The organism is Paenirhodobacter sp. (assembly GCF_047600745.1).
Taxonomy (GTDB): domain Bacteria; phylum Pseudomonadota; class Alphaproteobacteria; order Rhodobacterales; family Rhodobacteraceae; genus Rhodobacter.
Genome location: NZ_JASGKI010000004.1, coordinates 733,272 through 957,332, shown reverse-complemented (window position 1 = coordinate 957,332; position 224,061 = coordinate 733,272). Strand labels below are relative to the sequence as shown.

Below are 224,061 nucleotides of genomic sequence, written 5' to 3'. Positions count from 1 at the left end.
CGGGACGACATGGTTATCGGTTAGGCTCAGCCCGCGATCCGGTCGAGCACCCGCGCCCAGCTGCGGATGCCCTTGTGGAAGCTCTTGACGTCGTATTTCTCGTTCGGCGAATGGATCGCGTCGTCGTCGTTCGCGTAGCCGATCAGCATCGCATCCATGCCGAGGATCGACTTGAAATAATAGGCGATCGGGATCGAGCCGCCCATGCCGACGATCACCGCCTCGCGGTTCCATTCGTCGGAAAGCGCCTGCCGCGCCGCCTCGAATTCCGGGCGCGAGGTGTCCATCACCGCAGCGGGCGCGCCGTCAAGGTCGCTGTCCCAGGTCACGGAAGCATCCACCGGCAGGCGGTCTTCGACATGTTTGCGGATCTTCTGGCGCAGGTCGGTCGGATCCATGTCGCCCACCAGACGGCAGGTGATCTTCACATGCGCCTCGGCCGGGATCACGGTTTTCGACCCGGCGCCCTGATAGCCGCCCCAGAGGCCGTTGATCTCCAGCGTCGGGCGGGACCATTGCTGTTCCAGCGCGCTATAGCCCTTTTCACCATGGGCGACGGTCATCCCGGCATGGTCCAGATAGGCCTTTTCGTCAAAGCCGCAGTTCTCCCATTGCCGCTTCAGATCTGTGGGCACCTCATGCACGCCGTCATAGAACCCCGCGACCGCCACCCGGCCATCGGCATCATGGAACGAGGCGATGATATGGGCGATCTCGCGCAGCGGGTTCAGCGCCGGGCCGCCGTAATGGCCCGAATGCAGGTCGATGCGCGGGCCGTGCAGGGTGAATTCTTCCTTCAGCATGCCGCGCAACTGCCCGGCGATGGAGGGCACGCCGGGCGAGACCATCGAGGTGTCGCAGATCAGCGCAAGGTCGCAGCTCAGTTCCGCCTTGTTCGCCTGCATGAACGGGATCAGCGAGGGCGAGCCGGATTCCTCTTCACCCTCGAAGAAGATCGTCAGATTGCCGGGCAGGGTGCCGTTGACCTCCTTATAGGCGCGGCAGGCCTCGATGAAGGTCATCAGCTGGCCCTTGTCGTCCGACGAGCCGCGGCCTCGGATGACCGGACCGTTCGCGGTTTCCTCGATCGCCGGGTCGAAGGGGTCGCGCTTCCACAGGTTCAGCGGATCGACCGGCTGCACGTCGTAATGGCCGTAAAACAGCAGATGCGGGCCAGGGCCTTCGTGCCGCGCGACCACCATCGGATGGCCGGGGGTGGGGCGCAGTTCGGCCTTGAAGCCCAGCCCGTTCAATTCGGCCACCAGCCATTCGGCCGCCGCCGCGCAATCGGCCTTGTAGGCCGGATCGGTCGAGATCGACTTGATCCGCAGCAGATCGGTCAGGCGGTCGATCGCCTGCGGCAGGCTGTCGTCGATGCGGGTGAGAACGGCGTCAAGGGTCATGGGAGCCTCCTTATTCCCGCCGGACATTAGCACCGGGGGCGCCACTGTCCAGTTGCAGGTAAAGGAACCCCCCGCCCGGGGGCGGAGGGTCCGGGCGAGCGGTTACATCTGTTCGGGCTTCGGCGTGTCCGGGCCCCGCACCGGCAGGAGCGGATGCTCGACCTTCGGCTGTTCGCCGGTCAGCGTGCCCAGGAAGGCAACGATCTGGTCGATCTGCTTGTCATCCAGTTCGGCGCCAAGCTGCGAATTCGCCATCACAGCCACCGCCTCGCGCAGATCCCAGACCTTGCCGGAGTGGAAGTAAGGCGCGGTGATCGCGACGTTGCGCAGGGGGGCGGCGCGGAACACATATTCCTCGCCCGCCGTCGCGGTGACCTGGAAGCGGCCCTTGTCGCCCTCGGGCAGGATCTCGGCGCCGGGGGTTTCGACCACGCCGAAGGGCCAGTAGTCGTTGCCGCCGATGTTGATGCCGTTGTGGCAGGCGGTGCAGCCGGTATCCATGAACAGCGCCAACCCGGCCTTCTCGTCCGCCGTCATCGCGCCGTCCGCCCCCATCAGGAACTGGTCGAAGCGGGAGTTCGGGGTGATCAGCGTCGCCTCGAACGCCTCGATCGCCTTGGCGAAATTGTCGAAGGTGATGGCGTCGTTCTCGCCCGGGAATGCCTTGCCGAAGGCCTCGACATAGCCGGGCATCGACTTCAGCGTGACGATGACATTATCGGGGGTGTTGTTCATCTCGACCCCAGCCTGCACCGGGCCCTTGGCCTGTTCCTTCAGGTCGGGCGCGCGGCCATCCCAGAACTGCGCGACGTTGAACACGGCGTTCAGCATGGTGGGTGCGTTGCGCGGCCCCTTCTGCCAGCCGTGGCCGATGGAGGTTTCCAGCCCGTCGACCCCGCCCAGCCCGACATTGTGGCACGACTGGCACGAGAACACGCCCGACTTCGACATCCGCGGATCGAAGAACAGCATCGCGCCCAGATCGACCCGATCGCGCGTCATCATGTTGCTATCGCCCAGTTGCGGCGGTTGCATCGGGATGGCTTCGAAATTCTCCTTGGCAAGAGTGCGCAGTTCGGCATCGTCGGCAAAGGCGGGCAGGGCGAAGGCGCTGGCCAGTATCGCTGCGATGAGGGGACGTGTCATGAGTCTGATCCTCCGTGGCTATATAGAATCAATCTAATTTCACGTTGCAGTGAACAAACTGTTGATCCAGATCAACCAGCGCTGCGGCGCGCTGACGCAGGCGTTAACCGGGACGGCTTGACCTTTGCTGTGGCCCCGGGCTTTCTGGCGGAAAAGGGAGGGGCCGATGGCACTTGAGGACGCGAAAACCCAGATCGACATGGCCTTCACCCGGGCCGAGCGCCGTGGTCCGGCCTTTGAAAACGCCTTTGGCGGGGCGGTCAGCTTCCTGCGCCGGGCCTATACCAAGGATCTGACCGGGGTGGATCTGGCGGTGACCGGCGTGCCCTTCGACCAGGCGGTGACGAACCGGCCGGGCACGCGCTTCGGGCCGCGCGCGATCCGGGAGGCTTCGACGCTACAGGCCTTCGATGCGCCCTATGGCTGGGGCTATGATCCGATGAGCGAGATGAACATCGTCGATTATGGTGACCTGGCCTTCGACTATGCCCATACCGCCTCCTTTCCGGACCGGGTGCAGGCCCATATCGCGGGGATTCTGGCGGCGGGGGCGGGGACGGTAACGCTGGGGGGCGACCATTTCATCACTCTGCCGATCCTGCGCGCCTATGCGGAGAAATTCGGGCCGATGGCGCTGATCCAGTTCGACGCCCATTCCGACACCTGGGCCGATGACGACATGTCGCGGATCGACCACGGCACCTTCCTTTACAAGGCGATCAAACAGGGCATCGTGGACCCGGCAGCCACCGTTTCGGTGGGGATCCGCACCGACAATCCCGATACGCTGGGGGTGACGATCGTCGACGCGCCCTTCGTCCATCAGGCCGGGGTCGACGAAACGCTGCGCCGCATCCGCGCGGTGGTGGGGGAGCGGCCGTGCTACATCACCTTCGATATCGACTGTCTCGACCCGGCCTTCGCGCCCGGGACCGGCACGCCGGTCTGGGGCGGGCTGGCCAGTTGGCAGGCGGCGGCGCTCCTGCGCGGGCTGGCGGGGATCAACCTCGTGGGCGGCGATGTGGTCGAGGTCTCGCCACCCTATGACACCACGGGGGCGACGGCGGTGGCCGGGGCGCATGTGGCGGTGGAACTGATCGCGCTTTACGGCTGGACCCGCCGCGGGGCGCGCTGAGCTGAACGCCGTCTGGCGGTGTGTCCGTCGCGGCACGGGTGTGCGGCGTTTGCCTTGCCGCCTTGCGGCGCGGGGCGGGCGGGCCTATGTCGCGGGCAATCCGCCCGCGCAGGAAAGGACAGACCCGATGCAGACGATGTTCAAGTATTTCGGCGGCGCCTTCGCCTTTACGCTCGCCGGGCTGTTGCTGGCGGCATGGCTGGGCTGGATGTATGCCGGGAACACGGCGGGGGCGGTTTCCTTCCTGCTGATCGCCTCGATCCTCGCGGTGCTGGAAATCTCACTTTCGTTCGACAATGCCATCGTCAACGCCAACCGCCTGCGCGAGATGAGCCACAAGTGGCAGCGCCGCTTCCTGACCTGGGGCATCGTGATCGCGGTCTTCGGGATGCGGATCATCTTCCCGCTGCTGATCGTGGTGATCGCGGCGAAGATCGGCCCGGTGGAGGCGGTGAAGCTCGCCGCGACGCAGCCCGCCGAATATGCCCGGATCATCGGCGAGGCGCATGTCTCGATCGCAGCCTTCGGCGGGGCCTTCCTGATGATGGTCGCGCTGAGCTATTTCGTCGATGGCGACAAGGAGGTCGACTGGATCGCCGCGTTGGAGCGGCGGTTGCGGGCCTGTGCCTCGATCCGCGGGCTGGAGATCGGCTTCGTGCTGCTGCTGGTGATGCTGTTCACCTGGATCCTGCCGCCCGCCACGGAAAACACCTTCCTGTTCTCGGCGATCGCGGGGCTGGTGACGTTCCTGGGCGTCGAGGTGCTGGGGCAGGTGCTCGACCGTGCCTCGATGGCGTCGGAAGCGGCAAAGGGTGGCGTCGGCGCGTTCCTCTATCTCGAAGTGCTGGATGCGTCCTTTAGCTTCGACGGCGTGATCGGGGCCTTCGCGCTGACGCAGAACCTGTTCCTGATCGCGATCGGGCTGGGCATCGGCGCGATGTATGTGCGTTCTATGACGATCATGCTGGTCGAACGTAACACGCTCGCACAGTTCCGCTATCTGGAAAACGGCGCGTTCTGGTCGGTGCTGATCCTCAGTATGGTGATGTTCGCGCAGACCCTGATTCATGTGCCCGAGGTGGTGACGGGGCTGCTGGGCGCCACGCTGATCGGACTGTCGCTGATTTCGTCGCTGCGGTTCCGGCGCCACCATCCGGTCTAGGGGCTGGACAGTCCCCCGGACGCCGGGTTTGATCGACGCGGAGGGAATCATTGGTGCCGGTCCGGCCCCGGTGATTTCGAGGAGGAGAGGCATGATTTCCCGATACCTGCGCTATTCGGTGCTGATGGCGGCCGGAGCGCTTGCGCTTGCGCTCACGGTTGCGATGATCTGGTGGGGGTGGCTGTTCTCGCTTGCCCTGCTGTTCTGGCTGCTGACCGGGCTGGGGGTCTACGACCTGATCCAGACCCGGCATTCGATCCTGCGCAACTATCCGATCATGGGCCATCTGCGCTTCCTGTTCGAGGAGATCCGCCCCGAGATCCGGCAATATCTGATCGAGAGCGACAAGGACGAGGAGCCGTTCTCGCGCGATGAACGCACGCTGGTCTATCAGCGCGCCAAGAACATTGAGGCCGCGCGTCCCTTCGGTACCACGCAGCGGGTCTATGAATCGGGTTATCAGTGGCTGACCCATTCGACGCGGCCCAAGCATATCACCGACAGCGATTTCCGCGTCCGGATCGGCGGGCCGGATTGCACGCAGCCCTATGACGCGTCGATCTACAACATCTCGGCGATGAGCTTCGGCGCGCTGTCGGCCAATGCGATCCTGGCGCTGAACACCGGCGCGAAGAAGGGCGGCTTTGCCCATGACACCGGCGAGGGCGGGATTTCGCGCTATCACCGCACGGGCGGAGGCGATCTGATCTATGAAATCGGCTCGGGTTATTTCGGCTGCCGCAACGATGACGGCTCGTTCAGCCCGGAGCGTTTCTCCGTCACCGCCGCCGATCCGCAGGTGAAGATGATCGAGATCAAGCTGAGCCAGGGCGCCAAGCCCGGCCATGGCGGCATGCTGCCCGCGGCGAAAATCTCGCCCGAAATCGCCGAGGCGCGGGGCGTGCCGATGGGGGTGGACTGCATTTCGCCGCCCTCGCATTCGGCCTTCTCGACGCCGCTGGAGATGATGGCCTTCATCGCGCAACTGCGCGAACTGTCGGGGGGCAAGCCGGTGGGGTTCAAGCTCTGCATCGGTCACCGGCGCGAATTCATGTGTATGGTCAAGGCGATGCTGGAAACCGGCATCACCCCCGACTTCATCGTCATCGACGGCAAGGAGGGCGGCACCGGGGCCGCGCCGCAGGAATTCGCCAACCATATGGGGATGCCGCTGATCGAGGGGCTGACCTTCGCGCATAACACGCTGCGCGGCGCGGGGATCCGGCACAAGATCCGGATCGGCGCCTCGGCCAAGCTGATCTCGGCCTTCGACATCGCCAAGGTGCTGGCGCTCGGGGCCGACTGGGCGAATTCGGCGCGCGGCTTCATGTTCGCGGTCGGCTGCATCCAGGCGCAGTCGTGCCACACCAACCGCTGCCCGGTGGGTGTGGCGACGCAGGATCCGCGGCGCCAGCACGCGCTGGTGGTGCCGGACAAGGCCGAGCGGGTCGCGAATTTCCACCGCAACACGCTGAAGGCGCTGGCGGAATTCACCGGGGCGGCGGGGCTCGACCATCCCGGAAAATTCATGCCGCAGCATTTCCTGATGCGCGAGAAGGACCGCAACATGGTGGTGGGCGACGAGGTATATCCCTATATGCCGGTGGGATTCCTGCTGCGCGAGGACGACGATCGCTTCGGCTATCTCAGCCGTTGGCGCCGCGCCCGCGCCGAGGCGTTCGAGCCGGTGGATGACGGGATCTGACCCTTGCCAGCGCGGCCCGGAATGGCTAAACAGCGCGGGCTTGGGTGATTAGCTCAGTTGGTAGAGCGCCTCGTTTACACCGAGGATGTCGGGAGTTCGAGTCTCTCATCACCCACCATTCCCGACACCTGTTTGCCAGTGGCTCAACGGTGCGCCATTCAGGATCATATGCGCCTAATTCGCGCGTCAATGCGGAAATCGGTAGCGCTTTGGTCGTCGTGGCAACGATTGTGACGAGCGGTTTTAACCGCCCGCTGACTTTTTCTGTCAACTTCTCAGAGCCGGTCATTGATGCTGGCCGTAACCCTAAGGGAGAGGCCGTTCCGCTACTGGCTGAAGCCAGAAATGCGGGCCGCTAGAGGGCAGGGGGCTCCTTTATTGTCAGCGGGGAGCCAGTCCTTCTTCGTCGCGTCACTTCGAGGGCGAAGGTCGGCGTCTCAGGCGCTTCGGCAACCCCCAGAGGAAATCGTCACCGTTCAGGTGCCGCCGCTTGTTGACCTGGAAACGTTCGAGGCCATCCAGCAGCGGTTGCAGGCCCGCAACCCGAAGGTGACGCCGCTGCGCGTCGTCAGCAGTCCGAACATGCTTACTGGCATCTGCTATTGCGGCAAGTGCGGCGTCCGGCAGGCCCAGAAAGCACAGTTGTAGATGGCACAGCGCTTCACCGCCCGGCATCCTCAGCGCACCCAGGGCAATGTCCCCGGATGCTGCGGAAGGTCGTCACGTCCTTGGGATACAGGTCGGGATCACGTTCGCCCCTGACCGTGGTCGTCATTGCCCGCCGGAGTTGGCCCAGGATGCCCCGATGCCGCCAAGGTCTCCGGGGGGGCTCAAAGGGTCCAGACCAGGGCCCTGGTCGTCAAGCAACAGATGGGCATGGGTCTGGTTCTCCGGACGGAAGCCGTTGGGCGTCATGGGCCCGCTCCCTGTCACAGGAGGGCATGCGCCTGACTCAACGGGTTTGGCGATAGCTTGGGCGGTGGCGCTGGCATCAAGCATTGGCTTGCCCTCGATGCGCGACAGGTAGGCTTTATGGCGCTTCAAACCATTCAGAAGCGCGGGCCGGGGTTGTTGTGCATAGATCATGCCCTCCGCCCCGGTCGTTCTCTTGTTCATAACGAGAGTTATTGGGGTTGATCGTGGTCGGTTTCGGGTGGGCAAGCGCGCGGGGTGTGGAGCCCTCAGATTTCTCAATCGCCCCGGCGCGCTTCTTCCGGGGTTTTGTTGCCGGCGAGGAATGCGGCCTGACGTGTTGTCGTCATATCGCCAGAGGGCCAGCTTCCGGCGGGCATCAGCCAGACTATCGAATATCTCTTCGTTCAGGCATACGTCGCGCAGGCTGCCGTTGAAGCTTCTCGACGTAGCCGTTCTGCTGCGGCTTGCCCGGCGCGATGTAGGGCCACTCGACGCCGTTCTCATTGGCCCATTTCAGGATCGCCCTGGTGGTGAACCCGGTGCCATTGTCACTGACGATGCAGCTGGGTTTGCCGTAGATCCTGATCAAGGCGTCCAGTTCGCGCGCCACCCTTGCCCCCGAGATGCTTGTATCGGCGATCAGCGCGCGTTTCTCGCGGCAGCAATCGTCGTTGACCGCCAGAATGCGGACCTTTCGGCAGGCCCCGAATGTATCCGACCAGCGTTGGCTCGGGCGCAGCGGCAGCGGTATGGGTGTCAGACTGCCCCGCGCTCGCTTGCGGCCACGACGGCGGCACACCGACAGCCCTTCCTCCCGGTAAATCCGGCAGAGCCCTCCGCCCTACAAACGATCCCCCGGGTTTTTCGATCTTCGTCGATCGCTGACGATCCTTCCCGGCCTGCCGCGCCGTTCAATCAGCGTCGTCCGTTCCCGCGCCACGCGGCGGCCCGAGATTGATGGTGAGCCATCGCGCCGCCACCGGTTCAAGGCCGATGGCGAACGGGATCGCGGCGAGGCATTCCCGGGTGACATCATCCACCACGTTCAGCACCCGAAACCGCCGCCCGCAGGCGAACTGATCGTGGGCGAAGTCCAGCGACCAACGGGCATTGGCCCGCGCTTCGATCAGGATCGGGCCCTCGTGCCGATGGCCTTGCGGCGTGCTTTGCGTTTACGGACGGTTAACCCTTCCTCGCGGCAGAGCCGACAGATGCGGTTGATCCCCGACACTTCGCCTTCCGGCCTGAGCAGGACGAACAGTCGCCGGTAGCCAAACCTGCGCCGCTCGTTGGCCAGATCGCGCAACCGCCTGGGCTGTGTTCGGTGCGCCGCGACTGGTAGCGCACCATCTTGCGGTCCGCTCCGGCAATCTCACGCCCGCCGTTCCGATACCCCGAGATGGGCCTTCAGTTGCGCGACAGCTTCGCGCTTCACCGTTCGGGCTTTGCCTGAACCGGTGGCGCAACGCCCTCACTTTTGACAGAAGTTCCTTCATCGCTGCCATGTCGAGCATCTGCCCGGCCAGCAGCTTCTTCAGCTTGACATTCCCGTCCTCCAGCGCCTTCAGCCGCTTGGCCTCTGAGACCGTCATCCCGGAATACTTCGCCTTCTAGGCCAAGACACGGGCCTTCCGATATCCCGCGCTTGCGGCAGAGATCGGCACGCGTCGCGCCCGCCTCAGGCCCCTGCACGATCCCGATGATCTGCTCTTCCGTCAGGCGTGCCGTCTTCATCGCCCCTCCTCGCCATGCGCCGGACTCTAGTCGCAGATGCTGGAAAAAGCCCGTAGAAGGTCAACGTCTCACCGCTTGATAAAGTGCAATGTAACTCTTGGCCAAAATGCGAACACAAACCCATGAGCGCGTTAGCGAAGGCGATGCCGGCTTGCGCCCTACCCTGATAGGGCGCACCCGCTACCCCGCCTGTGCTGCGGCGCTTGACGGGGCGATGTCGATCTCGGCGCCTTCCTCGACCGCACGCGAATCTCGGCGGGCCGCAGGGGCAAGAGGAACCGAAGCCGCCGGAATGCAGGATCCCTCCAGCGCCCGGACCGCCGGGGCAACCATCGTCGGATAGCCGCAGATCGTGCTTGTCGTTGGCTCCACCAAACCGAGCGCCCGCATCAGGCTGTCGGAGGGCGGGCGCCATGCCTTCGCGCACGACTCGACCGGGCGTGTCATCCCCCGGGAAGGTCGTCAGATCCATGCAGCGGATGGCATTCACCAGCCAGGCGGCCTGTTATTCCTGCTTCAACTGCGCCAACCGGCGGCCGGGGCAATGGCCGCCGGGGGTATTGTGGACCACCTGCCTGAACCACGAAGGATCAAGCGGCATGCCGGGGTGGGGCCTCCTGCCGCCAGCGTAGCAAGCTCAGGCGTTGGCGGCGCGGATTGCATCCGCCTTGGTCTTGTCGAAGGGAATGCCGTTGTCCTCGAACAGTTTGTCGAGTTCGCCCGAGAGCGTCATTTCCGTCACGATGTCGCAGCCGCCAACGAATTCGCCCTTCACATAAAGTTGTGGGATCGTCGGCCAGTCCGAGAAATCCTTCACGCCCTGACGGATCTCCGGATCCGCCAGCACGTTCACATCCCTGTAGTCGACGCCCATGTAGTTCAGCACCCCGGCGACGCGGCTGGAAAAACCGCATTGCGGCATTTCCTTGGTGCCCTTCATATACAGCACCACATCGTTGGTGGTAACTTCGTCCCTGATCCGGTCGATCGCGCTCATCCTGTTTGTCCTTCCTGCCCCGCGGGGCTCATTCCGGTGCCTTGGTCGTCAGCGCGAGCGCATGCAGCGGCGCGTTCGGCCCGTCCATCGCGCCTTTCAGCGAAGCGAAGACGGCGCGCTGCTGCTGCACCCGGTTCTGACCCTTGAACGAAGCGTCGACCACCTCGGCCGCCCAGTGGTTTCCGTCCCCCGCAAGATCGGTGATCGTGATCTTCGCATCGGGAAACGATGCACGGATCAGGGCTTCGATGTCCTGGGCTTCCATCGGCATTGGGCACTCCTCGTCCTTTGCTGACAATCTAGGCCGCCAGCCGCAGCGCGGCAAGGGGCGGTGGGCCCGGGGTGCCCGCCCATTGGGCATCGGATCGTGCAAACGTGTCACGGATCGCGGCGAATCACGCAAACATCGGCCTGTACAGGAAATTCCGGCTAAATCCTGTTTGTGATGCGGGAATGATACCTATATGCGAAGAAAGCGCAAAGCAGGGATGAGTTGGACGCATGCCGGGAATGGACTGGGACAAGCTGCGGATTTTTCACGCGGTCGCGGACGCGGGCTCCCTGACCCATGCGGGGGATGCGCTGAGGCTTTCGCAATCGGCGGTCAGCCGACAGATTCGCGCGCTCGAAGAGGCGCTTGGAACGACGCTGTTCCATCGGCACGCCCGTGGGCTGATCCTGACGGAGCAGGGGGAGTTGCTGTTCGACGCCACCTCGACCATGGCGAAGAAGCTCGATACCGCCGCCGCCCGGATCCGCGATTCCGAGGAGGAGGTCTTCGGCGAGCTGAAGGTCACCACCACGGTCGGTTTCGGGACGCTTTGGCTGACCCCGCGCCTGTCGAAGCTGTATGAGCGCTATCCCGACCTGAAGATCGACCTGATCCTTGAGGAGCGCGTGCTCGACCTGCCGATGCGGGAGGCCGATGTCGCAATCCGGATGAAGGAGCCGAATCAGGCGGATCTGGTGCGCAAGCGGCTGCTCAACATCCGGATGCGGCTTTATGCGACGCAGGCCTATCTGCAACGCGCGGGCCGTCCCGAGCGGATCGAGGATATGCGTCACCACCGCCTGATCTGCCAGAGCCCCCTTGTGCCGCAGGTTTCCGCCGGGGCGCATCTGACGCGCAGCATCCTGACGCAGGACGTGCATTCGACGCTGAACGTGAACAATTATTTCGGTGTCTTGCAGGGGGTTCTGAACCATATCGGCATCGGGGTTCTGCCCGATTACCTGGCGGTCGATTTCCCGGATCTGGAACGCGTGCTGCCCGATGTCGAATCGGTCGAGGTGCCGGTGTTCCTCGCCTATCCCGAAGAGTTGCGGCAGTCGCGCCGGGTCACCGCCTTCCGGGAGTTCGTGCAGGACGAAATCCTGGCCTATCGGCGGCTTCAGGCGGTCGATGTGGGGAGCGAGCAGGGCTGAGGACAGGCATTCGCAAGGCGCATGGCTGGTATGATGATGCCGTGGCACGATTCCCCTTGAAGAGTTTTCAAACTGCACATAAATCAAGCTACAGAAGGCGGTGGTTGAGGAAACTCTCATCGACTTCTACCTCCCTGTTGGACTACGGCCGAGCTTTTGCTCGGCCTTTTTTTTGTCCAGACTGCGGGGCAGGGGCCTGCCCGATCGCGTGGCTGTCGCCGCGATCGGGCGCGATGCGCTCCGGGGTCAGGTGCCGTGGCGGTAGTAGCGGGAGGCTTCGGTGATCGCATATTGTCCGGGATGAACCTTCACGATCTTGCCCTGACGCAGCAGCTTGGCGAAGACGTGCATGCGTTCTTCGCGGGTGAACTTCTCTTCCGGCACGGCGGAGAGTTTGCGCATCAGTTCCGGCGGCGAGAACAGTGTCTGCCCCTCGACCTGCGCGGTATAGGCCGCCGCCGCTTCGAGCAGGTCCGCCAGCCCTTGGGTTCCGAGCGCCCGCGCATATCCCGCGAACCGCGTCGGGCTGTCGGGGGTTTCGGCATCGAACGGGTCGAAAACGTCAAGCGGCTCCGGCGGCGCCCGTCGCAGGATTTGTTTCCCGTCCACGCGCTGCTCCGAGACCAGCAGCAATGGCGGAACCGCCGCTTCCTCCCGTTTGGGCCGCGTGACCACCGCCATGAGGGGTGCAAGCCCGCGCGGGCGCTCCGCCGTGGGTTCCGATTGATCCGGCAGGGAGAACTCCGCCGCCTGCGCGATCTCCTCCTCGGCGGGATGCAAGGGGGTGACATCGGCCTCTGCCCCCCGGGCCACGGCGACCGCCTGCCGGATCCGGTCGAGCTTTTCGGCCAGCACCTCATCGGTCGTCTGCTCAGCCACCGCCCGATCCGGATCGGGCTGGGGCGGCGTAGCGCCGAAATGCCGATCCTGCGCGGCAAGATCACGGAAACACTCGGCAACCTGCTTCATCGTCGTGAAGGGGTCGTCGAACCCTTCGAGCGTGCAGGAGAATGTCCCGTAAGACACCGTTAGAACCTTGCTGGCGCCGCTACCCATGATTCCTCTCCGAACCGCGTTTGCCGGGCCATCTTGGGCGCGGCATGCTTAATGAACGATAAATTCCCCTCCTCATGGTTGAGCTTTCGCCCGCGCCGCGTCATCACTCCCACATGGCGACGATTGCGACATATGCCGAAGGGGTGACCCTGGTGGGGGGCGGGGGGCTGGATCCGGCGGATCTGCGGCTGGCCCTGACGCTTGCGCCGCATCTGGTCGCGGCGGACGGCGGGGCGGATCGGCTGCTGGCCGAAGGGCTGTTGCCCGATGCGGTGATCGGCGACATGGACAGCCTCAGCCCGGAAGGCCGCACCCGGCTGGGCGCGCGGGTGCATCGGATCGCGGAACAGGACAGCACGGATTTCGGCAAATGCCTCGCCCATGTGACGGCGCCGTTCTTCCTCGGCCTCGGCTTCACCGGCCTGCGCGCCGATCACACGCTGGCGGCCTTCAGCGAGATCGCGCAGCAGCCGCGCACCGTCATCCTGATGTCCGAGGATGAGGTGATCTTCCGTGCGCCCGAACGGTTCGGCATCGACCTGCCGCTGGGGGAGAGGCTGTCGATCTTCCCCTTCGGCCGGGTTTACGGCACCTCCGAAGGGCTGCGCTGGCCGATCGACGGGCTGGTGATGGAACCGGCGGGTCGGATCGGTACGTCGAACGCGGTCACCGGGCCGGTGCGGCTGGACCTCAGCGGTCCGGCGCTGCTTCTGCTGCCAAAACGCAACCTGATTCGGGTGCTTGGCGCGCTGCCGCATTGACCCGTTCGCGATGCACCAGATACAGGCCCGAGCCGGTGATGATCGCCACGCCGAGCCAGGTCAGCGCATTCGGAAAATCGCCGAAGACCAGATATCCGAACAGCGTCGCGGTGATCATCTCGAAATAATGCAGGGGTGCCAGCGTCGCCGAGGGCGCGAATTTCAGCGCATAGGACATCGACATATGGCTGACGGTCGAGGCGATGCCGACGCAGGCGCACCACAGCCAGAAGATCCCCTCGGGCGCCGTCAGCCGCACCTCCTCCGACCCGAGCACCCCGCCGATGAGCAGCAGCGGCAGGCAGATCAGCGCCCCGAAAACGGCGGTATGCAGCTGCATCGTCACCGGATGGACATCGCGTGACAGCCGCCGCGTCAGCAGGATATAAAGCGCAAAGCACAGCGCCGTGCCCAGCGGAAACAGCGCCACCGTCCCGAATTTCGTGAACGATGGCTGGATCACGAACAGCGCGCCGATGAACCCCACGACCGAGGCCCAGAGCCTGCGCGGACCGACCTCTTCGCCCAGGACGAAATGGCCGATGAACAGGATGACGAAGGGCTCGACAAAGGCGATGGCCAGCGCATCGGCGATCGGCATCACCTGCACCGCGGCGATGAAGCAATAGGTCGCCAGAACCGACACAGCCGCCCGCGCAAGGCTGAACCACAGCACCCGCCCCGACAGCCCGACCCGCAGCCGCAGCGCCAAAACGAAGGGCGCCATCAGCACCCCCTGCACCAGATACCGCCCCAGCGTCACCGTCCCCACCGGCACCGCCTGCGACGCGAGTTTCGACGCAACGTCGATCAGCGGCGCGACGATGCAGAAGCCGATCATGAGCGCGATGCCGGGGAAGATCCGGTCCTGCGTCATGCGCGATCAGCCCATCCGTTCCGACGCGTAGCTGCCGGGGGAGGCGGGGAAGACCACGGTCTTGTTGCCGTTGATGAAGCTGCGGTGGTGGATATGGGCATGGATCGCCCGCGCCAGCACCTGCGCCTCGACATCGCGGCCAAGGGAAACGTAATCCTCGGGCGATTGGGCATGGGTGATGCGCACGGTGTCCTGCTCGATGATCGGGCCTTCGTCCAGATCCGCCGTCACATAATGCGCCGTCGCCCCGATCAGCTTCACCCCCCGTTCATAGGCCTGCTTGTAAGGGTTCGCGCCCTTGAACGACGGCAGGAAGGAGTGGTGGATGTTGATGATCCGGCCCGACATCTTCCGGCACAGCTCATCCGACAGGATCTGCATGTAGCGCGCCAGCACCACCAGCTCGGCGCCGGTTTCCTCTACCACCGCCATCAACCGGGCTTCGGCCTCGGGCTTGTTCTCCTTCGTCACCCGGATGTGGTGGAAGGGGATGTCGTGGTTCACCACCACCTTCTGATAGGTCAGATGATTCGAGATCACCGCCACGATCTCGATCGGCAGCGCCCCGATCCGCGAGCGATACAGCAGGTCGTTCAGGCAATGGCCGAAGTTCGACACCATCAGCAAGACCTTCATCTTGCTGGCCGCGTCGTGGAAAGCCCAGTCCATGCCGAACCGCTCCGCCACCGGTGCAAAGCCCGCGCGCAGATCGTCGAGCGCCGCGCCGGTCTGTGCCTCGAAGCTGACCCGCATGAAGAACCGCTGCGTCAGCGTGTCGTCAAACTGATGCGAGTCGGTGATGTTGCACCCCGCCTCCGCCAGATAGGTGGAAATCGCGGCGACGATCCCGCGCGTGGTCGGGCAGGTCACGGTCAGCACATGGGACGTCATCGGGCGGTCCTTTCGTTCGATACCCACCATTGGCCCCATCCCGCCGCGAAAGGCCAGCCGGGATGCGACACGGGCGCGCCGAAAAACGGCGCGGCGGTCAGATCTGCCGTTCGGGGATATGCACCACCAGCCCGTCGATATCCTCGGTCACCTTGATCTGGCAGGTCAGGCGCGATTTCACCGGATCGGGGTTCCAGGCGAAATCGAGCATGTCCTCCTCCATCGAATCCTTCTCCGGCAGGCGGTCGATCCAGGCGTCATCGACATAGACATGGCAGGTCGAACAGGCGCAGGCGCCGCCGCAATCGGCGTCGATGCCGGGCACGCCATTGTCGCGCGCGCCTTCCATCACCGTCATGCCGGGTTTCACCTCGACTTCATGGTGGGCGCCGTTGTGTTCGATATAGATGATTTTCGCCATGATTTACCTCTGCGGGATGGCTCGAATGCTGTCTGTGACGAGCTTTAGGACAAGCGGCGGGCCTTGGCCAGTCTGCCCTTCCGGTCGTGCGGAGGATCCGCTAGATTTGCGCGAACTCCGGTGACCGAATGCGCAAAACCCTTCCCCTCCTGTCCCTGATCGCGGCCTGCGCCCCGCAGCCCGAGGTGCCGCGCGCGGTCAGCCTTGGCCCCGCGCCGCTGGCGGCGCAGATCCGTGCCCAACGCCCCGAAGGCTGTGCCGGGCAAGGGGCGGGGGGCTGGTTCGCCGCCGTCTGCCCCGAGGCGCTGACCCCCGGCGTGGTCGCTCCCCTGCAACGGGCGCTGGCGGCGCGGGGGCTGTATCGCGGACCGGTGACGGGGCGGATGGACGGCCCGACCCGGGCCGCCGTCGCGGCGTGGCAGGGGCCGCGCGGGCTGGACAGCGAGACGCTCTCGATCCGCGCGGCGCAGGAGCTTGGGGTGATCCCCTGGCTGGACTGATTACTCGATCGGCAGCGCGACGAAGCGCGGCTCGCCGCCCCGACGCACCAGGATCAGCAGCGACTTGCGCCCGGCCTCCTTGCTCGCCTTCACCTGCGCCTGAAGGTCGGAAATCTCCGCCACCGGCTGTTGCCCGGCCTCCACGATCAGGTCGCCCTGCCGCAGCCCCTTGTCAAAGGCGCCCGAGGTTTCGTCGATGTTCTGGATCACCAGCCCGGTCTGCCCGGCGGGCAGGTTCAGCTCCTGGATCAGCTCGTCGTTCAGCGGCACGACGGTCATGCCCAGAACCTCGCCCTGCGCCTCGGTGGGTTTCGTCACGGCGGCGGGAACGGCTTCGCCCTCGGCGGTCTCGCGCCGGCCGAGCGTGACCAGAAGCGTCTGTTCCTTGCCGCCGCGCATCACCACGACCCGCACCGCCTGGCCGACCGGCGCATCTGCCACCCGCTTCACCAGATCGCGCGAGTTCTTCACCTCGCCGCCGTCGAAATTGACGATGACATCGCCCGCCAGCATCCCCGCGGCTTTTGCCGGGCCGTCCGGCACCTCGGAGACCAGCGCGCCCTCGGCCTTCGGCAGGGACATCGCATCGGCCATGTCGGGGGTGATCTCCTGGATCTTCACGCCCAGCCAGCCGCGCCGCGTCTCGCCATATTGCTTCAGCTGATCGACCACCTTGCGCACCACGTTCGACGCCATCGAGAAGCCGATCCCGATCGACCCGCCGTTCGGCGACAGGATCGCGGTATTCACGCCCACCACCTGGCCATCCATGTTGAACAGCGGCCCGCCCGAATTGCCGCGGTTGATGGCGGCATCCGTTTGCAGGTAATCGTCATAGGTGCCCGACAGTTCGCGGTTGCGCGCCGACACGATCCCGGCCGAGACCGAGAACCCCTGTCCCAGCGGGTTGCCCATCGCCATCACCCAGTCACCGACCCGCGCCCCATCCGAATCGGCGAAGGGAACGAAGGGCAGCGGCTTGTCCGACGTCACCTTCAGCAGCGCGATATCCGTCTTCGGATCGGTGCCGATCAGCTTCGCGTCCATCTTCTGGCCGCCGTAGAATTCGATCTGGATCTCGTCGGCATTCTCGATGACGTGGTTGTTCGTCACGATATAGCCGTCTTCCGAGATCACGAAGCCCGAGCCGAGCGCCTGCGAATGGCGCGGCTGTTTCGGCCCGTTCTGCGGCATGTTCGGGAAGGGGAAATTCGGGAACAGGTCGGAGAAGGGCGACCCTTCGGGGAAGGGCGATTGCGGCTGCGCGGGGGTCGAAACGGTTTGCGTCGTGGTGATCATCACCACCGCCGGGCTGACCTTCTCGGCCAGATCGGCAAAGCTGTCGGGGGCCGCGCGCGCGAAGGCGGGGGTCACCGGCGCCATCGCCAGCGCGGTGGAGATCATCGCGGCACCCAGCACCCCCTTGACCAGGCGGGACGCTCTGGGGGTGGGCAGGGAAAGGGTCAGTCTGGTCATCTATCGCTCCCGGAATTCTCGGCCGGGCGTTCCCGGCTTGCTCCTCGTATAAAGACCTAGGACGCGGCGGGCGCAAATGAAAGGCCATCGCATTGCGTCACTTCGATGTGACGCGGCCCCGCCGGGTGGCGCCGGAAACGAAAAAGCCCCCCGGTTCGGGGGGCTTCGTGGCTCGGGCGGGGCAATCAGCGCCGCCGTTTTGTTGCCGCCAGCGCGCCGATCCCGCCGACCAGCAGCCAGCCCGCCGCCGGAAGCGGCACGCTCGGCACATCCGCGGGCCGTTCCGAGATCGCGACGAGGTTCTGCCGGCCGTTGGCCTGGGTGTCGAGGATGGCGATGGCATAGACGTCCGATCGGTAATCGTCGCCCAGCGTGCGGAGGGTCGTGCCGAAATCGTTGTAGATCGTCTGCCAGGCGGTGCGGAACCCTTGCAGCCGAACGTTGTCCTGCCCGGGCCGGGATTCGCCCGCCCGCGCGTTGATGCTGCGATCCGCGCCGGTATAGTCGGCGGAGAGTTCCCACAGGCCATATTGGAACGCCCATTGCGTGCCTGCGGAGCCATTCACGAAATAGCTGTCATAGTAGCTGTCGACGAACCAGTTGATGGCGGCGACGCTGCTCGCCCCGCCCCGCAGGGTCCGGCCGGTCGGATCTTCGTCAAAACGGTAGACGGTGTTGTCGGTCGGCGTGGATTTGGTGGGTTCGAGGCAGAACAGCATCAGGTCCGTGTTGCTGAACGCACTGCCGTCGGCATAGGCGAGGTTGTTCGACGTGAAGGCAAAGGCGTAGTCCGACGTGCGCTCGACCGAGCCGGAGACCGTCGCGGCCGAGGCTGCGTTCAGACCGAAGAGAAAGGTTGTTGTCGCCAGTGCAGCGACCAGACTTTGGCGAGACATGATCATGACCCTGTTCACTCTGTAAAATCGGAAGGGATGTGGTGGGGGCTTCTGCCACCGCACGCCACGGCCTGCGCATAACGCCGTTGGTGTGCCGGGTCATCAAGATAGTTATGAAATAGTTAATATGGCCGATCCGGACCAATTCCGCACGGCCGACAGGCGGCATGAAAAAGCGCCCGCAACGGGGCGGGCGCTTCGTGAGAGGTCTGGCCGGTTACTGCGTCGCTTCGGTCTGGCCAAGGCTTTCCAGGAACCGGGCGTAGTCGAAATACAGGCTGTCCGGTTTCGTCACCAGCGAGGTGGTGTCGGGCTTCAGGCTTTCGGCATAGAACTGAAGCGCGCGGGTGAAGGCGAAGAAGGACGGATCCTTGCCATAGGCCGCAGCATAGACGTTGTTGCGTTCGGCATCGGCCTCGCCGCGGATGATCTCGGCCTGCCTGCGCGCGGCGGAGGTCAGCTCGACCACGGTCCGGTCGGCGGCGGCCCGCACGCGCTGCGCGGCTTCGCCACCCCGGGCGCGCTCGTCCGCCGCCTCGCGTTCGCGCTCCGCCCGCATCCGGGCGTAGGTCGCCGCGAGGTTCTGCGTCGGCAGGTCCGTCCGCGTCAGCCGCACGTCGATCACATCCACGCCCAGCGAGGCCGCCTCGCGCTTGGCCAGATCGCGGATCTGGTTCATCAGCGCGGTCCGGTCATCCGACAGCACGGCGGTCGAGGGCACCGACCCCATCACTTCGCGGATCGCATTGTTCAGGATGCCATCCAGACGGCTTTTGGCGAAATTCTCGCCCCCCGTGCCGACGGCTTCGCGGAACTTCACCGTATCGGCGATCCGCCAGCGCGCGAAGGCATCGACCACCAGCCGGCGGTCATCGAGCGGCGTCACTTCCAGCGGCTGCGTCGTCAGGCTCAGGATCCGGTCGTCGTATTTCACCACCGTCTGGAGCAGCGGCAGCTTGAACCCCAGCCCCGGTTCCGTGCGGACCTGCTTCACCTCGCCGAATTGCAGCACCAGCGCCTTTTCGCGCTCGTCCACCGTATAGAGCGACGACAGCCCGAGCCCGGCCAGGATCACGACGGCGGGGATGATATATTGCGCGCGCATCAGTTGCTCCCTCCCTGGCGAAGCTGGTTGAGCGGCAGATAGGGCACCGTGCCGGTTCCGCCCTCCACCACCGTCTTGCCGACATTGCCGAGCGTCTGGCCCATGGTCTCGAAGAACATCCGGCGCTTCGTCACTTCGGGCGCCTTGATGTATTCCTCATAGACCGAGGTGAAGCGCGCCGCCTCACCCTGCGCATCGTTGACGACCTGCGCCCGATAGGCTTCGGCCTGTTCCTGCAACTGTGCCGCCTGACCACGGGCGCCCGCCGTCACCTGGTTGGCATAGGCGTCGGCCTCTTTCTCCAGCCGGTCGCGTTCCTGCTGCGCGGCCTGCACGTCGCGGAAGCTGTCGATCACCTCGCTCGGCGGGTCGGCGCGGTTGAAGTTCACCCGCACCACGTTGATGCCCACGCCATAGCCGTCCAGCGTCGCCTGCACCGCCTGCCGCAGGTCCGAGGCGATTGCCCCCCGGTCGCGGTTCAGGATCGGCGCCAGTTCCGAGCGCGCGATGATGTCGCGCATCGCGGATTCCGAAACGGCGCGGATCGTGTCCTCGGGATCCGCCAGGTTGAACAGGTATTTCGCCGGGTCGGAGATGTTCCAGACCACCTGATATTCGATATCGACGATGTTCTGGTCGCGCGTCAGCATCAGCCCCGAATCCGTGTCGACCGCCGCGGAGCGCCCGTAACCCGCATCCGTCGTGCGGCTGCGCCCGGTGCCCAGTTCGGTCGTCCGTTCGTCGGTGACCGGCAGCACATCGGCGGTTACCACCGGCCAGGGCGCGAAGTTCAGGCCCGGGTTGCCGGTCTTGTAGTATTTGCCGAACATCAGTTCGATCGAGCGTTCGTTCTGCTGCACCGTATAAAGCGAGGCCCAGCCCCAGGCCGCCACCGCCGCCAGAACCGCCAGCCCGATCGTGCCCTTGCCAAAGCCCGGACCCTGCGATCCGCCGCCCGAGGGCCCGCGTCCACCCGGTCCGCGCCCGCCCATCAGCACGCGCAGCTGTTCCGAGCCCTTCTTCATGATGTCTTCGATCTCGGGGATCGGCGAGCCTTCGCCGGGCCGCCGCGGCCGCCGGTTCGGGTCGCGGTCGTTGTCATTCCCTCCGTTCTGGCCACCGCCAGATCCCCAGGGACCTCCGTTCGTCATGCTGTCCTCGCCTTTCGTTATGTCCCTGCCGAGGTGGGGACTGATCGTGATAAATCAAGCGCGCGTGAGTTCAGCGCACCGGCTTTCGCATCGTCACCAACTCCTCGGCCATCGTCGGATGGACGGCACAGGTGGCATCGAACTGTTCCTTCGTCGCGCCCATCTTCATCGCGATGGCGGCGAGCTGGATCATCTCGCCCGCATCGGGTGCGACGATATGACAGCCCAGAACCCGCCGCGTGGCGCGCGAAACGACCAGCTTCATCAGCACTTTCTCATCGCCGCCCGCGAAGGACGCCCGCATCGGCCGGAAGCCCGCGGCATAGACCTCGACCTCCTCCCGCGCGCGGGCGGCTTCCTCGGACAGGCCGCAGGTGCCGAATTCGGGCCGCGTGAACACCGCCGAGGCGACCAGATCATGGTCCACCCGGCGCGGATTGGCGCCGAAGACGGTATCGGCAAAGGCATGGCCCTCGCGGATCGCGACGGGGGTCAGGTTGATCCGGTCGGTGACATCGCCCACCGCGAAGATCGAGGGCACGTTGGTTTGCGACCAGTCATCGACCGCCACCGCGCCATTGCCGCGCAGCGTGACGCCCGCCTCGGTCAGCCCCAGCCCCTCGGTATTCGGCACCCGGCCCGTGGCATAAAGCACCGCGTCGAAGGTCTCCGTGACCTCGCCCGAAGTCACCGCCAGCCCGTCGCCCTTGACGATCCGGTCCACGGTGCGCCCCGTCGCGATGCGGATGCCGCGCGCCGCCATCCGCGCCGTGATCAGCTCCGCGCATTCGCGGTCGAAGACGCGCAGCAGGGGCGAGCGGTTCCAGACCGTGACCTCGACCCCCAGCCCCTCCATGATGCAGGCGAATTCGCAGGCGATGAACCCGCCGCCGACGATCAGCAGCCGCCGGGGCAGGGTGTCGAGCCCGAACATGTCGTTCGAGGTCAGCACATGTTCGTTGCCCGGAAACTCCGGCACGAAGGGCCGCGCCCCGGTGGCGACCAGAATATGCTTCGCGCGAACCGTGGTGCCATCGGCAAGGCGGACCTCATGCGGGCCGGCGACGGTCGCGCGCTGGTCATGCACGGTGACGCCCGCGCCGGTCTGGCCCTTGCGGTAGAGCCCTTCCAGCCGGTCGAGTTCGGCGCTCAGCCGCCCCCGGAACGCGGGCCAGTCGAAGGCCCCCACATCCGCCGACCAGCCATAGGCGCGCGCCTCTTCGGCCAGCGCGGGGAAGGACGACGCATAGACCATCAGCTTCTTCGGCACGCAGCCGCGGATGACGCAGGTTCCGCCCATCCGGTATTCTTCGGCCAGCGCGACCCGGGCGCCATGCTCGCCCGCAGCCACCCGCGCGGCCCGGACCCCGCCCGAGCCGCCGCCGATCACGAACAGGTCGACGTCGAACCCCATCAGTCGATGTCCTTGAAGATGTTGCTGTCTTCGGACACGTCGATGACCTCCTGCGTGATCGCGCCGGTGTGCAGGTCGCGGGTTTCGACCCGGCCATCGGTGCCGCCGATCACCACCATGTCGCAGATGTCGATGAACAGCCCGCTTTCGACCACGCCCGGGATCTGGTTCAGCGCCAGCGCCAGCGCGCGCGGATTGCCGATCCGGTTCAGGTGCAGGTCGACGATGTAATGCCCCTCGTCGGTGACGAGCGGCTGCGTGCCGTTCAGCCGCAGGCTGGTCGTGCGGCCCAGAACGTCCATCGAGATCAGCAGTTCCTCGATCACGGTGCGGGTGGTCTGCCAGCCGAAGGGCACCACCTCCACCGGCAGCGGGAAGGCGCCGAGCTGCGCGACCTCTTTCGCCGCATCGGCGATCACCACCATCCGGTCGGAGGCGGAGGCGACGATCTTTTCCTGCAACAACGCCGCGCCGCCGCCCTTGATCAGGTTCAGTTCGGCGTCGAATTCATCCGCCCCGTCGATCGTCAGGTCGAGCCATTTCGCCTCGTCCAGCGTGACGATCTCGATCCCCAGTTGCCGGGCCAGTGCGCCGGTGCGGCTGCTGGTCGGCACGCCGGTGATCCGCAGCCCCTCGTCGCGCACCCGCTCGCCCAGGCAGCGCACCATCCAGGCGGCGGTGGAGCCGGTGCCGAGGCCGACCTTCATCCCGTCCTCGACCAGGGCCGAGGCGCGGCGGGCGGCGACGTATTTTGCCTTGTCGATGGGGGAGAGTTCTGCGGGCATCGGTCCATCCTTGGGTTTCGCGCCTCGGTTATAGACAAGCCCCGCTCCGCGTGCGAGCCAAAATCCCGCCGCGATCTGCGCCTTTGCGCCGCGACATGTCGCTTTCCGCCCTGTCCGGCGGCCGGAGCGTGGCAAGCTGCGGGGGCGAACAGGAAAGCCAGGCATGTTTCTCAGCGTCTTCGATATCTTCAAGGTGGGTGTGGGGCCGTCGTCCTCTCATACGATGGGGCCGATGGTGGCGGGGGGGCGATTCCTCGACCGGCTGCGGGGCTCGCCGTTCCAGGCGGCGGGGCTGCGGGCGCGGCTGCATGGTTCGCTCGCCTTCACCGGCAAGGGGCATGCGACGGACCGGGCGACGATCCTCGGTCTCGCCGGGTTCCTGCCCGAGAAGCTATGATGCCGAGGCGGCGGAGGCGGCGCTGGCCGCGAACCGGGCGACGCGGGTTTTGTCGCCGCCCGGGTTGGGGGATCTGGCCTTCGATCCCGACCGTGATCTGATCTTCGACTACGGCCCGCCGCTGTCGGGCCATGCCAATGGCATGGTGATCGAGGCGCTGGACCGGCAGGGCGATGTGCTGTTGCAGGAGATCTATTACTCGATCGGCGGTGGTTTCGTGCGCACGGCGGCGGAGATGGCGGCGCTGACGGATGCCGCGCTGGATGCGCCCTCGCCGGTGCCCTTCCCGTTCCGCAAGGCGGCGGAGATGCTGGAGATGGCGAAGGCATCGGGGCTGTCGATCGCGCAGATGAAGCGGCGCAACGAGCGGGTCTATCGCAAGGAGGCCGAGATCGACGCCGGGCTTGCGCGGATCTGGGCGGTGATGGATGGCTGCCTGTCACGCGGGCTGGAGACCGAGGGCGTGTTGCCCGGTGGGCTCAGCGTCCGGCGCCGGGCGAAGGCGATCCATCAGGCGCTGCTGGCGGAGCGGGGGATGAATCTGGTCGCGCCGCATACGATCAACGACTGGGTTTCGGCCTATGCAATGGCGGTGAACGAGGAAAACGCCGCTGGCGGGCAGGTGGTGACGGCGCCGACGAATGGCGCGGCGGGAGTGGTGCCCGCGGTGATCCGCTATTGGCTCGACCATGTGCCGGGGGCTGTGCCCTCGCGGGTGGGGGAATTCCTGCTGACGGCGGCGGCGGTGGGCGGGCTGATCAAGACCAATGCCTCGATCTCCGGCGCGGAATGCGGCTGTCAGGCGGAAGTGGGCTCGGCGGCGGCGATGGCGGCGGCGGGGCTGGCGGCGGTGCTTGGCGGGACGCCGGAGCAAGTGGAGAATGCGGCGGAGATCGCGCTGGAACATCATCTGGGGATGACCTGCGACCCGGTGAAGGGGCTGGTGCAGGTGCCCTGTATCGAGCGCAACGGGCTGGGTGCGGTGAAGGCGATTTCGGCGGCGTCGCTGTCGCTGCGCGGCGACGGGGTGCATCTGGTGCCGCTGGACGCGGCGATCGAGACGATGCGGCAGACCGGGCGCGACATGCACGAGCACTATAAGGAGACGTCGCTCGGTGGGCTGGCGGTGAACGTGCCGAACTGTTGAGGGGGGGCGGCCTCGCTTGGGCGGGGCAGGCCCCGCCGCGCGCTCGGCCGCCCGCGGCGAGGGCCGCGGGGGCCCCGACGGTTCAGGTCAGGGTGGTGGCTTCCATCTTTTGCGCGAACTCGCGCCGGAGTTCCTTGCGCAGGACGGCGGCCTGCCAGCGGTGGCGTTGCAGGTCCGTCTTCAGGTCGAGTTTCGGCACTTCGACCGGCCGGCCGCTGTCATCGACGGCGACCATGGTGAAATAGCAGCTGTTGGTGTGGCGCCGGGTGCCCGCGGTGATGCTTTCGGCCTCGACCCGGATGCCGATTTCCATTGAGCTGCGCCCGGTGTGGTTCACCGACGCCTTGAAGGTGACCAGTTCGCCGACCCGGATCGGTTCCTTGAAGGTCACCTGATCGACCGAGAAGCGTTACGGCATAGCGCCCCGACCAGCGCGAGGCGAGCGAGAAGGCCGCCCGATCGAGCCAGTTCAGCAGCGCGCCGCCATGCACCTTGCCGGAGAAATTCGCCATGTCGGGGGTCATCAGCACCGTCATCTCTAGCTGGCGGCGGTCGTCCTGGGTGAGTTGGCTGGTCATTTCCTGTCCCTGGCTGTTTGCGCCAGAATGACAGGTGGGCCGTCACTGCGCCAGATGGCGCAGGCCCTGGGTCACGTCGGTGCGCACCGCAAGGCGCAATCCGGGCTCATCCCCGGCACGCAGTGCCGCGAGAATGAGCCGATGGTGGCGCGGCGGCTCCTGCCGGGGGATCTTGCCATAGACAGCGCGCATCGTCGGGCCAAGCTGAAGCCAGACCGTTTCGATCACCGCCAGCATCGCCGGCGCCTGCGCGCGCAGGTAAAGCGTGCGGTGGAATTCCAGATTGGTGCGGATGTAGGACACGGCGTCATGCTTCGCCACCGCCTCGGCATTGGCGGTGTTGATCGCGCTCAGCCGGTCGATCAGCGCCATATGCGCGCGGGGCAGGGCGCGGGAGGCCAGTTCCGGTTCGATCAGCGCCCGCAGCGCCGCCAGCTCTTCGATCCGGTCGTTCGACAGCTCCGGCGTGGTCACCCGGCCCGAGGAGGACAGCATCAGCGCCCCTTCGGCGATCAGGCGGCGCAGCGCCTCGCGCACCGGGGTCATCGACAGGTCGTATTGCCGGGCCAGCCCGCGCAGGGTCAGCGGCTGTCCGGGCGGCACTTCGCCATGCATGATCTGTAGGCGCAACTGCCGATACAGGCGGTCATGGGCGGCGGTTTCGATCGGGCGGGAGGTGATCGTGGTCATGGCGTTACTGTGATCACAAACGGCGCCGGGGTCAATCGCGGAACCGCAGCGCATGCAGCGCCCCGCCGTGCTGCTTCAGCCAGGCGCGGTCGGGCGCATAATCCGGCCGCAGCCGGGCGACGACGGTCCAGAAGGCGGGGGAGTGGTTCATTTCGGCCAGATGGGCGACCTCATGCGCGGCGACATAATCCAGAACCGAGGGCGGCGCCATGATCAGCCGCCACGAATAGCTGAGCGATCCGTCCTGCGCACAGGAGCCCCAGCGGGAGCGGGTATCGCGCAGGGTGATCTTGCGGAACGGGCGGCCAAGCGTGCCAGCGTGGCGCTCGGTCGCGGCTTGCAGGCGGATCCGGGCGCAATGTTTCAGGAAAGCCTCCAGCCGGGCGCCGATCCGCTCCGGCTCCGGTGGCAGCAGCAGTTGCGCCCCGGTCACGCGCGGCGCCCGCACCGCGGCAGGGGTCAGCACCAGATCGCGGCCCTCGAACGGCAGGGTGGCGCCGAAAACGGGCCGCGACACCTGCGGCACCCGGTCGAGCGCGCGGCGCAGCCAGTCGGTCTGGCTGTGCGCGAAGGCCAGCGCCTCGGCCTCGCGCGCGCGCAGCGGCAGGGTCAGCGTCACCTGCCCATCCACCCGCGAAACCCGCAGGCTGAACCGCCGCGCCCGCGCTGAACGGCGCAGCGTCAGCGCGACGCCGGGCAGGTCTGGCAGGGGGTGGCGGCTCTCGGTCATCGTCCCTCCGGCAACGGTGCGAAAAGGCTTTGACACCCTGCGGCTGTTGTGGCAGTTGGCTGCGACTCTGTAAGAATGAGCTTGCCAGGAGAATTCCATGCCGAAAGAGGAATGGGGCGTCAAGCGCCTCTGCCCGCATTGCGCGAGCCGTTTCTACGATCTGCAAAGCGACCCGATGACCTGCCCGGTCTGCGGCAACAGCTTCACGCTGGACAGCCTGAGCGCGGCGGGCCGGGGCCGGGTTCTCGTCGCAGACAAGGCTTCTACCCGCGAAGCGGAACTGGATGTCGATGATCTGGCCGATGAGGATCTGGACGAAGACGCCGCGGATGTGGATCTGGACGACGACCTGCTCGAAGACGACGAGGACGATAACGTCTCGCTCGACGACATCGCCGATGTGGGCGGCAGCGACGACGAACACTGAGGCCGCTTCGGCCCCGGGGATGCAGGAGGCGCGGGGATCCCGCGCCTTTTCTTTTTGGCCGGGATCTGTGCTGATGGCCGGGCGAACTCGGGAGTTTCGTTATGCTCATTTTTGTCGACAGCCTGAGCGATCAACAGGATTAGGTTTGGGATACGGCAAAGGAGAGGCTTCAATGGAACGGGCTATGGCCGTTCTGTGCGCCGGCCTTGCCTATGGACATTGCAAGGGAGCGGCACCTCTCTCCGCATACGGTTGTCGAGTGTATCGAGAGCGTTGAGCGATATTTTTCCGCAAAGTCGCGGCGGTGGCAGGGCGGAACAAAAGGACCTGCCCAGTTCGAGCGCTACCCGCTGAAGGGCAGGTGCATGTGCACCTAGCCAAGCGGCGATGTAGAGGAATATGGTTAATGAGTTAGACCAGCCGTGGTTCAATCGGGAATTTGAGAAAATTTGGGAAGCCAATATTGGATCTCCTCTGAGAGAAGAGACAATTTGGAAAATTGCAAAATTGTTTTCCATGACTACCCTTGAAAAGCGATCGCGGAGAAATGCGATGACAGGGCACTGGCTGGTCTTTGCAAGGGTGGATGAGCGAAATTATTACCTGACGCTTGCACGCCATGATGAGAAAGACGAGAAAATTTTCGAACGGGTGAAAATTGCCGCGAACTGGTATCCGAACACGGAAATGCTCGCGGCATGACGTCGGGTGCGATGCTGACCGCCGGGGCGCGTCCGGTGCGGGGTTAAAGCGCGCCGGACATCCCGGCGCGCCTTGTTCTGTCGTGACAATCAGGCGTGGATCGCGCCCAGCCCGCAGGCCAGCGCCGCCTCCCGCACCGCTTCCGAGAAGGTCGGGTGGGCGTGGCAGGTCAGTGCCAGATCCTGCGCCGAGGCGCCGAATTCCATCGCCACGCAGACCTCGTGGATCAGTTCGCCCGCCGACGGCCCGATGATGTGGCAGCCGAGGATCCGGTCCGTGCCCGCATCGACGATCAGCTTCACGAAGCCCTCCGACTGGAACACCGCCTTCGCCCGGCCATTGCCCATGAAGCTGAACTTGCCGACCTTGTAGGCCCGGCCTTCCTGCTTCAGCGCCTCTTCGGTCTTGCCGACCGAGGCGACCTCGGGCGTGGTGTAGATCACGCCGGGAATGACGTCGTAGTTCACATGGCCGTGCTTGCCGGCGATGACCTCGGCGACGGCCATGCCTTCGTCCTCGGCCTTGTGGGCGAGCATCGGGCCGATGATCGCGTCACCGATCGCGTAGATGCCGGGCACGTTCGTCTGCCAATGCGCATCGGTCTTGACCTGACCGCGCGGCAGCACCTCGACCCCCGCGGCCTCCAGCCCGAGGCCGGTGGTGTAGGGCTTGCGGCCGGTCGCGACCAGAACCACCTCGGCCTCGATCGTGGCTTCGCTGTCGTCCTTGCGCAGCTTGTATTTGACGGTGTTCTTGCCCTTGCCCTTCTCGACGCCCTGCACCGCGGCGCCGAGGACGAATTTCAGCCCCTGCTTGGTCAGGATCTTCTGGAAGCTGCGGGCGACTTCGCCATCCATGCCCGGCGTGATCGCGTCGAGATATTCGACCACCGTCACCTCGGTGCCGAGCCGCGCATAGACCGAGCCCATTTCCAGCCCGATCACGCCCGCGCCGATCACCACCATCGACTTCGGGATCTTCGGCAGGGCCAGCGCGCCGGTCGAGGTCACGACGGTTTCCTCGTCGATCTCGATTCCCGGCAGGCTCGCCGGTTCGGAGCCGGTCGCGATGACGATGTTCTTCGCGGTGTGAACCTCGTCGCCGACCTTCACCTGACCCGCCGCCGGGATCGAGCCCCAGCCCTGCAACCAAGTCACCTTGTTCTTCTTGAACAGGAATTCGATGCCCTTGGTGTTGCCGTCAATCACGTCCTGCTTGTAGGACTGCATCTTCGTCCAATCGACCTTCACCGAAGCCTGGGTCAGGCCCATCTTGTCGAAATTCTCATGCAGTTCGTGCAGCTCATGCGTCGCATGCAGCAGCGCCTTCGACGGGATGCAGCCGACGTTCAGGCAGGTGCCGCCCAGCGAGCCGCGCCCTTCGACGCAGGCGGTCTTCAGCCCGAGTTGGGCGCAATGGATCGCGCAGACATAGCCGCCCGGGCCGCCACCGATCACGATCACATCAAATTCAGCCATTTTCGTCTCCTGTCAGGCCGCGGGCGCGGCCCCGAATAATGCGGCGAGGATCATCGCCAGGGTTGCGAGAAGCCCGACCATCCAGATCAGCGAACGCCAGGGCGCCCAGCCGAAAGCATAGGCGGGCAGATAGAGGATGCGTGCCGCGACGAAGATCCAGGCGCAGGCGGCGGTGAACGCCGAGGCATGGCCCGACAGCGTGACCACGACGACCGCCACGATGAACAGCCCGAGATTTTCAACATGGTTGGAAGCGGCGCGGCGCAGACGGCCCAGAAGCGGCGACTGCGCCGGTTCCCGGTCGCGCGGACCGGCATTGTAGCGGGTGCCGAGTTCGCGGGTCATCACCGCACCGGCCACGGCGACCATCACCACTTGCCAGAGCGCCGCGAGGGCGAGGGCGGTCAGTTCGGGGGTCATGGCATCCTCTGGGAAGGGCCCCCCGCCGGAGCGGGGGGCGTCGGGATCACAGATCCATCAGCAGGCGGCGCGGATCTTCGAGCGCTTCCTTGACGCGCACGAGGAAGGTCACCGCGCCCTTGCCGTCGACGATCCGGTGATCGTAGCTCAGCGCGAGATACATCATCGGGCGGATCACGATCTGGCCGTTCACCACCATCGGGCGTTCCTGGATCTTGTGCATGCCCAGGATGCCCGATTGCGGCGGGTTCAGGATCGGCGAGGACATCAGCGAACCATAGACGCCGCCGTTCGAGATGGTGAAGCTGCCGCCCTGCATTTCCGCCATGGTCAGCTTGCCGTCACGGGCGCGCTTGCCATATTCGGCGATTTCCTTCTCGATCTGGGCGAAGCCCTTCTGGTCGGCGTCGCGCACCACCGGCACCACGAGGCCGTTCGGCGTGCCGACGGCGACGCCCATATGGACGTAACGCTTGTAGACCACATCGCCGCCGTCGATCTCGGCGTTGACTTCCGGCACCTCTTGCAGCGCGTGGCAGCAGGCCTTCACGAAGAAGGACATGAAGCCCAGCTTCACGCCGTGCTTCTTCTCGAACTGGTCCTTGTAGGCGTTGCGCAGTTCCATGATGCCCGACATGTCGACCTCGTTATAGGTCGTCAGCATCGCGGCGGTGTTCTGCGCATCCTTCAGGCGCCGCGCGATGGTCGCGCGCAGGCGGGTCATCTTCACGCGTTCTTCACGCGCCGCGTCATCGGCCGGAACCGGCGCGCGCGGCACCGAAGCCGGGGCGGGGGCGACCGAAACCACCGGGGCGGGCTTCGCGACAGCCGCCGCCACGTCTTCCTTCATGATCCGGCCATCGCGACCGGTGCCGGTGACCTGATCGGCGGACAGGCCGGCCTCGGCCATCGCCTTCTTCGCGGCGGGGGCGTTTTCCACATCCTTGCCGCTCGCAGCCGGGGCCGCGGCGGGCGCAGCCGCCGGGGCGGCAACGGCACCCGCGGCGCCCTCGGCCACCACGGCGAGCTTCGCCGAAGCGGCGACGGTGGCGCCTTCGGGCGCGACGATCTCGGTCAGGACACCCGCGACCGGCGAAGGAACCTCGACCGACACCTTGTCGGTTTCGAGTTCGCACAGCATTTCGTCCTGCGCGACCGTATCACCCACCTTCTTGAACCAGGTGGACACCGTGGCTTCGGAAACGCTTTCGCCCAGGGCGGGCACCATTACGTCCGTCATCTTGACCTCTTTGGACTGTTGCGCGGCCGGTTGAGGGGCTGCCGCGGCTTCGGATTTCTTCGGCGCGGGCGCCGCTGCGCCCGCTGCATTGATCGTGGCGAGAAGGGCATTCACCCCCACCGTCGCACCTTCGGCGGCGACGATCTCTCCCAGAACACCGGCGGCGGGCGAGGGAACCTCGACCGTCACCTTGTCGGTTTCAAGCTCGCACAGCATCTCGTCCACCGCGACCGCCTCACCCGGTTTCTTGAACCAGGTGGCGACGGTGGCTTCGGAAACGCTCTCGCCGAGCGTGGGGACACGGACGTCGGTCATCTCAGCCCTCCAGCGCGTCGTTGACGAGCGCTTCCTGCTCGGCCTTGTGGGTCTTGCCCAGACCCGTCGCGGGCGAGGCGGTGGCGCTGCGGCCCGCATAGCGCGCCCGGGCGTGCTTCGCCTCGATCCGCGCCAGAACCCATTCCAGGTTCGGCTCGACAAAGGTCCAGCCGCCCTGGTTCTTCGGCTCTTCCTGGCACCAGACGATCTCGGCCTGCTTGAAGCGGGAGAGTTCCTTCGTCATCGACTGCGCCGGGAACGGGTAGAACTGTTCCAGCCGCAGCAGGTAGACATCGCTCAGCCCGCGCTTGTCGCGTTCGGCCAGCAGGTCATAGTAGACCTTGCCCGAGCAGATCACCACGCGCTTGATCTCGGCATCGGGCTTCAGCGCCAGCGTGCTGTTGCCCTTCTGCGCATCGTCCCACATCACCCGGTGGAAGCTCGACCCGGTGGTGAAATCCTCCGCCGTCGAGATGCACATCGAATGGCGCAGCAGCGACTTCGGCGTCATCAGGATCAGCGGCTTGCGGAAGCCCCGCTTCACCTGACGGCGCAGGATGTGGAAATAGTTCGCAGGTGTCGAGACATTCGCGACGATCCAGTTTTCCTGAGCCGACATTTGCAGGAAGCGCTCGGGGCGCGCCGAGGAGTGCTCCGGCCCCTGACCTTCGTAGCCATGCGGCAGCAGGCAGACGAGCCCCGACATCCGCAGCCATTTCGATTCACCCGAGGAGATGAACTGGTCGAACATGATCTGCGCGCCGTTGGCGAAATCGCCGAACTGGCCTTCCCAAAGGGTCAGCGCATTCGGTTCCGCCAGCGAATAGCCGTATTCAAAGCCCAGCACCGCATATTCGGACAGCATCGAGTTCGATGACTTCGTAACGCGCCTGACCCGGCTTGATGTGGTTCAGCGGGTAGTAACGTTCTTCGGTCGTCTGGTCGATGAAGGCCGAATGGCGCTGCGAGAAGGTGCCGCGGGTGCAGTCCTGTCCGGAGAGGCGCACCGGATACCCCTCGGTCACCAGCGAGCCGAAAGCCAGCGCCTCGGCCGTGGCCCAGTCGAAGCCCTTGCCGCTTTCGAACATCGCCTTCTTGGCGTCCAGCAGCCGCGCGACGGTCTTGTGCATGTCGAAGCCTTCGGGCGCGGTGACCAGCGCATGGCCGATCTCGCGGAAGGTTTCGGGCGCGATCGCCGTGGCACCGGCGTCATATTCGGCGCTTTCCGGCGTGATGCTCTTCCAGCGGCCATCGAGCCAGTCGGCCTTGTTCGGCTTGTAGGCCTTGCCGATCTCGAATTCCTCGTTCAGCTTCGCCTGGAACGCGGCCTTCATGTCCTCGATCTCGCCCTCGGGGATCAGCCCGTCGGCGACGAGGCGCTCGGTGTAAAGCTGGAGCGTCGTCTTGTGGCCCTTGATGCGCTTGTACATCACCGGGTTGGTGAACATCGGCTCGTCGCCTTCGTTGTGACCGAAGCGGCGGTAGCAGAAGATGTCGAGCACCACGTCCTTCTTGAACTTCTGCCGGAATTCGGTCGCGACCTTGGCGGCATGGACCACGGCTTCCGGATCGTCGCCGTTGACGTGGAAGATCGGCGCCTCGACCATCAGCGCGATATCCGTCGGATAGGGCGAGGTCCGCGAGAAATGCGGCGAGGTGGTGAAGCCGATCTGGTTGTTCACGACGATATGGATCGTGCCGCCGGTGCGATGGCCGCGGATGCCCGAAAGCTGGAAGCATTCCGCCACCACGCCCTGGCCCGCAAAGGCCGCGTCGCCGTGCAGCAGGATCGCGAGAACCTGGCTGCGGTCGGTGTCACCCAACTGGTCCTGCTTCGCCCGCACCTTGCCGAGCGCGACGGGGTTCACCGCCTCAAGGTGCGAGGGGTTCGCGGTCAGCGAAAGGTGGACGCTGTGGCCATCGAAGCTGCGGTCCGACGAGGCGCCGAGGTGATATTTCACATCGCCCGACCCGTCGACATCCTCGGGCTTGAAGCTGCCGCCCTGGAATTCGTTGAAGATCGCGCGGTAGGGCTTGTTCATCACGTTGGCCAGCACCGAGAGGCGGCCGCGGTGCGGCATGCCGATCACGATCTCCTTCAGGCCGAGGTTGCCGCCCCGCTTGATGATCTGCTCCATCGCCGGGATCAGCGCCTCGCCGCCGTCCAGACCGAAGCGCTTCGTGCCCATGTATTTGACGTGAAGGAACTTTTCGAACCCTTCGGCCTCGACCAGCTTGTTCAGGATGGCGCGGCGGCCTTCGCGGGTGAAGGCGATTTCCTTGCCGTAGCCCTCGATCCGCTCCTTCAGCCAGCCGGCTTCCTCCGGATCCGAGATGTGCATGTATTGCAGCGCGAAGGTGCCGCAATAGGTGCGCTTCAGCACGTCGATGATCTGCCGCATCGAACCGTGGACCATGCCCAGCACGTTGTCGATGAAGATCGGCCGGTCCATGTCGGCCTCGGTGAAGCCGTAGCTCTTCGGGTCGAGTTCCGGGTGGCTCGTTTCGTCACGCATCCGCAGCGGGTCGAGATCGGCGATCAGGTGGCCCCGGATCCGGTAGGCGCGGATGATCATGATCGCGCGGACGGAATCAATGACGGCGCGCTTCACGCTGTCTTCGGAGATCTGCACGCCCGCCTCGGCGGCCTTCGCCTTGATCTTGTCACCGGCGGATTTTGCTTCCTTGGCGACGGCGGGCCATTCGCCGGTCAGCGCGCCCATCAACTCGCCCGCGGCGACCGGCGGCCAGTCGGCCCGGGTCCAGGAGGCGCCCTGCGCGGCATGTTTCACATCGGTTTCGGCATCGCCGAGCGAGGCGAAGAACGCCTGCCAGCTTGCATCGACCGATGCCGGATCCCTGGCGTATTCGGCGTAAAGCTGCTCGACGTAATCGGCATTCGCGCCTTGCAGGAAGCTGGAGGCTTCGAATTGTTCGTTGGGGGATTGGTCATTCATGACAGTCATCCTTGGCTGAGGGGCCGAAGAGGGGCGGGGCGGTGATCAACCCTTGCAGGTTACCGCAAGTGCCTTCGCGCCGGGTTCGCGGCTGGAGGGCGACGTGACGTAGGAAGATTGCAGGCTCTTGCCGTAATAGGCGCAGAGCTTCGCCGGGGCGGCCGCGACGGCGGCCTTGTTCGCGGCGAAGAAATCGAAATAGACATAGGCTTTCGTCTGGTCTCCGCCGATCGCGGAGACGGCATCGCCGTTGATGCCGGTCATGCGCTCGAACAGGGCATGCGACCTGTCATCGACGGGCAGCGGCGGGGCGAGGGGCGTGCCCTCGAAACTCGTGCCGGGGCCATCCATCGGCAAGCAGGCTGCGACCGTCAGGCCCGATACCACGGCCAACAGGGCCGGGAACGCACGTTTCATTTCTACCTCCGTGGCCGCGTCCGGCCGTCATTCCGTCAGAGGGGCGGCCCCGCCCCCCTGGTTTTCTCAGGCGGGGCTCAGCCCTTGATCGCCTTCAGCACGGCTTCGCCCAGATGCGCGGGGCTTTCCGCCACCACGATACCGGCGCGCTGCATCGCCTCGATCTTCGAGCCCGCATCGCCCTTGCCGCCCGAAACGATGGCGCCCGCGTGGCCCATCCGGCGGCCGGGAGGGGCGGTGCGGCCCGCGATGAAGCCCGCGACCGGCTTCCAGCGGCCCTTCTTCTTCTGTTCGGCGAGGAATTCCGCGGCTTCTTCTTCCGCCGAGCCGCCGATTTCGCCGATCATGATGATCGACTGCGTTTCCGGATCGTCGAGGAACATGTCGAGCACGTCGATATGCTCGGTGCCCTTGATCGGGTCGCCGCCGATGCCCACCGCCGAGGACTGGCCGAGGCCGATGTCCGTCGTCTGCTTCACGGCCTCATAGGTCAGCGTGCCCGAGCGGGACACGACGCCCACCGAGCCGCGCTTGAAGATCGAGCCCGGCATGATGCCGATCTTGCATTCGTCCGGCGTCATCACGCCCGGGCAGTTCGGCCCGATCAGGCGCGACTTCGAGTCGAGCAGCGCGCGCTTCACCTTCATCATGTCGAGCACCGGAATGCCCTCGGTGATGCAGACGATCAGCTCGATCTCGGCGTCGATCGCTTCGAGGATCGAATCCGCGGCAAACGGCGGCGGCACATAGATCACGGTCGCATTGGCGCCGGTCTTGGCCTTGGCCTCATGCGCCGAGTTCGAACACCGGCAGGCCCAGGTGCTCCGACCCGCCCTTGCCCGGCGTCACGCCGCCGACCATTTTCGTGCCGTAGGCAATCGCCTGTTCGGTGTGGAACGTGCCTTGCGAGCCGGTGATGCCCTGGCAGATGACTTTGGTGTCTTTGTTTACGAGAACGGACATATGTCTCTCCGTGGGGATGGGGATCTCTCCCCACTAGTGTTTCGGATCGAAGGCGGGAGACCCCGCCTTGCGGTTTTGAATTTAGCTACATGACTCCCGAATGGCGGAAGAGAGCGAGGTGTCCCGGCAGAGCCGATCCTCTTCTGGACTCATCTGATCGAGCTCCAGCACTGCCCACGCGGAATAGTGCGAATATGTGCCCAGAAGCCCGAACCTTCGCCCGTGACCGATGTAGCGAACCTTATTGCCGCTTTCGTGGCGCTTGTAACCAAGCCGCTCCAACTCCTGCGAAATGAGAGCCATAGCCGCGTATGACTGATGGCGGAGAACCTCGATACTGCACGAAACCTTGGTGTTGGCCTTGTGGACACGCAGCGCCGACATGCGATCAAAAAGCCCTTTGCCCTCTTTGCTTTCGGCCTTCATGTAGCCTTTTATGAAAAGTTCAGAGTAGAGCACGAACCCATCATCCCGCAATGAAGCGAGGCTGGCGGGGCCAGACGTCTCACTTGCTACGCAGGCGCGCGTTGCAAGTGAGATGTCCTTTTCGAAGTTGTAGCTTTTGGTGAACGCAGCATCGGGAAAAGCCGTTGCACTGTCCGCCTCGGGCGGGAGCCCCTCGTAGGAGTTGCAGCCCGCAAGAAGCAGTCCGGTGCAGAGCAATTTCGTGAAGAAACCGCGTCCCATTCGTCTCAGCCCTTCACCGCCTTGACGATCTTCTGCGCGCCGTCGGCGAGGTTGTCCGCCGCGATCACGTTGAGGCCGGAGTTCGCGATGATTTCCTTGCCCAGCTCGACGTTGGTGCCTTCGAGGCGCACCACCAGCGGAACCTTCAGCCCGACTTCCTTCACCGCGGCCAGAACGCCCTCGGCGATGATGTCGCAGCGCATGATGCCGCCGAAGATGTTGACGAGGATACCCTTCACGTTCGGGTCCGAGGTGATGATCTTGAACGCCTCGGTGACCTTTTCCTTGCTCGCGCCGCCGCCGACATCGAGGAAGTTCGCCGGTTCCGCGCCATACAGCTTGATGATGTCCATCGTCGCCATGGCGAGGCCCGCGCCGTTGACCATGCAGCCGATCTCGCCGTCCAGCGCGATATAGTTCAGGTCATATTTCGAGGCTTCGAGTTCCTTCGGATCCTCTTCGGTCTCGTCGCGCAGCGCCATGATGTCGGCGTGGCGGTAGAGCGCGTTGTTGTCGAAGCCGAGCTTCGCGTCCAGCACCTTCAGGTTGCCGTCGGTCATCACGATCAGCGGGTTGATTTCCAGCATCTCCATGTCCTTCTCGACGAAGGCCTTGTAGAGATTCTTGATCAGCGCGACGCATTGCTTCACCTGCGCGCCCTTCAGGCCGAGGGCGAAGGCCACGCGGCGGCCGTGGAAATCGCTCAGCCCGGTCGCCGGGTCAACCGAGAACGACAGGATCTTCTCGGGCGTGTGGGCGGCGACTTCCTCGATGTCCATGCCGCCTTCGGTCGAGACGACGAAGCTCACGCGCGAGGTCTGGCGGTCCACCAGCAGCGCGAGATAGAGTTCACGCTCGATGTCCGAACCGTCTTCGATGTAGATCCGGTTGACCTGCTTGCCCGCCGGGCCGGTCTGGTGCGTGACCAGGGTGCGGCCGAGCATCTGCTTGGCGAGTTCGGCAGCCTCCTCCACCGACTTGGCCAGACGGACGCCGCCCTTTTCCCCCGCTTCGGGTTCCTTGAACTTGCCCTTGCCGCGGCCGCCGGCGTGGATCTGCGCCTTGACGACCCAGAGCGGTCCGTCAAGCTCGCCCGCCGCGGTCTTGGCATCCTCGGCCTTGAGGACGGCGCGGCCGTCCGACACCGGGCAGCCGTAGCTCTTGATGAGCTGTTTGGCCTGATATTCGTGGATGTTCATGCCAGAGTTCCCTTGCTGGTCGATTTGCACGGTGGTGTGGCACAGTCTGACCGCATGATAAAACAAATTTTGCGTGCAATGCCGCGGGATAGGCAGAAAAGCGCTATTCGTGATCACAGGCCGGAAGACTGTGATCACGAAACCCGAAATGCCGCATCGCGGCGTTAGCGGCTTGCCTGCGCGGGTGGAATTGGAAACTGTGGCACGGGGCGGTTTCGGGGCGTTCGGGCAATGCAGAGCTGGGGAGTGGTGGCGCTGGCGGATGAGCCGGGCGCCTTGATCGCGGCCTTCGCGGGCTGGCATCTGGCGCAGGGCGCGGCGGAGGTCCACATCTGCCTCGACCGGCCCAATCCGGAGGCGCGCGACCTGCTGACGGGGGTTCCGGGCGTGTTCCTGTGCGAGGCGGGCGAGGATGGCTGGGCCTTCAACGGCGTCGGGCATCGGCCCGCGCGGCACCTCGGGCGGCAGAAATATCATGCCAGCCGGGTTCTGGCGCAGACCCGGCTCGACTGGCTGGTGCATTGCGATGCGGATGAATTCGTGCGGCCACTGAAAGGCTCGGTGGCTGGGGTGCTGTCTGCGGTGCGGCCGGGGGCGAGCTATGTGCGCATCCCGGTGGCGGAGCGGGTTTTCGTCGGCGATCCCGGGCCGGACATCTTCGGCGGGCAGTTCCGCGCGCCCTGGGACGGGCAGGGGGTCTATGACGAAGCTCAGCGGCTGTTGCTGAACCGTGGCGTGGCGGGGCATCAGATCGGCAAGAGCGCGACGCGCGCGGGGCGGGGGCTGTTCCTGGGCATCCATCAGCCGATGCGGGACTATGGCGGCGGCGGGCGCGATGTGCCGTTCGACCGCAGCCCGGAGCTGCGGCTGCTGCATTTCGACGGGCTGACCGAATTGCACTACGCGCTGAAGATGATGCGCCGGGCGCTGGCGCTGCGGGTCAAGGCGCCGCCGCCGCATGGGCCGCACCGGCTGTTGCAGATCGAAACGCTGGCGGCGGTCGCTTCGGATCCGGCGGCGATCCATGAACAATGGCGGGCGGCGAAGACGATCACGCCCGCGCAGGCCGAGGCGTTGCGGGCCGAGGGGGTGCTGTCGGATGACGAGGTGGCGATGGACCTGTCGGCGGCGGCCTTCGACCGGGCGCTGATCGCGCGGGAAGGCGCGCTGATCGAGGCGGCGCACCGGGCGTTCGGGTTCGATCCGGCGCCGTTCATGGCATGAAAAAGGGCGCGCCGGAGCGCGCCCTTTCGCAATGTTTCAGGCTCAGGCCAGCGAGGGCTCGATGCCCTTGCACGCGGCGACGAGGCCCTTCACCGAGTTCGACCGACTTGTCGAACATCGCCTGTTCGTCCGCCGTCAGCTTGATGTCGATGACCTTTTCGATGCCGTTCGCGCCGATCACCGTCGGCACGCCGACATACAGACCGTCGAGGCCGAAGGCGCCCTTCACATAGGCGGCGCAGGGCAGGACGCGCTTCTGATCCTTCAGATAGGCTTCCGCCATTTCGATCGCCGAGGTGGCGGGTGCGTAGAAGGCCGAGCCGGTCTTCAGCAGGCCGACGATTTCGGCGCCGCCGTCACGGGTGCGCTGCACGATGCCGTCGAGCTTTTCCTGCGTGGTCCAGCCCATCGACACCAGGTCGGGCAGCGGGATGCCGGCGACGGTCGAATAGCGGGCGAGCGGCACCATCGTGTCGCCGTGGCCGCCCAGAACGAAGGCGGTGACGTCCTTCATCGACACGCCGAATTCAACCGACAGGAAGTGACGGAAGCGCGCCGAGTTCGAGCACGCCGGCCATGCCCACAACCTTCTCCGCCGGCAGGCCGGAGAACTGTTGCAGCGCCCAGACCATCGCGTCGAGCGGGTTGGTGATGCAGATCACGAAGGCGTTCGGGGCATGCGCCTTGATGCCTTCGCCGACCGACTTCATGACCTTCAGGTTGATGCCCAGAAGGTCGTCGCGCGACATGCCCGGCTTGCGCGGCACGCCGGCGGTGACGATGCAGACATCGGCGCCTTCGATGTCGGCATAGGAGTTGGTGCCCTTCAGCGTGGCGTCGAAGCCTTCAGAGGGGCCGGATTCGGCGATGTCGAGCGCCTTGCCCTGGGGCGTGCCTTCGGCGATGTCGAACAGGACGACATCACCGAGTTCCTTGATCGCGGCGAGATGGGCGAGCGTGCCACCGATCTGACCGGCGCCGATGAGGGCGATCTTGGGTCGAGCCATGGAATTCCTCCGAAGGTCATTGGGATTGGACTGACGCCGATGGGTTAGACCTTTGGAACCCCGCTGGCAAGGGAAACGGCGGCGGATCCGGGTGCCGTATGCCGTTGTATGCCATGGGGCGGGACTGTTTGCGCTAAAGCCCGGGCCGTGCGCGCGGGATGGGCGGCGCGGCCGATTCGCGGTGGTCGGAAGGTTCTGCGATGCGGCAATTCTTTGCTTGCCGAAAGTGTCACTTCCGTGATCCTTGACGCAAGATTATTGCGAGGAGAGAATCATGATCCAAGGTGCGAACCGGCCCTATCGTTCGGTCCTCTATATCCCCGGCTCGAAGGAGCGCGCGCTGGAGAAGGCGACGGGGCTGGCCTGTGACGCGATCATCTTCGATCTGGAAGATGCCGTCGCGGTGGAGGAAAAGGTCAATGCCCGGGCCACGCTGACCGCGGCGCTGCGCGATTTCGACTATGGCGCGCGGGCGCGGATCGTGCGGGTGAACGGGCTGGATACCGAATGGGGGCGGGCGGACGTTCTGGCGGTGGCCGATGCGGTGCATGCGGGTGTGCGCGTCGATGCGCTGCTGATCCCGAAAGTGTCCTACAAGAAAGACCTCGACGCGGTGATCGACCTGACCTCGGCGCTGCCGCTCTGGGCGATGATGGAGACGGCGATGGGCATGCTGAACGCGGGCGACATTGCGTCGCATCCCCGGCTCGAAGGCATGGTGATGGGGACGAACGACCTCGCCAAGGAATTGCAGAGCCGGTTCCGCGCCGATCGTCTGCCGATGCAGGCCGGGCTTGGCGCCTGTCTGCTGGCGGCGAAGGCGTTTGGCAAGGTGATCATCGACGGCGTTTACAATGCTTTCAAGGATGAAGACGGGTTGAGGGCCGAATGCGATCAGGGCCGCGACATGGGTTTTGACGGCAAGACGCTGATCCATCCGGCGCAACTGGCCATCGCGAACGCCGCTTTCGCGCCTTCGGATGCGGAGATCGACCTGGCCCGGCGCCAGATCGCGGCCTTCGACGAAGCGCAGGCGCAGGGGCTGGGCGTTGCGGTTGTGGATGGCAAGATCGTCGAAAACCTGCATATCGTGACCGCGCGGCAGATCCTGGCCAAGGCGGAGGCGATCGCCGCGATGGAATGAATCCGCCCGAAAGGTGAGCCGATGGCGCTACTGGTATTGGGTCTGCTGCTGTGGAGCTTCGGGCATATGGCGCGGCGGGCGTTCCCGGGCTTTGCGCAGGCGATGGGGCCGGCCGCTTTGCCCGCGATGATCGCGGTGGCGACCCTGGGCACGGCGATGATGGTGATCGGCTACCGGGACTGGTTCGGCGAATTCTACTGGGGCCGGACCCCGGCGCTCACCGGCATCAACAACCTGCTGATGCTGGTTGCGGTCTATCTGTTCGCGGCGGCGGGGATGAAGACATGGGTGGCGCGGCATCTGCGCAATCCGATGATGATCGGCGTGCTGATCTGGTCGGTGGCGCATCTGCTGGTGAACGGCGACACGCCGAGCTTCGTGCTGTTCGGCGGGATCGGGCTCTGGGCGCTGGCGCAGATCGCGGTGATCAATCGCACGGCCTGGGTGCCGCCCGTGGCAAAGGACGGAGCGGGCAGGGAAATCATGGCGGTCATCGGCACCGTCATCGTCTATGGGGCAATCGCCGGGGTGCATTACGCCCTTGGCTATCCGACATTCGGGTGAGGACATGAAACTCTATCGTTTGCTGACCGAGGAAGACACCTCGGCCTTCTGCCACAAGGTCTCGCTGGCGCTGTCGAAAGGATGGGAGCTTTACGGTTCTCCGGCCTATGCGCATGATCCGGCGACGGGAAAGATGCGCTGCGCGCAGGCGGTAACGAAAGACGTTCCGGGCAAGGATTACAGCCCTGACATGAAGCTGGGAGAGCAGTGATGGGCAAGACCAACGCGGGCCGGTTCTTCGAGGATTACCGCATCGGGCAGGTGCTGCGCCATGCCGTGCCGCGCACCGTGGCCGAAGGCGAGCGGGCGCTGTATCACGCGCTCTATCCCGCGCGGCATGCGCTGTATTCCAGCGATGAATTCGCCGCCGCCTGCGGGCTGGAATCGAGCCCGATGGACGACCTGATCGCCTTCCATGTGGTGTTCGGCAAGACGGTGCCGGATGTGTCGCTGAACGCGGTGGCGAACCTGGGCTATGCCGAGGGGCGCTGGCTCCGCCCGGTCTGGCCGGGGGACACGCTGCGCTCGGACTCCGAGGTGATCGGGCTGAAGGAGAATTCCAACGGCAAGTCGGGCGTCGTCTATGTCCGGACCCGCGGCTACAACCAGATGGATGAGGTCGTGTTGGATTATGTCCGCTGGGTGATGGTGCGCAAGGGTGACCCGGCGGCGCCCGCGCCGCAGACCGTGGTGCCGGAGCTGAAGACCGTGGTTCCGGCGGAGGATCTGGTGATCCCCGAAGGGTTGGATTTCAGCGATTACGATTTCGGTCTGGCGGGGGAGCCGCACCGCTGGGGCGATTACGCGATCGGCGAGAAGATCGACCATGTGGACGGCGTGACCATCGAAGAGGCCGAGCATATGCTGGCCACCCGGCTGTGGCAGAACACCGCCAAGGTGCATTTCGACGCGACCTTCCGCGACGACGGGCGGCGGCTGATCTACGGCGGCCATGTGATTTCGATGGCGCGGGCGTTGTCGTTCAACGGGCTGGCCAATGCGCAGATGATCGTCGCGCTGAACGGCGGCGCGCATGCCAATCCGTGCTTCGCGGGCGATACCCTGCGGGCCTGGTCCGAGGTGCTGGACAAGGCCGAGACCGATGCGCCGGGCGTGGGTGCGATCCGGCTGCGGCTGGTGGCGGTGAAGCATGGCGCCGCGCCCTTCGCGCTGAAGGGGCCGGATGGGAAATGTGCGCCCGAAGTGCTGCTCGACCTCGACTATTGGGCGCTGATGCCGATGTGACGGGCAGTCCCGCGCCGCCCTGTGCGGCGCGAAGCCCTGGGTGAGTCGGATCCGGGGCCGCGCGGGAATCCCGGGCAAATTCCGGCGCGGTGTGGAAGAAATCCGACAAAAATCCTTGGTGAGCCGCGTGAGCGCCAACATGTGATCACAGCGATATTTTTGTGATCGCAAACGGAATTTTTCGGCCATTCGCGTCCCCGGAATGACAATTTGACGTGGATGCAGGCGTGACTTGCCCGAATAATGCGCTATGCAGGGACAGCAATTCCGGCCAGCCCCGCCCGCGCCAGCCGCCATCGGCAGGCGTTCCGCGGGGCTCAGCGACAGAGGGACCCAAAATGGCTGAAACGAAACGGGTTGAACGGCCCCTTTCCCCCTTCATGATCGGCCCGTATTACCGACCGCAGATGACGTCGATCTCCTCGATCATGGTGCGCATCACCGGCATCGCGACGCTTGGCACCGTGGCGCTTCTGGTCTGCTGGCTCGTGGCGGCGGCGGCCTCGCCCGCGGCTTTCGACTGCGTGAACTGGCTGCTGACCAGCTTTGTCGGCGACATCCTTCTGACGCTGGCGGCCTGGGCGGTCTGGTATCATGTGCTCGGCCGGCTGCGGCACCTGATCTGGGATCTGGGATATGGCGTGGACATCGGGTTCAACGAAAAGATGGGCAAGGCCATGTTCATCGGCGCCACGGTCCTGACGCTGATCACTGTCCTCGTGGTGTAAGGGAGAGACCTGATGCAGTATATTTCCGATCGCAAGCGCGCTCAGGGGCTGGGGGCCGGTCACGCGGGCACGCATCACCACTGGGTGATGATGATCAGCTCGGCTCTTCTGCTGGTGCTGGTGCCGCTGTTCGTCTTTACCTTCGGGATCGGGCTCGGCGGCAGCTACGAGGAAGTGCTGGCCTATTTCGGGCGCCCCTTCCCGGCGATCGTCTCGGCGCTGACGCTGGTCGTCGTCACCCTCCATTGCAAGGCCGAGGCCGATGAGGCGATCATCGACTATGTGCCGGGGGTGCCGGGCAAGCTGGCCTTGGTGGCCGTGGCGGCGCTTGCCTATGTTCTAATCGCGGCGGGGCTTTTTGCTCTGGTGAAACTGGCCCTGTAATGCTGGCGCCCGTCCAGGCGGCACGTTTCGGAAACGATGCGCGTCGGGCGGAGGCGGTGAGGAAAGACGGATGACAGCAGCATATCAATACGAGACGCATCATTATGACGTCGTGGTGGTCGGTGCCGGCGGCGCCGGGCTGCGCGCGACGCTGGGCATGGCGGAGCAGGGGTTCCGCACGGCCTGCGTGACCAAGGTCTTCCCGACCCGCTCGCATACCGTGGCGGCGCAGGGCGGCATCGCCGCCTCGCTGTCGAACATGGGGCCGGACAACTGGAAATGGCACCTTTACGACACTGTGAAGGGCTCCGACTGGCTGGGCGATACCGACGCGCAGGAATACATGGTCCGTGCCGCTCCGGCGGCGGTCTATGAGCTGGAACATTACGGCGTGCCGTTTTCCCGGACCGAAGAGGGCAAGATCTACCAGCGTCCCTTCGGCGGCCATACCACCGAATTCGGCGAAGGCCCGCCGGTGCAGCGCACCTGCGCCGCCGCCGACCGGACCGGCCATGCGATCCTGCACACGCTCTACGGCCAGTCGCTGAAGAACAACGCGGAATTCTACATCGAATATTTCGCGATCGACCTTCTGATGAGCGATGACGGCAAGACCTGCGAAGGCGTGCTGTGCTGGAAGCTCGACGACGGCACCTTCCACGTCTTCGCGGCCAAGATGGTCGTGCTGGCGACGGGCGGCTATGGCCGGGCCTATTTCTCGGCGACCTCGGCGCATACCTGCACCGGCGACGGCGGCGGGATGGTGGCGCGGGCGGGCCTCGCACTTCAGGACATGGAGTTCGTGCAGTTCCACCCGACCGGGATCTATGGCTCGGGCTGCCTGATCACCGAAGGCGCGCGGGGCGAGGGTGGTTACCTGACCAACTCCGAAGGCGAGCGGTTCATGGAGCGTTACGCGCCCCATTACAAGGATCTGGCCTCGCGCGACGTGGTTTCGCGCTGCATGACGATGGAAATCCGCGAAGGCCGCGGTGTGGGCGAGCACAAGGACCACATCTTCCTGAACCTCAGCCACCTGCCGCCGGAAGCGCTGCATGAGCGGCTGCCGGGGATTTCGGAATCGGCGAAGATCTTCGCCGGGGTCGATGTGACGAAGGAGCCGATCCCGGTTCTGCCGACCGTCCACTACAACATGGGCGGTATCCCGACGAACTACTGGGGCGAGGTGATCAACCCGACCGCCGACAACCCGGACAACATCGTCCCCGGCCTGATGGCGGTGGGCGAGGCGGGCTGTGCCTCGGTCCATGGCGCGAACCGTCTGGGCTCGAACTCGCTGATCGACCTCGTGGTCTTTGGCCGCGCCGCCGCGATCCGCGCGGGTGAGGTGATCGACCGCGAAGCCGCGATCCCGGTGCCGTCGAAGGTGGCGATCGACAAGGCTTTCGACCGCTTCGACAAGCTGCGCTATGCCGATGGCGGCACGCCCACGGCGGAACTGCGGCTTGAGATGCAGAAGACGATGCAGTCGGATGCCGCGGTGTTCCGCACCGACAAGTCGCTGGCCGAAGGCGTTGAGAAGATGACCGCCGTCGCCGCCAAGATGGCCGACATCAAGGTGACCGACCGTTCGCTGGTGTGGAACTCCGACCTGATGGAGACGCTGGAACTGACGAACCTGATGCCGAACGCTCTGGCGACCATCGTCGGCGCCGAGGCGCGCAAGGAATCCCGTGGGGCGCACGCCCATGAGGATTATCCGAACCGCGACGACGTGAACTGGCGCAAGCATTCGATCATGCATGTGGAGGGCAACAAGGTCACGCTGACCTTCCGCCCGGTGCATATCGACCCGCTGACGCCCGAATCCGAAGGCGGGATCGAGTTGAAGAAGATCGCGCCGAAGGCACGGGTGTATTGATGCGCTGGCTGCCGGCCCTCGTTCTTGGCCTGTCGGCCTGCACCCTCGGTCAGAGCGCCGAGGAGGTGGCCCGCAATCAGGCCAAATCGGTGGTCAACACCGTGGTGGCGCAGAAGATGCCGGGGGTGAATGCCACCCCTGTCACCGATTGCGTCATCGACAATGCCTCGATGCCGGAGATCTATACGATCTCCAAGGGGGCGGTGGTCGGCGTCAGCCCCGATACCGTCAATGCGGTGATGACCATCGCGCAGCGTCCCGCCACGATGCAATGCGTCGCGCAGAAGGGGATGGGCCTGCTGTGAGGGCGTTGTGGCTCATACCCGTGGCGCTTTCCGCCTGTGGTCCGGTTCCGGTCGAACAGGCGGAGCGCCAATGCCTCGCCCGGGTTCAGCCGGTGCGGCCACTGGAGGGCGAGGCGGGGCTGGGCGTGACCAGTTCGGGCCCGCGCACCACCGCGAAGGTCCGCATCAACATGGGCACCTATCAGGGTGACCCGGCGGCGGCCTATGACCGCTGTGTCTACGACAGATCCGGCCGCATGCCGACGCGGCCGCTTTATGCCAGAACCGACTGGAGAGGGTGAAAACCATGGTTCAGTTCAAGCTTCCCAAGAATTCGCAGATCCGCGTCGGCAAGACCTGGCCGAAGCCCGAAGGCAAACGCATCCGCAAGTTCCAGATCTATCGCTGGAGCCCGGATGACGGCGAGAACCCCCGGATCGACACCTATTTCATCGACCTCGACAGATGCGGGCCGATGGTTCTGGACGCGCTGATCAAGATCAAGAACGAGATCGACCCGACGCTGACCTTCCGCCGGTCCTGCCGCGAAGGGATCTGCGGTTCCTGCGCGATGAACATCGACGGGATCAACACGCTGGCCTGTATCTATGGCCTCGACGAGATCAAGGGCGAGGTGGTGAAGATCAACCCGCTGCCGCACATGCCGGTGGTGAAGGACCTGATCCCCGACCTGACGCTGTTCTATGCGCAGCACGCGTCGATCATGCCCTGGCTGGAGACGAAGACCAACCGGCCGGAGCGGGAATGGCGCCAGTCGATCGAAGATCGCAAGAAGCTCGACGGTCTTTATGAATGCGTGATGTGCGCGTCCTGCTCGACGTCCTGCCCGAGCTATTGGTGGAACTCGGACCGCTACCTCGGCCCGGCGGCGCTGCTGCATGCCTACCGCTGGATCATCGACAGCCGCGACGAGGCGACGGGCGAGCGTCTGGACGGGCTCGAAGATCCGTTCAAGCTGTATCGTTGCCACACGATCATGAACTGCACCAAGACCTGCCCGAAGGGGCTGAACCCGGCGAAGGCGATCGCTTCGATCAAGAAGATGATGCTGGAACGCCACGTCTGACCTTTGAAAGCCCCGGCCCTGCGCGGGGGCTTTTGCTTTGGGCCTGCGACATTTTCGCTGCGTTGCAGAAAACGCATGACGCAGTTGCAGCATCGGCTCTGTTTTCCTGCTGGTCCTGTGACTAGATAGAAGCAGGGGAGGAACTCGGCCAAAGCGAAGGAGAGTTCCATGACGAAGGTCGTTAAACTGGTGACGTCGCCGGAGCGCGCCAGGGCGGACGAAGCGCTGCGCGTTCTGGATCAGGCTTATGCCTATTACACCGTGGACGAAGTGTCGGCGGAAGCGGCGATCGAAGCCGTCGAAACGCCGATCGAACAGATGTATGGCTATTATCCGGCTGCCTGAGGCGCTGCGATGAGACGGCTTGTGTGAAGGTCCGCCCTGAGGGTGCGGGCCTTTTGCATGCCCGGGGGTCAGAAATATTTTCACGCCAGAGTTGCAGGGGCGCTGCTTTCCCCGCAATCGGTGTTATCCTGAGCAAAACGGGCAGGGGCACGGGACAGGAATGAGGCTGGATCGGAGATCGCTCCTGATCGGGGCGGCGCTGGCGGTCTCCGGCGCGGGTGCGCTGGCGGTTGGGGCAGAGACGACGGTCGAACCGCTGTGGCCCGAAGGTCCGCCCGGCGGTGGCGGTCCCGGGGGGCGGTTGGAAAAACGCCTGAACGGGACCGTGTTCAATGTCGTGACCCCCACGCTGACGGTTCATCTGCCCGAACGCCCGACCGGTGCGGCGATGATCGTTGCGGGGGGTGGCGGCTACCGGCGGATTTCGCTGGGATGGGAGGCCAATCCTGCTGCGCGCTGGTTGGTGGCGCGGGGGATCACGGCCTGCGTCCTGACCTACCGTCTGCCGGGGGAGGGATGGGCCGCGGGTGCCCGTGCGCCGCTTCAGGATGTGCAGCGCGCGCTGCGCCTGCTCCGCGCGGGCCGGATCGTTCCGGGTGTCGATCCGGAGCGGGTGGGCCTGTTCGGCTTTTCCGCCGGCGGGCATCTGATGGGGATGGCGGCGGCCCGGCCGGATTTCCAAAGCTATGCGCCGGTGGATGCGGCCGACCTGGTTCCGGCGGAGTGTGCGGGGGCGGTGCTGGTCTATCCGGTGATCACGCTGCTGCCGCCCTATGACCGCACCTCGACGCGGCGGATTCTGGTGGGCAAGACGCCCAGCCTGACGCAGGCCGCCGATTGGTCGGTCGAGACCCATGTCCGCCGCGATTGCGCGCCGGTGTTTCTGGTCGGCGCGGCGGATGACCCGATTGCCAATCCGTGGAACCTGGTCGCGATGGAAGCCGCCTGCCGCAAGGCCAGCGTGCCGGTCGAGCGGCATCTGCTGGAATTGGGCGGGCACGGCTTTGGCATGGGCAAGCCCGGGTCGCGCAGCGCGGGCTGGTCGGTGATGCTCGACCCATGGCTTGCCGCGCGCGGCTTCGTCTGACGCGCGCGGCCCTTGATCAGGCTTCCTTCGGCAGCACCCGCAGCCGCAATTCGCGAAGCTGCTCGTTGGTCGGTTCCGAAGGGGCGTTCATCATCAGGTCTTCGGCACGCTGGTTCATCGGGAACATGATCACCTCGCGGATGTTCTGTTCATCCGCCAGCAGCATCACCGCCCGGTCGATCCCCATGGCGCAGCCGCCGTGCGGGGGGGCGCCGTATTTGAACGCCTTGACCATGCCGCCGAAGCGCTTGTCGACTTCGCTGTTCGGATAGCCCGCAATCTCGAAGGCGCGATACATGATCGCCGGTTCGTGGTTGCGGATCGCGCCGGAGATCAGTTCGTAGCCGTTGCAGGCGAGGTCGTATTGATAGCCGAGGATATGCAGCGGATCGCCGTCCAGCGCCGCCAGCCCGCCCTGCGGCATCGAGAACGGGTTGTGGCTGAAGTCGATCTTGCCCTCGTCGGTCTTCTCATACATCGGGAAATCGACGATCCAGCAGAAGCGGAACACGCCTTCCTCGGTCAGGCCCAGTTCGCGGCCGATCTCGTTGCGCGCACGTCCCGCGACGGCTTCGAACTGCTCGGCCTTGCCGCCAAGGAAGAACACCGCGTCGCCTTCGGTCAGGTTCAGCTGGGTGCGGATTGCCTCGGTCCGCTCGGCGCCGATCGCCTTGGCGATCGGGCCGGCGGCCTCCATGCCCTCGGCCCCGGCACGCCAGAAGATATAGCCCATCCCCGGCAGGCCCTGCTGTTGGGCGAAGGCGTTCATCCGGTCGCAGAACTTGCGCGAGCCGCCGGTGGGCGCCGGGATCGCGCGGACCTCGGTCCCTTCGTTTTCCAGCAGTTTCGCGAAGATCGCGAAGTCGGAGCCGCGGAAATGGTCCGACACATCGGCCATCTTGATCGGGTTGCGCAGGTCGGGCTTGTCCGAGCCATACCACATCAGCGCATCCTTGTAGGCGATGCGCGGCCAATCGGGATCGACCTTCTTGCCCTTGCCGAATTCCTCGAACAGACCCTGGATCACCGGCTGCACGGTCTGGAACACGTCTTCCTGCTCGATGAAGGACATTTCGATGTCGAGCTGATAGAAGTCGGTCGGCGAGCGGTCGGCGCGGGGGTCTTCGTCGCGGAAGCAGGGCGCGATCTGGAAGTAGCGGTCAAAGCCCGCGACCATGATCAGCTGCTTGAACTGCTGCGGTGCCTGCGGCAGGGCGTAGAACTTGCCCGGATGCAGCCGCGACGGCACCAGAAAGTCGCGCGCGCCTTCGGGCGAGGAGGCGGTGATGATCGGCGTCTGGAATTCGTTGAAGCCCGCGTTCCACATCCGGTTGCGGATCGAGCGCACCACGTTCGAGCGCAGCATCATCTTCTGGTGCAGCCCCTCGCGGCGCAGGTCGAGGAAGCGGTAGGTGAGGCGCGTTTCCTCCGGATAGTCCTGCTCGCCAAAGACCGGCAGCGGCAGTTCCTCCGCCGCGCCCAGCACTTCGATGTCGCGGGCATAGACCTCGATCTCGCCCGTCGGGATCTTCGGGTTGATCAGGCTGGCATCGCGCAGCTTCACCGTGCCGTCGATCCGGATCACCCATTCCGCGCGGACCTTTTCCAGCGCGGCGAAGGCCGGGCTGTCGCCGTCGCACAGGATCTGGGTGATGCCGTAATGGTCGCGCAGGTCGATGAACAGAACGCCGCCGTGATCTCGCACCCGGTGGACCCAACCCGAGAGGCGGACGGTTTCGCCGGCATTCGCGGCGGAAAGCTGGGCGCAGGTGTGGCTGCGATAGGCGTTCATGGCTGTTTTCCTTGGGTTCCAGAGGGTTTTCCCGTTCGGGCCGATACACCCGCCCACGGGCTGAAAGTCAAGGCCGGAACCATCCGCCGGGGTTCTCCATCTGCCCGGATTCCCGGCGCCCGGGGCAGTTTCGTGTGGGTTGTGCCCGGACGGCGGGGCTTCGGTGCGCTGATTCACATTTGCAGGACTCGCGCGCCAGCCCATCTTTGGTAGCGTGACGCATCCGAAGTCATCGCGCTGCGCTGCCGACCGGGCGGGCTCAGCCGGGGAAGGGGATCTGCTGCATGAATGTCTGGGATCTGCTCGTCGATCGCATGGCCCGCTATATGGTGCGGACCGGAACCCTCGAAATCACCTATGCCGACGGTCGGCAGCGCCGCTATGGCGACGGCACCGGCACGCTGGTGGCGATGACCGTCCATGACCCGGGCCTGACCCGGAAGATCATCCGCAACCCCGATCTGGGCATCGGCGAAGGCTATATGGATCAGGGCTTTACGCTGAAGGACGATGACCTGACCGGGTTTCTGGCGCTGCTGCTTTACAATGTGGCGCATAGCGGCATGCCCTGGTTTGAAAAGCCGCTGAGCCTGTGGAAATACCTTAGCCGCCGCTTGGCGCAGTTCAACCCGATGGGCAGGGCGCAGGAGAATGTGGCGCATCACTACGACCTGTCGGGCGATCTGTATGACCTGTTTCTGGACAAGGACCGGCAATATAGCTGCGCCTATTTCGCGCGTCCCGACATGACGCTGGACGCGGCGCAGGAGGCAAAGAAGGCGCTGATCGCGCGCAAGCTGCGGATCGGGCCGGGGATGACGGTGCTCGACATTGGCTGCGGCTGGGGCGGCATGGCGCTGACGCTGGCGCGGGATTACGGCGCGAAGGTGGTGGGAGTGACGCTCTCGACGCAGCAGCATGCCTATGCAACGGAGCGGGTGCGCGCGGCGGGGCTTGCGGACCGGATCGACATCCGCCTGTGCGATTACCGCGCTGTGGCCGGATCCTTTGACAGGATCGTGTCGGTCGGCATGTTCGAACATGTCGGAGCGCCGCATTTCCGCGAATATTTCCACCATGTCGAAAAGCTGCTGAAGCCCGGGGGCGTTGCGCTGATCCATTTCATCGGTCGGGCCAGCGCGCCGGGCACGACCTCCGACTGGATCACCAAATACATCTTCCCGGGCGGCTATTGCCCGGCGATGTCCGAGGTGTCGGCGGCGGTCGAGCATGAAAACCTGGTGATCGCCGATCTGGAGGTCTGGCGGATCCATTATGCCGAGACGCTGCGCCACTGGCTGACCCGGTTCGAGGCGCGGATCGACGATGCCCGCGCGCTCTATGACGAGCGCTTCACCCGGATGTGGCGGTTCTACCTGATTTCCTCGGAAATGGCCTTCCGTCATGCCGGACAGGTGGTGTTCCAGTATCAGCTTTGCCACGAGGTGGGCGACGTGCCGCTGACGCGCGATTACCTTTATGCGGCGCCGCTGACAGAGAAGGCGCGGATGGCGGCGGAATAGCCCCTTGCGCCGGGGCGCGACCTGACTATAACCCCCATCAATTTGCGCAGGGCCTGCCGGGACCCTGCCCGTCAAGCTGCGAATAGGGGTCCGCCATGCCGAAGAGAACCGACATCAAGTCCATCCTCATCATCGGCGCGGGGCCCATCGTGATCGGACAGGCCTGCGAGTTCGACTATTCGGGCGCTCAGGCCTGCAAGGCGCTGCGCGAAGAGGGTTACCGGGTGATCCTGGTGAACTCGAACCCGGCGACGATCATGACCGATCCGGAAATGGCCGACGCGACCTATATCGAGCCGATCACCCCCGAAGTGGTGGCGAAGATCATCGAAAAGGAACGCCCGGATGCGCTCTTGCCCACCATGGGCGGGCAGACCGGGCTGAACACCTCGCTCGCGCTGGCCGATATGGGCGTGCTGGAGAAATTCGGGGTCGAGCTGATCGGCGCGAACCGCGAGGCCATCGAAATGGCCGAGGACCGCAAGCTGTTCCGCGAGGCGATGGACCGGATCGGGCTGGAAAACCCGAAGGCCACGATCATCGCGGCGCCGAAGCTCGAAAACGGCAAGTATGACGTGAATGCGGGCGTGCGGCAGGCGCTGGCGGATCTGGAACATATCGGCCTGCCGGCGATCATCCGGCCTGCCTTCACGCTGGGCGGCACGGGTGGCGGCGTCGCCTATAACCGCGACGATTACGAGGCCATCGTGCGTTCGGGGCTCGACGCTTCGCCGGTGGCGCAGGTGCTGATCGACGAAAGCCTGCTCGGCTGGAAGGAATACGAGATGGAGGTCGTCCGCGACAAGGCGGACAATGCGATCATCGTCTGCTCCATCGAGAACGTCGATCCGATGGGCGTGCATACCGGCGATTCGATCACCGTGGCCCCGGCGCTGACGCTCACCGACAAGGAATATCAGATCATGCGCAACGGCTCGATCGCCGTTTTGCGCGAGATCGGGGTGGAGACGGGCGGCTCCAACGTGCAATGGGCGATCAACCCGGCGGATGGTCGTATGGTGGTGATCGAGATGAACCCGCGCGTCAGCCGGTCTTCGGCGCTGGCGTCCAAGGCCACGGGTTTCCCGATCGCCAAGATCGCGGCGAAGCTCGCGGTGGGCTATACGCTGGACGAACTGGACAACGACATCACCAAGGTCACCCCGGCGTCGTTCGAGCCGACCATCGACTATGTGGTGACGAAGATCCCGCGGTTTGCCTTCGAGAAATTCCCGGGCTCGAAGCCCGAACTGACCACCGCGATGAAATCGGTGGGCGAGGCGATGGCGATCGGCCGGACCTTCCACGAATCGGTGCAGAAGGCGCTGGCGTCGCTCGAAACCGGGCTGTTCGGGCTTTGACGAAATCGAAATCCCCGGCGCGCCGGACAAGGCATCGGTGATCAAGGCGATTTCGGCGCAGACGCCGGACCGGCTGCGGCTGATCGCGCAGGCGATGCGGCACGGGCTGACGGATGACGAGATCGTCGCCGCGACGGCCTTTGACCCGTGGTTCCTCGCGCGGATCCGCGAAATCATCGACACCGAGGCGGAGATCCGCCGCGCGGGCCTGCCCTTCACCGAAGAGGGCCTGCGCCGGTTGAAGATGATGGGCTTCACCGACAAGCGTCTGGCAAAGCTGACGGGCCGCGACGAAGCACAGGTCCGCCGCGCGCGCCGCAACCTGGGCGTGACGGCGGTGTTCAAGCGCATCGACACCTGCGCCGCCGAATTCGAGGCGCAGACCCCCTACATGTATTCGACCTACGAAGCTCCGGCGATGGGCGACGTGGAATGCGAAGCCCGCCCGAGCGATCGCAAGAAGGTTGTCATCCTCGGCGGCGGGCCGAACCGGATCGGGCAGGGGATCGAATTCGACTATTGCTGCTGCCACGCCTGTTTCGCGCTGTCGAAGAACGGCTATGAAACGATCATGGTCAACTGCAACCCGGAAACGGTCTCGACCGACTATGACACCTCCGACCGGCTGTATTTCGAGCCGCTGACGCTGGAATCCGTGCTGGAAATCCTGCGGGTGGAGCAGGAGAACGGTACGCTGCACGGGGTGATCGTGCAGTTCGGCGGGCAGACGCCGCTGAAGCTCGCCAATGCGCTGGAAAGCGAGGGGATCCCGATCCTCGGCACCACGCCCGACGCGATCGACCTGGCCGAGGACCGCGAGCGGTTCCAGCAATTGCTGAACGATCTGGGCCTGAAGCAGCCGATCAACGGCATCGCGCATTCCGAGGCGGAAGCCTTTGAAATCGCGGGCCGGATCGGCTATCCGCTGGTGATCCGCCCGTCCTATGTGCTGGGCGGTCGCGCGATGGAGATCGTGCGCGATCTAGAGCAGCTGAAGCGCTATATCTCGACCGCGGTGAACGTGTCGGGGGATAGCCCGGTGCTGCTCGACAGCTATCTGTCCGGCGCGATCGAGGTCGATGTGGATGCGCTGTCGGACGGCACCACGGTCCATGTCGCGGGCATCATGCAGCATATCGAGGAAGCCGGTGTCCATTCCGGCGACTCCGCCTGTTCGCTGCCGCCCTATTCGCTGTCGGATGAAACCGTGGCCGAGTTGAAGGCGCAGACGGTGAAGATGGCGCTTGGCCTGCATGTCGTCGGCCTGATGAACGTGCAATTCGCGATCAAGGACGGCGTGATCTATGTGCTGGAGGTCAACCCGCGTGCCTCGCGCACCGTGCCCTTCGTGGCGAAGGCGACCGACAGCGCGATTGCCTCGATCGCGGCGCGGCTGATGGCGGGCGAGCCGATGGCGAACTTCCCGCATCGCGCCGCCTATCCCGCGGGTGTCGGGCCCGAGGATCCGCTGCCCTTCGCCGATCCGCTCACGCTCGCCGACCCGAACACGCCCTGGTATTCGGTGAAGGAGGCGGTGCTGCCCTTCGCGCGGTTCCCCGGCGTCGATACGCTGCTCGGGCCGGAAATGCGCTCGACCGGTGAGGTCATGGGCTGGGACCGCAACTTCCCGCGCGCCTTCCTCAAGGCGCAGCTGGGGGCGGGGACGAAGCTGCCGGAAAGCGGCCGGGTCTTCCTGTCGATCAAGGATGCCGACAAGTCGGACGATCTGGCCGGGGCGGCGCGCGAACTGCTGGGCATGGGCTTCACTCTGCTGGCGACGCGGGGCACGGCGGGTTGGCTGAAATCGCAGGGGATCGAGGCCGAGCCGGTGAACAAGGTCTACGAAGGCCGCCCGAATATCGTCGACCGGCTGAAGAACGGCGATGTGGCACTGTTGATGAACACCACCGACGGCGCGCAGTCGATTTCGGACAGCCGCGACATCCGGGCGGTGGCGCTGTACGACCACATCCCCTATTTCACCACCGCGGCGGCCTGCATCGCGGCGGTGGCGGCGATGAAGTCGCGCTCCGAAGGGGAAATCAGCGTCCGGCCGCTACAGTCGTGAAATGATTGCCTGTTCCTCCGGGGCAAGCTAGCGTGGAGACGCGGCCCCCGGAGGAAGAGGATCCCATGGTGCAGAAGATGTTTGGCGAGCCGGTTCCGAACTGGGTCGCGCCCCGCGCGCCCGATGCGGCGGTGATCGAAGGGCGTTACGTCCGGCTGGAACGGCTGGAGGAGCGCCATGCCCATCTGTTGTTCCGTGCAAATATCGAAGACGATGCGATCTGGGATTACCTGCCCTATGGCCCGTTTCCGTCGGAGGTGGGCTATCTGCGGTGGGTCAAGGATGCCGCCGCCTCGACCGATCCGGTCTATTATGCGGTGATCGACCTGGCGACGGGGCAGCCGGGGGGCGTGCTGTCCTTCCTGCGGATCACGCCGCCGGTCGGGGTGATCGAACTCGGCCATATCTGCCTGTCGCCGCGCCTGCAACGCAGCCGGATGGCGACAGAGGCGATGATCCTGATGATCGGCTGGGCTTTCGCCGCGGGTTATCGCCGCTTTGAATGGAAATGCGACGCGTTCAACATCCCGTCCCGGCGCGCGGCGGAGCGGCTGGGGCTGAGCTACGAAGGCACCTTCCGGCAGGCGACGATCGTCAAGGGGCGCAACCGCGACACCGCCTGGTTCGCCGCGACGGACAAGGACTGGCCCGGGTTGCAGGCGGCCTATGAAGCCTGGCTTTCGCCCGCGAATTTCGACGCCACGGGGCGGCAGCAGGAGCGGCTTTCGGACCTGACCCGGCTGGTGCGGGTGGCCTCCGATCCGGTTCTGGCGCGCTGACGGACGATGCGCACGATCGACCTGAATTGCGACATGGGGGAGAGCTTCGGCGCCTGGCGCGTGGGGGATGACGCGGCGATGCTGGACCTGGTGTCCAGCGCGAACATCGCCTGCGGATTCCATGCCGGGGATCCTCCGGGGATGCTGAAAACGCTGCGGATGGCGCGCGAAAGGGGGGTGGCCGTGGGCGCGCATCCGTCCTTTGCCGATCTTTACGGCTTCGGGCGGCGGCGGATTTCGGGTGAGCGGCCCGAGGATCTGGAGGCGCAGCTGATCTATCAGATCGTTGCCCTGCGCGGGATGGCAGAGGTGGCCGGGCACCGGATGACCCATGTGAAGATGCACGGCGCGCTGGCCAATATGGCGGCGGAGGATCCGGATCTGGCGGCGCTTTGCGCGCGGTCGGTGCGGGCGGTGGACCCCGGGCTGATCCTTGTCGCGATGCCCTATTCGGAGGCGCAGGTGGCGGCGGAACGGGCGGGGCTGGGCGTCGCCTGCGAAATCTACGCCGACCGGACCTATACCGACACCGGCACGCTGACCCCGCGCAGCCAGCCCGGCGCAGTGATCCATGATGCGCGGCAGAGCCTGAAGCAGGTGCTGGATATGGTCATCGGCGGCCATATTCCGACGACCGGCGGCAAGCGGCTGCCGGTGGAGGCCGCGACGCTTTGCGTGCATGGCGATACGCCCGGTGCGGTGGAGATGGCGCGCGGGCTGCGCACGGCGCTGGCGGCGGAGGGTGTGGGGATCGCGCCTTTCTGCCGGGCCTGACGCGGATGGCGCAGGCGACCATCCTTCGGCCCGGGATGATGATGACGGTGCAGGATGCCGGGCGGCCGGGGCTGCTGCGCTTCGGTGTTTCCGGCTCCGGCCCGATGGACCCGGAAGCGCTGGAGATAGCGAATGCGCTGGTGGGCAACGACCCGGGGGCCGCCTGCCTGGAATTCGCCTATCTGGGCGGTGAAATCCGCCTTGACGAAGACCGCAGCATCGCCGTTTGCGCGGCGGCGACAGAGTTGCGGATCGACGGCGCCCGCGTTCCGGCCTGGTGCAGCCATCGGCTCCGCGCGGGGCAGGTGCTTGCGATCGGCGCGACGCCCGGCTCCGTCTGGGGCTATGTCGCGGTGTCGGGCGGGATCGCCACGCCGCCGGTTCTGGGATCGCGGGCGACGCATCTGCGCTCCGGCCTCGGCGGGCTGGAGGGGCGGGCGCTGCGAGAGGGCGACTGCCTGCCGCTCGGCACCGGTGCGCCGGGGCCGGAGCGGATGCTGCGGCAGGGCTGGCGCAGCCGCACCGGGCCGATCCGCGTCGTCATGGGGCCGCAGGACAGGGCGTTCGCGTTGGAGGAGCGGGCGCGCTTCCTGAGCGAGCCCTTCATCGCCTCCGCCCGGCGCGACCGCATGGCGATGGTGCTGGACGGGCCCCGGATCGCGGCGGCGGGGGGCCATGACATCGTGTCGGACGGAACGCTCGCCGGTTCGGTGCAGGTGCCGGGATCGGGGCAGCCGACCGTCCTGATGGCGGACCGGCAGACCACCGGCGGCTATCCGAAGATCGCCACCATCAGTTCGGTTGACTTGCCGCGGCTGGCACAAATGCCGGTCGGCCACCGCTTCCGGTTTCAGGCGATTTCGCAGCCGCAGGCGGAAGAGGTGCTGATCTGCGCGCGCAGGGCGTTCCGGCGCGCGCTGGATCAGGTGCGGGGCTAAACGGTGTCCAGATAGAGTTCGGTCTGCTCCTGATCCGACAGTTCCGCCATGTAATGAACCTCCTGCCGCTTGCACATCAGGAAGTTCTCGATCAGCTCGCGCTCGAAGATCCGGGGGATCAGCGGGCAGGTGGCGAAGCTGTTGATCGCCAGATTCCATGTCGCCGGAAGCTGTTGCAGGCTTTGCGCATAGGCATTGCCGACGATCGGATCGTCGGGGATCATCCCGTCCTCGATCCCCACCAGCGCGGCGCCGAGGATTGCGGCGATCAGCAGATAGGGGTTCACGTCGCCACCGGCCACGCGGTGTTCGATCCGCCGCGCGGCGGGACCGGAGGACGGAATCCGCACCGCCGCCGTCCGGTTCTCATAGGCCCAGCCGATCGAGGTCGGCGCATGGGCGTTCGGCACCAGCCGGTCATAGCTGTTTTCATGCGGCGCGAAGACCAGCGTCGAGCCGGGCAGGGCGGCCAGACACCCGGCCACCGCATGGCGCAGCGCGTCCGACCCCTTGTCCGTGCCGTCGTTGAAGATGTTGTTCCCGTCCCGGTCCAGAATGGAAAAATGCGTGTGCATCCCGTTGCCGGGCCACAGATCATAGGGTTTCGCCATGAAGGAGGCGGCAAAGCCGTGGATCCGCGCCAGCCCCTTCACCAGCATCTTGAACAGCCAGGTGTCATCGGCGGCCTTCAGCGCGTCGCCCTGATGCATCAGGTTGATTTCGAACTGCCCCGGACCCGCCTCGGAAATCGCGGTGTCGGCGGGGATGTCCATCGCCTCGCAGGCTTCGTAAAGCGCGGTGAAGAAGGTGTCGAAACTGTCCAGCGCGCGCAGGCTGAGCGTCTCGCCCCCGGTGCGGCGCTTGCCCGAACGGGGCGAGGGCGGTACGCGCAGCGTCTTGCCGCTGTCGTCGATCAGGAAGAATTCGAGTTCGGTCGCCACCACCGGGGTCAGCCCGCGCGCCTTGTAGCGGTCCACCACCCGGGCCAGCGCCTGCCGGGGATCGCCGGCATAGGGGCGGCCGTCCATGTGGAACATCCAGATCGGCAACAATCCCGTGGGCGCCGAAAGCCAGGGCATCGGCATGAAGCCGCGCTCGGTCGGCATCAACAGCCCGTCGCAGTCGCCGGTTTCAAAGACCAGCGGGCTGTCCTCGATATCCTCGCCCCAGATGTCGAGGTTCATCACCGAAAACGGGAACCGCGTCCCTTCGCTGAATACCTTTTCCGCGAAACGTGCGGGGATGCGTTTTCCCCGCGCCACCCCGTTGAGGTCCGCCGCAGCCACGCGAATGGTGCGCACCTCGGGGTGTTCCTTCAGCCAGTCCATATCCTCACCTGATGATTTGCGGCCTGATCCTCAGCCTGGGCTTTTGCGCACCGGGAAGGTGCCGGTTCAGGCGGCGGTTGATCACCCCGAACACTCCGATCAGGGCCAGTGTCAGCAGGATAAAGTAGAAGGCCGCGATCGGATAGGGGATGAAAGGGTTATAGGTCTTGTCCGCGAAGAACTTCGCGTAATAGAGCGCATCGCCGCGTTGCTGATAGGCCGGGAAGCCCGAGAAGAACACCAGCGTCGTGGCATGGAACAGGAAGATCGCCTCGTTCGTATAGGCGGGCCAGGCCAGGCGCAGTTGCGTCGGCCAGACCACGCGGCGGTATTTCGTCCAGCCGGTCATGCCATAGGCGTCTGCGGCCTCCAGATCCCCCTTCGGCACCGCCCGCAGCGCGCCGTACAGGATTTCCGCCGCATAGGCAGAGGTGTTCAGGAACAGAACCAGCGCCGCTCCGGCCCAGGCCGAGGTCGTCCAGTCCGTGGGCACGAGGAGCCCGCCCAGCGTGATCCCGGTCTTCGGCAGCCGGACCAGCGCCTCGTAGGCGATGAAGAACTGGATGAAGAGCGGCGAGCCCCGGAACAGGAAGATGAACCATTCCGCCGGTTTGCGCAGCCAGACCGGGCCCCAGGCCTTGGTGACGGCCAGCGCCGAGGCGAAGAGGAAACCGAACGCCAGCGAGACGACGCCGAAATAGATGTTCCAGATCAGGCCGGAGCCGATCAGGGTGAACTGCTCGCACAGGGTGACGCTGCCGCGCGGCAGGATCCGCTCGCCGATGCCGAGGGACCGCAGGCCATAATCGGCGATGGTCTGGAAACAGCTCATGCGCCCGCCTTCCGCATTGCTTCGCCCGCCATCGTCGCCTGTCCGCGCGCAAGCCGCGTGGTCAGCCGGGCCAGCACCAGTTCTGAAATCCGTGTCATGCCCAGGTAGAAGCACAGCAGCACGAGGAAATACCACAGCCGCCAATCGGGGTGCGGGTAGTCGTAGAGTTTCGATTTCGTCGCGCCGAGTTCGCGCGCCCAATAGACGATATCCGTCACCCCCAGCAGGAACAGCAGCGGCGTCGCCTTGATCAGGATCAGCCACAGGTTCGACAGGCCGGGCAGGGCGTAGGTCCACATCTGCGGGATCAGCACCCGGCGGCGGACCTGCGCGGGGGTCATGCCATAGGCTTCGGCGGTTTCCAGTTGCGCGCGCGGCACCGCATTCATCGCGCCATAAAGCACATTGGCCGCGAAGGCGCCGAAGACGATGGCGAAGGCCACCACGGCCAGCGTGAAGCCGTAAGCCTCATGCCAGCCCTCCGCCGAGGTCGCCAGCGGGATCTTCGCCGCCGCGCAGACGCTGAACTCGCCGTTCGACCAGACCGGTTTATCCGAGGGCGGGCATTTATACAGATGCCGCAGCCATTCCAGCCCCTGATCCATCGCGATCGGCACGAAGAGGAAAAAGATGATGTCGGGCACGCCGCGCACCATCGAGGTATAGCCCTTGCCGAACCAGCGCAGCGGCGCAAAGTGCGACCGCGCCGACAGCGCCCCGCCAAAGCCGAACAGCAGCGCGATCGGCGCGACGATCAGCATCAGCGCGATCACCACCAGAAACGAGGTGTAGAACATCAGGTGCTTACCCGAGGTCAGGTAGCACAGGAGCCAGCTCAGCCCCTCAAGTCGGGATGGATCGGCGCAACTCGCAAACATCGCGGTTCCTTGGCAGGGCGGGCCGGAGCCCGCCCGTGAGGGATCAGAAGGTCAGGGCTTCGTCGCCGAACCACTTCTTCAGCATCGTGTTCAGCTCGCCCAATTCCTTCAACTTGGTGATCGCCGCGTTCAGCTTTTCCTTCAGCGCGGTGTCCGACTTGCGCAGGCCGATGCCGATACCACCGCCCAGCGGCACATCCTCGCCCGACCAGACCAGCCCGCTGCCCTCGCTCACGAAGGGGACAAGCGCGTCCTTGTCGGCAAAGACCGCATCCGCCTCGCCGTTCTTCACCGCCGCGACGGTATCGTCGAGCGTTGCGAATTCCAGCAGCGTCGCGCCCGATTTCGCCACATGATCGGCCTGGATCGTGCCGACCTGTGCGGCCACCACGCCCTTCAGGTCCGCATCCGCCTTCGGCGCGGCATAGGCCGAAGCGGTCGGCGGGTAGTAGTTCTGCGTGAAGTCGATGGTTTCCTTGCGCTCGTCGGTGATGCTCATCCCGGCGAGGATCGTGTCGTAATTCCCGGACAGCAGGTTCGGGATGATCGAAATCCCAGTCGTTGACGACCCAGGTGCATTTCAGTTCCGCCATCGCGCAGACCTTATCGCCCAGTTCGCGCTCGAAACCGTCCACTTCGCCCTTGTCATTGATGAAGTTGTAGGGAGGGTAGGCGCCCTCGGTGCCCATCCGCACCACGTCCTGCGCCATCGCAAGACCCGCCGAGAACACCAGCGCGGCACCCGTCAGGATCAGCTTCTTCATTCTATACCCCTGTTTTCTGATTGGAATTTTTCGCTCAGGCCGCCGTGGCCGACAGGAATTGCCGGAGCCGTTCCGACGTGGGCGCGCCGAACAGCCGTTCGGGCGGGCCTTCCTCCTCGATCCGTCCCTGATGCAGGAAGACGACATGATCGGACACATCCGCCGCCAGCCGCATGTCATGGGTCACGAGGATCATCGTCCGTTCCTCGTTCGCCAGATCCTTGATGACCTTGACCACCTCCTGCTGCAACTCGGGATCGAGCGCGGAGGTCGGTTCGTCGAACAGCAGCGCCTCGGGCTGCATGCACAGCGCCCGCGCGATCGCGGCGCGCTGTTGCTGCCCACCCGAAAGCTGCGCGGGCCAGGCGTCGGCCTTGTTGCCGATGCCCACCTTGTCGAGCGCCCGGCGTGCCAGCGCCTCGACCTCCTTCGGGTCGCGCTTCAGCACCGTCACCGGCGCCTCCATGACGTTTTGCAGGATCGTCATGTGGGACCACAGGTTGAACTGCTGGAACACCATCGACAGGTTGGTGCGGAACCGCGTCACCTGCGCCCGGTCGGCAGGGTGGCGGTGCGCGCCATGTCCCGCCCATTTCACCGCCTCGCCCTGAAACAGGACATCGCCCGCCTGGCTGTCCTCCAGCAGGTTGCAGCAGCGCAGGAGCGTCGACTTGCCCGAGCCGGAAGAGCCGATGAGCGAGACGACCTTGCCCTTGTCGGCACGGATCGAGACACCCTTGAGCACTTCGAGCGGGCCGTAGCTCTTGTGCAGGTCGCGGATTTCGATGACGGGGGGAATGATGGACACGATCGCTTCTCTGGTCTCCGATGACACAGATTGGCGTGATTTCACCGCGCATTGCAACGGGGAAGCGGGGTCAGGGCGTGGTTTCTGCGCAAAAAGCGGGCAGCGGCCCGGGAAACGGGCAGGTCTCAGGCACGCCCGGCCTCGACCCGCTGCCGCGCGAGGGCCGAATCGCGGTCGTTGATGCCCAGCAGGCTGGCCGTCAGGCGGATCAGCGCGTCTTCCTCGGCATCGCGGCTGTGGTCGGCGAAGGCCACGTCCCACAGCGCCTCGATCACCTGAATGCGGTCTTCGTAGGGGATGCCGTCCTTGATGACGCGGGTGAAGCGGACGGTATCGGGCGCGGCGCTCTCGGCCTCTTCGGCGCGGGCGCGCAGTTCCGCCGCCTCCCAGGGGCTGAGCCCGCCCCGCGCTGCGATCACCCGGTCGATCCGGGCCTGTTCCTGTGTGCCATATGTGCCATCCGCCCGCGCCAGCCGCACCAGCAGCACGGCAATGGCGAATTCGGCATCCGAGGCCGAAAGCGCGGGGGCGGGGGTATCCGCGAAGAGGGAGAGGAAGGATTTCAGCATGGGCACAATCTAGGGGCTGCTGCGGGCGACGCCAAGTCACGCCCCCGCGATGGCCTATCCCCGGGCGGCTTTTTCCGCGATCCCCGAGGTACCTTCGCGCCGTTCGAGTTCCGCCAGAACCTCGGCCAGCGGCACATCGCGCGCGGCGAGCATCACCAGCAGGTGATAGAGCACATCAGCCGATTCATAGACCAGGTTTTCGCGGTCGCCCTTCGCCACGGCCATGCAGGCCTCGATCGCCTCTTCGCCGAATTTCTGCGCGCATTTCTCCGGCCCCTTGGCGAACAGCTTCGCGGTCCAGCTGCTGTCCGGATCGGCGCGCTTGCGCGACAGGATGGTGGCTTCGAGCCGGTCGAGCGTGGTCATGAGAGCCTCACGGGGATGCCCGCGGCGGCCATGTGCTGCTTGGCCTCGCGGATGGTGAATGTGCCGAAATGGAAGATCGAGGCCGCCAGCACCGCCGAGGCATGGCCCTCCCGCACCCCTTCGACGAGGTGGTCGAGCGTGCCGACCCCGCCCGAGGCGATCACCGGGATTTCCACCGCATCTGCGATGGCACGGGTCAGGGGCAGGTTGAAGCCCGCCCGCGTGCCGTCGCGGTCCATCGAGGTCAGCAGGATTTCTCCCGCGCCCTTCGCCTCTACCCTGCGGGCGAAGTCCAGCGCGTCGATGCCGGTGGGTTTGCGCCCGCCATGGGTGAAGATTTCCCACCGGCCGGGTTCCACCGTCTTCGCGTCGATGGCGACCACGATGCACTGGCTGCCGAAACGGTCGGCGGCCTCGGCCACCACATCGGGGTCCGCCACGGCGGCAGAGTTGAACGACACCTTGTCCGCCCCGGCCAGCAGCAGCTTGCGCACGTCTTCGTGGCTGCGCACGCCGCCGCCCACCGTCAGCGGCATGAAACACTGCTCCGCCGTGCGCGAGACCAGATCATACATCGTGCCGCGGTTTTCATGCGTGGCGTGGATGTCGAGGAAGCACAGTTCATCCGCCCCCGCCGCATCATAGGCCTTGGCGGCCTCAACCGGGTCGCCCGCGTCGATCAGATTGACGAAATTCACGCCCTTGACCACGCGGCCATCGGCCACGTCCAGACAGGGGATGATGCGGGTCTTGAGCATGGGCGTCTCCTTTCGGCCCTTCTATCGCGCGCGCGCCGCGAAGTCAGCCCTTCAGCGCGGCCAGCGCCTGCGCAAGGTCGAGCGCCCCGTCATAGATCGCCCGGCCCGAGATCGCCCCGGCGATCACCCCGGTGTCGCGCAGCGCGGTCAGGTCGGCAAGCGAGGACACCCCGCCCGAGGCGATCACCGGGATCGACACGGCGCGGGCCAGCGCCTCGGTCGCCTCAATGTTCGGGCCCTGCATCGCGCCGTCACGCAGGATGTCGGTGTAGATGATGGCCGAAACGCCGGCATCCTCGAAACTCCGGGCGAGGTCGGTGACCATGACATCGGTCTCCTCGGCCCAGCCCTTGGTTGCCACGCGGCCGTTCCGGGCGTCGATGCCGACGGCGACATGGCCGGGGAAGGCCCGCGCCGCCTCGCGCACCAGATCGGGGTTCTCCACCGCCACGGTGCCGAGGATCACCCGCGAAAGCCCCTTCGACAGCCAGCCTTCGATGGTCGCCATGTCGCGGATGCCGCCGCCCAGCTGCGCGGGAACGCGGATCCGCGCGAGGATCGCCTCCACCGCCGCCGCATTCACCGGCTGCCCGGCGAAGGCGCCGTTCAGGTCGACCAGATGGATCCACTCGCAGCCCGCCGCTTCGAACGCCGCCGCCTGCGCCGCCGGGTCGTCGCCGAAGACCGTGGCCTTGTCCATCTCGCCGTGCAGGAGCCGCACGCATTGGCCGTCCTTGAGGTCGATCGCGGGGTAAAGGATCATGGCTCGTCTCCCTGTTTCCGCGGTGGTCATGCCATGCGCGACGGGTCCGGGCAAGACGCCACGTCAGCCTTGCCGCGACTCGGGCTCCTGTGTTGACCTGCGCGTCAGGGAGGACATCATGAAACACATTCTTCTGGCGGCGGCGCTGACCGTGGCCCCGGTTCTTGCATCCGCCGACCCGATCGAAGGCATCTGGCAGACCCAGCCCGACGATGGCGCGCTGGCCCATGTGCGGATCGCGCCCTGCGGCCCGGCGTTCTGTGGCACGATCATCCGCTCGTTCCGCGACGGCAAACCCCATGACAGCCCGAACACCGGCAAGCAGATCGTCATCGACATGGTGCCGCAGGGCAACGGCACCTATGCGGGCAAGGTCTGGCGCCCGTCGAACGGCAAGACCTATACCGGCAAGATCGCGCTTCAGGGCGATGCGATGAAACTGTCGGGCTGCGTTCTGGGCGGGCTGGTCTGCGCGAAACAGAACTGGCAGCGCGTCCGTTAGGGCGCCCAGGCCAGGAAATTCGCGATGATCCGCAGCCCCACCGCCTGTGATTTCTCCGGATGGAACTGCGTGCCGATGATGTTGTCGCGCCCGACGATGGCGGTGATCGGCCCGGCGTAATCGACATGCGCGATCCGGTGCTGCGGCTCGGCCACGCGGAAGTGGTAGGAATGCACGAAATAGGCGTGGTCGCCCGAGGCGACCCCCGCCAGCACCGGATGCGGACGGTCGATCACCAGATCGTTCCAGCCCATATGCGGCACCTTCAGCGCGGGATCGGCGGGGGTGATCCGGGTGACCTCGCCGGGGATCCAGCCGAAGCCCTCGGTCGGCTGGAACTCCAGCCCGCGCGTCGCCAGCATCTGCATGCCGATACAGATGCCGAGGAACGGGCGGCCCTTGCCGATTACCGCCTCCTCGATCGCCTCGAACAGCCCCGCGTGGCGGATCAGCGCGGCGCGGCAGGCGGGGAAGGCCCCATCCCCCGGCAGCACGATCCGATCCGCCCGGGCCACCACGCCCGGATCCGAAGTCACGGTGACCTCGCCATGCCCGCCCTCGCGCGCCATCCGCTCGAACGCCTTCTGCGCCGAATGCAGGTTGCCCGATTCGTAATCGACCAGCGCCGTCAGCATCACAACGCCCCCTTGGTCGAGGGCAGCACCCCCGCCATGCGCGGATCCGCTTCCACCGCCATGCGCAGCGCGCGGGCGACGGATTTGAACGCGGCCTCGGCGATGTGGTGGCTGTTGATGCCATGCACCTTGTCGACATGCAGGGTGATGCCGCCGTTCGTGCTCAGCGCCTGAAAGAATTCGCGCACCAGTTCGGTATCAAACGTGCCGATCTTCTGCGTCGGGAAATCGACGTTCCACAGCAGATAGGGCCGTGCCGACAGGTCCAGCGCACAGGCCACCTGCGTGTCGTCCATCGCCAGCGCGAAATGACCGTAGCGGCGGATGCCCTTCTTGTCGCCAAGCGCCTGCACCAGCGCCTGGCCAAGCGCGATGCCGGTATCCTCCACCGTGTGGTGGTCGTCGATATGCAGGTCGCCCCTGGCCCGAATCGTCAGGTCGATCAGCGAATGGCGCGAAAGCTGGTCGAGCATGTGGTCGAAGAAGCCGATGCCGGTCGCGTTGTCATAGACCCCGGTGCCGTCGAGGTTCACGGTGACCTCGATCGCGGTTTCGGCGGTTTGGCGGCGGATGGTGGCTGTGCGCATCGGATTCCCCTCGTTTCCCGCCTTATAGGGCCGGGGCAGGGGGATGCAAAGCTGTGGAAAACAAAAGAACCGCCGAAGCGGTCCCGTTTGTGTCGCTGGAGCGGGCGATGAGATTCGAACTCACGACCCTTACCTTGGCAAGGTAATGCTCTACCCCTGAGCTACGCCCGCATGCAGCGATATGGCCGAAATGGAGCGGGCGATGAGATTCGAACTCACGACCCTTACCTTGGCAAGGTAATGCTCTACCCCTGAGCTACGCCCGCGCACCGTTTCGGTGAGCGGGGATTTAGGCGAAGGGGCCGCGCGCTGCAAGAGGAAAAATGCACCCGCGCCATTTCCCCGTCGGTTTCTCGGGCCGCGGCGCTGTGGCCGGGGGTTCCGGAGCGGGGAAACCGCCTGTATCATGCCCGGCGGAACCATCGCGGAGGAGCCGTCCATGACACCAGAAGAACGCGTTGCCGCCGCCGAGCGCGAAACGGCGGACACGCAGCGCGCGGCGGTCCGGCTGGCGGTGAAGCTGATCGACGGCTACAAGACCCCGCCTGAGCGGAAGGAACACCTCGCGCGGCTGCTGATCGTCCTCGCCGGCAGCGCCCCGAACCCGGCGGAGGCGCAACTGGCCCGCCTCGTGGCCGCAGCCCTGCGGCGCGGGGTTTGAGGCAAGGGGCGTCAGATCCTACGGTCTTTCCGCCATCATGGGGCTAAGAGCCCCCGGCGGTCGTTGATGGGTCTGTCTTCGGGGCGGCATACATAGGAGCTCGTTATGAGTGTGCCTTCTTCCAAAGCCGAACTCCTGGATGCGGTGTCGGCAACATTCGGGAAATTGATGACCGACCTTGCCCGAGTCCCCCCGGAGATTGCCCGACAGGCGTCTCTGGAGGGCCATGCCGCGGGCACATTGATGAGTCCCGCAGATCTGGTGGCCTATCTGCTCGGCTGGAACGAACTCGTTCTGAAATGGCTGAAGATGGATGACTGCGGAGAGGTGGTCGATTTTCCTGAAACCGGGTTCAAATGGAACCAACTTGGTTTGTTGGCCCAGAAGTTCTACGCAGATTATCAGTATCTTGAATGGCCCGAGTTGCTGACCCGACTGACTGCGGCAAATATCCAGATCATCGAAGCGATCTCGTCCCGGTCTGACGACGAACTCTATGGCCGTCCCTGGTATGGCAAGTGGACGAAGGGTCGGATGATCCAGTTCAATACATCGTCGCCTTACGCAAGCGCGCGGTCGCGTATCAGAAAATGGCTCAAGACTGGCCATTAAGCCGCGTTCCACAGATTACCCGTCGCATTCGGGCGGCTTTGGCTGATGCCCGGTCACGCGCTTTGGCGCCCGTGTGTTTGTCATCTGACATTCGGTGATTTGTGCGTCGCGCCGGGAATCAGAGATATCCTTCGGACCGGAAGCTCAGTTCCCGGCTCTTGCCGATCACCAGGTGGTCGTGCAGGCTGATGCCCAGAACCGCGCCCGCCTGCCGCATCTGTTCGGTCACGGCGATATCGGCCTGCGATGGGGTCGGGTCGCCCGAGGGGTGGTTGTGGACGAGAATCAGCGCCGAAGCGTTCAGTTCCAGCGCCCGTTTCGCCACCTCGCGCGGATAGACCGGAACATGGTCCACCGTGCCACGGGCCTGTTCCTCATCGGCGATCAGCACGTTCTTGCGGTCCAGATACAGCACGCGGAACTGCTCGGTCTCGCGCAGCGCCATCGTGGTGTGGCAATAGTCGAGCAACGCATTCCAGGATGACAGCACCGGCCGGTGCATCACCCGCGCGCGGGCCAGCCGCTGTGCCGCTGCCTCGACGATCTTCAGCTCCTGCACCACGGCATCGCCGACGCCATTCACCTCGCGCAGCCGGGCAGGGGCGGCCGCAATCACCCGGCCGAAATCGCCGAACACCTCCAGCAGCCTGCGTGCCAGCGGCTTCACATCCTGCCGGGGGATGGCGCGGAACAGCACCAGTTCCAGCAGTTCGTAATCCGGCATCGCCGTCGCGCCGCCCTCCATGAACCGTGTCCGCAGCCGTTTGCGATGGTCCTGGAGATAGGAGGGCAGTTTGTCCCCGCCCCGTGGCGGGGCGAGAACCGCTTCGTCGGGATCGCCGAACAGCGACCTGGATTCGTGAAAGGCGGAGGGCTGTGTCATACCCCGATCATCCGCCGTTCTGGTGAACAAAGCCTTAACCGGAATCAGCCGGTCATGCTGTCCCAGAAGCTCTTGACCTTCTTGAAGAACGTCGCCCCTTCGGGGTTGTTCTCGGCCTCGATTTTCTCGAATTCGCGCAGCAATTCCTTTTGCCGCGCGGTCAGGTTCACCGGCGTTTCGACCGCCAGTTCGATCACCATGTCGCCCGAACCGCCGCCGCGCAGCGCGGGCATGCCCTTGCCGCGCAGGCGCATCTGCCGCCCGGACTGGCTGCCCGCGGGAACCTTCACCTTGCTGCGGCCACCGTCGATCGTCGGCACCTCGACTTCGCCGCCAAGCGCGGCAGAGGCGATCGACACCGGCACGCGGCAGAACAGGTGCACCCCGTCGCGCTGAAAAATCGCATGTTCGCGCACTTCGATGAAGATATAGAGATCGCCCGCAGGGCCGCCCCGCATTCCGGCCTCGCCTTCGCCCGCCAGACGGATCCGCGTCCCGGTCTCGACCCCTGCGGGGATGTTGACCGCCAGGTTGCGTTCCTTCTCGACCCGGCCCGCGCCGTGGCAGACCCGGCAGGGGTTCTTCACCACCTGACCCACGCCGCCGCAGGTGGGGCAGGTGCGTTCCACCGTGAAAAAGCCGTTCTGCGCCCGGACCTTGCCCATGCCCGCGCAGGTCGGACAGGTCTGCGGCTCGGCGCCGCCCTCGGCCCCGGTGCCGTTGCAGGCGGTGCAGGCCGAAGATCCCGGAACGGAAATCGTCTTCTGCACGCCCTTGAACGCCTCTTCCAGCGTCACCCGCAGGTTATAGCGCAGGTCGGACCCGCGTGCCGCGCGGCTGCGCCCGCCGCCGCCACGCCCGCCCATGAAATCGCCGAACAGATCCTCGAACACGTCGGAGAAGGCCGAGGCGAAATCGCCCTGGCCGCCGTAGCCGCGCTGCCCGCCACCCATGCCACCCTCAAAGGCCGCATGGCCGAACCGGTCATAGGCCGCCTTCCGATCGGCATCCTTCAGGCAGTCATAGGCCTCGTTCACTTCCTTGAACTGGGCCTCCGCATCCGGATTGTCCTTGTTGCGGTCGGGGTGAAGTTCCTTCGCCTTGACGCGATAGGCCTTCTTGATCTCCTCGGTCGAGGCGGTGCGGACGACACCCAGAACCTCGTAGAAATCGCGTTTTGCCATGGAGTTCCCCTCGACAGGAGAGCGGGCCCGCGTGGGGCCCGCTCCGCCGTCCTGTGGCGCTTACTTGCGCTTGTTGTCGCCCATGTCCTCGAAGTCGGCATCGACGATACCATCGTCGTCGCGCTCGGCCCCCTCATGGTCCCCGGCCTTTTCGGCATCGGCCTGCTGCGCCTTGTAGATCGCTTCGCCAAGCTTCATCGCGGCATCGGTCAGGTTGCTGATCGCGCCCTTGATCTTGCCGGCGTCCTCGGTCTTGAGGGCTTCCTCAAGCGCATTGGCCGCCAGTTCGATCACCTCGACGGTCGAGCCATCCACCTTGTCGCCATGTTCGGCGAGCGACTTGCGGGTGGAGTCGAGCAGGCTTTCGCCCTGGTTCTTGGTCTCGACCAGCTCCTTGCGCTTCTTGTCGGCTTCGGCATTGGCCTCGGCGTCCTTGACCATCTTCTCGATCTCGTCGTCGGACAGGCCGCCCGACGCCTGGATCGTGATGTTCTGCGATTTGCCGGTGCCCTTGTCCTTCGCCGAAACGCTCACGATGCCGTTCGCGTCGATGTCGAACGTCACCTCGATCTGCGGCACGCCGCGCGGGGCGGGCGGGATCTGTTCAAGGTTGAACTGGCCCAGCATCTTGTTGTCCGCGGCCATTTCGCGTTCGCCCTGGAACACCCGGATCGTCACCGCGTTCTGGTTGTCCTCGGCGGTCGAGAAGATCTGGCTCTTCTTCGTCGGGATCGTGGTGTTGCGGTCGATCAGCCGGGTGAACACACCGCCCAGCGTTTCGATGCCGAGGCTCAGCGGCGTCACGTCGAGCAGCACGACATCCTTCACGTCGCCTTGCAGCACGCCCGCCTGAATTGCCGCGCCAAGCGCCACGACCTCATCCGGGTTCACGCCCTTGTGGGGTTCCTTGCCGAAGAATTCGGTCACGGCTTCCACCACCTTCGGCATCCGGGTCATCCCGCCGACGAGAACCACCTCGTCGATGTCCGACTTCGACACGCCCGCATCCTTCAGCGCGGCTTCACAGGGCTTCAGCGACTTCTTGATCAGGTCGCCGACCAGGCTTTCCAGCTTCGCGCGGGTCAGCTTCATGACCATGTGCAGCGGCGTGCCCGAGCTTGCATCCATCGAGATGAACGGCTGGTTGATTTCCGTCTGCTGGCTGGACGACAGTTCGATCTTCGCCTTTTCCGCGGCTTCCTTCAGCCGTTGCAGCGCCATCTTGTCCTTGGTCAGGTCGACGCCATGCTCTTTCTTGAACTCTTCGGCCAGGTAGTTGACGATCCGCATGTCGAAGTCTTCACCGCCGAGGAACGTGTCCCCGTTGGTCGATTTCACCTCGAACAGGCCGTCGTCGATTTCCAGGATGGTGATGTCGAAGGTGCCACCGCCGAGGTCATAGACCGCGATCGTCTTGGTTTCCTTCTTGTCGAGGCCATAGGCCAGCGCCGCCGCCGTCGGTTCGTTGATGATCCGCAGCACTTCGAGGCCGGCGATCTTGCCCGCGTCCTTCGTGGCCTGGCGTTGCGCGTCGTTGAAATAGGCCGGGACGGTGATCACCGCCTGCGTGACGCTTTCGCCCAGATAGCTTTCGGCGGTTTCCTTCATCTTCTGCAAGATGACCGCGGAAACCTGCGCGGGAGAATATTTGTCGCCCCGCACCTCGACCCAGGCATCCCCGTTGCCGCCATCGACGATGGCGTAGGGAACCAGCTTCTTGTCCTTCTGGACTTCGGCATCGCCCACCTTGCGCCCGATCAGGCGCTTCACGGCGAAAACGGTGTTGGTCGGGTTGGTGACGGCTTGCCGCTTGGCAGGCTGACCGACGAGGCGCTCGCTGTCGGTGAAGGCGACGATCGACGGCGTGGTCCGCGCGCCTTCCGAGTTCTCGATCACACGCGGCTGCGAACCATCCATGATGGCGACGCAGGAGTTCGTGGTCCCGAGGTCGATCCCGATGACTTTGGCCATGTATATACCTCTTCTTTCGGCGATATGGCGGGGTCGGGTCCTCATCAGGCCCCCTTCCCCTATCCCAGGGTTTCGGTTGCTGCCTTCGGGGTGATCCCGCTGGCTTCTGGCCGTATATAAGAAGGCAAAAATGGCGCTGCAAGGACTCGGTTCGGGGGAATGGCGGAACAAATGTCGGATTTTCCAGATCGGCCCGGGGCGCGGCCGGAACCCGCCGAGATCCGGGGTTTTCTTCATTATTCCGGATGGTTGACGGGGGATGAACAGCGCGGGATCCTGTCCGATCTGCGCGCCGTGGCACGGGCCGCGCCGCTGTTTTCGCCGATGACGCCCTACGGGCGGCCGATGAGCGTGCGGATGACTTCGGCGGGAAAGTTCGGCTGGACCTCGGACCGGAGCGGCTATCGCTACGCCGCCGCGCATCCCTCGGGCACCGCCTGGCCGCCGATCCCCGACAGCATCCTGCGGGTCTGGCGCGCGGTGGTGCCGGGCGCGCGCGAACCCGAATGCTGCCTGATCAACTACTATGGCGCCGAAGCCCGGATGGGCCTGCATCAGGACCGCGACGAGCGCGACTTCACCCAGCCCGTCGTTTCGATCAGCCTGGGCGATGACGGGCTGTTCCGCATCGGCGGCACCGAGCGCGGCGGGCGGACGCAGAGCCTCTGGCTGCGTTCGGGCGATGTGATGGTGATGGGCGGCCCGGCGCGGCTTTGTTATCACGGGGTGGACCGGATCGCGCCGGGGACGTCGCTTCTGCTGCCGAAGGGTGGGCGGATCAACCTGACGCTGCGCGTGGTGACCTAGACCGAGCCGCGCGGCATCGGATTCGTCGCCTTGTTGTAGGGGGTCCAGTCCGTCACATGCGGATAGTGCCGCCGCCGCCATTCCCGCACGCGCGGGTTCATCCGCCGCCGCCACAAGGGCGGGATCATCGCCAGCGTCGTCATCGCCGGATAGCCCGTCGGCAGTTGCGGCGCCGCGTCCTCGGCATAGGTCTGGAGCAACGGGAAGCGCCGGTCGGGTTTGTAATGGTGATCCGAATGGCGCTGAAGGTTGATCAGCAGCCAGTTCGAGGCCGTCTGCGCCGAATTCCAGCTATGCCGCGGCAGGACATGCTCATAGCGCCCTTCGCCCCGGTATTCCCGTGTCAGGCCATAGTGTTCGACGTAATTCGTCAGTTCTAGCTGCCACACCGCGATGAACGCCTGCCACACGAACAGCCCGACGCCGGTCCAGCCGCCCAGGGCAAAGGCCAGTGCCAGCGCCGCGCCCTGAAGCGCCGCATAGCGCCAGAACGGGTTGGACCGGTGCCAGACCTTTCGCCCCGCCCGCGCCAGAAGCCGCTTTTCGGCCCGCCATGCCGAAGCGGGGCAATCGCGCAGGACACGCCAGAAATAGCGGTGGAAGCCCTCGTTGTAGCGCGCGGTCACCGCATCGCGCGGCGTGCCGACCCAGAGGTGATGCACCAGCAGATGCTCCGACCGGAAATGCGAATAGAGCACCGTCGCCAACAGCAGATCCGCCAGCCAGCGTTCCGTCCGGTTCATCTGATGCATCAACTCATGCGCGTAAACTATTCCAATCGTTCCGGAAATCACACCCACGCCAAAGAACAGCCCGACCGCCTCCGCCACGCTCAGCCCGGAGCGCGGCACCCACCAGATCAGGGCGAAGATCGTAACGGCCTGCACCGGGAACCAGATCAGCGTGATCAGCCGATACCAGAACAGATCGGCCTCCGGCGTGGCCGGGTCGGGCTGGTCCGCGTTCTCGCCCAGAACCCCGTCCAGCACCGTCACCAGAATCCAGCCGTAGACCGGCAGGAGCAGCACCGTCCAGCCGCCCGCAACCGCGCCCAGAACCGCCAGCGGAATCATCCCCAGCGACATCCAGAACGGCAGCGCCCGGAGCGGACGGCGGATTTCGTCGGGGGTGGACATCGGGGCCTCGCGGTTTCGCGCCATGATAGCGCACTGGTTTCCCGACGCAATCAGTCGGATTGCGGCAAAACCGCCTGCGCGGCATCCCAGACCTTGCGCATCACCGTGGGCAGGGCGGCGGGGCGGAAGGCCGCGCGGGGAGTGAAGCCCGCGCCCTCGGCCTGCGCGGCAAAGACCCGCAGCCGCAGGTGGAAATGGGTGAAGGTATGGCGCACCAGCGGCGCCTCGACCCAGTTCGCGGCGAGGGGCGGGCAGGGCAGCGGCGCGGGGCCCCAGTCCGACCCCGGAAACCCGGTCATCCCACCCAGCAGGCCCTTCTCCGGGCGCCGCTCCAGCAGCACACCCGCAGCCGAAGCCGCGACATAAACGAACCCCTCCCGCGTGGGCTTTTCCGCCTTCGGTGCCTTGCGGGGCAGGCTGTCGGCAATGCCTTCGGCCCGCGCGGCGCAATAGGCATCGACCGGGCAGAGCGCGCAGACCGGATTGCGCGGGGTGCAGATCGTCGCGCCCAGATCCATCATCGCCTGCGCATGATCGCCGGGCCGCAGCGCGGGCGTCAGCCGCCCGGCCAGCTGCGTCAGCTCCGCCTTCGCCCCCGGCAGCGGCGTCTGCACCGCCCAGAGCCGCGCCACCACCCGCTCGACATTGCCATCGACCACCACGGCGGGCTCGTCCCAGGCGATCGCCGCCACCGCCGCCGCCGTATAGGGGCCGATGCCGGGCAGGGCGCGCAACCCCTCCGCCGTGTCCGGAAAGCCGCCGCGTTCGGCCACGGCGCGGGCGCATTTCAACAGGTTCCGGGCCCGGGCGTAATAGCCCAGACCGGCCCATTCGGCCATCACCTCGGCATCCTCGGCCGCCGCCAGATCGCCCACCCGGGGCCAGCGGTCTGTGAATCGGCGGAAGTAGCTGCGCACCGCGGCCACCGTGGTCTGCTGCAACATCACCTCGGACAGCCAGACGCGATAGGGGTCGGGGCGCTCACCCGCCGCCCGCCGCAGGGGGCCGATCCGCCAGGGCATTTCGCGCGCGTGGACGTCATACCAGTCGAGCAGTGCCTTTCCTGCCGCGCTTTCTTCTCCGTCACGCAAACTTTATGCTCCCTTTTATCAATCCGGTGGCATTGCCTCGCAGGCCGCCTAGAATAGCGCCGAACGCAGGGAAGGACAGGGATGAGCGAGGAATACCGCGCCGCGCCGAAGGCATCGCGCCGCAATCGCGGCTTCGAGGCCGCATCCCGCCTGCTGAGCGAGCGGATCCGCACCGCCGGAGAGGCGCGCGGATTCGCCGTATCCCGGCTGTTGACGCATTGGCCCGAAGTGGTGGGCGAGGAGATCGCCCGGCTCTGCCGCCCGGTGAAGGTGGGTTACGCCCGGGGCGGATTCGGCGCCACGCTGACGCTTCTGGTCGAGGGAGCCGCCGCGCCGATCGTTGACATGAGCCGCGAGAAGATCCGCGAGAAGGTCAACGCCTGCTACGGCTACAACGCGATTTCCCGTGTCGTCCTGACCCAGACGGCGGCCACCGGTTTTGCCGAGGGGCAGGCGGTCTTCCTGACACAACCGAAGGCTCCTCCGGTGCCGACGCCGCAGATCCGCGCCGAGGCCCGCGCCGCCGCCGAGGGCTGCGAAGACGAAACCCTGCGCAGCGCGATCGAAACGCTGACCCGGAATTTCCTGATCCGGTCCGCTTCCCGGACCGCACCGAAGAAAGGTTCCCCATGATCCGACGCTCCCTCCTCCTTGGTCTGGCCCTCGCAGCCGTGACGTCAGGCTGGCTCCCCGGCACCGCCGCGCGGGCCGATGAGGCCGCCGAAATCCTGCCCGACATCCCGCTGGGCAAGGAAGACGCGCCGGTCACGGTGATCGAATATGCCTCCTATACCTGCCCGCATTGCGCCGATTTCCATGATGGCGTCTTTCCGGACCTGAAGCGGGACTACATCGACACCGGCAAGGTGAAGTTCATCCTGCGCGAGGTCTATTTCGACAAATACGGGCTCTGGGCGGGCATGGTCGCGCAATGCGGCGGGGCGCCGAAATATTACGGCATTGCGGGCATGCTGTTCAACGGCCAGCGCGACTGGATCGGCGACGGCAAGGATGCCACCATCGCCGCCAACCTGCGCAAGATCGGCCTGAAGGCCGGGCTGACCGGGGACCAGATCGAGACCTGCCTGAACGATCAGAAACATGCTCAGGCGATGGTCGCGTCCTTCCAGAAGAACGCGCAGGCGGACGGGATCGACGCGACGCCCAGCTTTGTGATCGACGGGAAGAAATACGGCAACATGAGCTATGCCGATTTCAAGAAGCTGCTGGACGAAAAGCTCGGCGGCTAAAGCCCGATCCGTGCCAGCGCCGCATCCAGCGGCGCGGCATCCTCCAGCACCAGCCGCACCGGCAGCGTCAGCACCTGCGGCCGGAACGTGGCCGGAAGCCGGGCGGCGTCCTTCTCTGTGGTCACCAGCTGCGCGCCCATGAGCCGCGCCTCGGTCTCCAGCCGGGTCAGCAGGCGGGGCGTGAAGGGCTGGTGATCCTCCAGCGCCTCGGCCCGCAGCACCTCGGCGCCCAGACCGCGCAGCGTGGCGAAGAACTTCTCCGGATGGCCGATCCCGGCAAAGGCCAGAACGCGCAGCCCCTGCCAGTCCATCCCGGTCCGCAGCGGCTGCAACGCCGCGCGCAGATGCGGCAGGTCCACCGGCCAGCGCGCATCGAAACCGGCCTGCGCTGCGGGCGGGCCGATCGACAGCAACAGATCGGCGCGCGCGAGCCCCGCCGCCACCGGTTCGCGCAGCGGCCCGGCGGGCAGGCACAGGCCATTGCCGAAGCCCTTCACCGCATCGACCACGACGAGCGACAGATCCTTTACCAGCGCCGGGTTCTGATGCCCGTCGTCCAGAATCACCGCCTGCGCCCCGGCCTCCATGGCGGCCTGCGCCCCGGCGGCACGGTCCTTCGCAACCCAGGTGGGGGCAAAGGCCGCGATCAGCAGCGGTTCGTCCCCGGTCTGATCGGCGGTATGGCGGCGCTCGTCCACTTGCACCGGGCCGGTCAGGCTGCCGCCATGGCCACGGCTGACGACATGGGCCGCGATGCCGCGCGCGGCCAGATGCTGTACCAGCGCGATCACCGTGGGGGTCTTGCCGGTGCCGCCCGCGTTGATGTTGCCGACGCAGATCACCGGCACGCGGATCCGCAGGCCGGGCCGGGCGACCCGCCGCGCCGTCGCCCGGGCGTAAAGTGCCCCGAGCGGTGCGAGCAGCCGCGCGGTCAGCGTCGGCGGCGTGGTGAACCAGAACAGCGGCGCCCCCATCAGCGCGCCCCCAGTTCGGAAAGGCCCAGTTCGGCAAGGCCCAGTTCGGCGAGGATCGCCTGTGCCACGGCCTCGGCCGCGCCCGCCCCGCCCGAGGTGATCGCCCAGGCGTTATGGGCCAGCATCGCCGCCCGGTCCGGCGCCATCAGATCGGCGATGGCCGAGGCCAGATGGTGGTCCTCGTCCACCGCCCGCGCGGCGCGGGCTTCGTCGAGGCGCGCATAATCCGGGCCGAAGGGCGCGGTCTGCGGCCCATGCACCACCGCCGAGCCAAGCGCAGCCGGTTCCAGCGGTGAGCGCGGAAACCGGGCCGATCCGGTCAGCGTGCCGCCCATGTAGCTCACCGGGGCGATACGATACCACAGGCCGTATTCCTGCGGGTCGTCGGCGATGAAGATCTGCATGTCGGTGTCGGGCTCCCCCTCGACGGTGCGCTGGCCGACCACCCATCCCTCGGAATCCAGCCGCTGCACAAGGGCTTCGGCCAGGGTTTCATCATCGGGCGCGAGGATCAGCAGCATCCGGTGCGCATGGCGCGCGGCATGGGTATGGGCCTCCAGCACCAGCGCGATTTCGTCCGCAGGCACGGCGGCGGCCAGCCAGACCGGGCGGGTCCGGGTGATGGCCGCGATGGAAGACCGCTCCGCCTCGGAACAATGCAGGGGTTCGGCGGGTTCGGACAGCACGCCGCCAACCTCGACCCGCTCCGGATCGACGCCCAATGCGATCAGGGCGGCCCGCCCCTGGGCATCGCGCGCGCTGATTCGCACCAGTTTCGCCAGCAGTTGCCGGGTCAGGCGGCGGCGGAAGAAGCCCTTCGCCGCATCCTCGGGCAGGCGGCTGTCCACCGCCATCAGCACGATCCCGGCCTCGTCCGCGCTGTCGATCAGCGCGGCGGGCAGCACGCCCCCCATCAGCACGATCAGATCCGGCTGCCAATGGCCGATCAGCGCCCGCGCCGCGGCGGGCGAATCCTCGGGCGGGTCCAGCCGGATCGTGCGCGGCGGCAGCGCCATCGCCATCGCCTCGGGCGCGCTGACCAGCAGGGTCAGGCCCTGTTGTTGCTGCCGCAGGCGGCGCAACAGGACCGCAACGCCCGACTCCATCTCGGGCGCCGGGTCGATGACGAACCAGATCAGCGGGCCGTCGGGGCGGGGCTGGGTGATCGCCTCCTGTGTCGCCGGCCCGGGGCGCCGCGGCGGCGACAGGGCGTGCCGCAGACGCCGCAGCAAGGACCGTTCCATTCCGCGATCAGGCGCCGAGTTCCTCGGTCGAGGAAGCGGGCGATTCCTCGTCGCGCAGGCGATGCAGGTGGGCGATGAAATAGCGGGTATGCGCATCGTCCACGGTACGCTGCGCCTCGCCCTTCCAGGCGGAATGGGCACTGGCGTAATTCGGGTAGATGCCGACGATATGGATCTTGTTCACGTCCTTGAACTCGCTGCGCGAGGGATCGACGAGTTCACCGCCGAAGACGAGATGCAAGCGTTGCGGGGCCTTGGTCATGGCGACTCCTGTGGCTTTGGGCTGCCCGCGCAAGGTATGCCATTGCATGCACTTGCTCAAGGCCGGGCTTCGCGGCAAGGTGCGGGCGAATCCGGAGGCACCATGACACAGACCCTGATGCAGATCTACGATGCCCGCGTGGCGGAGGGAAGCCTGCACGCGGACGCGGCCCAACGCGCCGTGCTGCCCTGCCTGGAGGAGATCCGGGCAAAGCTGGAATCCGCGCCGGTGCCGAAAAAGCCCGGCCTGCTGGCGATGTTCACCAAGGCCGCGCAGCCGCAGCCGGTGAAGGGGCTGTATCTGTGGGGCGGCGTCGGGCGCGGCAAGTCGATGATGATGGATCTGTTCTGCGGCGCAGTGAACGTGCCGAAGCGGCGCGTCCATTTCCACGCCTTCATGCAGGAGGTGCAGGCCAAGATCGAGGCCGCCCGCCGCGCGAAGGTGGAGGATTCGCTCCTGCCCGTGGCGCGGGAGGTGGCGGATCAGGTGCGGCTTTTGTGTTTCGACGAAATGCAGATCACCGACATTGCCGATGCGATGATCGTCGGGCGGCTGTTCGAGGAGCTGTTCAAGCGCGGGGTGACCGTCGTCACCACGTCGAACCGCGCGCCGGAGGATCTGTATAAGAACGGGCTGAACCGGCAGCTTTTCCTGCCCTTCATCGGCATCCTGAACCGCGAACTGACGGTGCGCGAGATCGTCAGCGAGACCGATTACCGCCAGCACCGCCTGACCGGCGCGCAGGTCTATTTCCAGCCGATCGGCCGCGCCGCGACCGAGGCGATGGATGCGCTGTGGCATGAACTGTCGGGCGGCGATCCGGGCCAGCCGCTGAAGATCGCGGTGAAGGGGCGGGAGGTGGTGATCCCGCAGTTCCATTCCGGCGTCGGGCGGGCGTCGTTCTGGGATCTGTGCGCCCATGCGCTCGGCCCGGCGGATTATCTGGCGATTGCCGAGGCGATGCGGGTGCTGATGATCGACGACATCCCGCAGCTTTCGGCCTCCAACTTCAATCAGGCGAAGCGATTCGTGACGCTGATCGACGCGCTTTACGAGGCGAAGGTGCGGCTGATCTGCTCGGCGGCGGACGAACCCGAGCGGCTTTATCAGGAGGGGGAGGGCGCGTTCGAGTTCGAGCGCACCGCCTCGCGCCTGCGCGAAATGCAGGACAAGGACTGGGGCCGGGCCTGAATTTCCGCACAGGCCCGGCTGCATCACCGCACATCCGGGGCAGGGCACGGAAATCATGGGAAAATATCGGCCTGAACCGGGCTGGCGCGGAAAACATGTATCTGCGCCGGAACTTTCTGTATGGAACCTGTGACAATCTGCGACATTATAGTGCCACTGGGGCGGAGAACCGGGAGACTGGTGATGGCACTCGATGGAATGAATGACGACACTCTGCCCCGGCAGGCGATGCGGGCGGAGTATCTGGATGCCGAGACCGAGGCGGAACTGGCCCGTGCCTGGCGCGACCGGCGCGACGAGGCGGCGATGCACCGGCTGGTCACGGCCTATATGCGGCTGGCGGTGTCGATGGCGGCGAAATTCCGCCGCTACGGCGCGCCGATGAGCGACCTGATCCAGGAGGCATCGCTCGGCCTGATGAAGGCGGCGGACAAGTTCGACCCGGATCGCGGCGTGCGATTCTCGACCTATGCGGTGTGGTGGATCAAGGCCTCGATCCAGGAATTCGTGATGCGCAACTGGTCGATGGTGCGCACGGGGTCCACTTCGTCGCAAAAGGCGCTGTTCTTCAACCTGCGCCGGGTTCAGGCACAGATCGCGCGCGAGGCGGAGGCCGAGGGCGTTTCGCTCGACGGCGCGCAGCTTCGGGCGCGGGTGGCGCAGGTGATCGGCGTGCCGATGGCCGATGTCGAGATGATGGAGGGCCGGCTTTCGGGCAGCGACTTTTCGCTCAACGCATCGCAGTCGAGCGACGAGGAGGGCCGCGAATGGGTCGATATGCTGGAAGATGACGGCGCCGGTCCGGAGGAGCGGGTCTCCGAATCTCACGATGGCGCGCAGATGAAGGGCTGGCTGGCGGAGGCGATGGACCACCTGACCGCGCGGGAACGCCACATCATCACCGAGCGGCGCCTGATCGACGAGCCGCGCACGCTGGAAAGCCTGGGGGAGGAACTGGGCCTGTCAAAGGAGCGGATCCGCCAGTTGGAGGTGCAGGCCTTCGGCAAAATGCGGAAAAGCCTTGAACTTCATGGCGAGGAGGTTGCAGGTTTCTTCGCATGAAGATGCTTGTCCTATCCGCCCTTGTGGCCGCTGCCCCCGTCTGGGCCGAAGAGATCACCGCAGATGACCTGGCCGCCCGGATCGGGGCGGCCTCTGCGCAGGTTCTGGTGTTGGGGGAGGTCCATGACAATCCGGACCACCACCGCAATCAGGCCGCCGCCATCGTGGCGCTCCGGCCGAAGGCACTGGTGTTCGAGATGCTGACCCCGGAACAGGCCGCGCGGGCGACGCCCGGGCTGATGCGGGACAGCGCGGCGCTGGAGCAGGCGCTTGGCTGGGAGGGCTGGCCCGATTTCGCGATGTATGCGCCGATCTTCGCCGCCGCGCCGCAGGCCCGGGTCTATGGCGCCGCCTTGCCACGGGCCGAGGTCCGCCGCGCGATGACCGAACCGCTGGCGCAGGTGTTTCCGGAGGCTGCGCGCTACGGTATCGACAAGCCCTATCCGAAGAAGTTGCAGGCGGAGCTTGAGGCCGCGGCGCAGGCGGATCACTGCGACGCGCTGCCGCCCGAGATGCTGCCCGGCATGGTGGCGGCGCAACGTCTGCGCGATGCGGCCTTTGCCGATGCCACGCTGCGGGCGCTGCGCGAAACGGGCGGGCCGGTCGCGCTCATCACCGGGTCGGGCCATGCCCGGACGGATCGCGCGGTGCCGGCGATGATCGCCCATGCCGCGCCGGAGGTTTCCGTCCTGTCGATCGGTCAGCGGGAGCCGCCCGTCGCGGAGCCGCAGCCGTTCGATCTGTGGATCGTCGCCCCCGCGCCGGAGCGCGAGGATCCCTGCAAGGCGTTCCGCTAGTTGCGCCGCACCCGGCGGACGCCTAAACCATGGCGAAGCGCGGAGGGGACATGCTGGCGGGCAAGCGGATTCTTCTGATCATCGGCGGCGGCATCGCGGCCTACAAATGTTGCGAGCTGATCCGGCTGCTGCGGGGCCGGGGGGCGGCGGTGACGCCGGTGCTCACGGCGGCGGCGGCGGAGTTCGTCACGCCGCTGACGGTCTCCTCGCTGGCCGGGGAGGCGGCGCATGGTGACCTGTTCGACCTGACGCGGGAGGCCGAGATCGGCCATATTCAGTTGTCGCGCGCCGCCGATCTGGTCGTGGTTGCGCCCGCGACGGCGGATCTGATGGCGAAGATGGCGGGGGGGCTGGCGAATGACCTCGCCTCGACGCTGCTTCTGGCGACGGACAAGCGGGTGCTGCTGGCTCCGGCGATGAATGTGCGGATGTGGGAACATCCGGCGACGCAGCGCAATCTGGCGCGGTTGCGGGCGGATGGGATCCTGTTCGCCGGCCCGAACGAGGGCGACATGGCCTGTGGCGAATTCGGCCCCGGGCGGATGGCGGAACCGGCGGAGATCGTTGCGGCGATCGACGCGGCGCTGACCGATGGGCCGCTGAAGGGGCGGCATATTCTGGTGACATCGGGGCCGACGCATGAGCCGATCGACCCGGTGCGTTATATCGCGAACCGGTCGTCGGGCGCGCAGGGGACGGCGCTGGCCGCCGCGCTGCGTGACCTGGGCGCGCGGGTGAGCTTTGTCACCGGCCCCGCCGATGTAGCCCCGCCGCCCGGCGTGACGGTGATCCGGGTGGAGACCGCGCGCGAGATGCTTTCCGCCGTGCAGGCCGCGCTGCCCGCCGATGCGGCGGTGTTCGCGGCGGCGGTGGCGGATTGGCGCGTGGCCAATGCCGCCGGACAGAAGATGAAGAAGGACGGATCGGGCCGGATGCCGGTGCTGGATTTCGCCGAGAACCCCGACATTCTCGCCACGGTGTCGCAGATGACGCAGGGGCGGCCCCGGCTGGTCGTCGGTTTCGCCGCCGAGACGCATGAGGTCGAACGCCACGCCCGGGACAAGCGCGCCCGCAAGGGCTGTGACTGGATCGTGGCGAATGACGTCAGCCCGGCGACCGGCATCATGGGCGGCAGCGAGAACGCCGTGACCATCATCGACGCCGAGGGCACCGAGTGCTGGGAGCGCATGAGCAAATCCGAGGTCGCGCGGCGGCTGGCCGCCCGGATCGCCTCGAAGCTGGGAGAGACCGCATGAATCAACCCGTCATCCGCATCCTGCAAGAGGAGTGGGCCGATACCGCCGTGGCGCTGCCGCGCTATGAAACGCCGGGTGCCGCCGGGGCCGATATCCGCGCCAACCTGCGCCCCGAGGACCGCGCGCAGGGCCTCACCCTCCATCCGCTGCAACGCATGGTGGTGCCGACGGGCCTGCGCGTCGAGATCCCCGAAGGGTTCGAGATGCAGATCCGCCCGCGTTCGGGCCTTGCGCTGAAGCACGGGATCAGCCTGCCGAACACGCCCGGCACGATCGACAGCGATTATCGCGGGCCGCTGGGTGTGCTGCTGATCAACTTCGGCGAGGAGCCCTATGTGATCCAGCATGGCGAGCGCATCGCGCAGGCGATCATCGCCCCGGTGGTGCAGGCGCTGTTCGAGATCACCGACGAGGCCCTGACCGAAACCGAGCGCGGAGCGGGTGGCTTCGGGTCGACCGGCAAGGCATGACCCCGGAGGAAGTCGAGCGTTACGCCCGCCATCTGATGCTGCGCGAGATTGGCGGCCCGGGGCAGGCGCGGCTGAACCAGGCGCGGGTGCTGGTGGTGGGCGCCGGGGGGCTTGGCGCGCCCGCGCTGCTGTATCTCGCGGCGGCGGGGGTGGGCACGATCGGCGTGGTGGATGACGACCGGGTGAGTGCCTCGAACCTGCAACGGCAGGTGATCTTTCGCACCGGCGACATCGGCCAGCCGAAGGTGGCGGCGGCACAGGCGGCGCTGGCGGCGCTGAACCCCTTCGTGTCGGTCCTGCCGATGGATCGGCGGCTCGGGCCGGAGAATGTGGGGATGGTCGCGGATTGGGATCTGGTGCTGGACGGGTCGGACAATTTCGACACCCGGCATCTGGTCAACCGCGCCTGCGTGCAGGCCGGGGTGCCGCTGATTTCCGGCGCCATCGCGCAATGGGAGGGGCAGCTGAGCCTGTTCGACCCGGCGCGCGGGGCGCCCTGCCTCGCCTGCGTCTTCCCGGTGATCCCGGCGGCGGGGCTGGCGCCGAGTTGCGCCGAGGCGGGGGTGATGGGCGCGCTGCCCGGCATCATCGGCGCGATGATGGCCGCCGAGGCGATCAAGGAGATCACCGGCGCGGGGGCCACGCTGCGCGGGCGGCTGCTGATCCACGATGCGCTTTGGGGCGAAAGCCGGCAGATCGCGCTGTGCCGCGATCCGGCCTGCCCGGTCTGCGGCGCGATTGCGTGAGGGGGCTGGTATCCGGGCGTCGTGCATCCTAGCTTCACCGCAAAGGAGATTTCTCGATGCCCAACCCGCTTCTGGCCGACTGGTCCGGCCCCTTTGCCCTTCCGCCCTTCGCCGAGATTACGGATGCGGATTTCGCCCCCGCCTTCGAGGCCGCGCTGAGCGAGGCGCGCCGCAATATCGCGGCGATCGCGGCGGATCCGGCCCCGCCCAGTTTCGCCAATACGATCGAGGCGATGGAACAGGCGGAGGGGCTGCTCGACCGTGTGTCGGGGGTGTTCTACAACCTTTCGGGCGCCGACAGCACCCCGGAGCGCGAGGCGCTGATGCGCGATCTGGCGCCGAAGATGGCGGGGTTTTCGTCCGAAGTCACGATGAACCGGCCGCTGTTCCAGCGCATCGACACCCTGTGGCAGCGGCGCGCGGAGCTTGGCCTGACGGCGGAGCAGGCGCGTGTGCTGGAACTGTATCACAAGATGTTCCTGCGTGCGGGCGCGGCGCTGAACGATGCCGATGCGCAGCGGATGGCGGCGATCAAGGAGCGGCTGGCCGTCCTGTCCACCGCCTTCAGCCAGAACCTGCTTGCCGATGAGCGCAGCTGGTTCCGCCCGCTCTCCGAGGCCGATCTGGAGGGGCTGCCCGATTTCGTCGTGGCCGCCGCGCGCGAGGCGGGCCGGGAGCGCGGGCAGGAGGGGCCGGTGCTGACGCTGAACCGCTCGCTGATCGTGCCCTTCCTGCAATTCTCGCCGAAGCGGGAGCTGCGCGAAGTGGCCTATGAGGCCTGGGTCGCGCGCGGTGCCAATGGCGGCGAGACCGACAACCGGGCCAATGCGGCCGAGATCCTCGCGTTGCGCGAGGAGCGGGCGCATCTGCTGGGCTTCGCGAATTTCGCGGAATTCAAGCTGGATGACGAGATGGCCAAGACCCCGGCGCAGGTGCGCGACCTGCTGATGCGGGTCTGGGCTCCGGCCCGGCGCAAGGCCGAGGAAGATGCCGCGACGCTGACCGGGATGATGCACGCCGATGGCGTGAACGGCGATCTGGAGGCCTGGGACTGGCGCTATTATTCCGAAAAGCGCCGGGTGGCGGAGTTCGATTTCGATGAATCGCTGCTGAAACCCTATCTGTCGCTGGAGGCGATGATCGGCGCGGCCTTCGACACCGCGCATCGGCTGTTCGGGCTGGAATTCCGCGCGCTGGAGGGGCCGTTCTACCATCCCGATGTGCGCGGATGGGAGGTCACGCGCAACGGGCGGCATGTGGCGGTGTTCCTGGGCGACTATTTCGCGCGGGGCTCGAAACGGTCGGGCGCGTGGTGTTCGGCGATGCGCTCGCAGCGCAAGCTGGGCGGCGAGACCAGCGCCATCGTCGTCAATGTCTGCAACTTCACCAAGGGCGATCCGGCGCTTCTGTCCTATGACGATGCGCGCACGCTGTTCCACGAATTCGGCCATGCGCTGCATCAGATGCTGTCGAACGTGACCTATCAGTTCATCTCGGGCACCTCGGTCGCGCGCGATTTCGTCGAACTGCCGAGCCAGCTTTACGAACATTGGCTGGAGGTGCCCGAAGTGCTGCAAAAGCATGCCCGGCACTGGCAGACCGGCGCGCCGATGCCGCAGGATTTGCTGGATAAGCTCCTGGCGGCGCAGACCTATGATCAGGGTTTTGCCACGGTGGAATATGTCGCCTCGGCGCTGGTCGATCTGGACTTCCACGACGGCCCGGCGCCCAGGGATCCGATGGCGCGGCAGGCGGAGATCCTGGCCGTGATCGGCATGCCCCATGCGATCCGGATGCGCCACGCGACGCCGCATTTCAGCCATGTGTTCTCGGGCGACGGCTATTCCTCGGGCTATTACAGCTACATGTGGTCCGAGGTGATGGATGCCGACGCCTTCGAGGCGTTTCAGGAGCGCGGCGATGCCTTCGACCCGGAAACGGCGGCGAAGCTGGAACGCTATATCCTGTCCGCGGGTGGCTCGCGTCCGGCGGATGAATTGTGGCTGGACTTCCGCGGCAAGAAACCGGGGGTGGAGGCGCTGCTCAAGGGGCGCGGTCTTCTGGAAACCGCCTGAACGGGATTTGACCGCAAGCGGCGGAGTGTCCCGCATCCTGTCCCGCGCTATCCTTCGGGGCAGGATGAACAGGAGCCGACCATGACCGAACAGGATCCGCGTTGGGCGCGTGTTCTGGCCCGCGATACGGCGGCGGATGGGGCCTTCGTCTTTGCGGTGCGCACGACGGGGGTCTATTGCCGCCCTTCCTGCCCATCGCGGCGGGCGCGGCCGGAGAACGTGACGTTCTTCGATACGCCCGAGGCGGCGGAGGCGGCGGGCTACCGCGCCTGTCTGCGCTGCCATCCCCGGGGTGTTTCGACGGCCGAGGCGAATGCCGCCATCGTGGCCGCCGCCTGCCGGATGATCGAAGCGGCGGAGGAGCCGCCGTCGCTTGCGGATCTGGCCGCCCGGATGGGGGTGAGCGCGTTTCATTTCCACCGGATGTTCCGGGCGGTGACCGGGCTGACCCCGCGCGACTGGGCCACGGCGCGGCGGCGCGAGCGGTTGCGCGACGGGCTGGGGCAGGGCGGCACCGTTACGGATGCAATCCATGGCGCGGGCTTCGCCTCTTCCAGCCGGTTTTATGAAACATCGAACGAGGTTCTGGGCATGACACCCACGACATGGCGCGACGGGGGCAGGGGCGCGCGGATCCGCTTCGCCCTGGGGGACTGCACGCTGGGCGCGATCCTTGTGGCGCAGAGCGACATCGGGATCTGTGCGATCACGCTGGGCGACGATCCGGAGGTGCTGCTGCGCGATCTTCAGGACCGCTTTCCCCGGGCGGAGCTGATCGGCGGCGATGGGGATTTCGAGCGGATGGTCGCGCAGGTCGTGGGGTTCGTCGAGGCGCCCGGGATCGGGCTCGACCTGCCGCTCGACATTCGCGGCACGGCGTTTCAGCGTCGGGTCTGGCAGGCGCTGCGGCAGATCCCGGCGGGCGAGACCGCGACCTATGCCGAAATCGCCTCCCGGATCGGCGCACCCGCATCGGTGCGGGCGGTGGCGGGGGCCTGTGCCGCGAACCGCATCGCCGTGGCGATCCCCTGCCATCGGGTGGTGCGGTCGGATGGCGGGATTTCCGGCTACCGCTGGGGTGTGGCGCGCAAACGCAGCCTTCTCGCACGGGAAGGCGTCGCGGATTAGGGGTTTGTTAACTATATCCGCGCCAATCTGCGCCGGGTGACGGGGCACGGGGACAGCCATGGTGACGACGACGCACACGGTTGCCTTCGAGGGTGTCGAGGCGCGGCGGATCGAGGTGCAATGCGCGCTTTCGGCCGGGCTGCCGTCCTTTGCCATCGTCGGGCTGCCCGACAAGGCGGTGAGCGAGGCGCGCGAACGGGTGCGCGCGGCGCTGAGCGCGCTGTCGATCGCGCTGCCGATGAAGCGGATCACCATCAACCTCTCCCCCGCCGACATCCCGAAGGAAGGGCCGCATTTCGACCTGCCGATCGCGCTCGCGCTTCTGGCGGCGATCGGGATCCTGCCGGGGCCGGAGGTGGACGGGATCGTCTCGCTGGGGGAGCTGTCGCTCGACGGCAAGATCAAGGCGGTGCAGGGCGCGCTGCCGGCGGCGGTGGTCGCGGCGGAGGATGACCGGGCGTTGCTTTGCCCGCGCGACTGTGGGGCGGAGGCGGCCTGGGTCGGCGCGGCGACGGTTTTCGCGCCCGGTACGCTGACCGAGGCGATCCGCCATCTGAATGCCGAGCGGCCGCTGATGGCGGCGCGCCCGGGCGCGGTGTGCGGGCAGGTGGCCTGCGGCGATCTGCGCGATGTGAAGGGGCAGGCGCGGGCGAAACGCGCGCTGGAAATCGCGGCGGCGGGGCGGCATCATCTGCTGATGGTTGGCCCGCCGGGGGCGGGCAAGACGATGCTGGCGAGCCGCCTGCCGGGGCTGCTGCCGGAACTCAGCCCGGCGGAGGCGCTGGAAACCTCGATGATCCTGTCGGTTGCGGGGCTTCTGCCGGAGGGCGGGATTTCCCGCGCCGGTCCGTTCCGCACGCTGCACCATTCGGCCACCCGGGCCGCGGTGATCGGTGGCGGGCGGCGGGCGCAGCCGGGGGAGGTGAGCCTTGCGCATAACGGCGTGCTGTTCATGGATGAATTTCCGGAATTCGGCCGCGATGTACTGGACAGCCTGCGGCAGGCGCTGGAAAGCGGCGAAATCATGGTCGCACGCGCCAATGCCCATGTGCGCTATCCCTGCCGGTTCCTGCTGGTCGCGGCGGCGAATCCGTGCCGCTGTGGCCATCTGACGGATGCGGCCCGCGCCTGTTCCCGCGCGCCGCGCTGTGGCGAGGATTATCTGGGCAAGATCTCCGGCCCGCTGATGGATCGTTTCGATCTGCGGATGGAGGTGGCGGGGATCGACTGGCGGGATCGCCATTCCGGCGCGCTGGCCGAGGGGGAGAGTTCGGCGGATGTGGCGGCGCGGGTGGCGCAGGCCCGCGCGATTCAGGCCCGCCGCTTTGCGGGGCATCCGCAGGTGCGCACCAATGCCGAGGCGGAGGGGCGGCTTCTGGACGAAATCGCCACGCCGGATGCCGAGGGCGAGGCCCTGCTTCTGCGCGCCGCCGACAGGTTCGGGCTCAGCGCGCGCGGCTATCACCGGGTGCTGCGCTGTGCGCGCACGATCGCCGATCTGGACGGTGCCGAACAGGTGCGCGCGCCGCATCTGGCCGAGGCGATCGGCTATCGGATCGTGCTGGAGAAACCCCGGCGGTAGGGGCGCTGGGGCCCTTCACCGCGCCATCTGTTCCAGCCAGACCCGCCAGCCGCCCGAGGCATTGATCTGCAACCTGTAGCGTCCCGCCGCGGGGATCGCAAAGCTGCCGCTGCCCGCGCCACCCTGATGCAGGTTCTGTACGACCGTGCCGCGCGCATCCAGCAGATAGGCCACGAAGATCGCATCGCTGTTGTCGAAGCGCAGCATCTGCCCCGCTCTGGCGGTGAAGGGCGGCAGGATCGTGTTGCCATGGCCCCTGAATTCGATCTCGGGCAGGGCGCCGACGAGCGTATCGTAACAGTCGAGCCGCGCGGCGGTATCCTCCACCGCACGGCAGGATTTCAGCGCCTCCGGCAGCGCCTGCGCCCGGGCCGGACCCGCAAGGATCAGCCCGAGCGCGGCGAGGATCACCAGTTGAACGGGCATCCCGTGCAGTTTTCCATATGGACACCTTCCCAGATCGCATAGGGTGCGGAATTGCCCTCCAGATGGGCATTGGCGAAATCGGCGTTGTAGAATTTCGCCTCCAGCATGTTCGCCCCGACCAGCGTCACGCCGACGAATTTCGCCTTGGGCGCCATCGCGGCCTCAAGATCCGCCGCGGTCAGGTTCGCGCCGGTGAAATCCGCCCCCGCGAGGCGGGAATAGGCGACGCTCGCCCCGGTCAGATCGGCATCGCGCAGGTTCAGCCCCGGGCTTTGCGTCATCGACAGATTGGCCGCGCGCAGCGAGGCGCCGGACAGGTTCGCCCCGCGCAGCTCGGCGCCGAACAGGTTCACCCGGTCCATCTTCGCGCCCGACAGATCGGCCCCGTTCAGCTTTGCCAGCCGCAGATCGGCATGGCGCAGATCGACGCCCGGGCATTTCGTGCCCGGCTTGATCTCGCAGCCATTGATGACAAGCGGGCCTTCGGGCGGCGGATCCTCGTCCACGATCACGGGCCATGTGGTCTGAACGGGATTGGCCCCGGCGACACCCGGCATCAGCAGCGCGGCGAGGAGAAGAAAGGTTCTGGTCATGGTCATCCCCGAGAAAGGGCCGGCGGGGGGGGTGGACCCCGCCGACGGGTTTCACTTTGCCGCGGCGAGAAGTTCGTCCGGGATCTCGAACACCCAGAACGAGCCGCCCTGGCTGACCTGCGTGGTCAGCGTCGCCATGTCGCCGCCCCACAGCGGCACCGCGCCGCCATAGCCCGAGGCGATGCCGATATACTGTTTGCCGTCCATCTCCCATGTGATCGGCTGCGAGATGATCCCGGAGCCGGTGTTGAACTTCCACAGTTCCACGCCGGTTTCCGCGTGGAACGCCTTCACGAAGCCGTCCGAGGTGCCGGTGAACACCAGATCCCCCGCCGTGGCCAGCGTCCCGGCCCAGAGCGGGAACTGTTCCTTATGCTCCCATTTCTTTTCGCCGGTGGCCGGGTCGAAGGCGCGCAGCGCGCCGATATGGTCGTCAAACAGCCGTTTGATCCGGAAGCCCTGTCCCAGATAGGCCGCGCCCGCCTGATAGGTGACGTTCTCGGTCCAGTAATCCTCGGTCCAGTCGTTCGAGGGCACATAGAACAGGCCGGTTTTCTGGCTGTAGGCCATCGGGTTCCAGTTCTTGCCGCCGAGGAAGGGCGGGGTGACCTGAATCGTCGCGCCCTTGGTTTCGCCTTCCGCGGGCAGTGGCGGGCGCTGACCGGGGTTTTCCACCGGGCGGCCGGTCTTCAGGTCAATATGCGAGGCCCAGCTGATCTGTTCCACGAAGGGGAAGGCATTGAGCAGCGCCGTCGGCCGGTTGATCTCGCCGCCGCGTTTCGACAGGGCGTCGATGTCCGTCACATAGAAGAAGCCGTTGCGGTCGGCATGCGCCCCGGCGCGGTGTTTCTTGCCCTCCTTGTCGGTGTAGTCGAACAGGATGATCTCGTTATTGCCCGAGAAGTCCCAGGCGTCGTTCGGCGTGTGCTGGTAAAAGCCGATCAACTCGCCGTCCTTCGGGTTCACATAGGCCTGCCCGGAGGTATAGAGGCTGTCGCCCGGCGTCCGCGCCCAGGTGTTCCACGGCGCCGGATTGCCTGCGCCGACGATGATCGTGTTCGTCTCCGGATCATAGGCCGCCGATTGCCAGGGCGCGCCGCCGCCGTGGTTCCAGGCTTCGACCTTCTTGCCATCCGGCCCGTTCGGCCAGGAGGGCGCCGCCGGGTCGCCGGTGATGGTGCTTTCCTTTCCGTCGAGCGTGCCCTGATGGCCCTCGACGAAGGGCCGCATCCAGATTTCCTCGCCGGTGTCCACGTCGCGGGCGTAAAGCCGCCCGACCACGCCGAACTCATCCCCCGACGAGCCGTGGATCAGCATGACCCGGCCGGTTTCCTTGTCCTTCACGATGGTCGGCGCGCCGGTCATCGTATAGCCGACCTTGTGATCGCCGAACTTCTTGCGCCAGACGACCTTGCCGGTCTTGCGGTCGAGCGCGTAGATCGCCGCGTCAAGCGTGCCGAAGAACACCTTGTCGCCATAGATCGCCGCGCCGCGGTTCACGACGTCGCAGCAGGGGCGGATGTCTTCGGGCAGGCGGGCCTCGAATTTCCACAGCCGCTTGCCGGTCTTTGCGTCCAGCGCCCAGATCCGGCTGTAGGAGCCGGTGACATAGATCACCCCGTCGCGCACCAGCGCCTGCGTTTCCTGCCCGCGCTGCTTTTCGTCGCCGAAGGAGAAGGACCACGCCGGGCGCAGGTGCTTGACCGTATCCGCATTCACCTGCGTCAGGCTGGAGAACCGCTGGGCGTTGTTGCCCATGCCATACATCAGCACATCGTTGGTGGTTTCGTGGTCGTTCAGGATGTCCTCCCAGGTCACATCCTTTGCCATCGCGCCGCCGAAGACCCCGGCGCAGGTGAGGGCCAGCGCGCTGGCCGCGGTCAGTCTGAGAAATCGGGTCATGTCAGTCTTCTCCTCCTTGATATCCTGACCTGTCGTCTGCATCAGGCGCCGCCGATGACGGGCAGCGCCTCGATTTCGTAATCGCCCCATCGCTGCGCGACGGTGCGGATGTATTCCTCGGGGTTCGCGCCCAGGGTGGCGAATTCGGGCACGGGGCCTGCGGCCATCGCCTCGACCGGGCTCAGCCCCGCTTCGGCGGCCTGCCGCAGCCGGGCATCCGTCGCGCGCAGAAAGGCGCGGGTCTGCACCAGCGCGGCATTCGAGCGGTGGAACGGGCCGTGACCGGGCAGGGTGCCCGAAATGTCGAGCCGCTCCAGCACGTCGAGCGCGGCGAGCCATGTCGCCGCATCGGCATCCGGAAAGCTGGGCGCGCGGTCGAGAAACAGCAGGTCCGCCGCGATCAGCGTGCCGGTCCGCTCGTCGATCAGCACCAGATCCGCCGGGGTGTGCCCCGCCAGCGGCAGCAGCCGCAGCGCGCGCCCGCCGAACTCCATCGTCCCGGCGGTGAGGGGCTGCGCGGGCGGCACCGCCTTCGTGCCGGTCATCCAGGCGCCCAGAATGGCATAGAGCGATTCCGCATAGTCGGGCGCGTTGCGGGCACACAGCGCCTGCGTCTGCGGCAGGGCGAGGGTCGGCCTGTCCTCGAAGGCCGCATTGCCGAACCAGTGGTCCGGGTGGTTGTGGCTGTTCAGCACCGCCGCCACGCCGCCCAGATGCTGTTCGGCAAAGGCGCGGATCTCGGCCCCCATCGCGGCGGTCGATCCGGTATCGACGATGACCGCCCCGGCCCCGGTTTCCAGCAGCGCGACATTGACGATCGCCCCGCCGTTCGCGCGCGTGAAGCTTCTCGGTCGCGCCGGTGATCATCCACAGCCCATCGGCGACCTGTTCGGGCCGCAGCCCATAGCCGCGCGATTGCGCCGCCGCGGGCAGGAGGGGGCTGGCCATCACCGCCGCCGCACCGCGCATCAGGTTCCGCCGGGTCAGGGTCATCGGCGCGCCTCCATCCGGCCCGCAAACCGGTTTCCCATGTTGTCGCGCGCCCCCACCAGCACCGCCCCCGCCATCAGCGCGGGCGGCAGCAGGAAGGTGAAGGCGGGGTTTTCCTCGACGGGTTCGTGCAGGGTCAGGCGGGCGATCTCGGTGCCGTCCGCCTCGGTCAGGGTCAGGTCGGTGAGGAAATGCGCCGGGATGCCGTCGGCAAGGCCGGTGTCCTGCGGGTGGCGGATGCGCAGGCGCAGCCGACCGGTCTCGGGCCAGATCCGGCCCCGGATTTCGCCGAAGCCCTGTTGCCAGTCGGGGCGGGCATGGGTCGCGGCGGGCGCGCTGCATCCGCCGCCAAGCGCCGAGACATAGGCCGCGCCGACGCGCCAGTCCCCCGCCGGAACCCGCGCCGAAGCCCGCAGCGCACCGCCGATTTCGTATTTCACCCCGAAGGACAGAAACGGCAGCGCCCGCCCGGGATGAAAGGTCAGCGCCCGGGCAAAGGGGCTGTAATCCACTGTGACTTCGATCCGTTCCACCGGCGCATCGAGCCCCGTCGCGTCCAGCGTGAAGGGCACATGGGCGGAGTCCTCGGCCCCCGGCGGCGCCAGCACCAGCATCGCCGGATCGTTGCGCCAGATCGCATTGGCGCCAAGGTAGGCGTCCCGATGGGTCGGCCACATGCCGCCGTCGAACGGATCGCCGCCCACGGCCGCGGCCCCGGTCGCGCCCCGGATCAGCGCAGGGGAACCACCTTCCAGCCTGTCGATCAGAAGCGCGCCCATGGCTCAGTTCCTCAGCACGCCGGAGATCATCTCGGCGGCGGCTGCGGTATGGGTGGGCCGGGTGCGCAGGACATGGGCCGCCTGATGCAGCACCGTCACCGAGGCGGGCGCCCCCGACAGCGCCTCGAACTGCCCTCCTGCGGCGTCGAGTTCATCGGCCACCTGAGCCGCTTCTTCGGGCCCATCGACGGCCGAAACCTTGTCGCGCAGCGCGGCGAGTTCATCCGCATGCGCCGCCAGTTCATCGGCATCGGGGCGGGTTTCGATATAGGTCCGGATCGCCCAGATCGCCTCCTGGCTGAGAATGTCCTTGAACGGCGGCATCTTCACCGCGCCGTTCTGCTCGTAGCCATTCTGGATCCGGGTCAGATACCATTCGTCGCCGTAATCGCTGGCCTCCAGATAGCGCAGGTCGGGCGCCAGCCCGCCCGACACCGCCTCCAGCCCGTGGCAACGTGCGCAGTTGCTGTTGAAGCCCTTGGCGCCCACCTCTACGGCGTCGAACATCAGATCGCCCTGCGCGTTGCGCCACGGGTTTTCGGTCGCCATCTCTTCGGGCAGGTCCGGCAATCCGGCAGTGTCCACCGCCTGGGGAACGGCATCGCCATGGGCGAAGGCGAGGCGCGTCGTCAGAAGGAGCGCGAGGGCGATCGGTCCGATCGAACGTGTCATGGCTTTGATTTCCTCATCATGGCCGGGTCAAGGATGAGGATTGAAAAAAAATCCGCGCTCAAAAATGATACAAAGGTCGCATCAGGGGGATTGTTGAAGCTATGTTGGAAAAAATTCCCGCGGTGATTGGAAAAATCGCCCCAGCAGTCCTGCTGATGTTTCCCGCGCTTGGCATGGCGCGGGATCCCGCCCTGTTCGATCCGCAGACCGGCTACCGGATCGCAGAATACCGCGCGCCGGTGCCGACAGAGGTGCCGGGCGCGCGGACGGTGGGGCCGGACGGGCTGGAGCCGCTGCTATCGGCGGGGGCCGTGCTGGTGGATGTCTATCCCCTGAAAACGCATGAGATTTCCGCCGATGGGCATTTCATCGCGCCGCCCGCGCATGAGACGATCCCGGGCGCGATCTGGCTGCCGCTGGTCGGCCCGGGGCGGATCGACGCGCGCGCGGAAGCCTATCTGGAGGATGTTCTGGCACGGGAGAGCGGCGGTGATCTGTCGCGGCCCGTCGTGGTCTTCTGCCTCACCGATTGCTGGATGAGCTGGAATGCCAGCCAGCGGATCGCGAAGCTCGGATATTCCAATGTCCATTGGTATCCCGAAGGCACGGATGGCTGGAGCCAGACCGGTCGTCCGCTGGTTCGGGCCGTGCCCTATCCGCTGCCGTCGCGGCCCTGACCGGGGTGTCCCGCTGGTTTCGGGAATATTTGGCACCCGTCTCCGCGTCCATTGCGGCGGGAGCGCGACCAAAGTCGTATCCGCCGGATTTCGTCCGTCATGCTAGCCAAGGGGGGAGGAGGAACGGAAATGATGGGACAAAGCCGGAGCGGGCGAATCTTCGGGGCGGGAGGGCGGCCTGCGTCACCGCGCTGGCGGGTGCGGAAAACTGCCCTGAGCCGAGGCTTCCGTCCGGCACCGCCGGATGGCGGCTGCCGTTCCCCAGGGGGGCGGCATGAAGACCGCGCTGATCATCGACGGCCATCCGGTGATTCATATCGGTTGTCGGCAGATGCTGGCGCCCGATTTCGACCGGGTGGAGAGCGCCCGGTCCATGGCCGAGGCCCTAGCCGCCGTAGCACAGGCGCCGCCGGATCTCGCCTTGCTCGACCTTGCTTTGCCGGATGGCTGGGGGCTGGATCTGGCGGCGGATCTGCGCGCGCGGGCTCCGGCCTGCCGTATCCTCGTGTTTTCGGCGCAGGACAAGCCGGTCTTCGCCGCGCGGGCGCTGAAGACAGGCGTGCACGGTTTCCTGTCGAAGGATGCGACGCCCGAGGCATTTCGCGGGGCGGTCGCCTGTGTCATGTCCGGAGACATCTATCTGGACGACCAGATGGCGCGGCGGCTGGCGCTGCTGAATTCGGTTCATGCCGCCGAACCCGTCGATTCCCTGACGGAGCGCGAAAGGCGGATGTTGCAGATCCTCGCCGATGGGGGCGGTCTGCGGGCCGTCGCTCTGGGCCTGGAGGTCAGCTACAAGACCGCCGCGAACCTGAGCGCGCAGCTCAAGCGCAAGCTGTCGGCGCAAAGCCTGGCCGACCTCATCCGGCTCGGGTTGCAGCAACGATACGGCTGAAGCCTGCCGCCGGGGCGGGGGCAGGTGTCGGGGAGCGATCGCTGATGAAGGGCGCGCCGGGGCAGACCGGAAGGCTGAGCCGGACCGAAGGCCCGAGAGGGTGCTCCCGAATTCGCGCGAGCCGGGGCCGCCGTAGCCACGGCATCGGAAGCGAGCCGCCCCATCTGCCCCTGTGCCGGATGCGGCATCGCCGGGCACGTGCCGGACTTCGGTCACAATGCGGGCGCCCGGTTCCTTCAACCCTTGACGGAGGGTCTTGGGACCGGATAACGGTCGAATTTGGCGGGTGTGGCGAAATGGTAGACGCAGCGGCTTTAGGTGCCGCCGCCGCAAGGCGTGGGGGTTCGAGTCCCTTCACCCGCACCATCGTTGTCTTGGCAGGATGAACGTGCAAAGATCTGGTGAGTATTTGCTGAGGGCGCCTTGTTTCCGGCGCGGATCGGCAGGAGCGACCGAAGCCCTATGCCTTTTCAGGCCGCTAGAGCGTGTTTCCGTCAATCAGCCTCATATCCTGCCGCTCTGAAGTAGTTGTAGCACTCCTCTTCCGAGAAGAGGTTGCAGAGCTGTCCGACGGCATTCCATAGCTGATCGTAGGTTCGTGCGGCTGCCTTTCGGATCAGGGATTTCAGCTTGGAGAACGCCATTTCGATGGGGTTAAGGTCGGGGCTATAGGGCGGCAGAAACAGGAACCAGGCGCCAATGCCGCGCAGGGCGGTCGCTGCGCCGGGGCTTTTGTGGCTTGAGAGGTTGTCCAGGATGACCACATCTCCGGGGCGCAGGGTCGGCACCAGCTGTGTTTCGATGTAAAGGGTGAACACCTCGGCGTTCATTGCGCCGTCGAAGACCCACGGGGCGTCCAGCCGGTCATGGCGCAAAGCCGCAACAAAGGTCTGGGTTCGCCAGTGGCCGAACGGCGCGTGATCGACCAGGCGCTGCCCGCGCGGCGCCCAGCCGGTGGGCTTCGCCATGTTGGTCTTGATCGAGGTTTCGTCGACGAAAGCCAGCCGTTCCAGATGATTGGCCATGAATGTCTGGCGTTTGGCAATCCAGATATGTCGCTTGTCGGCGACGTCCTTGCGCTTCTGTTCAAGCGCCTGAAGATCTTTTTTGTGTGTCAGACCCGCCAGACGGTGGCGCGGTGGACGGCGATGCCATGCGTCTCAGCCAGCTCCGCGACCAACTCGTCGAGCGTGATCTCGCCCTTGGCGGCGACGCGGGCCTCGATCCACTCGGTCGCGCCCGTCAGCTTGCCCTGCCCGCCGCCGTTGCCTTGCCGCCGCGGCGCCAGCGACCCGGTTTCATGGCGGAGCCGGACCAGATCGTTGACGAATTTCGGGGACACCCGGAAATGACGCGCCGCTTCGCGGTGCCCATGGCCTCCATCGACATACCCAACAACTCGCGTTCGCAACTCTATCGGATGTGATTTGCCCATCGGCGACCCCCATATCGGCTTCAACAGAAGGGAATCACAACACAACCAAGCTGGGAAGCATGAATCCGAAAGGCAGAAACACGCTCTAGTGCCGGGTGGTCGTGCCGCGGAAACTCAGGATCGCCCCCGACATCTACGTCTGGTGCCACCTCATCGAGAACGTCTTCTGCAAATTGAAGAAGTTCAGCCGGGAAATGCGCAGCCGGCCGGAAGGAAGCGCCAGATCGGCGGTGATCAGACGGTCGCGGCATTGATCCGTCAGGGCGGACAGGCTGGGAGCGGGGGCGGGGTGATCGAGCAATCGGGCGCTTTTTTGCGCGATGTCCCAAAGCAACTGGATGGTTTCGGGGCTCTCGGCCCAGTCGGGCAGAGAGGGATCCTCAGGCGGGCAGGTCCGGAAGGTCGCGGCGATGAATTCATGCTGACCGACTGCCTCGGGGAGACGGGCATTCCGCAGCGGCAGGCCGTGGCTCGGGCAGACCAGCACACCGGGAAGCTGGTGGGCGCGTCGCCAGAAGGATTCGCTATGCTGCCTCATCGCTGCGGCATGGCAGCGCGGGCACCAGCGCAGAGGGCAGGGCGGCAGGCGCGTCCCGGCGGCGATGCCGAGCCGGGCATGCAGGCCCGATGCCTGCCCGTCGATCATGGCCCCCATGGCCATCCGGGCCATGCCCGCCGTCTGGTGGGATGCGTAATAGCCGAACAGGGTCTGACGCAGGAGATCCTGCGGCGAGCAGGGCGTCAGTTCGGAAATCCGCTCCGACAGGGCGCGCAGATGACGTTGCAGGTCGATGGCGGCGCGGACCGAGCGGTTCCCGAACAGATCATCCAGCGTCTGCTTGGGGCTGCGGGAGCCGCTGTGCAGGTGCCAGCGGGCGAGGCGGCTGTAGAGCACTTCATCGGGCAACGCGACGGGGAAATGGGTCAACATCTTCCGCCTCCGTGTCACGCCACATCGCTGAAGGGGGAGCGTATCCAGTCGGCCTGAAGAAAGGCTGCATGGGCGTCGGCTGCTCCTTCAGCGATGCGGCGCAGGTCACCCGGCACTTCGGCGTCCGACACTTTCGGCTTCGGCTTAGGCCGGGCCTTCACCGGCTTTGCCTCTGGGCCGCGGGCGCGCAGCCTGTCGCAGACCGCGCCGACCAGATCGAGCATGCCGGCATCCGGCATGGAGGCGCGCACTTCGGCCAGAAGGACGGCGGCGATGTCACCCGCGATGCCCATTTCCTCCAGCATCGGCAGCAGGGTCGTATCTGTGGGCATCTGGCGGACGGGTGCCGCAGGTCGCATCGGCTCCTCGGCCTCCTTGGGTCGCAGCCGGACGGCCGCATCCTGAAGGCTCTGCCGTACGAAGCCATCCAATGGCATCAGGTCATCGTAACGCTGCACGGCGCGCTGGTCGCCGCGGCGCAGCGCGTCGATTATCGGGGCGATCAGCGTGAGTTCGGTCTTCGCCACATGGCGGATCAGGCCCGCGTCAATGACCTCCGCGCGACCGCCAAGCTCGCCCAGCTGGATCGCCCGCAGCTGCGCCAGCATATAGAGCTTGATCACGACGTCGGTGATGCCCTGGCTTTCATCGCGCAGCACGGCGACGATCCCATCGGTCAGCGGAGTTTCCACACGGGTCCATTGAAAGGCCCACATGCGGCGGACGAATCCGTCCCAATCGCCGCTTCTCGGGCATGGGTTCCCAGACGGCGCTGCCGATACCGCTGGCGCGGCGGGCCTGACGCAACGCGCCCTGGAGCAGAGGCAGCGCGGCCGGTGTGCCGACGATCATCACCGGCAGGCCGATCTTGTTGATCAGCGTCACCAGGAAGTTCAGCAGATCCTCCCGGCTGGCGCCGGGGGCCTGCATCAGATGCTGAACCTCGTCGATGACCAGAAGGCCGAGCGCATGCAGATCGGCGATCCGGGCCATATGCACGACCATCTCGTCCAGCGCGATCCGGCCCGCCCCGTGACGGGCCTGAAAGCGCGATCCCAGAAGCCGGTCCATCTCGCGGAAGAAGCTGATGCAGAGCTGCTTTGCCGAGCCCTTGTGCGGGCAGTCGAGCTTCAGCCAGGTGACTTGCACCAGCGCCATTGGGTCATCATGGAAAATGACCTGCGGATAAAGGCGCAGGACGCGATCAGTGCTCCGGCTTTTGCCGATGCCGGAGCATCCGATCAGGGCGAAGCCCGAGGCGGTGGTTTCGACGGGGTAGAGGGTGACATCCAGATCGCGGCGGATCATCCGTTCATGGTTGTTGTGCAGCCGATAGATGAAGTCGGTCGTGTGCGGGTTGCGGCCGATATAGCCCTGCCGGATCAGCGCGCCCATACGGTTTTCCAAGGCGAGATGCCGGTTCATCGGGTCGAAATACCGCGCCAGGCGCTGGATGCAGTGGCAGCGCAGATGGGCGGGGTATCGGCGCTCGGCCGGGTCGTAGGCCGGCAGGTCGGTCAGCGCGGTTAGGGCCTCCCGCACCGACATTGGCGGCGGCAGGTGGGCGATGAAGGGATTGTTTGTGTATTCAGGCAGCTGAGGATCAGTCATCGTCCCGATCCCCATCTCGGCTCTCGTCACGTTCGGCGAGGTGTCTGCGGATACTGTCGATATCGGGCAGGGAATAATCGTCTGCCGGCGGTGGGGGCGTTTTGCCGAAGGGCAGGACGGTGCCCGGATCGCCGCGTTCGGGGCGCAGGTCGAAGGCTTCGCCCGGGCGGTTGGCGGCGCGTTCTTCTGCCCGGTTGGCGCGGATATCGCGCAGACGCGCGGCCTTGGAGCGGTCGTCATCCGGACGCCGGGCCTCGGCCGCGCGGGTGATCTCCTCGATCCGGCGCGTCAGGTCGATGCGGCCCTGACGCTGCGTGGGAGCGTGCTGCGCCTTTTGTCGGCGGTCCTCCTGCCGCAACTGGTCGATCTCCCAGAGTGTCCTGCCGCGCATCGTGTCGTTGCGCGGGGTCAGATCGCAGGGGATGAATGGCGCGCGTCCTTTAGGATCGCGGAGCCAGATCCGGTCCATCCGCCTCGGCTCGTAGCTGATCGGCACCTTCCACGTCCGCGTCTGGCGGGCTTTTTCGAACCAGTGCTCCTCGATGGCATGGGCGCAACTGTAATAGCAGCCGTAGAAGCGGATGCCCTGCGCGGTGACGGTGGCCTCGTCGGCGGGCAACAGCGAGAGCCGGACCAGCTCCTCGGGATAGCTGCGCTGCATCCCGGTGCGGTGCTGGATGCCCCAGTCCCACAACTCGATCGGCACCGTATTGACCCCCTCCGCGATCATCCGGGGATCGCGGGGATAGCCCGTCAGAAGGTGCTGATTGTTGTAATAGAGCACGATATTGATGATCAGCGCGGTGAACTCGTCCAGATCCAGCGTGGCATCCAGCCGGTAGTCCCCACCGCGCTCACGGAAGTCAGGCTCGATGAAGCCGGGAACATATGGTCCGAACGCCTTGTGGATCAGGCCGAAGCGGCGCTCGACGATACCCTTCCAGTCGGCGCGGTAGGGGGCGGCATTCTCCACCCGGATGCCGAAGCGCTGGATCAGCGTGTCGGCGGCTGGTCCCAGCATCTCCCCGCGATCGGCCAGCAGCACCGAGGGCAGGCTGTGGCAAGGCCAGTCGGCTTCCGTGATCTCGACGCCGAAGTCGCCGCACCAGGCAGCCTTCGGGCCGGCGGCATTGGCCAGCGCCATCATCGCGCCGACCCAGCTCGGGCCTTCCAGCCCGACATAGAGCCCGGCGATCATGCGGCTGAAGACGTCGATTGCGACATAGATCACCGGGCGACCGACGATCTTCCGCCGGTCGAGGCGCGACACAAGATAGATATCGGCGACGGTTGCGTCGATCTGGTAGCGCGAGCCGGGGCCGATCACCTCGTCCAGGGATGTGCCGAGGATCGCCCGGCTGTCCTTGTCATAGACACGCGGTGTATGTCGCTTGCGGGCCAGAGCGAACAGGTCGTTGTCCTGTTCAAGCCAATACCGGAACTGGCGCAGGCTTGGATGAATCTGACGGAGCACCGGCTCCTGACGGCCGGTCTGTTCGTTGATCACCAGATCGGAGAAATGCAGTTCCAGGCATTTGTGGTAGCAATCGGTGATGTCGAGCTTCCTGTTCCGGGCCAGATAGCGGGTCACCGTATCGCGGAATGCCGCGCGCACCCGGTCATCGGCGTTCAGCCCCTGGGGGCCGTATCTGACTGGGGCGCCGCGCTTCACGCCGCGATCCGGTTTGCGCTGTCCCGGAGCGCCCGAATTCGCATAATCTGGTGTCAGCGCCGCCGGTGTCATCCCCCGCTGCCACCAGCGGCGCAGCAGACGGTAGAGCGTTTGCCGGGTAATGCCCGTTTCCGCCGCGCGCTGTTGAATCAACTTCGCGCGCCGGTGTGGATCGAAGCTTTCGGGCTGAGCCATGGCAATCGGACGGATTGCCTCCCAGGCTTCATCCCGGCGTGCTGCCTGCTTTTCCGTCAGCGCCTTGCCGCTCTCCAGCCACGGATCGGCGCATTCGGTCAGCACGCCCTCGGCAAGAAGCTCCTCGATCTCGGCCCGGCCTCGGCAGAGTGGCACCGCGCAATCGTCATTGATGTCGATGAACCAGCCGCCACGGCCATCCGGGTTCCGCCAGAGCAGCCGTTCGCGTCGATCATCTTCGCTGAACCCAAATACCTGTCCGGCGTTCAATCCGATCATGCCTGCACCCTCCGGATCAAGGAGGGGGAGCTTGGCGTGAAGGCGCGCATCGGCATCGTCTCGACAACCGGCTGCATCATATCCACGCGCCAGACCCTGGCCGCCAGCAGATGCCGGACCAGCAGCAGCGTCCCGCCGGGATCAAGGCCAAGCCGGGTATCCATCGCCTGACAGAAATCGTGTAGTGCCGCGGTCGGCCAGCGTTCCAGTTCCGCGGCGATCAATCCCGCGCGCTCTCGGTAATATCCTTCGAACGGCTGGTTGAGGTCATCGAGCGAGACAAAGCCCTGCAAGAGTTCCAGATTGCGCAGCAGAATGGGGTGCTGTTCGCGTTCCGTGACGATGCCCCAGTCGATTCCCCGCCCGGTCCAGTAGCGCCGTTCGATTTCCAGCTTCTCGATGGTGCGTGGCGGGCCCAAGGTCTCCGATGGCTTGATAGTCCGTGCGATGGTGACGATCTTGCCATCGTGCTCCAGATCGACGAGCAGATCGGTGGTCTGCACCAGATCCACACGGCTCCTGCTGTCAACAGGGTGCCGGATGCCCGCTGCTTCGGCGATGCCGAGAGTCTGATCCAGATCCAGTGGAAACTGTTCCCGGATGTCCCGCACGTCATCCCGGAAATCGTAGATCAGGAGGGCGCCGCGCTCGATATCAGACAGCAGGTGATGAATGCGCCCGGTCACCGCGCCCGTCAGCCGATGGGATCGCCCGCGCGACGGAACATCCCGCACCGTCAGCCAAGGCGTGTAGTCGGCACCATGCCCTTGTCCGCGCTCTTCCTTATGGAAACACGCGATCTTCGCTTCGTCGACAGCGCAGCGGGTCGCCATGGACAACAACCATGCAAACTGATTCCTGCTCAGTCTATCATGCCGAGCAGATTGGGTACGGATTTTATTGCCCGAGTAAGGTCTTTATCGCATAAGTACAAACTATATTACTATTTCACACACACTCATGCCGCCCCAAAAAACACCTATTCCACCGTCACCGATTTTGCCAAATTCCGGGGCTGGTCGACGTCCGTCCCTTTGGCAATCGCCGTGTAATAGGCCAGCAATTGGGCGGGCAGGGCGTAGAGGATGGGGGCGAAAGGTTCGGCGACTTCCGGCATTTTCAGCGCCTCCCAGACGCCTTCGGAGGCCGTCGCCATCCCCTTTGCGTCGGAGATCAGCAGCACCTTGCCGTGCCGTGCCATGACCTCCTGCATGTTCGAAACCGTCTTGTCGAACAGCCGGTCGTGCGGGGCGAGGACGATCACCGGGACGGTGCGGTCGATCAGGGCGATCGGGCCGTGTTTCAGCTCCCCCGAGGCATAGCCTTCGGCATGGATGTAGCTGATTTCCTTGAGTTTCAGCGCGCCCTCCAGGGCCAGCGGGAACATCGGGCCGCGGCCGAGGAACAGGATGTCCTGCGCTTCTGCCAGCCGCTCCGCCAGCCGGGCGATCTGGTCGGAACTGCCAAGCGCGGCATTCATCAGGCCGGGCAGCGCGCGCAGCGCGGCGACGTGATCGGCCAGCGCCTCGGGCGTCAGGCGGCCCCGGTCCACGCCTGCCTTCAGCGCCAGCACCGCCAGTACCAGCAATTGACAGGTGAAAGCCTTGGTCGAGGCAACGCCGACTTCCACCCCCGCCAGAATCGGCAGCGCCACATCGCTTTCGCGCGCAATGGACGAAGTAGCGACATTTACCACCGCCACCGTCTTCTCCACCTTTTCGTGGCAATAGCGCAGCGCGGCCAGCGTGTCCGCCGTTTCGCCCGACTGGCTGACGAAAAGCGCATAACTGTTTGCCGGAAGCGGCGGCTCGCGATAGCGGAATTCCGAGGCCACGTCGATTTCGCAGGGCAGGCCGGAGATCTGCTCGAACCAGTATTTCGCCACCGAACAGGCATAAAACGCCGTGCCGCAGGCCACCAATGTCAGCCGCTCCAGCCCGGCGAAATCCAGCCCCTCGGGCAGGTTGATCCGGTCGCCGGGCAGGTAATGCGCCAGCGCATCGCCCAAAACCACCGGCTGCTCGGCGATTTCCTTCGCCATGAAATGCTTGTAACCCGCCTTTTCGACCCGGGTCGCGCCGACGTCGATCCGCGCTTCGGCCCGGTTCGCGCGGCGCCCGGCGGCATCGTGAATTTCGGCGCCCTTGCGGGTGACGAAGGCATAGTCGCCCTCTTCCAGATAGGTGATCCGGTCGGTGAGGGGCGCGAGCGCAATCGCATCCGATCCCACATACATCTCGCCCTTGCCATGCCCGATGGCGAGCGGCGACCCCTTGCGCGCGGCGATCATCAGATCGTCTTCGCCCTCGAAAATCCACAGCAGGGCAAAGGCGCCTTCGAGCTTCGCCAGCGTCGCCACCGCGGCCTCGCGCGGGGGCAGGCCACGGTCCATGAACAGCCGCGTCAGCAGGGCGACCGTTTCGGTATCGGTCTGGGTTTCCGGCCGCAGGCCCGCCTCGGCCAGTTCCGCCCGCAACTCGCGGAAATTCTCGATGATGCCGTTGTGCACCACGGCGACATGGCCCGACATATGCGGATGCGCGTTTTCCACCGTCGCCGCGCCATGGGTGGCCCAGCGGGTGTGGCCGATCCCCGCCTTGCCCGGCAGGGGTTCATGCACCAGAAGGTCGGACAGGTTCGCCAGCTTCCCCACCGCGCGGCGCCGCTCCAGATGGCCGTGGTTCACCGTCGCGATGCCCGCGAAATCATAGCCGCGATATTCCAGCCGCTTCAGGCTTTCGACAAGGATCGGCGCAACTTCGTGATGGCCGAGAATTCCAATGATCCCACACATTTACTGGCCTTTCTTCGCACGAAGCATCTGGAACAGTTTCGTCGCCATACCGGGTTTCACCACCTGTCGGGCACGGCCAAGGGCCAACGCGCCGGGTGGCACGTCTTCGGTGATGGTCGAGCCCGATCCGGTCAGCGCGCCTTCGCCCACCGTCACCGGCGCGACCAGCATCGTGTCCGAGCCGATGAAGGCGTTTGCGCCGATCGTGGTGCGGTGCTTGAGCACGCCATCATAGTTGCAGGTGACCGTGCCCGCGCCGATATTCGTGCCTTCGCCCACATCGGCATCGCCCAGATAGGTCAGGTGGCCGACCTTGACGCCTTCGCCCAGGATCGAATTCTTCACCTCGACGAAATTGCCGATATGGACATCCTCGGAGAGTTCCGCGCCGGGACGCAGCCGGGCGAAGGGGCCAATCGTCGCCCCGCGTGAGATGTGACAGCCCTCAAGGTGGCAGAACGCCTCGATGCTGGCGCCGGATTCCACCGTCACCCCGGGGCCGAAAACCACGTTTGGCCCCAGCGTCACATCGCGGCCCAGATAAGTATCGAGCGCGAAATACACCGTCTCCGGATCGGTCATGGTGACGCCGTTGTCGAGCGCCTCGGCCCGGGCGTGGCGCTGAAACAGCGTCTCGGCGCGGGCGAGTTCGGCACGGGTGTTGATGCCCAGCGTCTCTTCCTCCGGGCAGGTCACCACCTGCGCCGCAAGGCCGCGCGCCCGGGCGGCAGCAACGATGTCGGTCAGGTAATATTCCCCCGCCGCATTGTCATTGCCAAGGCCGCGCACCAGTTCCGCCAGAATCCCGGCATCGCAAGAGATCACGCCGGAATTGCAAAGGGTTATCGCGCGTTCCGCATCCGTTGCATCCTTGAATTCAACGATCCGGTCGAGCGCATCGCCCCGCGCGATCAGCCGGCCATAGCGGCCCGGATCGGCGGCCTCGAACCCCAGCACGGTCACATCGGCGGGGCTTTCGGCCAGCCGCTCCAGCGTCTCGGGCCGGATGAAGGGGGTGTCGCCGTAAAGCACGATCACCCGCCCCGCGAACCCCTCCAATGACGGCAGTGCCTGCGCCACCGCATGGCCCGTGCCCAACTGCTGCTCCTGCAATACCACCTGCGCATCGGGGGCGAAGCCGCGCACCGCCTTCGTCACCTGATCGGCGCCGTGACCGGCCACCACGATCACCTGTTCGGGTTCCAGCGACCGCCCCGCCGCCAGCGCATGCGCGACCAGGGGCGCGCCCCCCAGCCGATGCAGCACCTTGGGCAGGTCGGAATTCATGCGGGTGCCTTGTCCCGCCGCAAGGACGATCAGCGCAATGGCCATGAGGGAGTGCCTTTTCTTCTGCTCTGCGTCGTTTTAACGATGCCGGGGCTGGCCGCAAGTCTGCGCCCATCACACAGTGTTACGGAGGGCGTCATGCGCACGGTGGTTTTCGATCTGGACGGCACGCTGGTCGATACGTCGGGCGATCTGATCGCGGCGGCGAATGCCTGTTTTCGGGCGCGGGGGCTGGCCGATCTGCTCGATCCGGTGGCGGATGCGGCGGTGGCGTTTCAGGGCGGGCGGGCGATGCTGCGGCTGGGCTTTGGTCGGGCGGGCGTGCCCGAGGCGCTGGCCGAAGACGATTACCCGAAGCTGCTCGACCATTACGCCCGGCACCTTTGCGTGCAGTCGCGGCCCTATCCCGGCGCGGGCGCGGCGGTCGAGGCCCTGCGCGCGGCGGGGTTCGCCACGGCGATCTGCACCAACAAGCCGGAATGGCATGCGCGGCGGCTGCTCGACGAGCTCGGCCTGCTGGGGCTGTTCGGCGCGCTGATCGGCGCCGATACGCTGCCGGTGCGCAAGCCCGATCCCGCGCCCTATCGTGCGGCGGTCGCGGCGGCGGGCGGCGTGGTGGCGCGCTCCTTTCTGGTGGGCGATACCATCACCGACCGGGAGACCGCGCGCAATGCGGGCGTCGCTTCGGTTCTGGTGACCTTCGGGCCGGAGGGGCGGGCGATCACGCGGCTTGAACCGGAAGCGTTGCTTGATTATTACGCAGAACTGCCAGAGTTGGCCGAACGCCTGCTTCCGATCTGACGGGTTCCCCATGTCTTCCGCCGCTGCCGCACCCCCCGGGCGTGCCATTCTGTTTGCGCTTCTCGTGGTGTTCATCGACATCGCGGGGATCGGGCTGATCATTCCCGTCATCCCCCGCCTGATCGAAGAGGTCGGCCATGTCGGGCTGGACGATGCCGCGCGCTATGGCGGCTGGCTGTTCGCGGTGTTCAGTCTGGCGCAGTTCCTGTGCGCGCCGCTGATGGGGGCGCTGTCCGACCGGTTCGGGCGGCGGCCGCTGCTGTTGCTGGCGATCGGTGGGCTGGGTGCGGATTATGTGCTGCATGCGCTGGCGCCGACGCTGGCGTGGCTGTTCGTGGGCCGGATCGTCGCGGGGGTCTGCGGCGGCTCCTATGTCATCGCCAATGCCTGCATCGCCGATGTGACCCCGCCCGAGCAACGCGCGCGGGCCTATGGCTGGATGGGCGCGGCCTTCGGGCTGGGCTTCGTGCTGGGCCCGGCGATCGGCGGGCTGCTCGGGGCCTTTGGGCCACGGGTGCCGTTCTGGGTCGCGGCGGCGATGGCGTTGGCGAATTTCGTCTTCGGCCTGATCGTGCTGCCCGAGACGTTGCCGCCCGAAAAGCGCCGCCGCTTCCGTTGGGCCGAGGCCAATCCGCTGGGCGCGCTGGTGGTGTTCCGCCGCTATCCCGGGGTGCTGGGGCTGGCTGCGGTGGCCTTCGTCTATTTCTTCGGCTCGGCGGTCTATCCGGCGATCTGGGCGTTCTGGGGCATCGCGAAATTCGGCTGGTCCGAGGCGCTGGTGGGGCTCAGCCTCGCGGCCTTCGGTCTGGTGATGGCGGCGGCGCAGGGTAGCCTCGTCGGCCCGGCGGTGGCCCGGTGGGGCGAGCGGCGGGTGCTGCTGATCGGGCTGGTCTTCGCGGTGCTGGTCTGTGTGGGCTACGGTTTCGTCACCGGCATCTATACCGTCGCGCTTCTGGTGCTGCTGCACGCGCCCGAGGGGTTCGTGCATCCCATGCTGGTCGCGCTGATGTCGAAGGCGGTGCCGGAGGATGCGCAGGGCGCGCTGCAAGGCGGGATTTCGGCGATCATGAGCCTTGCCATGCTGGCGGGCACGCTATTTTTTGCGCAGGTCTTCGGCTACTTCCTGTCGGATGCCGCGCCCTTTCGCAGCCCCGACATGGCCTTCTTCATCGCGGCGGTGGTGCTGGCCGGGGCGCTCGGGCTGTTCGCGCTGCTCCGGCGTCAGTCGTGATAGAGCGGCACGGTCGAGATCGACATCTTTGCCGAGCCCTCCACCACCTGATTGGCGTGGGTCAGATAGACCAGCACCTGGTTCTTCTCGTCATAGATCCGCGTGACCTTCAGGCTTTTGAAAATCAGCGAGCGGCTTTGTGAAAACACCGCCTCGCCCTTCGGGCTCTTCGAGATGTCGCCAATCGTGATCGGCCCGGTCTGGCGGCAGGAGATCGCGCCGTTCGACGGATCCTCGAACCAGTTGCCCTGTTTCAGCCGGTCGAGCATCGAGCGGTCGAAATAGGCGACATGGCAGGTGACGCCCTGCACCTTCGGATCCTGGAACGCCTCGACCACGATGTCGTTCCCGGTCCAGTCGACGCCGACGCGCCCGACCTCCTGGGCCTGAGCGGTCAGGGGCAGGGCGGCGAGCAGCAGGGCGGCAAGGGGGGTGCGCATCGGGGATCTCCTTCTTTGCCTTGAGAGTGGGCACCCGCCGGGACGGGCGCAAGGGGCTTGACGCAAATCACCCTCCGGTAACAAATGAACATGCGTTCAATAATCCTGGGGAGGAGAGACATGTTCGCGGGTTCGATGACCTTTGATCTGGGCGAGGATGTGAACGCGCTGCGCGAAATGGTCCACGCCTGGGCGCAGAAGCGGGTGAAGCCGATCGCGGCGGAGGTGGACCGCGGCAACCTTTTCCCGAACGAACTTTGGCCGGAGATGGGGGAACTGGGCCTTCTGGGCATCACCGTGGCCGAGGAGTACGGCGGCGCGGGGATGGGGTATCTGGCCCATGTCATCGCCACCGAGGAGATCGCCCGCGCTTCGGCCAGCGTGTCGCTGTCCTATGGCGCGCATTCCAACCTCTGCGTCAATCAGTTGAAGCTGAACGGGTCGGAGGAGCAGAAGCGCAGATACCTGCCGGATCTGGTCTCCGGCGCAAAGGTCGGCGCGCTGGCGATGAGCGAGAGCGGCGCCGGGTCCGACGTGGTGGGGATGAAGCTGCGGGCCGAAAAGCGCAACGGCTATTACGTCCTGAACGGCCACAAATACTGGATCACCAACGGCCCGGATGCCGATACGCTGGTGGTCTATGCGAAAACCGACCCGGAGGCGGGGTCGAAGGGCATCACCGCCTTCATCGTCGAGCGCGGGTTCAAGGGGTTTTCGACGTCGCACCATTTCGACAAGCTGGGGATGCGGGGGTCGAACACGGCGCAGTTGTTCTTCGAGGATTGCGAAGTGCCGTTTGAAAACGTTCTGGGGACCGAGGGCCGGGGCGTGCGGGTGCTGATGTCGGGGCTGGATTACGAACGGGTCGTGCTGTCGGGCATCGGCACCGGGATCATGGCGGCCTGTCTTGATGAGGTCGTGCCCTATGCGAAGGAGCGCCATCAGTTCGGCCAGCCGATCGGGGATTTCCAGCTGATGCAGGCCAAGATCGCCGATATGTATGTCGCGATGAACACCGCCCGGGCCTATGTCTACGAGGTCGCCCGGGCCTGCGACTGCGGGCAGGTGACACGGGCCGATGCGGCGGCCACGGTGCTTTATGCCTCGGAACAGGCGATGGTGCAGGCGCATCAGGCGGTGCAGGCGCTCGGTGGGGCGGGATTCCTCAATGACAGCGTGGTCAGCCGCCTGTTCCGCGATGCGAAGCTGATGGAGATCGGCGCGGGCACGTCGGAGATCCGCCGCATGCTGATCGGCCGCGAGATCATGGCACGGGCCTGAGGGGAGCGGTCATGAAACTCATCTCCACGGCCCTGCCGTCTTCGGAAACCTTCCGCGCCAACCGGGCCGCGCATCTGGCGATGCTGGAAACCGCGCGCGCCGCCGCCGATGCCGCCGCCGCCGGGGGCGGCGCCGAAGCCACCGCCCGCCATGTCGCGCGCGGCAAGATGGCGCCGCGCGAACGGGTGGCGGGACTGCTCGACCCCGGGGCGCCGTTTCTGGAGATCGGCGCAACCGCCGCGCATGGCCTCTATGACGGCGCCGCGCCGGGGGCCGGGCTGATCGCGGGCATCGGCCGGGTGCATGGGCAGGAGGTGATGGTCGTCGCCAACGACGCCACCGTGAAGGGCGGCACCTATTACCCGATGACGGTGAAGAAGCATCTCCGCGCGCAGGAGATCGCCGAGGAATGCGCACTGCCCTGCCTCTATCTGGTCGACAGCGGCGGGGCGAACCTGCCCAATCAGGATGAGGTCTTCCCCGACCGCGACCATTTCGGCCGGATCTTCTACAATCAGGCGCGGATGTCGGCGAAGGGCATTCCGCAGATCGCGGTGGTGATGGGGTCGTGCACGGCGGGGGGCGCCTATGTGCCCGCGATGTCGGATGTGACGATCATCGTCCGGGAACAGGGGACGATCTTCCTTGCCGGTCCGCCGCTGGTCAAGGCCGCGACGGGAGAGGTGGTCACGGCGGAGGATCTGGGCGGGGGCGACGTGCATACCCGGCTTTCGGGCGTGGCGGATTATCTGGCCGAGGACGACGGCCATGCGCTGGCGCTCGCGCGGCGTGCCGTGGCCGGGCTGAACCGCGCGAAACCCGTGACGGTGCAATGGCAGGCCCCCGAAGACCCGGCCTATGATCCGGAGGAGATCCTGGGTGTCGTGCCCGCCGATCTGCGCACCCCCTACGACATCCGCGAGGTGATCGCCCGCGTGGTGGACGGCTCCCGCTTCGACGAGTTCAAGGCCCGCTTCGGCGAAACCATCGTCACCGGATTCGCCCATGTCATGGGCTGCCCGGTGGGGATCGTTGCCAATAACGGCGTGCTGTTTTCCGAAGCCGCGCAGAAGGCGGCGCATTTCATCGAACTATGTTCACAGCGCGGCATCCCGCTGGTGTTCTTGCAAAACATCACCGGCTTCATGGTGGGCCGGAAATACGAAAACGAAGGCATCGCCCGGCACGGGGCAAAGATGGTCACCGCAGTTGCCACCACAAATGTGCCGAAGATCACGCTGCTGGTGGGCGGTTCCTTCGGCGCGGGGAATTACGGCATGGCGGGGCGGGCCTATGGGCCGCGGTTCCTCTGGACCTGGCCGAACAGCCGGATTTCGGTGATGGGCGGCGAGCAGGCGGCGGGGGTTCTGGCGACCGTCCGGCGCGAGGGGATCGAGCGCAGGGGCGGCAGCTGGAGCACCGAAGACGAGGCCGCCTTCAAGCGCCCGACGATCGAGATGTTCGACCGGCAAAGCCACCCGCTCTACGCCTCCGCCCGGCTGTGGGACGACGGTATCATCGACCCGCGCCGCACCCGCGACGTGCTGGCGCTGAGCCTCTCGGCCAGCCTTTGCGCGCCGATCGAACCCACGCGCTTCGGCGTGTTCCGGATGTGAAGGGATGCCCATGTTCGACAAGATCCTGATCGCGAACCGGGGCGAAATCGCCTGCCGCGTGATCGACACCTGCCGCAGGCTGGGCGTGGCCACGGTGGCGGTCTATTCCGAGGCGGATGCCGGTACGCGCCATGTGGCGATGGCGGATGAGGCGGTGCCGATCGGCGGCCCGCGCCCGGCGGACAGCTACCTGCGCGGTGATGCGATCATCGCGGCGGCGCGGGCCACCGGCGCCCGGGCGATCCATCCGGGCTATGGCTTCCTGTCGGAGAACCCGGAATTCGTCGATGCGGTGCAGGCGGCGGGGCTGGTGTTCATCGGGCCGTCGGGCGATGCGATCCGGGCGATGGGGCTCAAGGACGCTGCCAAGGCGCTGATGGCGCGGGCGGGCGTGCCGGTGGTGCCGGGCTATCTGGGCGAAAATCAGGATCCCGCGCATCTGGGGGCCGAGGCCGCGAAGGTCGGCTATCCGGTGCTGATCAAGGCCGTTGCTGGCGGCGGCGGCAAGGGGATGCGGCGGGTGGACCGGGCGGCGGATTTCGCCGATGCGCTGGCCTCGGCGCAGGGCGAGGCGCGCACGGCCTTCGGCAACCCCGCCGTGCTGATCGAGAAATATGTCGAGACACCGCGCCATATCGAGGTGCAGGTCTTTGGCGACGGCATCCGCGCGGTGCATCTGTTCGAGCGCGACTGTTCCCTGCAACGCCGCCACCAGAAGGTGATCGAGGAGGCCCCGGCGCCGGGCATGACCGCCGAGATGCGCGCCGCGATGGGCGAGGCCGCCGTGCGTGCCGCCGAGGCGATCGGCTACAGCGGCGCGGGTACGGTGGAATTCATCGTCGATGCGTCGGAGGGGCTGCGCCCGGATCGCTTCTGGTTCATGGAGATGAACACCCGCCTTCAGGTCGAGCATCCGGTGACCGAGGCGATTACGGGCGTCGATCTGGTCGAATGGCAGTTGCGTGTCGCGGCGGGGGAGGCCCTGCCGGTCGCGCAGGGTGATCTGACGATCACCGGCCATGCCTTCGAGGCGCGGCTTTACGCCGAGGATGTGCCCGCCGGGTTCCTGCCCGCGACCGGGACGCTTTCGCATCTGCGCTTCGGCCCCGCGCGGATCGAGACGGGTGTGCGCGAAGGCGACACGATCAGCCCCTGGTATGACCCGATGATCGCCAAGGTCATCACCCATGGCGCGACGCGGGACATCGCGCTGACCCAGTTGGTCCGCGCGCTGGAGGGGACCGAGGTGGCGGGGACGGTGACGAACCTCGGCTTTCTGGGGGCGCTGGCGCGGCATCCGGGGTTCCGGCGCGGCGATGTGGATACCGGGCTGATCGCGCGGGATCTGGGCGCGCTGACGGGGGCAGCGATGCCCGAGGCCGCCCGGCCGCTGGCGGTGATCGCGGCGGCGGGGTTGCAGGGGGGCACGGGCTTCACCCTCTGGGCGCCGCTCACGCGCCCGGTGCCGTTCGGCGAAGCGGCGAAGATCCGGGTTCTGGCGCCGGGCCATGTGGAGGTGGATCTGGACCGGACCTTCGACTGCCGGTTGCGGCCCGATGGCTGGTGGGTGGACGGTCAGAAGACCGGCGCGCGGTTCCATGTCGCGCCCGGCGAGGTCACGGTGTTCCTGCGCGGGGCGTGGCGGTTCGCGCTGCCCGATCCGCTGGCGCGGCTGGCGCGGGGTCCGGCTTCGGGGCTGACGCTCGCGCCGATGCCGGGGCAGGTATTGGCGGTGTTCGTGGCGCCCGGGCAGGCGGTGGCGGAGGGCGACCGGCTGGCGATCCTGGAGGCGATGAAGATGGAGCACACGATGCTCGCCGCGCGGGCGGGGACTGTGGCGGAGGTTCTGGTCACCGAGGGCGCGCAGGTCGAGGCCGGCGCCGCGCTGATCCGGCTGGAGGACGAGGCATGAGGCTGCATCACATCCCCGGCTCGCGCTCGATGCGGGTTCTGTGGCTGCTGGAAGAGATGGGGGCGCGACCCGAGGTCCGGGAATGGTCGCTCACCGATGGTTCCCTGCGCAGCCCGGAGTTCCGCGCGCTGTCCCCGGCGGGCCGCATCCCGGCGCTGGAGGTGGACGGGCGGGTGATCTTTGAATCCGGCGCCATCGTGCAATATCTGACCGAGACACGCGCGGGGTTCGCCCCGCCGCCCGGCACGCTGGAACGGGCGGAGTTCCTCGAATGGCTGCATTTCGCGGAAACGCAGGGCGGGCTGTTGCAGAACCTGAACATCCAGCACATCTTCCTGCGCCCCGAAAGCGCGCGTTCCGCCGCGCTGATGAAGCTGGACACCAGGCGGCTCGACCTGACGATGCGGGCGATGGAGGCGCATCTGACGGGGCGGGAGTGGCTGCTGGCGGAATTCTCCGCCGCCGACTGCATGTTCGGCTTCAACATCGACGCGATGTTCCGCTTCGTGCGCGCAGAGGGTTGCCCGGCGCTGTCGGCCTGGGCCGCGCGATGCCGGGCGCGTCCGGCCTATGGCCGCGCGATGGACGGCACGCTTTACACGCGGGATTTCTACGAGGTGCCGGATGCGTGAGGTCGAGATCTTCGAGATGGCGCCCCGCGACGGGTTGCAGAACGAAAAACGCCTGATCCCCACGGCGGAGAAGATCGCGCTGGTCGATCTGCTGTCGCGCGCCGGGTTCCGGCGGATCGAGGTGGCCTCCTTCGTCAGCCCGAAATGGGTGCCGCAGATGGCGGATGGCGCCGATGTGCTGGCGGGGATCCGGCGCGCGCCGTGGATGCGCTATGCCGCGCTGGTGCCGAACCTGAAGGGCTATGCGGGCGCGCGGGCGGCAGGGGCGGATGAGGTGGCGATCTTCGCTTCGGCCTCCGAAGGGTTCAGCCGGGCGAACCTGAACTGTTCGATCGCCGAGAGCCTGAACCGCTTTGCCCCGGTGGCCGAGGCGGCGCGGCGCGACGGGATGCCGCTGCGGGGCTATGTCTCCGTGGTGACCGATTGCCCCTATGACGGGCCGGTGTCGCCCGCAGCGGTGGCGCGGGTGGCGGCGGCGCTGCGCGATCTGGGCTGCTACGAGGTCAGCCTGGGCGACACGATCGGGCAGGGGCGGCCGGAAACCGTGGCGGCCATGCTGGCGGCGGTGTTGCAGGAACTGCCCGCGGCGCGACTGGCCGGGCATTTCCACGATACGGCGGGGCGGGCGCTCGACAATATCGCGGCGAGCCTTGAGATGGGCCTGCGGGTGTTCGATGCCTCGGTGGGGGGGCTGGGCGGCTGTCCCTATGCGCCGGGGGCGAAGGGCAATGTCGCGACGGAGACGGTGGCGGCGTGGCTGGCGGCGCGGGGCTGGCGGACCGGTCTTGACGCCGACCTGCTGGCCGAGGCCGCCGCACTGGCACGGGAGATGAAGCATGGCTGAGACGATCCGGATCGAGACCGACCCGCGCGGCGTGGCGACATTGTGGCTGGCGCGCGCGGACAAGCACAATGCGCTGAGCGCGCAGATGATGGCGGAGATCACCGCCGCGATCACCGCCATGGGTGCGGATGCGGCGGTGCGGGTGGTGGTGCTGGCCGCCGATGGTGCCAGCTTCTGCGCCGGGGGAGATCTGCGCTGGATGCAGGCGCAGATGGCGGCCGGTGCCGAAGAGCGTGCCGAGGGGGCGCGGCTGCTGGCGGGGATGCTCGATGCGCTCGATACCTGCCCGAAGCCGGTGATCGGCCGGGTGCAGGGCAATGCCTTTGGCGGCGGCATCGGCATGATGGCGGTGTGCGACGTGGCGGTGGGGGTCGAGGGCGCGCGCTTCGGCCTGACCGAGACGCGGCTCGGGCTGACGCCCGCGACGATCGCGCCCTATGTCGTCGCGCGGATGGGGCCGGCGAAGGCGCGGCGGGTGTTCATGTCGGCGCGGCTGTTCGGCGCGGCGGAGGCGCGGGAGCTCAACCTGCTCGCCCGCGTGGTGCCGGAGGAGGAGCTGGATGCCGCCGTGGAGGCCGAGGCGGTGCCCTATCTGTCCTGCGCGCCGGGTGCCGTGGCCGATGCCAAGGCGCTGATCCGGATGCTGGCGCCGCCGATCGACGCCGGGGTGCGGGAGGCCACGATCCGCGCCCTCGTCGCCCGCTGGGAGAGCCCGGAAGCGGTGGAGGGAATCACCGCCTTCTTCGAGCGGCGCCAGCCGGACTGGATCATCTGAGTCCGACAGATTCTCTCAGGTTTACCGGGGCTTCGTCCGGGACGTCCGCAGCGATACGGGCCTTTGTTTGTTGGCATTTCCCGTCGCGACGGGTGTTGGCGCCGAATGCGGAAAATCTGCACGCAACGGTATACTTTTTGCTGCTTTCGGGGGCGAAACGGTGGCCTGTCAGTTGACCACGGCGGGGGGCACGGCTAAAGCTCTCCTCAGCCGGAACCTGCGCGACGGGCGTCGCGACCTGAGGGAGCCATAAATGCACGACTTGCTGCGTGAATATCTTCCCATCCTCATCTTCCTTGCACTCGCCATTGTTCTGGGGCTTGTCCTCGTGCTGGCGGCGGTGGTGCTGGCCGTCCGAAACCCCGACCCGGAAAAGGTGTCCGCCTATGAATGCGGGTTCAACGCCTTTGACGATGCGCGGATGAAGTTCGACGTCCGATTCTACCTCGTCTCGATCCTGTTCATCATCTTCGATCTCGAAGTGGCCTTCCTGTTCCCCTGGGCGGTGGCCTTCGGCGACATCAGCATGGTGGGCTTCTGGTCGATGATGGTGTTCCTGGGCGTGCTGACGGTGGGCTTTGCCTATGAATGGAAGAAGGGGGCGCTGGAATGGGCGTGATGACCTCTGCCAATACCGCCGGAGGGGACCGTGAGGTCGCCACGCAGGCGCTGAACAAGGAATTGCAGGACAAGGGCTTCCTGCTGACCTCGACCGAGGATCTGATCAACTGGGCGCGCAACGGTTCGCTGCACTGGATGACCTTCGGTCTGGCCTGCTGCGCGGTCGAGATGATGCAGTTGTCGATGCCGCGCTATGACCTCGAACGCTTCGGCACCGCGCCGCGCGCGAGCCCGCGGCAGTCGGACGTGATGATCGTTGCCGGCACGCTGACCAACAAGATGGCCCCGGCGCTGCGCAAGGTCTACGACCAGATGCCCGAGCCGCGCTATGTGATCTCGATGGGCTCCTGCGCGAACGGCGGCGGCTATTACCACTACAGCTATTCGGTGGTGCGCGGCTGCGACCGTGTGGTGCCGGTGGATATCTATGTGCCCGGTTGTCCGCCCTCGGCGGAGGCGCTGCTCTATGGTATCCTGCAATTGCAGCGGAAGATCCGCCGCACCGGCACGCTGGTGCGCTGAGGAGGGACCAATGACCGAAGCCCTGCAAGAACTGGCCGCCCATATCGCCGGGAAGCGCCCGAACGACGTGATCTCGACCGAGATCGCCTTCGGCGAGCTTTGCGTGACGATCACGCCTTCCTCGGTGAAGGAATTCACCGAATGGCTGCGCGATGACGCGAATTGCAAGTTCTCCACCCTGATCGACCTGACCGCCGTGGATTATCCGCAGCGGCCGCAGCGGTTCGATGTGGTCTGGCTCTACCTGTCGATGTGGCGCAACCAGCGCATCCGGATCAAGGCCGCCGTGCGCGAGGAGGAAATGGTTCCCTCGATCACCTCGGTCTTCCCGGTGGCGAACTGGTATGAGCGCGAGGTCTTCGACATGTTCGGGATCATCTTCTCGGGCCATCCGGACCTGCGGCGGATCCTGACCGATTACGGCTTCCGCGGCTATCCGCTGCGCAAGGATTTCCCGACCACCGGATACACCGAAGTCCGCTATGACGAAGTGCTCAAGCGCGTCGTCTACGAACCGGTCAGCCTGACGCAGGAATACCGGCAGTTCGATTTCCTGTCGCCTTGGGAAGGTGCGCATTATGTGCTGCCCGGCGACGAGAAGGCGGGGGCGAAGTGATGGCCGCCGTCCAGACCGGAACCTGCCTTTGCGGCGATTGCAGCTTCACCGCGCGTCCGAAAGCGGATGCGGGTGTCTGCCATTGCGCGATGTGCCGGAAATGGTCGGGCGGCATCTATATCTCGGTTGAAAGCGAAACCCCGCTGGAATTCGCCGCGGGGGCGCCGATCCGCATCTATCCGTCGAGCGAATGGGGCGAGCGGCTGTTCTGCGGCCATTGCGGCAGCAGCCTGGCCTGGCGCACCCGGGATGGGGCGGCGACCCATGTTTCGATCCAGTGTTTCGCGGACCCCGCGCAATTCAACCTGACACAGCAGATCTACATCGACTGCAAACCCGGCAACTACGCGCTCGCGAACACGACGCAGACCATGACCGAAGCCGAAGTCCTGGCGATGGTCATGCCCACGGAGGGGAACGCATGATGGACGGCGACATCCGGCAGAACCACTATGACGACGGCTCGGACGACATCCTGACCGGCGAACAGCAGATCCGCAATTTCAACATCAACTTCGGGCCGCAGCACCCTGCGGCGCACGGGGTGTTGCGTCTGGTGCTGGAGCTTGACGGCGAGATCGTCGAGCGGGTGGACCCGCATATCGGCCTGCTGCACCGCGGCACCGAGAAGCTGATGGAAAGCCGCACCTATCTGCAAAACACGCCCTATTTCGACCGGCTCGACTATGTGGCGCCGATGAACCAGGAACATGCCTGGTGTCTGGCCATCGAGCGGCTGACGGGCACGGCGGTGCCGAAGCGGGCGCAGATCATCCGCGTGCTGTATTGCGAGATCGGGCGGATCCTGAACCACCTGATGAACGTCACCACGCAGGCGATGGACGTCGGTGCGCTCACCCCGCCGCTGTGGGGGTTCGAGGAGCGCGAAAAGCTGATGATCTTCTACGAACGGGCCTGTGGCGCGCGGTTGCACGCGAACTACTTCCGTCCGGGCGGGGTGCATCAGGATCTGCCGCCGGCGCTGATCGACGATATCGACGAGTGGGCTGCCGGCTATCATGTGTTCTGCGATGACCTCGAAACGCTGCTGACCGAGAATCGGATCTTCAAGCAGCGCAACGTGGACATCTGCATCATCACCGAGCGCGAGATCGCGCGGTGGGGCTATTCCGGGGTGATGGTGCGCGGCTCGGGCTTTGCCTGGGATCTGCGGCGTTCGCAACCCTATGAATGCTATGATGAATTCGATTTCAACATCTGCGTCGGCAAGAACGGCGACTGCTACGACCGCTATCTGGTGCGGGTGGCGGAGATGCGGGAGTCGATCAAGATCATCCGTCAGGCCTGCGCCAAGCTGCGCGAGGTCAAGGGCGATGTTCTGGCGCGCGGCAAGATGACGCCGCCGACGCGCGGCGACATGAAGCGCAACATGGAAAGCCTGATCCATCACTTCAAGCTCTATACCGAGGGCTTCCACGTCCCGGCGGGCGAGGTCTATGCCGCCGTCGAGGCGCCGAAGGGCGAATTCGGCGTGTTCCTGGTGGCCGACGGCACCAACAAGCCCTATCGGGCAAAGATCCGCGCGCCGGGTTACGCCCATCTGCAATCCATGGATGAGGTCGCGAAGGGCTATCAGCTCGCCGACATCTCCGCCATCATCGGCACGCTCGACATCGTGTTCGGGGAGGTTGACCGCTAATGCTGCGCCGTCTGTATCACGAACAACCGGCATCCTTCGCCTTCACGCCCGCCAATCTGGAATGGGCGCAGGCGCAGATCACGAAATATCCGGTGGGGCGTCAGGCCTCGGCGATCATTCCGCTGCTGTTCCGCGCGCAGGAGCAGGAGGGCTGGCTGTCGAAGCCCGCGATCGAATATGTCGCCGACATGCTCGACATGCCCTATATCCGGGCGCTGGAAGTGGCGACATTCTACTTCATGTTCCAGTTGCAACCCGTTGGTTCCGTTGCGCATCTTCAGATCTGCGGCACGACGTCGTGCATGATCTGCGGGGCCGAGGACCTGATCGCGGTCTGCAAGAAGAAGATCGCTCCGCATGCGTTTGAACTGTCGGCGGATGGCAAGTTTTCGTGGGAAGAGGTGGAGTGCCTGGGCGCCTGCACCAACGCCCCGATGGCGGCGATTGGCAAGGATTTCTACGAAGACCTGTCCGAGGAAAGCCTGTCGAAGCTGATCGACGACATGGCTGCGGGGCAGGTGCCGCGTCCGGGTTCGCGGATCGGGCGGTTCTCGTCCGAACGCGCGGGGGAGCAGGTCGCGCTTCTGGAGACGAAGGGCGACAAGGAAGAATTCAACGGCACCGTCGGGCTGGCGGTCGCGATCGGCGACACGATCAAGCGGATCGACGGCACCGAGGTTCCGCTGCGTGCGCCGTGGCAGATGTCGGGGCAACGCGCGCCGATCGGCATCATGGGCACCGAGCGGCCGAAGTCGGCAGTGCAGCAGGCCGCCGCGGCGAAGCCCGCCGCGGGCAAGCCGGTCGATGCGACGGGCGTGACCGTGCAGGAAGCCGTGGTCGCCGACAAGGGCAAGCCCGAGGCCACCGGCACCGCGCCGGGCGGCATCGCCGAGGCGGCGCCGGGCCAGAAGGTCGCGGAGCCCGTGCTGGCGGGGACGCAACCCGCCGGGCTGGCGGCGCCGCGCGACAACAAGGCCGATGATCTGAAGACGATCGAGGGTATCGGCCCGGTTCTGGAAGAGCAGCTGAACGCGTGGGGCATCTTCCACTTCGACCAGATTGCGGCCTGGGGCCCGGAAGAGGTTCTGTTCGCCGACGAGAACGTGCCGGGGTTCAAGGGCCGCTGCTCGCGCGACAAATGGGTCGCGCAGGCGAAGATCATCGTCGAGGAGGGTCTTTCGGCCTTTCTCGAACGCGCCAAGACCAACGACTATTGACGGGCGGCGAGAGGGCTAGAAGATGCTGAAGGATCAGGACCGGATCTTTACCAACCTCTACGGGATGCACGACCGCTCGCTCAAGGGTGCGATGCTGCGCGGCCATTGGGATGGCACGGCGGGCATTCTGGCGAATGGCCGCGACTGGATCATCGAACAGGTCAAGGCCTCGGGGCTGCGCGGCCGTGGCGGCGCGGGCTTCCCGACCGGGTTGAAGTGGTCGTTCATGCCGAAGGCGATCCCCGATGGCCGTCCGGCTTTCCTGGTGATTAACGCCGACGAATCCGAACCCGCGACCTGCAAGGACCGCGAAATCATGCGCCACGATCCGCATACGCTGATCGAAGGCGCGCTGATCGCCGGTGTCGCGATGGGGGCGAGCGCCGCCTATATCTACATCCGGGGCGAATACATCCGCGAGAAGGAGGCCCTTCAGGCCGCCATCGACGAATGCTATGAGGCCGGGCTGATCGGCAAGAACGCCTGCAAGTCGGGCTATGATTATGACGTCTACCTGCACCACGGGGCGGGCGCCTATATCTGCGGCGAGGAAACCGCGCTGATCGAGAAGCCTTGAGGGCAAGAAGGGGATGCCGCGGATGAAGCCGCCGTTCCCGGCGGGCTCGGGGCTCTATGGCTGCCCGACGACGGTGAACAACGTTAAATCCATCGCCGTGGTGCCGACGATCCTGCGCCGGGGCGCGGAGTGGTATGCCTCCTTCGGGCGCCCGAACAACACCGGCGTGAAGCTGTTCGCGATGTCGGGCCATATCAACACGCCCTGCGTCATCGAGGAATCCATGTCGATCTCGATGAAGGAACTGATCGAGAAATACGGTGGCGGCGTGCGCGGCGGCTGGAAGAACCTCAAGGCGGTGATCCCGGGCGGCGCGTCCTGTCCGATCCTGCCGGCGGCGCTGTGCGAAGACGCGATCATGGATTACGACGGGATGCGGGAGCTGAAATCCAGCTTCGGCACTGCCTGCATGATCGTGATGGATCAGTCCACCGATGTCATCAAGGCGATCTGGCGGCTGTCGAAATTCTTCAAGCATGAAAGCTGCGGCCAGTGCACGCCCTGCCGCGAAGGTACCGGCTGGATGATGCGGGTGATGGACCGTCTGGTCACCGGCGAGGCCGAGATCGAAGAGATCGACATGCTGTTCAACGTGACGAAGCAGGTCGAGGGACACACGATCTGCGCGCTCGGCGATGCGGCGGCCTGGCCGATCCAGGGTCTGATCCGGCATTACCGCGAGGAGATCGAGGACCGGATCAAGGCCCGCAAGACCGGGCGCATGGGGGCGATGGCGGCGGAATAACCCACGCGTTTCCCCTCATTGGCACGCTGGCCCTGACGGGTTGTGTCGCGGCGGCTCCGGTCGTTGCGCCGGTCGCGGGCTATGCGGTCACGCGCGAGGGGGATGCGCTGTCGGTGCGCCGCACCGCGGTGCCCTTCCACTATTCCGACGGGGCCGAAGCGCGGCGCGCGGCGGATCGTTTCTGTGGGGGCAGGGTGAAATCTTCGCCCGAAGACACTTACCGGGCTGGCGCCTGGATCTATCCGCGGGGCTGTGCATGACCCCGCAACCGAAATTCCGTGCGGGCGCGGCCCGTGGTGAACACCCGGCGGGCGTGCCCGTCTTGGCAAAAGAGCAGGTCTGATCATGTCGAACCTTCGCAAAATCATCATTGACGGCCATGAGGTCGAGGTGGATCCGAACCTGACCCTCATTCAGGCCTGCGAACAGGCCGGGATCGAGGTGCCACGTTTCTGCTATCACGAACGTCTGTCGATCGCGGGCAACTGCCGGATGTGTCTGGTGGAGGTTGTCGGCGGCCCGCCGAAGCCCACCGCCTCCTGCGCGATGCAGATCAAGGATCTGCGCCCCGGTCCGAACGGCGAGCCCTCGGTGATCAAGACCAATTCGCCGATGGTGAAGAAGGCCCGCGAAGGGGTGATGGAGTTCCTGCTCATCAACCACCCGCTGGATTGCCCGATCTGCGACCAGGGCGGCGAATGCGATCTTCAGGATCAGGCGATGGCCTATGGGGTGGATTTCAGCCGTTACCGCGAGGCGAAGCGCGCGTCGGAGAACCTGAACCTCGGGCCGCTGGTCTCGACCTGCATGACGCGCTGCATCTCCTGCACCCGCTGCGTGCGCTTCACGACCGAGGTCGCCGGGATCACCCAGATGGGCCAGACCGGGCGCGGTGAGGATGCGGAGATCACCTCCTATCTGAACATGACGCTCGACAGCAACATGCAGGGTAACATCATCGACCTGTGCCCGGTCGGCGCGCTGACCTCGAAGCCCTATGCCTTCACCGCGCGGCCGTGGGAGTTGACGAAGACCGAGAAGCATCGACGTGATGGATGCGCTTGGCTCCAACATCCGGGTCGATACAAAGGGTCGCGAAGTGATGCGGATCCTGCCGCGCAACAATGACGCGGTGAATGAAGAGTGGATTTCCGACAAGACCCGCTTCATCTGGGACGGGCTGCGCCGGCAGCGGCTGGACACGCCCTATATCCGGGAAAACGGTCGTCTGCGGAAGGCGGGCTGGGGCGAGGCGCTGGCCGCCGCCGCGGCTGCGCTGAAGGGCAGGAAGGTGCTGGGGCTCGCGGGCGATCTGGCTCCGGTCGAAGCGGTTTTCGCGCTGAAGCAGCTGGTCGAAGGGCTGGGCGGTTCGGTCGAATGCCGCACCGATGGCGCGCGTCTGCCGGTGGGGAACCGCTCGGCCTATGTCGGGTCGGCGGCGATTGCGGACGTTGATACCGCGAAGGCGATCTATCTGATCGGCACCAACCCGCGCAACGAGGCGCCGGTGCTGAACGCGCGGATCCGCAAGGCTTGGGGACTCGGGGCGAGGGTTACGCTGGTCGGTCCGGAGGTCGATCTGACCTATGATTACGCCTATGCGGGCAATGACCGTGCTGCGCTGGCCGACCTGCTGGCCGGGGCCGAGGCGACCGAGGGCGCGCTGGTCATCGTCGGGCAGGGCGCGGTTTGCGAAGCCGATGGCGAGGCGGTGATCGCGCATGCGATGGCACTGGCCGAGAAGCTGGGCGGCAAATACCTGATGCTGCACACGGCGGCGGGCCGGGTCGGTGCGATGGATGTCGGCGCGGTGACCGAAGGCGGGGTGAATGCCGCGGTCGAAGGCGTCGAGGTGATTTACAATCTGGGCGCGGATGAGGTGGAGATCACCCCGCGTTCCGAGGGCGGTCCCTTTGTGATCTATCAGGGCAGCCATGGCGACCGTGGCGCGAACCGGGCGGACATCATCCTGCCGGGTGCGGCCTATACCGAGGAAAACGGCCTGTTCGTCAACACCGAAGGCCGTCCGCAACTGGCCTTCCGTGCCGGTTTCGCGCCGGGCGAGGCGAAGGAGAACTGGGCGATCCTGCGGGCGCTGTCGGCGGAGCTCGGGGCCACGCAGCCTTGGGATACGCTGGCCGGTCTGCGCCGGGCGCTGGTCGCGGCGGTGCCGCATCTGGCGCAGGTGGATCAGGTGGTCGAGAACGGCTGGACCCCGGTCGCGCTGCGTGACATGGGCAAGGCGACCTTCCGCCCGGCGATCCGCGATTTCTACTTCACCAACCCGATCGCGCGGGCGTCGGTGGTGATGGCGGAATGCTCGGCGCTGGCCAAGGCCCGTGCGGCTGGCCCGGCGATGGCGGCGGAGTGAGCGGATGGCGCTGAGCCCGGCATATGTGCGGATCGCTTCCGGCCTTCTGGCCGGGCTGGCGGCCTGCGCGCCGGTCGAGGCGGCGCCCGAGATTTCCTATCAGGGGATCGAGACGCGGATGCTGGACGAAACGCTGGTCGAGTTCCGGCTGGCGCTGAAAGGGGCGGCGGATGATGCGGCGGTGCGGGACTATGCCGCCTGTGCCGCGGCGCGCTACGCGCTGATCCACGATCACGCCTATGTCCGGCCGATCCGGATGACGACGGCCCGCAGTTTCGGCACCTGGCGCGCCGATGCGGTCTACATGATTTCGCGCGAGCGACCGGCGGGGGGCAACCCCGCTGCCGCCCGCATCACGGTCGACGCCTGCGCGGCCAAGGGAATACCGACGGTATGAAGATGCGGTTGAGAATAGAGCGGTCAGAGGAACAAAATGGCTGAGTTTCTGGCAACACCACTGGGCACATTCCTGCTGATCCTGGGCCAATGTCTGTTGGTCACGGTCTGCATTCTGGTGTGCCTTGCGTTCCTGATGTATGCCGACCGCAAGGTCTGGGCGGCGGTGCAGATCCGCCGCGGCCCGAACGTGGTCGGCCCCTTTGGCCTGATGCAGAGTTTCGCCGACTTCCTGAAATACATCGTCAAGGAAGTGGTGGTTCCGGCGGGCGCTGACAAGGCCGTCTATTTCATCGCGCCGATGCTGAGCTTCATCCTGCCGGTGATTGCCTGGGCGGTGATCCCGTTCAACACGGGCTGGGTGATTTCGGACCTGAACGTCGCGATCCTCTATATCTTCGCGGTCTCGTCGCTCGAAGTCTATGGCGTGATCATGGGCGGCTGGGCGTCGAACTCGAAATATCCGTTCCTCGGTTCGCTGCGCTCCGCCGCGCAGATGATTTCCTACGAAGTGTCGATCGGCCTGATCATCATCGGGGTGATCCTCTCGACCGGCTCGATGAATTTCGGCGCGATCGTCGAGGCGCAGAACACGAATTACGGCCTGCTCGGCTGGTATTGGCTGCCGCATCTGCCGATGGTTGTGCTGTTCTTCGTCTCGGCGCTGGCTGAAACCAACCGCCCGCCGTTCGACCTTCCGGAAGCGGAATCCGAACTGGTCGCTGGCTATCAGGTCGAATATTCCTCGACGCCGTTCCTGCTGTTTATGATTGGCGAGTTGATGGCCGTCGTGCTGATGTGCGCTCTGATCTCGCTGCTGTTCTTCGGCGGCTGGCTGAGCCCGATCCCGGGGCTGCCGGATGGCCTGCTGTGGCTGATCATCAAGATGGCGCTGTGCTTCTTCATGTTCGCGATGGTCAAGGCGATCGTGCCGCGCTACCGCTACGACCAGTTGATGCGGATCGGCTGGAAGGTGTTCCTGCCGCTGTCGCTGGCCTGGGTGGTGCTGGTGGCGTTCCTTGCAAAATTCGAAGTGTTCGGCGCCTTCTGGGCCCGCTTCACGATGGGAGGCTGAGATCATGGCGTTCGATTACGGCCGCGCGGCGAAATACTTCGTCCTGTGGGACTTCATGAAGGGTTTCGGCATCGGCATGCGGTATTTCTTCAAGCCGAAGCCGACGATCAACTATCCGCATGAGAAGGGGCCGCTGTCGCCCCGCTTCCGTGGCGAACATGCGCTGCGCCGCTATCCGAACGGCGAGGAGCGCTGTATCGCGTGCAAGCTGTGCGAGGCGATCTGCCCGGCGCAGGCGATCACCATCGACGCCGAGCCGCGCGAGGACGGGTCGCGCCGGACCACGCGTTATGACATCGACATGACGAAGTGCATCTATTGCGGCTATTGCCAGGAGGCCTGCCCGGTCGATGCCATCGTCGAAGGCCCGAACTTCGAATATGCCACCGAAACGCGCGAGGAGCTGTTCTACGACAAGGCCCGGCTGCTCGACAACGGCGCGCGTTGGGAGGCCGAAATTGCCCGCAACATCGAACTGGATGCACCCTACAGATGAGCGAGGATTTCTCGAAACTGTTCAGCGCGATGATGGAGCAGGGGACCGAGATGGCCCGCCTGTTCAATCCCGCATTGGAGCGTTTCAGCCCTGTCGGTTTTGAAAAATTCATTCCCACCATGTCGAAGGACATGATGGAGATGTGGTTCGGCAGAACCTTCAACCGTGAGGGGCTCGATGCCCGCACGCGGCTTCTGATCACCATCGCGGCGCTGACGGTTCTGGGCGCGCAGGCGGATGCGCAGTTGCGGCTGACGATCCGCCATGCGCTGGAGGCTGGCGCCTCGCAGCGCGAGATCGCCGAGGTGATCTTCCAGATGAGCATGTTCGGCGGGGTGCCCGCCATGACCCGGGCGCTGGAAATCGCGCAGTCGGTCTTTGACGAGAAATCGGGGGAAAACACATGATCGTGTTTGCATTCTACCTCTTCGCCGTGGTCGCGGCGTTGGCGGGCTTCATGGTGGTGATGTCCAAGAACCCCGTGCATTCCGTGCTGTGGCTGATCCTGACCTTCCTGTCGGCTTCGGGGCTGTTCGTGCTGCTGGGCGCGGAATTCGTCGCGATGCTGCTGATCATCGTCTATGTCGGCGCGGTGGCGGTTCTGTTCCTCTTCGTGGTGATGATGCTCGACGTCGATTTCGCCGCGCTGAAGGGGGAACTGGTGCGCTACATGCCGCTTGGCCTGCTGATGGCGGTGGTGCTGCTGATGCAGCTTGGCATCGGTTTCGGCGGCTGGCACGCGGCCGAGGGGTCGGCGGCGCTGCACAAGGTTCCGGTGGTCGAGGGGGTGCATAACACCAAGGCGATCGGCCTCGTGCTCTTTGACCAATACCTTTACCTCTTCGAGGCGGCGGGGCTGATCCTGCTGGTTGCGATGATCGGGGCGATCCTGCTGACGCTGCGGCACCGGACGGATGTGAAGCGGCAGAACGTGATCGCGCAGATGCACCGCGATCCGAAGAAGGCGCTGGAACTGGTCGATGTGAAGCCGGGGCAGGGGCTGTGATGAATAGCGCAAGCCGGGATGCCAGCGCTGCCGTGCGGCTGGCGGCAAGAATGAACAAAGCGATGAAAACGCGAGGGACCGACGATGATCGGACTTGAACATTACCTGGGTGTGGCGGCCGTTCTGTTCGTCACCGGCATCTTCGGGATCTTCGTCAACCGGAAGAACGTCATCGTCATCCTGATGTCGATCGAACTGATCCTGCTGGCGGTGAACATCAACCTGGTGGCCTTCTCCAGCTTCGCGGGTGATCTCGTGGGGCAGATCTTCACCATGTTCGTGCTCACCGTGGCGGCCGCGGAGGCGGCGATCGGTCTGGCGATCCTCGTGGTGTTCTTCCGCAACCGCGGCTCCATCGCGGTGGACGACGTGAACGTGATGAAGGGGTAAGGGCGCATGGAAACGGTCATTCTTCTGGCGCCCCTTGTCGGGGCCCTCATCGGCGGCTTCGGCTGGCGGGTGATCGGCGAGAAGGGCGCGATGGTGCTGTGCACCGCGCTGCTGTTCCTCGTCTGCGCGCTGAGCTGGATCGTGTTTCTGGGGTTCGACGGCGTTACCCGGCACATCCATCTGCTCGACTTCATCCAGTCCGGCACGCTCGATCTGAGCTGGGGCATCCGGATCGACCGGCTGACCGCGATCATGCTGATCGTCGTCACCTCGGTCTCGGCGCTCGTGCATCTGTATAGCTTCGGCTACATGGCGCATGATCCGGCCTGGGATCACCACGAGCATTACAAGGCGCGGTTCTTCGCCTATCTGTCGCTCTTCACCTTCATGATGCTGTCGCTGGTGACGGCGGACAACCTGTTCCAGATGTTCTTCGGCTGGGAAGGTGTGGGTCTGGCCTCCTACCTGCTGATCGGCTTCTACTACAAGAAGCAGTCGGCCGGCGCTGCCTCGATCAAGGCTTTCGTGGTCAACCGGGTGGGGGACTTCGGCTTCCTTCTGGGCATGTTCGCGATCTACTATCTGGTCGGTTCGCTGAAGTTCGACGACATCTTCGCCTGGGTTCCGGCGCATACCGATGCCACGCTGCATTTCCTGTGGCGGGACTGGAACGCGGTGAACCTGATCGGCTTCCTGCTCTTTATCGGCGCGATGGGGAAATCGGCGCAGCTTCTGCTGCACACCTGGCTGCCGGACGCGATGGAAGGGCCGACGCCGGTCTCCGCGCTGATCCACGCCGCGACCATGGTGACCGCCGGTGTCGTGCTGGTCAGCCGGATGTCGCCGCTTTATGAATATGCGGCGGAGACGAAGCTGTTCATCATCTATCTCGGCGCCACCACCGCCTTCTTCGCGGCAACGGTCGGCCTCGTGCAGAACGACATCAAGCGCGTCATCGCCTATTCGACCTGTTCGCAGCTCGGCTACATGTTCGTGGCGGCGGGGTCGGGCGTCTATTCGGTCGCGATGTTCCACCTGCTGACCCACGCCTTCTTCAAGGCGATGCTGTTCCTCGGCGCGGGGTCGGTGATCCATGCGATGCACCACGAGCAGGACATGCGCAACTACGGCAACCTGCGCAAGAAGATCCCGCTGACCTATTGGGCGATGATGATCGGCACGCTGGCGATCACCGGTGTCGGCATTCCGCTGACCCATATCGGCTTCGCGGGCTTCCTGTCGAAGGATGCGGTGATCGAAAGCGCCTATGCCTCGGGCGTCGGCTATGCCTTCTGGATGCTGGTCATCGCGGCGGCCTTCACCTCCTTCTACTCCTGGCGCCTGATTTTCATGACCTTCTACGGCAAGGAACGCGGCGATCATCACACGCATGAACATGCGCATGAAAGCCCGCCGGTCATGCTGATCCCGCTTGGCGTTCTGGCGCTTGGCGCGGTGTTCTCGGGGATGCTGTGGTATAACAGCTTCTTCGGCGATCATGCGAAGGTGCTGAGCTTCTTCGGCATGCCGGAGCATCACGCCGAAGCGTCCGAATCCCATGGCGAAGCGGTGGCCGAACCGGCCCATGGCACGGATGCCGTCCATGCCCCGCTCGGCGCGATCTTCATGGGTCCGGGCGAAGAGGTGATGGAGCATGCCCACCACGCACCCGCCTGGGTGAAGGTTTCGCCCTTCATCGCCATGCTGCTCGGCCTCGCGGTTTCCTGGCTGTTCTACATCAAGGACACCACGCTGCCCGTGCGCCTGGCCAAGGCGCAGCCCGGCCTCTACAAGTTCCTGCTGAACAAGTGGTATTTCGACGAACTCTATAACGTGGTCTTCGTCAAACCCGCCCAATGTCTCGGCAAGCTGCTGTGGAAGAAGGGCGACGGCGGCACGATCGACGGCGCGATCAACGGGGTCGCGATGGGCATCGTGCCCAGCCTGACCCGGCTCGCGGGCCGGATGCAGTCCGGCTATCTCTTCCACTACGCATTCGCGATGGTCGTCGGCATCGTTGCGCTGATGTTCTGGGTCGTTCTGACCGGGGGTTCTCACTAATGGAAAACCTGCTTTCCATCATCACCTTCGTCCCCCTGGTGGCGGCGGCGATCCTGGCGCTGGTGCAGCGCGGGGGCTCGCCGACGGCGGATCGCGGCGCGAAATGGTTCGCGCTGACGGCGACCACGGTCACCTTCCTGATCTCGCTCTTCCTGCTGGCGGGGTTCGATCCCTCGAACCCGGGGTTCCAGTTCGTCGAGGACCATGAATGGATCATGGGCCTGCGCTACAAGATGGGCGTCGACGGGATTTCGATCCTGTTTGTGCTGCTGACCACCTTCCTGATGCCGCTGACCATCGCCTCGGCCTGGGATGTGGACAAGCGCGTCAAGGAATACATGATCGCCTTCCTCGTGCTCGAAGGGCTGATGATCGGCGTGTTCACCGCGCTCGACCTGGTGCTATTCTACCTGTTCTTCGAAGCGGGTCTGATCCCGATGTTCCTGATCATCGGTATCTGGGGCGGCAAGGACCGGATCTACGCCTCGTTCAAGTTCTTCCTCTACACCTTCCTCGGCTCGGTGCTGATGCTGGTGGCGATGATCTGGATGTATACGTTCGCGGGCACCACCGACATTCCGACGCTGATGGTGACGAAATTCCCGACGGATACCTTCTCGGTCCTCGGCATCCATATCATCGGCGGCATGCAAACGCTGCTGTTCCTCGCCTTCTTCGCCTCCTTCGCGGTGAAGATGCCGATGTGGCCGGTGCATACCTGGCTCCCCGATGCGCACGTTCAGGCGCCGACGGCGGCTTCGGTCCTGCTGGCGGCGGTGATGCTGAAAATGGGGGGCTACGGCTTCCTGCGCTTCTCGCTGCCGATGTTCCCGGTGGGCTCCTGGGTGATGACGGATGTGGTGTTCTGGATGTCGGCGATCGCCATCGTCTACACCTCGCTCGTCGCGCTGGTGCAGGAAGATATGAAGAAGCTGATCGCCTATTCCTCGGTCGCGCACATGGGCTATGTGACGATGGGGATCTTCGCGGGCAACCAGCTCGGCATCGACGGCGCGATCTTCCAGATGCTGTCGCACGGCTTCGTGTCGGGCGCGCTCTTCCTCTGTGTCGGCGTGATCTATGACCGGATGCACACGCGGGAGATCGCGGCCTATGGCGGCCTCGTGAACCGGATGCCGCGTTACGCGCTGATCTTCATGTTCTTCACCATGGCGAACGTCGGCCTTCCGGGCACCTCGGGCTTCGTCGGTGAATTCCTGACGCTGATGGGGGTGTTCCAGGTCAACACCTGGATCGCGCTGGTCGCCACCTCGGGGGTGATCTTCTCGGCCTCCTATGCGCTGTGGCTCTATCGTCGGGTGATCTTCGGCGAACTGGTCAAGGAAAGCCTGAAGACCATTTCCGACATGACCGCGCGCGAAAAGGCGATCTTCGCCCCGCTCGTTGCGATGACGCTGATCCTCGGCATATGCCCCTGGATCGTCACCGATCTGATCGGGCCTTCGGTGGCCCAGCTTGTCCAGAACTACCACGCCAGCCTGCCCGCCGTTGCGGCCGTGGCCGGTCACTGAGGGAGAAAAGACGATGACTTCTGCGGATTTCTCCACGGTCCTGCCGGAGTTCGTGCTGGCCATCTATGCGATGGCGGCACTTCTCTTCGGCGTCTGGACCGGTAAGGACAAGGTGGCGGGGCCGATCCTGTGGGCGACGGTGGCGGTGCTGCTGCTCGTCGGGCTCTGGATCGGGACGGGCGGCGGATCGCGGGTGGCCTTCGGCGGGCTGTTCATCGACGATGCCTTTGCCCGTTTCGCCAAGGTGCTGGCGCTGGTCTCCTCGGCCGCCGTTCTGGCGATGAGTTCCGATTACATGCAGCGGCGCGGGTTGCTGCGGTTCGAGTTCCCGATCCTGATCGTGCTGGCGGTGATCGGCATGATGATGATGGTTTCGGCGGGCGACCTGATGGCGCTCTACCTCGGCCTCGAACTGATGTCGCTGGCGCTGTATGTCGTCGCCGCGCTGCGTCGGGATTCGGAACGCTCTTCTGAAGCCGGTCTGAAATATTTCGTGCTGGGCTCGCTCAGCTCGGGCCTGCTGCTCTATGGCGCCTCGCTGACCTACGGCTTTGCCGGGACGACGAATTTCGCGGGCATCATCACCGTGGTCAAGGACGGCCATCTGCCGGTGGGCGTGCTCTTCGGTCTGGTGTTCATGATCGCCGGTCTGGCGTTCAAGGTTTCGGCGGTGCCGTTCCACATGTGGACGCCCGACGTCTACGAAGGGTCGCCGACGCCGGTCACCGCCTTCTTCGCCACCGCGCCGAAAGTGGCCGCGATGGGGCTGATCGCGCGGCTGATGTTTGACGCCTTCGGCAATGTCACTGGGGATTGGGGGCAGGTGATCGCGCTGATCGCGCTGCTGTCGATGTTCCTCGGCGCCGTCGCCGGGATCGGTCAGCGCAACATCAAGCGGCTGATGGCCTATTCCTCGATCGCGCATATGGGCTTCGCGCTCCTTGGCCTGCTTGCGGGCAATGCGGCGGGGGTCGAGGCGACGCTGATCTACATGACGATCTATGTGGTGATGAACGTCGGCGTCTTCGCCTTCATCCTGTCGATGGAGCGGGACGGCAAGCCGGTGACCGACATCACCGCGCTGAACATGCTCTCGAAGACCGAGCCGGTGAAGGCGCTGGCGCTCCTGGTGATCTTCTTCTCGCTGGCCGGTGTGCCGCCGATGCTGGGCTTCTTCGCGAAATTCGCGGTGATCCGGTCGGCGCTGTTCGCGGGCTATAGCTGGGTGGCGGTGCTGGGCGTCGTTGCCTCGGTGATCGCGGCCTTCTACTACCTGCGCGTCGTCTACTACATGTATTTCGGCGCGGAATCGGAGCCGCTCGACACCCGGATGCCGATGGTGCAATGGCTGCTGCTGGTGGCTTCGGCGGTGATCATGGTGGCGGGTGCGGTGAACCTGTTCGGGATCGAGGGCGCCGCGCAGGCGGCGGCTGCGGCCCTTGTCCACTGATCTGACGCTTTGGCCCGAGGGCGTGGCACGCCACGTTCTCGGGTCGGTTGACAGCACGATGTCCGAAGCGGCCCGTCTGGCCCCGCATCTCGCGGGGCCTGCTTGGATTCTGGCGCTGGAGCAGACGTCGGGTCGCGGGCGGCGCGGCCGGGCATGGCAAATGCCTGCGGGCAATTTCTCGGCGACGCTGCTGTTCCGGCCGAAGGTCGCGCTGCCGGAGGCCGCGCTTTATACCTTCGTGTCCTCTCTGGCGCTCGACGAGGCGTTGTCGCAGATCGCCGGGCCACATGCGCGGCTGTCGATCAAATGGCCCAATGACGTGCTGCTGAACGGCGGGAAGATCGCGGGGATCCTGCTCGAAACCGCGGGCAAGGGCGGGGTACCGACGCATCTTGCCATTGGCATCGGGGTCAACCTGGTGGCTGCGCCGCCTGCGTCCCTGGTCGAGCCCGGCGCCGTGCGCCCGGTCAGCCTGGCTGACGAAACCGGGATCCGGATCCCGCCCGAGGATTTTTTGCCACCGCTCGCCATGGCCTTCGACCGATGGGCGCGGCAATATGAAACCTACGGCTTCGCCCCGATCCGGGAGGCATGGCTCGCCCGCGCCGCGCGGCTTGGCGAACGGCTGATCGCCCGCACCGGCAGCGAAAGCCACGAGGGCATTTTCGAGACGATCGACCAGACCGGCGCGATGATCCTGCGCACGGCCGAGGGTCCGCGCGCCATCGCGGCGGCGGATGTGTTCTTCTGAGGGGGCGGGACCATGCTTCTGTGCATCGACTGCGGCAATACCAACACGGTGTTTTCGATCTGGGACGGGCAGGAGTTCCTGTCCACCTGGCGGATCGCCACCGATCATCGCCGCACGGCGGATGAATATTTCGTCTGGCTCAACACGCTGATGACGCTGAAGGGGATTTCCGCGAAGATCAACGAGGCGATCATTTCCTCGACCGTGCCGCGGGTGGTGTTCAACCTGCGCGTGCTGTGCAACCGCTATTACGACTGCCGCCCGCTGGTGGTGGGCAAGCCCGAATGCGAATTGCCGGTGGCGCCGCGGGTCGATGCGGGCACGACCGTCGGCCCCGACCGGCTGGTGAATACGGTGGCCGGGTTCGCGCGCCATGGCGGCGACCTCATCGTGGTGGATTTCGGCACGGCGACGACCTTCGACGTGGTTGATGCCGATGGCGCCTATATCGGCGGGGTGATCGCGCCCGGCGTGAACCTGAGCCTGGAGGCGCTGCACATGGCCGCCGCCGCCCTGCCGCATGTGGATATTACGCATCCCGACAAGGTTATCGGCACGAATACCGTGGCATGTATTCAAGCGGGCGTTTATTGGGGCTATATCGGGTTGGTCGAGGGCATCGTCCGCCAGATCCGGCTGGAGCGCGACCGGCCGATGCGGGTCATCGCCACCGGGGGCCTCGCGCCGCTGTTCGACCAGGGCTTCGACCTGTTCGACCGGGTGGAGGACGACCTGACGATCCACGGGCTTCGGCTCATATATGACTACAACAAGGGGCTGGGGGCGTGAGCGACCGACTGATCTATCTTCCTCTCGGGGGCGCCGGCGAAATCGGCATGAATGCCTATGTCTATGGCTATGGGCCGGAGGGGAAGGAGCGGCTGATCGTTGTCGATCTGGGCGTGACCTTCCCGGATATGGACAGCACCCCGGGCGTCGATCTGATCATGGCGGATCTGTCCTGGCTTGAGGAAAACGTCGATCGGATCGAGGCGATCTTCATCACCCATGCCCACGAAGACCATATCGGCGCGCTGCCGCATTGGTGGCCGCGGCTGCGCAAGCCGGTTTATGCGCGCAAATTCACGGCGAAGATCGGCACGATGAAGCTCGAAGAGGCTGGGCATCCGTCGGATACGGTGACGGTCGTCGAGCCGCGCCCGCAGGTGATCGAGGCCGGGCCGTTCAAGGTGCAATTCGTGCCGCTGAGCCATTCGATCCCGGAAAGCTCGGCCCTGGTGATCGACACGCCGGCGGGTCGGATCGTCCATACCGGGGATTTCAAGCTTGATGGCAATCCGGTGGTGGGCGAGCCCTTCGACCCGCTGCTGTGGCACGAGATCGCGCATGAGGGGCAGGGGGTGAAGGTGCTGGTGTGCGATTCCACCAACGTCTTCTCGCCGCAGCCGGGCCGGTCGGAGGCGACGCTGGCGGAGCCCCTGCGCGATTTCATCGCCGCGCAGAAGGGGATGGTGGTCGCGACGACCTTCGCCTCCAATGTCGCGCGGCTGAAGACGCTGGCCGAGGCCGGGCGCGCGGCGGGGCGGTCGATCTGCCTGCTCGGGCGGGCGATGAAAAAGATGGTCGCGGCGGCGGAGGAAACCGGCGTGCTGACCGGGATGCCGGGGACGATCCCGGCGGAGGCTGCGGTCGAGGTGCCACGGGACAATCTGCTGCTGCTGGTCACCGGATCGCAGGGCGAGCGGCGCGCGGCGACGGCGCAACTGTCGCGCGGGAAATATCTCGGGCTGGAGATGAAGGAGGGCGATACCTTCCTGTTCTCTTCGCGCGTGATCCCGGGCAACGAGCGCGGCGTGATCCGCATCATCAACAATTTCTCGGAGATGGGCGTCGATGTGGTCGATGACCAGGGCGGGCTCTACCATGTGTCGGGCCATGCCAACCGTCCGGATCTTGAGGCGGTGCATGACCTGCTGCGCCCGAAGATCCTGATCCCGATGCACGGCGAACACCGCCACCTGCGCAAACATGCGAAGATCGGCACGGCGAAGGGCATCGCCTCGGAGGTCGCGACCAATGGCACGATGGTCGATCTGACCGGCGACCGGCCGAAGGTGGTCGAATATATCGAAACCGGGCGGAGCTATCTGGACGGCTCGGCGCTGATCGGGGCGATGGATGGCGTCGTGCGCGACCGGATCCGGATGGCGCTGAACGGGCTGGTACTGATCACCGTGATCATCGACGAGGACGAGCAGCCGCTGGGCGAGCCCTGGGTCGAGCTGATGGGCCTGCCGTCGCGCGGCCGGACCGGCGCCGACCTGACGCAGCAGATCGAGGAGGAACTGACCGATTTCCTCGAACGCGCTTCGGTGAAGATGATCGCGTCGGACGACAAGCTGGACGAGGGGATGCGCCGCATCGCGCGTCAGGTGGCGATGGAAGAGATCGGCAAGAAGCCCGAGGTGGTGGTGGTGGTGTCGCGCCTCGTGGCGGACTGATCCGCGCGGCCCTTGGGGTCCCTGGACTTCGTTGGAACCGTTTCCGGACGGAGAAGCCGGGCCTTGGAGGGCCCGGCTTTTTGTCATGCGATTTCGACGAGCAGATCCTTGGCGTCGATCTGGTCGCCCTGCCGGACGTGGAGGGCCTTGACGGTGCCTTCCTTGTCGGCGTGGATCCCGGTTTCCATCTTCATCGCCTCGATGGTGAGGAGCAGGTCGCCCGGTTTCACCGTCTGGCCCAGCGTCACGGTGACCGAGGCGACCGAACCGGGCATCGGCGCGCCGATCTGGCCGGGGTTCGCCGGGTCCGCCTTGGGCCGCGCCTTGACCGCCGATTTCGCCGAGCGGTTCGGCACCCGGGCGGAGCGCGGCTGGCCGTTCAGCTCGAAGAACACCTTGACCTCACCGGCCTCATCCGTTTCCGATTTGGTCTGGAACCGGATTTCCAGTGTCTTGCCCGGGTCGATCTCGACCGAGATTTCGTCGCCCTGATCCATGCCGTAGAAGAACACCGGCGTCGGCAGGGTGCGCACGGGGCCATAGGTCCGGTGCCGGGTCATGTAATCGACATAGACCTTCGGATACATCAGATAGGCGGCCAGTTCGTGATCGGCGATCCGGTAGCCGCCGAGTTCCGTTTCGAGCTTCGCCCGCGCCGCCTCAAGGTCCACCGCCGGAAGATGCTTGCCCGGCCGTTCGGTTTCGGGCTGCTCACCCTTCAGCGCCTTGGCCGTGATGCCTGCGGGCCAGCCGCCCGGGGGCTGCCCGAGGTTGCCCTTCAGCATGTCGATCACCGAATCCGGGAAGGCCATGTCCTTCGCCGGGTCGAGAACATCTTCCTTGCTCAGCCCCTGCGCCACCATCATCAGCGCCATGTCGCCCACCACCTTTGACGACGGCGTGACCTTGACGATATCGCCGAAGATCTGGTTCGCATCGGCATAGGCCTGCGCGACCTCGTGCCAGCGTTCCTCAAGACCCAGTGAGCGCGCCTGCGCCTTCAGGTTGGTGAACTGCCCGCCGGGCATTTCGTGCAGGTAGACTTCGGACGCCGGCGCCTCCAATCCGGATTCAAACGCCGCATATTGGTGCCGCACGGCCTCCCAATAGGTCGACATCCGCCGGATCGTTCCGATGTCGAGGCCGGTGTCGCGCTCGGTATGGGCCAGCGCCTCGACGATCGAGCCAAGGCAGGGCTGCGAGGTGCCGCCCGAAAACGCATCCATCGCCGCATCGACCGCATCCACCCCGGCCTCCGCCGCCGCCAGAACCGAAGCCCCCGCGATCCCCGACGTGTCGTGGGTGTGGAAGTGGACGGGGATGCCGACCTCTTCCTTCAGCGCCTTGACCAGCGCCCGGGCCGCAGCGGGTTTCAGCAGACCCGCCATGTCCTTCAGCCCGAGCACATGGGCGCCCGCGGCCTCCAGCTCCTTCGCCATGCCGACGTAATAGTTCAGGTCGTATTTCGCCCGGTCGGGGTTCAGGATGTCGCCGGTGTAGCAGATCGTGCCCTCGCAGATCTTGCCGCTGTCGATCACGGCATCCATCGCGACGCGCATGTTCTCGACCCAGTTCAGGCTGTCGAACACGCGGAACACATCGACGCCTTCCTTCGCCGCCTGCTGCACGAAGAAGGTCACCACATTGTCGGGGTAGTTCGTGTAGCCGACCCCGTTCGAGGCACGCAGCAGCATCTGCGTCAGGATGTTCGGCATCCGCGCGCGGATGTCGCGCAGCCGCTGCCACGGGCATTCCTGCAAGAAGCGATAGGCGACGTCGAAGGTTGCGCCGCCCCAGCATTCGACGCTGAACAGCCCGCCCAGATTCGCCGCATAGACCGGCGCGGCCTTGATCATGTCGATCGAGCGCATCCGCGTGGCCAAGAGCGACTGATGCCCGTCGCGCATCGTCGTGTCGGTGATCAGAAGCCGCTTCTGCGCCAGCATCCAGTCCGCCACCGCCTTCGGCCCCTGCGTGTCGAGCAGGTCGCGCGTGCCGGGCAGGATCGCGCCCTTCACCGGCGGCAGCTTCGGCGGTTTCGCATCCGCCCGGGGTTTTGCCCGGCCCGCGGTTTCGGGATGCCCGTTGACGGAGATATCCGCGATATAGGTCAGGATCTTGGTCGCCCGGTCCTCGCGCGGCTTGAAGTCGAACAGCTCCGGCGTGGTGTCGATGAACTTCGTCGTATAGCTCATGTCGAGGAAGGTCGGGTGCTTGAGCAGGTTCACCACGAAGTCGATATTCGTCGACACCCCCCGGATCCGGAATTCGCGCAGCGCGCGGTCCATCCGGTGGATCGCCTGATCCGGCGTCTGCGCCCAGGCGGTGACCTTCACCAGCAGGCTGTCATAGTAGCGCGTGACCACGCCGCCCGCATAGGCGGTGCCGCCGTCGAGCCGGATCCCCATGCCGGTCGCGGTGCGATAGGCGGTGATGCGGCCGTAGTCGGGGATGAAGTTGTTCTGCGGATCCTCGGTCGTCACCCGGCATTGCAGCGCATGGCCCGAGAGTTTCACGTCCGCCTGCGTCGCCGCTCCGGTCGCCTCGGCCAGCGTGGCGCCCTCGGCGATGCGGATCTGTGCCTGCACGATGTCGATGCCGGTGACCTCTTCGGTGACCGTATGTTCGACCTGGACGCGGGGGTTGACCTCGATGAAGTAGAACTTGCCGTCGTCCATATCCATCAGGAATTCGACGGTGCCCGCGCATTCGTAGTTCACATGCTGGCAGATCTTCTTGCCCATCTCGCAGACGAAGGCGCGTTGTTCGTCGGTCAGATAGGGGGCGGGGGCGCGTTCGACGACCTTCTGGTTGCGGCGCTGCACGGTGCAATCGCGCTCATAGAGGTGGTAGATATGGCCGTGCTTGTCGCCCAGGATCTGCACCTCGACATGGCGGGCGCGCAGGATCATCTTTTCGAGGTAACCCTCGCCATTGCCGAAGGCGGCCTCGGCCTCGCGCCGGCCCTCACGGACCTTGGATTCGAGGTCTTCCGGCCCGTTGATCGGCCGCATGCCGCGCCCGCCGCCGCCCCAGCTCGCCTTGAGCATCAGCGGATAGCCGATTTCGGCGGCCTCCTTGCGGATCGCGTCGAAGTCCTCGCCCAGAACCTCGGTGGCCGGGATCACCGGCACGCCCGCGGCGATCGCCACCTTGCGCGCCGAAGCCTTGTCGCCAAGGGCCCGCATCGTCGCCGCCTTCGGCCCGATGAAGGTAATCCCCGCCGCATCGCAGGCATCGACGAAATCCGGGTTCTCCGACAGCAGGCCATAGCCCGGATGGATCGCATCCGCGCCCGATTCCTGTGCCACCCGGATGATCTCGGGGATGGAGAGATAGGCGCCGACGGGCGACAGCCCCTCGCCGATCCGATAGGCTTCATCTGCCTTGAAACGGTGCAGCGACAGCTTGTCTTCCTCGGCATAGACGGCAACCGTCTTCTTGCCGAGTTCATTCGCGGCGCGCATCACGCGGATCGCAATCTCTCCACGGTTCGCGATCAGAATCTTGCGGAACATAGACACTCCGTCTCCCCTGTCCAATGTGCCGGAAGCCTAGCTTTGCTGCGATGCGGCGCAAGCCGGAAAATGAAAACAATAGCAAATTAACAGCCTGAAGCCGAGCGAATTTGCAAATCCCCTCAGCGGGCCGGTGTCCGTGCTGCCATCGCCGGGGGAGGGACGGAAATTCCCCCGGATCGGCCCTGCATTTCGCTTGGCCCCGTTGACCCTTCCCCGGCACTTGCCTAGGAGAAGGGGCGCCTTCTTCCGGAGTAGCCCATGCCGAACCCCGTCGCCCCCCGTTCGTTTCAGGAAATCATCCTGCGGCTGATGTCCTACTGGGCCTCGAAGGGCTGCGCGATCTTGCAGCCCTATGATATGGAGGTCGGGGCAGGCACCTTCCACCCGGCCACCACGCTGCGCTCGCTCGGCTCCACGCCCTGGGCCGCGGCCTATGTGCAGCCCTCGCGCCGCCCGACCGATGGCCGCTATGGCGAAAACCCGAACCGTTTGCAGCACTATTATCAGTATCAGGTGCTGATCAAACCCTCGCCGCCGAACCTTCAGGAACTCTATCTCGGCTCGCTGGAGGCGATTGGCATCGACCTCGGCCTGCATGACATCCGCTTTGTCGAGGACGACTGGGAAAGCCCGACGCTGGGCGCCTGGGGCCTGGGCTGGGAGGTCTGGTGCGACGGGATGGAAGTCAGCCAGTTCACCTATTTCCAGCAGGTCGGCGGGCACGACTGCCGTCCGGTGTCGGGTGAACTGACCTATGGGCTCGAACGGCTGGCGATGTATGTGCTGGGCGTTGACCATGTGATGAACATGCCGTTCAACGATCCGGACGCGCCGATTCCGCTGACCTATGGCGATGTCTTCCGCCAGACCGAAGAGGAATACAGCCGCCACAATTTCGATGCCGCCAATACCGAAATGCTGCTGCGCCATTTCGAGGATGCCGAGCGCGAGTGCCAGCATCTGCTGGATTTCCCGCCCGAGGATCCGAATTCCGGCAAACGCATCATCATGGCGCATCCGGCCTATGACCAGTGCATCAAGGCCAGCCACCTGTTCAACCTGCTCGATGCGCGCGGCGTGATCTCGGTGACCGAGCGGCAGGCCTATATCGGCCGGGTCCGGGCGCTGGCGAAGAAATGCGCCGATGCCTTCGTGCAGACCACGGCGGGCGGCTGGAGCGGGGAAGCGGCGTGAATGGCCGTCTGGTCGGAGGGGAAATCGTGGTAGCCGCGGTGATTGCCGGGGCCGGCGTCTGGTATGCGCAGGTCTATGGCTATTACCACGACGTTCCCGCCGACAGCACGGCGGCCGAAATCCGTCTGACCGCGCAGGGTGGCGCCGAAGAGCCGGTGGCCACCAGTAATTTCAAGGGGATAGACGGCGACAGCTCGCCCCTGAAATTCCGCGCCTGTTTCACGGCCGATCTGCCCGCCGCCACCGCCGATGCCTATCAGCGCTACGAACGGCCGACGCCGCTGAATGCGCCGAAATGGTTTTCCTGCTTCGATGCCCGGCAGATCGGCGAGGATTTGCAGGCGGGGCGGGCGAAAGCCTATCTGTCCGAACTGAACATCCACCCCGGCGTCGACCGTGTGGTGGCGATCTATCCCGATGGCCGGGCCTATGCCTGGCAGCAACTGAATGACAAGGCGGGGGAGTGATATGCCCGATCTGCTGATTGAACTCTTCTCCGAGGAAATCCCGGCGCGGATGCAGCCCGGCGCGCGCGAGGCGCTGAAGAAGCTGGTGACCGATGGCCTGGTCGAGGCCGGGCTGACCTATGGCCATGCGGCGGCGTTTTCGACGCCCCGGCGGCTGGTGCTGGCGGTGGAGGGGCTGAGCGCCGAAAGCCCGACCCTGCGCGAAGAGCGCAAGGGCCCGGCGGTGGGCGCGAATGAAAAGGCGGTGGAGGGGTTCCTGCGCGCCACCGGCCTGACGCTGGATCAGCTGGAAATCCGCGACGACAAGAAGGGCCAGACCTATTTCGCCGTGGTGACGAAGCCGGGCCGCAAGGCGCCCGCGATCATCGCCGAGGTGCTGGAAAAGACGATCCGCAATTTCCCCTGGCCGAAGTCGATGCGGTGGGGGTCGGGCAGCCTGCGGTGGGTGCGCCCGCTGCATTCGATCCTGTGCATCCTGACCGATGAGGCCGGGGCCGAGGTGGTGCCGCTCGACGTCGACGGGATCGCGTCGGGCAATGTCACGCGCGGCCACCGCTTCATGGCGCCCGAGGCGCTTTCCGTAAGTTCTTTCGAGGATTACGCGGCGAAGTTGAAGCTGGCGAAGGTGGTTCTGGACAGCGCGGAGCGTGAAGAGACGATCTGGAACGAGGCGAAGACGCTGGCCTTCGCGCGCGGGCTGGAACTGGTCGAGGACAAGGGCCTGCTGACCGAGGTCGCGGGGCTGGTCGAATGGCCGGTCGCGCTGATGGGGGACATCGCGGAGGATTTCCTCGGCCTGCCGCCCGAGGTGTTGCAGACCTCGATGAAGGAGCATCAGAAGTTCTTCTCGGTGCGCAACCCGAAGACCGGGCGGATCGAGGGCTTCGTCACCGTGGCGAACCGTGAGACGGCGGACCATGGCGCGACAATCCTGAAAGGCAACCTGAAGGTGCTGTCGGCGCGGCTGTCGGATGCGAAATTCTTCTGGGAGCATGACCTTCGGGTGGTGCGGACCGAGGGGATGGAAGGCATGGGCTCGGGGCTGGCGCAGGTGACCTTCCACAACAAGTTGGGTTCGCAGGCCGAACGTATCGCCCGGATCGAGGCGCTGGCACGCGAGATCGCCCCGGTGGTGGGCGCGGAGCCGGAGCTTGCGGCGCAGGCCGCGCGGGTGGTGAAATCCGATCTGCGCTCGGCGATGGTCGGCGAATTCCCGGAATTGCAGGGCCTGATGGGCAGCTATTATGCCCGTGCGGCGGGCCTGCCCGAGGCTGTGGCCGCGGCCTGCAAGGGGCATTATTCGCCGCTTGGCCCCTCCGACGACGTGCCGGTGGAGCCGGTGACGGTCGCCGTGGCGCTGGCCGACAAGATCGACACGCTGACCGGATTCTGGGCGATCGACGAAAAACCGACCGGATCGAAAGACCCCTTCGCGCTGCGCCGCGCCGCGCTTGGGGTGATCCGGCTGGTGCTGGGGAACGGGCTGCGGCTGAACCTGCGGGAGGTTTTCGCCAAGGCGAATGCGCAGGCGGATGCCGCAGACCTGATCGGCTTTTTCCACGACCGGCTGAAGGTCTATCTGCGCGACCAGAACATTCCGCATGATGTGATCGACGCGGTGTTGTCGATGCCGGGGAATGACGATCTGACGCTGGTGGTGAAGCGGGCGGAGGCGCTGGCGGCGTTCCTCAAGAGCGAGGATGGCACCAACCTGATCCAGGGCTTCAAGCGGGCGAACAATATCCTCGCGCAGGCCGAGGCGAAGGATGGCGTCGAATACAGCTACGGCGCCGATCCGAAATTCGCCGAGGGGCCGGAGGAGACGGCGCTGTTCGCCGCGCTGGATGCGGCGGAGGCGGCGATCGGCCCGGCGATGAAGGCCGAGGATTTCGCCGCCGCGATGGCCGCGATGGCGGCGTTGCGCGCGCCGATCGACGCGTTCTTCACCGCCGTTCAGATCAATGTGGAGAACCAGATCCTGCGTCGCAACCGGCTCAACCTGTTGTCGCGGATCCGGCAGATCTGTCTGAGCGTGGCCGACCTGACCCGGATCGAAGGCTGAGCCTTCGGTCCGTTCCACCATCGTCACACTTGCAAGGGCTGTGGTTCCGCCTATCCTGCTCCGGACCGAAGGGATCGCCGCAATGCTGAAACACGCCGATTTGGCCGACTTCACCGAGATCACGCCCACGGCGCAGATCGAGACGGGACGACATGGCTGGCGGGCGAAATGCCTGCAACGGCTGATCCGGCTGGACATGCCGGTGCCGCAGACGGTTGCGCTGCCCACGGAAACGGTGCGCGCGATTGCGGCGGGACAGTTGCCCGATACGCAACGGATCGCCGAGGTCTTCGGGCCGGATTTCCTGGTCTCGGTGCGCTCCAGCCCGGAGAACCCGGAATGGGGCGGGCCGGGGACGGTGCTGAACGTGGGCATGAACGATGCGGTCCATGCGCGGCTGATCGGCTCGCATGGGCAGGAGGCGGCGGATGCGCTTTATCTGCGGTTCGTGCAGCTTTATGCGACGAATGTGGCGCGGCTGGACCCGGACATGTTCCACGAGGATCCGGGGCCCGGCGCGCTGAAGGCGGCGCTGGCCACCTATCGCGCGGAGACGGATGACGATTTCCCGCAATCGCCGGCGCGGCAGATGGCGGAGGTGCTGCGCTCGATGGCGCGGGCCTGGGAGGGGACGACGGCGCGGCTGTTGCGGCAGGCCAAGGGCGCCCCCGCCGAGGCGGTGCTGGGCCTTCTGGTGCAGCGGATGGCGCTTGGCATCGGGCCGGGGCTGTCGGGATCGGGGACGATGCAATTCGTCGATTCCGTCACCGGCACGCCACGGATCACCGGCCGGTTCCGGGGTCAGAGCCAGGGGCGGAAGGCCTCGGTCGAGACGCTCTATCTGACGAAGGATCCGCGCGGCGCCTCGCTCGAAGAGGCCGACCCGGAGGTGTTTGGCCAGCTGGTCGATTATGGCGGGCGCTGCCGGGGCAAGCTGCGCGAAGAGATGCAGGTCGAATTCACCATCGAAAGCGGCAAGGTCGCGGTGATCGACGCGGTGCGGGTCAGCCGCTCTGCCCGCGCGGCGGTGAAGATCGCGGTGGCGCTGGCGCAGGACGGGGTGATCAGCCGGGAGGATGCGCTGCTGCGGGTGGAGCCGCGGGCGCTGACGGAGTTGCTGCACTATCAGGTCGATCCGCGTGGCACGCGCGAGTTGCTGGCGCGCGGCATCGCGGCCAGCCCGGGGGCCGCCACCGGTCGGATCGTGTTTTCCGCCGCCGCCGCGCAGGCCGCCGCCGCCCGCGACGAAGCCTGCATCCTCGTGCGCCGCGAAACCGTGCCCGAGGATGTGCGGGGGATGCACGCCTCGGTTGCCGTTCTGACCGAGCGGGGAGGGATGACTTCGCATGCGGCGGTGATCGCACGCGGGCTGGGGCTGCCCTGTATCGCGGGCTGCGCCGATATTTCGATCAATCCGCGCGACCGGACCATGACCGCGCAGGATGGCCGGACCTTCCGCGAGGGCGATGTGATCACGGTGGACGGCACCAATGGCGAGGTTCTGGCGGGGTCCACCGCGATGCTGGAACCGGCGCTGGACGATGGGTTCCGCACGCTGCTGCACTGGGCCGACAATGTGCGCGACATCGGCATCCGTGCGAATGCTGATACGCCGGACGATGCCCGCACCGCGCGGATGTTCGAGGCCGAGGGCATCGGCCTGGCCCGCACCGAGCATATGTTCTTCGATGAAGACCGGCTGACGGTGATGCGCGAGATGATCTTCGCCGATACGCCGAACGACCGGCGGGTGGCGCTGGAGCGGCTGTTGCCGATGCAGCGGGCGGATTTCAGCGCGCTGTTCGACATCATGGCGGGGCAGCCGGTCTGCATCCGGCTGTTCGACCCGCCGCTGCATGAATTCCTGCCGCATGACCGCGAGGGGATGCGGGAACTGGCCGAGGCGCTGGACCGTCCGCTGTCCGAGGTCACCCGGCGCTGCGAGGCGCTGCGGGAGTTCAACCCGATGCTGGGGATGCGGGGCGTGCGGCTGGGCGTGACCGTGCCCGAGATCTACGACATGCAGGCCCGCGCGATTTTTGAGGCGGCGGTGGAGGCGGGCCGGCGCGGCGCCCCGGTCGTGCCCGAGGTGATGATCCCTCTCGTCTCTGCTGCGCGCGAGGCCGAGATCGTCAAGACCCGGATCGACGCCGTGGCCGCCGCCGTGCGCACCGAGATGAAGGCGCAGTTCTCCTACCGGCTGGGGGTGATGGTCGAAACCCCGCGCGCCGCGCTGCGGGCGGGGGAGATCGCGGAGTTCGCTGATTTCCTGTCCTTCGGCACCAACGACCTGACGCAGATGACCTATGGCCTGTCGCGCGACGATGCGGGGCGGTTCATGTCCACCTATGTCAAGCAGGGCGTCTATGCCGAGGATCCGTTCCACATCCTGGATGTTGAGGGGGTGGGGGAATTGCTGCTGATCGGGGCCGGACGGGGCAGGGGGGCGCGGCCCGGTGTGACCATTTCGGTCTGCGGCGAACATGGCGGGAATCCCGAATCAATCGCCTTTTGCCGGGCTGCGGGCTTCGATTATGTGTCCTGTTCGCCGTTCCGGGTTCCGGTTGCGCGGCTGGCCGCCGCCCATTTCGCGCTGCTCGCACCCCGCAAGCGGGCGGGGTTCTGAAATGCTCTTGACCGCCGAATTCCTCTGGCACTTTCAGTTGCTTGCCTCTAATTAACCAACTTGTGTTAGCGGAGTGATTCGCTTTCATGCTGCGCGGAATTTCGCTGCTTGGCGGCGGTTTTCTGCCTGCTTTTGAACCGATAAGTGGACAGGGTGGGTTAACTTTGATTAACCCCCTGTGGTCCCGGCATTGGTCCGGGGCGATTGTCCTTATCGGAAGAAACCATGTCAGTGCTGAAAAGCTGGACGGGGGGCGCGGTTGTCCTCCTTGCCCTCGCCGGAGGCTTGCGTGCCGAAGTCACGGTAAGCCAGTCGAATGATCCCGGTATGGCTGCGGAAGCCGGGCTCGTGTCGCTGCTCGGTCAGGAGCGTGCCGGTCTCGGTTCGGTCCCGTCCGCGCGGATGTCGGCGATCGTCGCGGCGCCGAAGGATGGCCAGCCGCGCCGCCTGACGGCGGGCTGGCTCGATGCACAGCCGACCGTCAGGAACGATGCGCAAGTGCAATGCCTCGCCACGGCGGTTTATCACGAAGCGCGGGGCGAGCCTCTGGCCGGTCAGCAGGCGGTTGCCGAGGTGATCCTGAACCGGGTCGATGACGCCGCCTTCCCGAAGACGGTCTGCGGTGTGGTCAACCAGCGGTCCGGTCGCGGTTGCCAGTTCAGCTATGTCTGTGACGGGCGGTCGGACAAGCCTTCCAACATGGCCGCCTATCGTCAGGCACAGAAGATCGCCCGGGCCATGCTGGATGGCCAGCCGCGCACGCTGACCGATGGGGCAACCTATTTCCACACCACGGCGGTGAAGCCGTCCTGGTCGCGCCGGTTCGAGCGCACGGCGAAGATCGGTGCGCATCTGTTCTACCGCAAGCCGGTGCAGACCGCCGAGAACTGAGGTCGTTTGACGGTTCACAAGTGCCGTTTCGGGGTGGGCTTCGGTTCGCCCCGTTTCTATATGGTGGGGCGAAACCGGACGGACCATGATGACCACCGACACCAGCCTTGCCTTCGCCCATCCCGAAGAACGCGCGATCGCTTCGGCCCCGGCCGATCCGCGCGACCGGATCAGCCTGCGCGACCATGTGGTCAGTGCGGATATCGGCGCCTTTCAGCAGGAGCGGGGGCATGGCCAGCGGCTGCGCTTCAACGTGGTGGTGGAGGTGCGGCCCGCGCCCGCGCCGCTCGATGACGATGTGGACCGGATCCTGTCCTATGACCGCATCACCGAGGCGATCGCGGCGGAGCTGGCGGCGGAGCGGCTGAACCTGCTGGAGACGCTGGCCGAGCGGGTGGCGGAGCGGATCCTGGCCGAGCCGCAGGCGATGCGGGTCTTCGTGCGGATCGAGAAGCTGGACCGTGGCCCCGGCGCCCTGGGGGTGGAGATCGTGCGGGCGCGGGCTTCGGTGCCGGTGCAGCATGGGCAGGTGGCGCTGCGTCCGGTGGTGGCGTGGCTGTCGAATGCGGCGATCGCCGCGCCCGGCCTGTCGGAGCGGCTGGATGCGCTTCAGGCTTCGGGCGCGCCGGTGATCCTGACGGTGGGCATGCCCGATGGGCCGGTGCCCGAGACTGGGCAGCGCCCGACGCAGCGGCGCATCGACCTGCTGGCGATCGAACAGAACGCCTGGGTTCTGGCCGCGCGGGATCCGCGCTGTGTTGTCGTGGCGACCCGGACGGAGATCGACTGGGCGATGAAACACGGGCAGATGGTGGTCTGGGCGCCGTCGAAGATCGTGCTGGATGCGGTCGATGGGCCGAAGGGTCCAGCGCGGGATTCCATTGCGCTCGCGCTGTGGCTGGCCGAGCAGATGGCGGCCACGCGGCTGGAACTTCACGGCGATGTCGCGGTCCCGGCGGGAAGCCGCGTGCCGGTCCTGGCACTGCCGGTCTGAGGCTTGCCAAGCCGTTCCCGCCGCGCGATAGCACTGGCATGAAACTTTATTTCCGACCGATCACGCAATCCGATCCTGCCCGGCCCGAAGGCGCGCTGCCGCTGGCGGGGGGGTGGTGCTGGTTCGATGCGGTGGAGGTTCTGAGCCATGACGGGCCGCAAGGCCGGATCGCGGCGCGGGATCTGCCGGCGGAGGTGCGCGAACGGCTGACGGCGCCGCGGGCGGATCTGGCGGGGCTCGATTTTGCGGCGCCGCGGATCATGGGGATCCTGAACCTGACGCCGGACAGTTTTTCGGACGGGGGAAACTACGTCGAGCTTCCAGCCGCGCTCGATCAGGCGCGGGCGATGATGGCGGACGGCGCGGATATTCTGGATCTGGGCGGCGAGTCGACCCGGCCCGGCGCGGTCGAAATTCCGGTGGCCGAGGAGATTGCCCGCACCGCGCCCGCCATCATCGCGCTGCGGGCCGAAGGGGCGGCGATTCCGATTTCGATCGACACACGCAAGGCCGGGGTGGCGCGGGCGGCGGTCATGGCCGGGGCCGGGGTGGTGAACGACGTCTCCGCGATGGAATTCGACCCGGATATGGCGGGGGTGGTCGCGGGCGTGCGGGCCGGGCTTTGCCTGATGCATGCGCAGGGGGATCCGGCAACGATGCAGGCCGACCCGCGCTATGGCAACGTGCTGCTGGAGGTCTACGACTATCTGGAGGCGCGGATCCGGGTGGCCGCGCGCTCGGGTATTCCGCGCGCGCGGATCATGGTCGATCCCGGGATCGGGTTCGGCAAGACGGTGGCGCATAACCTGACGTTGCTGCGCGGGCTGAGCCTGTTCCACGGGCTGGGCTGTCCGATCCTGCTGGGGGTGTCTCGCAAGCGGTTCATCGGATCGGTCGGACGGGCAATGCTGCCCGCGCAACGGATGCCCGGAACGCTGGCGGTGACGCTGGCGGGCGTCGCGCAGGGCGTGCAGGTGCATCGGGTGCATGACGTGGCCGAGGTGGCGCAGGGCCTCCGGCTGTGGGAAGCGATACGAAAGGGACAGGCATGACGCGCAAACTCTTCGGCACGGACGGGGTCCGTGGCGAGGCCAATACCTGGCCGATGACGGTGGACATGGCGCTGAAGCTCGGCGCGGCGGCGGGGCGCTATTTCCGGCGCGACGCGGGGAATGGGCATCGCGTGGTGATCGGCAAGGATACGCGGCTGTCGGGCTATATGCTGGAAAATGCGCTGACGGCGGGGCTGACCTCGACGGGGATGAACGTGCTGCTGCTCGGCCCGGTGCCGACGCCCGCGATCGGCTATCTGACGCGCTCGATGCGGGCGGATCTGGGGATCATGATTTCGGCCAGCCACAACCCGGCGAAGGACAACGGGATCAAGTTCTTCGGCCCCGACGGGTTCAAGCTGTCGGATGAGGCGGAGCGCGAGATCGAGGAAATGGTCGCGGGCGAGATCCGCCCGGCGCAGCCGCACAACATCGGCCGGGCGAAGCGGATCGACGATGGCGTGGGCCGTTATGTCGAATATGCGAAGACCACCTTCCCCGCGCGCGGGCGGCTTCAGGGCATGAAGGTGGTGATCGACTGTGCCAATGGCGCGGCCTACAAGGCGGCGCCCGAGGTGCTGTGGGAGCTGGGCTGTGAGGTGATCCCGGTGGGGGTTGCGCCAAACGGGCATAACATCAACGAAAAATGCGGCTCGACCTTCACCCGCACCGCGTCGGAGGCGGTGGTCTGGCACAGCGCGGATTTCGGGATTTCGCTCGATGGCGATGCCGACCGGGTGATGATCATCGACGAGAAGGGCGACGTGGCCGATGGCGATCAGATCATGGCGCTGTTCGCCTCCCGCTGGGCCGAGGAGGGGCGGCTGCGCGGCGGGGCGCTGGTGGCGACGGTGATGTCGAACCTCGGGCTGGAGCGGTTCCTGGATGGCAAGGGGCTGCGGCTGGAGCGGACCCAGGTCGGTGACCGCTATGTGGTCGAGCGGATGCGCGAGGGTGGCTACAATCTGGGCGGGGAGCAGTCGGGCCATATCGTGATGACGGATTACGCCACCACCGGCGACGGGCTGATGGCGGGGCTGCAATTCCTGGCCGCGATGGCGGAGACTGGGAAGAAGGCGTCGGAACTCGCGCGGCAGTTCGAGACGGTGCCGCAGATGCTGAAGAACGTGCGCTATGCGACGGGGGCGGAGCCGCTGGCCGCCGAAAGCGTGAAGCGGGCGATTGCCGAGGCCGAGGCACGACTGGCCGGGCAGGGGCGGCTGCTGATCCGGAAATCCGGGACGGAGCCGCTGATCCGGGTGATGGCGGAATGCGGCGACAGGGACATGCTGGGCGAGGTGGTGGACGGTATCGTCGCCGCCGTCGAGGCCGCCGCCTAACGTTGCGGGGTGGCGTTCGCCACGCCCCACCAGCGGATCTTCCGCCCAAGGAAGGCGCCCAGCCGGTCGGGCGCATCCGGCGCGGCGATGTCGAGGTCCAGAAACCGCGGATCGCCTGCAAAAATCTCGCGCAGCGCGGCGTGATGCGCTTCGATCCAGCGGGCGCGTTCGGCCTCGGTGGCGCCGCGCCCGCGCGGCAGACCGGTGATGTCGGCGGTGGTGACGCGCGCGGCCATATCATGCCAGGTGCCGATGCTCCGGGCCGTGGCGCCCGGATCGCGGGCGTTCAGGATGAAGCGGCACTCCGGATGCAGCCGCCGGATTGTCAGCAGCAGCGCGATGTCGAGGTTCGGCCACAGGTTGACCCCTTCGGCGGGGGCGCAGTAATCCATCTGGGTGATGGCATCGACGCCCTCGAACAGCGCGAGCGGATCGCCCTTCGTGAACCAGCCGTCATAGATCAGTTGTCCGAACGGATCGTCGTCCACCCGCCAATGCGCGCAGACCAGACCGCTTTTGCTCAGCGCGCGATGCAGGGTGGTGGTCCCGGCCTTGGGAAACCCGACGACGATGATGGAGGGGAGGGTCATGCGGAGGCCACGGAATACCACAGCAGGCTTGCCGCGTCGATCACCGTCCAGATCAGGCCGATAACGGGCCAGGCGCCGCGCGCTCCGGTCCGCCTGCGTGCGATCAGCAGCGCGCGCAGGATGCAGATCCGCCACAGCCCCATCGCCCCGCAGACGATGCGCAGGAAGGGCATCACCCCCTCTTGCGCGCGGGCATAGATCAGCCCCGAAACCAGCACCCCCACCGGCACGACGAACAGCAGGATGCCGAAAATGCCCAGCCAGAACGTATCGCCGAACCCGAGCCGCCCGGAGAGCAGATCCGCGAACCAGCCGGGGCTGAAGATCCGGGCGCGCTCGGACTGGATCAGCGCAAGCTCTTCGGGGTCGATGTCGGGCATGGGGCTCTCCTTCGGGCGCACCCTAGGAACAATCCCGCGCCCCTGCAATAACGCACCCTGCGGTTCCTTGGCGTTTGAGCCGTGCCGTCGCGGTCTTCCGCCGCTATTGGCGAACCGGCGGGGGCACGATGGCCGTGACCTTGCCGCCTCCATTGGGGCCCGTCTGGGGATCCATGCGCGCCACCGTGGCCAGCCACAGCCGCCAGCGCATCACCAAGCGTCCGGGTCGAACAATTTCGACGCGAGCCGAGAGATTTCTTCTTTTCATTCCGAACCGGGTCAGCTAAACGGCCTGCACCAAGCCAAGATATGCGGTCGTGGCGGAATTGGTAGACGCGCAGCGTTGAGGTCGCTGTGGGGTAACTCCCGTGGAAGTTCGAGTCTTCTCGACCGCACCATCAGCTTGCAGGAGCAAGCTGGCAAGCAATCGAAAAGATTGCATAAAAATCATATTCTCGGTTGTGATACAGTCTGCGATACATCGCAGGTGCCCCAATGGGCAGAAATCTCAACAGGACGAGCAGTTCCGGACCCCGATCACTACCTCATCCAGCGTGGTGAGACCTTCTATTGTCTCCGCCGGATTCCACGCAAACTGATCGGCCTTGATGAGCGCGGTTCGTTCGTTCGCAAGTCCCTGGACACAGGCGAACGCAGCCTTGTGCGCTATGCGGGACAAGCTGGAGGATGCGGACAAAAGCTATAGGGCCGTGTTGCCCTGGAGGCACAGGGGGCTCTTGCACGCTACCGGGAGGCGGTACGACGCGCCGAAGCCATGGGTGTCGCCTAGCAGTCCAGCGGTCAAATCGCTGCGTCGCCCAGCATAGATGAAATCTTCCAGCGGCTCGACGCTTTGGAGGAGGTGAGGGAAAATCCATCTATCGACGGCGCTCTTCTCGGTTCCGTCAGTCTTCCGGCCATCATAATATCCGCAGCCTTCAAGGTCTATACCGACGAGATTACGGCTCATGAGCTTGCTTGCAAGAGCCAGACGCAACGCAGGCTTTGGAAAAGGGTCAAGCAGCGGGCGATCAATAACTTCGTTGCGCAGATAAGCGACAAGGCAATCGGAGACATCACCCGCGAGGATAGCGTAAAATTCCACAAATTCTGCCTGAAAAGGATTGCTCCGCCCGAAGGCGGCCGCGCCACTCATTCCGCTTCTGCCGGAAATCGCGACCTTGGAAATCTGCGCGATCTCTATCGTCGCTATTTCTCCTGCCTGGGCGAAGAGAAGAGCAGTACGCCATTTGACGATCTGCGGTTTTCAGAAAAAGGTAAGCGCCGGAGGAAGAGGCCGCCTTTCAAACCGAACGGGATTGTCGACCGTATTTTGAAAGTGGGTGCTCTTGAAACGCTGGACGAGGAATCTCGCGGCTACGTGCTTGCGCTGATCGAAACCGGCGCGCGGCCTAGTGAGATATGTAATCTCGATGAAAACGTCATTTTCCTCGACGGTCTGGTTCTGTTCATCCGCATATCGCCTCGTGAGGATGATGAAGACTTGAAAGGATCATGCTGAAGTTCGATCCGAGGATCGTCTAAGGTGTTCTTGCACACGCACCATGGTATCGTTCTCGACCAGAAACCTGTCCCGTTCTTTTTCGAGTCGCTCGAATATCGGCTAATAGAGGCGCCCTTTCTTGTCGGTCACCCAATCGCTAAAGCGAGCGTCTCCAGTTCGCACTCAATGCGCTCGACTATAGCTGGCTGCGGAGTCTTATCGACCCGCGCAAGCTGGCAGGATCACTTTTTTCAATCCTCCATTCGGTCGCCCCGTTGCCTTGAAGGATATGATCGGAAAATTGCGAACGTTTAAAGGCCGTGTCGGATCTATATGTGGCAAAGATGCCATTCCGACCTATGCTTCGGATGACAGCGTGTTGCCATCGTTTTCTCTTTCGTCACGCCATTTCATACGGGGTCGCGGCCATGAAGCGCGAGCTGCGCAACGAGGGCGGGTCCGTCCCCTGGGCCGCGAATGGTGCTTACTCGCGGGTGATGAGACGGCGCTTCCAGCGATCGAGCGCTTCCTGAAAACCCTCCCTCATACTGGCCGCGGTGTTGCCCTGATTGAGGGTGGTCGACGTCGCCGAAGAACAGCATCCCACCGTCAAGGGTAGTGTTGAGATCCGGTGTCTGCATCGCAATGGCGCGGCTCCTGGCACTACGAACCTGTTTCCGGACACCGTGCGCGCTGGCGGCTACTGTCACCTATTGGTTGGGAGGCCTGGCCGTAGGGTCGCGTGATGGCGTCGGCTATCTCTACAGAGAAATCCGGGGACGAGTGCGCGATCAGGTGAAAACGCCCGAAGGCATTCAGAAGGCTTCCGACGCATATAAGTCGAACCTGCAAGTTGCGGCTATCATCTGGTCGTTGCCGCACTTCCTCCTCAATATCAGTGAAAAGCTGCGCGACGGGATGCGTGCCAAATCGGCTGAACTGTGGGCACCGAAGGGCTACGGCGCGCTGAACGAAGGCAACGAGATTGCAGGGCTTGTCCGCAACTACGACAAGGTTTCGTCCGACTTCCACCTGGCGACCTACAATGCCGAAGTTGTGGCTGAAGTGAATGCTAGCCGTGTGGGGAACTAACCATGGCCGGGAAACCCCTCTTCTTCATCAAAGACTTCGTGGCGTCGAAAGCGGAAAAGTGCCGTATCCAAGAACTGACCGAATTGATGCGCAACTACGCCACGGTTCTTGTTCGCGCCAAGGGCGCGAATTCGCTCTACGGCGAATGGTTTGAAGATGAGATTGCCGTCTATAATCCGCCCGCCGAATATGCCGCCGCACCGACGATGATTGATAGCGACGCGGTTCAGTTCGTGTGACCGCCTCAGCCGACATAGACGCGGTAATGCGCTGGCTTCGTCGGGCATCCCCCGACGAATGCCTGTGGACGCTTGGTGACACGATCATCGTGCAGCCGTTCGCCGTATTGCTGCCCGTGGACACTGACGCACCTGCGGGACCGCAGCATGATTTGTTGGAACTCGGTCACGGATGCCGGGGCCTGCTCGTGTTCACCGTCCAGTTGCCTCGGCCCTTCGGTCACATGCGCATGAGCCGGGACCGGCAGGCCGCACCGGGGGCCGTTGACAGGCTGGCGCACCTGTTCATGCACTGGCTTGGGCTGACCTGCCCGACGGGGGCCCTTGTTAGATCCGCACCGAGCGTTAGGGACGCTCTGACAGGGCGATAGGGGCCTTGCCGCCGTGGCGATGCTTGCCGCGCCCCTAAGGGCACACCGCCCCCGACCGATCCAGCTTCGCCGCCCTTTGCGCTGGCGTCCCGGCGTAACCAATAGCCGTCCCGTTTGCGGGAACTTCCGGGACGGTTAGCCCCGCTACGTGCACCGGCGTAGCGGAGCATTTTCCTTATTTATCATATCATTACACCTTCTCCCTGTCGGAGGGGTCACGGAACTACAGGCAAACTTTCCGCGTTTTTTTCATACCATAGTTCGATCATAGTTGACTGTGTAGCTTTTTTCGCTACATTATCTGTCACGTTATCCGCTACGCCCGTAGGCGGGCATTATGTGGGACCCCCGGGCGGCAACGCTTGGGGGTTCTTTATATGTCAAAGGTTGCGGTCCTGATAGATGGTGGTCATCTTCGGGTTCTGGCGAAAAACGCTAACCTTACCTACGATCCAGATTTCATTGAGAAAGTTGCGTTGGCTTGCGTTGAGCCTGACGAGACGCTTCTTCGGGCACTCTACTATGACTGTGCGCCGTATGTGGGCAAGGTCAAGCTGCCGGTCTCCGGCAACGAGCAGGAGTTCAAGGGTTCGGATGGTTGGTTGCGACAACTTGAGGCAAAGAATCTGTTCGCGGTTCGGCGCGGCGTCCTGAAGTTCCGGGGCTTCAAGCCTAAAAAGGTTCCAATAGCTTCCGCCGCGCTATCCGATGCGGACTTCAAGCCTGACTTTGAGCAGAAGGGCGTTGATATGAGGATCGGCCTCGACATCGCGAACTTTTCAGCAATGAAGTCGGTTGACCGGATTATCCTGATTACCGGAGACACGGACTGCATCCCTGCAATGAAACATGCGCGGATCAGCGGGCTACAGATCGTTCTTGCGACCGTGCCAACTCATAGGGTCGCACCCGAACTACTGTGGCACAGCGACTTCGAGCGGCGGGTTGCTTGGCCTGCTCCCTAACCGTCGCAGTTGCGCCGAAGGTCAGTATCACGTTTTCGCGATCGGTCACGACCTGCGGCGGGCGTTCTGGAAAAATTCCGAACATGCAGCGTGACATGCAAAGAAGTGCGAAAACGCCAAACTACCGAAAAAACAATGGTAGGTGGCGGAGACGAAGGGATTCGAACCCTCGAGACCCTTCCGGGCCTGCACCCTTAGCAGGGGTGTGCCTTCGACCACTCGGCCACGTCTCCGTTTGCTGGTATATTTTGCAAGTGCCACAAGAACAAGGGCGATTTTCGGCGATATGTCGCTAAAAATAATATTGAGATCCGGTAGGCGGGAGCGTCTGGCTGCGACCGCCGGGAAGGGGGTGCGAAAGGGGGAACTGAAGGATCTGCCGCCAATGCGCGTGGCCATGACCGGTATGCTCATGCGGCGTCCTGAACGGCGGCAGGCCATGAGCGAGGACATGTCGATTCCCCATACCGTGACCAGATCGGCTATGCGCCGGGTTCGACGGCGGGAGGGCCGCTCAGGGAGCCGTTCCAATCCGCCTTTGGAAGGCCCCCTTTGTTGGCGGACAGGCGCTTACACCTCGACCTCGACCCGCCCCATCGGGTTGGAGCAGCAGGCGAGGATATAGCCCTCTTCGATGTCCTCGTCGGAGATGCCGCCGTTGTGGACCATATGCACTTCGCCCGAGACCTTCTTGATCTTGCAGGTGCCGCACAGGCCGAAGGTGCAGCCCGAGGGGATGTTCAGCCCCGAACGCTTTGCCACCGCGAGGATCGTGTCCGTCTCGGCGCAGCTCGCGCTGATGCCGCTGTCGGTAAAGACCACCTCGGCCTTCACGCCCTCCTCCGGCACCACATCCTGGATCACCGGCTCGTCGGCCTCGGTCTTGACCGGGGCGCCAAAGCTCTCCTGATGGTAATGCTCCATGTCGAAGCCGAGCGCGATCAGCATGTCGCGCACGGATTGCATGAAGGGCTCCGGCCCGCAGCAGAACACTTCGCGTTCCAGGTAATCCGGCGCCATCAGGCCCAGCATGATCTGGTTCAGCCGGCCCAGATAGCCGTGCCAGGCCCGGAACGGGTCGTTCTGTTCCACGGTGAAGCGCAGTTGCAGCCCCGGGACCCGGTTCGCCATCTGCTCCAGCCGTTCGCGGAAGATGATCTCGGACGGGCTGCGCGCGGCATGGACGAAAACGATGTCGGGCATTTCGCCCGAATCCCACATCCATGTCGTCATCGACACCATCGGCGTGATCCCCGACCCGGCCGAGATGAACAGGTATTTCCGCGCCGGATGCCGGTGCGAGGAGAAGATCCCCGACGGCCCATAGGCCCGGATCCGCATCCCCGGCTTCAGATGGTCCAGCATCCAGCGCGTGCCGATGCTGTCCCGCTGCGCCTTCACCGTGACCGAAATCGACAGCGGCCGCGAGGGCGAGGACGAGATCGTATAGGTGCGCTGTACGTTCCCGCCCGGCACCGGCAGGTCGAGCGTGACGAACTGCCCCGGCTGATAGTCGAACCACGCGCCCGAAGGCGCGCGGAAGGTGAAGGTGGCGGTGTCGGGGGTTTCCGGCACCACCATGGCGCATTCGAGCGGCTCCGAGTCGTCCCAGGGCGCGGCGGTCCAGTTCAGGCGCGACTTCGCCATTATTCGGCCGCCATCGCCGGGCGCGGGCTCAGCCGGTCGAGCATCATTTCCGCGTACCAATCGACAAACTGGATCACGCCCTCCTCCTGCAAGGTCGAGTAGGGGCCGGGTTCATAGGCCGGAGACAGGATGCCCTTCTGGTTTTCCTCGACCACCTGGCGGTCCTCGTCATTGGTGTTGATCCAGACCTCGGTCAGCGTCTTCAGGTCGTAATCCACGCCCTCGACCGCATCCTTCGGCACCAGCCATTTCGTGGTGACCTGCGTTTCCGTCGGGCTGATCGGCAGCACCCGGAACACGATCGCATGATCGGCGAGGAAGTGGTTCCAGGTGTTCGGGTAATGGTAGAACAGCAGCGACCCGGCATCGAAGAACGGCATCTGCCCCATCAGCTTCGTCACCGCGCGCTTCGTGCTCATGGTATAGCTTTCGGCATTGTTCAGCAGCGGGATCCGCGCCAGCCGCCATTGCATCTTCGGATGGTTGGTGAAGCGCGAGGGCAGGCCGACGCCTTCGCAGCGGTTCCAGTGGGCCAGAATCTCCGGCGCGGCGGCCCAGGGGCCTTCCATCGCGGTCATCGTCGGGCTGTCGGAGTAGGTCCGGCACAGCGAGGGGTGCGAGCCACCGCAGTGATAGCACTCGCGGTTGTTCTCCATCACCAGCTTCCAGTTGCCCTTTTCGATGATGGTCGAGGAAAACGCGACCTTCGCTTCCTTCAGCCCGGCGGGGGCGAGATAGGCGGAGAGCTTCTCTTCGAGCAGATCGAAGGCGGGCGGCTCCGGGTTCAGGCAGACGAACACCATCCCGCCCACTTCGCGGCAGGCCACCGGCTTCAGCCCGTATTTCGAGGCATCGAACCCTTCCTGCATGTCGCGCGCGTAAAGCAGCCGCCCATCCAGTTCGTAGGTCCATTGGTGATAGGGGCAGACGAGCTTCGGCGCGGTACCGTTTTCCTTGGAACAGATCCGCTGGCCCCGGTGGCGGCAGACGTTGTGGAACGCCCGGATCACCCCATCCGCGCCCTTCACCATCAGCACCGGATAGGCGCCGACCTGCATCGTCGCATAGGAGCCGGTCTTCACCAGTTCCGCCGCCGGAATCGCGAACAGCCATTCCTTGTAGTAGATATGTTCGAGGTCGGCCTGATAGACCCCCTCATCGCAATACAGGTCGCGTTCGAGGGAGAAGTTCGGGCGGCGCGCCGCCAGCATCGCTTGAATTTCGCCTTGGCTCAGCATCTGGCACCTCTTGCCCCGGTCCGGGGCGGTTCTGGATACATGCGGCGGGGCTTCCGTCGCGGCCCGGGGACGGCCCCCGGATCTCGACTGAGATTAACGAAAATCCGGGGGGATGCTGTCCGACGTTTGCGACACAGAATGACGCGAAAGAGACGCCCGTGTCAGGTGCGGCGGCGCCGCAGCATGCCCTTCAGCTCGCTCAGGCCATAGGCGCCGATCACCGCGCCCAGCCCGAAGTAGAGCGCGATGCCGCCGCCGCATAGAATCGCCAGCGCGATCCAGCGCGCGCCACGTTCCGCCAGCATCGGCGCCAGCGCCCCGGCGGCGAACCACAGCGCCACGCCCATCACCGCCGAGGCGGCGATGATCCGCCACAGCCTGCGCCAGAACCGCGCATCGGGCCGGGCCGCATCGCCCATGTGCCGCGCGCCCCACCATAGCTGTCCGACCATCACCCAACCCGAAACCGTGGTCGCCAGCGCCGCCGCGAGGAAGCCCATCACCGGCATCATCCCCACCGCGAAGGCGGCATTGGTCACCATCGAGACCAGCGCATAATAGAACGGCCGCCGGGTGTCCTCGCGCGCGTAGAACAGCGGTTGCAGCACCTTTTGCAGCACGAAGGCGGGCAGACCGATACCATAGGCCGCCAGCGCCGCCGCCGTGGCAATGGTATCCTCGGGCCGCCAGGCGCCGCGGTCGTAAAGCACGGAAATCAGCGGCTCCGCGATCACCACCAGCGCCACCGCCGCGGGCACCGTCAGCAGCAGCGCGAATTCCGCCCCGCGCGAGAAGCTGTCGCGCGAGGCCACATCGTCCCCCGCCCGCAGGTGGCGCGACAGCACCGGCAGCAGCACCGTGCCGATCGCAATCCCCACCACGCCAAGGGGCAATTGATACAGCCGGTCGGCATAGCTGAGCCAGGCCACGGCGCCCTCGGTGAACGAGGCCACCTGCCGCCCGACGATCAGGTTCAACTGCACGATCCCGCCCGCCATGACCGCCGGCCCGGCGATGACCAGAAGGCGCTTCAACTCTGGCGTGAAACGCGGCCGTCCGGGCCAGAGCGCGAACCCCAGCTTGCGCGCGGCAAACCAGGTGAAGACGAATTGCGCGACGCCGGTGACCGGAACCGTCCATGCCAGCGTCATCCCCATGTCCCAGCCGAACCGCGCCGCCAGCCACATCGCCACGATGAAGATCAGGTTCATCAGCACCGGCACCAGCGACGCCTCGGTGAAGCGGCCGAAGGTGTTCAGGATCCCCGACAGAAGTGCCACCAGCGAGATGAACAGGATATAGCTGAACCCGACCCGGCCATAAAGCACCGCCAGCGTGAACCGCTCGTCCCCGCCGAAGCCCGAAGCCATCGCCCAGACCAGCCAGGGCATCGCCAGGGTGCCGATCAGCGTGAACAGCAGCAGCACCCAGCTCAGCCCGGAAAACGCGTCCTGCGCGAAGCGTTTCGGGTCTTCGCCCGCCTCCACGCGCTTCGAGAACATCGGCACGAAGGCCATGTTGAACGCGCCCTCGGCAAAGAAACGGCGGAACATGTTGGGCAGTGAAAAGGCGATCAGGAACGCCTCCGCCACCGGGCCGGAGCCCAGATAGGCCGCCATCATCATGTCGCGCACGAAGCCAAGTAGCCGCGAGCCGAAGGTCCAGGCCCCCACGGTGAGGAAGCCGCGCACGAGCTTGATCGGTTTCATGCCTGCGCCGCCCGTTCCGCCCCGCGTGCGATCGCCTCGCGCAGCTTGCGGTCGAGGCTTTCCTGCTTGGCCTTGCCGAGCTTCAGCCCGAACATGTCCTTGACATAGAAGCTGTCGACCACCTGCGCACCATAGGTCGCGATCACCGCCGAGGCGATATAGACATTCTGCGCCGCCAGCGCCCGCGTCAGGTCGTAAAGCAGGCCGGGCCGGTCGCGGCTGTCCACCTCGATGATGGTGTAGACGTCCGAGCCGTCGTTGTCGAAGCTGATATGGGTCGGGAAGCGGAACTTGCTTTCGCGCTTCTTCACCTTGTCGCGGTCCTTCAGCGCATCGCGGGCGACGACCTCGCCCTTCAGCGTGCGCTCGATCATCGTGCGCAGGCGGGGCAGGCGGCTGGCCTCGTAGGGATGGCCCTCGGCGTCCTGCACCCAGAATACCGCGGTGGCATAGCCGTCCTTCGACGTATAGGTCCGCGCATCGACGACATTCGCCCCCACCAGCGCCAGCGCCCCGGCGAGCCGCGAGAAGATCCCCGGATGATCGGCGAGCGCAAAGGCCGCCCGCGTCGCGTCGTGATCCGGGTCGGGATGCAGGTCGATGCGGATTTCGTCATCGCCGATGCCGCGCAGGAGTTCGGCGAAGATGATATGGGTTTCGGTCGAAAGCCCCTGCCAGTAGGGCGGATAATGGCGGGCGGCTTCGGCGCGGATGTCCTTGGCCTCCCAGCCGACCAGCGCCTCGCGCAGCGCGCGTTTCGCCTCGTCCGACCGTTGTTCGCGGTTCAGATCCTCCAGCCCGTGGTCGAGCGCCCGCGCCGTTTCGGTATGCAACCGGCGCAGCAGGCTGGCCTTCCAGTTGTTCCAAACCCCGGGGCCGACGCCGCGGATGTCGCAGACCGTCAGCACCGTCAGCAGGTCGAGCCGCTTGCGCGTCTTCACCTGCCGGGCGAATTCGCGGATCGTGCGCGGGTCGCTCAGGTCGCGCTTCTGCGCCACGTCGGACATCAGCAGATGGTTGCGGATCAGCCATTCGACCGTCTCGCATTCCTCGGCATTCAGGCCGAGCCGCGGCGCCACCTTGCGCGCGATCTGCGCGCCCAGGATCGAATGGTCCTCGGGCCGGCCCTTGCCGATGTCATGCAGCAAGAGCGCGACATAAAGCACCCGCCGGTTCACCCCGCCTTCGAGGATTGAAGACGACAGCGGCAGTTCCTCGACCAGTTCGTGACGCTCGATCTGCGCCAGCGTCGAGACCACCTGGATCGTATGCTCGTCCACCGTATAGCTGTGATACATGTTGAACTGCATCATCGCCACGATCGGCTCGAATTCCGGCATATAGGCCGACAGCACGCCCAGTTCGTTCATCTGCCGCAGCAGCCGTTCCGGGTTGCCATGGCGCAGCAGCATATCGAGGAAGATCCGCGCGGCCTCCTTGCTGTTGCGCATCTCGTCGTCGATCACGTCCAGATTGGCCGCGATCACCCGCATCGCATCCGGATGCAGCAGCAGCCCGGTGCGCAGCGCCTCCTCGAAAATCCGCAGGAAATTCAGCGGATCGGCCAGGAATGCCTTGCGGTCGGTGACGTTGATGCGGCCGTTGTCGTCGATGAACGGCGCCTTCAGCGGCTTGCGTCGGCGCAGCAGGCGCTTGAGCGTGGGGGCGCGCTTGACATGCCGGTTTTCCAGCGCGGTGAGGAAGATCCGCGTGACCTCGCCCACTACGGTGGCGTGGCGGAAATAGTCCTGCATGAAGACCTCGACCGCGCGGCGCCCGGCAGTATCAGTGTAGCCCATCCGCGCCGCGACATCGACCTGCATGTCGAAGGTCAGCTGGTCCGAGGCCCGCTTCGCGATCAGGTGCATGTGGCAGCGCACCGCCCACAGGTAATCCTCCGCCGCGCGGAAATTGCGATATTCTTCCGGAGTGAAGACCCCGAGCGGCACGAGTTCCGCCGCCCGGTTCACGCCGTGGATGTATTTCGCGATCCAGTAGAGGGTTTGCAGGTCACGCAGACCGCCCTTGCCCTCCTTCACGTTCGGTTCCAGCACATAGCGCTGGCCACCCTGGCGCCGGTGCCGTTCCGTGCGTTCGGCGAGCTTCGCCTCGATGAATTCGGGCCCGGTCGAGCGGAACAGCTGGTTGCGCAGCGTGTCGTTGAGCCGTTCGGCCAGTTTCTCCTCGCCGGTGATGAAGCGCTGCTCCAGCATGGCGGTGCGGATGGTGATGTCCTCGCGCGCGAGCCGCAGACAATCGTCCACGGTGCGGGCGGAATGGCCCACCTTCAGCTTCAGATCCCACAGGATATAGAGCATGGATTCGATCACGCTCTCGGCCCAGGGGGTGATTTTCCAGGGCGTCAGGAACAGCAGGTCGACATCCGAACTGGGCGCCATTTCCGTCCGACCGTAGCCGCCGACCGCCAGCACGGCAAGCTGTTCGCCCCCGGTCGCGTTCGGCGCCGGGTGCAGGCGGGTGGTGGCGATGTGATGTGCCGCGCGCAGGATGCTGTCCGTCATCCGTGCATAGTGCACGATCGTGTCGCGCCCGTTGCGCGGATGCCCCGCCAGATCGGCGATGATCCAGGGGGTCGCCTCGTCGCGCGCGGCGTTGAGGAACTGCACCACGGCGGCGCGGATCGCCCGCTCGTCGCCCTCCTTCGGCAGGGCGGCGTCGATGGCGGTCAAAACCCGGTCGGGCGTCAACAGCAAAGGCACCCCGGCCGAGGCCGGGGCGGGTGTCGTGGTCTGGGTCACTGTGTCGCCATGGAGGTTGAAGATCAGAACCCGGCACGCCCGAAGGACCGGGGGGCGGGGTCGATCACCATCGCCTGGCCGTTGCGGACTTCGGCAATGGCGAGCGCGCGTTCATTGGTGCCATCGGGCAGCAGCCGGAAGATGCCGTTGACGCCCACGAAGCCCGAAGATTGCGTCAGCCCGGCGTGGCTCAGCGCATCGGGGCGCCCGGTCTTGATCAATGCGCCGATCGCCGCGATCCCGTCATAGGCCAGCCCCGCGATCGGATGCGGCATGCTGCCATAGGCGGCCTGATAGCGGGCCTTGAAGCGGGCACTGGTGCCCGGATCCGGCATCGCGAACCAGCCGCCCTGCAACCCGGGCAGGGCCAGCGTCGCCGGTGGCACGTCCCAGCGGGTCAGGCCGATGTATTTTGTCTGCTCCGGGCTGACGCCGTTTTCCGTCAGAACCTGTGCCAGCATCGGCAGGGCGCCAGCGCTGTCGGCGGTCATGAACAGGGCATCGACCCCGCCGGAATTCGCCTGTGCGGCGATCTGCGGCCCGGCCGCCGCCACGCCCTGCTGCGAGAAGGGATAGGTGGCGCGGCCCGCGACGGTGCCGCCGGCCCGCGTCACGGCGGTTTCGATCGCGCGGGCGCCGATCTGTCCGGCGGTGGTTTCCTCGCTCACGACCATGATGCGGCTCTTGCCCTGCGCGGCGGCGTAATGGGCCAGCCGGTTCGCCGTATTCGAGAAGGTCGAGCCCAGCACGAAGACGTTGCCGCCCGCGATGTCGGCGTTGTTGGAGAAGGACAGGACGCTGATGCCGCGGTTCGCCACGGCCACGCCCGCGGCATTGGCTGCCTCCGCGAAGACCGGCCCTAGGATGATTTTCGCGCCTTCGTCGACCGCCTTGGACGCGACCGCTGCTGCCTGCCCGGCGCTGCCGCCGGTGCTGTAGACCCGCAGGTCGATCTTGACTCCGTTGAGGTCGCTCACCGCCATCTCCGCCGCCTGGCGCAGCGACCGGGCAAGCGTTTCGTCCCCGGTATTGCCCGAGCCGGAGGGCAGCAGCAACGCGACCGGAACGGCCGTCCCGCTGTCGATCCTGGGGCCGGATCCCCTCTGCATCGGCTCGCAGGCGGCGAGCCAGAGAGCGGAGAGCGCCACGGCGATTCTCGGCAATGGGTTGCGGGCGTTGCGCAATTTGGCGAACATGGAAGACACCTCCGGGACGTCGGGGGGCTGGAATAGCCGAACACTATGCGTTTCGCACGACGAAGTAAACTTTTCACCCCATGCAGGAAGATTCGAAGATGGACAGCGACGGCACAAACCCGCCACAGGGCGCAAACCCGTCGACGCAGCCGCTTGCGCCCGGACTTTATTTCGTCGCGACTCCGATTGGCGCCGCGCGCGACATCACGTTGCGGGGGCTTGATATCCTGCGGACGGCGGATGTGCTGGCGGCCGAGGATACCCGGACCCTGCGCCACCTGATGGAGATCCACGGCATTCCGCTGAACGGCAGGCCGCTTGTTGCCTATCACGACCACAACGGGGCGCAGGCGCGTCCGCGGGTTCTGCGCGCGCTGGAGGAGGGGCGGTCCGTGGCCTATGCCTCGGAGGCGGGGACGCCCCTGGTCGCCGACCCCGGCTATCAGCTTGGGCGCGCGGCGATGGAGGCGGGGCATCGCGTGCTGGCTGCCCCCGGACCCTCGGCGGTGCTGGCGGCCCTGACCGTTTCGGGGCTGCCGACCGATCGCTTCCTGTTCGCGGGGTTCCCGCCGAACACCGCCTCGGCGCGCCGGAAATGGCTGCGTGACTTCGCGGCCATCCCCGCAACGCTGGTATTTTATGAATCGCCTAAGCGTGTTGGGGAAATGTTAATGGATCTGGCCACAGTCTACGGAGATGAGAGACAGGCGGCGGTGTGCCGGGAACTGACAAAACGCTTTGAAGAGGTTCGGCGGGGATCGCTGCGAGACCTTGCCGACAGTTTTGCCGAGGAACGCGTCAGAGGAGAGATCGTTGTCCTCGTCGACCGCCGCCACGACAGCGGTTACGGGGCCGAGGATGTCGCTCGGGCGCTCAAGGAGCGGCTGGGCAGGATGAGCGTGAAGGACGCAGCGGCCGAGGTGGCCGAGGCGATGGGATTGCCGCGGCGGGATGTTTATCAAGCCGCGCTGGCGATGGAGAGAGACGAATGAGCGGAGCGATGTCTTATCATGCCGGGCTTCTCGGCCGAGCATCAGGTGGCGGCGCATTACCAGCGTGGCGGATCGCGAATCGACGCGCATCGCTGGCGCGGGCGCTACGGTGGGGAAATCGACCTGATCGCCCGGGAGGGGGATACCGTGATCTTCGTCGAGGTGAAGAAATCCCGTCGACATGCCGTGGCGGCCAGTCATCTGTCACAGCGGCAGATCCGCAGGATCTGGGCCTCCGCCGATGAATTCGTCGCAACCCACCCGGAGGCGGCGAACCTGAACATGCGTTTTGATGTCGCCCTGATCGACGAGTTGGGCCGTATAGAAATCCTCGAAAACGCTTACTGCCTGATCTGAGGAGATTGCATCGCCCCGTTCAACGCGGCATCAAGGTCGCAACGAAAGGGGGCGGTTATGGCCTTGAAAGTTGCGATCCAGATGGATCCGATCGCCGGGATCAACATCGACGCGGACAGCACCTTCCGCCTTGCGGAAGAAGCGCAGTTGCGCGGCCATGAATTGTTCTACTATACGCCGGACCGGCTTCTGTATCGCGAGGGGAAGGTTTGCGCCACGGGGTGGCCACTGACGGTCCAGCGTGTGGAGGGGCGTCATTTCGCGCTGGGAGACGAGGCCGAAGTCGATCTGTCGGATTTTGATGTCGTCTGGCTGCGGCAGGATCCGCCGTTCGATATGGGGTACATCACCACGACTCATCTGCTTGAACGGATCCATCCAAAGACGCTTGTCGTCAACGATCCGTTTTGGGTCCGCAATTCTCCAGAGAAGCTGCTGGTCCTGAGTTTCCCTGATCTCACGCCGCCGACATTGATTGCGCGGGATTTGCCGACGATTCGCGCGTTCAAGGCCCGGCATGGGGATGTGATCCTGAAGCCGCTCTATGGCAATGGCGGGGCGGGTGTCTTCCGGCTTGATCCCAACGACCGTAATCTTGCCTCGTTGCATGAGTTGTTCACCCATATCAGCCGCGAGCCGCTGATCGTGCAGAAATACGTTCCGGATGTGGTGAAGGGGGACAAGCGAATCATCCTGGTCGATGGGGAGGCCGTCGGTGCCATTAACCGTGTGCCTGCGGCGGGAGAAACGCGCTCCAACATGCATGTGGGGGGGCGTCCTGAAAAGACCGTCCTGACCGCGCGGGAGCGGGAAATCTGTGAGCGGATCGGCCCGGTTCTCAAGCAGAAGGGTCTGATTTTCGTCGGGATCGACGTTATCGGGGATTGGTTGACGGAGATCAATGTCACCTCACCGACCGGGATCCAGGAACTGGAGCGGTTCGACGGCACGAATGTCGCCGCGCTCATCTGGCAGGCGATCGAGGCCAAGCGCATGCCTGCGGGGCAGTAGCGCAGTATTGGGAAAGTGTTTCGCGGTGGGCATTTTTGAGGCCGACAGGGCAGCTTGAAACCCGCCGGGTCGCAGTTTGGGGCGCGACAGAACGCCGGGGTGCGCTGCTTGGGGTAATTTGCAGCCTGCGGCGAGATGGTTTCGTTGCCGCCCTCCCAATCGGCGACTCTCCTCCGGCACGGAATGCGTGCAGTTCCCGCTTGCGCGAGAGAGTGCGGAAACCCACTGTTCGGGTGATGTTCTGTTGTGAAGGTTGCCCTTTCCGCCGCACCGGCCACCGTTGTCCGCTTCGGGTTTTGCGACGCAGGCTTTCTGGCAGGCGGGGAACTGCTTGCGGAAAGACGTTTTGGCAGGCGTGATATTCTGGATCCGGATGTCGTCCAGCGGCGGGCCGATGGTGTTCGTCGTCGGAGGGCGACATGCGGGCGGAGCGGATGCCACCGTGCGAAGCGCCTGTGGTGGTCATGGCGCGCTCCGTGGATTTTCAGGTCTGCCGATGGGGAGTTGGGTTTGCAACGTCCCCGACCATTGCTTCCGATAGGTGCGTCGGCGAGGGACATGCCGATGGGCGTGGCCCGCGACTGCTGTCAGGGGGAAGCCGGGGAATTGCCGCGAAAGCCTTCGTTTCTGTCCTGCGGAAGGTGGCATCCCGAACATAGCGCAAAGAGGCCCATGGATCCGGGGCGTGTCGTGTCTCCACCCCGCTCTCATCATCCGGACCTCCCGGCAGGCGGGGTGCGAAAAGGATCGCTTCGGGGCATGTCGCATCCGGCATTGAGCCGGGCAAAGACGTGCCGGCCGCGTGAGCGACAGGCAGTCGCCCCCGGAACCTGTCGAAGGGCAGCCCGGTGTTGATGCAGGTCAACGCGCGCGCGGGATGAAACTGCTTCGTTACCTTCTGTAGTCAATCTGGCCATGAGGGCGATAACCGGGTGCTTCGGGTGGACAAGGCGCAATTTCTTCCGCGGTATCGCAGCGCGGAGGCGGGCCGGGCATGGAATTCGCGGCCATTGGCGTTCGTTCCGGCGGCGAAGGGCGCGACAGGCCTCCCCCGGGGGGCTGTAGGGCAATGCCGCAGGAAGTCGGCTTTGGCTTGTGGCTCCGAAGGGCGGCTGCCCTCAATTTCATTCAATTTGCTCTGACAAAAGGAGAAGAGTCATGTCGTTGAACGGAAAGGTCATTCTGGTGACCGGTGCAGGGCAGGGGATTGGCCGTGGCATCGCGCTCCGGCTCGCGCGGGATGGCGCGGATGTTGCGCTGGTTGACCTCAAGGCCGACAAGATCGAGGCCGTGAAGGCCGAGGTCGAGGCGCTTGGCCGCAAGGCTACCACCTTCGTCGCCGATGTGAGCGTGCGCGAACAGGTCTATGCCGCGATCGACCATGCGGAAAAGGAACTTGGCGGCTTCGACGTCATCATCAACAACGCGGGCATCGCGCAGGTGAAGCCGCTCGCCGATGTCACGCCCGAGGATCTGCAACGGATCCTGCACATCAACATCGGCGGCGTGACCTGGGGCATTCAGGCGGGCGCCGCGAAGTTCAAGGCGCGCGGCCAGAAGGGCAAGATCATCAACGCCTCCTCGATCGCGGGCCATGAAGGCTTCGCGATGCTGGGCGTCTATTCGGCAACGAAATTCGCGGTGCGCGCCCTGACGCAGGCGGCGGCGAAGGAATATGCCAGCGCGGGCATCACCGTGAACGCCTATTGCCCGGGTGTTGTCGGCACCGACATGTGGGTGGAGATCGACGAGCGGTTTGCCGAGCTCACCGGCGCGCCGAAGGGGGCGACCTATGAGAAGTTCGTCGAGGGCATCGCCCTTGGCCGCGCGCAGACGCCGGAGGATGTGGCGGCGCTGGTCACGTTCCTGTCGAGCGACGATTCGGACTACATCACCGGTCAGGCGATCCTGACCGATGGCGGCATGGTCTATCGCTGATCCCTGTGCCCGCCCCCAAAGGGGCGGGCATTCCTCGGATCAGGCTTGCAGGCCGGACAGCAGGCTGGTCAGGTTCGCGTGCAGGCAGGGTTGCATATAGCCGCCCTCCTGCACCGACAGCACCGGCAGGCCGAGCGATCCGATCGCCCGGCCGATGCGGGCAAAGCCCTCGGTCGTGATCTTGAGGCCCTGGAACGGGTCGTCCTCATGCGCGTCGAGCCCCTGCGCCACCACGATCACCGTCGCGCCATAGGCCGTGATCTGTTCGAGCGCGCGGTCGAGCGCCCTGAGGTAATCCTCCGTCCCGGTTCCCCGCGGCAGCGGCAGGTTGAGGTTGTAGCCGAAACCGCGCCCTTCGCCGGTTTCCTGCGCGCCCCCCGCATAATAGGGGTAGAACCCCGCCGGGTCGGCGTGGAGCGACACGGTGAACACATCGCTGCGCGCATAGAAGATGCCCTGCGTGCCGTTGCCGTGATGCACGTCGATGTCGAGGATCGCCGGGCGGTGGCCATGCGCGCGCAGATATTCCGCCGCGATGCCGGTATTGTTCAGGAAACAGAACCCGCCCGCGACTTCGCTATAGGCATGGTGCCCCGAAGGCCGCGACAGCGCGTAGCAACGCGTTTCGCCCGCCAGAATCGCATCCGCTCCGGTCAGCGCGGTCTGCGCCGACCAGTAGATCGCATCCCAGCTTTGCGCCGAGATCGGGCAGGAGGTATCGGCGTTATGGTAGCCGATCTGCGCCTCGGTTTCGTAGGAATAATGCACGTTGCGGTCGGGGGCGATCCGGCTTGGCACCACTTCCGCCAGATCCGGCACCGTTTCGCGGCGCCGGTCGTAGATCGTGCGCAGGAAGGCGAGGTAGCGCGGCGTGTGCAGCGCGGCCAAGGGCGCCATCCCGTGATCCACGCTCTCGGTCAGGGTCAGCCCGGCATTCCGCGCGCCCTTCAGCAGTTCGGCCACGCGCTCCGGGCGGTCGGTGTTCAGGATCACCTTGCCGTCCTGCAACCGGAAGCGCGGGTCGTGCAGCCGCTGCTTCTCGTCGAAAATCACCTTCATCACTTGCCTCCTTCGGGCAGGGTCTTGCCCGGGTTGAGTATCCCCTTCGGATCGAGCGCGGCCTTGATCGCCCGCATCACGTCGAGCGCGACCGGATCCTTGTAGCGGGCCATCGGCGCGAGCTTGGAAATCCCCACGCCATGTTCGGCGGAAAACGTGCCCTGCATCTCCATCGCCAGCGCGTCGATTTCCGCACGCAGCGCATCCAGAAGCGCGGGATCCGTCGGCCAGACATTGTAATGGATGTTGCCGTCGCCCAGATGCGCGACCGACATCACCTTGCAGCCCGGATCGACCCTGCGCAGCCGGGGTTCTATGTCGCGCAGGTAGCGGGCAACGTCTTCGCGCGGCACGGCAATATCGGTGTCGATGACCGGGGGATTGCGGAAGGAAATCTCGGCCGAGCTTTCGCGCCGGGCCCACATTTCGCGCCGCTGCGCCTCGTTCTGCGCGATCACCGCATCGGTGACGGTGCCGCGCTCCATCCACCGGGCCAGAACCTCTTCGAGCACATCGCCCAGGGCGCCCGGCCCGGCGAGTTCGACCAGCAGGTTGACGGGGTGGGGCGCGTCGAACGGTTCGCGCGCTGCCGGGTTGATCTCAAGATGGCCGTCGATGAATGCGCGCGGCATGAATTCAAAGGCCACGACCGCATTGCCGGAGGCATCCTGAAGATCGTTGAGCAGATCCGTCGCCGGGTCCAGCACCTCCATCGCCACCATCGCGGTTGCGCGCGCGGCGGGGCGGGGGGAGAGCTTCATGATCGCGGCGGTGATGATGCCCAACTGCCCCTCGGCGCCGATCATCAGGTCGCGCAGGTCGAAGCCCGAGTTGTTCTTGTGCAGCGCCTGCATCAGATCCATCACCCGGCCATCGGCCAGCACCACTTCGAGACCCAGACACAGATCCCGCGTATTGCCGTAGCGGATCACGTTCGACCCGCCCGCATTGGTGGAGAGCACGCCCCCGATCAGCGCCGATCCCGCCGCGCCGAAGGACAGCGGGAAGATCAGCCCGTGTTCCTCGGCGGCGGTGTTCAGCGCCTCGACGATCACCCCCGCCTCGACCACCGCGACCCGCGCGCCGGGGCGGATGTCGCGGATCCGGTTCATCCGCTCGACGGAAACGACGATCGCCCCGGTGCCGAGTGCGCCGCCGTTCAGCCCGGTATTGCCCGAAACCGGCACCACCGGCAGGCCGTTTTCATGCGCGTAACGCAGGATCGCCGAGACCTCCGCCGTGCAGGCGGGGCGCACAACGGCCAGCGGCGCGCCCTGATAATCCCCGGTCCAGTCCCGCGCCCAACGCGCGGTATCGGCCCCGGTCAGGACATGCGCGGGGCCGACGATGGCGGCAAGCGCTTCGATCATTGCAGTTCCAATCCCGGCGCGGCATCCAGCAGGTTGCGGGTATAGTCTTCCTTCGGGGCGCGGAAAACCTGTGCGACGGGGCCGAGTTCGACGATCCGCCCCTTCTGCATCACCGCGATCCGGTCGCAGATCTTGCCCGCGACGCGCAGATCATGGGTGACGAAAATCATCGTCAGGCCGAGCCGGATTTTCAGGTCTTCGAGCAGGTCGAGCACCTGCGCCTGCACCGAGACATCCAGCGCCGAAACCGCTTCGTCCGCCACGATGATCTCGGGTTCGAGCGCCAGCGCCCGGGCGATGCCGATCCGCTGCCGCTGCCCGCCGGAAAATTCATGCGGGAAGCGGTCCATCGCGTTTTCCTTCAGCCCGACCAGAACCAGCAGTTCACGCGCCCGGGCTTCGGCCTCGGTGCGGCTCTTGCCATGCGCGATCGGCCCTTCGGTCAGGATCCGCCCGATCCGCGCGCGCGGGTTGAGCGAGGCATAGGGGTCTTGAAAGATCATCTGGATCTTCTTGCGATGGGCCTTCAACGCGGCGCCGCGCAGGTGGGAAATGTCCTGCCCCTCCATCTCGATCGTGCCGCTGTCGGGGCGCAGAAGCTGCACGATCGCACGCCCGAGGGTAGACTTGCCCGAGCCGGATTCGCCGACGATGCCCAGCGTTTCGCCGCGCATCAGATCGACCGAGACATGATCCGACGCCTTCACCACCCGGTCGCCGGTGCGGAATTCCTTGACCAGATCGCGCACCCGCAGCAGGGGGGCTTCCTTCGCCGGGGTTTCGTGGAACTCGACCTTCGGGATCGCGTCGAGCAGGCGGCGGGTATAGGGGTGGTCCGGGGTCACCAGAACCTTCGCCGCCGGACCCTGTTCCACCAGTTCGCCCAGTTCGATCACCGCCACGTCATCGGCGATTTCCGAAACCACGCCGAAATCATGGGTGACGAACATCACCGCCATCCCGTGCCGGGTCTGCAAGTCTTTGATCAGCCGCAGGATCTGCGCCTGCGTGGTGACATCGAGCGCGGTGGTCGGTTCGTCCGCGATCAGCACCTTCGGCTCCAGGGCCAGTGCCATCGCGATCACCACCCGCTGCCGCTGCCCGCCCGAAAGCTGGAACGGATAGGCGAATTGCGCGCGCTCCGGATCCGGAATGCCGACCTCGCGCAAGAGGTCCAGCGCGCGGGCGGCGCGTTCGGGCGGGGTCAGGCGGTCATGTGCCTCGAACACCTCGGCGATCTGCGCACCGACCTTCATCAGCGGGTTCAGGGCGGTCATCGGCTCCTGAAAGATCATCGCGATGCCCGCGCCGCGCAGATCCTGAAACTGCTCCTCGGACAGGTGGGTGATGTCGCGGCCCGCAAACAGGATGCGGCCCGATCCGACCGTCACCCCCTTCGGCAGCAGGCCCATCACCGCATTCGCCGACATGGACTTGCCGGAACCCGACTCGCCCACGATGCACAGCGTGCGCCCGGGATAAAGCGCCAGCGACACATCGCGGATCGCATGCGGCCGGTCCGCGCCCGGGGGCAGGTTGATCGTCAGATGCTCGATCTTCAGGGTCGGTTCCATCAGCTCCTCCGGCGGGACAGGCGCGGGTTCAGCGCGTCGTTCAGGCTTTCGCCGATCAGGTTCAGCGCCAGCACCGTGAGCACGATGGCGACGCCCGGGAAGAAGGACAGCCACCACGCCTGCCGGATCACCGTGCGCGCGGCGCCGATCATGTAGCCCCAGCTCATCAGGTTCGGATCGCCAAGGCCAAGGAAGCTCAGCGAGCTTTCCAACAGGATCGCCGAGGCGACCATCAGCGAGGCCATGACGATGATCGGCGAAATCGCGTTGGGCAGCACCTGGCGCAGGATGATCTGCGGCGCGGACAGGCCCTGAAGGATCGCCGCCTCGACATATTCGCGCTTGCGCAGCGACATCACCTCACCCCGCACCAGCCGCGCGACCGGGGGCCAGGAGACGATGCCGATGGCCAGCGTGATCGACACCACCGAGGGCTGAAAGATCGCAACGATGACGATGGCGAGTGCGAAGCTCGGCACCGTCTGGAAGAATTCGGTGACGCGCATCAGCGCATCATCCACCCAGCCGCCGAAATAGCCCGCGAGCGCGCCGACCGGAATGCCGATCAGCAGGGCCGCGATCGTCGAGACCAGCCCGACCAGCAGCGACACCCGCGCCCCATGCGCCAGCCCCGCCGCCACGTCCCGCCCGACCGTATCGGTGCCGAGCCAGAATTTGGCGTTTTCAAACGGCGGCAGGAAGGGGCGGGAGACCATCTTCCACGGGCTGACCGGGAACAGCAACGGCGCGGCCACCGCCAGCGCCACGATGACGACGAGCAGCACGAGGCCGATCACGCCGCCCCGGTTCGATGCGAAACGTTTCCAGAACTCCATGACCGCCTCACTGCACCCGAATGCGGGGATCGACGATCCCATAGACAAGATCGGTGATCAGGTTGAACAGGATCACCATCGCCGCCGAAACGAAGAACACGCCCAGCAACACGTTGTAATCGCGCTGCGTCAGCGCCTCGAACATCAGCCGCCCGATGCCGGGCCAGGCGAAGACGGTCTCGGTCAGTACCGCGCCGCCGACCAGTTGCCCGGCCTGCAATCCGGCCAGCGTGACGATGGGCAGCAGCGCATTGCGCAGGATATGGCGGCGCTGGATCAGCCCGGGGGCAAGCCCCTTGGCGCGGGCGGTCTTTACGAAATCCATCTGGCTGACCTCCAGCATCGAGGCCCGGGTCATCCGGCTGTAGACCGCGGTGAAGAACAGCCCGAGCGACACGGCCGGCAGGATCAGGTGTTCGGCAATGTCCAGTGCCCGGCGCAGGCCGGTAAAGCCCGACCCCACCGTTTCATAACCGAAGGGCGGCAGCCAGCCGAGCGTGACCGAAAACAGCAGCACCCCCATCAGCGCGGCCCAGAACAAGGGCGTCGCGTAGAACAGCAGCGCGACCGAGGAAATCAGCGTATCCGACCAGCGACCAACCCGGCTCGCCGCCAGCACCCCCGCCAGCACACCCAGAACCAGCGACACCAGAAACGCCGTCCCGGTGAGCAGCAACGTCGCCGGAAGCCGGTTCAGGATCAGGTCCAGCACCGGCATCTGTTGCCGGTAGGAATAGCCCAGATCCAGCCGCGCCACATCGGCGATATATTTGCCAAGCTGGACGTGAAGCGGCTGATCCAGACCGAATTTCTCGCGCAGTTGTTGCAGGAAGATTTCGTCCGTCGCCCCGGCCTCGCCCGCCATCACGGTGGCAGGGTCGCCGGGGGCGGCGTGGATCAGCAGGAAATTCAGGACGAGTATGGCCAGCAGCACGATGGCGGCCTTGACCAATCGCCCGACGATGCGGGTCACGATTTTCATGAAGGGTATCCTCGGGCGGAAAACCCCGGGCCGTGGGGCCCGGGGTGATACGTCACTTTTCGATCCAGGCGTTCTTGAAGCCGTCGTTCAGGCCGATCCCGGTGGTGATCAGATCCTTCACGGTGCAGCGGCTGATCGTCGGCATCCCCATGTCCAGCAGCCAGGCGTTCGGCGCGTCTTCGGACAGGATCTTCTGCACCTCGTGATAGGCGGCCTCGCGCTTTGCCGGGTCGATGGTGCCCGCGCCTTCGTCGAACAGCGCATCGACCTTCGGGTTGGCATAGCCCTCGACGTTATTCCACGGCGAGCCCTTGGCGATGTTCGAGGACACATAGGTCCGCGATACGCCAAGCGCCGCATCGCCGTATTGATACAGATAGGTGGTCGACAGGTCGAAATCCCAGTCCGACAGCTTCTGGTTCCAGCCCGCTACATCGGTCGAAACGATCTCGACCTTGATGCCGACGTCTTCGAGGTTCTGCTTGATCACCTCGCCCAGCCGCATCCAGGTCTCGCCATAGGGCATCGGCACCAGCTTCAGCACCTCGCCCTTGTAGCCCGAAGCCTTGACCAGTTCCTTCGCCTTTTCCGGGTCATAGCCATAGGGCTTCAGCTCCGGGTCGTTGAACTTCACCGAAGCGGCGAAAGGCCCGTTCGACACCTTGCCCAACCCGTTGAACAGCGCGTCCTTGATGAAGTCGCGGTCGATCGCATGGTTGATCGCCTGCCGGAACTCCTTGTTCGCGGTCGGCCCCTGCCGGTTGTTGATCCAGACCCAGCTTTGCGGCGCGAAGAACTCCCAGCCCGATTCCGTCATGCAGCTGTTGTCGAGCGCGGCGAGGCGCGGAATGTCGAAGGTCTCGACCGAGCCCGCCGGGAGGATGTCGACCTGCCCGGTCTCATAGGCCACGGCGCGCGAGGCCGCATCCGGGATCACATGCCAGTAGATTTCTTCCAGATAGGGTTTGCCCGCGTCCCAGTAATCCGGGTTCTTCACCAGCTTGATGAACGATCCCTTCTGCCATTCGGCGAACTTGAAGGGCCCGGTGCCGATGGGGGCGTTGTTCGCCGGGTTGGTCTGGAAATCGGTGCCGTCGTAAATGTGCTTCGGCACGATCGGCATCGAGCCGACCTCGAAGCTGTTCAGGAACGGGCCGAAGGGCGATTTCAGCTTGAACACCACGGTATTCGCATCGGGGGCGGTGATGCTGTCGACATGGGCAAGGATCGCGCGGAACCGGGGGTGGCTTTCGCGCAGGAAGACATCGGCGGTAAACACCACGTCATCGGCGCTGAACGCCGCGCCGTCATGCCATTTCACGCCCTGTTGCAGATGGAACGTATAGGTCAGCCCATCCTCCGACACCTCCCAGCTTTTCGCGAGCGAGGGCATCGGATTCAGCGCGGTGTCATAGCGCAGCAGGCCCTCGTAGATATTGCCCGCGATCTGTTGCGTCGGCGCGTTCTGCACGAGGCCGAGCATCAGGCTCGGCGGTTCGGGCTGGATGACCACATTCGCGCGCCCGCCGGCAACCGGATCCGCAAGCGCGGGGGCAAGGGTGAGGAAACTGGCGACGACCGCCGCAACAATGCGATTCATGGATTTCCCTTGTCGATCAGTGAGTTTTCTTGGTTATGCGGCGGGGCCGCTCGTTGATGGGTCGATCATCCGGCATCCCGGCGGCTGTCGCAAATAGGCCGGGGCTATGGTTGCGATCAATGGCACCGGGGGCGGGGCCGGGCATGAAAACGGGACGGGAACACGAATGTCCCCGCCCCGCGATGCCGGTTTTGCGCAAGATCAGCGATTTGCGACGTCGAGATAGTCGCGCGCGACGTGGCCGGTGTAAAGCTGACGCGGGCGACCGATCTTCTGCGTCGGATCGCCGAGCATTTCCTTCCACTGCGAGATCCAGCCCACGGTCCGCGACATCGCGAAGATCGGGGTGAACATCGAGGTCGGGAAGCCCATCGCCTCAAGGATGATGCCCGAGTAGAAGTCCACGTTCGGGTAGAGCTTCTTCGACACGAAGTAATCGTCTTCGAGTGCGATCTTCTCCAGCTCCTTGGCGACCTGAAGGATCGGGTTGTCGTGGATGCCGAGCAGGTCGAGCACCTCGTCCGCCGATTGCTTCATCACCTTGGCGCGCGGGTCGAAGTTCTTGTAGACCCGGTGGCCGAAGCCCATCAGGCGGAACGGATCGTTCTTGTCCTTCGCGCGGGCGATGAATTCCGGGATCCGGTCGACCGAGCCGATTTCGCGCAGCATTTCGAGGCAGGCCTGGTTCGCGCCGCCATGCGCCGGCCCCCACAGGCAGGCGATGCCCGCGGCGATACAGGCAAACGGGTTCGCCCCCGAAGAGCCCGCCAGACGAACCGTCGAGGTAGAGGCGTTCTGCTCGTGGTCGGCATGCAACGTCATGATCCGGTCCATCGCCGTGGCGAGCGCCGGTTCCACCTTATAGGGCTCCGCCGGGACCGAGAAGCACATATGCAGGAAGTTCGCCGCATAGGACAGGTCGTTGCGCGGATAGACGAAGGGCTGGCCGATCGAATATTTGTAGGCCATCGCCGCGATCGTCGGCAGCTTCGCGATCAGCCGGAAGGCGGCGATCTCGCGCTGACGCTCGTCGTTGATGTCGGTCGAGTCGTGGTAGAAGGCCGACATCGCGCCGACCACGCCCACCATCGTCGCCATCGGATGCGCATCGCGGCGGAAACCACGGTAGAAGTTGTGCATCTGCTCGTGAACCATCGTGTGACGGGTCACGGTGCGCTCGAACTTCTCCATCTGCTCCCTGTTCGGCAGTTCGCCGTTCAGGAGCAGGTAGCAGACTTCGAGGTAATGCGACTTCTCGGCCAGTTGCTCGATCGGATAGCCGCGATACAGCAGCTCGCCCTTGTCGCCGTCGATATAGGTGATCGCCGAGTCACAGGCGGCGGTGGAGGTGAAGCCGGGGTCATAGGTGAAGACGTCGGCCTGACCGTAGAGCTTGCGGATGTCCAGCACGTCGGGACCGACGCTGGGCGATAGCACCGGGAGGTCGTAAGTCTTCCCGTCAAGCTCCAGCTTGGCTACGCGGGTCGTATCTGCCATGAGGTTCCCTTTCCTGTCGTCCGGCGGGGCCACGCCGGTGTCTCGCTTCCGGTTCCCCGGGAAGGCGGCCAGGCCTCAGGCCGCCTGATCAGTGATCCTGGCCAGGGTCTCCTCCCGACCGAGAACAATCATCATATCGAATACACTGGGGGTCACGGCCCGTCCGGCCAGCGCGGCACGCAAAGGGGCGGCAATCTTGCCCATCCCGGTCCCATGCGCCTGCGCCACTTCGGTGACGATGGCCTCCAGCTCCTCTCGGGTCCAGCTAGCATTTTGCATCTGCGGCGTCAATTCGGCGAGTATACCGCGGGATACCGGATCGAGCGATTTCAGTGCTTTTTCCTCCGGCACGACCGGTCGGGAAACCAGAACAAAGGCAGCCTTTTCAATCATCTGCGGGTAAGTTTTCACGGATTGCTTGAGGATGGGCATCGCGCGCAGAAGCCCACTGGCCTGTGCATCGGTGAGCGGATCGAGCCCAGCCGCCTCCAGATAGCCCGTCACTCCGCCCAGAAGTTCAGCATCTTCCATCACCGCCATATGCTGGCCGCAGATGTTTTCGAGCTTCTTGAAGTCGAGCCGCGCCGGGGAGCGCCCGATTCCTTCGAGCGTGAACCAGTCCCGCGCCTGCGCATCGGTGAAGAATTCGTCGTCGCCATGGCTCCAGCCGAGCCGCGCCAGATAGTTGCGCATCCCCGGCGCCGGGTAGCCCATCGCCTGATATTGTTCGAGCCCGACCGCCCCGTGCCGCTTCGACAGCTTCTTGCCGTCCGGCCCGTGGATCAGCGGGATATGGGCGTAGATGGGAATATCCCAGCCCATCGCGGCATAGATCTGCATCTGCCGCGCGGCATTGACCAGATGGTCGTCGCCCCGGATCACATGGGTCACGCCCATGTCGTGGTCGTCCACCACCACGGCCAGCATATAGGTCGGCGTGCCGTCCGAGCGCAGGCAGACCATATCATCGAGCTGATCGTTGCGGATCGTCACATCGCCCTGCACCTTGTCGCGGATCACCGTCGCGCCGTCGCGGGGAGCCTTCAGGCGGATCACATAGGGCCGGTCGGGGTAGGTTGCCGGGTCTGCGTCGCGCCAGGGGCTCTGGAACAGGGTCGAGCGGCCCTCAGTGCGGGCCTGTTCGCGGAAGGCTTCGATCTCTTCCTGAGTCGAGAAGCATTTGTAGGCATTGCCGCGTGCCATCATCTCATGCGCGACCTCGGCATGGCGCGGCGCGCGCTCGAACTGGCTGACCACATCGCCGTCCCAGTCGAGGCCAAGCCAGGTCAGCCCCTTCAGGATTGCCTCGGTCGCCTCCGGGGTGGAGCGGGCGCGGTCGGTGTCCTCGATCCGCAGCAGGAATTTCCCGCCATGGCCGCGCGCGAACAGCCAGTTGAACAGCGCCGTGCGGGCCCCGCCGATATGCAGGTAGCCGGTGGGCGAGGGGGCGAAGCGGGTGACGATCTGTGACATCGGGGCCTTTCCGGCGCGCCGCCGGGCGCGCATTAACCATCTGTAAACCATGCGGCCGATAGGCTGCGGCTCGCGGGATTTCTATGCGCGCAGGGGGCGGGAAACAAGGTGTCGGGGTCGGCGGAGCCTGTCTGGACCGAAGCGAGGCCGGTCGTCGCCCTGCGCGGGCAGATCAGTGCGGCTCTGGTGCGGGCGCGGGTCGATCTGGTGCTTTGGGCGCCGATGGCGTTGGCCTGCGGAATCGGCGGCTATTTCCTGCTGCGCGACGAGCCCTCCGCGGTGCTGGTCTGGGCGATGGTGGGGGCGCTCTGCGTCGGGCTGGCGGGGCTGTTCCGCGCGCCCGAGGCGCTGCGCTTTCCGGCGGGGCTGCTCGCGCTTTGCGCGTTGGGCTTTGTTCTGGCCGAAATGCGGGCGCATTCGGTCGCCGCGCCGGTGCTGTCCTTTCGCTACTACGGCCCGGTCGAGGGGCGAATCGTCGGTATCGACCGCTCCGCGCGCGACCGGATCCGGGTGACGCTGGATCAGCTCGATCTGGACAACGTGGCGCCATCGCGCACGCCCGGGCGGGTGCGGGTGTCGTTGCAGGAGGAGCCGCGCCATCTGCTGCTGGAACCGGGGCTGCGGGTGATGCTGACGGCGAATCTGTCGCCGCCGAACGGGCCGACCGAGCCCGGCGCCTGGGATTTCCGCCGCATGGCCTGGTTTCAGGGGCTGGGGGCGGTGGGCTATACCCGGGCGCCGGTGATGCTGCTTGAACCTGCCGAGCCCGGCGATCTGGCGTTGGCGGGGCACCGGATGCGGATGGCGATTTCGCGCGCGATGCAGGCACGGATGGAGGGGCAGGCGGGCGCGGTGGCCGCGGCGCTGATGACCGGCGACCGATCCGGCATTTCCGAGGCGACGAACGAGGTGATGCGGGCCTCGAACCTGTATCATATCGTGTCGATTTCGGGGCTGCACATGGGGATGCTGGCGGGCTTCGTCTTCGCGGCGATCCGCTACGGTATCGCGGCCTGCGGATCGCTCGCGCTGCGGGTGCCGGCGAAGAAGGTGGCGGCGCTGGTCGCGCTGATGGCGGCGACGGGGTATCTGTGGGTCGCGGGGGCCGAGGTCGCGACGGCGCGGGCCTATCTGATGACAGCGGTGATGCTACTCGCGGTGCTGTTCGACCGGCGCGCACTGTCGCTGCGGACGGTGGCGCTGGCGGCGATCGTGCTGATGGTGCTGCGGCCCGAAAGCGTGACGGAGCCGGGGTTTCAGATGTCCTTTGCGGCGACGGTCGGGCTGATCGCGCTATACAGCCATTGGGAGAGCCACGCGACCGGGGTGCCGCGCTGGCTCAGGCCGGTGCTGGGACTGCTGGTTACCTCGCTCATCGCCAGCGCCGCGACCGGACCGCTGTCGGCGGCGCATTTCAACCGGGTGTCGGGCTATGGCGTGATCGCCAATATGCTGACGGTGCCGGTGATGGGCACGTTCATCATGTCCGCCGGGGTGGTCGCGGCGGTGCTGGCGCCGATCGGCCTGTCCGGGCTGCCGCTTTGGGTGATGGAGATGGGTACGCGCTGGATGATCTTCATCGCCGAGTGGGTGGCGGGGATGGGCGGCGCAGTGTCGATGGTGCCTTCGCCTCCGGCGGTGGTCGTGCCGCTGATGACGGCGGGGGCGATGGTCGCGCTGCTGGCGCGCGGGCCGGTGCGGGCGGCGGGGATCTGCGCGGCGCTGGTGGCGATGGCGCTCTGGATGCAGGTCACGCGGCCGGTCCTGCTGGTGGGGGCGGAGGCCGAACTGGTCGGGCTGATGACGCCCGCGGGGCGGGCGCTGTCCAAACCGGGGGCGGCCTATGTCGCGGAAAACTGGCTTGAGGCGGATGGCGACGGAGCCACGGCCGAAGAGGCCGCCGCGCGTCCGGCCTTTGCCGGGCCGAAGGGGGTGCGGACGGCGGACTGGAACGGTCGGGCTGTCGTGCATCTGACCGGCAAGGCCGCGCCGGAGCGCGTGGCCGAGACATGCCGGGACGGTGCGCTGCTCATCGTGGCCGCGCGGCTGGCCGAGGGTGCCACCGGGAAATGCGAAATCTGGGATCAGGTCCGGTTGCAGCGCAGCGGGGCCTTGGCGTTCGACGCCTCCGGCGCGTTGCGCAAGGCGGAAACCGGGCATCGCCTTTGGGATTAGGGGGGCTCCGCCCGGAGGCGGAGCCCGCAGGATCAGGCGTCAGCCTTGGTCAGGCCCGCGGCATTCACGATGCCCGCAAGCGCACCGCCCACCAGCGGCGCCACGATGAACACCCACAATTGCGACAGCGCCTGGCCGCCGACGAACAGCGCCGGCCCGATCGAACGCGCCGGGTTGACCGAGGTGCCGGTCACGTTGATGCCGACGAGGTGGACCGCCGTCAGCGTCAGGCCGATGGCGAGACCCGCGAAGCCCGCGGTCGAGCCCGGCCCGGTCACGCCGAGGATCACCGTGACGAAGATGAAGGTCGCGACGACCTCGAAGATCAGCGCCGCGCCGAGGCCATAGCCCTTGCCGTAGCCCGGGCCAAAGCCGTTCTGGCCGAGGCCGTTCGCCGTTACCGAATAGTCCGACTTGCCGGTCGCGATCAGGTAGATGACGAGCGCGCCGAGAATCGCGCCGACCACCTGAGCGATCACATACTGGACGAATTCACCCGCCGTCATTCGGCCCGCGCACAGCACGCCCAGCGAGACCGCCGGGTTCAGGTGTGCGCCCGAGATCGCGCCGAGGCCATAGGCCGCCGCGACGATCGACAGGCCGAAGGCCACCGCGATCGGCAAGAGCCCGAACTCCGCGCCGGTGGTGACAGCCGTTCCGACACCGAAGAACACGAGGAAAAAGGTTCCCAGAACCTCTGCAATGATCTTTTTCATGGTTCACTCATAACGGGCACGCCCGTGATCCTTTGTTGCCATTCCGTCGTCCGGCGCCTGGCCCGGGGGTCACCCCCCTCGCAATTGCGCTTGGACAAGATTGGGACTATCTATGTATGGCATCCCGGAAAAGAGGGAACTTAACGTGCGTGAACTCAATATCCCCGAACAGCGCCATCCCGAGAAGGCCCACAAGCCCGATCAGGCCCAGCCCAAGAAGCCTTCGTGGATCCGGGTGAAAGCCCCGACCTCGCAGGGATATCAGGATACGCGCGCGATTCTGAAGTCGAACCGGCTCGTCACCGTCTGTGAGGAGGCGGGGTGCCCGAACGTCGGCGAATGCTGGTCGCAGGGCCATGCGACGATGATGATCATGGGCGAGATCTGCACCCGCGGCTGTTCGTTCTGCAACGTGGCGACGGGGCGGCCCGATACGCTCGACGCGTTCGAGCCGGGCCGCGTGGCCCATGCGGTGCAGACGCTGGGGCTGAAACATGTGGTCATCACCTCGGTCGACCGCGACGATCTGAAGGATGGCGGGGCCGAGCATTTCGCCCAGACGATCCGCGCCGTGCGCCACCGCGCCCCCGGCACGACGATCGAGATCCTGACGCCCGATTTCCTGAAATGCGATGCCCGCGCGCTGGAAATCGTGGTCGAGGCGAAGCCCGACGTGTTCAATCACAATCTCGAAACCGTCCCCGGCCTGTATCCCGAGGTCCGTCCCGGCGCGCGCTACTTCCATTCGCTGCGGCTGTTGCAGCGGGTGAAGGATCTGGACCCGACGATCTTCACCAAATCCGGCATCATGGTCGGGCTGGGGGAGGGCGCGATGCAGGTCAAGCAGGTGATGGACGACATGCGCGCCGCCGATGTCGATTTCCTGACGATCGGGCAATATCTGCAACCCTCGCCGAAGCACCACCGGGTCGACCGCTTCGTCCATCCCGACGAGTTCAAGGAATATGAGCGCGCGGCATATGGGAAGGGCTTCCTGATGGTTTCTGCCACGCCGCTGACCCGCTCCAGCTATCACGCCGGCGACGATTTCGCCCGGCTGCGCGCGGCACGGCTGACGAAGCTCGGCCTGGCCTGAGGGGCACGGACCGCCCGGAGTTTCCCCCGGGCGGCCTGTGGTCAGCCGAGTTCGGCCAGACGGGTGACGGCGGCGGCGATCTTGCCCGCCTCATCCTCCCGCGCGGCGAGGTTTTCGCGCGCCTCGTCGATCACCTCATCGGCGGCATTGGCGATGAACTTCGGGTTCGACAGCCGCCCGCGCAGGGCCGCCGCTTCCTTCTCGATCTTCGCCAGCGATTTCTCCAGCCGCGCCTTTTCCGCCGCCACGTCGATCACCCCTTCGAGCGGCAGGCCGAACAGCGCGCCCTGAACCGGGATCGAGATCGCGCCCTTCGGGATCGCGGTTTCGGTGATGCTGTCGATCCGCGCCAGCTTGAACACCAGCGCCTCGTTGCGGGCAAAGGCCTGCCGCGCGGCATCATCCGCCTGCGCCAGAACCATCGGCAGTTTCAGCCCGACCGGCACACCCATCTGCGCCCGCGAGGAGCGGATCGTTTCGATCAGGTCGATGACCCAGTTCATCTCGCGGTCGGCCTCGGGGTCGATCAGTTCGGCGCCATAGGTGGGCCAGTCGGCATGGACCAGCATTTTCGCCCGGTCGCCGGTCAGGGCCCACAGCTCTTCGGTGATGAAGGGCATGATCGGATGCAGCAGGATATAGCACTGATCCAGCACCCACCGCATGGTCTGCCGGGTCTCGGCGGCGTCTTCGGTGTCGAACAGCGGCTTGGCGAATTCGACATACCAGTCGCAGACCTTGCCCCAGACGAAACCGTAAAGCGCCAGCGCCGCCTCGTTGAACCGATAGCTGCCGAAGGCCGCATCGACCGTTTCGCGCACTTTCGCGGTTTCGCCGATGATCCAGCGGTTCACGGTGTTCTGCGGCGTGGGCAGGCCCGCGGGCGCCTCGAACACGCCGTTCATTTCCGCGAAACGGGTGGCGTTCCACAGCTTCGTGCCAAAGTTGCGATAGCCCGCGATCCGGTCCTTCGACAGTTTCAGCACACCGCCAAGCGCCGCCATCGAGGCATTGGTGAAACGCAGCGCATCGGCCCCGTATTCGTCGATGATTTCCAGCGGGTCGATGACATTGCCCGCCGTCTTCGACATCTTCTTGCCCTTCTCGTCGCGGACGAGCTGGTGCAGGTAGACGGTGCGGAACGGCACCTCGCCGGTGACGGCAAGCTGCATCATCATCATCCGCGCGACCCAGAAGAACAGGATGTCGAACCCGGTGACAAGCACATCGGTCGGGAAATAACGCTGCAACTCCGGGGTGTTCTCGGGCCAGCCCAGGGTGCCGATCGGCCACAGGCCAGAGGAGAACCAGGTGTCGAGCACATCCGCATCGCGCCAGACCGGATAGACCAGCCGGGTCGGATCCTCGCTGATTTCATACTCCGCAAGCGAGGCCGCCAGCGTTTCGACCGCCGCCTGTTTGTCCGCCACCTCGACGATGCGCATGTTGCCCAGGGGCACCGGCAGATCGGCGATTTCGGCGACGAAGGCGGCCTGCACCGCCTCGAAACTCGGGGCGCAATGGAACACCGGGTCGCGATGCACCATGTCGTCGGTGATCAGCAGCCGGCCCATCTCGACCAGATCCAGCGCGCCGTCGCCCTCATCGTCCCGGAAACCGCTGACGCCGAGGTCGAGCCCATACCACACCGGGATCTGATGGCCCCACCACAGCTGACGCGAGATGCACCAGGGTTCGATGTTTTCCAGCCAGTGGTAATAAGTCTTCTCGCCCGCCTCGGGCAGGATCACCGTTTCGCCGTTGCGCACCGCATCCAGCGCACGGCCGACGATCTTTTCGGCATCCACGAACCACTGATCGGTCAGCATCGGCTCGATCACCACCTTGGAGCGGTCGCCGAAGGGCTGCATGATCGGCTTGTTCTCGACCAGCGGCAGCAGGGCGGGTTCGCCATCCTCGCCCCATTTCGGGTTGGGGATCATCACGGCCAGCCCCTCGGAAGTGACGGCCTCGACCACCCGGGCGCGCGCCTCCATCCGGTCCAGCCCGCGCAGGTCTTCGGGCACCAGGTTCAGGCTGTCCACCTCGGCCTCGGTAAAGCGCGCGCCGCCCGCGATTTCCGCCGCGCGTCTGGCCGAGGTTTCGTAATCCAGCCCGTCGACCCGCATCCGCGCCCGCGTATCCATCAGCCGGTAGAGCGGCAGCCCCGCGCGTTTCGCGACCTGATAGTCATTGAAGTCGTGCGCGCCGGTGATCTTCACCGCGCCGGAGCCAAAGGCCGGATCGGGGTAGGGGTCGGCGATGATCGGGATCAGACGGCGCAGCGCCTTCGGCCCCACCGGGATTTCGCACAGCGTGCCGATCAGCGCGGAATACCGTTCATCCGACGGGTTCACCGCCACCGCGCCATCGCCCAGCATGGTTTCGGGCCGGGTGGTCGCGATGGAAATATAGTCGCGCTCTTCCTCCAGCGTGACGTTCCCATCCGCGTCCTTCTCGCGGTAGATATAGGTCTTGCCGCCCGCGAGCGGGTAGCGGAAGTGCCACATATGGCCCGCGACCTCGGTGCTTTCGACCTCTAGGTCGGAGATCGCGGTCTCGAAATGGGGATCCCAGTTCACCAGCCGCTTGCCGCGATAGATCAGGCCCTTGTCATACATATCGACAAAGACCTTGATCACCGCATCGTGGAAATTGCCCTCTTCGCCCGCAGGTGCGCCGGGGGCGCCGGACATGGTGAAGGCGTTGCGCGACCAGTCGCAGCTCGACCCCAGCCGCTTCAGCTGCCCGACGATGGTCGAGCCGTACTTGCCCTTCCACTCCCAGACTTTCTTGAGGAACTCGTCGCGCCCGAGTTCGACCCGCGTCGGCTGGCCGGTCTTCGCCAGTTCCTTTTCCACCATCATCTGGGTGGCGATGCCGGCGTGGTCCTGCCCCGGCTGCCACAGCGTGTCGAAGCCGCGCATCCGGTGCCAGCGGGTCAGGATGTCCTGCACCGTGTTGTTGAAGGCATGGCCGACATGGAGCGCCCCGGTGACATTGGGCGGCGGGATCATGATGCAGAAGGTTTCCGGGCGCGAGGCATTGGCGCCCGCCTTGAAGGCGCCCGCCGCCTCCCATTTCGCATAGATCCGGGGCTCCGCCTCTTGCGCGTCGAAGGTCTTTTCCATCGTCATCGGTCAGGTCCTTTCAGGGCTTGACCGCTGTTTAGCCTGCGCATCCCGCAAGGAAAAGCCTAGACCGCGCGGTCGAGCTTCGTTGTCAGATGGATCAGGCTTTCGGAGCTTTTCACCCCCGGCATCTCCCCGATCTGGTCAAGCACCGCGTCGATCTGCGCGGTGGAATCGGCGGCGAGCTGCAACAGCAGGTCCACCCGGCCCGAGGTGGTGTGGATCCGCTCGACCTCGGGGATCGCCTTCAGCCGGGTCAGGATCGCCGCCTGCGCGCGCGGCTCGATGGTCAGCAGGACGGTGGTCCGCAGCCGCCCCGCGCGCGCCGCCTCGCCGAGCTTGACCGTATAGCCGACGATGATGCCCGAGGTCTCCAGCCGCTCCAGCCGGGCCTGAATCGTCGAGCGCGCGACCTTCAACCGGCGCGCGAGCGTCGCCACCGAAATCCGCGCATCGGCCGAGAGCAGCCCCAAAATCCCCCTGTCCAGATCATCCATCGGCGCCCCCTGCAATTTGACCGGCAGTTTCGTCATTATAACGACAAATCGCTCCACTTCTATACTTTTGTCCGGTGGGATTGTGCCCCATATGGCGCAAACTGAAGTGAGACAGGAAAAGGGCGGCTCATACGCACCTGGCCTGGTTGGTTGAAACGCTGTAAGCGTCTCCCGACCCGTAAAGCCGGGGCAAGAGGTGGCTGCAATTCTGTTGGCGAGGAGAAGCCGATGGGACTGTCGAAGACTATCTGGGCGAATCCGTCCGAAATCATCCGTCACAAGCAACCCGACCACCCGGTGCTGGTGTTCGCGCCCGCCGTCTTGCAGGCGACCGCGCGCCGCTTTCTGAAGGGATTCCCGGGGCTGGTGACCTATGCCGTCAAGTCGAACCCCGACGAGATGGTGATCGAGAACCTCGTCGCCGCCGGTGTGCGCGGCTTCGACGTGGCCTCGCCCTTCGAGATCGACATGATCCGCCGCATCGCCCCCGGCGCCGCGCTGCATTACCACAACCCGGTGCGCGCGCGCGACGAGATCGCCCATGCGGTCAAGGCGAATGTGCGAACCTGGTCGGTCGATTCGAAATCCGAACTGGCGAAGCTGATCGAGATGGTCCCGGCCGAGGGTCGCGAAATCTCGGTGCGGTTCAAGCTGCCGGTGCAGGGCGCGGCCTATAACTTCGGCGCGAAATTCGGCGCGACGGCGGAACTGGCGGCGGAGCTGCTGAAGACGGCGGCGGAGGCGGGCTTCACCCCCTCGCTGACCTTCCATCCGGGCACGCAATGCACCGATCCGATGGCCTGGGACGCCTATATCCGCACCGCGGCCGAGATCTGCCGCACTGCGGGCGTGCGCGCGCATCGGCTGAACGTCGGCGGCGGCTTCCCGAACCACCGCACCCAGGGCCCGGCTCCGGCGCTTGAGGACATCTTCGCGCTGATCGACCGCGTGGCCACCGAAGCCTTCGGCGCCGAGCGGCCCGAACTGGTCTGCGAACCGGGCCGGGGGTTGGTGGGCGATGCCTTCACCCATATCACCCGCGTCAAGGCGCTGCGCGACGATCTGCATGTCTTCCTGAACGATGGCGTCTATGGCGGGCTGGCGGAACTGCCGCTGATCGGCAATATCGACCGGGTTTCGGTCTGGTCGCCCGAGGGTTTCCGGCGCGAAGCCGGGGCGGTGGAGCGGATCGTCTTCGGCCCGACCTGCGATTCGGTGGACCGCCTGCCGGGCGAACTCGCGCTGCCCACGGATCTGGCAGAGGGTGATTTCGTGGTGTTCGAGGGGATGGGCGCCTATTCCTCGGCCACCAACACCCGGTTCAACGGCTTCGGTCAGATGGAGATTCTGACTGCGCTGTCGCTGAAGAACTGAGCAGGCGGCGTTTTTTGCCGGAACCTCGCGGAAACGTAAATCGTTTGTCATGAACCTTGCCCTACACTCGGGGCAAGGTTTTGTGCTTTCGGGGACAGGCGATGCGGGGGTTGTTCGAGACGATCATCACGGCGCTGCGCGGATCCCGCCGGATCCCGGAAGCGGCGCCCCCGGTGCGGCGGCGGCGCGGGCCGGTCGATCATGTGATCCTGCTGGACGGCACGATGGGGTCGCTGACGCCTTCGGGGCTGACCTCGATCGGGTTGATCTACGAATTCCTTCGGCTGCACGTTCCGCGCGGGTCGCATTACTACGGCGCCGGGATGCAGTTCCACGAATGGCGCGACCTGCGCGACCTGTGGTTCGGCTGGGGCGTCAATGCGCAGATCCAGCGGGCCTATGGCTGGCTTGCGACGCGCTACCGTCCGGGCGACCGGATCTATCTGATCGGCTATTCGCGCGGGGCCTTCGCGGTGCGCTCGCTGGCGGGGATGATCGAACGGGTGGGGCTGCTGACCTCGGCCCAGGCGACGGAGCGCAACGTCACCCTGGCCTGGCGCTATTACGAGGCGGGCGGCCCGGCGGAGGCATTCCGCGCCCGGTTCTGTCATGAGGATGTGCCGATCCGGATGGTGGGCGCCTTCGACACGGTGCGCGCGCTTGGGTTTCAGTTCCCGCTGGTCTGGATGCTGAGCGAGCCGCGCTATCGGTTCCACGATCATCGCCTTGGTCCTGCGGTCGCGCATGGGTTTCATGCGCTGGCCCTGCACGAGACGCGCTCCATGTTCGAGCCGCTGCTGTGGGACAGCAATGGCACCGGGGCGGGGCGGATCGAGCAGATGTGGTTCCGCGGCACCCATGCCGATATCGGGGGGCAGTTGGGCGGGCGTGAGGAAGCGCGTCCGCTGGCCAATGTGCCGCTGGTCTGGATGCTGGGCCGGGCGCAATCGGCGGGGTTGCATCTGCCCGAAGGCTGGCGCACCGCCTTTCCCTGCAATCCCCACGCGCCTTCGATCGGAAGCTGGAACGGTTTCGGCAAGTTCTTCCTCGCCCGGGCGCCGCGCGTGATCGGCCGGGACCGGTCCGAGAGCATCGACCCGGGCGCGCTGGCGCATGGGCTGGAATGGTGGCTGACGGTGCGGCCCCGGCTTGCCTCAGGGATGCGGCGCCTGCGCCGGTCAGTCCGGCGCGGTCATCAGGAAGCAGGTGGCGGTGCCGAACGCATAGACCCGGCCGTCGGGGCCGCGGATCTCGCCACGGGCGATCCCCGTTGAGCGCCCCAGATGTTCCAGCCGGCCAACGCCGGTGACCTCCATCCCGACCGGGATCGCCCGCACCATGTTGACCTTGTATTCCAGCGTCGTCTGATACTGCCCCTTCGGCAGGCCGGTGATGATCGCGCAGGTCAGGCAGGTGTCGAGCATCACCCCATACCAGCCGCCATGCACCCCGCCAAAAGCGTTGGTATGTTCAAACAGCGGCGTGCCAGTGATCTCGACCAGCCCCTTTTCGACCTTGCTGATCCGGTAGTTCGCGCCCCGGGCGAAGGTGGTGGTGGGCACCTCGCCCGCCATCATCTTCTGCATATATTCCAGCCCGGACATCTCCAGCACGGTGGCGAGTGGCGGAAAATCCTGCGGTCCTTCGGCGAATGTCTGTGGCATCGGTTCCTCCCTGTTGGCGCAGCCTAACCGGTGGGTCGGCTGCGGAAAGGGGGCGGTGCCGTTCCGTTGCGTCACTCAGGCGGCAGAGACCAGCGCGGGCCGCACGCCAAGCCGGTCGCAGACCGCGAGCGTCAGTTGCGGGCGGTTGAGGGTGTAGAATTGCAGATCCTCCACCCCTTCGGCCACCAGCCGGGTGCAAAGCTCGGTGCAAATCTCGATCGCGCAGTCCTGTTCGCGCCCGTCGCGGATCGCGGCCTCGAAGCGCTCCTCGACCCAGGCCGGGATATGCGCGCCGCAGCGTTGGGCAAAGCCGCGCGCACCCTTCCACGACTGGATCGGCAGGATGCCGGGGATCAGCGTTGCGGAAATTCCCTCCGCCGCGCAGGCGTCGCGGAAGCGCAGAAAGGTCTCCGCCTCGAAGAAGAACTGCGTGATCGCCGAGGTCGCACCCGCTTCGGTCTTGCGCTTCAGCCAGCGGACATCGGCCAGCGTATCGGCGGCCTCCGGATGCGGTTCGGGATAGGCGCCGCAGCGGATGGTGAAGCGGCCATCGCGGGCCAGCGCCTCGATCAACTCGACGGAAGAGGCGAAACCCTCGGGGTGCGGCACGAACCGCGCGGCACCCTTCGGCGGGTCGCCGCGCAGCGCGACGATCTCGGTCACGCCCACCTCGGCATAGGCGTTCACGATTTCCATCGTCTCGGCGCGGGTGGCATCGACGCAGGTCAGATGCGCGGCGACGTTCAGCCCGTAATTCTTGTGGATCGTCGCCACGGCCTCATGCGTCAGCTTGCGCGTGGTGCCGCCGGCGCCATAGGTCACCGAGACAAACTTCGGTTTCAGCGGTGCGAGCGCCTGCACCGTCTCCCACAGCCGGAACGACGCATCGAGCGTCTGCGGCGGAAAAACTCGAAGCTCACTTTCGGTTGGGTCGCCACTGGCGCCTGTTCTGTCGTTTTGGTCATGGCGGCCTCCTTTCGGGGCTCCTTGTGCCAGATTCGGCGATGTGAGACAAATTCATATTCCTAAAGAAGGTCATGAGGCGGACCACAAGATGCATCTGGAACTGCGGCACCTGCGGACGATCAAGGCGATCCACGACGCGGGGGGGCTCGTGCATGCGGCGGAGATCCTGCACATCACCCAATCGGCGCTGAGCCATCAGGTCAAGGGGCTGGAGGAACAGGCGGGGGTGGAACTGTTCGTGCGCCGCTCGAAACCGCTGCGGCTATCGGCGGCAGGGATGCGGCTGTTGCGTCTGGCCGAGCGGATCCTGCCCGAAATCGACACGGTGGAGGCCGAGTTCGAGGCGCTGCGCTCGGGCCGGGCGGGGCGGCTGCATATCGCGATCGAATGCCATGCCTGCTTTGAATGGCTGTTTCCGGTGCTGGAGAAATTCCGCCGCCAGTGGCCGGAGGTGGACATCGACATCCGCGCCGGGCTGGCCTTCAACGCGCTGCCGGCGCTGGCGCGCGAGGAGGTGGATCTGGTGATTTCGTCGGATCCGAACCAGATGGCGGGCATCACCTTCAACCCGCTGTTCGACTATTCGCCGACCTTCATCGCCGCGACGTCGAGCCCGCTGGCCGCGAAACCCTATGTCGAGGCGGCGGATTTCCTCGACCAGACGCTGATCACCTATCCGATAGACCGGGCGCGCTCGGATGTGTTCTCGATGGTGCTGACGCCCGCCCGGGTCGAGCCGCGCGCGCACCGGCAGGTGGAACTGACGGCGGTGATCCTGCTTCTGGTCGCGGCGGGGCGGGGGGTGGCGGTGCTGCCCGACTGGGTGCTGCGCGAGGTGAAATACCGGCCCGATTACATCACCCGCCCGGTCACCGCGACGGGCCTGCGCAAGAGCATGTATGCCGCGACCCGCAGCGAGGATGTGACCGAGCCCTATATGGCGTTCTTCCTGGAGCTTGCGCGGACGGAACCGCTGCGGCTGCAACAGGCCTAAAGATGTATCGCTACAATTCAGTTGGTGACGGATCGCGGGGCGGGGGCTAGATCGGAACAAACCTCTCCGGAGCGATACAATGTCCGCCATTCCCCAGCCCGCGCGCGCTGCGAGCGAGACCGTCTTCCCGATCCTGATCGCGGTCAGCCTGTGCCATATGCTCAACGATGTCATGCAGTCGATGCTGTCGTCGATCTATCCGATGCTGAAGCAGGATTTCGCGTTGGACTACTGGCATATCGGGCTGTTGACGCTGGCGTTTCAGGGCACCGCCTCGCTGTTGCAGCCGGTGGTGGGGATCTATACCGACAGGCATCCGCAGCCGCGTTCGCTGCCCGTGGCCTCGGTGCTGACCTTCTGCGGGCTGATGGGGCTGGCCTTCGCGCCGAACTATCCGATGGTGGTGCTGGGGGCGATGCTGATCGGCTTCGGCTCGGCGATTTTCCACCCGGAATCGAGCCGGGTTGCGCGGCTGGCCTCGGGTGGGCGGTTCGGCATGGCGCAGTCGGTGTTTCAGGTCGGCGGCAATTTCGGCACCGCGATCGGGCCGTTGCTGGCGGCCTTCGTCATCCTGCCGCTGGGGCGGCCTTCGGTGGCGCTGTTCGGGGTGCTGGCGCTGATCGCGGGCTTCGTGCTCTATCGGGTCAGTTCCTGGTACAAGGGCGTGCTGACCACCCGGGCGCGCAAGGCGATGGACACGACCCTGCCGCTCAGCCGCAACCGGGTGGCGTTTTCGCTCGTCGTGCTGACGCTGCTGATGTTCACCAAGAACATCTATCTGGCGTCGATGTCCTCCTACTACACCTTCTACCAGATCGAGACCTTCGGCGTGGATACCCGCACGGCGCAGATCATGCTGTTCCTGTTCCTCGGCGCGGTGGCGGCGGGGACGGTGCTGGGCGGGCCGGTGGCGGACCGCTGGGGGCCGATGACGGTGATCTGGATCTCGATCCTCGGGATTCTGCCGTTTACGCTGGCGCTGCCGCATGTGGGGTTCGCGGCCTCGGGTGTGCTGACGGTGATCATCGGGCTGATCCTGGCCTCGGCCTTCCCGGCGATCGTGGTCTTTGCGCAGGAGCTGGTGCCCGGCCGGGTCGGCATGGTGGCGGGGATCTTCTTCGGCCTGTCCTTCGGGTTCGGCGGCATCGCGGCGGCGGCGCTTGGCGTATTCGCCGACTGGTATGGGATCCGGACGGTCTACATCATCTGTTCGGTCCTGCCGGTCTTCGGGGTGCTGACGGTGTTCCTGCCACGGCGCAAGGAACTGGTACAGGGCTTCTGACCCCTTGGAATCCGGGGTCCGCGCGTGTAAGGCACGGGGCCAAACGATGGAGCGGAAGAGATGCAAGGCAGCGCCAACCTCAACCTGATGATCAAGGCCGCGCGCAAGGCGGGGCGTTCGCTGGTCAAGGACTTCCGCGAGGTCGAGAACCTTCAGGTCTCCTCCAAGGGCCCGGGGGACTTCGTGTCGAAGGCCGACCGCGAGGCCGAGCGGATCATCAAGGAAGAGCTGCGCGGGGCGCGGCCGACCTATGGCTGGCTCGGCGAGGAAACCGGCGGCGCGGATGGCGAAGATCCGACGCGGCGCTGGATCGTCGATCCGCTCGACGGCACGACGAACTTCCTGCACGGTCTGCCGCATTGGGCGGTGTCGATCGCGTTGGAACACAAGGGCGAAATCGTCGCCGGGGTGGTGTTCGACGCGGCGAAGGACGAGCTTTACTGGGCCGAAAAGGGCGCGGGCGCCTTCATGAACGAGACCCGGCTGCGGGTTTCCGGGCGGAACCGGATGATCGAGTTGATCTTCGCGACGGGCGTGCCCTTCGGCGGCAAATCGACCCTGCCTGCGACATTGCAGGATCTGGCGCGGCTGATGCCGGTCTGTGCCGGGGTGCGACGGTGGGGGGCGGCGGCGCTCGACCTCGCCTATGTCGCCGCGGGCAAGTATGAGGGCTATTGGGAGCGCGGCGTCCAGCCGTGGGACATCGCTGCGGGGCTGATTCTGGTGAAAGAGGCCGGCGGCTTCGTCGGACCCGTCCGGGAGGGCCGCGACATTCTTGAATCCGGCGCCGTGATCGCCGCGAACGCCGAAATGTTCGGCCCGATGTGCAAGATTCTGCGCGAACCCGCCTGAGTTTTTCCTGATTTCTTCGCGGGACTCGATGTTGTTCACTCCTTGTTCACTGTGATCTGCCATGTTCTCTTTCTGTTCATTGAGGGAGCATGGTGATGGCGCAAGTCGCGAATTGGCAGCAGTTTGGCAAGGTGATCCCGCTGGGAAACGAGCCGGTTTCCGATGTGCAGGCGGATCTTGCTCAGGTCGAGCAGGCGTGCCGTGAGATTGGCTTTTCCGCGCAGGCCGAGGCGATGGCCCGGTTCCGTGTTGTCGGGCTGAGGGCGGCGGTCGTAGGGTGCCGGGCGGAGATCGCCCGTCGGCCCGAAGCCTCCGAACTGCGCCTGGCGGCCACGGCGCTGGAGGCGGAACTGGCGTCGTTCGAGGAAACGCTGCCCATGGAATGCGCCTATCGGGCGGATCAGCGGGATATGGCACTGGCGCGCCTCGGTGGAGCGCAGGCCCGGTTGCGGGCGCGCCTGCGCAGCGAGGATGATGAAACGCGGCTCCGGGTTCAGGCGGCTCTGGCATTGTCGCCCGAACTTCTGGTGCGGGTCTCGCAGGAACAGGCGGTCGCGGAACTCTGAGGCATCGGGAAAGGTTTGCGGCCTCCGCCGCGACCCGGTTGTCTGCGCGGGGCCGGAGGCATCTTTTCCGAGGCTCGGCCGGTATTTTCCGGAACGGTCGGGGCGGTATCAGAGCCGATTCGTTCCGTGCGACACCGGTGGAATTCCGGCGTTGCTCAGGGTTCCATCGTCCCCGTCGCTTTTCGGTTTGCCATGTCTGAAAAGCGCTCCGTTCTGTCGCGGAGATGGAGGCCATGGGTCTCAGGGCGCGCGGATGGCCGAGGATTTCTACGTGGTCAGGGCGCCGCAGGCTGGCCATTCATCGCGGGATCCGGTCGGGCTCGCATTGCTGGCTGATAGCGGTGGATTTCGCGATGTGTCGCGCAGGATTCCCGTCTGCGGTTCCAATACCGCGCGTCCCGGTTTGGGAAAGCAACTGTCGTCAATAGACCAGAGAACCGCCGCAATCAGGCCGTCCGAAAGAAAGCACCCGGGGAAACCCCGGGTGCCAGAGGCTGCTTACATCATGCCGCCCATGCCGCCCATGTCGGGCATGCCGCCAGCGGGAGCCTTCGGCTCGGGCTTTTCGGCGATCATCGCTTCGGTGGTGATCAGCAGGCCTGCCACCGAGGAGGCGTTTTCCAGCGCGGTGCGGGTCACCTTCGCCGGGTCGATCACGCCGAACTTGAACATGTCACCATATTCTTCGGTCTGCGCGTTGAAGCCGAACGAGAGCGATTCCGAGTTGCGGATCTTGCCCGCCACCACGGCGCCATCGACGCCCGAGTTTTCCGAGATCTGACGCAGCGGCGCTTCGAGAGCGCGGCGGATGATGTTGATCCCCACGTCCTGATCCGCGTTCGCACCCTTCAGCCCGTCGAGAGCCTTGGTCGCCTGAACCAGCGCGACGCCGCCGCCGACGATGATGCCTTCCTGAACCGCCGCACGGGTGGCGTTCAGCGCATCGTCCACACGGTCCTTGCGCTCTTTCACTTCGACTTCGGTCATGCCGCCGACGCGGATCACCGCAACGCCGCCAGCCAGTTTGGCCACGCGCTCTTGCAGCTTTTCACGGTCGTAGTCCGAGGTGGTTTCCTCGATCTGGGTGCGGATCTGGCCGACGCGGGCTTCGATTTCCGCCTTTTCGCCGGCGCCGTCGACGATGGTCGTGTTCTCTTTCGAGATCGAGACCTTCTTCGCCTTGCCGAGCATGTCGATGCCGACGTTTTCGAGCTTCATGCCCAGATCTTCCGAGATCACCTGGCCGCCGGTCAGGATCGCGATGTCCTGGAGCATGGCCTTGCGGCGGTCACCGAAGCCCGGAGCCTTGACGGCGGCGATCTTCAGCCCACCGCGCAGCTTGTTGACGACGAGGGTCGCCAGCGCTTCGCCTTCGACGTCTTCGGCGATGATCAGCAGCGGCTTTTGCGACTGGATCACGGCTTCGAGCAGCGGAACCATCGGTTGCAGCGACGAAAGTTTCTTTTCGTGCAGCAGGATCAGAACGTCGTCGAGATCGGCGATCATCTTGTCCGGGTTGGTCACGAAATAGGGCGAGAGGTAGCCGCGGTCGAACTGCATCCCTTCGACGACTTCGACTTCGGTCTCCATGCCCTTGTTTTCTTCGACGGTGATGACACCCTCGTTGCCGACCTTCTGCATCGCATCAGCGATGAAGCGGCCGATCTGGGCTTCGCCGTTGGCCGAGATCGTGCCGACCTGCGCAACTTCGTCGCTGTCGGCGACCGGGCGCGAGGCGGATTTGATCGCTTCGACGACCTTCGCGGTGGCGAGGTCGATGCCGCGCTTCAGGTCCATCGGGTTCAGCCCGGCGGCAACCGACTTCAGGCCTTCCTTGATGATCGCCTGCGCGAGCACGGTGGCGGTGGTGGTGCCGTCGCCCGCTTCGTCATTGGTCCGCGCGGCGACTTCCTTCACCAGCTGCGCGCCCATGTTCTCGAACTTGTCCGAGAGTTCGATTTCCTTCGCGACCGACACGCCGTCCTTGGTGATGCGCGGGGCGCCGAACGATTTGTCGATGACGACGTTGCGGCCTTTCGGGCCGAGCGTGACCTTCACCGCGTCTGCGAGGATGTTGACACCCTTCAGCATCCGGTCGCGGGCATCGGTCGAGAACTTGACGTCCTTGGCTGCCATAATCTTGGCTCCTTAAACTTGTTGGGAAATCAGGAGAACCGGCCGGATCAGCCGATGATCCCCATGATGTCGGATTCCTTCATGATCAGCAGCTCTTCGCCGTTGAGCGTCACTTCCGTGCCCGACCATTTGCCGAAGAGCACGCGGTCGCCAACCTTGACCGAGGGTGCGATCAGTTCGCCCGAATCCTTGCGCGCACCTTCGCCCACCGCAATGATCTCGCCTTCCGCCGGCTTTTCCTTTGCCGAATTGGGGATGATCAGCCCGCCCTTGGTCTTTTCGTCGCTTTGCACGCGCTTGACCAGCACGCGGTCATGAAGCGGTTTGAATGCCATCTGGGTAACTCCCTAAGGTTCCAGTCCGATTGGTTTTAGCACTCGTCGTTGGTGAGTGCTAACGGAGCGGGAGTTAGTCACGGCCCCCCGGGGCTGTCAACACCCGGGGGCGGAAAATTTTTATCGGCGGGCGGCGCGGTGCCGGGTTGGATCAACAGTTTGTTAACCAGATTTGCGACAGTCTGATCTTGTCGAATTTTATTGAATTGTTCTCTGATTGTTCCCATAAAGGCAGGGAACATGCAGAGAACGTCTTGCGGCTTGCCCCAGATTGCCGCGGGCGGCGCGCTGTGGAATAAGGAGCGTCAGATGGCAGTAACGGCAGGCCTTTTCGATATGAGTGACAAACGCGGCGCGGATAAGCAGAAGGCTCTTGAATTGGCGCTTGCGCAGATCGAGCGGCAGTTCGGCAAGGGCGCGATCATGAAGCTGGGCGGGGACAATCCCGCGACGGAGATCGAGGCGACCTCCACGGGCTCGCTCGGGCTCGACATCGCGCTTGGTATCGGCGGGCTGCCGAAGGGGCGGATCATCGAGATCTACGGGCCGGAAAGCTCGGGGAAGACCACGCTGACGCTGCATTGCATCGCGGAAGAACAGAAGAAGGGCGGGGTTTGCGCCTTTGTCGACGCGGAACATGCGCTCGACCCGCTTTATGCGCGCAAGCTGGGGGTGAACCTCGACGAGCTGCTGATTTCGCAGCCGGATACGGGTGAACAGGCGCTGGAAATCGTCGATACGCTGGTGCGTTCGGGCGCGGTGAGCATGGTGGTGGTCGACTTGGTCGCCGCGCTGACGCCGAAGGCCGAGATCGAGGGCGACATGGGCGATGCCACGGTGGGCGCCCAGGCCCGGCTGATGAGTCAGGCGATGCGCAAGCTGACCGCTTCGATCGGCCGGTCGAACTGCATGGTGATCTTCATCAACCAGATCCGGATGAAGATCGGCGTGATGTTCGGCAATCCGGAAACCACCTCGGGCGGCAATGCGCTGAAATTCTACGCATCGGTCCGGTTGGATATCCGCCGCACCGGTGCGATCAAGGACCGTGACGAGGTGGTGGGCAACCAGACCCGCGTCAAGGTCGTCAAGAACAAGGTGGCCCCGCCGTTCCGGCAGGTGGAATTCGACATCATGTATGGCGAGGGGATTTCCAAGGTCGGCGAGTTGATCGACCTCGGCGTCAAGGCGGGCGTGGTCGAGAAATCGGGCGCCTGGTACTCCTATGGCGATGAGCGGATCGGCCAGGGGCGCGAGAACGCCAAGCAGTTCCTGCGCGACAATCCCGACATGGCCTATGAGATCGAGGACAAGATCCGTGCGAGCCACGGCCTCGATTTCGGCGCGGGCGAGGGGGATGAGGCCCTGACCGAAGAATGAGCCGAAGGGCCGGGGTTCTCCCCGGCCTTTTTCTGGACAGGCGGGGATGCGGGCGCTAAACGGGACCAAATCTTGCACAAGGCCCACTCTCATGCCCAGCCTTAACGATATCCGCTCGACCTTCCTGAACTTCTTCGAGCGCAACGGCCACCGGATCGTGCCCAGCTCGCCCTTGGTGCCGCGCAACGACCCGACGCTGATGTTCACCAACTCCGGGATGGTGCAGTTCAAGAACTGCTTCACCGGCGTCGAAAAGCGCGACTACCACCGCGCCACCACCGCGCAGAAATGCGTCCGCGCGGGCGGCAAGCATAACGACCTCGACAACGTTGGTTACACCGCGCGCCACCACACGTTCTTCGAGATGCTGGGGAATTTCTCCTTCGGCGACTATTTCAAGAGCGGCGCGATCCCCTTCGCCTGGGAACTGCTGACGAAGGATTTCGGCATCCCGAAGGACAAGCTGCTGGTCACCGTCTATCACACCGATGACGAGGCGGCGGAGATCTGGAAGAAGGTCGCGGGGCTGACGGATGACCGGATCATCCGGATCCCGACCAAGGACAATTTCTGGCAGATGGGTCCGACCGGTCCCTGCGGTCCCTGCACCGAGATCTTCTTCGACCACGGCTCGCATATCTGGGGCGGCCCGCCCGGTTCGGCGGAGGAAGACGGCGACCGGTTCATCGAGATCTGGAACCTCGTCTTCATGCAGAACGAGCAGTTCGAGGACGGCTCGATGCGTACGCTCGACATGCAGTCGATCGACACCGGCATGGGGCTGGAGCGGATCGGTGCGCTGTTGCAGGGCAAACACGACAACTACGACACCGACCTGATGCGCAGCCTGATTGAGGCTTCGGCCCATGTCACGTCGCAGGATCCGGACGGCCCGGGCAAGGTGCATCATCGCGTGATCGCGGACCATTTGCGTTCGACCTCGTTCCTGATCGCGGATGGCGTGATGCCGTCGAACGACGGGCGCGGCTATGTGCTGCGCCGCATCCTGCGCCGGGCCGCGCGCCATGCGCATATGCTGGGTGCGAAGGATCCGGTGATGCACCGGCTGGTGCCCGCGCTGGTGCGGCAGATGGGCGCGGCCTATCCGGAACTGGTGCAGGCGCAGGCGCTGATCGAGGAGACGCTGAAGCTTGAGGAAACCAAGTTCCGCGTGACGCTTGACCGTGGGCTGAAGCTGCTCGATGACGAACTGGCGAAGCTGCCCGAAGGGGCGGAACTGCCGGGCGAGGCGGCGTTCAAGCTTTATGACACCTACGGCTTCCCGCTCGACCTGACCGAGGATGCGCTGCGCGAGCAGGGCCGCAAGGTCGATACCAACGGCTTCGACGCCGCGATGGCCGAGCAGAAGGCCAAGGCGCGGGCGAGCTGGGCCGGGTCGGGCGAGACGAAAGAGGCGAAGATCTGGCACGAGATCGCCGAAGACAAGGGCGTGACCGAATTCCTGGGCTATGACACCGAAGTGGCGGAGGGGCAGATCCTCGCACTGGTGGTGGAGGGGCAGGCGGTGCCTTCGGCGAAGGGCGCGGTGCAGGTCGTGGTGAACCAGACGCCGTTCTATGCGGAATTGGGCGGGCAGGTCGGCGATGCCGGCATCATCCGCACCGAGACCGGCGAGGCGCATGTGACCGATACGAGGAAGGTCGCGGGTGTGTTCATCCATTTCGCCGAAGTGACGATGGGCGAGATTTCGACCGGGCAGGGCGCGCGGCTTGAGGTGGACCATGCGCGGCGCGCGGCGATCCGGGCGAACCACTCGGCCACCCACCTGCTGAACGAGGCGCTGCGGCGCACTTTGGGCGATCATGTCGCGCAGAAGGGCTCGCTGAACGCGGAGGACCGGTTGCGGTTTGACTTCAGCCATTCCAAGGCGCTGACGCCTGCGGAAATTGCCACCGTCGCGCATGAGGTGAACGAATTCATCCGGCAGAACACGGCGGTGACGACCCGGATCATGACGCCGGACGACGCGCGCGGCCTGGGTGCGCAGGCGCTGTTCGGCGAGAAATACGGCGATGAAGTGCGCGTCGTGTCGATGGGCGAGCAGCCCGGTTCCGGCAAGGGACCGGAGGGCAAGACTTATTCGATCGAACTGTGCGGCGGCACCCATGTAACCCGCACCGGCGACATCGGGGCCTTCGTCGCGCTTGGCGACAGCGCGTCTTCGGCGGGCGTGCGGCGGTTCGAGGCGCTGACCGGGCAGGCGGCGCTGGACTATCTGGCGGCGCAGAACGACAAGCTGCACGAGGTCGCGGCGACGCTGAAGACCTCGACCGCCGATGTTCTGGAACGGGTGCATGCGCTGGCCGAGGAGCGCCGGAATCTTGCCAATGAAGTCGCGCAACTGCGTCGCGAACTGGCGATGTCGGGCGGCGCGGGCAATGGCCCGGAGGTCGAGGAAATCGGCGGGGTCCGGTTCCTCGCGCAGGTGGTGAACGGCGTGTCGGGGAAGGATCTGCCCGCGCTGGTCGATGCGCTGAAGGATAAGATCGGTTCGGGCGCGGTGCTGATCGTGGCCGATACCGGCGGCAAGGCGGCGGTGGCGGCGGGCGTGACGGCGGACACCACGGCGAAGGTGAGCGCGGTCGAGATCGTCAAGGCCGCGGCGGCGGCGCTTGGCGGCAAGGGCGGCGGTGGCCGCCCCGACATGGCGCAGGCGGGCGGGGCCGATCCGTCGAAAGCGGCGGAGGCGGTCAGTGCCGCGCGCGCCGTCATCGCGGGAGCGAACTGATGCCCGGAGCTTACTGGATCGCCCATGTGACCGTCACCAACCCCGAGGCTTATGGCAAATATGCCACGGCCGCAGGTCCGGCGATCGCCGAGCATGGCGGCAGGTTCCTTGCCCGGGGTGCGCGCTATGTGCAGCTTGAGGGCAGGGACCGGGCGCGCAATGTCCTCGCCTGGTTCCCGAGCCTTGAGGCCGCCGAAGCCTGTTATCGCAGCGCGGCCTATCAGGCCGCCCTCGAATTCGCCAAAGGGGCCGCCGAACGCGATCTGGTGATCGTCGAAGCGATGGAATGACTTTCCCCGCCGTCTCCGCCCTGTTACATTTTCTGCATTGCAGAAAATTCGGGGGCGGCGGAACCGTCCGAGGGGCATCATGTGTCGGTGGGCAGCGTATATCGGGCAACCTATCTTTCTTGAGGATATCGTCAGCCGGCCGGGTCATTCGCTGATCCATCAGAGCCAGTGCGCGACGCAGTGCCATACGGCGATCAACGCCGATGGCTTCGGCATCGCCTGGTATGGCGAAAAGCCGGAACCGGGGCTGTATCGCGATGCGATGCCCGCCTGGTCGGATCAGAACCTGCGGTCGCTGACGGCGACGGTGAAATCGGGGCTGTTTCTCGCGCATGTGCGGGCCTCGACCGGCACGGCGTCATCGCGCAACAACTGCCATCCGTTCACCTATGGCCGCTGGAGTTTCATGCACAACGGTCAGGTGGGGGGGTATGAGTGTTTCCGCCGCTCCGCTGAGATGCTGATCCCGGAGGATCTGTATCGCTACCGCCGGGGGGCCACGGACAGCGAGGCGCTGTTCCTCGTGGCGATTGCCGAGGGGCTGGAGACGGATCCGAAGGGCGCGCTGGAACGGGCCACGGCGCGGGTCGAGGCGCTGGCGCGGGAAAAGGGCTGTTCGCCCTTCCTGCGGCTGACGGCGGCGCTGTCGGATGGCGAACGGCTTTATGCGGTGCGCTATGCGTCGGACGACCATGCGCCGACATTGTATCACCGCTGGTCGGAGTCGCGTTCCGGGCGGGCGGTGGTGTCGGAGCCGCTGGAGGATGGCGAGGGCGACTGGCAGGAGATCCCGCCCGGCTCGTTCTGTACCTTCGACCGCGAGGGTCTGGTGATCGAACCCTTCTGCCCGGTGGCGCAGGCGAAGGCCGCGTGAATCGCTTGCCCGCCGGGGGCGGGCGCGCTAGAAGGGCGGCATGAAGATCCGTGCCATCACCCTGATCTGCATTCTGATTACCTGCTGACCCAAGTCACGCGGGCGCGTTCTTCCATCCTTACAGGTGAACCAGCCAGGCCCGCGCGAAGCCACGCGAGGACTTATGACCGTGATCCGGCTCCACAATTCGAAGACCCGCCGCAAGGAGGACTTCGTTCCGATCGACCCGAAGGATGTGCGGATGTATCTGTGCGGGCCGACGGTCTATGATCGGGCGCATCTGGGCAATGCGCGCCCGGTGGTTGTGTTCGACGTGCTGAACCGGCTGCTGCGGCATGTCTATGGCGCGGAATGCGTGACCTATGTGCGCAATTTCACCGATGTGGACGACAAGATCAACGCGACGGCGCTTGCGCGCAAGGAAGCGGGGGCGGAGGGCACGCTTGAGGATCTGATCCACCAGCGCACGGATGAGACCATCGGCTGGTATCACGCCGATATGGATGCGCTCGGCGCGCTGCGCCCGGATTTCGAGCCGCGGGCGACGGCCTTCATCGGCGCGATGATCGCCATGATCGAGCGGCTGGTGCTCTCGGGCCATGCCTATGCGAAGGATGGCCATGTGCTGTTCCGCGTGCGCAGCTATGGCGATTATGGCGCGCTGTCGGGGCGGTCCGTCGATGACATGATCGCGGGCGCGCGGGTCGAGGTGGCGCCGTTCAAGGAAGACCCGATGGATTTCGTGCTGTGGAAGCCCTCGGACGATGCGCTGCCGGGATGGGACAGCCCCTGGGGGCGAGGGCGGCCGGGGTGGCATATCGAATGCTCGGCGATGTCCTATGAATTGCTGGGCGAGAGTTTCGACATTCATGCGGGCGGGATCGACCTGCAATTCCCGCATCACGAGAACGAGATCGCGCAGAGCTGCTGCGCGCATCCGGAGGGGACATTCGCGCGCTACTGGCTGCATAACGAAATGTTGCAGGTCGAGGGCAAGAAGATGTCCAAATCCCTGGGCAATTTCTTCACCGTGCGGGATCTGCTGGAGAAGGGGATCCCGGGGGAGGTGATCCGCTTCGTGTTCCTTCAGACGCATTACGGCAAGCCGATGGACTGGACCGCGGAGAAGGCGGCGCAGGCGGAGGCGGTGTTGCGCAAGTGGCGGGGTCTCGTCGCGGGCATCGAGCCCGCTCCGAGCCCGGCGCCCTCCGTTATCGCCGCGCTGGCCGATGACCTCAATACGGCGGGCGCCATGGCGGAGCTGCATGCCCTGACCGGGGATCCCGCGCTGTTGAAGGCGTCGGCGGCGCTGTTGGGGCTGTTGGAGGACGGTCTGGGCGATTGGGCGCGCGGGGTGGATCTGTCGGCGCATGCGGCGCATCTGGCCGCGCTGCGGGCAGCGGCCATGGCGGCGAAGGAGTTCGGGCCGGTCGATGCCTATAAGGCGGCGTTGCTGGCGGCAGGGGTCGAGGTGCGGATGTCGAAGGCGGGGGTGGAGCTTTTGCCCGGTGCCGGATTTGATGCCGCGCGATTGCCGCCGGTGTAAGGGGGGAAGAATGAGCCAGCAGGAACGCGAGCGGTTATATCTGTATGACACCACGCTGCGCGACGGGCAGCAGACGGCGGGGGTGCAGTTTTCGGTGGCCGAGAAGGTGGATATCGCCCGGGCGCTGGATGCGATCGGGGTCGATTACATCGAGGGTGGCTGGCCGGGGGCAAATCCGACGGACAGCGAGTTCTTTGCCGAACGGCCCCGCACGCGCGCGCGGTTCGCGGCCTTTGGCATGACGAAGCGGGCGGGGCGGTCGGCGGCGAATGACGAGGTTCTGGCCGCGGTGATGAATGCGGGGACCGAGGCGGTGTGCCTGGTCGGCAAGACGCATGACTATCATGTGACGGCGGCGCTCGGGATTTCGCTGGCGGAGAATGTCGAGAACATCCGCGCCTCGGTCGCGCATGTGGCGGCGGCGCGCGAGGCGCTGTTCGATGCCGAGCATTTCTTCGACGGCTACCGGGCCAATCCGGGCTATGCGCTCGAATGCCTGCGCGCGGCGCTGGAGGCCGGGGCACGCTGGATCGTGCTGTGCGACACCAATGGCGGCACGCTGCCGGGGGAGGTCGGGCGTGTGGTGACGGAGGTGATCGCGGCGGGGATTCCGGGGGCGCGTCTGGGCATCCATTGCCATGACGACACCGGCAATGCGGTGGCCTGTTCGCTGGCGGCGGTGGAGGCCGGGGTGCGGCAGGTGCAGGGCACGCTGAACGGGCTGGGCGAGCGGTGTGGCAATGCCAATCTGGTCACGCTGCTCCCGACCCTGCTGCTCAAGGAACCGTTCCGCAGCCGGTTCGAGACCGGGGTGACGGCGCAGGCGCTGCGCGGGCTGACGCGGCTGTCGCGACGGCTCGACGATATTCTGAACCGGGTGCCTGTGCGAAGCGCGCCTTATGTCGGGGCCTCGGCCTTCACGCATAAGGCGGGGCTGCATGCCTCGGCGATCCTGAAGGATCCGACGACCTATGAACATGTCCCGCCCGATCTGGTGGGGAACAGCCGGCTGATCCCGATGTCGAACCAGGCGGGGCTGTCGAACCTGCGGGCGCGGCTGGCGGCGATGGGAATTGCGGTCGATCCGAAGGATGCGCGGCTGGGTACGATCCTTGAGGAGATCAAGCTGCGCGAGGATCACGGTTATGCCTATGACGGCGCGCAGGCGAGCTTCGAGCTGCTGGCGCGGCGGGAATTGGGGCTGCTCCCTGCGTTTTTTGAGGTCGAGCGCTATCGGGTGACGGTGGAGCGGCGGCGCGATGCGCGGGGCCGGATGGGGCATCTGTCCGAGGCCGTGGTGGTGGTGAACATCGGCGGGCGACGGACGCTGAGCGTGTCGGAGGGGATCGTGCCGGATGGGTCGGACGGTGGGCCGGTCAATGCGCTGGCGAAGGCACTGGCGAAGGATCTGGGGCCGTATCAGCATTTCATCGACGATATGAAGCTGGTCGATTTCAAGGTCCGCATCACCCATGGCGGCACCGAGGCGGTGACCCGCGTCATCATCGACAGCGAGGATGGCGCCGGTCAGCGCTGGTCCACCGTCGGCGTTTCGGCGAATATCGTCGATGCCTCGTTCGAGGCGCTTCTGGATGCGATCAACTGGAAGCTGGCGCGCGACGGGGCGGCGCCGGTCGAGGTTGCGGCATGACGGTGGAGGTCTGCGCCGCGCGGGTCGAGGCCGGGGATCCGGACCGTTTCGCGGCGGTGATGGCGACTCCGGCGGCGCTGCGGGCGCGGCTCTGGCCGCTTTACGCGGTCAATCTGGAGATCGCGCGCGCACCCTGGGCTTCGGCGGAGCCGATGATCGCGGAGATGCGGCTGCAATGGTGGGTCGATGCGCTCGACGCGCTGGCGCAGGAGGGGCGGGAGCCCGCGCATGAGATCGGCGCCGCGATGGCGGTGCTGCGACCGGTCGCGCCCGCACTGGCGGGGATTGCCGAGGCGCGGCGGCGCGATTGCTGGCGCGAGCCGTTTGCGGATGCCGGGGCGCTGTGGGACTATCTCGACGGGACGTCGGGGGCGCTTTATGCGGCGGCGGGGGAGTTGCTGGGCACGCCCGCCGGGGCGCTGCGGGATTATGGCCGGGCGGCGGGGCTGGCGGCCTGGTTCCTCGCGGTGCCGGAGTTGGAAAGCCGTGGGGTCGCGCCGCTGCCCGGGGATCAGGCGGGACTGGCCGGAGAGGGGCTGGCGTTGCTGGATCGGTCCTGGCGTGCGCTGCCCCGTGCGGCACGGGCCGCGGCGCTGCCGGGATGGGAGGCGCGGCAGATCCTCGACCGTGCCCGCCGCACGCCGGAGAAGATCCGGGGCGGAGACCTGCGCGGATCTGAATTCTCTCGCCGTTTCAGCCTGTTGCGGGCGGTTTTTCAGGCGTGACATGAGCGGTAATCTGCGCCGGATTGGCGTATCAAACGGAGACCGGCGGGACAGATGGCCCAGAGCGTCACTTATATGAATGAAAACAAGGCGGCGCGGCTTTCCGTTGCGCCGATGATGGACTGGACGGATCGCAACTGCCGTCTGTTCCACCGGATGATCAGCCGCAACGCCCTGCTTTACACCGAGATGGTTACCGCCCCGGCGATCCTCCACGGGCCGCGCGGGCGGCTGCTGGACTACGACCCGCAGGAGCATCCCGTGGCGCTGCAACTGGGCGGGTCGGACCCCGGGGAACTGGCCGAGGCCACGCGGATCGCGCGCGATTGGGGCTATGACGAGATCAACCTCAACTGCGGCTGCCCGTCGGACCGGGTGCAGTCGGGCTGTTTCGGCGCGGTGCTGATGAAGACGCCGGATCTGGTCGCGCGCTGTGTCGAGGCGATGATCGCGGTGTCGGGTGCCGAGGTGACGGTGAAATGCCGCATCGGCGTGGATGATCAGGTGCCCGAAGAGGTGCTGCCCGCCTTTCTGCGCGTGATCCGGGAGGCGGGCATCCGCCGGGTGACGATCCATGCCCGCAAGGCGTGGCTACAGGGGCTGAGCCCGAAGGACAACCGCGAGATCCCGCCCTTGGACTATCCGCTGGTGCGGGCGATGAAGGCGGAGTTCCCGGATCTGCATATCTCGATCAACGGCGGGGTGGGCAGTCTGGATCAGGCGGTGGATCTGCTGGCCTCGGGGCTCGACGGGGTGATGGTCGGGCGTGCGGCCTATCATGAGCCGATGAACATCCTTGGCGCGGCGGATGCGCGGATCTGGGCGCAGGGCGATCCGGTCGATCCCTTCGCCGTGGCCGAAGCGATGAGGCCGCATATCGCCGTGCATCTGGCGCAGGGCGGGCGGCTGCATCAGGTCACGCGGCATATGCTGGGCCTGTTCCATGGGCGGCCGGGGGCGCGGGGCTGGCGGCGCGTGCTCTCCGAAGGGGCGACCCGACCGGGCGCGGGACTTGCGCTTTACGATCAGGCACTTGCAGAGCTTACTTGATTCCGAGCGCCTTGGCTTCGTCCCAAAGCGCATCCATTTCGGCCAGATCGCTTTGCGCCGGGCTGCGGCCCCGCGCGGCCAGCGCCTGTTCGATATGGCCGAAACGGCGGGTGAATTTGGCATTGGCCGCGCGCAGCGCCGCCTCCGGATCCACGCCCATATGGCGGCCAAGGTTGACCATCACGAACAGCAGGTCGCCATATTCCTCGGCGATCTCGGCGGGGCCAAGGCGATCCTGCGCCTCTTCCAGTTCCTCCGCCTCCTCGGTGATCTTCGCCAGAACCTCGCGCGAGGAGGGCCAGTCGAACCCCACCCGCGCTGCGCGGTTTTGCAGTTTCAGCGCCCGGGTCAGCGCGGGCAGGCCAAGCGCCACCCCGTCCAGCACGCCCGCAGACCGTTCCGCGGCCTTGATCCGCTCCCAATCGGCGACCTGTTGCGCGGCGCTCTTGTCGCGGTTCTCATCGCCGAAGACATGCGGATGGCGGTGGATCATCTTCGCGCAGATTGCGCGCAGCACATCGGCCAGGTCGAACATCCCGCCCTCCGCCGCCATCTGCGCGTGATAGACCACCTGAAACGCCAGATCGCCCAACTCGCCGGGCAGTTCGTCCCAGGCCTGCCGTTCGATCGCATCGGCGACCTCATGCGCTTCTTCGATCGTATAGGGCGCGATCGAGGCGAAATCCTGTTCGATGTCCCAGGGGCAGCCGGTTTTCGGGTCGCGCAGGCAGGCCATGATGGCCTGAAGCCGCAACATCTGCGCCCCGGCATCGCCCGAATCGTCAAACAGCATCGGATTCGCCATTTCTGCCCCCTTGCTCCGCCCCCCGTTTCGGGGCCAAGTCTGTGTAACCCTACCCGAACAACAGAGTCCATCATGCCCGTCCTGAACCGCATCGCCGCCTTTGCCCCGGAAATGACCGAATGGCGGCGATGGCTGCACCGGCATCCGGAACTGGAATTCGACCTGCCGCAGACCTCGGCCTTCGTCGCGGCGCGGCTGCGGGAGTTCGGCGTGGACGAGGTGCATGAGGGGATCGCGCGGTCGGGGATCGTCGCGCTGATCCGGGGGCGGGCACCGGGGCCGGTGATCGGGCTGCGTTCGGACATGGATGCGCTGCCGGTCGGAGAACTGACGGGCAAGGTGTATGCCTCGGAAACGCCCGGGCGGATGCACGCCTGCGGCCATGACGGCCATATGGCGATGCTGCTGGGCGCGGCGAAATACCTGGCGGAGACGCGCAATTTCGCGGGCACCGTGGCGCTGATCTTTCAGCCCGCCGAGGAAGAGGGCGGCGGCGGCGAGGTGATGGTGCGCGAGGGCATCATGGAACGCTTCGGCATTTCGCAGGTCTTCGGGATGCACAACGCGCCGAACCTGCCGCTTGGTCATTTCCAGACCGGGCCGGGGCCGGTGATGGCGGCGGTGGACAGCGCATGGGTCACGGTGACGGGCAAGGGTGGGCATGGCGCGACGCCGCAGGTCTGCGTCGATCCGGTGGTGGCGATCGTGGGCATGGTGCAGGCGTTGCAGACGATCGTCAGCCGCAATGTCTCGGCGGTCGATCAGCTGGTGGTCTCGGTGACGGAGATCCACGCCGGATCGGCGAACAACATCATTCCCGAAAGCGGTTGGTTCGGGGCGACGATCCGCACCTTCGATCCGGAGATCCGCGACCTGGCCGAGGAGCGCTTCCGCGCCATCATCGCCGGGCAGGCGGCGGCCTATGGGGTGGAGGTGGGCCTGCGCTATGAGCGCGGCTATCCGCCCACGGTGAACGATCCCGCGAAGGCCGCCTTCGCCGCCGAGGTCGCGCGCGAAGTGTCCGGCCCGGCGGCGGTGGTGGACGATGTAGGGCGCGACATGGGGGCGGAGGATTTCTCCTATATGCTGGAGGCCCGCCCCGGCGCCTTCCTGTTCCTGGGCATCGGCCCGGGGGAGGGGCTGCACCATCCGGCCTATGATTTCAACGACGAGGCCGCGCCGGTGGGGGCGAGCTTCTTCGCCCGGCTGGTGGAACGCGCCCTGCCGCTCTGACGCATGCGTGAGCGGCCCCATCGCGCCTTGCCATCACGGGGGGGCGCGATTAGGGTGCGCGCCGACAATCCGGGGGCATTTCCCCCCAAAAGGCCCCAATAGAGAGGACCATTCAATGTTCGTGACCCCCGCATTCGCACAAGACGCCGGTGGCGCAGCTTCGGGCATGGCCGCCTTCGGTCAGTTCCTGCCGCTGATCCTGATCTTCGTCATCATGTATTTCCTGCTGATCCGTCCGCAGCAGAAGAAGCTGAAGGAACACCGCACGATGGTCGAGGCGCTGCGCCGGGGCGACCAGATCGTCACCCAGGGCGGCATCATCGGCAAGGTCACCAATGTGAAGGAAAGCGGCGAACTGGAAGTGGAAATCGCGACGGGCGTGAAGGTGCGCGTGGTGAAGTCCTCGGTCACGCAGGTGCTGTCGAAGACCGAACCGGCGGCCTCGGCCGAATAAGAAAGTTCCCCCGCCATGCAGCATTTTCCGGTCTGGAAGCGCGTTCTCATCCTGCTGACCTGCGTGGTCGGGCTGGGGCTCGGGGCGCCGAACCTGTTCTACAAGCGGGTGGAGGCGCATAACGATGCCGTCACCGTGCTGGAACGCGACAACGCGCTGACGTCGGAACAGGCGGAGGCGATGGCGGGGTGGCCGTCGTGGCTGCCGTCGGGGTTGGTGAACCTCGGGCTCGACCTGCGCGGCGGCGCGCATCTGCTGGCCGAAGTGCATCTGTCCGAGGTCTACAAGGCGCGGATGGACAGCCTCTGGCCGGAGCTGCGCAAGGCGCTGGCCGATCAGCGCGCGGTGATCGGTTCGATCCGCCGCCTGCCCTCTCCGCCCGATGTGCTGAAGGTGCAGATCGGCGAGGCGTCGCAGATCGCCAAGGCGGTCGAAGTTGCGAAGGCGCTGGCGCGGCCGGTGATGTCTGTGACCGGCGTCGGGCAGAACGATCTGGAGATCACCGGCACGGGCGATACGCTCACCGTGCGGCTGTCCGCGCCCGAACAGGCCGCGACCGATGACCGCACCATGCAGCAATCGCTGGAGATCGTGCGCCGCCGCGTCGATGCGGCGGGCACGCGCGAGCCCACGATCATGCGGCAGGGCGTGGACCGGATCCTGATCGAGGTGCCGGGCATCGGGTCTGCGGCGGAGCTGAAGGCGCTGATCGGCACCACGGCGAAGCTGGCTTTCCATCAGGTCGTCGGGCGCGCGACCACGGCGGATCAGCGGCCGGGCGCGGGGCAGGAGATCCTGCCCGATGCGAATGACCGCAACACGTTCTACATTCTTGATACCCTGCCCGTGGTCACCGGCGACGAACTGACCGATGCGCGGCCCGAGACGGACCAGAACGGCATGCCCGCCGTCGGCTTCCGCTTCAACGCGACCGGCGCGCGGACCTTTGGCGACTATACCGCGAACCATATCGGCGAGCCCTTCGCCATCGTGCTCGACGGCAAGGTGATCTCGGCCCCGGTGATCCAGACCCATATCGCGGGCGGTTCGGGCATCATCACCGGCCGCTTCACGGTGCAGGAGGCGACGGACCTTGCGCTGCTCCTGCGCGCGGGGGCGCTGCCGGCGGGGATGACCTTCCTCGAAGAACGCACCATCGGGCCGGAACTCGGCGCGGATTCGATCCGGGCGGGGATGATCGCCTCGGTCATCGGCTTCACCGCGGTGGTCGTGTTCATGGTGGCCTCCTACGGCATGTTCGGGGCACTCGCTTCGGTCGCCCTGGCGGTGAACATCATCTTCATCATCGCCTTCATGTCGCTGATCGGCGCCACGCTGACGATGCCCGGCATCGCGGGGATCGTGCTGACGATGGGCACGGCGGTCGATGCGAACGTGCTGATCTTCGAGCGGGTGCGCGAGGAATTGCGCCGCGGCATGGCGCCCGTCCGGGCGTTCGACATCGGCTATGACAAGGCGATGTCGGCGATTGTCGATGCCAACGTCACCCATTTCATGGTCGGCGTGATCCTGTTCGTGCTGGGCGCGGGCCCGGTGCGGGGCTTCGCCGTGACCCTGCTGATCGGGATCGTGGCCTCGATCTTCACCGCGCTGTGGCTGGTGCGGCTGATGATTGCCGAATGGTATGCTTGGCGGCGTCCGAAAACGATCGTGGTGTGAGGAGCGACTGCAATGGCTTTCCGTCTGAAACTCGTTCCCACCCATACCGAATGGGACTTCTTTAGGCATCAGTGGCTGACCTTCTGGCTGGCGCTGATCCTGACCGTGATCTCGGCCTTCTCGCTGTTCTGGCCGGGGCTCAGCTTCGGCATCGACTTCAAGGGCGGCACCACGATCCGCACGGAATCGACGGAGCCCCTGCGGATCGACGCCTATCGGGGCGCGCTCGAAGGGCTGCATCTGGGCGATGTGCTGATCTCCGAAGTGTTCGACCCCTCGTTCCGCGCCGATCAGCATGTGGCCTCGATCCGGATCCAGGCGCAGCAGGACGGCGCGGCGGCGATGGACGAAACCGGCATCGGCCGCGTGACCGAGGCGCTGAAGACCGTGGATCCCGATGTGCGCGTGGTCTCCACCGAATCCGTCGGGCCGAAGGTCTCGGGCGAGCTGATCTGGACCGCGGTCTGGTCGGCGGTGGCGACGATCCTGTGCATCATGGTTTATATCTGGATCCGGTTTGAATGGCAGTTCGCGCTCGGCACCGTGGTGGGGCTGCTGCACGACCTGTTCCTGACGATCGGTGTCTTCGTTCTGTTCCGGATCAAGTTCGACCTGTCGATCGTGGCCGCGCTGCTGACGATCCTCAGCTATTCGGTCAATGACAAGGTGGTGGTCTTCGACCGGCTGCGCGAGAACCTGACCAAGTTCAAGACGATGCCTCTGCGCGACGTGATGAACCTCTCGGTGAACGAAACCCTGTCGCGCACCGTGGCGACCAGCATGACCACGCTGCTGGCGCTGGTTCCGCTCTTGATCTGGGGCGGCGACGTGATCCGGGGCTTTGTCTTCGCGATGGTCTGGGGCGTGTTTGTCGGCACCTATTCGTCGATCTTCATCTCGAAGAACATCGTGCTGATGCTGGGCGTCAACCGGGACAAGAAGAAGGTCGATCCCTCGGCCAAGCTGTTCGGTGACAAGGTAGAGGTGCCCGATGCCGATCAACCCCGCTGAATTCGGCGCGGCCCTGCCGGTGGACGGCTACGGGCCGGGGTTCTTCCGCATCGGCGGCGCGGTGTATCGCGGCGGGATCGTGATCCATGCCGGGGGGGTCTCGCCCTGGGGCGGGTATGACGATATCGCTCCGCTGCTGGGGCTGGCGGATCTGCTGTTCGTCGGCACCGGGGCGGAGATCGCCTTCCTGCCCAAGCCCTTCGTCGCGCGGCTGGAGGCCGGGGGAGTGATGTGCGAACCGATGTCCACGCCTTCGGCGGCGCGCACCTATAACGTGCTGCTGTCCGAAGGGCGCCTCGTTGCCGCCGCGCTCCTGCCGATGCCGGGCTGATGGCGGGGCTGCTGAACGTCCGGGATCTGACCGTGAGCCGGGGCGGGCTGCCGGTGCTGGAGGGGGTGGGCTTCGCGCTCGCGCCCGGGCAGGCGCTGGTGTTGCGCGGGCCGAACGGGATCGGCAAGACCACGCTTCTGCGCACGCTGGCCGGGCTGCAACCGCCGCTGGCCGGGCAGGTGGAGGCGGATCCCGACAGCATCGCCTATGCCGCCCATGCCGATGGCCTGAAGGGTGCGCTGAGCGTGACGGAGAACCTGCGGTTCTGGGCTTCGGTCCATGGCGGGCAGATTGGCGCGGCGCTGAGCCGGATGAACCTTGATGCGCTGGCGGGGCGGGCGGCGGCGAGCCTTTCGGCCGGGCAGAAGCGGCGGCTGGGTCTGGCGCGGCTGCTGGTGACGGGGCGGCCGGTCTGGGTGCTGGACGAACCGACGGTTTCTCTCGATGCGGCTTCGGTCGCGCTGTTTGGCGAGGCGGTTCGCGCGCATCTTGCGGGCGGCGGAGCGGCGGTGATCGCCACCCATATCGACCTCGGCCTGCCCGAGGCGCGGGTGCTCGACCTGACACCCTACAAGGCCCGCCCGCCGAAGGGCGCGCTGGCGGGCGGGTTCGATGAGGTCTTCGCATGATCGCCCTGCTGCTGCGCGACCTGAAACTGGCGGTGCGGGCGGGGGGCGGCTTCGGCCTCGGGCTGGCGTTCTTCCTGATCATGGTGACGCTGGTACCCTTCGGCGTCGGGCCGGAGGGAGGGGTGCTGGCGCGAATCGCGCCGGGGATCCTGTGGCTTGGCGCGCTGCTCGCCTGCCTGCTCTCGCTCGACCGGATCTTCGCGCTGGATTTCGAGGATGGCTCGCTCGACCTGCTCGCCACCGCGCCGATCCCGATGGAGGGTGTGGTCACGGTCAAGGCGCTGGCGCATTGGATCACCACGGGCCTGCCGCTGGTGGTGGCGGCGCCAGTGCTGGCGGTGCTGCTGCATCTGCCGCAGGGGGCCTATCCGTGGCTGGTGCTGTCGCTGGCGCTTGGCACGCCCGCGCTGTCGGTGCTGGGCACCTTCGGCGCGGCGCTGACGGTGGGGCTGCGGCGGGGCGGGCTGCTCTTGTCGCTCCTCGTGCTGCCGCTCTATGTGCCGACGCTGATCTTCGGCGCGGAACTGGTGCGGCGCGGCGCCGGGGGGATGGCGGTTCAGGTGCCGCTGATGATGCTGGGCGGAATCACGGCGGCGGCGATCGCCGTTGTGCCCTTCGCCTCTGCCGCGGCGATCCGCGTGAATCTGCGGCAATCTTGACCCGGGTCAAATCGCCCGGCGAATGATACCTATATCCGAATTGTGTCATAGCCAGCCAAAGGGTAGCAACACCACATGTCGATCTGGGAATATGCCAACCCTGTGAAATTCATGAAGACCTCGGGGCTGATCCTGCCCTGGGCCACGGGGCTGGCGGTGGTGAGCCTGGCCGTCGGGCTGTTCTGGGGCTTCTTCCTGACACCGGAGGCGGAGAATTTCGGCTCCTCCGTCAAGGTGATCTACGTCCATGTGCCCGCCGCGATGATGGCGATCAACATCTGGGCGATGATGCTGGTGACCTCGCTGATCTGGCTGATCCGGCGCCACCATGTCTCGGCGTTGGCGGCAAAGGCGGCGGCGCCGATCGGCGCGGTGATGACGCTGGCGGCGCTGATCACCGGGGCGGTCTGGGGCCAGCCGATGTGGGGGACGTGGTGGGAATGGGATCCGCGGCTGACGTCGTTCCTGATCCTGTTCCTGTTCTACCTCGGTTACATGGCGCTGTGGTCGGCGATCGACAATCCGGATACGGCGGCGGATCTGACCTCGGTGCTGTGCCTCGTCGGTTCGGTCTTTGCCGTGCTGAGCCGGTACGCGGTGAATTTCTGGAACCAGGGCCTGCATCAGGGCGCGACGCTCAGCCTCGACAAGGCCGAACATATCGCAGATGTGTATTGGTTCCCGTTGCTGTTCTGCCTTGCCGGGTTCATCCTGTTCTTCGTGGCGCTGGTGCTGCTGCGGACACGGACGGAAATCCGGCTGCGGCGGATCAAGGCGCTGGAGCAAAGGGAGCGGATGGCATGATGCCGGAACTGGGCAAATATGCGGTGACGGTGCTGGTCGCCTGGGGCGCGACGATCGGGCTGATGGCGGCGCTGGTGGCGGTGTCGGTCTGGCGCGGCGGGCAGGTGAAACGCGCGCTGGCGGCGCAGGAAGCACGGATGCGCCGGAATGGTTAAGCCGCTCGTCCTTCTGCCGCCGCTCGCTTTCGTCGCGATGGCGGGGCTGTTCTGGTGGGGCATGCAGCGGCAGGATCCGTCGCAGCTGCCCTCGGCCTTTGCGGGCAAACCGGCGCCGGCGGTGCAGTTGCAGGTGCTGGGTGACAATGTGCCCTTCACCGATGCCGACCTGCGGGATGGGCAGATCAAGCTGGTGAACTACTGGGCATCGTGGTGCGCGCCCTGCCGGGTGGAGCATCCGCAGCTCGAATTGCTCGCCGATGACGGGGTGGCGATCTATGGCGTGAACTACAAGGACGACCCCGAGAAGGCGACCGGCTTCCTGAACGAGATGGGCAATCCCTTCGCCAAGGCCGGGGCCGATCCGCAAGGCCGGATGGCGACGGATTGGGGCGTCTATGGCGTGCCCGAGACCTTCGTGATCGACGGCGACGGCAGGGTTCTGTTCCGTTTTGCCGGGCCGTTGACGCAAGAGGTGGTGACCAATCAGATCGAACCGCTTCTGGCCGGTCCGGGCGAGTGATCAGCGCCGGACCTTCTCGACCCGCGCCCAGTCGGGCCAGAGGCCGAGATGTTCGATCCCGACGATGAGCAGCGCCACCGCCAGCACCACGGCCCCGATCATCACCTGCCGTTTCGAGGGCGGATGACGCGCCCATTTCGCCATCCGCAGAAGCCAGGTCAGGTTCATTTTTCGTCGGTGAAGGCGACGGTGCCGATGAAGGGCAGGTTGCGGTGGTTCTGCGCGAAATCGAGCCCGTAGCCGACGACGAATTTGTCGGGGATCTCGAATCCGGTCCAGGTGGCGTTCGCCGGCACTTCGCGGCGTGTGGGCTTGTCGAGCATCGCGCAGCATTCGATCCGCCGGGGCCCGCGGGCGCGCAGGATGTCCATCACCTTTGAAATCGTGTGGCCGGTATCGACGATATCCTCGACCACCAGCACGTCGCGCCCGCCGATATTGCCGCGCAGATCCTTCAGGATGCGCACCTCGCGCGAGGAATTGACGTCATTGCCGTAGCTGGACGCTTCGAGGAAATCGACCTCGCAGGGGACCGAGATTTCCCGGATCAGATCGGCGATGAACACGAAGGAGCCGCGCAGCAGCCCCACCACCACCAGCCGGTCGGTGCCCGCGAAGCTGCGCGAGATTTCCTCGCCCAACTGTTCGACCCGGGCCGCGATCCGCTTGGCGGAGATCATCTGGCTGATTTCATAGGGACGTCCATCGACGGAGCATGGCATCGGGGTTCCTCCGGGCTTGCATTTCCCTTCCGCTTTAGCGCAACAAGGGGGGGATGCAAACGGGCAGAAGCGGGGGACGGATGCCAAGGCACAGCGAAAAGCGGGTCATGCCCTACAGCGCGGGGCAGATGTTCGACCTGGTGGCCGATGTGGCGAAATATCCGCAGTTCCTGCCGTGGAACTCCGCCGCGCGGATCCGGTCGCGCAAGCCGGGGCCGGAGCCGGGCAGCGAGGTGCTGGAGGCCGATCTGGTGATCTCGTTCAAGGTGTTCCGGGAACGCTTCGGCTCGCGCGTGACGCTGTTTCCGATGATCCACCGGGTGGATACCGAATATCTGGACGGGCCGTTCAAATACCTGAAAAGCTGGTGGCAGTTCACCGACCGGCCCGAAGGCGGCTGCGATGTCGAATTCTTCGTGGATTTCGAGTTTCGCAACGCGATCCTTCAGGGGGTGATCGGCGTGGTCTTCGATCAGGCGATGAAGAAGATCGTGAAGGCGTTCGAGGACCGGGCACAGGTGCTTTACGGCTGAAGCGCGCGGGCGAGCAGCGCAAGCGCATGATCGCGCGACGCCGCGCGGACATTGGCGCGGCCGAGGGCGCCGAATTCCACCGTTTCGGTGACGGTCTGCGCGCCCTTCACCGCCAGCCCGAAGCAGACCCTTCCCTCGGGCTTGAACTCCGACCCGCCGGGGCCTGCGATGCCGGTGATGGACACCGCCAGATGGGTGTCCGAATGGGCCAGCGCGCCCTCGGCCATCTCGTGCGCGACCTGTTCGGAAACGGCGCCATGGGCGGCGAGGGTTTCGGCCCGCACGCCGATCATCTGTTGCTTCGCCAGGTTGGAATAGGTGACGAAGCCGCGCTCGAACACGTCCGAACTGCCCGGAATGTCGGTCAGCGCGGCGGCGACCATGCCGCCGGTGCAGCTTTCGGCGGTGGCGATGCGCCAGCCCCGGGCGCGCGCGGCGGCGAGGAGTTCGGCACTCATCGCCCCAGCACCCCGTGATAGACCCCGGCCAGCGCGACCGAGACCAGCGCGGCGAAGAGGCCCGCGAAGAGATCGTCGATCATCACCCAATGCGGGCCGTGCTTGCGGTCGGCCCAGCCGACGAGCCAGGGTTTCCAGATGTCGAACAGGCGGAACAGCACGAGCGGCGCGAGCCAGGCGGGCCAGGGCAGGGTGCCCACCCCCGCATGCCACAGGCCGAAGGAGGTCGCGCTGAAGGCGAGGAACTGCCCCGCCACTTCGTCGATCACCACTTCGGACGGGTCGTCCGAGCCAAGCCCCGGGATGAAGGCCGCGCAGGCCCAGAAGCCGAGCGCGGTGACCAGCACCGTTGCGGCAGCGACGAGCGGGAAGCCCCCCCACAGATGCAGCCCGGAGGCCAGCGCGATCGCGGCGAGCGAGGCCCATGTCCCCGACGCCGGGCGCAGATAGCCGAGGCCAAAGACGGTTGCGGTGATCTGGCTGGCGGACATGGGGGCCTCTAGTCGGAAATCAGGGTGACGGTGGCGATCGCGGCAATGCCTTCTTCGCGTCCGGTAAAGCCGAGCCGCTCCGATGTCGTAGCCTTGACCGAAACGCGCCCGGGGTCCAGCCCCATGATGCGCGCCAGCGTTTCGCCCATGCTCAGCGCATGCGGCCCGATCTTCGGCCGCTCGCAGATCAGCGTGACGTCACAGTTCGACAGCCGGTAGCCCTTCATTCCCGCGAGCTTCACCGCATGGTCGAGGAAGATCCACGAGGCCGCGCCCTTCCATTGCGGATCCGACGGCGGGAAATGCCGCCCGATGTCGCCCTCGGCCAGCGCGCCATAGATCGCATCGGTCAGCGCGTGCATCCCCACATCGGCATCGGAATGGCCCAGAAGGCCCTTCGTATGCGGCACTTTCACGCCGCAGAGCATGACGTGATCGCCCTCGGTGAAAGCGTGGACGTCATAGCCATTGCCGGTGCGGATATCCATTTTCGTCCTCTCTCGCAGGATCGCTTCAGCGCGGGCGAAATCCGCGGCGAAGGTGATTTTCAGATTGTCTTCGTGGCCCGGCACGATGCGCACGGCCATATCCGCCGCGCGGGCGACCTCGACGTCATCCGCCGCGCCGCCGGGATGGGCGCGGTGGGCGGCCAGAATATCCGGAAGGCGAAAGCCCTGCGGGGTCTGCGCGCGCCACAGGCCGGTGCGGTCCTGCGTGCCGGTCACCGTTTCGGTGCCACGCCACAGCGCATCGGTGACGGCAAGGGCCGGGGCCGCTGCCGGGGTGCTGTCGAGTGCCGCCAGAACATCGCGGATCACCTGCGCAGGCACCAGCGGCCGCGCGCCGTCATGGATCAGCACCCGGGTGACATCCGACCCCTCAAGGCAATCGAGCGCCGCCCGCACCGAAGCATCCCGCGTCGCCCCGCCCGCCACCAGCGTCACCGTGCCGCCGAACAGCGCCTGCCCACGGGCCATATCCTCGGGGTGCAGCACCAGCACGATGCGGCCCGTGCCGCGGAAGGCATCAACCGTATGGGCCAGCACCGGACGCCCTGCCAGCGGGCGCCACTGCTTCGGCTCTCCCCCGCCCGCCCGGGTTCCGCGCCCTGCCGCAACAATGATCACCGCGACCGTCATCTGCCCTCCACAGTTCTTCGGAAGGACTTAGGCCATGCAGATGCGGCGCGCAATCTTCGCCAGTGCCGCATGGAACCGCCGTTGGAGATTAAAAATTGTGCATGTGCCGATTTTTGCCGCCGTTAACCCTTCGCCGGAATTGAGATTCTTAAAACGAGGGGCTAGCTGGGGAGAAACAATATCGGAAAAGCTGGTGACGATCGGTCTGGATTCATTGCGGCTCAACCCGCCGGTGCTGTTGGCACCGATGGCGGGAATCACCGACCTTCCGTTCCGCCGGATCGTCGCGCGCTTCGGTGCGGGGTTGGTGGTGTCGGAGATGGTGGCCTCGGGAGAGATGCTGACGGCGAAACCCTCGGTGCGGGCAAAGGCGCGCACGGAGCTGGGGCTCGACCTGCCGTGTTCGGTGCAGCTCGCCGGGCGGGAGGCCGCGCCGATGGCGGAGGCGGCGAAGATCGTGGCCGGGATGGGCGCGCGGATCATCGACATCAATATGGGCTGCCCGGCGAAGAAGGTGACGGGCGGCTATTCCGGCGCGGCGCTGATGCGCGATCCGGACCATGCGCTGCGGCTGATCGAGGCGGTGACGGGTGCGGTCGAGGTTCCGGTGACGCTGAAGATGCGGCTGGGCTGGGATGCCGATTGCCTGAACGCCCCCGAGATCGCGCGGCGGGCCGAGGCGGCGGGGGTGCGGATGATCGTGATCCACGGCCGCACCCGGATGCAGTTCTATCAGGGCGAGGCCGACTGGGCCGCAATTCGTGCTGTGCGCGAGGCGGTTTCGGTGCCGGTCATCGCGAATGGCGACATTACGGATGCCACCACCGCGCGGCAGGCGCTGGACCAGAGCGGCGCGGCGGGGGTGATGATCGGGCGTGGCGCGCAGGGGGCGCCCTGGCGGCTGGCGGCGATCGCGCACAGGCTTTACGGCACGCCCGCGCCGGTGCGTGGCCCGCTCGCCGATCTGGTGGCCGAGCATTACGAGGCGATCCTGTCCTTCTATGGCGCGGAACTGGGGCTGCGCCTCGCGCGCAAGCATCTGGGCTGGTATGCCGATGCCGCGGGCGCCCCGCTCCGGGCCGAAATGATGGTTTCGACGACGCCGCAGGCCACCCTTGGCCTGATCCGCGCCGCCTTTGGCGAAAGGATGGCCGCATGAACCTGCCCGCTCCCGGCATCATCTGGAGTTCGCTCCCCACGCCCGCGCTGCTGATCGACGGCGAGGATCGGGTGCTGGAGATCAACCCGGCGGCCGAAGCCTTCCTCAACCTGTCCTCGAAGATGCTGAAGGGGCATTCGGTGCTGGAGCGGCTGGTGATTTCGGCGCCGCTTGAGGAAATCTTCGTGCGGGTGCGCACCAACCGTTCGGCGCTGTTCGTCAACGATGTCGATGTGACGACCGGAGAAAAGGCGCCGGTGCAGTGCAACCTTCAGGCCGCGCCGCTGGGCGACGATCCGCAGGCGGTGCTGCTGCTGATCCTGCCGCGCGAACTGGCGGATCGGCTGGGCCGGGCGAGCATGGTGAAATCGGCGGCGCGCTCGGCGATCGGCATGGCCGAGATGCTGGCGCATGAGATCAAGAACCCGCTGGCGGGCATCGCCGGGGCTGCGCAGCTGCTGTCGATGAACCTTGAGGGCGACGATCTGGAACTGACCGACCTGATCGTTGATGAAACCCGGCGGATCGTCAAACTGCTGGAACAGGTCGAACAGTTCGGCAATGTCCGTCCACCGGAAAAGCGCCCCGTCAACCTGCACGATGTGCTGGATCGGGCGCGGAAATCGGCGATGTTCGGCTTTGGCTCGCATATGGTGATTGTCGAGGATTACGACCCATCGCTGCCGCCGACGCTGGGCGATGCGGATCAGCTGACGCAGGTGTTTCTGAACCTGCTCAAGAACGCCTCCGAGGCGTCGAAGGGCGCGGAGGGCACGATCCGCATCCATACCTTCTACGATTATTCGCTGCGCCTGCGCCGGGCGGATGGCAAGGGCCAGGCGCTGCCGCTTCAGGTCGAGATCATCGACAACGGCCCGGGCATCCCGCCCGACATCGCCGCCTCGATCTTCGAGCCCTTCGTTTCCGGACGCGAAAACGGCACCGGCCTCGGCCTGGCCCTCGTGTCCAAGATCATCTCGGACCATGACGGCTGGGTCAGCGTGGACTCCGTGCCCGGGCGCACCGTGTTCCGCATATCCCTGCCTGTCGCCCCCAAGGAGAAATGACCGATGGACGGCACCGTTCTTGTTGCTGACGACGATCGCACGATCCGCACCGTGCTGACCCAGGCGCTGACCCGCGCGGGCTGCAAGGTCCATGCCACCGCCTCGCTGATGACGCTGATGCGATGGGTGGAGGAGGGGAAGGGCGATCTGGTGATCTCGGATGTCATCATGCCCGATGGCAACGGGCTGGAGGCGCTGCCCCGCATCGCGCAGATCCGGCCGGGCCTGCCGGTCATCGTGATTTCCGCGCAGAACACGATCATGACGGCGATCCAGGCGGCGGAGGCCGATGCCTTCGACTATCTGCCGAAGCCTTTTGACCTGCCCGACCTGATGAAACGCGCGGCGCGCGCGCTGGAGCAGAAGCGCAAGGCGCAGGTGACGCCGAAGGTGATCGAGCCGCGCACCGAGGGCACCGACCTGCCGCTGGTCGGGCGCACGGCGGCGATGCAGGCGCTCTACCGGCTGGTGGCGCGGGTGATGAATGCCGACCTGCCGGTGCTGATCCTGGGCGAGAGCGGCACCGGGAAATCACTGATCGCGCGGGCGATCCATGACTTTTCGGACCGCCGGACGCTGCCTTTCGTGGTCGCTCAGGCGGCGGATCTTCAGGGCGCCGAGGGGCCTTCGGCGCTGCTGGCGAAGGCGAAGGGCGGGTCTCTGGTTTTCGATGAGGTCGGCGATTACGACGATGAAACACAGGGCCGGATCGTGCGGATGCTGGATGCGCTCCCGGACCCGGCACCGCGGATCATGGCGACGACGCAGGTCGATCTGTCCGGCCTGATGGAGGGCGGCAAATTCCGGCAGGATCTGTTCTATCGGCTCGGGGGTGTCACGCTCGCGGTGCCCGCGCTGCGCGAGCGGGTCGAGGATATTCCGCTGCTGGCCGATCATTTCCTGACGCGCTCGGAGCGGGACGGTCTGGGCACGCGGCGGTTCTCGGGCGAGGCGATGACGCTGGTGCGGGCCTATGCCTGGCCGGGCAATGTGCGGCAGCTGGAAAACACCGTGCGGCGGCTGGTGGTGACCTCTTCCGAGGAGGAGATCACCCGCGCCGAGGTCGAATTCGTGCTGGGCAATCAACCGGCGATCGAACCGCTGCGTTCGGGCGGCGAGGGGGAGAAGCTCTCGGCTTCGATCGCGCGGCACCTGCGGCGGTATTTCGACCTGCATGGCGGCAACCTGCCCGCGCCGGGGCTTTATGACCGGATCCTGAAGGAAATGGAGGGCCCGCTGATCGAGATCGCGCTGGACGCGACGGGCGGCAATCAGGCCAAATGTGCCGATCTGCTCGGGATCAACCGCAATACCTTGCGCAAAAAGATTACCGATCTGGATATTCAGGTGACACGCCGCCGCAAGCTGATGTAAAACGGCCACAGGCTCCTGTTGCCGATGCGTCGCATCGGCGGCGGGGCGAGTGACCGGGGGCAGGATTGACAACAGCGGTTCAGCGCAGCGCCGGGGACAGATGGGCCCGGCTACGGCGGCAGCGCCAGTTGCAGAACGTCCTGACCATCGGGCTGACGGTGCTGGGGCCGGTGCTGGCGCTGGCGACCTTCGTGGTTCTGGGGCCGCTGGCGCAGGGCGCGGAATCGGCGGCGCTGCGGCTGGTGCTGCTGGCCGATTTCATCTATTTCCTGCTGCTCGCCGGTCTGATCATGATGCGGCTGTTGCAGATGCTGGCGGCGCGGCGGGCGCGGGCCTCGGGGTCGCGGCTGGCGCTGCGGCTGACCGGGCTGTTCGCCGGGATCGCACTGGTGCCCACGGTTCTGGTCGCGCTGTTCGCGGGGCTGACGCTGAATATCGGGCTGGAGGGGTGGTTCTCGGACCGGGTGCGCTCGGTGCTGGAAACCTCGCTTCAGGCCGCCGAAGCCTATCAGGACGAACACCGCCGCGATCTGGTGCAGGATGCCGATGCGCTGGCGGGGTTCCTGAACCAGCAGCGGCAGGCGGCGATCTTCATGGAAGATGGCGAGTTGCGCGAGCTTCTGGTGGCGGGTCAGACCCGGATCCAGCGCGGCCTGAAGGAAGCCTATGTCATCGACGGCACCGGCCAGATCGTCTCGCGCGGCGAACGCAGCTATCTGTTCGATTTTGAAACGCCCTCGCCGGAGCGGATCGTTCAGGCGCAGAAGGGCGGAACCGTCCTGATCGAGGACTGGCCGAATTCGGAACTGCGCGCGCTGGTGCGGCTGGATGCCTTCGTGGACCGCTATCTGTATGTGTCGCGCAAGGTCGACGGCCAGATCCTGTCGCTGCTCGACAACACGCGCGAGACGGTTCAGCTTTACCGGCAGCTTGAACAGGCGCGGGGTCGGATGCTGTTCGAGTTCGGGCTGATCTATGTCGGCTTCGCGCTGATCCTGATCCTGGCGGCGGTCTGGGTCGGGCTGTGGTTCGCGGAGCGGCTGTCGCGGCCGATCGGGCGGCTGGCCTCGGCGGCGGAGCGGGTGGGCGAGGGTGACCTCGACGTGCAGGTGATCCAGGAGCCGGGCGACGACGAGATCGCCACGATGGGATCGGTGTTCAACCGGATGACCCGGCAGTTGAAAGGCCAGCGCGAGGCGCTGGTGGCGTCGAACGAGCTGACCGAGGAGCGGCGGCGGCTGTTCGATTCCGTGCTGTCCTCGGTGACCTCGGGGGTGATCGGGCTGGATGCCGAGGGGCGGGTCGATTTCCTCAACCGGTCGGCGGTGCGGCTGCTGGCGCTGCCCGAGGACACGCAGGGCCGCATGCTGAGCGATGTCGTTCCGGAATTTGGCGGCCTTTTCCTGCGGTTGCGGGACAGTATTCAGACGGTGGTTCAGGAGGAAACCCGCATTTCGCGGGGCGGGCGGCTAGAAAGCCTTCTGGTGCGGATGGCGGAGCGACATTCGGATGCGGGCGACCGCGAGGGCTTCGTGGTGGCCTTCGATGATGTGACGGAACTGGTCTCCGCGCAGCGGATGGCGGCCTGGGGCGATGTGGCGCGGCGCATCGCGCATGAGATCAAGAACCCGCTGACACCGATCCAGCTTTCGGCCGAGCGGATCAAGCGGAAATATTCCAGGCTGGTCGTTGGCGAGGATCTGGAAACGCTGGAGCAGCTGACCGGGGTGATCGTGCGGCAGACCAACGACCTGCGCCGGATCGTCGATGAATTCTCGCGTTTCGCCCGGATGCCGGAGCCCGACCGGCGCGACCATGACATCGTGCGGCTGACCCGCGATGCGGTGCTGTTGCAGGAAGGCGCGCTGCATGGCGCGCGGCTGGTGGCGGACCTGCCGGTCGAGCCGGTGATCGTGGAACTGGATGCCACGATGATTTCGCAGGCGTTGACGAACCTGATCAAGAACGCCGGAGAAGCGATTGAATCCCTGCACGAAAAGGGCATGCCGGATGGCTGGATGCCAGAGGTCCGGGTGGGCATGGATGTCGCCCCGGACGCGGTGACGATCCGGATCGCCGACAACGGCATCGGCCTGCCGGAGGACCGCGCGCGGCTGTTCGAGCCCTATGTCACCACGCGCGCCAAGGGCACCGGCCTGGGCCTGCCGATCGTCAAGAAGATCATCGAGGAGCACGGGGGCACGCTGACCCTGACCGATGCGCCTCCCTTCACCGCCGGGGCGCCTTCGGGCGCGCTGGCCGAAATCCGACTGCCGCGGGCCCGGGCGGGCCAGCGGGCCATCAAGGACAGTGCGAACCATGAGTGACATTCTGATCGTCGACGACGAAAAGGACATCCGCGAGCTGATCGCCGACATCCTGAAGGATGAGGGCTACAAGACGCGGCTCGCGGCCAATTCCGACGACTGCATGGAGAGCATCAACGCCGAGGCGCCGGCGCTGATGATCCTCGACATCTGGCTGAAGGACAGCCGGATGGACGGGATCGACATCCTGAAGACGGTGAAGCGCGACAATCCGGACATCCCGATCATCATCATCTCGGGGCACGGCAATATCGAGATCGCGGTCGCGGCGATCAAGCAGGGGGCCTATGACTTCATCGAAAAGCCCTTCAACATCGACCAGTTGATGGTGGTGATCAGCCGGGCGATGGAGACGGCGCGGCTCAGGCGCGAAAATTCCACCCTGCGGCGGCGCGACCTGCATACCGGCGAGATGCTGGGCAATTCGGCGGCGTTCCGCAAGCTGAAGGACCAGCTCGACAAGGTGACGAAATCGAACGGCCGGGTGATGCTGTCGGGCGAGCCCGGTTCGGGCAAGGAAACCGCCGCGCGGTTCATCCATCAGCATTCCAACCGCGCGACGGCGCCCTTCGTGACGGTGAATTCCGCCTCGATCGCCGCCGACCGGATGGAGGAGGTGCTGTT

203 protein-coding genes, 6 tRNA genes and 14 pseudogenes (2 of these 223 running past the window's edge) are annotated in these 224,061 nt (G+C 65.8%); 126 read left to right on the top strand and 97 right to left on the bottom strand.

Annotation, left to right across the window (positions count from 1 at the left end; all coding sequences use genetic code 11):
- Positions 1–24 carry the end of a glutamate 5-kinase gene (gene proB, locus QM789_RS13405; protein ID WP_420353314.1) on the top strand. Its footprint begins 1,053 nt before the window's first position, so only the last 24 of its 1,077 coding nucleotides appear in the window; its start codon lies off the left edge, out of view; the stop codon is at positions 22–24.
- Positions 25–26: 2 nt separating this feature from the next.
- Here proB and QM789_RS13400 read toward each other — a convergent pair whose 3' ends face one another.
- Positions 27–1,403, bottom strand: a complete 1,377-nt coding sequence (locus QM789_RS13400) for a M20/M25/M40 family metallo-hydrolase (RefSeq protein WP_420352371.1) — start codon at positions 1,401–1,403, stop codon at positions 27–29.
- Between the two features lie 102 nt (positions 1,404–1,505).
- Positions 1,506–2,549, bottom strand: a complete 1,044-nt coding sequence (locus QM789_RS13395; protein ID WP_420352370.1) for a cytochrome-c peroxidase — start codon at positions 2,547–2,549, stop codon at positions 1,506–1,508.
- A 166-nt stretch (positions 2,550–2,715) separates the two neighbouring features.
- Between QM789_RS13395 and speB the strand changes: the two genes are divergently transcribed.
- From speB to QM789_RS13370, 5 genes are all read left to right on the top strand, one after another.
- On the top strand, positions 2,716–3,684 hold the full coding sequence (speB, locus tag QM789_RS13390; RefSeq protein ID WP_420352369.1) for an agmatinase: 969 nt from the start codon (positions 2,716–2,718) through the stop codon (positions 3,682–3,684).
- A 127-nt stretch (positions 3,685–3,811) separates the two neighbouring features.
- Positions 3,812–4,846, top strand: coding sequence for a DUF475 domain-containing protein (locus QM789_RS13385; protein ID WP_420352368.1), 1,035 nt, complete (start codon positions 3,812–3,814; stop codon positions 4,844–4,846).
- Between the two features lie 91 nt (positions 4,847–4,937).
- Positions 4,938–6,551, top strand: coding sequence for an FMN-binding glutamate synthase family protein (locus QM789_RS13380; protein WP_420352367.1), 1,614 nt, complete (start codon positions 4,938–4,940; stop codon positions 6,549–6,551).
- 42 nt (positions 6,552–6,593) lie between these two features.
- Positions 6,594–6,669 (top strand) — tRNA-Val (locus QM789_RS13375).
- A gap of 362 nt (positions 6,670–7,031) precedes the next feature.
- Positions 7,032–7,199, top strand: coding sequence for a hypothetical protein (locus QM789_RS13370; protein WP_420352366.1), 168 nt, complete (start codon positions 7,032–7,034; stop codon positions 7,197–7,199).
- 123 nt (positions 7,200–7,322) lie between these two features.
- Here QM789_RS13370 and QM789_RS13365 read toward each other — a convergent pair whose 3' ends face one another.
- From QM789_RS13365 to QM789_RS13345, 5 genes and pseudogenes are all read right to left on the bottom strand, one after another.
- Complete coding sequence (locus QM789_RS13365) at positions 7,323–7,637, bottom strand: hypothetical protein (protein WP_420353352.1); 315 nt, start codon at positions 7,635–7,637, stop codon at positions 7,323–7,325.
- A pseudogene (locus tag QM789_RS13360) lies at positions 7,582–8,298 on the bottom strand (integrase core domain-containing protein); the annotation flags it as partial. The gene QM789_RS13365 and the pseudogene QM789_RS13360, both read right to left, overlap by 56 nt.
- 45 nt (positions 8,299–8,343) lie before the next feature.
- A pseudogene (locus tag QM789_RS13355) lies at positions 8,344–9,200 on the bottom strand (transposase); the annotation flags it as partial.
- 637 nt (positions 9,201–9,837) lie between these two features.
- On the bottom strand, positions 9,838–10,197 hold the full coding sequence (gene grxD / locus QM789_RS13350) for a Grx4 family monothiol glutaredoxin (protein ID WP_420352365.1): 360 nt from the start codon (positions 10,195–10,197) through the stop codon (positions 9,838–9,840).
- A 28-nt stretch (positions 10,198–10,225) separates the two neighbouring features.
- On the bottom strand, positions 10,226–10,468 hold the full coding sequence (locus QM789_RS13345) for a BolA/IbaG family iron-sulfur metabolism protein (RefSeq protein ID WP_420352364.1): 243 nt from the start codon (positions 10,466–10,468) through the stop codon (positions 10,226–10,228).
- Positions 10,469–10,707: 239 nt separating this feature from the next.
- On the opposite strand from QM789_RS13345, the gene QM789_RS13340 reads away from it, so the two are divergent.
- The gene (locus QM789_RS13340; RefSeq protein ID WP_420353313.1) at positions 10,708–11,622 is read left to right on the top strand and encodes a LysR family transcriptional regulator; all 915 of its coding nucleotides are present in this window, start codon (positions 10,708–10,710) and stop codon (positions 11,620–11,622) included.
- 246 nt (positions 11,623–11,868) lie between these two features.
- On the opposite strand, the gene QM789_RS13335 is transcribed toward QM789_RS13340, so the two are convergent.
- On the bottom strand, positions 11,869–12,648 hold the full coding sequence (locus QM789_RS13335) for a hypothetical protein (RefSeq protein WP_420352363.1): 780 nt from the start codon (positions 12,646–12,648) through the stop codon (positions 11,869–11,871).
- A 143-nt stretch (positions 12,649–12,791) separates the two neighbouring features.
- Here QM789_RS13335 and QM789_RS13330 point away from each other — a divergent pair, with 143 nt between their 5' ends.
- The gene (locus QM789_RS13330; protein ID WP_420352362.1) at positions 12,792–13,439 is read left to right on the top strand and encodes a thiamine diphosphokinase; all 648 of its coding nucleotides are present in this window, start codon (positions 12,792–12,794) and stop codon (positions 13,437–13,439) included.
- Here the strand turns inward: QM789_RS13330 and QM789_RS13325 are convergent.
- From QM789_RS13325 to QM789_RS13315, 3 genes are all read right to left on the bottom strand, one after another.
- Positions 13,369–14,316: a DMT family transporter gene (locus tag QM789_RS13325; protein ID WP_420352361.1), complete on the bottom strand. Its 948-nt coding sequence runs from the start codon at positions 14,314–14,316 to the stop codon at positions 13,369–13,371. The two genes, QM789_RS13330 and QM789_RS13325, sit on opposite strands and share 71 nt — an antisense overlap.
- Before the next feature lie 6 nt (positions 14,317–14,322).
- The gene (gene purU, locus QM789_RS13320; RefSeq protein WP_420352360.1) at positions 14,323–15,207 is read right to left on the bottom strand and encodes a formyltetrahydrofolate deformylase; all 885 of its coding nucleotides are present in this window, start codon (positions 15,205–15,207) and stop codon (positions 14,323–14,325) included.
- A 97-nt stretch (positions 15,208–15,304) separates the two neighbouring features.
- A complete protein-coding gene (locus QM789_RS13315) occupies positions 15,305–15,628 on the bottom strand; it encodes a 2Fe-2S iron-sulfur cluster-binding protein (RefSeq protein WP_420352359.1) in 324 nt (107 codons plus the stop codon).
- A gap of 128 nt (positions 15,629–15,756) precedes the next feature.
- Here QM789_RS13315 and QM789_RS13310 point away from each other — a divergent pair, with 128 nt between their 5' ends.
- A complete protein-coding gene (locus QM789_RS13310) occupies positions 15,757–16,128 on the top strand; it encodes a peptidoglycan-binding domain-containing protein (protein WP_420352358.1) in 372 nt (123 codons plus the stop codon).
- On the opposite strand, the gene QM789_RS13305 is transcribed toward QM789_RS13310, so the two are convergent.
- From QM789_RS13305 to rpiA, 6 genes are all read right to left on the bottom strand, one after another.
- The gene (locus QM789_RS13305; RefSeq protein ID WP_420352357.1) at positions 16,129–17,604 is read right to left on the bottom strand and encodes a DegQ family serine endoprotease; all 1,476 of its coding nucleotides are present in this window, start codon (positions 17,602–17,604) and stop codon (positions 16,129–16,131) included.
- Between the two features lie 185 nt (positions 17,605–17,789).
- Positions 17,790–18,500, bottom strand: coding sequence for a VPLPA-CTERM sorting domain-containing protein (locus QM789_RS13300; RefSeq protein ID WP_420352356.1), 711 nt, complete (start codon positions 18,498–18,500; stop codon positions 17,790–17,792).
- 217 nt (positions 18,501–18,717) lie between these two features.
- Positions 18,718–19,608 carry a protease modulator HflC gene (gene hflC / locus QM789_RS13295; RefSeq protein WP_420353312.1) on the bottom strand — a complete coding sequence of 297 codons (891 nt, stop codon included), beginning with the start codon at positions 19,606–19,608 and terminating at the stop codon, positions 18,718–18,720.
- The gene (gene hflK, locus QM789_RS13290; RefSeq protein WP_420352355.1) at positions 19,605–20,756 is read right to left on the bottom strand and encodes an FtsH protease activity modulator HflK; all 1,152 of its coding nucleotides are present in this window, start codon (positions 20,754–20,756) and stop codon (positions 19,605–19,607) included. Before hflK ends, hflC begins: the two co-directional genes overlap by 4 nt.
- Before the next feature lie 70 nt (positions 20,757–20,826).
- The gene (gene gorA, locus QM789_RS13285; protein WP_420352354.1) at positions 20,827–22,170 is read right to left on the bottom strand and encodes a glutathione-disulfide reductase; all 1,344 of its coding nucleotides are present in this window, start codon (positions 22,168–22,170) and stop codon (positions 20,827–20,829) included.
- The gene (gene rpiA / locus QM789_RS13280; RefSeq protein ID WP_420352353.1) at positions 22,170–22,955 is read right to left on the bottom strand and encodes a ribose-5-phosphate isomerase RpiA; all 786 of its coding nucleotides are present in this window, start codon (positions 22,953–22,955) and stop codon (positions 22,170–22,172) included. The genes gorA and rpiA overlap by 1 nt, the downstream gene beginning before the upstream one ends.
- 163 nt (positions 22,956–23,118) lie before the next feature.
- On the opposite strand from rpiA, the pseudogene QM789_RS13275 reads away from it, so the two are divergent.
- Positions 23,119–24,499, top strand: a pseudogene (locus tag QM789_RS13275) (L-serine ammonia-lyase).
- An 82-nt stretch (positions 24,500–24,581) separates the two neighbouring features.
- On the opposite strand, the pseudogene QM789_RS13270 reads toward QM789_RS13275, so the two are convergent.
- The 3 genes and pseudogenes from QM789_RS13270 to QM789_RS13260 form a co-directional block, all read right to left on the bottom strand.
- Positions 24,582–25,077 (bottom strand): annotated as a pseudogene (locus QM789_RS13270) (acyl-CoA thioesterase).
- Between the two features lie 42 nt (positions 25,078–25,119).
- Positions 25,120–25,767, bottom strand: coding sequence for a GntR family transcriptional regulator (locus QM789_RS13265; protein WP_420352352.1), 648 nt, complete (start codon positions 25,765–25,767; stop codon positions 25,120–25,122).
- Positions 25,768–25,798: 31 nt separating this feature from the next.
- Entirely contained in the window at positions 25,799–26,497 is a 699-nt protein-coding gene (locus QM789_RS13260; protein WP_420352351.1) for a M48 family metallopeptidase, read from the bottom strand.
- A gap of 97 nt (positions 26,498–26,594) precedes the next feature.
- Here QM789_RS13260 and QM789_RS13255 point away from each other — a divergent pair, with 97 nt between their 5' ends.
- Together QM789_RS13255 and QM789_RS13250 are read left to right on the top strand one after the other, a co-directional pair.
- Complete coding sequence (locus QM789_RS13255) at positions 26,595–26,924, top strand: TIGR02300 family protein (RefSeq protein WP_420352350.1); 330 nt, start codon at positions 26,595–26,597, stop codon at positions 26,922–26,924.
- A 552-nt stretch (positions 26,925–27,476) separates the two neighbouring features.
- Complete coding sequence (locus QM789_RS13250) at positions 27,477–27,626, top strand: hypothetical protein (protein ID WP_420352349.1); 150 nt, start codon at positions 27,477–27,479, stop codon at positions 27,624–27,626.
- An 89-nt stretch (positions 27,627–27,715) separates the two neighbouring features.
- Here the strand turns inward: QM789_RS13250 and lpdA are convergent, their stop codons facing one another.
- From lpdA to sucC, 8 genes and pseudogenes are all read right to left on the bottom strand, one after another.
- Positions 27,716–29,104, bottom strand: coding sequence for a dihydrolipoyl dehydrogenase (gene lpdA / locus QM789_RS13245; protein WP_420352348.1), 1,389 nt, complete (start codon positions 29,102–29,104; stop codon positions 27,716–27,718).
- Positions 29,105–29,116: 12 nt separating this feature from the next.
- Complete coding sequence (locus QM789_RS13240; RefSeq protein WP_420352347.1) at positions 29,117–29,524, bottom strand: MAPEG family protein; 408 nt, start codon at positions 29,522–29,524, stop codon at positions 29,117–29,119.
- A 46-nt stretch (positions 29,525–29,570) separates the two neighbouring features.
- Positions 29,571–31,079, bottom strand: a complete 1,509-nt coding sequence (gene odhB / locus QM789_RS13235) for a 2-oxoglutarate dehydrogenase complex dihydrolipoyllysine-residue succinyltransferase (protein WP_420352346.1) — start codon at positions 31,077–31,079, stop codon at positions 29,571–29,573.
- A 1-nt stretch (position 31,080) separates the two neighbouring features.
- Positions 31,081–34,036, bottom strand: a pseudogene (locus tag QM789_RS13230) (2-oxoglutarate dehydrogenase E1 component).
- Between the two features lie 45 nt (positions 34,037–34,081).
- Positions 34,082–34,453: a hypothetical protein gene (locus QM789_RS13225; protein ID WP_420352345.1), complete on the bottom strand. Its 372-nt coding sequence runs from the start codon at positions 34,451–34,453 to the stop codon at positions 34,082–34,084.
- Positions 34,454–34,530: 77 nt separating this feature from the next.
- A pseudogene (gene sucD / locus QM789_RS13220) lies at positions 34,531–35,416 on the bottom strand (succinate--CoA ligase subunit alpha).
- An 81-nt stretch (positions 35,417–35,497) separates the two neighbouring features.
- Positions 35,498–36,103, bottom strand: a complete 606-nt coding sequence (locus QM789_RS13215) for a hypothetical protein (protein ID WP_420352344.1) — start codon at positions 36,101–36,103, stop codon at positions 35,498–35,500.
- A gap of 5 nt (positions 36,104–36,108) precedes the next feature.
- Positions 36,109–37,302 (bottom strand): ADP-forming succinate--CoA ligase subunit beta, encoded by a 1,194-nt coding sequence (gene sucC, locus QM789_RS13210; RefSeq protein ID WP_420352343.1) that lies wholly within the window; start codon positions 37,300–37,302, stop codon positions 36,109–36,111.
- Positions 37,303–37,533: 231 nt separating this feature from the next.
- Between sucC and QM789_RS13205 the strand changes: the two genes are divergently transcribed.
- Complete coding sequence (locus QM789_RS13205) at positions 37,534–38,526, top strand: glycosyltransferase family 2 protein (RefSeq protein ID WP_420352342.1); 993 nt, start codon at positions 37,534–37,536, stop codon at positions 38,524–38,526.
- Between the two features lie 42 nt (positions 38,527–38,568).
- Here QM789_RS13205 and mdh read toward each other — a convergent pair.
- Positions 38,569–39,533 (bottom strand): annotated as a pseudogene (gene mdh, locus QM789_RS13200) (malate dehydrogenase).
- A 274-nt stretch (positions 39,534–39,807) separates the two neighbouring features.
- Between mdh and QM789_RS13195 the strand changes: the two are divergent.
- From QM789_RS13195 to QM789_RS13140, 12 genes are all read left to right on the top strand, one after another.
- On the top strand, positions 39,808–40,677 hold the full coding sequence (locus tag QM789_RS13195; RefSeq protein WP_420352341.1) for an HpcH/HpaI aldolase/citrate lyase family protein: 870 nt from the start codon (positions 39,808–39,810) through the stop codon (positions 40,675–40,677).
- 21 nt (positions 40,678–40,698) lie between these two features.
- Positions 40,699–41,241: an NnrU family protein gene (locus QM789_RS13190; RefSeq protein ID WP_420352340.1), complete on the top strand. Its 543-nt coding sequence runs from the start codon at positions 40,699–40,701 to the stop codon at positions 41,239–41,241.
- Positions 41,242–41,245: 4 nt separating this feature from the next.
- The gene (locus QM789_RS13185; protein ID WP_420352339.1) at positions 41,246–41,452 is read left to right on the top strand and encodes a DUF1737 domain-containing protein; all 207 of its coding nucleotides are present in this window, start codon (positions 41,246–41,248) and stop codon (positions 41,450–41,452) included.
- Complete coding sequence (locus QM789_RS13180; protein WP_420352338.1) at positions 41,452–42,486, top strand: MaoC family dehydratase; 1,035 nt, start codon at positions 41,452–41,454, stop codon at positions 42,484–42,486. Before QM789_RS13185 ends, QM789_RS13180 begins: the two co-directional genes overlap by 1 nt.
- Before the next feature lie 338 nt (positions 42,487–42,824).
- Positions 42,825–43,214, top strand: coding sequence for a succinate dehydrogenase, cytochrome b556 subunit (sdhC, locus tag QM789_RS13175; protein WP_420352337.1), 390 nt, complete (start codon positions 42,825–42,827; stop codon positions 43,212–43,214).
- 12 nt (positions 43,215–43,226) lie between these two features.
- On the top strand, positions 43,227–43,598 hold the full coding sequence (gene sdhD / locus QM789_RS13170) for a succinate dehydrogenase, hydrophobic membrane anchor protein (protein ID WP_420352336.1): 372 nt from the start codon (positions 43,227–43,229) through the stop codon (positions 43,596–43,598).
- Positions 43,599–43,668: 70 nt separating this feature from the next.
- The gene (gene sdhA, locus QM789_RS13165; protein ID WP_420352335.1) at positions 43,669–45,480 is read left to right on the top strand and encodes a succinate dehydrogenase flavoprotein subunit; all 1,812 of its coding nucleotides are present in this window, start codon (positions 43,669–43,671) and stop codon (positions 45,478–45,480) included.
- Positions 45,480–45,785, top strand: coding sequence for a succinate dehydrogenase (locus tag QM789_RS13160; protein WP_420352334.1), 306 nt, complete (start codon positions 45,480–45,482; stop codon positions 45,783–45,785). Before sdhA ends, QM789_RS13160 begins: the two co-directional genes overlap by 1 nt.
- The gene (locus QM789_RS13155; RefSeq protein WP_420352333.1) at positions 45,782–46,066 is read left to right on the top strand and encodes a hypothetical protein; all 285 of its coding nucleotides are present in this window, start codon (positions 45,782–45,784) and stop codon (positions 46,064–46,066) included. The genes QM789_RS13160 and QM789_RS13155 overlap by 4 nt, the downstream gene beginning before the upstream one ends.
- Positions 46,067–46,071: 5 nt before the next feature.
- Positions 46,072–46,851 carry a succinate dehydrogenase iron-sulfur subunit gene (locus QM789_RS13150; RefSeq protein WP_420352332.1) on the top strand — a complete coding sequence of 260 codons (780 nt, stop codon included), beginning with the start codon at positions 46,072–46,074 and terminating at the stop codon, positions 46,849–46,851.
- Positions 46,852–47,019: 168 nt separating this feature from the next.
- Positions 47,020–47,196, top strand: coding sequence for a hypothetical protein (locus QM789_RS13145; protein WP_420352331.1), 177 nt, complete (start codon positions 47,020–47,022; stop codon positions 47,194–47,196).
- 160 nt (positions 47,197–47,356) lie between these two features.
- Entirely contained in the window at positions 47,357–48,283 is a 927-nt protein-coding gene (locus QM789_RS13140; RefSeq protein WP_420352330.1) for an alpha/beta hydrolase, read from the top strand.
- Positions 48,284–48,299: 16 nt separating this feature from the next.
- Here the strand turns inward: QM789_RS13140 and aspS are convergent, their stop codons facing one another.
- Entirely contained in the window at positions 48,300–50,075 is a 1,776-nt protein-coding gene (gene aspS, locus QM789_RS13135) for an aspartate--tRNA ligase (protein WP_420352329.1), read from the bottom strand.
- A 284-nt stretch (positions 50,076–50,359) separates the two neighbouring features.
- On the opposite strand from aspS, the gene QM789_RS13130 reads away from it, so the two are divergent.
- The 5 genes and pseudogenes from QM789_RS13130 (at position 50,360) to QM789_RS13110 (ending at position 57,518) form a co-directional block, all read left to right on the top strand.
- Positions 50,360–51,598 carry a class I SAM-dependent methyltransferase gene (locus tag QM789_RS13130; RefSeq protein WP_420352328.1) on the top strand — a complete coding sequence of 413 codons (1,239 nt, stop codon included), beginning with the start codon at positions 50,360–50,362 and terminating at the stop codon, positions 51,596–51,598.
- Between the two features lie 95 nt (positions 51,599–51,693).
- Positions 51,694–55,027: pseudogene (gene carB / locus QM789_RS13125) on the top strand (carbamoyl-phosphate synthase large subunit).
- Between the two features lie 65 nt (positions 55,028–55,092).
- Positions 55,093–55,806: a GNAT family N-acetyltransferase gene (locus QM789_RS13120; protein WP_420352327.1), complete on the top strand. Its 714-nt coding sequence runs from the start codon at positions 55,093–55,095 to the stop codon at positions 55,804–55,806.
- Between the two features lie 6 nt (positions 55,807–55,812).
- Positions 55,813–56,580: a LamB/YcsF family protein gene (locus QM789_RS13115; protein ID WP_420352326.1), complete on the top strand. Its 768-nt coding sequence runs from the start codon at positions 55,813–55,815 to the stop codon at positions 56,578–56,580.
- Positions 56,581–56,585: 5 nt separating this feature from the next.
- Positions 56,586–57,518, top strand: coding sequence for a biotin-dependent carboxyltransferase family protein (locus QM789_RS13110; RefSeq protein WP_420352325.1), 933 nt, complete (start codon positions 56,586–56,588; stop codon positions 57,516–57,518).
- Here the strand turns inward: QM789_RS13110 and QM789_RS13105 are convergent.
- The 9 genes and pseudogenes from QM789_RS13105 to hisA all read right to left on the bottom strand — a co-directional run bounded on the left by QM789_RS13105 (position 57,515) and on the right by hisA (position 64,584).
- Entirely contained in the window at positions 57,515–58,846 is a 1,332-nt protein-coding gene (locus tag QM789_RS13105; RefSeq protein WP_420352324.1) for a glutamine synthetase family protein, read from the bottom strand. The genes QM789_RS13110 and QM789_RS13105 overlap by 4 nt on opposite strands.
- Before the next feature lie 4 nt (positions 58,847–58,850).
- Positions 58,851–59,678 (bottom strand): ABC transporter permease, encoded by an 828-nt coding sequence (locus QM789_RS13100; protein WP_420352323.1) that lies wholly within the window; start codon positions 59,676–59,678, stop codon positions 58,851–58,853.
- Positions 59,675–60,556, bottom strand: a complete 882-nt coding sequence (locus tag QM789_RS13095) for an ABC transporter permease (protein ID WP_420352322.1) — start codon at positions 60,554–60,556, stop codon at positions 59,675–59,677. The genes QM789_RS13100 and QM789_RS13095 overlap by 4 nt, the downstream gene beginning before the upstream one ends.
- 43 nt (positions 60,557–60,599) lie before the next feature.
- A pseudogene (locus QM789_RS13090) lies at positions 60,600–61,320 on the bottom strand (transporter substrate-binding domain-containing protein).
- 34 nt (positions 61,321–61,354) lie between these two features.
- A complete protein-coding gene (locus tag QM789_RS13085; RefSeq protein ID WP_420352321.1) occupies positions 61,355–62,128 on the bottom strand; it encodes an ABC transporter ATP-binding protein in 774 nt (257 codons plus the stop codon).
- Positions 62,129–62,253: 125 nt separating this feature from the next.
- Positions 62,254–62,697, bottom strand: a complete 444-nt coding sequence (locus QM789_RS13080; protein WP_420352320.1) for a TerB family tellurite resistance protein — start codon at positions 62,695–62,697, stop codon at positions 62,254–62,256.
- Between the two features lie 54 nt (positions 62,698–62,751).
- Positions 62,752–63,063 carry a phosphoribosyl-ATP diphosphatase gene (locus tag QM789_RS13075; RefSeq protein WP_420352319.1) on the bottom strand — a complete coding sequence of 104 codons (312 nt, stop codon included), beginning with the start codon at positions 63,061–63,063 and terminating at the stop codon, positions 62,752–62,754.
- Positions 63,060–63,821 carry an imidazole glycerol phosphate synthase subunit HisF gene (gene hisF / locus QM789_RS13070; RefSeq protein ID WP_420352318.1) on the bottom strand — a complete coding sequence of 254 codons (762 nt, stop codon included), beginning with the start codon at positions 63,819–63,821 and terminating at the stop codon, positions 63,060–63,062. Before hisF ends, QM789_RS13075 begins: the two co-directional genes overlap by 4 nt.
- 43 nt (positions 63,822–63,864) lie before the next feature.
- A complete protein-coding gene (gene hisA / locus QM789_RS13065; RefSeq protein WP_420352317.1) occupies positions 63,865–64,584 on the bottom strand; it encodes a 1-(5-phosphoribosyl)-5-[(5-phosphoribosylamino)methylideneamino]imidazole-4-carboxamide isomerase in 720 nt (239 codons plus the stop codon).
- A 118-nt stretch (positions 64,585–64,702) separates the two neighbouring features.
- Between hisA and QM789_RS13060 the strand changes: the two genes are divergently transcribed.
- The gene (locus tag QM789_RS13060; protein ID WP_420352316.1) at positions 64,703–65,086 is read left to right on the top strand and encodes a DUF2147 domain-containing protein; all 384 of its coding nucleotides are present in this window, start codon (positions 64,703–64,705) and stop codon (positions 65,084–65,086) included.
- On the opposite strand, the gene hisH is transcribed toward QM789_RS13060, so the two are convergent.
- The 4 genes from hisH to QM789_RS13040 form a co-directional block, all read right to left on the bottom strand.
- A complete protein-coding gene (gene hisH / locus QM789_RS13055) occupies positions 65,083–65,721 on the bottom strand; it encodes an imidazole glycerol phosphate synthase subunit HisH (RefSeq protein ID WP_420352315.1) in 639 nt (212 codons plus the stop codon). The two genes, QM789_RS13060 and hisH, sit on opposite strands and share 4 nt — an antisense overlap.
- Positions 65,721–66,308 (bottom strand): imidazoleglycerol-phosphate dehydratase HisB, encoded by a 588-nt coding sequence (gene hisB, locus QM789_RS13050; protein ID WP_420352314.1) that lies wholly within the window; start codon positions 66,306–66,308, stop codon positions 65,721–65,723. Before hisB ends, hisH begins: the two co-directional genes overlap by 1 nt.
- Before the next feature lie 96 nt (positions 66,309–66,404).
- Positions 66,405–66,479, bottom strand: a tRNA-Gly gene (locus QM789_RS13045).
- A gap of 20 nt (positions 66,480–66,499) precedes the next feature.
- A tRNA-Gly gene (locus QM789_RS13040) sits at positions 66,500–66,574 on the bottom strand.
- A gap of 173 nt (positions 66,575–66,747) precedes the next feature.
- On the opposite strand from QM789_RS13040, the gene QM789_RS13035 reads away from it, so the two are divergent.
- Both QM789_RS13035 and QM789_RS13030 read left to right on the top strand, forming a co-directional pair.
- Positions 66,748–66,969: a hypothetical protein gene (locus QM789_RS13035; protein ID WP_420352313.1), complete on the top strand. Its 222-nt coding sequence runs from the start codon at positions 66,748–66,750 to the stop codon at positions 66,967–66,969.
- Positions 66,970–67,074: 105 nt separating this feature from the next.
- Complete coding sequence (locus QM789_RS13030) at positions 67,075–67,581, top strand: ClbS/DfsB family four-helix bundle protein (RefSeq protein ID WP_420352312.1); 507 nt, start codon at positions 67,075–67,077, stop codon at positions 67,579–67,581.
- Positions 67,582–67,699: 118 nt separating this feature from the next.
- Here the strand turns inward: QM789_RS13030 and radC are convergent, their stop codons facing one another.
- The 3 genes from radC to dnaK are packed head-to-tail and all read right to left on the bottom strand — an operon-like array spanning position 67,700 to position 71,619.
- Positions 67,700–68,464, bottom strand: a complete 765-nt coding sequence (radC, locus tag QM789_RS13025) for a RadC family protein (protein WP_420352311.1) — start codon at positions 68,462–68,464, stop codon at positions 67,700–67,702.
- 44 nt (positions 68,465–68,508) lie between these two features.
- Positions 68,509–69,648, bottom strand: a complete 1,140-nt coding sequence (dnaJ, locus tag QM789_RS13020) for a molecular chaperone DnaJ (protein WP_420352310.1) — start codon at positions 69,646–69,648, stop codon at positions 68,509–68,511.
- Between the two features lie 60 nt (positions 69,649–69,708).
- Positions 69,709–71,619: a molecular chaperone DnaK gene (gene dnaK, locus QM789_RS13015; protein WP_420352309.1), complete on the bottom strand. Its 1,911-nt coding sequence runs from the start codon at positions 71,617–71,619 to the stop codon at positions 69,709–69,711.
- Positions 71,620–71,790: 171 nt separating this feature from the next.
- On the opposite strand from dnaK, the gene QM789_RS13010 reads away from it, so the two are divergent.
- Entirely contained in the window at positions 71,791–72,426 is a 636-nt protein-coding gene (locus tag QM789_RS13010) for an alpha-ketoglutarate-dependent dioxygenase AlkB family protein (protein ID WP_420352308.1), read from the top strand.
- Here the strand turns inward: QM789_RS13010 and QM789_RS13005 are convergent.
- Both QM789_RS13005 and QM789_RS13000 read right to left on the bottom strand, forming a co-directional pair.
- Positions 72,423–73,562 (bottom strand): alkane 1-monooxygenase, encoded by a 1,140-nt coding sequence (locus tag QM789_RS13005; protein WP_420352307.1) that lies wholly within the window; start codon positions 73,560–73,562, stop codon positions 72,423–72,425. The two genes, QM789_RS13010 and QM789_RS13005, sit on opposite strands and share 4 nt — an antisense overlap.
- A 50-nt stretch (positions 73,563–73,612) precedes the next feature.
- Positions 73,613–74,653: an A/G-specific adenine glycosylase gene (locus QM789_RS13000; RefSeq protein ID WP_420352306.1), complete on the bottom strand. Its 1,041-nt coding sequence runs from the start codon at positions 74,651–74,653 to the stop codon at positions 73,613–73,615.
- An 81-nt stretch (positions 74,654–74,734) separates the two neighbouring features.
- On the opposite strand from QM789_RS13000, the gene QM789_RS12995 reads away from it, so the two are divergent.
- Together QM789_RS12995 and QM789_RS12990 are read left to right on the top strand one after the other, a co-directional pair.
- On the top strand, positions 74,735–75,286 hold the full coding sequence (locus QM789_RS12995; protein WP_420352305.1) for a DUF721 domain-containing protein: 552 nt from the start codon (positions 74,735–74,737) through the stop codon (positions 75,284–75,286).
- Entirely contained in the window at positions 75,283–75,903 is a 621-nt protein-coding gene (locus QM789_RS12990) for a DsbA family protein (protein WP_420352304.1), read from the top strand. The genes QM789_RS12995 and QM789_RS12990 overlap by 4 nt, the downstream gene beginning before the upstream one ends.
- On the opposite strand, the gene lpxK is transcribed toward QM789_RS12990, so the two are convergent.
- From lpxK to QM789_RS12975, 3 genes are read right to left on the bottom strand one after another with little or no spacing between them, the layout of a single operon-like run.
- Positions 75,900–76,877 carry a tetraacyldisaccharide 4'-kinase gene (gene lpxK / locus QM789_RS12985; RefSeq protein ID WP_420352303.1) on the bottom strand — a complete coding sequence of 326 codons (978 nt, stop codon included), beginning with the start codon at positions 76,875–76,877 and terminating at the stop codon, positions 75,900–75,902. The two genes, QM789_RS12990 and lpxK, sit on opposite strands and share 4 nt — an antisense overlap.
- Positions 76,877–78,109 carry a 3-deoxy-D-manno-octulosonic acid transferase gene (locus tag QM789_RS12980; protein WP_420352302.1) on the bottom strand — a complete coding sequence of 411 codons (1,233 nt, stop codon included), beginning with the start codon at positions 78,107–78,109 and terminating at the stop codon, positions 76,877–76,879. The genes lpxK and QM789_RS12980 overlap by 1 nt, the downstream gene beginning before the upstream one ends.
- Positions 78,110–78,128: 19 nt before the next feature.
- The gene (locus QM789_RS12975) at positions 78,129–78,383 is read right to left on the bottom strand and encodes a DUF4170 domain-containing protein (protein WP_420352301.1); all 255 of its coding nucleotides are present in this window, start codon (positions 78,381–78,383) and stop codon (positions 78,129–78,131) included.
- A gap of 102 nt (positions 78,384–78,485) precedes the next feature.
- On the opposite strand from QM789_RS12975, the gene zapE reads away from it, so the two are divergent.
- The 9 genes and pseudogenes from zapE (at position 78,486) to QM789_RS12930 (ending at position 88,690) form a co-directional block, all read left to right on the top strand.
- Positions 78,486–79,574 carry a cell division protein ZapE gene (gene zapE, locus QM789_RS12970; protein ID WP_420352300.1) on the top strand — a complete coding sequence of 363 codons (1,089 nt, stop codon included), beginning with the start codon at positions 78,486–78,488 and terminating at the stop codon, positions 79,572–79,574.
- Between the two features lie 183 nt (positions 79,575–79,757).
- Positions 79,758–80,636 carry an RNA polymerase factor sigma-32 gene (locus tag QM789_RS12965; protein ID WP_420352299.1) on the top strand — a complete coding sequence of 293 codons (879 nt, stop codon included), beginning with the start codon at positions 79,758–79,760 and terminating at the stop codon, positions 80,634–80,636.
- Positions 80,633–81,433, top strand: a complete 801-nt coding sequence (locus tag QM789_RS12960) for a ChaN family lipoprotein (RefSeq protein WP_420352298.1) — start codon at positions 80,633–80,635, stop codon at positions 81,431–81,433. The genes QM789_RS12965 and QM789_RS12960 overlap by 4 nt, the downstream gene beginning before the upstream one ends.
- Positions 81,434–81,483: 50 nt before the next feature.
- Complete coding sequence (coaBC, locus tag QM789_RS12955; RefSeq protein ID WP_420353311.1) at positions 81,484–82,689, top strand: bifunctional phosphopantothenoylcysteine decarboxylase/phosphopantothenate--cysteine ligase CoaBC; 1,206 nt, start codon at positions 81,484–81,486, stop codon at positions 82,687–82,689.
- Positions 82,686–83,159 carry a dUTP diphosphatase gene (gene dut, locus QM789_RS12950; RefSeq protein ID WP_420352297.1) on the top strand — a complete coding sequence of 158 codons (474 nt, stop codon included), beginning with the start codon at positions 82,686–82,688 and terminating at the stop codon, positions 83,157–83,159. Before coaBC ends, dut begins: the two co-directional genes overlap by 4 nt.
- Positions 83,078–83,905: pseudogene (locus tag QM789_RS12945) on the top strand (HesA/MoeB/ThiF family protein); the annotation flags it as partial. The gene dut and the pseudogene QM789_RS12945, both read left to right, overlap by 82 nt.
- Positions 83,906–83,961: 56 nt before the next feature.
- Complete coding sequence (locus tag QM789_RS12940; protein ID WP_420352296.1) at positions 83,962–85,980, top strand: M3 family metallopeptidase; 2,019 nt, start codon at positions 83,962–83,964, stop codon at positions 85,978–85,980.
- Positions 85,981–86,061: 81 nt separating this feature from the next.
- The gene (ada, locus tag QM789_RS12935) at positions 86,062–87,108 is read left to right on the top strand and encodes a bifunctional DNA-binding transcriptional regulator/O6-methylguanine-DNA methyltransferase Ada (RefSeq protein ID WP_420352295.1); all 1,047 of its coding nucleotides are present in this window, start codon (positions 86,062–86,064) and stop codon (positions 87,106–87,108) included.
- Positions 87,109–87,166: 58 nt separating this feature from the next.
- Positions 87,167–88,690: a YifB family Mg chelatase-like AAA ATPase gene (locus QM789_RS12930; RefSeq protein WP_420352294.1), complete on the top strand. Its 1,524-nt coding sequence runs from the start codon at positions 87,167–87,169 to the stop codon at positions 88,688–88,690.
- Positions 88,691–88,705: 15 nt separating this feature from the next.
- Here QM789_RS12930 and QM789_RS12925 read toward each other — a convergent pair whose 3' ends face one another.
- From QM789_RS12925 to pedF, 6 genes are all read right to left on the bottom strand, one after another.
- Positions 88,706–89,116, bottom strand: coding sequence for a hypothetical protein (locus QM789_RS12925; protein ID WP_420352293.1), 411 nt, complete (start codon positions 89,114–89,116; stop codon positions 88,706–88,708).
- The gene (locus QM789_RS12920) at positions 89,098–89,709 is read right to left on the bottom strand and encodes a pentapeptide repeat-containing protein (RefSeq protein ID WP_420352292.1); all 612 of its coding nucleotides are present in this window, start codon (positions 89,707–89,709) and stop codon (positions 89,098–89,100) included. Before QM789_RS12920 ends, QM789_RS12925 begins: the two co-directional genes overlap by 19 nt.
- A 51-nt stretch (positions 89,710–89,760) precedes the next feature.
- The gene (locus tag QM789_RS12915) at positions 89,761–91,611 is read right to left on the bottom strand and encodes a PQQ-dependent methanol/ethanol family dehydrogenase (RefSeq protein WP_420352291.1); all 1,851 of its coding nucleotides are present in this window, start codon (positions 91,609–91,611) and stop codon (positions 89,761–89,763) included.
- Between the two features lie 41 nt (positions 91,612–91,652).
- Positions 91,653–92,411: an MBL fold metallo-hydrolase gene (locus QM789_RS12910; RefSeq protein ID WP_420353310.1), complete on the bottom strand. Its 759-nt coding sequence runs from the start codon at positions 92,409–92,411 to the stop codon at positions 91,653–91,655.
- 189 nt (positions 92,412–92,600) lie between these two features.
- Complete coding sequence (locus QM789_RS12905) at positions 92,601–93,380, bottom strand: quinoprotein dehydrogenase-associated SoxYZ-like carrier (protein ID WP_420352290.1); 780 nt, start codon at positions 93,378–93,380, stop codon at positions 92,601–92,603.
- A gap of 3 nt (positions 93,381–93,383) precedes the next feature.
- A complete protein-coding gene (pedF, locus tag QM789_RS12900; RefSeq protein ID WP_420352289.1) occupies positions 93,384–94,052 on the bottom strand; it encodes a cytochrome c-550 PedF in 669 nt (222 codons plus the stop codon).
- 155 nt (positions 94,053–94,207) lie between these two features.
- Here pedF and QM789_RS12895 point away from each other — a divergent pair, with 155 nt between their 5' ends.
- From QM789_RS12895 to QM789_RS12885, 3 genes are all read left to right on the top strand, one after another.
- Complete coding sequence (locus tag QM789_RS12895) at positions 94,208–94,729, top strand: rhodanese-like domain-containing protein (RefSeq protein WP_420352288.1); 522 nt, start codon at positions 94,208–94,210, stop codon at positions 94,727–94,729.
- Between the two features lie 274 nt (positions 94,730–95,003).
- A complete protein-coding gene (locus QM789_RS12890) occupies positions 95,004–95,624 on the top strand; it encodes a response regulator (RefSeq protein WP_420352287.1) in 621 nt (206 codons plus the stop codon).
- A gap of 282 nt (positions 95,625–95,906) precedes the next feature.
- Positions 95,907–95,990, top strand: a tRNA-Leu gene (locus QM789_RS12885).
- 128 nt (positions 95,991–96,118) lie between these two features.
- Here the strand turns inward: QM789_RS12885 and QM789_RS12880 are convergent.
- The 9 genes from QM789_RS12880 to glmU all read right to left on the bottom strand — a co-directional run bounded on the left by QM789_RS12880 (position 96,119) and on the right by glmU (position 105,873).
- Positions 96,119–96,742 carry an IS630 family transposase gene (locus tag QM789_RS12880; protein WP_420350742.1) on the bottom strand — a complete coding sequence of 208 codons (624 nt, stop codon included), beginning with the start codon at positions 96,740–96,742 and terminating at the stop codon, positions 96,119–96,121.
- Positions 96,739–96,966, bottom strand: coding sequence for a hypothetical protein (locus QM789_RS12875; protein WP_420350218.1), 228 nt, complete (start codon positions 96,964–96,966; stop codon positions 96,739–96,741). The genes QM789_RS12880 and QM789_RS12875 overlap by 4 nt, the downstream gene beginning before the upstream one ends.
- A 226-nt stretch (positions 96,967–97,192) precedes the next feature.
- On the bottom strand, positions 97,193–97,990 hold the full coding sequence (locus QM789_RS12870; RefSeq protein WP_420352286.1) for a TniQ family protein: 798 nt from the start codon (positions 97,988–97,990) through the stop codon (positions 97,193–97,195).
- Between the two features lie 14 nt (positions 97,991–98,004).
- The gene (locus QM789_RS12865) at positions 98,005–98,649 is read right to left on the bottom strand and encodes a hypothetical protein (RefSeq protein ID WP_420352285.1); all 645 of its coding nucleotides are present in this window, start codon (positions 98,647–98,649) and stop codon (positions 98,005–98,007) included.
- Positions 98,636–99,616 carry an ATP-binding protein gene (locus QM789_RS12860; RefSeq protein ID WP_420352284.1) on the bottom strand — a complete coding sequence of 327 codons (981 nt, stop codon included), beginning with the start codon at positions 99,614–99,616 and terminating at the stop codon, positions 98,636–98,638. The genes QM789_RS12865 and QM789_RS12860 overlap by 14 nt, the downstream gene beginning before the upstream one ends.
- Positions 99,594–101,747: a Mu transposase C-terminal domain-containing protein gene (locus QM789_RS12855; protein WP_420352283.1), complete on the bottom strand. Its 2,154-nt coding sequence runs from the start codon at positions 101,745–101,747 to the stop codon at positions 99,594–99,596. The genes QM789_RS12860 and QM789_RS12855 overlap by 23 nt, the downstream gene beginning before the upstream one ends.
- A complete protein-coding gene (locus QM789_RS12850) occupies positions 101,744–102,580 on the bottom strand; it encodes a TnsA endonuclease N-terminal domain-containing protein (protein ID WP_420352282.1) in 837 nt (278 codons plus the stop codon). Before QM789_RS12850 ends, QM789_RS12855 begins: the two co-directional genes overlap by 4 nt.
- 146 nt (positions 102,581–102,726) lie before the next feature.
- On the bottom strand, positions 102,727–104,541 hold the full coding sequence (gene glmS, locus QM789_RS12845; RefSeq protein ID WP_420352281.1) for a glutamine--fructose-6-phosphate transaminase (isomerizing): 1,815 nt from the start codon (positions 104,539–104,541) through the stop codon (positions 102,727–102,729).
- Complete coding sequence (glmU, locus tag QM789_RS12840; protein ID WP_420352280.1) at positions 104,542–105,873, bottom strand: bifunctional UDP-N-acetylglucosamine diphosphorylase/glucosamine-1-phosphate N-acetyltransferase GlmU; 1,332 nt, start codon at positions 105,871–105,873, stop codon at positions 104,542–104,544.
- 93 nt (positions 105,874–105,966) lie between these two features.
- Here glmU and QM789_RS12835 point away from each other — a divergent pair, with 93 nt between their 5' ends.
- Positions 105,967–106,629, top strand: a complete 663-nt coding sequence (locus QM789_RS12835; RefSeq protein WP_420352279.1) for an HAD-IA family hydrolase — start codon at positions 105,967–105,969, stop codon at positions 106,627–106,629.
- 10 nt (positions 106,630–106,639) lie between these two features.
- A complete protein-coding gene (locus tag QM789_RS12830; protein WP_420352278.1) occupies positions 106,640–107,860 on the top strand; it encodes a TCR/Tet family MFS transporter in 1,221 nt (406 codons plus the stop codon).
- On the opposite strand, the gene QM789_RS12825 is transcribed toward QM789_RS12830, so the two are convergent.
- Entirely contained in the window at positions 107,851–108,300 is a 450-nt protein-coding gene (locus tag QM789_RS12825; protein ID WP_420352277.1) for a CreA family protein, read from the bottom strand. The genes QM789_RS12830 and QM789_RS12825 overlap by 10 nt on opposite strands.
- Before the next feature lie 120 nt (positions 108,301–108,420).
- Here QM789_RS12825 and QM789_RS12820 point away from each other — a divergent pair, with 120 nt between their 5' ends.
- The 26 genes and pseudogenes from QM789_RS12820 to QM789_RS12695 all read left to right on the top strand — a co-directional run bounded on the left by QM789_RS12820 (position 108,421) and on the right by QM789_RS12695 (position 135,308).
- Positions 108,421–109,581 carry an acyl-CoA dehydrogenase family protein gene (locus tag QM789_RS12820; protein WP_420352276.1) on the top strand — a complete coding sequence of 387 codons (1,161 nt, stop codon included), beginning with the start codon at positions 108,421–108,423 and terminating at the stop codon, positions 109,579–109,581.
- An 11-nt stretch (positions 109,582–109,592) separates the two neighbouring features.
- Positions 109,593–111,197, top strand: a complete 1,605-nt coding sequence (locus tag QM789_RS12815; RefSeq protein ID WP_420352275.1) for a carboxyl transferase domain-containing protein — start codon at positions 109,593–109,595, stop codon at positions 111,195–111,197.
- 10 nt (positions 111,198–111,207) lie between these two features.
- Complete coding sequence (locus tag QM789_RS12810; protein WP_420352274.1) at positions 111,208–113,109, top strand: biotin carboxylase N-terminal domain-containing protein; 1,902 nt, start codon at positions 111,208–111,210, stop codon at positions 113,107–113,109.
- Positions 113,106–113,741 (top strand): glutathione S-transferase family protein, encoded by a 636-nt coding sequence (locus QM789_RS12805; RefSeq protein WP_420352273.1) that lies wholly within the window; start codon positions 113,106–113,108, stop codon positions 113,739–113,741. The genes QM789_RS12810 and QM789_RS12805 overlap by 4 nt, the downstream gene beginning before the upstream one ends.
- The gene (locus QM789_RS12800) at positions 113,734–114,585 is read left to right on the top strand and encodes a hydroxymethylglutaryl-CoA lyase (RefSeq protein ID WP_420352272.1); all 852 of its coding nucleotides are present in this window, start codon (positions 113,734–113,736) and stop codon (positions 114,583–114,585) included. The genes QM789_RS12805 and QM789_RS12800 overlap by 8 nt, the downstream gene beginning before the upstream one ends.
- Positions 114,578–115,360 (top strand): crotonase/enoyl-CoA hydratase family protein, encoded by a 783-nt coding sequence (locus QM789_RS12795; protein ID WP_420352271.1) that lies wholly within the window; start codon positions 114,578–114,580, stop codon positions 115,358–115,360. Before QM789_RS12800 ends, QM789_RS12795 begins: the two co-directional genes overlap by 8 nt.
- Positions 115,361–115,613: 253 nt before the next feature.
- Complete coding sequence (locus QM789_RS12790; RefSeq protein WP_420352270.1) at positions 115,614–115,979, top strand: NADH-quinone oxidoreductase subunit A; 366 nt, start codon at positions 115,614–115,616, stop codon at positions 115,977–115,979.
- A complete protein-coding gene (locus QM789_RS12785; RefSeq protein WP_420352269.1) occupies positions 115,970–116,503 on the top strand; it encodes a NuoB/complex I 20 kDa subunit family protein in 534 nt (177 codons plus the stop codon). The genes QM789_RS12790 and QM789_RS12785 overlap by 10 nt, the downstream gene beginning before the upstream one ends.
- A gap of 10 nt (positions 116,504–116,513) precedes the next feature.
- Positions 116,514–117,119, top strand: a complete 606-nt coding sequence (locus tag QM789_RS12780) for an NADH-quinone oxidoreductase subunit C (protein ID WP_420352268.1) — start codon at positions 116,514–116,516, stop codon at positions 117,117–117,119.
- Positions 117,119–117,544 (top strand): GFA family protein, encoded by a 426-nt coding sequence (locus QM789_RS12775; RefSeq protein ID WP_420352267.1) that lies wholly within the window; start codon positions 117,119–117,121, stop codon positions 117,542–117,544. Before QM789_RS12780 ends, QM789_RS12775 begins: the two co-directional genes overlap by 1 nt.
- Complete coding sequence (locus QM789_RS12770; protein WP_420352266.1) at positions 117,541–118,779, top strand: NADH-quinone oxidoreductase subunit D; 1,239 nt, start codon at positions 117,541–117,543, stop codon at positions 118,777–118,779. The genes QM789_RS12775 and QM789_RS12770 overlap by 4 nt, the downstream gene beginning before the upstream one ends.
- Positions 118,779–119,996 (top strand): NADH-quinone oxidoreductase subunit E, encoded by a 1,218-nt coding sequence (locus QM789_RS12765; protein ID WP_420352265.1) that lies wholly within the window; start codon positions 118,779–118,781, stop codon positions 119,994–119,996. Before QM789_RS12770 ends, QM789_RS12765 begins: the two co-directional genes overlap by 1 nt.
- A gap of 22 nt (positions 119,997–120,018) precedes the next feature.
- A pseudogene (gene nuoF, locus QM789_RS12760) lies at positions 120,019–121,318 on the top strand (NADH-quinone oxidoreductase subunit NuoF).
- A 345-nt stretch (positions 121,319–121,663) separates the two neighbouring features.
- Positions 121,664–123,689: pseudogene (gene nuoG, locus QM789_RS12755) on the top strand (NADH-quinone oxidoreductase subunit NuoG).
- 4 nt (positions 123,690–123,693) lie between these two features.
- The gene (locus QM789_RS12750; protein ID WP_420352264.1) at positions 123,694–124,086 is read left to right on the top strand and encodes a hypothetical protein; all 393 of its coding nucleotides are present in this window, start codon (positions 123,694–123,696) and stop codon (positions 124,084–124,086) included.
- 36 nt (positions 124,087–124,122) lie between these two features.
- Complete coding sequence (nuoH, locus tag QM789_RS12745) at positions 124,123–125,160, top strand: NADH-quinone oxidoreductase subunit NuoH (RefSeq protein ID WP_420352263.1); 1,038 nt, start codon at positions 124,123–124,125, stop codon at positions 125,158–125,160.
- A 4-nt stretch (positions 125,161–125,164) separates the two neighbouring features.
- Positions 125,165–125,656, top strand: coding sequence for an NADH-quinone oxidoreductase subunit NuoI (gene nuoI, locus QM789_RS12740; protein WP_420352262.1), 492 nt, complete (start codon positions 125,165–125,167; stop codon positions 125,654–125,656).
- Positions 125,653–126,063 (top strand): carboxymuconolactone decarboxylase family protein, encoded by a 411-nt coding sequence (locus QM789_RS12735; RefSeq protein ID WP_420352261.1) that lies wholly within the window; start codon positions 125,653–125,655, stop codon positions 126,061–126,063. The genes nuoI and QM789_RS12735 overlap by 4 nt, the downstream gene beginning before the upstream one ends.
- Positions 126,060–126,662 carry an NADH-quinone oxidoreductase subunit J gene (locus QM789_RS12730; RefSeq protein ID WP_420352260.1) on the top strand — a complete coding sequence of 201 codons (603 nt, stop codon included), beginning with the start codon at positions 126,060–126,062 and terminating at the stop codon, positions 126,660–126,662. The genes QM789_RS12735 and QM789_RS12730 overlap by 4 nt, the downstream gene beginning before the upstream one ends.
- A gap of 84 nt (positions 126,663–126,746) precedes the next feature.
- A complete protein-coding gene (gene nuoK / locus QM789_RS12725; RefSeq protein ID WP_420352259.1) occupies positions 126,747–127,052 on the top strand; it encodes an NADH-quinone oxidoreductase subunit NuoK in 306 nt (101 codons plus the stop codon).
- 6 nt (positions 127,053–127,058) lie between these two features.
- Entirely contained in the window at positions 127,059–129,113 is a 2,055-nt protein-coding gene (gene nuoL, locus QM789_RS12720; RefSeq protein WP_420352258.1) for an NADH-quinone oxidoreductase subunit L, read from the top strand.
- Positions 129,113–130,645 carry an NADH-quinone oxidoreductase subunit M gene (locus QM789_RS12715; RefSeq protein WP_420352257.1) on the top strand — a complete coding sequence of 511 codons (1,533 nt, stop codon included), beginning with the start codon at positions 129,113–129,115 and terminating at the stop codon, positions 130,643–130,645. The genes nuoL and QM789_RS12715 overlap by 1 nt, the downstream gene beginning before the upstream one ends.
- Before the next feature lie 13 nt (positions 130,646–130,658).
- Positions 130,659–132,095: an NADH-quinone oxidoreductase subunit NuoN gene (gene nuoN, locus QM789_RS12710; RefSeq protein ID WP_420352256.1), complete on the top strand. Its 1,437-nt coding sequence runs from the start codon at positions 130,659–130,661 to the stop codon at positions 132,093–132,095.
- A complete protein-coding gene (locus QM789_RS12705; protein ID WP_420352255.1) occupies positions 132,085–132,846 on the top strand; it encodes a biotin--[acetyl-CoA-carboxylase] ligase in 762 nt (253 codons plus the stop codon). Before nuoN ends, QM789_RS12705 begins: the two co-directional genes overlap by 11 nt.
- Positions 132,847–132,858: 12 nt before the next feature.
- Positions 132,859–133,635, top strand: coding sequence for a type III pantothenate kinase (locus tag QM789_RS12700; protein WP_420352254.1), 777 nt, complete (start codon positions 132,859–132,861; stop codon positions 133,633–133,635).
- 47 nt (positions 133,636–133,682) lie between these two features.
- Positions 133,683–135,308, top strand: coding sequence for a ribonuclease J (locus tag QM789_RS12695; protein WP_420353309.1), 1,626 nt, complete (start codon positions 133,683–133,685; stop codon positions 135,306–135,308).
- Between the two features lie 83 nt (positions 135,309–135,391).
- Here the strand turns inward: QM789_RS12695 and QM789_RS12690 are convergent, their stop codons facing one another.
- Positions 135,392–138,832: a pyruvate carboxylase gene (locus QM789_RS12690; protein WP_420352253.1), complete on the bottom strand. Its 3,441-nt coding sequence runs from the start codon at positions 138,830–138,832 to the stop codon at positions 135,392–135,394.
- A gap of 255 nt (positions 138,833–139,087) precedes the next feature.
- Here QM789_RS12690 and QM789_RS12685 point away from each other — a divergent pair, with 255 nt between their 5' ends.
- The 8 genes from QM789_RS12685 (at position 139,088) to glmM (ending at position 149,455) form a co-directional block, all read left to right on the top strand.
- On the top strand, positions 139,088–140,023 hold the full coding sequence (locus QM789_RS12685; protein ID WP_420352252.1) for a glycine--tRNA ligase subunit alpha: 936 nt from the start codon (positions 139,088–139,090) through the stop codon (positions 140,021–140,023).
- A complete protein-coding gene (locus QM789_RS12680) occupies positions 140,020–140,490 on the top strand; it encodes a DUF6446 family protein (RefSeq protein WP_420352251.1) in 471 nt (156 codons plus the stop codon). Before QM789_RS12685 ends, QM789_RS12680 begins: the two co-directional genes overlap by 4 nt.
- Position 140,491: 1 nt before the next feature.
- Positions 140,492–142,552 (top strand): glycine--tRNA ligase subunit beta, encoded by a 2,061-nt coding sequence (glyS, locus tag QM789_RS12675; protein WP_420352250.1) that lies wholly within the window; start codon positions 140,492–140,494, stop codon positions 142,550–142,552.
- Positions 142,553–142,634: 82 nt separating this feature from the next.
- On the top strand, positions 142,635–145,178 hold the full coding sequence (locus QM789_RS12670; RefSeq protein ID WP_420352249.1) for a putative PEP-binding protein: 2,544 nt from the start codon (positions 142,635–142,637) through the stop codon (positions 145,176–145,178).
- 225 nt (positions 145,179–145,403) lie between these two features.
- Entirely contained in the window at positions 145,404–146,069 is a 666-nt protein-coding gene (locus tag QM789_RS12665) for a cell wall hydrolase (protein WP_420352248.1), read from the top strand.
- Between the two features lie 88 nt (positions 146,070–146,157).
- Positions 146,158–147,063 carry a dihydroneopterin aldolase gene (locus tag QM789_RS12660; RefSeq protein WP_420352247.1) on the top strand — a complete coding sequence of 302 codons (906 nt, stop codon included), beginning with the start codon at positions 146,158–146,160 and terminating at the stop codon, positions 147,061–147,063.
- Positions 147,064–147,101: 38 nt separating this feature from the next.
- Positions 147,102–148,115, top strand: coding sequence for a dihydropteroate synthase (gene folP, locus QM789_RS12655; protein ID WP_420352246.1), 1,014 nt, complete (start codon positions 147,102–147,104; stop codon positions 148,113–148,115).
- Positions 148,112–149,455 carry a phosphoglucosamine mutase gene (gene glmM, locus QM789_RS12650; protein WP_420352245.1) on the top strand — a complete coding sequence of 448 codons (1,344 nt, stop codon included), beginning with the start codon at positions 148,112–148,114 and terminating at the stop codon, positions 149,453–149,455. The genes folP and glmM overlap by 4 nt, the downstream gene beginning before the upstream one ends.
- On the opposite strand, the gene QM789_RS12645 is transcribed toward glmM, so the two are convergent.
- On the bottom strand, positions 149,452–150,045 hold the full coding sequence (locus tag QM789_RS12645; RefSeq protein WP_420352244.1) for a sulfotransferase: 594 nt from the start codon (positions 150,043–150,045) through the stop codon (positions 149,452–149,454). The two genes, glmM and QM789_RS12645, sit on opposite strands and share 4 nt — an antisense overlap.
- Positions 150,042–150,425 carry a hypothetical protein gene (locus QM789_RS12640; protein WP_420352243.1) on the bottom strand — a complete coding sequence of 128 codons (384 nt, stop codon included), beginning with the start codon at positions 150,423–150,425 and terminating at the stop codon, positions 150,042–150,044. Before QM789_RS12640 ends, QM789_RS12645 begins: the two co-directional genes overlap by 4 nt.
- Positions 150,426–150,736: 311 nt before the next feature.
- On the opposite strand from QM789_RS12640, the gene QM789_RS12635 reads away from it, so the two are divergent.
- From QM789_RS12635 to QM789_RS12610, 6 genes are all read left to right on the top strand, one after another.
- Positions 150,737–150,823 (top strand) — tRNA-Leu (locus QM789_RS12635).
- A gap of 455 nt (positions 150,824–151,278) precedes the next feature.
- Complete coding sequence (locus QM789_RS12630; protein ID WP_420352242.1) at positions 151,279–151,947, top strand: hypothetical protein; 669 nt, start codon at positions 151,279–151,281, stop codon at positions 151,945–151,947.
- A gap of 271 nt (positions 151,948–152,218) precedes the next feature.
- Positions 152,219–152,548: an SIP domain-containing protein gene (locus tag QM789_RS12625; protein ID WP_420353308.1), complete on the top strand. Its 330-nt coding sequence runs from the start codon at positions 152,219–152,221 to the stop codon at positions 152,546–152,548.
- 26 nt (positions 152,549–152,574) lie between these two features.
- A complete protein-coding gene (locus QM789_RS12620; protein WP_420352241.1) occupies positions 152,575–153,021 on the top strand; it encodes a hypothetical protein in 447 nt (148 codons plus the stop codon).
- Positions 153,022–153,023: 2 nt separating this feature from the next.
- Entirely contained in the window at positions 153,024–153,260 is a 237-nt protein-coding gene (locus QM789_RS12615) for a hypothetical protein (protein ID WP_420352240.1), read from the top strand.
- Positions 153,261–154,008: 748 nt separating this feature from the next.
- Positions 154,009–154,596: an NYN domain-containing protein gene (locus QM789_RS12610; protein ID WP_420352239.1), complete on the top strand. Its 588-nt coding sequence runs from the start codon at positions 154,009–154,011 to the stop codon at positions 154,594–154,596.
- A gap of 143 nt (positions 154,597–154,739) precedes the next feature.
- On the opposite strand, the gene QM789_RS12605 is transcribed toward QM789_RS12610, so the two are convergent.
- The 6 genes from QM789_RS12605 to QM789_RS12580 form a co-directional block, all read right to left on the bottom strand.
- Positions 154,740–154,829, bottom strand: a tRNA-Ser gene (locus QM789_RS12605).
- A 337-nt stretch (positions 154,830–155,166) separates the two neighbouring features.
- Entirely contained in the window at positions 155,167–156,243 is a 1,077-nt protein-coding gene (locus QM789_RS12600) for a 2Fe-2S iron-sulfur cluster-binding protein (protein WP_420352238.1), read from the bottom strand.
- On the bottom strand, positions 156,243–157,481 hold the full coding sequence (locus tag QM789_RS12595) for an aromatic ring-hydroxylating oxygenase subunit alpha (protein ID WP_420352237.1): 1,239 nt from the start codon (positions 157,479–157,481) through the stop codon (positions 156,243–156,245). The genes QM789_RS12600 and QM789_RS12595 overlap by 1 nt, the downstream gene beginning before the upstream one ends.
- Before the next feature lie 161 nt (positions 157,482–157,642).
- A complete protein-coding gene (murJ, locus tag QM789_RS12590; RefSeq protein WP_420352236.1) occupies positions 157,643–159,190 on the bottom strand; it encodes a murein biosynthesis integral membrane protein MurJ in 1,548 nt (515 codons plus the stop codon).
- Positions 159,187–161,910, bottom strand: coding sequence for a [protein-PII] uridylyltransferase (locus tag QM789_RS12585; RefSeq protein ID WP_420353307.1), 2,724 nt, complete (start codon positions 161,908–161,910; stop codon positions 159,187–159,189). Before QM789_RS12585 ends, murJ begins: the two co-directional genes overlap by 4 nt.
- A gap of 62 nt (positions 161,911–161,972) precedes the next feature.
- Complete coding sequence (locus QM789_RS12580) at positions 161,973–163,145, bottom strand: penicillin-binding protein activator (protein WP_420352235.1); 1,173 nt, start codon at positions 163,143–163,145, stop codon at positions 161,973–161,975.
- Positions 163,146–163,243: 98 nt separating this feature from the next.
- On the opposite strand from QM789_RS12580, the gene rsmI reads away from it, so the two are divergent.
- The 4 genes and pseudogenes from rsmI to QM789_RS12560 all read left to right on the top strand — a co-directional run bounded on the left by rsmI (position 163,244) and on the right by QM789_RS12560 (position 167,443).
- Positions 163,244–164,137, top strand: coding sequence for a 16S rRNA (cytidine(1402)-2'-O)-methyltransferase (gene rsmI / locus QM789_RS12575; protein ID WP_420352234.1), 894 nt, complete (start codon positions 163,244–163,246; stop codon positions 164,135–164,137).
- Positions 164,134–164,494 (top strand): annotated as a pseudogene (locus QM789_RS12570) (YraN family protein). Before rsmI ends, QM789_RS12570 begins: the two are co-directional and overlap by 4 nt.
- A gap of 57 nt (positions 164,495–164,551) precedes the next feature.
- A complete protein-coding gene (gene gshB, locus QM789_RS12565; RefSeq protein ID WP_420352233.1) occupies positions 164,552–165,505 on the top strand; it encodes a glutathione synthase in 954 nt (317 codons plus the stop codon).
- A gap of 1,158 nt (positions 165,506–166,663) precedes the next feature.
- Positions 166,664–167,443, top strand: a complete 780-nt coding sequence (locus QM789_RS12560) for an acetoin reductase (protein WP_420352232.1) — start codon at positions 166,664–166,666, stop codon at positions 167,441–167,443.
- Between the two features lie 39 nt (positions 167,444–167,482).
- Here QM789_RS12560 and QM789_RS12555 read toward each other — a convergent pair whose 3' ends face one another.
- The 8 genes from QM789_RS12555 to gltX all read right to left on the bottom strand — a co-directional run bounded on the left by QM789_RS12555 (position 167,483) and on the right by gltX (position 177,834).
- Positions 167,483–168,502: a histone deacetylase family protein gene (locus tag QM789_RS12555; RefSeq protein WP_420352231.1), complete on the bottom strand. Its 1,020-nt coding sequence runs from the start codon at positions 168,500–168,502 to the stop codon at positions 167,483–167,485.
- Positions 168,502–169,872 carry an FAD-binding oxidoreductase gene (locus tag QM789_RS12550; protein WP_420352230.1) on the bottom strand — a complete coding sequence of 457 codons (1,371 nt, stop codon included), beginning with the start codon at positions 169,870–169,872 and terminating at the stop codon, positions 168,502–168,504. The genes QM789_RS12555 and QM789_RS12550 overlap by 1 nt, the downstream gene beginning before the upstream one ends.
- Positions 169,869–171,446 (bottom strand): ABC transporter ATP-binding protein, encoded by a 1,578-nt coding sequence (locus tag QM789_RS12545; protein ID WP_420352229.1) that lies wholly within the window; start codon positions 171,444–171,446, stop codon positions 169,869–169,871. The genes QM789_RS12550 and QM789_RS12545 overlap by 4 nt, the downstream gene beginning before the upstream one ends.
- Positions 171,446–172,282, bottom strand: a complete 837-nt coding sequence (locus tag QM789_RS12540) for an ABC transporter permease (RefSeq protein ID WP_420352228.1) — start codon at positions 172,280–172,282, stop codon at positions 171,446–171,448. The genes QM789_RS12545 and QM789_RS12540 overlap by 1 nt, the downstream gene beginning before the upstream one ends.
- Before the next feature lie 7 nt (positions 172,283–172,289).
- Complete coding sequence (locus QM789_RS12535; RefSeq protein ID WP_420352227.1) at positions 172,290–173,264, bottom strand: ABC transporter permease; 975 nt, start codon at positions 173,262–173,264, stop codon at positions 172,290–172,292.
- A 52-nt stretch (positions 173,265–173,316) separates the two neighbouring features.
- Positions 173,317–174,864, bottom strand: a complete 1,548-nt coding sequence (locus QM789_RS12530) for an ABC transporter substrate-binding protein (protein WP_420352226.1) — start codon at positions 174,862–174,864, stop codon at positions 173,317–173,319.
- A 201-nt stretch (positions 174,865–175,065) separates the two neighbouring features.
- On the bottom strand, positions 175,066–176,361 hold the full coding sequence (gene gltA / locus QM789_RS12525) for a citrate synthase (protein WP_420352225.1): 1,296 nt from the start codon (positions 176,359–176,361) through the stop codon (positions 175,066–175,068).
- A gap of 75 nt (positions 176,362–176,436) precedes the next feature.
- Complete coding sequence (gltX, locus tag QM789_RS12520) at positions 176,437–177,834, bottom strand: glutamate--tRNA ligase (protein WP_420352224.1); 1,398 nt, start codon at positions 177,832–177,834, stop codon at positions 176,437–176,439.
- Positions 177,835–177,942: 108 nt separating this feature from the next.
- On the opposite strand from gltX, the gene QM789_RS12515 reads away from it, so the two are divergent.
- Positions 177,943–180,009, top strand: a complete 2,067-nt coding sequence (locus tag QM789_RS12515; protein ID WP_420352223.1) for a ComEC/Rec2 family competence protein — start codon at positions 177,943–177,945, stop codon at positions 180,007–180,009.
- 32 nt (positions 180,010–180,041) lie between these two features.
- On the opposite strand, the gene QM789_RS12510 is transcribed toward QM789_RS12515, so the two are convergent.
- A complete protein-coding gene (locus QM789_RS12510; RefSeq protein ID WP_420352222.1) occupies positions 180,042–180,725 on the bottom strand; it encodes an MIP family channel protein in 684 nt (227 codons plus the stop codon).
- 145 nt (positions 180,726–180,870) lie between these two features.
- Between QM789_RS12510 and lipA the strand changes: the two genes are divergently transcribed.
- Positions 180,871–181,821, top strand: coding sequence for a lipoyl synthase (gene lipA, locus QM789_RS12505; RefSeq protein ID WP_420352221.1), 951 nt, complete (start codon positions 180,871–180,873; stop codon positions 181,819–181,821).
- Positions 181,822–181,862: 41 nt separating this feature from the next.
- Here the strand turns inward: lipA and QM789_RS12500 are convergent, their stop codons facing one another.
- Together QM789_RS12500 and QM789_RS12495 are read right to left on the bottom strand one after the other, a co-directional pair.
- Positions 181,863–184,958, bottom strand: coding sequence for a valine--tRNA ligase (locus tag QM789_RS12500; protein ID WP_420352220.1), 3,096 nt, complete (start codon positions 184,956–184,958; stop codon positions 181,863–181,865).
- Positions 184,959–185,017: 59 nt separating this feature from the next.
- Entirely contained in the window at positions 185,018–185,449 is a 432-nt protein-coding gene (locus QM789_RS12495) for an Lrp/AsnC family transcriptional regulator (protein WP_420352219.1), read from the bottom strand.
- Between the two features lie 228 nt (positions 185,450–185,677).
- Between QM789_RS12495 and QM789_RS12490 the strand changes: the two genes are divergently transcribed.
- Positions 185,678–186,823 carry a type III PLP-dependent enzyme gene (locus QM789_RS12490; protein WP_420352218.1) on the top strand — a complete coding sequence of 382 codons (1,146 nt, stop codon included), beginning with the start codon at positions 185,678–185,680 and terminating at the stop codon, positions 186,821–186,823.
- A 101-nt stretch (positions 186,824–186,924) separates the two neighbouring features.
- Positions 186,925–188,097, top strand: coding sequence for a DUF2235 domain-containing protein (locus QM789_RS12485; protein WP_420352217.1), 1,173 nt, complete (start codon positions 186,925–186,927; stop codon positions 188,095–188,097).
- On the opposite strand, the gene QM789_RS12480 is transcribed toward QM789_RS12485, so the two are convergent.
- Together QM789_RS12480 and metF are read right to left on the bottom strand one after the other, a co-directional pair.
- Complete coding sequence (locus QM789_RS12480) at positions 188,002–188,487, bottom strand: PaaI family thioesterase (RefSeq protein ID WP_420352216.1); 486 nt, start codon at positions 188,485–188,487, stop codon at positions 188,002–188,004. The two genes, QM789_RS12485 and QM789_RS12480, sit on opposite strands and share 96 nt — an antisense overlap.
- 75 nt (positions 188,488–188,562) lie before the next feature.
- Positions 188,563–189,452: pseudogene (gene metF, locus QM789_RS12475) on the bottom strand (methylenetetrahydrofolate reductase [NAD(P)H]).
- 89 nt (positions 189,453–189,541) lie between these two features.
- Between metF and QM789_RS12470 the strand changes: the two are divergent.
- The 4 genes from QM789_RS12470 (at position 189,542) to QM789_RS12455 (ending at position 193,147) form a co-directional block, all read left to right on the top strand.
- A complete protein-coding gene (locus tag QM789_RS12470) occupies positions 189,542–190,447 on the top strand; it encodes a LysR family transcriptional regulator (protein WP_420352215.1) in 906 nt (301 codons plus the stop codon).
- Between the two features lie 79 nt (positions 190,448–190,526).
- A complete protein-coding gene (locus QM789_RS12465) occupies positions 190,527–191,729 on the top strand; it encodes an MFS transporter (RefSeq protein WP_420352214.1) in 1,203 nt (400 codons plus the stop codon).
- A gap of 60 nt (positions 191,730–191,789) precedes the next feature.
- Complete coding sequence (locus QM789_RS12460) at positions 191,790–192,581, top strand: inositol monophosphatase family protein (protein ID WP_420352213.1); 792 nt, start codon at positions 191,790–191,792, stop codon at positions 192,579–192,581.
- A gap of 95 nt (positions 192,582–192,676) precedes the next feature.
- Positions 192,677–193,147 (top strand): hypothetical protein, encoded by a 471-nt coding sequence (locus tag QM789_RS12455; protein ID WP_420352212.1) that lies wholly within the window; start codon positions 192,677–192,679, stop codon positions 193,145–193,147.
- Between the two features lie 498 nt (positions 193,148–193,645).
- Here the strand turns inward: QM789_RS12455 and groL are convergent, their stop codons facing one another.
- Both groL and QM789_RS12445 read right to left on the bottom strand, forming a co-directional pair.
- Complete coding sequence (groL, locus tag QM789_RS12450) at positions 193,646–195,283, bottom strand: chaperonin GroEL (protein WP_420352211.1); 1,638 nt, start codon at positions 195,281–195,283, stop codon at positions 193,646–193,648.
- A 47-nt stretch (positions 195,284–195,330) separates the two neighbouring features.
- Positions 195,331–195,618 carry a co-chaperone GroES gene (locus QM789_RS12445; protein ID WP_420352210.1) on the bottom strand — a complete coding sequence of 96 codons (288 nt, stop codon included), beginning with the start codon at positions 195,616–195,618 and terminating at the stop codon, positions 195,331–195,333.
- Positions 195,619–195,927: 309 nt separating this feature from the next.
- Here QM789_RS12445 and recA point away from each other — a divergent pair, with 309 nt between their 5' ends.
- The 8 genes from recA to dusA all read left to right on the top strand — a co-directional run bounded on the left by recA (position 195,928) and on the right by dusA (position 205,883).
- Positions 195,928–196,998, top strand: coding sequence for a recombinase RecA (gene recA / locus QM789_RS12440; RefSeq protein WP_420352209.1), 1,071 nt, complete (start codon positions 195,928–195,930; stop codon positions 196,996–196,998).
- Between the two features lie 91 nt (positions 196,999–197,089).
- Complete coding sequence (gene alaS, locus QM789_RS12435) at positions 197,090–199,747, top strand: alanine--tRNA ligase (protein WP_420352208.1); 2,658 nt, start codon at positions 197,090–197,092, stop codon at positions 199,745–199,747.
- Entirely contained in the window at positions 199,747–200,037 is a 291-nt protein-coding gene (locus QM789_RS12430; protein WP_420352207.1) for a DUF1330 domain-containing protein, read from the top strand. Before alaS ends, QM789_RS12430 begins: the two co-directional genes overlap by 1 nt.
- A 79-nt stretch (positions 200,038–200,116) precedes the next feature.
- On the top strand, positions 200,117–200,911 hold the full coding sequence (locus QM789_RS12425) for a class II glutamine amidotransferase (protein ID WP_420352206.1): 795 nt from the start codon (positions 200,117–200,119) through the stop codon (positions 200,909–200,911).
- Positions 200,912–201,074: 163 nt separating this feature from the next.
- Entirely contained in the window at positions 201,075–202,457 is a 1,383-nt protein-coding gene (gene cysS / locus QM789_RS12420) for a cysteine--tRNA ligase (protein ID WP_420352205.1), read from the top strand.
- A 10-nt stretch (positions 202,458–202,467) separates the two neighbouring features.
- A complete protein-coding gene (gene cimA, locus QM789_RS12415) occupies positions 202,468–204,108 on the top strand; it encodes a citramalate synthase (protein WP_420352204.1) in 1,641 nt (546 codons plus the stop codon).
- Complete coding sequence (locus QM789_RS12410; RefSeq protein ID WP_420352203.1) at positions 204,105–204,833, top strand: squalene/phytoene synthase family protein; 729 nt, start codon at positions 204,105–204,107, stop codon at positions 204,831–204,833. The genes cimA and QM789_RS12410 overlap by 4 nt, the downstream gene beginning before the upstream one ends.
- Before the next feature lie 54 nt (positions 204,834–204,887).
- Positions 204,888–205,883, top strand: coding sequence for a tRNA dihydrouridine(20/20a) synthase DusA (dusA, locus tag QM789_RS12405; RefSeq protein ID WP_420352202.1), 996 nt, complete (start codon positions 204,888–204,890; stop codon positions 205,881–205,883).
- Here dusA and mazG read toward each other — a convergent pair.
- Positions 205,876–206,688 (bottom strand): nucleoside triphosphate pyrophosphohydrolase, encoded by an 813-nt coding sequence (gene mazG, locus QM789_RS12400; protein WP_420352201.1) that lies wholly within the window; start codon positions 206,686–206,688, stop codon positions 205,876–205,878. The two genes, dusA and mazG, sit on opposite strands and share 8 nt — an antisense overlap.
- 72 nt (positions 206,689–206,760) lie before the next feature.
- On the opposite strand from mazG, the gene QM789_RS12395 reads away from it, so the two are divergent.
- The 10 genes from QM789_RS12395 to QM789_RS12350 all read left to right on the top strand — a co-directional run bounded on the left by QM789_RS12395 (position 206,761) and on the right by QM789_RS12350 (position 214,167).
- Positions 206,761–207,921 carry a M20 aminoacylase family protein gene (locus QM789_RS12395; RefSeq protein WP_420352200.1) on the top strand — a complete coding sequence of 387 codons (1,161 nt, stop codon included), beginning with the start codon at positions 206,761–206,763 and terminating at the stop codon, positions 207,919–207,921.
- A 115-nt stretch (positions 207,922–208,036) separates the two neighbouring features.
- On the top strand, positions 208,037–208,375 hold the full coding sequence (gene yajC, locus QM789_RS12390) for a preprotein translocase subunit YajC (protein ID WP_420352199.1): 339 nt from the start codon (positions 208,037–208,039) through the stop codon (positions 208,373–208,375).
- A 15-nt stretch (positions 208,376–208,390) separates the two neighbouring features.
- Entirely contained in the window at positions 208,391–210,055 is a 1,665-nt protein-coding gene (secD, locus tag QM789_RS12385; RefSeq protein ID WP_420352198.1) for a protein translocase subunit SecD, read from the top strand.
- Between the two features lie 12 nt (positions 210,056–210,067).
- On the top strand, positions 210,068–211,066 hold the full coding sequence (secF, locus tag QM789_RS12380; RefSeq protein ID WP_420352197.1) for a protein translocase subunit SecF: 999 nt from the start codon (positions 210,068–210,070) through the stop codon (positions 211,064–211,066).
- Positions 211,047–211,397 carry an Mth938-like domain-containing protein gene (locus tag QM789_RS12375; RefSeq protein ID WP_420352196.1) on the top strand — a complete coding sequence of 117 codons (351 nt, stop codon included), beginning with the start codon at positions 211,047–211,049 and terminating at the stop codon, positions 211,395–211,397. Before secF ends, QM789_RS12375 begins: the two co-directional genes overlap by 20 nt.
- Positions 211,397–212,026 (top strand): heme ABC exporter ATP-binding protein CcmA, encoded by a 630-nt coding sequence (gene ccmA / locus QM789_RS12370; protein WP_420352195.1) that lies wholly within the window; start codon positions 211,397–211,399, stop codon positions 212,024–212,026. Before QM789_RS12375 ends, ccmA begins: the two co-directional genes overlap by 1 nt.
- Complete coding sequence (gene ccmB, locus QM789_RS12365) at positions 212,023–212,685, top strand: heme exporter protein CcmB (protein WP_420352194.1); 663 nt, start codon at positions 212,023–212,025, stop codon at positions 212,683–212,685. Before ccmA ends, ccmB begins: the two co-directional genes overlap by 4 nt.
- 75 nt (positions 212,686–212,760) lie before the next feature.
- The gene (locus QM789_RS12360; RefSeq protein WP_420352193.1) at positions 212,761–213,489 is read left to right on the top strand and encodes a heme ABC transporter permease; all 729 of its coding nucleotides are present in this window, start codon (positions 212,761–212,763) and stop codon (positions 213,487–213,489) included.
- A complete protein-coding gene (ccmD, locus tag QM789_RS12355; RefSeq protein WP_420352192.1) occupies positions 213,486–213,644 on the top strand; it encodes a heme exporter protein CcmD in 159 nt (52 codons plus the stop codon). The genes QM789_RS12360 and ccmD overlap by 4 nt, the downstream gene beginning before the upstream one ends.
- A complete protein-coding gene (locus QM789_RS12350; RefSeq protein WP_420352191.1) occupies positions 213,637–214,167 on the top strand; it encodes a DsbE family thiol:disulfide interchange protein in 531 nt (176 codons plus the stop codon). Before ccmD ends, QM789_RS12350 begins: the two co-directional genes overlap by 8 nt.
- Here QM789_RS12350 and QM789_RS12345 read toward each other — a convergent pair whose 3' ends face one another.
- Positions 214,168–214,335, bottom strand: coding sequence for a hypothetical protein (locus tag QM789_RS12345; RefSeq protein WP_420352190.1), 168 nt, complete (start codon positions 214,333–214,335; stop codon positions 214,168–214,170). It lies immediately after the preceding gene.
- Positions 214,332–214,889, bottom strand: coding sequence for a hypoxanthine phosphoribosyltransferase (gene hpt / locus QM789_RS12340; RefSeq protein WP_420352189.1), 558 nt, complete (start codon positions 214,887–214,889; stop codon positions 214,332–214,334). Before hpt ends, QM789_RS12345 begins: the two co-directional genes overlap by 4 nt.
- A gap of 80 nt (positions 214,890–214,969) precedes the next feature.
- Here hpt and QM789_RS12335 point away from each other — a divergent pair, with 80 nt between their 5' ends.
- Positions 214,970–215,422, top strand: coding sequence for a type II toxin-antitoxin system RatA family toxin (locus tag QM789_RS12335; RefSeq protein WP_420352188.1), 453 nt, complete (start codon positions 214,970–214,972; stop codon positions 215,420–215,422).
- Here the strand turns inward: QM789_RS12335 and QM789_RS12330 are convergent.
- Genes QM789_RS12330 through QM789_RS12320 form a run of 3 tightly spaced genes read right to left on the bottom strand, consistent with a single transcriptional unit; the run spans position 215,413 to position 217,510 of the window.
- Positions 215,413–215,880: a CinA family protein gene (locus tag QM789_RS12330; protein WP_420352187.1), complete on the bottom strand. Its 468-nt coding sequence runs from the start codon at positions 215,878–215,880 to the stop codon at positions 215,413–215,415. The genes QM789_RS12335 and QM789_RS12330 overlap by 10 nt on opposite strands.
- The gene (locus QM789_RS12325) at positions 215,877–216,371 is read right to left on the bottom strand and encodes a phosphatidylglycerophosphatase A (RefSeq protein WP_420352186.1); all 495 of its coding nucleotides are present in this window, start codon (positions 216,369–216,371) and stop codon (positions 215,877–215,879) included. Before QM789_RS12325 ends, QM789_RS12330 begins: the two co-directional genes overlap by 4 nt.
- A gap of 8 nt (positions 216,372–216,379) precedes the next feature.
- A complete protein-coding gene (locus QM789_RS12320) occupies positions 216,380–217,510 on the bottom strand; it encodes a bifunctional 2-C-methyl-D-erythritol 4-phosphate cytidylyltransferase/2-C-methyl-D-erythritol 2,4-cyclodiphosphate synthase (RefSeq protein ID WP_420352185.1) in 1,131 nt (376 codons plus the stop codon).
- A 247-nt stretch (positions 217,511–217,757) separates the two neighbouring features.
- On the opposite strand from QM789_RS12320, the gene dusB reads away from it, so the two are divergent.
- The 5 genes from dusB to QM789_RS12295 all read left to right on the top strand — a co-directional run.
- Complete coding sequence (gene dusB, locus QM789_RS12315) at positions 217,758–218,669, top strand: tRNA dihydrouridine synthase DusB (RefSeq protein WP_420353306.1); 912 nt, start codon at positions 217,758–217,760, stop codon at positions 218,667–218,669.
- On the top strand, positions 218,666–219,736 hold the full coding sequence (locus QM789_RS12310; RefSeq protein WP_420352184.1) for a two-component system sensor histidine kinase NtrB: 1,071 nt from the start codon (positions 218,666–218,668) through the stop codon (positions 219,734–219,736). The genes dusB and QM789_RS12310 overlap by 4 nt, the downstream gene beginning before the upstream one ends.
- Before the next feature lie 3 nt (positions 219,737–219,739).
- Positions 219,740–221,110 carry a response regulator gene (locus QM789_RS12305; RefSeq protein ID WP_420352183.1) on the top strand — a complete coding sequence of 457 codons (1,371 nt, stop codon included), beginning with the start codon at positions 219,740–219,742 and terminating at the stop codon, positions 221,108–221,110.
- A gap of 65 nt (positions 221,111–221,175) precedes the next feature.
- Positions 221,176–223,437 (top strand): ATP-binding protein, encoded by a 2,262-nt coding sequence (locus tag QM789_RS12300; protein ID WP_420352182.1) that lies wholly within the window; start codon positions 221,176–221,178, stop codon positions 223,435–223,437.
- Positions 223,430–224,061, top strand: the 5' portion of a protein-coding gene (locus tag QM789_RS12295; RefSeq protein WP_420352181.1) for a sigma-54-dependent transcriptional regulator. The gene runs 781 nt beyond the window's last position; only the first 632 of its 1,413 coding nucleotides appear in the window; its start codon is at positions 223,430–223,432; its stop codon lies off the right edge, out of view. Before QM789_RS12300 ends, QM789_RS12295 begins: the two co-directional genes overlap by 8 nt.

What these genes read in the sequence shown, in the direction of transcription:
- QM789_RS13400 (WP_420352371.1), bottom strand. Translation starts at nt 1,403, where the DNA reads ATGACCCTTGACGCCGTTCTCACCCGCATCGACGACAGCCTGCCGCAG.
- QM789_RS13395 (WP_420352370.1), bottom strand. Translation starts at nt 2,549, where the DNA reads ATGACACGTCCCCTCATCGCAGCGATACTGGCCAGCGCCTTCGCCCTG.
- speB (WP_420352369.1), top strand. Translation starts at nt 2,716, where the DNA reads ATGGCACTTGAGGACGCGAAAACCCAGATCGACATGGCCTTCACCCGG.
- QM789_RS13385 (WP_420352368.1), top strand. Translation starts at nt 3,812, where the DNA reads ATGCAGACGATGTTCAAGTATTTCGGCGGCGCCTTCGCCTTTACGCTC.
- QM789_RS13380 (WP_420352367.1), top strand. Translation starts at nt 4,938, where the DNA reads ATGATTTCCCGATACCTGCGCTATTCGGTGCTGATGGCGGCCGGAGCG.
- QM789_RS13365 (WP_420353352.1), bottom strand. Translation starts at nt 7,637, where the DNA reads ATGATCTATGCACAACAACCCCGGCCCGCGCTTCTGAATGGTTTGAAG.
- grxD (WP_420352365.1), bottom strand. Translation starts at nt 10,197, where the DNA reads ATGAGCGCGATCGACCGGATCAGGGACGAAGTTACCACCAACGATGTG.
- QM789_RS13345 (WP_420352364.1), bottom strand. Translation starts at nt 10,468, where the DNA reads ATGCCGATGGAAGCCCAGGACATCGAAGCCCTGATCCGTGCATCGTTT.
- QM789_RS13340 (WP_420353313.1), top strand. Translation starts at nt 10,708, where the DNA reads ATGGACTGGGACAAGCTGCGGATTTTTCACGCGGTCGCGGACGCGGGC.
- QM789_RS13330 (WP_420352362.1), top strand. Translation starts at nt 12,792, where the DNA reads ATGGCGACGATTGCGACATATGCCGAAGGGGTGACCCTGGTGGGGGGC.
- QM789_RS13325 (WP_420352361.1), bottom strand. Translation starts at nt 14,316, where the DNA reads ATGACGCAGGACCGGATCTTCCCCGGCATCGCGCTCATGATCGGCTTC.
- purU (WP_420352360.1), bottom strand. Translation starts at nt 15,207, where the DNA reads ATGACGTCCCATGTGCTGACCGTGACCTGCCCGACCACGCGCGGGATC.
- QM789_RS13315 (WP_420352359.1), bottom strand. Translation starts at nt 15,628, where the DNA reads ATGGCGAAAATCATCTATATCGAACACAACGGCGCCCACCATGAAGTC.
- QM789_RS13310 (WP_420352358.1), top strand. Translation starts at nt 15,757, where the DNA reads ATGCGCAAAACCCTTCCCCTCCTGTCCCTGATCGCGGCCTGCGCCCCG.
- QM789_RS13305 (WP_420352357.1), bottom strand. Translation starts at nt 17,604, where the DNA reads ATGACCAGACTGACCCTTTCCCTGCCCACCCCCAGAGCGTCCCGCCTG.
- QM789_RS13300 (WP_420352356.1), bottom strand. Translation starts at nt 18,500, where the DNA reads ATGTCTCGCCAAAGTCTGGTCGCTGCACTGGCGACAACAACCTTTCTC.
- hflK (WP_420352355.1), bottom strand. Translation starts at nt 20,756, where the DNA reads ATGACGAACGGAGGTCCCTGGGGATCTGGCGGTGGCCAGAACGGAGGG.
- gorA (WP_420352354.1), bottom strand. Translation starts at nt 22,170, where the DNA reads ATGGGGTTCGACGTCGACCTGTTCGTGATCGGCGGCGGCTCGGGCGGG.
- rpiA (WP_420352353.1), bottom strand. Translation starts at nt 22,955, where the DNA reads ATGCCCGCAGAACTCTCCCCCATCGACAAGGCAAAATACGTCGCCGCC.
- QM789_RS13265 (WP_420352352.1), bottom strand. Translation starts at nt 25,767, where the DNA reads ATGACCACGATCACCTCCCGCCCGATCGAAACCGCCGCCCATGACCGC.
- QM789_RS13260 (WP_420352351.1), bottom strand. Translation starts at nt 26,497, where the DNA reads ATGACCGAGAGCCGCCACCCCCTGCCAGACCTGCCCGGCGTCGCGCTG.
- QM789_RS13255 (WP_420352350.1), top strand. Translation starts at nt 26,595, where the DNA reads ATGCCGAAAGAGGAATGGGGCGTCAAGCGCCTCTGCCCGCATTGCGCG.
- QM789_RS13250 (WP_420352349.1), top strand. Translation starts at nt 27,477, where the DNA reads ATGACAGGGCACTGGCTGGTCTTTGCAAGGGTGGATGAGCGAAATTAT.
- lpdA (WP_420352348.1), bottom strand. Translation starts at nt 29,104, where the DNA reads ATGGCTGAATTTGATGTGATCGTGATCGGTGGCGGCCCGGGCGGCTAT.
- QM789_RS13240 (WP_420352347.1), bottom strand. Translation starts at nt 29,524, where the DNA reads ATGACCCCCGAACTGACCGCCCTCGCCCTCGCGGCGCTCTGGCAAGTG.
- odhB (WP_420352346.1), bottom strand. Translation starts at nt 31,079, where the DNA reads ATGACCGACGTCCGTGTCCCCACGCTCGGCGAGAGCGTTTCCGAAGCC.
- QM789_RS13225 (WP_420352345.1), bottom strand. Translation starts at nt 34,453, where the DNA reads ATGAAACGTGCGTTCCCGGCCCTGTTGGCCGTGGTATCGGGCCTGACG.
- QM789_RS13215 (WP_420352344.1), bottom strand. Translation starts at nt 36,103, where the DNA reads ATGGGACGCGGTTTCTTCACGAAATTGCTCTGCACCGGACTGCTTCTT.
- sucC (WP_420352343.1), bottom strand. Translation starts at nt 37,302, where the DNA reads ATGAACATCCACGAATATCAGGCCAAACAGCTCATCAAGAGCTACGGC.
- QM789_RS13205 (WP_420352342.1), top strand. Translation starts at nt 37,534, where the DNA reads ATGCAGAGCTGGGGAGTGGTGGCGCTGGCGGATGAGCCGGGCGCCTTG.
- QM789_RS13195 (WP_420352341.1), top strand. Translation starts at nt 39,808, where the DNA reads ATGATCCAAGGTGCGAACCGGCCCTATCGTTCGGTCCTCTATATCCCC.
- QM789_RS13190 (WP_420352340.1), top strand. Translation starts at nt 40,699, where the DNA reads ATGGCGCTACTGGTATTGGGTCTGCTGCTGTGGAGCTTCGGGCATATG.
- QM789_RS13185 (WP_420352339.1), top strand. Translation starts at nt 41,246, where the DNA reads ATGAAACTCTATCGTTTGCTGACCGAGGAAGACACCTCGGCCTTCTGC.
- QM789_RS13180 (WP_420352338.1), top strand. Translation starts at nt 41,452, where the DNA reads ATGGGCAAGACCAACGCGGGCCGGTTCTTCGAGGATTACCGCATCGGG.
- sdhC (WP_420352337.1), top strand. Translation starts at nt 42,825, where the DNA reads ATGGCTGAAACGAAACGGGTTGAACGGCCCCTTTCCCCCTTCATGATC.
- sdhD (WP_420352336.1), top strand. Translation starts at nt 43,227, where the DNA reads ATGCAGTATATTTCCGATCGCAAGCGCGCTCAGGGGCTGGGGGCCGGT.
- sdhA (WP_420352335.1), top strand. Translation starts at nt 43,669, where the DNA reads ATGACAGCAGCATATCAATACGAGACGCATCATTATGACGTCGTGGTG.
- QM789_RS13160 (WP_420352334.1), top strand. Translation starts at nt 45,480, where the DNA reads ATGCGCTGGCTGCCGGCCCTCGTTCTTGGCCTGTCGGCCTGCACCCTC.
- QM789_RS13150 (WP_420352332.1), top strand. Translation starts at nt 46,072, where the DNA reads ATGGTTCAGTTCAAGCTTCCCAAGAATTCGCAGATCCGCGTCGGCAAG.
- QM789_RS13145 (WP_420352331.1), top strand. Translation starts at nt 47,020, where the DNA reads ATGACGAAGGTCGTTAAACTGGTGACGTCGCCGGAGCGCGCCAGGGCG.
- QM789_RS13140 (WP_420352330.1), top strand. Translation starts at nt 47,357, where the DNA reads ATGAGGCTGGATCGGAGATCGCTCCTGATCGGGGCGGCGCTGGCGGTC.
- aspS (WP_420352329.1), bottom strand. Translation starts at nt 50,075, where the DNA reads ATGAACGCCTATCGCAGCCACACCTGCGCCCAGCTTTCCGCCGCGAAT.
- QM789_RS13130 (WP_420352328.1), top strand. Translation starts at nt 50,360, where the DNA reads ATGAATGTCTGGGATCTGCTCGTCGATCGCATGGCCCGCTATATGGTG.
- QM789_RS13120 (WP_420352327.1), top strand. Translation starts at nt 55,093, where the DNA reads ATGGTGCAGAAGATGTTTGGCGAGCCGGTTCCGAACTGGGTCGCGCCC.
- QM789_RS13115 (WP_420352326.1), top strand. Translation starts at nt 55,813, where the DNA reads ATGCGCACGATCGACCTGAATTGCGACATGGGGGAGAGCTTCGGCGCC.
- QM789_RS13110 (WP_420352325.1), top strand. Translation starts at nt 56,586, where the DNA reads ATGGCGCAGGCGACCATCCTTCGGCCCGGGATGATGATGACGGTGCAG.
- QM789_RS13105 (WP_420352324.1), bottom strand. Translation starts at nt 58,846, where the DNA reads ATGGACTGGCTGAAGGAACACCCCGAGGTGCGCACCATTCGCGTGGCT.
- QM789_RS13100 (WP_420352323.1), bottom strand. Translation starts at nt 59,678, where the DNA reads ATGAGCTGTTTCCAGACCATCGCCGATTATGGCCTGCGGTCCCTCGGC.
- QM789_RS13095 (WP_420352322.1), bottom strand. Translation starts at nt 60,556, where the DNA reads ATGTTTGCGAGTTGCGCCGATCCATCCCGACTTGAGGGGCTGAGCTGG.
- QM789_RS13080 (WP_420352320.1), bottom strand. Translation starts at nt 62,697, where the DNA reads ATGCTGAAATCCTTCCTCTCCCTCTTCGCGGATACCCCCGCCCCCGCG.
- QM789_RS13075 (WP_420352319.1), bottom strand. Translation starts at nt 63,063, where the DNA reads ATGACCACGCTCGACCGGCTCGAAGCCACCATCCTGTCGCGCAAGCGC.
- hisF (WP_420352318.1), bottom strand. Translation starts at nt 63,821, where the DNA reads ATGCTCAAGACCCGCATCATCCCCTGTCTGGACGTGGCCGATGGCCGC.
- hisA (WP_420352317.1), bottom strand. Translation starts at nt 64,584, where the DNA reads ATGATCCTTTACCCCGCGATCGACCTCAAGGACGGCCAATGCGTGCGG.
- QM789_RS13060 (WP_420352316.1), top strand. Translation starts at nt 64,703, where the DNA reads ATGAAACACATTCTTCTGGCGGCGGCGCTGACCGTGGCCCCGGTTCTT.
- hisH (WP_420352315.1), bottom strand. Translation starts at nt 65,721, where the DNA reads ATGCTGACGGCGCTGGTCGATTACGAATCGGGCAACCTGCATTCGGCG.
- hisB (WP_420352314.1), bottom strand. Translation starts at nt 66,308, where the DNA reads ATGCGCACAGCCACCATCCGCCGCCAAACCGCCGAAACCGCGATCGAG.
- QM789_RS13035 (WP_420352313.1), top strand. Translation starts at nt 66,748, where the DNA reads ATGACACCAGAAGAACGCGTTGCCGCCGCCGAGCGCGAAACGGCGGAC.
- QM789_RS13030 (WP_420352312.1), top strand. Translation starts at nt 67,075, where the DNA reads ATGAGTGTGCCTTCTTCCAAAGCCGAACTCCTGGATGCGGTGTCGGCA.
- radC (WP_420352311.1), bottom strand. Translation starts at nt 68,464, where the DNA reads ATGACACAGCCCTCCGCCTTTCACGAATCCAGGTCGCTGTTCGGCGAT.
- dnaJ (WP_420352310.1), bottom strand. Translation starts at nt 69,648, where the DNA reads ATGGCAAAACGCGATTTCTACGAGGTTCTGGGTGTCGTCCGCACCGCC.
- dnaK (WP_420352309.1), bottom strand. Translation starts at nt 71,619, where the DNA reads ATGGCCAAAGTCATCGGGATCGACCTCGGGACCACGAACTCCTGCGTC.
- QM789_RS13010 (WP_420352308.1), top strand. Translation starts at nt 71,791, where the DNA reads ATGTCGGATTTTCCAGATCGGCCCGGGGCGCGGCCGGAACCCGCCGAG.
- QM789_RS13005 (WP_420352307.1), bottom strand. Translation starts at nt 73,562, where the DNA reads ATGTCCACCCCCGACGAAATCCGCCGTCCGCTCCGGGCGCTGCCGTTC.
- QM789_RS12995 (WP_420352305.1), top strand. Translation starts at nt 74,735, where the DNA reads ATGAGCGAGGAATACCGCGCCGCGCCGAAGGCATCGCGCCGCAATCGC.
- QM789_RS12990 (WP_420352304.1), top strand. Translation starts at nt 75,283, where the DNA reads ATGATCCGACGCTCCCTCCTCCTTGGTCTGGCCCTCGCAGCCGTGACG.
- lpxK (WP_420352303.1), bottom strand. Translation starts at nt 76,877, where the DNA reads ATGGGGGCGCCGCTGTTCTGGTTCACCACGCCGCCGACGCTGACCGCG.
- QM789_RS12975 (WP_420352301.1), bottom strand. Translation starts at nt 78,383, where the DNA reads ATGACCAAGGCCCCGCAACGCTTGCATCTCGTCTTCGGCGGTGAACTC.
- zapE (WP_420352300.1), top strand. Translation starts at nt 78,486, where the DNA reads ATGACACAGACCCTGATGCAGATCTACGATGCCCGCGTGGCGGAGGGA.
- QM789_RS12965 (WP_420352299.1), top strand. Translation starts at nt 79,758, where the DNA reads ATGGCACTCGATGGAATGAATGACGACACTCTGCCCCGGCAGGCGATG.
- QM789_RS12960 (WP_420352298.1), top strand. Translation starts at nt 80,633, where the DNA reads ATGAAGATGCTTGTCCTATCCGCCCTTGTGGCCGCTGCCCCCGTCTGG.
- coaBC (WP_420353311.1), top strand. Translation starts at nt 81,484, where the DNA reads ATGCTGGCGGGCAAGCGGATTCTTCTGATCATCGGCGGCGGCATCGCG.
- dut (WP_420352297.1), top strand. Translation starts at nt 82,686, where the DNA reads ATGAATCAACCCGTCATCCGCATCCTGCAAGAGGAGTGGGCCGATACC.
- QM789_RS12940 (WP_420352296.1), top strand. Translation starts at nt 83,962, where the DNA reads ATGCCCAACCCGCTTCTGGCCGACTGGTCCGGCCCCTTTGCCCTTCCG.
- ada (WP_420352295.1), top strand. Translation starts at nt 86,062, where the DNA reads ATGACCGAACAGGATCCGCGTTGGGCGCGTGTTCTGGCCCGCGATACG.
- QM789_RS12930 (WP_420352294.1), top strand. Translation starts at nt 87,167, where the DNA reads ATGGTGACGACGACGCACACGGTTGCCTTCGAGGGTGTCGAGGCGCGG.
- QM789_RS12925 (WP_420352293.1), bottom strand. Translation starts at nt 89,116, where the DNA reads ATGCCCGTTCAACTGGTGATCCTCGCCGCGCTCGGGCTGATCCTTGCG.
- QM789_RS12920 (WP_420352292.1), bottom strand. Translation starts at nt 89,709, where the DNA reads ATGACCAGAACCTTTCTTCTCCTCGCCGCGCTGCTGATGCCGGGTGTC.
- QM789_RS12915 (WP_420352291.1), bottom strand. Translation starts at nt 91,611, where the DNA reads ATGACCCGATTTCTCAGACTGACCGCGGCCAGCGCGCTGGCCCTCACC.
- QM789_RS12905 (WP_420352290.1), bottom strand. Translation starts at nt 93,380, where the DNA reads ATGGGCGCGCTTCTGATCGACAGGCTGGAAGGTGGTTCCCCTGCGCTG.
- pedF (WP_420352289.1), bottom strand. Translation starts at nt 94,052, where the DNA reads ATGACACGTTCGATCGGACCGATCGCCCTCGCGCTCCTTCTGACGACG.
- QM789_RS12895 (WP_420352288.1), top strand. Translation starts at nt 94,208, where the DNA reads ATGTTTCCCGCGCTTGGCATGGCGCGGGATCCCGCCCTGTTCGATCCG.
- QM789_RS12890 (WP_420352287.1), top strand. Translation starts at nt 95,004, where the DNA reads ATGAAGACCGCGCTGATCATCGACGGCCATCCGGTGATTCATATCGGT.
- QM789_RS12870 (WP_420352286.1), bottom strand. Translation starts at nt 97,990, where the DNA reads ATGTTGACCCATTTCCCCGTCGCGTTGCCCGATGAAGTGCTCTACAGC.
- QM789_RS12860 (WP_420352284.1), bottom strand. Translation starts at nt 99,616, where the DNA reads ATGGGGATCGGGACGATGACTGATCCTCAGCTGCCTGAATACACAAAC.
- QM789_RS12855 (WP_420352283.1), bottom strand. Translation starts at nt 101,747, where the DNA reads ATGATCGGATTGAACGCCGGACAGGTATTTGGGTTCAGCGAAGATGAT.
- QM789_RS12850 (WP_420352282.1), bottom strand. Translation starts at nt 102,580, where the DNA reads ATGGCGACCCGCTGCGCTGTCGACGAAGCGAAGATCGCGTGTTTCCAT.
- glmS (WP_420352281.1), bottom strand. Translation starts at nt 104,541, where the DNA reads ATGTGTGGGATCATTGGAATTCTCGGCCATCACGAAGTTGCGCCGATC.
- glmU (WP_420352280.1), bottom strand. Translation starts at nt 105,873, where the DNA reads ATGGCCATTGCGCTGATCGTCCTTGCGGCGGGACAAGGCACCCGCATG.
- QM789_RS12835 (WP_420352279.1), top strand. Translation starts at nt 105,967, where the DNA reads ATGCGCACGGTGGTTTTCGATCTGGACGGCACGCTGGTCGATACGTCG.
- QM789_RS12830 (WP_420352278.1), top strand. Translation starts at nt 106,640, where the DNA reads ATGTCTTCCGCCGCTGCCGCACCCCCCGGGCGTGCCATTCTGTTTGCG.
- QM789_RS12825 (WP_420352277.1), bottom strand. Translation starts at nt 108,300, where the DNA reads ATGCGCACCCCCCTTGCCGCCCTGCTGCTCGCCGCCCTGCCCCTGACC.
- QM789_RS12820 (WP_420352276.1), top strand. Translation starts at nt 108,421, where the DNA reads ATGTTCGCGGGTTCGATGACCTTTGATCTGGGCGAGGATGTGAACGCG.
- QM789_RS12815 (WP_420352275.1), top strand. Translation starts at nt 109,593, where the DNA reads ATGAAACTCATCTCCACGGCCCTGCCGTCTTCGGAAACCTTCCGCGCC.
- QM789_RS12810 (WP_420352274.1), top strand. Translation starts at nt 111,208, where the DNA reads ATGTTCGACAAGATCCTGATCGCGAACCGGGGCGAAATCGCCTGCCGC.
- QM789_RS12805 (WP_420352273.1), top strand. Translation starts at nt 113,106, where the DNA reads ATGAGGCTGCATCACATCCCCGGCTCGCGCTCGATGCGGGTTCTGTGG.
- QM789_RS12800 (WP_420352272.1), top strand. Translation starts at nt 113,734, where the DNA reads ATGCGTGAGGTCGAGATCTTCGAGATGGCGCCCCGCGACGGGTTGCAG.
- QM789_RS12795 (WP_420352271.1), top strand. Translation starts at nt 114,578, where the DNA reads ATGGCTGAGACGATCCGGATCGAGACCGACCCGCGCGGCGTGGCGACA.
- QM789_RS12790 (WP_420352270.1), top strand. Translation starts at nt 115,614, where the DNA reads ATGCACGACTTGCTGCGTGAATATCTTCCCATCCTCATCTTCCTTGCA.
- QM789_RS12785 (WP_420352269.1), top strand. Translation starts at nt 115,970, where the DNA reads ATGGGCGTGATGACCTCTGCCAATACCGCCGGAGGGGACCGTGAGGTC.
- QM789_RS12780 (WP_420352268.1), top strand. Translation starts at nt 116,514, where the DNA reads ATGACCGAAGCCCTGCAAGAACTGGCCGCCCATATCGCCGGGAAGCGC.
- QM789_RS12775 (WP_420352267.1), top strand. Translation starts at nt 117,119, where the DNA reads ATGGCCGCCGTCCAGACCGGAACCTGCCTTTGCGGCGATTGCAGCTTC.
- QM789_RS12770 (WP_420352266.1), top strand. Translation starts at nt 117,541, where the DNA reads ATGATGGACGGCGACATCCGGCAGAACCACTATGACGACGGCTCGGAC.
- QM789_RS12765 (WP_420352265.1), top strand. Translation starts at nt 118,779, where the DNA reads ATGCTGCGCCGTCTGTATCACGAACAACCGGCATCCTTCGCCTTCACG.
- QM789_RS12750 (WP_420352264.1), top strand. Translation starts at nt 123,694, where the DNA reads ATGGCGCTGAGCCCGGCATATGTGCGGATCGCTTCCGGCCTTCTGGCC.
- nuoH (WP_420352263.1), top strand. Translation starts at nt 124,123, where the DNA reads ATGGCTGAGTTTCTGGCAACACCACTGGGCACATTCCTGCTGATCCTG.
- nuoI (WP_420352262.1), top strand. Translation starts at nt 125,165, where the DNA reads ATGGCGTTCGATTACGGCCGCGCGGCGAAATACTTCGTCCTGTGGGAC.
- QM789_RS12735 (WP_420352261.1), top strand. Translation starts at nt 125,653, where the DNA reads ATGAGCGAGGATTTCTCGAAACTGTTCAGCGCGATGATGGAGCAGGGG.
- QM789_RS12730 (WP_420352260.1), top strand. Translation starts at nt 126,060, where the DNA reads ATGATCGTGTTTGCATTCTACCTCTTCGCCGTGGTCGCGGCGTTGGCG.
- nuoK (WP_420352259.1), top strand. Translation starts at nt 126,747, where the DNA reads ATGATCGGACTTGAACATTACCTGGGTGTGGCGGCCGTTCTGTTCGTC.
- nuoL (WP_420352258.1), top strand. Translation starts at nt 127,059, where the DNA reads ATGGAAACGGTCATTCTTCTGGCGCCCCTTGTCGGGGCCCTCATCGGC.
- QM789_RS12715 (WP_420352257.1), top strand. Translation starts at nt 129,113, where the DNA reads ATGGAAAACCTGCTTTCCATCATCACCTTCGTCCCCCTGGTGGCGGCG.
- nuoN (WP_420352256.1), top strand. Translation starts at nt 130,659, where the DNA reads ATGACTTCTGCGGATTTCTCCACGGTCCTGCCGGAGTTCGTGCTGGCC.
- QM789_RS12700 (WP_420352254.1), top strand. Translation starts at nt 132,859, where the DNA reads ATGCTTCTGTGCATCGACTGCGGCAATACCAACACGGTGTTTTCGATC.
- QM789_RS12695 (WP_420353309.1), top strand. Translation starts at nt 133,683, where the DNA reads ATGAATGCCTATGTCTATGGCTATGGGCCGGAGGGGAAGGAGCGGCTG.
- QM789_RS12685 (WP_420352252.1), top strand. Translation starts at nt 139,088, where the DNA reads ATGCCGAACCCCGTCGCCCCCCGTTCGTTTCAGGAAATCATCCTGCGG.
- glyS (WP_420352250.1), top strand. Translation starts at nt 140,492, where the DNA reads ATGCCCGATCTGCTGATTGAACTCTTCTCCGAGGAAATCCCGGCGCGG.
- QM789_RS12670 (WP_420352249.1), top strand. Translation starts at nt 142,635, where the DNA reads ATGCTGAAACACGCCGATTTGGCCGACTTCACCGAGATCACGCCCACG.
- QM789_RS12665 (WP_420352248.1), top strand. Translation starts at nt 145,404, where the DNA reads ATGTCAGTGCTGAAAAGCTGGACGGGGGGCGCGGTTGTCCTCCTTGCC.
- QM789_RS12660 (WP_420352247.1), top strand. Translation starts at nt 146,158, where the DNA reads ATGACCACCGACACCAGCCTTGCCTTCGCCCATCCCGAAGAACGCGCG.
- folP (WP_420352246.1), top strand. Translation starts at nt 147,102, where the DNA reads ATGAAACTTTATTTCCGACCGATCACGCAATCCGATCCTGCCCGGCCC.
- glmM (WP_420352245.1), top strand. Translation starts at nt 148,112, where the DNA reads ATGACGCGCAAACTCTTCGGCACGGACGGGGTCCGTGGCGAGGCCAAT.
- QM789_RS12645 (WP_420352244.1), bottom strand. Translation starts at nt 150,045, where the DNA reads ATGACCCTCCCCTCCATCATCGTCGTCGGGTTTCCCAAGGCCGGGACC.
- QM789_RS12640 (WP_420352243.1), bottom strand. Translation starts at nt 150,425, where the DNA reads ATGCCCGACATCGACCCCGAAGAGCTTGCGCTGATCCAGTCCGAGCGC.
- QM789_RS12625 (WP_420353308.1), top strand. Translation starts at nt 152,219, where the DNA reads ATGATCGGAAAATTGCGAACGTTTAAAGGCCGTGTCGGATCTATATGT.
- QM789_RS12620 (WP_420352241.1), top strand. Translation starts at nt 152,575, where the DNA reads ATGGCGCGGCTCCTGGCACTACGAACCTGTTTCCGGACACCGTGCGCG.
- QM789_RS12615 (WP_420352240.1), top strand. Translation starts at nt 153,024, where the DNA reads ATGGCCGGGAAACCCCTCTTCTTCATCAAAGACTTCGTGGCGTCGAAA.
- QM789_RS12610 (WP_420352239.1), top strand. Translation starts at nt 154,009, where the DNA reads ATGTCAAAGGTTGCGGTCCTGATAGATGGTGGTCATCTTCGGGTTCTG.
- QM789_RS12600 (WP_420352238.1), bottom strand. Translation starts at nt 156,243, where the DNA reads ATGGCGAAGTCGCGCCTGAACTGGACCGCCGCGCCCTGGGACGACTCG.
- QM789_RS12595 (WP_420352237.1), bottom strand. Translation starts at nt 157,481, where the DNA reads ATGCTGAGCCAAGGCGAAATTCAAGCGATGCTGGCGGCGCGCCGCCCG.
- murJ (WP_420352236.1), bottom strand. Translation starts at nt 159,190, where the DNA reads ATGAAACCGATCAAGCTCGTGCGCGGCTTCCTCACCGTGGGGGCCTGG.
- QM789_RS12580 (WP_420352235.1), bottom strand. Translation starts at nt 163,145, where the DNA reads ATGTTCGCCAAATTGCGCAACGCCCGCAACCCATTGCCGAGAATCGCC.
- rsmI (WP_420352234.1), top strand. Translation starts at nt 163,244, where the DNA reads ATGGACAGCGACGGCACAAACCCGCCACAGGGCGCAAACCCGTCGACG.
- gshB (WP_420352233.1), top strand. Translation starts at nt 164,552, where the DNA reads ATGGCCTTGAAAGTTGCGATCCAGATGGATCCGATCGCCGGGATCAAC.
- QM789_RS12560 (WP_420352232.1), top strand. Translation starts at nt 166,664, where the DNA reads ATGTCGTTGAACGGAAAGGTCATTCTGGTGACCGGTGCAGGGCAGGGG.
- QM789_RS12555 (WP_420352231.1), bottom strand. Translation starts at nt 168,502, where the DNA reads ATGAAGGTGATTTTCGACGAGAAGCAGCGGCTGCACGACCCGCGCTTC.
- QM789_RS12550 (WP_420352230.1), bottom strand. Translation starts at nt 169,872, where the DNA reads ATGATCGAAGCGCTTGCCGCCATCGTCGGCCCCGCGCATGTCCTGACC.
- QM789_RS12545 (WP_420352229.1), bottom strand. Translation starts at nt 171,446, where the DNA reads ATGGAACCGACCCTGAAGATCGAGCATCTGACGATCAACCTGCCCCCG.
- QM789_RS12540 (WP_420352228.1), bottom strand. Translation starts at nt 172,282, where the DNA reads ATGGAGTTCTGGAAACGTTTCGCATCGAACCGGGGCGGCGTGATCGGC.
- QM789_RS12535 (WP_420352227.1), bottom strand. Translation starts at nt 173,264, where the DNA reads ATGAAAATCGTGACCCGCATCGTCGGGCGATTGGTCAAGGCCGCCATC.
- QM789_RS12530 (WP_420352226.1), bottom strand. Translation starts at nt 174,864, where the DNA reads ATGAATCGCATTGTTGCGGCGGTCGTCGCCAGTTTCCTCACCCTTGCC.
- gltA (WP_420352225.1), bottom strand. Translation starts at nt 176,361, where the DNA reads ATGGCAGATACGACCCGCGTAGCCAAGCTGGAGCTTGACGGGAAGACT.
- gltX (WP_420352224.1), bottom strand. Translation starts at nt 177,834, where the DNA reads ATGTCACAGATCGTCACCCGCTTCGCCCCCTCGCCCACCGGCTACCTG.
- QM789_RS12510 (WP_420352222.1), bottom strand. Translation starts at nt 180,725, where the DNA reads ATGAAAAAGATCATTGCAGAGGTTCTGGGAACCTTTTTCCTCGTGTTC.
- QM789_RS12500 (WP_420352220.1), bottom strand. Translation starts at nt 184,958, where the DNA reads ATGACGATGGAAAAGACCTTCGACGCGCAAGAGGCGGAGCCCCGGATC.
- QM789_RS12495 (WP_420352219.1), bottom strand. Translation starts at nt 185,449, where the DNA reads ATGGATGATCTGGACAGGGGGATTTTGGGGCTGCTCTCGGCCGATGCG.
- QM789_RS12490 (WP_420352218.1), top strand. Translation starts at nt 185,678, where the DNA reads ATGGGACTGTCGAAGACTATCTGGGCGAATCCGTCCGAAATCATCCGT.
- QM789_RS12485 (WP_420352217.1), top strand. Translation starts at nt 186,925, where the DNA reads ATGCGGGGGTTGTTCGAGACGATCATCACGGCGCTGCGCGGATCCCGC.
- QM789_RS12480 (WP_420352216.1), bottom strand. Translation starts at nt 188,487, where the DNA reads ATGCCACAGACATTCGCCGAAGGACCGCAGGATTTTCCGCCACTCGCC.
- QM789_RS12470 (WP_420352215.1), top strand. Translation starts at nt 189,542, where the DNA reads ATGCATCTGGAACTGCGGCACCTGCGGACGATCAAGGCGATCCACGAC.
- QM789_RS12465 (WP_420352214.1), top strand. Translation starts at nt 190,527, where the DNA reads ATGTCCGCCATTCCCCAGCCCGCGCGCGCTGCGAGCGAGACCGTCTTC.
- QM789_RS12460 (WP_420352213.1), top strand. Translation starts at nt 191,790, where the DNA reads ATGCAAGGCAGCGCCAACCTCAACCTGATGATCAAGGCCGCGCGCAAG.
- QM789_RS12455 (WP_420352212.1), top strand. Translation starts at nt 192,677, where the DNA reads ATGGCGCAAGTCGCGAATTGGCAGCAGTTTGGCAAGGTGATCCCGCTG.
- groL (WP_420352211.1), bottom strand. Translation starts at nt 195,283, where the DNA reads ATGGCAGCCAAGGACGTCAAGTTCTCGACCGATGCCCGCGACCGGATG.
- QM789_RS12445 (WP_420352210.1), bottom strand. Translation starts at nt 195,618, where the DNA reads ATGGCATTCAAACCGCTTCATGACCGCGTGCTGGTCAAGCGCGTGCAA.
- recA (WP_420352209.1), top strand. Translation starts at nt 195,928, where the DNA reads ATGGCAGTAACGGCAGGCCTTTTCGATATGAGTGACAAACGCGGCGCG.
- alaS (WP_420352208.1), top strand. Translation starts at nt 197,090, where the DNA reads ATGCCCAGCCTTAACGATATCCGCTCGACCTTCCTGAACTTCTTCGAG.
- QM789_RS12430 (WP_420352207.1), top strand. Translation starts at nt 199,747, where the DNA reads ATGCCCGGAGCTTACTGGATCGCCCATGTGACCGTCACCAACCCCGAG.
- QM789_RS12425 (WP_420352206.1), top strand. Translation starts at nt 200,117, where the DNA reads ATGTGTCGGTGGGCAGCGTATATCGGGCAACCTATCTTTCTTGAGGAT.
- cysS (WP_420352205.1), top strand. Translation starts at nt 201,075, where the DNA reads ATGACCGTGATCCGGCTCCACAATTCGAAGACCCGCCGCAAGGAGGAC.
- cimA (WP_420352204.1), top strand. Translation starts at nt 202,468, where the DNA reads ATGAGCCAGCAGGAACGCGAGCGGTTATATCTGTATGACACCACGCTG.
- QM789_RS12410 (WP_420352203.1), top strand. Translation starts at nt 204,105, where the DNA reads ATGACGGTGGAGGTCTGCGCCGCGCGGGTCGAGGCCGGGGATCCGGAC.
- dusA (WP_420352202.1), top strand. Translation starts at nt 204,888, where the DNA reads ATGGCCCAGAGCGTCACTTATATGAATGAAAACAAGGCGGCGCGGCTT.
- mazG (WP_420352201.1), bottom strand. Translation starts at nt 206,688, where the DNA reads ATGGCGAATCCGATGCTGTTTGACGATTCGGGCGATGCCGGGGCGCAG.
- QM789_RS12395 (WP_420352200.1), top strand. Translation starts at nt 206,761, where the DNA reads ATGCCCGTCCTGAACCGCATCGCCGCCTTTGCCCCGGAAATGACCGAA.
- yajC (WP_420352199.1), top strand. Translation starts at nt 208,037, where the DNA reads ATGTTCGTGACCCCCGCATTCGCACAAGACGCCGGTGGCGCAGCTTCG.
- secD (WP_420352198.1), top strand. Translation starts at nt 208,391, where the DNA reads ATGCAGCATTTTCCGGTCTGGAAGCGCGTTCTCATCCTGCTGACCTGC.
- secF (WP_420352197.1), top strand. Translation starts at nt 210,068, where the DNA reads ATGGCTTTCCGTCTGAAACTCGTTCCCACCCATACCGAATGGGACTTC.
- QM789_RS12375 (WP_420352196.1), top strand. Translation starts at nt 211,047, where the DNA reads ATGCCGATCAACCCCGCTGAATTCGGCGCGGCCCTGCCGGTGGACGGC.
- ccmA (WP_420352195.1), top strand. Translation starts at nt 211,397, where the DNA reads ATGGCGGGGCTGCTGAACGTCCGGGATCTGACCGTGAGCCGGGGCGGG.
- ccmB (WP_420352194.1), top strand. Translation starts at nt 212,023, where the DNA reads ATGATCGCCCTGCTGCTGCGCGACCTGAAACTGGCGGTGCGGGCGGGG.
- QM789_RS12360 (WP_420352193.1), top strand. Translation starts at nt 212,761, where the DNA reads ATGTCGATCTGGGAATATGCCAACCCTGTGAAATTCATGAAGACCTCG.
- ccmD (WP_420352192.1), top strand. Translation starts at nt 213,486, where the DNA reads ATGATGCCGGAACTGGGCAAATATGCGGTGACGGTGCTGGTCGCCTGG.
- QM789_RS12350 (WP_420352191.1), top strand. Translation starts at nt 213,637, where the DNA reads ATGGTTAAGCCGCTCGTCCTTCTGCCGCCGCTCGCTTTCGTCGCGATG.
- QM789_RS12345 (WP_420352190.1), bottom strand. Translation starts at nt 214,335, where the DNA reads ATGAACCTGACCTGGCTTCTGCGGATGGCGAAATGGGCGCGTCATCCG.
- hpt (WP_420352189.1), bottom strand. Translation starts at nt 214,889, where the DNA reads ATGCCATGCTCCGTCGATGGACGTCCCTATGAAATCAGCCAGATGATC.
- QM789_RS12335 (WP_420352188.1), top strand. Translation starts at nt 214,970, where the DNA reads ATGCCAAGGCACAGCGAAAAGCGGGTCATGCCCTACAGCGCGGGGCAG.
- QM789_RS12330 (WP_420352187.1), bottom strand. Translation starts at nt 215,880, where the DNA reads ATGAGTGCCGAACTCCTCGCCGCCGCGCGCGCCCGGGGCTGGCGCATC.
- QM789_RS12325 (WP_420352186.1), bottom strand. Translation starts at nt 216,371, where the DNA reads ATGTCCGCCAGCCAGATCACCGCAACCGTCTTTGGCCTCGGCTATCTG.
- QM789_RS12320 (WP_420352185.1), bottom strand. Translation starts at nt 217,510, where the DNA reads ATGACGGTCGCGGTGATCATTGTTGCGGCAGGGCGCGGAACCCGGGCG.
- dusB (WP_420353306.1), top strand. Translation starts at nt 217,758, where the DNA reads ATGGCGGGAATCACCGACCTTCCGTTCCGCCGGATCGTCGCGCGCTTC.
- QM789_RS12310 (WP_420352184.1), top strand. Translation starts at nt 218,666, where the DNA reads ATGAACCTGCCCGCTCCCGGCATCATCTGGAGTTCGCTCCCCACGCCC.
- QM789_RS12305 (WP_420352183.1), top strand. Translation starts at nt 219,740, where the DNA reads ATGGACGGCACCGTTCTTGTTGCTGACGACGATCGCACGATCCGCACC.